Annotated in this window: 210 protein-coding genes, 5 tRNA genes and 1 other RNA gene (2 of these 216 only partly in view); 127 read left to right on the forward strand and 89 right to left on the reverse strand. The window is 65.7% G+C overall.

The genetic code is table 11. The annotated features are described in order from the left end of the window. From CGLY_RS01585 to aqpZ, 16 genes are all read left to right on the forward strand, one after another. A protein-coding gene (locus tag CGLY_RS01585) for an aldehyde dehydrogenase (protein WP_081803729.1) crosses the window boundary here: on the forward strand, window positions 1-164 show its 3' portion. The gene continues 1,372 nt to the left of window position 1, outside the view; 164 of the gene's 1,536 nt are visible here — the last part of the coding sequence; the start codon falls outside the window, past its left edge; the stop codon is at window positions 162-164. A 28-nt stretch (window positions 165-192) separates the two neighbouring features. Continuing rightward, complete coding sequence (locus tag CGLY_RS01590; protein ID WP_038545546.1) at window positions 193-1,134, forward strand: VOC family protein; 942 nt, start codon at window positions 193-195, stop codon at window positions 1,132-1,134. Between the two features lie 16 nt (window positions 1,135-1,150). Further along, entirely contained in the window at window positions 1,151-2,011 is an 861-nt protein-coding gene (locus tag CGLY_RS01595; RefSeq protein WP_052540550.1) for an alpha/beta fold hydrolase, read from the forward strand. 29 nt (window positions 2,012-2,040) lie between these two features. Next, window positions 2,041-2,559: a cupin domain-containing protein gene (locus tag CGLY_RS01600; protein ID WP_038545550.1), complete on the forward strand. Its 519-nt coding sequence runs from the start codon at window positions 2,041-2,043 to the stop codon at window positions 2,557-2,559. A 5-nt stretch (window positions 2,560-2,564) separates the two neighbouring features. Next, window positions 2,565-3,311, forward strand: coding sequence for an SDR family NAD(P)-dependent oxidoreductase (locus CGLY_RS01605; protein WP_038545553.1), 747 nt, complete (start codon window positions 2,565-2,567; stop codon window positions 3,309-3,311). A 42-nt stretch (window positions 3,312-3,353) separates the two neighbouring features. Beyond that, entirely contained in the window at window positions 3,354-4,136 is a 783-nt protein-coding gene (locus tag CGLY_RS01610; protein WP_038545556.1) for an SDR family oxidoreductase, read from the forward strand. After that, window positions 4,129-5,826 carry a thiamine pyrophosphate-binding protein gene (locus CGLY_RS01615; RefSeq protein ID WP_052539445.1) on the forward strand — a complete coding sequence of 566 codons (1,698 nt, stop codon included), beginning with the start codon at window positions 4,129-4,131 and terminating at the stop codon, window positions 5,824-5,826. Before CGLY_RS01610 ends, CGLY_RS01615 begins: the two co-directional genes overlap by 8 nt. After that, window positions 5,819-6,778, forward strand: a complete 960-nt coding sequence (locus tag CGLY_RS01620) for a PDR/VanB family oxidoreductase (RefSeq protein WP_038545559.1) — start codon at window positions 5,819-5,821, stop codon at window positions 6,776-6,778. The genes CGLY_RS01615 and CGLY_RS01620 overlap by 8 nt, the downstream gene beginning before the upstream one ends. Before the next feature lie 61 nt (window positions 6,779-6,839). Beyond that, on the forward strand, window positions 6,840-7,055 hold the full coding sequence (locus CGLY_RS01625; protein WP_038545562.1) for a recombinase-like helix-turn-helix domain-containing protein: 216 nt from the start codon (window positions 6,840-6,842) through the stop codon (window positions 7,053-7,055). Between the two features lie 7 nt (window positions 7,056-7,062). Then, on the forward strand, window positions 7,063-8,163 hold the full coding sequence (locus CGLY_RS01630; RefSeq protein WP_081803730.1) for an aromatic ring-hydroxylating oxygenase subunit alpha: 1,101 nt from the start codon (window positions 7,063-7,065) through the stop codon (window positions 8,161-8,163). 56 nt (window positions 8,164-8,219) lie between these two features. Further along, entirely contained in the window at window positions 8,220-9,377 is a 1,158-nt protein-coding gene (locus CGLY_RS01635; RefSeq protein WP_038545563.1) for an FAD-dependent monooxygenase, read from the forward strand. Continuing rightward, the gene (locus CGLY_RS01640) at window positions 9,374-10,165 is read left to right on the forward strand and encodes an ABC transporter permease (protein WP_038545565.1); all 792 of its coding nucleotides are present in this window, start codon (window positions 9,374-9,376) and stop codon (window positions 10,163-10,165) included. Before CGLY_RS01635 ends, CGLY_RS01640 begins: the two co-directional genes overlap by 4 nt. After that, on the forward strand, window positions 10,162-11,091 hold the full coding sequence (locus CGLY_RS01645) for an ABC transporter permease (RefSeq protein ID WP_227590336.1): 930 nt from the start codon (window positions 10,162-10,164) through the stop codon (window positions 11,089-11,091). Before CGLY_RS01640 ends, CGLY_RS01645 begins: the two co-directional genes overlap by 4 nt. Then, window positions 11,084-11,899 carry an ABC transporter ATP-binding protein gene (locus tag CGLY_RS01650; RefSeq protein WP_052539446.1) on the forward strand — a complete coding sequence of 272 codons (816 nt, stop codon included), beginning with the start codon at window positions 11,084-11,086 and terminating at the stop codon, window positions 11,897-11,899. The genes CGLY_RS01645 and CGLY_RS01650 overlap by 8 nt, the downstream gene beginning before the upstream one ends. A 53-nt stretch (window positions 11,900-11,952) precedes the next feature. Next, entirely contained in the window at window positions 11,953-12,930 is a 978-nt protein-coding gene (locus CGLY_RS01655; protein ID WP_081803731.1) for an ABC transporter substrate-binding protein, read from the forward strand. Window positions 12,931-13,222: 292 nt separating this feature from the next. Next, the gene (aqpZ, locus tag CGLY_RS01660) at window positions 13,223-13,999 is read left to right on the forward strand and encodes an aquaporin Z (protein ID WP_038545571.1); all 777 of its coding nucleotides are present in this window, start codon (window positions 13,223-13,225) and stop codon (window positions 13,997-13,999) included. A gap of 15 nt (window positions 14,000-14,014) precedes the next feature. On the opposite strand, the gene phnE is transcribed toward aqpZ, so the two are convergent. From phnE to CGLY_RS01680, 4 genes are read right to left on the reverse strand one after another with little or no spacing between them, the layout of a single operon-like run. After that, window positions 14,015-14,836 carry a phosphonate ABC transporter, permease protein PhnE gene (gene phnE, locus CGLY_RS01665; protein ID WP_038545573.1) on the reverse strand — a complete coding sequence of 274 codons (822 nt, stop codon included), beginning with the start codon at window positions 14,834-14,836 and terminating at the stop codon, window positions 14,015-14,017. Further along, the gene (locus tag CGLY_RS01670; protein ID WP_227590337.1) at window positions 14,833-15,606 is read right to left on the reverse strand and encodes a phosphonate ABC transporter ATP-binding protein; all 774 of its coding nucleotides are present in this window, start codon (window positions 15,604-15,606) and stop codon (window positions 14,833-14,835) included. Before CGLY_RS01670 ends, phnE begins: the two co-directional genes overlap by 4 nt. After that, entirely contained in the window at window positions 15,603-16,547 is a 945-nt protein-coding gene (locus CGLY_RS01675) for a phosphate/phosphite/phosphonate ABC transporter substrate-binding protein (RefSeq protein WP_265101958.1), read from the reverse strand. Before CGLY_RS01675 ends, CGLY_RS01670 begins: the two co-directional genes overlap by 4 nt. A 9-nt stretch (window positions 16,548-16,556) precedes the next feature. Then, window positions 16,557-17,675, reverse strand: coding sequence for a TIGR03364 family FAD-dependent oxidoreductase (locus CGLY_RS01680; RefSeq protein WP_038545576.1), 1,119 nt, complete (start codon window positions 17,673-17,675; stop codon window positions 16,557-16,559). A gap of 157 nt (window positions 17,676-17,832) precedes the next feature. Between CGLY_RS01680 and CGLY_RS01685 the strand changes: the two genes are divergently transcribed. Together CGLY_RS01685 and CGLY_RS01690 are read left to right on the forward strand one after the other, a co-directional pair. Continuing rightward, complete coding sequence (locus CGLY_RS01685; protein WP_038545579.1) at window positions 17,833-18,603, forward strand: GntR family transcriptional regulator; 771 nt, start codon at window positions 17,833-17,835, stop codon at window positions 18,601-18,603. Then, window positions 18,600-19,304 carry a phosphonatase-like hydrolase gene (locus CGLY_RS01690; RefSeq protein ID WP_052539447.1) on the forward strand — a complete coding sequence of 235 codons (705 nt, stop codon included), beginning with the start codon at window positions 18,600-18,602 and terminating at the stop codon, window positions 19,302-19,304. Before CGLY_RS01685 ends, CGLY_RS01690 begins: the two co-directional genes overlap by 4 nt. 9 nt (window positions 19,305-19,313) lie before the next feature. On the opposite strand, the gene CGLY_RS01695 is transcribed toward CGLY_RS01690, so the two are convergent. Further along, window positions 19,314-20,285: a TauD/TfdA dioxygenase family protein gene (locus CGLY_RS01695; protein WP_038545585.1), complete on the reverse strand. Its 972-nt coding sequence runs from the start codon at window positions 20,283-20,285 to the stop codon at window positions 19,314-19,316. Between the two features lie 129 nt (window positions 20,286-20,414). Further along, window positions 20,415-21,227 (reverse strand): NAD(P)H-dependent oxidoreductase, encoded by an 813-nt coding sequence (locus CGLY_RS01700; RefSeq protein ID WP_038545590.1) that lies wholly within the window; start codon window positions 21,225-21,227, stop codon window positions 20,415-20,417. Between the two features lie 135 nt (window positions 21,228-21,362). Here CGLY_RS01700 and CGLY_RS01705 point away from each other — a divergent pair, with 135 nt between their 5' ends. Further along, window positions 21,363-22,322: an AraC family transcriptional regulator gene (locus CGLY_RS01705; RefSeq protein ID WP_038545593.1), complete on the forward strand. Its 960-nt coding sequence runs from the start codon at window positions 21,363-21,365 to the stop codon at window positions 22,320-22,322. A 13-nt stretch (window positions 22,323-22,335) separates the two neighbouring features. Here CGLY_RS01705 and CGLY_RS01710 read toward each other — a convergent pair whose 3' ends face one another. Genes CGLY_RS01710 through CGLY_RS01730 form a run of 5 tightly spaced genes read right to left on the reverse strand, consistent with a single transcriptional unit; the run spans window position 22,336 to window position 29,828 of the window. Beyond that, window positions 22,336-24,687: an arylsulfatase gene (locus CGLY_RS01710; RefSeq protein WP_052539449.1), complete on the reverse strand. Its 2,352-nt coding sequence runs from the start codon at window positions 24,685-24,687 to the stop codon at window positions 22,336-22,338. Further along, the gene (locus CGLY_RS01715) at window positions 24,687-26,309 is read right to left on the reverse strand and encodes a dipeptide ABC transporter ATP-binding protein (RefSeq protein ID WP_038545596.1); all 1,623 of its coding nucleotides are present in this window, start codon (window positions 26,307-26,309) and stop codon (window positions 24,687-24,689) included. Before CGLY_RS01715 ends, CGLY_RS01710 begins: the two co-directional genes overlap by 1 nt. Before the next feature lie 26 nt (window positions 26,310-26,335). After that, entirely contained in the window at window positions 26,336-27,280 is a 945-nt protein-coding gene (locus tag CGLY_RS01720; RefSeq protein WP_038545599.1) for an ABC transporter permease, read from the reverse strand. Then, window positions 27,277-28,245 (reverse strand): ABC transporter permease, encoded by a 969-nt coding sequence (locus CGLY_RS01725; RefSeq protein ID WP_038545602.1) that lies wholly within the window; start codon window positions 28,243-28,245, stop codon window positions 27,277-27,279. Before CGLY_RS01725 ends, CGLY_RS01720 begins: the two co-directional genes overlap by 4 nt. Before the next feature lie 11 nt (window positions 28,246-28,256). Then, entirely contained in the window at window positions 28,257-29,828 is a 1,572-nt protein-coding gene (locus CGLY_RS01730; protein ID WP_038545605.1) for an ABC transporter substrate-binding protein, read from the reverse strand. A gap of 272 nt (window positions 29,829-30,100) precedes the next feature. Between CGLY_RS01730 and CGLY_RS01735 the strand changes: the two genes are divergently transcribed. The 8 genes from CGLY_RS01735 (at window position 30,101) to CGLY_RS01770 (ending at window position 37,829) form a co-directional block, all read left to right on the forward strand. Continuing rightward, window positions 30,101-30,649 (forward strand): 2-oxo-4-hydroxy-4-carboxy-5-ureidoimidazoline decarboxylase, encoded by a 549-nt coding sequence (locus CGLY_RS01735; RefSeq protein ID WP_052539451.1) that lies wholly within the window; start codon window positions 30,101-30,103, stop codon window positions 30,647-30,649. Further along, window positions 30,646-30,975, forward strand: coding sequence for a hydroxyisourate hydrolase (gene uraH, locus CGLY_RS01740; protein WP_038545608.1), 330 nt, complete (start codon window positions 30,646-30,648; stop codon window positions 30,973-30,975). The genes CGLY_RS01735 and uraH overlap by 4 nt, the downstream gene beginning before the upstream one ends. A 9-nt stretch (window positions 30,976-30,984) precedes the next feature. Further along, entirely contained in the window at window positions 30,985-32,448 is a 1,464-nt protein-coding gene (locus CGLY_RS01745) for a nucleobase:cation symporter-2 family protein (protein ID WP_052539452.1), read from the forward strand. Further along, window positions 32,445-33,734, forward strand: a complete 1,290-nt coding sequence (gene guaD / locus CGLY_RS01750) for a guanine deaminase (protein WP_227590338.1) — start codon at window positions 32,445-32,447, stop codon at window positions 33,732-33,734. The genes CGLY_RS01745 and guaD overlap by 4 nt, the downstream gene beginning before the upstream one ends. A gap of 111 nt (window positions 33,735-33,845) precedes the next feature. Further along, window positions 33,846-35,399: an amino acid permease gene (locus CGLY_RS01755; protein ID WP_081803734.1), complete on the forward strand. Its 1,554-nt coding sequence runs from the start codon at window positions 33,846-33,848 to the stop codon at window positions 35,397-35,399. Window positions 35,400-35,638: 239 nt separating this feature from the next. Further along, window positions 35,639-36,079, forward strand: coding sequence for a pyridoxamine 5'-phosphate oxidase family protein (locus CGLY_RS01760; protein WP_038545610.1), 441 nt, complete (start codon window positions 35,639-35,641; stop codon window positions 36,077-36,079). A gap of 35 nt (window positions 36,080-36,114) precedes the next feature. After that, a complete protein-coding gene (locus CGLY_RS01765) occupies window positions 36,115-37,182 on the forward strand; it encodes an MBL fold metallo-hydrolase (RefSeq protein WP_052539455.1) in 1,068 nt (355 codons plus the stop codon). Then, the gene (locus CGLY_RS01770; RefSeq protein ID WP_038545613.1) at window positions 37,179-37,829 is read left to right on the forward strand and encodes a DUF6226 family protein; all 651 of its coding nucleotides are present in this window, start codon (window positions 37,179-37,181) and stop codon (window positions 37,827-37,829) included. The genes CGLY_RS01765 and CGLY_RS01770 overlap by 4 nt, the downstream gene beginning before the upstream one ends. Window positions 37,830-37,844: 15 nt before the next feature. Here CGLY_RS01770 and CGLY_RS01775 read toward each other — a convergent pair whose 3' ends face one another. Together CGLY_RS01775 and CGLY_RS01780 are read right to left on the reverse strand one after the other, a co-directional pair. Further along, complete coding sequence (locus CGLY_RS01775) at window positions 37,845-38,342, reverse strand: glutathione peroxidase (RefSeq protein WP_038545617.1); 498 nt, start codon at window positions 38,340-38,342, stop codon at window positions 37,845-37,847. 39 nt (window positions 38,343-38,381) lie between these two features. After that, window positions 38,382-39,344 (reverse strand): helix-turn-helix transcriptional regulator, encoded by a 963-nt coding sequence (locus tag CGLY_RS01780; RefSeq protein ID WP_038545620.1) that lies wholly within the window; start codon window positions 39,342-39,344, stop codon window positions 38,382-38,384. Between the two features lie 132 nt (window positions 39,345-39,476). Here CGLY_RS01780 and CGLY_RS01785 point away from each other — a divergent pair, with 132 nt between their 5' ends. After that, window positions 39,477-39,860: a VOC family protein gene (locus CGLY_RS01785; protein WP_038545623.1), complete on the forward strand. Its 384-nt coding sequence runs from the start codon at window positions 39,477-39,479 to the stop codon at window positions 39,858-39,860. On the opposite strand, the gene CGLY_RS01790 is transcribed toward CGLY_RS01785, so the two are convergent. The 6 genes from CGLY_RS01790 to CGLY_RS01815 form a co-directional block, all read right to left on the reverse strand. Next, the gene (locus CGLY_RS01790; RefSeq protein WP_052539456.1) at window positions 39,835-40,263 is read right to left on the reverse strand and encodes a GtrA family protein; all 429 of its coding nucleotides are present in this window, start codon (window positions 40,261-40,263) and stop codon (window positions 39,835-39,837) included. The two genes, CGLY_RS01785 and CGLY_RS01790, sit on opposite strands and share 26 nt — an antisense overlap. Before the next feature lie 147 nt (window positions 40,264-40,410). Then, window positions 40,411-41,967, reverse strand: coding sequence for an NAD(P)-binding domain-containing protein (locus CGLY_RS01795; RefSeq protein ID WP_038545626.1), 1,557 nt, complete (start codon window positions 41,965-41,967; stop codon window positions 40,411-40,413). A 142-nt stretch (window positions 41,968-42,109) separates the two neighbouring features. Further along, entirely contained in the window at window positions 42,110-43,150 is a 1,041-nt protein-coding gene (gene alc / locus CGLY_RS01800; RefSeq protein WP_038545629.1) for an allantoicase, read from the reverse strand. Window positions 43,151-43,158: 8 nt separating this feature from the next. Further along, window positions 43,159-44,721 (reverse strand): allantoinase AllB, encoded by a 1,563-nt coding sequence (gene allB, locus CGLY_RS01805; RefSeq protein WP_038545632.1) that lies wholly within the window; start codon window positions 44,719-44,721, stop codon window positions 43,159-43,161. Between the two features lie 20 nt (window positions 44,722-44,741). Further along, window positions 44,742-46,067 carry a DUF6986 family protein gene (locus CGLY_RS01810; protein WP_038545635.1) on the reverse strand — a complete coding sequence of 442 codons (1,326 nt, stop codon included), beginning with the start codon at window positions 46,065-46,067 and terminating at the stop codon, window positions 44,742-44,744. Between the two features lie 68 nt (window positions 46,068-46,135). After that, complete coding sequence (locus CGLY_RS01815; RefSeq protein ID WP_038545636.1) at window positions 46,136-48,253, reverse strand: PhoX family protein; 2,118 nt, start codon at window positions 48,251-48,253, stop codon at window positions 46,136-46,138. A 295-nt stretch (window positions 48,254-48,548) separates the two neighbouring features. Here CGLY_RS01815 and CGLY_RS01820 point away from each other — a divergent pair, with 295 nt between their 5' ends. From CGLY_RS01820 to CGLY_RS01830, 3 genes are all read left to right on the forward strand, one after another. Beyond that, window positions 48,549-50,030: an MFS transporter gene (locus CGLY_RS01820; RefSeq protein WP_038550877.1), complete on the forward strand. Its 1,482-nt coding sequence runs from the start codon at window positions 48,549-48,551 to the stop codon at window positions 50,028-50,030. Then, the gene (locus tag CGLY_RS01825) at window positions 50,017-50,562 is read left to right on the forward strand and encodes a TetR/AcrR family transcriptional regulator (protein WP_038550879.1); all 546 of its coding nucleotides are present in this window, start codon (window positions 50,017-50,019) and stop codon (window positions 50,560-50,562) included. The genes CGLY_RS01820 and CGLY_RS01825 overlap by 14 nt, the downstream gene beginning before the upstream one ends. A 67-nt stretch (window positions 50,563-50,629) precedes the next feature. After that, window positions 50,630-51,625, forward strand: a complete 996-nt coding sequence (locus CGLY_RS01830) for a tetratricopeptide repeat protein (protein ID WP_158407360.1) — start codon at window positions 50,630-50,632, stop codon at window positions 51,623-51,625. Between the two features lie 23 nt (window positions 51,626-51,648). On the opposite strand, the gene CGLY_RS01835 is transcribed toward CGLY_RS01830, so the two are convergent. Next, window positions 51,649-52,746: a GTP-binding protein gene (locus CGLY_RS01835; RefSeq protein ID WP_038545640.1), complete on the reverse strand. Its 1,098-nt coding sequence runs from the start codon at window positions 52,744-52,746 to the stop codon at window positions 51,649-51,651. Then, window positions 52,743-53,378 carry a zinc ABC transporter ATP-binding protein AztA gene (aztA, locus tag CGLY_RS01840; protein ID WP_052539458.1) on the reverse strand — a complete coding sequence of 212 codons (636 nt, stop codon included), beginning with the start codon at window positions 53,376-53,378 and terminating at the stop codon, window positions 52,743-52,745. Before aztA ends, CGLY_RS01835 begins: the two co-directional genes overlap by 4 nt. Before the next feature lie 29 nt (window positions 53,379-53,407). Here aztA and aztB point away from each other — a divergent pair, with 29 nt between their 5' ends. The 6 genes from aztB to CGLY_RS01870 all read left to right on the forward strand — a co-directional run bounded on the left by aztB (window position 53,408) and on the right by CGLY_RS01870 (window position 60,534). Further along, the gene (gene aztB / locus CGLY_RS01845; protein ID WP_038545643.1) at window positions 53,408-54,259 is read left to right on the forward strand and encodes a zinc ABC transporter permease AztB; all 852 of its coding nucleotides are present in this window, start codon (window positions 53,408-53,410) and stop codon (window positions 54,257-54,259) included. Window positions 54,260-54,268: 9 nt separating this feature from the next. Then, on the forward strand, window positions 54,269-55,564 hold the full coding sequence (locus tag CGLY_RS01850) for a hypothetical protein (protein ID WP_052539459.1): 1,296 nt from the start codon (window positions 54,269-54,271) through the stop codon (window positions 55,562-55,564). Beyond that, entirely contained in the window at window positions 55,564-56,478 is a 915-nt protein-coding gene (aztC, locus tag CGLY_RS01855; RefSeq protein WP_038545646.1) for a zinc ABC transporter substrate-binding protein AztC, read from the forward strand. Before CGLY_RS01850 ends, aztC begins: the two co-directional genes overlap by 1 nt. Window positions 56,479-56,519: 41 nt before the next feature. After that, window positions 56,520-57,842 carry a zinc metallochaperone AztD gene (aztD, locus tag CGLY_RS01860; RefSeq protein WP_052539467.1) on the forward strand — a complete coding sequence of 441 codons (1,323 nt, stop codon included), beginning with the start codon at window positions 56,520-56,522 and terminating at the stop codon, window positions 57,840-57,842. 1,059 nt (window positions 57,843-58,901) lie between these two features. Further along, on the forward strand, window positions 58,902-59,612 hold the full coding sequence (locus tag CGLY_RS01865; protein ID WP_081803735.1) for a YoaK family protein: 711 nt from the start codon (window positions 58,902-58,904) through the stop codon (window positions 59,610-59,612). Between the two features lie 67 nt (window positions 59,613-59,679). Then, entirely contained in the window at window positions 59,680-60,534 is an 855-nt protein-coding gene (locus tag CGLY_RS01870; RefSeq protein WP_038545649.1) for an SDR family NAD(P)-dependent oxidoreductase, read from the forward strand. 20 nt (window positions 60,535-60,554) lie between these two features. Here CGLY_RS01870 and CGLY_RS01875 read toward each other — a convergent pair whose 3' ends face one another. The 4 genes from CGLY_RS01875 to CGLY_RS01890 all read right to left on the reverse strand — a co-directional run bounded on the left by CGLY_RS01875 (window position 60,555) and on the right by CGLY_RS01890 (window position 65,788). After that, on the reverse strand, window positions 60,555-61,220 hold the full coding sequence (locus CGLY_RS01875; RefSeq protein WP_081803736.1) for a GntR family transcriptional regulator: 666 nt from the start codon (window positions 61,218-61,220) through the stop codon (window positions 60,555-60,557). 15 nt (window positions 61,221-61,235) lie between these two features. Next, on the reverse strand, window positions 61,236-62,642 hold the full coding sequence (locus CGLY_RS01880; RefSeq protein WP_052539471.1) for a cation:dicarboxylate symporter family transporter: 1,407 nt from the start codon (window positions 62,640-62,642) through the stop codon (window positions 61,236-61,238). Further along, window positions 62,636-63,853, reverse strand: a complete 1,218-nt coding sequence (gene alc / locus CGLY_RS17040) for an allantoicase (protein WP_158407362.1) — start codon at window positions 63,851-63,853, stop codon at window positions 62,636-62,638. The genes CGLY_RS01880 and alc (CGLY_RS17040) overlap by 7 nt, the downstream gene beginning before the upstream one ends. 219 nt (window positions 63,854-64,072) lie before the next feature. Beyond that, a complete protein-coding gene (locus tag CGLY_RS01890) occupies window positions 64,073-65,788 on the reverse strand; it encodes a bifunctional NAD(P)/FAD-dependent oxidoreductase/class I SAM-dependent methyltransferase (RefSeq protein WP_081803738.1) in 1,716 nt (571 codons plus the stop codon). On the opposite strand from CGLY_RS01890, the gene CGLY_RS01895 reads away from it, so the two are divergent. After that, complete coding sequence (locus tag CGLY_RS01895; RefSeq protein ID WP_038545652.1) at window positions 65,787-67,013, forward strand: NAD(P)/FAD-dependent oxidoreductase; 1,227 nt, start codon at window positions 65,787-65,789, stop codon at window positions 67,011-67,013. The genes CGLY_RS01890 and CGLY_RS01895 overlap by 2 nt on opposite strands. A gap of 12 nt (window positions 67,014-67,025) precedes the next feature. Continuing rightward, window positions 67,026-67,826: an SDR family NAD(P)-dependent oxidoreductase gene (locus CGLY_RS01900; protein WP_038545655.1), complete on the forward strand. Its 801-nt coding sequence runs from the start codon at window positions 67,026-67,028 to the stop codon at window positions 67,824-67,826. A gap of 320 nt (window positions 67,827-68,146) precedes the next feature. Here the strand turns inward: CGLY_RS01900 and CGLY_RS17045 are convergent, their stop codons facing one another. After that, window positions 68,147-68,437, reverse strand: coding sequence for a hypothetical protein (locus CGLY_RS17045; RefSeq protein WP_081803739.1), 291 nt, complete (start codon window positions 68,435-68,437; stop codon window positions 68,147-68,149). A gap of 285 nt (window positions 68,438-68,722) precedes the next feature. Here CGLY_RS17045 and CGLY_RS01910 point away from each other — a divergent pair, with 285 nt between their 5' ends. Next, complete coding sequence (locus tag CGLY_RS01910) at window positions 68,723-69,640, forward strand: class I SAM-dependent methyltransferase (protein WP_052539476.1); 918 nt, start codon at window positions 68,723-68,725, stop codon at window positions 69,638-69,640. Window positions 69,641-69,804: 164 nt separating this feature from the next. Next, on the forward strand, window positions 69,805-70,107 hold the full coding sequence (locus CGLY_RS01915) for a hypothetical protein (RefSeq protein ID WP_038545658.1): 303 nt from the start codon (window positions 69,805-69,807) through the stop codon (window positions 70,105-70,107). Window positions 70,108-70,130: 23 nt separating this feature from the next. On the opposite strand, the gene CGLY_RS01920 is transcribed toward CGLY_RS01915, so the two are convergent. The 3 genes from CGLY_RS01920 to CGLY_RS01930 all read right to left on the reverse strand — a co-directional run bounded on the left by CGLY_RS01920 (window position 70,131) and on the right by CGLY_RS01930 (window position 73,768). Next, window positions 70,131-71,090, reverse strand: a complete 960-nt coding sequence (locus CGLY_RS01920) for an arsenic resistance protein (RefSeq protein WP_052539478.1) — start codon at window positions 71,088-71,090, stop codon at window positions 70,131-70,133. Between the two features lie 59 nt (window positions 71,091-71,149). Beyond that, window positions 71,150-72,274 carry an NAD(P)/FAD-dependent oxidoreductase gene (locus CGLY_RS01925; RefSeq protein ID WP_038545661.1) on the reverse strand — a complete coding sequence of 375 codons (1,125 nt, stop codon included), beginning with the start codon at window positions 72,272-72,274 and terminating at the stop codon, window positions 71,150-71,152. Between the two features lie 96 nt (window positions 72,275-72,370). Next, window positions 72,371-73,768 carry an MFS transporter gene (locus tag CGLY_RS01930; RefSeq protein ID WP_227590339.1) on the reverse strand — a complete coding sequence of 466 codons (1,398 nt, stop codon included), beginning with the start codon at window positions 73,766-73,768 and terminating at the stop codon, window positions 72,371-72,373. Between the two features lie 93 nt (window positions 73,769-73,861). Here CGLY_RS01930 and CGLY_RS01935 point away from each other — a divergent pair, with 93 nt between their 5' ends. Further along, window positions 73,862-74,473, forward strand: a complete 612-nt coding sequence (locus CGLY_RS01935) for a helix-turn-helix domain-containing protein (protein WP_038545664.1) — start codon at window positions 73,862-73,864, stop codon at window positions 74,471-74,473. Window positions 74,474-74,514: 41 nt separating this feature from the next. On the opposite strand, the gene CGLY_RS01940 is transcribed toward CGLY_RS01935, so the two are convergent. Next, a complete protein-coding gene (locus CGLY_RS01940) occupies window positions 74,515-76,110 on the reverse strand; it encodes an ATP-binding cassette domain-containing protein (protein WP_038545668.1) in 1,596 nt (531 codons plus the stop codon). Then, the gene (locus CGLY_RS01945; protein ID WP_038545671.1) at window positions 76,107-77,723 is read right to left on the reverse strand and encodes an ATP-binding cassette domain-containing protein; all 1,617 of its coding nucleotides are present in this window, start codon (window positions 77,721-77,723) and stop codon (window positions 76,107-76,109) included. Before CGLY_RS01945 ends, CGLY_RS01940 begins: the two co-directional genes overlap by 4 nt. 48 nt (window positions 77,724-77,771) lie before the next feature. Here CGLY_RS01945 and CGLY_RS01950 point away from each other — a divergent pair, with 48 nt between their 5' ends. Continuing rightward, entirely contained in the window at window positions 77,772-78,371 is a 600-nt protein-coding gene (locus tag CGLY_RS01950) for a TetR/AcrR family transcriptional regulator (RefSeq protein ID WP_038545674.1), read from the forward strand. A 71-nt stretch (window positions 78,372-78,442) separates the two neighbouring features. Further along, window positions 78,443-79,486 carry an ABC transporter substrate-binding protein gene (locus tag CGLY_RS01955; RefSeq protein ID WP_227590340.1) on the forward strand — a complete coding sequence of 348 codons (1,044 nt, stop codon included), beginning with the start codon at window positions 78,443-78,445 and terminating at the stop codon, window positions 79,484-79,486. Window positions 79,487-79,576: 90 nt separating this feature from the next. Here the strand turns inward: CGLY_RS01955 and CGLY_RS01960 are convergent, their stop codons facing one another. Next, window positions 79,577-80,965 (reverse strand): YibE/F family protein, encoded by a 1,389-nt coding sequence (locus CGLY_RS01960; protein WP_227590341.1) that lies wholly within the window; start codon window positions 80,963-80,965, stop codon window positions 79,577-79,579. Between the two features lie 102 nt (window positions 80,966-81,067). Between CGLY_RS01960 and CGLY_RS16600 the strand changes: the two genes are divergently transcribed. From CGLY_RS16600 to CGLY_RS17515, 6 genes are all read left to right on the forward strand, one after another. Next, window positions 81,068-81,652, forward strand: coding sequence for a TetR/AcrR family transcriptional regulator (locus tag CGLY_RS16600; protein WP_052539483.1), 585 nt, complete (start codon window positions 81,068-81,070; stop codon window positions 81,650-81,652). Beyond that, window positions 81,649-82,569 (forward strand): ABC transporter ATP-binding protein, encoded by a 921-nt coding sequence (locus tag CGLY_RS01970; protein ID WP_038545680.1) that lies wholly within the window; start codon window positions 81,649-81,651, stop codon window positions 82,567-82,569. The genes CGLY_RS16600 and CGLY_RS01970 overlap by 4 nt, the downstream gene beginning before the upstream one ends. Further along, on the forward strand, window positions 82,566-84,191 hold the full coding sequence (locus tag CGLY_RS01975) for an ABC transporter permease (protein ID WP_038545683.1): 1,626 nt from the start codon (window positions 82,566-82,568) through the stop codon (window positions 84,189-84,191). The genes CGLY_RS01970 and CGLY_RS01975 overlap by 4 nt, the downstream gene beginning before the upstream one ends. 204 nt (window positions 84,192-84,395) lie before the next feature. Beyond that, window positions 84,396-86,015, forward strand: coding sequence for an ABC-F family ATP-binding cassette domain-containing protein (locus CGLY_RS01980; RefSeq protein ID WP_038545686.1), 1,620 nt, complete (start codon window positions 84,396-84,398; stop codon window positions 86,013-86,015). A gap of 47 nt (window positions 86,016-86,062) precedes the next feature. Next, on the forward strand, window positions 86,063-86,521 hold the full coding sequence (locus CGLY_RS01985; protein ID WP_227590342.1) for a hypothetical protein: 459 nt from the start codon (window positions 86,063-86,065) through the stop codon (window positions 86,519-86,521). Then, entirely contained in the window at window positions 86,518-86,688 is a 171-nt protein-coding gene (locus CGLY_RS17515; RefSeq protein WP_227590343.1) for a hypothetical protein, read from the forward strand. Before CGLY_RS01985 ends, CGLY_RS17515 begins: the two co-directional genes overlap by 4 nt. A gap of 4 nt (window positions 86,689-86,692) precedes the next feature. Here the strand turns inward: CGLY_RS17515 and CGLY_RS16605 are convergent, their stop codons facing one another. The 3 genes from CGLY_RS16605 to CGLY_RS02000 form a co-directional block, all read right to left on the reverse strand. Continuing rightward, on the reverse strand, window positions 86,693-87,049 hold the full coding sequence (locus CGLY_RS16605; protein ID WP_144313615.1) for a hypothetical protein: 357 nt from the start codon (window positions 87,047-87,049) through the stop codon (window positions 86,693-86,695). Window positions 87,050-87,336: 287 nt separating this feature from the next. Continuing rightward, window positions 87,337-88,554, reverse strand: coding sequence for a Dyp-type peroxidase (locus CGLY_RS01995; RefSeq protein ID WP_052539487.1), 1,218 nt, complete (start codon window positions 88,552-88,554; stop codon window positions 87,337-87,339). Continuing rightward, complete coding sequence (locus CGLY_RS02000; RefSeq protein ID WP_052539489.1) at window positions 88,541-89,113, reverse strand: copper chaperone PCu(A)C; 573 nt, start codon at window positions 89,111-89,113, stop codon at window positions 88,541-88,543. Before CGLY_RS02000 ends, CGLY_RS01995 begins: the two co-directional genes overlap by 14 nt. Window positions 89,114-89,307: 194 nt before the next feature. Between CGLY_RS02000 and CGLY_RS02005 the strand changes: the two genes are divergently transcribed. After that, complete coding sequence (locus tag CGLY_RS02005) at window positions 89,308-90,783, forward strand: PepSY-associated TM helix domain-containing protein (RefSeq protein WP_407080818.1); 1,476 nt, start codon at window positions 89,308-89,310, stop codon at window positions 90,781-90,783. Here the strand turns inward: CGLY_RS02005 and CGLY_RS02010 are convergent. Together CGLY_RS02010 and CGLY_RS02015 are read right to left on the reverse strand one after the other, a co-directional pair. After that, window positions 90,764-92,125: an L-serine ammonia-lyase gene (locus CGLY_RS02010; RefSeq protein ID WP_038545693.1), complete on the reverse strand. Its 1,362-nt coding sequence runs from the start codon at window positions 92,123-92,125 to the stop codon at window positions 90,764-90,766. The genes CGLY_RS02005 and CGLY_RS02010 overlap by 20 nt on opposite strands. Before the next feature lie 2 nt (window positions 92,126-92,127). Then, window positions 92,128-93,345 carry a M20 family metallopeptidase gene (locus CGLY_RS02015; protein WP_038545696.1) on the reverse strand — a complete coding sequence of 406 codons (1,218 nt, stop codon included), beginning with the start codon at window positions 93,343-93,345 and terminating at the stop codon, window positions 92,128-92,130. 128 nt (window positions 93,346-93,473) lie between these two features. Here CGLY_RS02015 and CGLY_RS02020 point away from each other — a divergent pair, with 128 nt between their 5' ends. Both CGLY_RS02020 and CGLY_RS02025 read left to right on the forward strand, forming a co-directional pair. After that, window positions 93,474-94,481, forward strand: a complete 1,008-nt coding sequence (locus CGLY_RS02020) for an Lrp/AsnC family transcriptional regulator (RefSeq protein WP_038545699.1) — start codon at window positions 93,474-93,476, stop codon at window positions 94,479-94,481. A 195-nt stretch (window positions 94,482-94,676) separates the two neighbouring features. Continuing rightward, window positions 94,677-96,050, forward strand: coding sequence for a DUF3100 domain-containing protein (locus CGLY_RS02025; protein WP_038545702.1), 1,374 nt, complete (start codon window positions 94,677-94,679; stop codon window positions 96,048-96,050). A 21-nt stretch (window positions 96,051-96,071) separates the two neighbouring features. Here the strand turns inward: CGLY_RS02025 and CGLY_RS02030 are convergent, their stop codons facing one another. The 7 genes from CGLY_RS02030 to CGLY_RS02060 form a co-directional block, all read right to left on the reverse strand. After that, window positions 96,072-96,782, reverse strand: coding sequence for a class I SAM-dependent methyltransferase (locus tag CGLY_RS02030; RefSeq protein WP_038545705.1), 711 nt, complete (start codon window positions 96,780-96,782; stop codon window positions 96,072-96,074). Then, window positions 96,779-97,567 carry an ABC transporter ATP-binding protein gene (locus CGLY_RS02035; RefSeq protein ID WP_038545708.1) on the reverse strand — a complete coding sequence of 263 codons (789 nt, stop codon included), beginning with the start codon at window positions 97,565-97,567 and terminating at the stop codon, window positions 96,779-96,781. Before CGLY_RS02035 ends, CGLY_RS02030 begins: the two co-directional genes overlap by 4 nt. Continuing rightward, window positions 97,564-98,541: an ABC transporter substrate-binding protein gene (locus CGLY_RS02040; protein WP_038545711.1), complete on the reverse strand. Its 978-nt coding sequence runs from the start codon at window positions 98,539-98,541 to the stop codon at window positions 97,564-97,566. Before CGLY_RS02040 ends, CGLY_RS02035 begins: the two co-directional genes overlap by 4 nt. Next, on the reverse strand, window positions 98,538-99,560 hold the full coding sequence (locus tag CGLY_RS02045; protein WP_081803741.1) for a FecCD family ABC transporter permease: 1,023 nt from the start codon (window positions 99,558-99,560) through the stop codon (window positions 98,538-98,540). Before CGLY_RS02045 ends, CGLY_RS02040 begins: the two co-directional genes overlap by 4 nt. Before the next feature lie 160 nt (window positions 99,561-99,720). Further along, on the reverse strand, window positions 99,721-100,332 hold the full coding sequence (locus CGLY_RS02050; protein ID WP_038545714.1) for a TetR/AcrR family transcriptional regulator: 612 nt from the start codon (window positions 100,330-100,332) through the stop codon (window positions 99,721-99,723). Further along, window positions 100,329-101,057, reverse strand: coding sequence for an ABC transporter permease (locus CGLY_RS02055; protein WP_038545716.1), 729 nt, complete (start codon window positions 101,055-101,057; stop codon window positions 100,329-100,331). The genes CGLY_RS02050 and CGLY_RS02055 overlap by 4 nt, the downstream gene beginning before the upstream one ends. After that, window positions 101,054-101,773, reverse strand: coding sequence for an ABC transporter ATP-binding protein (locus tag CGLY_RS02060; protein ID WP_038545719.1), 720 nt, complete (start codon window positions 101,771-101,773; stop codon window positions 101,054-101,056). The genes CGLY_RS02055 and CGLY_RS02060 overlap by 4 nt, the downstream gene beginning before the upstream one ends. Before the next feature lie 151 nt (window positions 101,774-101,924). On the opposite strand from CGLY_RS02060, the gene CGLY_RS02065 reads away from it, so the two are divergent. After that, window positions 101,925-102,212, forward strand: coding sequence for an ArsR/SmtB family transcription factor (locus CGLY_RS02065; protein WP_144313720.1), 288 nt, complete (start codon window positions 101,925-101,927; stop codon window positions 102,210-102,212). An 86-nt stretch (window positions 102,213-102,298) separates the two neighbouring features. After that, on the forward strand, window positions 102,299-103,132 hold the full coding sequence (locus tag CGLY_RS02070; RefSeq protein WP_038545725.1) for an alpha/beta fold hydrolase: 834 nt from the start codon (window positions 102,299-102,301) through the stop codon (window positions 103,130-103,132). Between the two features lie 120 nt (window positions 103,133-103,252). On the opposite strand, the gene CGLY_RS02075 is transcribed toward CGLY_RS02070, so the two are convergent. Beyond that, on the reverse strand, window positions 103,253-103,531 hold the full coding sequence (locus CGLY_RS02075; RefSeq protein ID WP_038545728.1) for a hypothetical protein: 279 nt from the start codon (window positions 103,529-103,531) through the stop codon (window positions 103,253-103,255). A 267-nt stretch (window positions 103,532-103,798) separates the two neighbouring features. Between CGLY_RS02075 and CGLY_RS02080 the strand changes: the two genes are divergently transcribed. Genes CGLY_RS02080 through CGLY_RS02110 form a run of 7 tightly spaced genes read left to right on the forward strand, consistent with a single transcriptional unit; the run spans window position 103,799 to window position 109,315 of the window. Continuing rightward, a complete protein-coding gene (locus CGLY_RS02080; RefSeq protein ID WP_038545731.1) occupies window positions 103,799-104,104 on the forward strand; it encodes an urease subunit gamma in 306 nt (101 codons plus the stop codon). A 9-nt stretch (window positions 104,105-104,113) separates the two neighbouring features. After that, the gene (locus tag CGLY_RS02085) at window positions 104,114-104,848 is read left to right on the forward strand and encodes a hypothetical protein (protein WP_038545734.1); all 735 of its coding nucleotides are present in this window, start codon (window positions 104,114-104,116) and stop codon (window positions 104,846-104,848) included. A 9-nt stretch (window positions 104,849-104,857) separates the two neighbouring features. Further along, window positions 104,858-105,256, forward strand: a complete 399-nt coding sequence (locus CGLY_RS02090; protein WP_038545736.1) for an urease subunit beta — start codon at window positions 104,858-104,860, stop codon at window positions 105,254-105,256. Beyond that, the gene (gene ureC / locus CGLY_RS02095; RefSeq protein ID WP_038545739.1) at window positions 105,253-106,980 is read left to right on the forward strand and encodes an urease subunit alpha; all 1,728 of its coding nucleotides are present in this window, start codon (window positions 105,253-105,255) and stop codon (window positions 106,978-106,980) included. The genes CGLY_RS02090 and ureC overlap by 4 nt, the downstream gene beginning before the upstream one ends. Then, a complete protein-coding gene (locus CGLY_RS02100) occupies window positions 106,980-107,714 on the forward strand; it encodes an urease accessory protein UreF (RefSeq protein WP_227590345.1) in 735 nt (244 codons plus the stop codon). Before ureC ends, CGLY_RS02100 begins: the two co-directional genes overlap by 1 nt. A 12-nt stretch (window positions 107,715-107,726) precedes the next feature. Beyond that, window positions 107,727-108,386 carry an urease accessory protein UreG gene (gene ureG / locus CGLY_RS02105; protein ID WP_052539491.1) on the forward strand — a complete coding sequence of 220 codons (660 nt, stop codon included), beginning with the start codon at window positions 107,727-107,729 and terminating at the stop codon, window positions 108,384-108,386. After that, window positions 108,383-109,315: an urease accessory protein UreD gene (locus CGLY_RS02110; RefSeq protein ID WP_038545742.1), complete on the forward strand. Its 933-nt coding sequence runs from the start codon at window positions 108,383-108,385 to the stop codon at window positions 109,313-109,315. Before ureG ends, CGLY_RS02110 begins: the two co-directional genes overlap by 4 nt. Here the strand turns inward: CGLY_RS02110 and CGLY_RS02115 are convergent. Further along, window positions 109,227-110,441, reverse strand: a complete 1,215-nt coding sequence (locus tag CGLY_RS02115) for an aminotransferase class I/II-fold pyridoxal phosphate-dependent enzyme (RefSeq protein ID WP_052539493.1) — start codon at window positions 110,439-110,441, stop codon at window positions 109,227-109,229. The genes CGLY_RS02110 and CGLY_RS02115 overlap by 89 nt on opposite strands. A gap of 37 nt (window positions 110,442-110,478) precedes the next feature. Between CGLY_RS02115 and CGLY_RS02120 the strand changes: the two genes are divergently transcribed. Genes CGLY_RS02120 through CGLY_RS02135 form a run of 4 tightly spaced genes read left to right on the forward strand, consistent with a single transcriptional unit; the run spans window position 110,479 to window position 114,947 of the window. Next, a complete protein-coding gene (locus tag CGLY_RS02120; protein ID WP_038545745.1) occupies window positions 110,479-111,807 on the forward strand; it encodes an adenosylmethionine--8-amino-7-oxononanoate transaminase in 1,329 nt (442 codons plus the stop codon). Then, window positions 111,804-112,457, forward strand: a complete 654-nt coding sequence (bioD, locus tag CGLY_RS02125; protein WP_038545748.1) for a dethiobiotin synthase — start codon at window positions 111,804-111,806, stop codon at window positions 112,455-112,457. The genes CGLY_RS02120 and bioD overlap by 4 nt, the downstream gene beginning before the upstream one ends. Window positions 112,458-112,516: 59 nt before the next feature. Next, window positions 112,517-114,214: a purine-cytosine permease family protein gene (locus CGLY_RS02130; protein ID WP_038545751.1), complete on the forward strand. Its 1,698-nt coding sequence runs from the start codon at window positions 112,517-112,519 to the stop codon at window positions 114,212-114,214. Further along, entirely contained in the window at window positions 114,198-114,947 is a 750-nt protein-coding gene (locus tag CGLY_RS02135; RefSeq protein ID WP_038545754.1) for an NAD-dependent deacylase, read from the forward strand. Before CGLY_RS02130 ends, CGLY_RS02135 begins: the two co-directional genes overlap by 17 nt. Here CGLY_RS02135 and CGLY_RS02140 read toward each other — a convergent pair. Then, window positions 114,940-115,518: a gamma carbonic anhydrase family protein gene (locus tag CGLY_RS02140; RefSeq protein WP_038545757.1), complete on the reverse strand. Its 579-nt coding sequence runs from the start codon at window positions 115,516-115,518 to the stop codon at window positions 114,940-114,942. The two genes, CGLY_RS02135 and CGLY_RS02140, sit on opposite strands and share 8 nt — an antisense overlap. Window positions 115,519-115,548: 30 nt before the next feature. Further along, the gene (locus CGLY_RS02145) at window positions 115,549-116,262 is read right to left on the reverse strand and encodes a glutamine amidotransferase-related protein (RefSeq protein ID WP_038545759.1); all 714 of its coding nucleotides are present in this window, start codon (window positions 116,260-116,262) and stop codon (window positions 115,549-115,551) included. 29 nt (window positions 116,263-116,291) lie between these two features. Here CGLY_RS02145 and CGLY_RS02150 point away from each other — a divergent pair, with 29 nt between their 5' ends. Next, entirely contained in the window at window positions 116,292-116,768 is a 477-nt protein-coding gene (locus CGLY_RS02150) for a flavodoxin (protein WP_038545762.1), read from the forward strand. On the opposite strand, the gene CGLY_RS02155 is transcribed toward CGLY_RS02150, so the two are convergent. Further along, window positions 116,744-117,064 (reverse strand): hypothetical protein, encoded by a 321-nt coding sequence (locus tag CGLY_RS02155; RefSeq protein ID WP_038545764.1) that lies wholly within the window; start codon window positions 117,062-117,064, stop codon window positions 116,744-116,746. The genes CGLY_RS02150 and CGLY_RS02155 overlap by 25 nt on opposite strands. Before the next feature lie 67 nt (window positions 117,065-117,131). Here CGLY_RS02155 and CGLY_RS02160 point away from each other — a divergent pair, with 67 nt between their 5' ends. Then, a complete protein-coding gene (locus CGLY_RS02160; RefSeq protein WP_038545767.1) occupies window positions 117,132-118,085 on the forward strand; it encodes an NAD(P)H-dependent flavin oxidoreductase in 954 nt (317 codons plus the stop codon). A gap of 7 nt (window positions 118,086-118,092) precedes the next feature. On the opposite strand, the gene CGLY_RS02165 is transcribed toward CGLY_RS02160, so the two are convergent. Next, on the reverse strand, window positions 118,093-118,662 hold the full coding sequence (locus CGLY_RS02165; protein ID WP_081804004.1) for a TetR/AcrR family transcriptional regulator: 570 nt from the start codon (window positions 118,660-118,662) through the stop codon (window positions 118,093-118,095). 64 nt (window positions 118,663-118,726) lie between these two features. On the opposite strand from CGLY_RS02165, the gene CGLY_RS02170 reads away from it, so the two are divergent. After that, window positions 118,727-119,467, forward strand: coding sequence for a hypothetical protein (locus tag CGLY_RS02170; RefSeq protein ID WP_038550917.1), 741 nt, complete (start codon window positions 118,727-118,729; stop codon window positions 119,465-119,467). A gap of 47 nt (window positions 119,468-119,514) precedes the next feature. After that, window positions 119,515-119,820, forward strand: coding sequence for a GlsB/YeaQ/YmgE family stress response membrane protein (locus CGLY_RS02175; RefSeq protein ID WP_052540561.1), 306 nt, complete (start codon window positions 119,515-119,517; stop codon window positions 119,818-119,820). Between the two features lie 64 nt (window positions 119,821-119,884). Here the strand turns inward: CGLY_RS02175 and CGLY_RS02180 are convergent, their stop codons facing one another. Beyond that, on the reverse strand, window positions 119,885-121,120 hold the full coding sequence (locus CGLY_RS02180) for an HNH endonuclease signature motif containing protein (protein WP_038545770.1): 1,236 nt from the start codon (window positions 121,118-121,120) through the stop codon (window positions 119,885-119,887). 87 nt (window positions 121,121-121,207) lie between these two features. Here CGLY_RS02180 and CGLY_RS02185 point away from each other — a divergent pair, with 87 nt between their 5' ends. Further along, a complete protein-coding gene (locus tag CGLY_RS02185; protein ID WP_038545773.1) occupies window positions 121,208-121,588 on the forward strand; it encodes a DUF488 domain-containing protein in 381 nt (126 codons plus the stop codon). Window positions 121,589-121,597: 9 nt separating this feature from the next. Here CGLY_RS02185 and CGLY_RS02190 read toward each other — a convergent pair whose 3' ends face one another. Further along, window positions 121,598-124,048, reverse strand: coding sequence for an ATP-dependent RNA helicase (locus CGLY_RS02190; protein ID WP_038545776.1), 2,451 nt, complete (start codon window positions 124,046-124,048; stop codon window positions 121,598-121,600). Window positions 124,049-124,130: 82 nt separating this feature from the next. On the opposite strand from CGLY_RS02190, the gene CGLY_RS02195 reads away from it, so the two are divergent. The 3 genes from CGLY_RS02195 to CGLY_RS16610 all read left to right on the forward strand — a co-directional run bounded on the left by CGLY_RS02195 (window position 124,131) and on the right by CGLY_RS16610 (window position 127,685). Further along, complete coding sequence (locus CGLY_RS02195) at window positions 124,131-125,609, forward strand: FAD-binding oxidoreductase (RefSeq protein ID WP_038545779.1); 1,479 nt, start codon at window positions 124,131-124,133, stop codon at window positions 125,607-125,609. A gap of 77 nt (window positions 125,610-125,686) precedes the next feature. After that, window positions 125,687-127,054, forward strand: coding sequence for an SAM-dependent methyltransferase (locus tag CGLY_RS02200; protein WP_038545782.1), 1,368 nt, complete (start codon window positions 125,687-125,689; stop codon window positions 127,052-127,054). Between the two features lie 16 nt (window positions 127,055-127,070). Next, complete coding sequence (locus CGLY_RS16610; RefSeq protein WP_052539499.1) at window positions 127,071-127,685, forward strand: septum formation family protein; 615 nt, start codon at window positions 127,071-127,073, stop codon at window positions 127,683-127,685. Here CGLY_RS16610 and CGLY_RS02210 read toward each other — a convergent pair. After that, the gene (locus tag CGLY_RS02210; RefSeq protein ID WP_038545785.1) at window positions 127,682-128,269 is read right to left on the reverse strand and encodes a hypothetical protein; all 588 of its coding nucleotides are present in this window, start codon (window positions 128,267-128,269) and stop codon (window positions 127,682-127,684) included. The two genes, CGLY_RS16610 and CGLY_RS02210, sit on opposite strands and share 4 nt — an antisense overlap. A gap of 34 nt (window positions 128,270-128,303) precedes the next feature. After that, a complete protein-coding gene (locus CGLY_RS02215; protein WP_038545787.1) occupies window positions 128,304-129,386 on the reverse strand; it encodes a histidinol-phosphate transaminase in 1,083 nt (360 codons plus the stop codon). A gap of 84 nt (window positions 129,387-129,470) precedes the next feature. On the opposite strand from CGLY_RS02215, the gene CGLY_RS02220 reads away from it, so the two are divergent. From CGLY_RS02220 to CGLY_RS02235, 4 genes are all read left to right on the forward strand, one after another. After that, window positions 129,471-129,562 (forward strand) — tRNA-Ser (locus tag CGLY_RS02220). Between the two features lie 178 nt (window positions 129,563-129,740). Then, window positions 129,741-129,813 (forward strand) — tRNA-Arg (locus tag CGLY_RS02225). A gap of 105 nt (window positions 129,814-129,918) precedes the next feature. Beyond that, window positions 129,919-130,680 (forward strand): SDR family oxidoreductase, encoded by a 762-nt coding sequence (locus tag CGLY_RS02230; RefSeq protein WP_038545790.1) that lies wholly within the window; start codon window positions 129,919-129,921, stop codon window positions 130,678-130,680. Between the two features lie 76 nt (window positions 130,681-130,756). Further along, window positions 130,757-130,829 (forward strand) — tRNA-Arg (locus CGLY_RS02235). Window positions 130,830-131,101: 272 nt separating this feature from the next. Here CGLY_RS02235 and CGLY_RS02240 read toward each other — a convergent pair. Then, complete coding sequence (locus CGLY_RS02240) at window positions 131,102-131,896, reverse strand: alpha/beta fold hydrolase (protein ID WP_038545793.1); 795 nt, start codon at window positions 131,894-131,896, stop codon at window positions 131,102-131,104. A gap of 44 nt (window positions 131,897-131,940) precedes the next feature. Between CGLY_RS02240 and CGLY_RS02245 the strand changes: the two genes are divergently transcribed. After that, window positions 131,941-133,281: a condensation domain-containing protein gene (locus CGLY_RS02245; RefSeq protein ID WP_052540565.1), complete on the forward strand. Its 1,341-nt coding sequence runs from the start codon at window positions 131,941-131,943 to the stop codon at window positions 133,279-133,281. Here CGLY_RS02245 and CGLY_RS02250 read toward each other — a convergent pair. Both CGLY_RS02250 and CGLY_RS02255 read right to left on the reverse strand, forming a co-directional pair. Continuing rightward, window positions 133,228-133,899 (reverse strand): response regulator, encoded by a 672-nt coding sequence (locus CGLY_RS02250; protein ID WP_038550923.1) that lies wholly within the window; start codon window positions 133,897-133,899, stop codon window positions 133,228-133,230. The genes CGLY_RS02245 and CGLY_RS02250 overlap by 54 nt on opposite strands. 10 nt (window positions 133,900-133,909) lie before the next feature. Beyond that, on the reverse strand, window positions 133,910-135,142 hold the full coding sequence (locus tag CGLY_RS02255) for a sensor histidine kinase (RefSeq protein WP_227590346.1): 1,233 nt from the start codon (window positions 135,140-135,142) through the stop codon (window positions 133,910-133,912). Window positions 135,143-135,255: 113 nt separating this feature from the next. Between CGLY_RS02255 and CGLY_RS16615 the strand changes: the two genes are divergently transcribed. From CGLY_RS16615 to CGLY_RS16620, 5 genes are read left to right on the forward strand one after another with little or no spacing between them, the layout of a single operon-like run. Next, window positions 135,256-135,801, forward strand: coding sequence for a hypothetical protein (locus tag CGLY_RS16615; protein WP_052539502.1), 546 nt, complete (start codon window positions 135,256-135,258; stop codon window positions 135,799-135,801). Beyond that, a complete protein-coding gene (locus tag CGLY_RS02265; RefSeq protein WP_052540567.1) occupies window positions 135,801-136,682 on the forward strand; it encodes an alpha/beta-hydrolase family protein in 882 nt (293 codons plus the stop codon). Before CGLY_RS16615 ends, CGLY_RS02265 begins: the two co-directional genes overlap by 1 nt. Before the next feature lie 44 nt (window positions 136,683-136,726). Beyond that, complete coding sequence (locus CGLY_RS02270) at window positions 136,727-137,392, forward strand: hypothetical protein (RefSeq protein WP_052539504.1); 666 nt, start codon at window positions 136,727-136,729, stop codon at window positions 137,390-137,392. Next, complete coding sequence (locus CGLY_RS02275; protein ID WP_227590347.1) at window positions 137,376-138,278, forward strand: serine hydrolase; 903 nt, start codon at window positions 137,376-137,378, stop codon at window positions 138,276-138,278. Before CGLY_RS02270 ends, CGLY_RS02275 begins: the two co-directional genes overlap by 17 nt. A gap of 26 nt (window positions 138,279-138,304) precedes the next feature. After that, on the forward strand, window positions 138,305-139,312 hold the full coding sequence (locus CGLY_RS16620; RefSeq protein WP_144313616.1) for a hypothetical protein: 1,008 nt from the start codon (window positions 138,305-138,307) through the stop codon (window positions 139,310-139,312). Here the strand turns inward: CGLY_RS16620 and CGLY_RS02285 are convergent. Continuing rightward, entirely contained in the window at window positions 139,309-140,316 is a 1,008-nt protein-coding gene (locus tag CGLY_RS02285; RefSeq protein WP_052539506.1) for a prephenate dehydrogenase, read from the reverse strand. The two genes, CGLY_RS16620 and CGLY_RS02285, sit on opposite strands and share 4 nt — an antisense overlap. 38 nt (window positions 140,317-140,354) lie before the next feature. Between CGLY_RS02285 and CGLY_RS02290 the strand changes: the two genes are divergently transcribed. The 5 genes from CGLY_RS02290 to CGLY_RS02305 all read left to right on the forward strand — a co-directional run bounded on the left by CGLY_RS02290 (window position 140,355) and on the right by CGLY_RS02305 (window position 144,373). Then, window positions 140,355-140,891 (forward strand): tRNA adenosine deaminase-associated protein, encoded by a 537-nt coding sequence (locus tag CGLY_RS02290; RefSeq protein ID WP_038545799.1) that lies wholly within the window; start codon window positions 140,355-140,357, stop codon window positions 140,889-140,891. Between the two features lie 50 nt (window positions 140,892-140,941). Next, window positions 140,942-141,370 (forward strand): nucleoside deaminase, encoded by a 429-nt coding sequence (locus CGLY_RS02295; protein WP_038550936.1) that lies wholly within the window; start codon window positions 140,942-140,944, stop codon window positions 141,368-141,370. Between the two features lie 66 nt (window positions 141,371-141,436). After that, window positions 141,437-141,604, forward strand: coding sequence for a hypothetical protein (locus CGLY_RS17660; protein WP_169736914.1), 168 nt, complete (start codon window positions 141,437-141,439; stop codon window positions 141,602-141,604). A 48-nt stretch (window positions 141,605-141,652) separates the two neighbouring features. Further along, a tRNA-Ser gene (locus tag CGLY_RS02300) sits at window positions 141,653-141,742 on the forward strand. Between the two features lie 132 nt (window positions 141,743-141,874). Beyond that, window positions 141,875-144,373, forward strand: coding sequence for an MMPL family transporter (locus CGLY_RS02305; protein WP_038545801.1), 2,499 nt, complete (start codon window positions 141,875-141,877; stop codon window positions 144,371-144,373). A gap of 25 nt (window positions 144,374-144,398) precedes the next feature. Here the strand turns inward: CGLY_RS02305 and CGLY_RS02310 are convergent, their stop codons facing one another. Further along, window positions 144,399-145,286: a sigma-70 family RNA polymerase sigma factor gene (locus CGLY_RS02310; protein WP_052539508.1), complete on the reverse strand. Its 888-nt coding sequence runs from the start codon at window positions 145,284-145,286 to the stop codon at window positions 144,399-144,401. Continuing rightward, window positions 145,283-145,717 carry a carboxymuconolactone decarboxylase family protein gene (locus CGLY_RS02315; RefSeq protein ID WP_038545804.1) on the reverse strand — a complete coding sequence of 145 codons (435 nt, stop codon included), beginning with the start codon at window positions 145,715-145,717 and terminating at the stop codon, window positions 145,283-145,285. Before CGLY_RS02315 ends, CGLY_RS02310 begins: the two co-directional genes overlap by 4 nt. 172 nt (window positions 145,718-145,889) lie before the next feature. On the opposite strand from CGLY_RS02315, the gene CGLY_RS02320 reads away from it, so the two are divergent. After that, complete coding sequence (locus CGLY_RS02320) at window positions 145,890-146,765, forward strand: phosphotransferase family protein (RefSeq protein ID WP_038550939.1); 876 nt, start codon at window positions 145,890-145,892, stop codon at window positions 146,763-146,765. Window positions 146,766-146,825: 60 nt separating this feature from the next. On the opposite strand, the gene CGLY_RS02325 is transcribed toward CGLY_RS02320, so the two are convergent. Further along, window positions 146,826-147,611: an SDR family NAD(P)-dependent oxidoreductase gene (locus CGLY_RS02325; RefSeq protein ID WP_038545807.1), complete on the reverse strand. Its 786-nt coding sequence runs from the start codon at window positions 147,609-147,611 to the stop codon at window positions 146,826-146,828. Between the two features lie 90 nt (window positions 147,612-147,701). Between CGLY_RS02325 and CGLY_RS02330 the strand changes: the two genes are divergently transcribed. Beyond that, on the forward strand, window positions 147,702-148,193 hold the full coding sequence (locus CGLY_RS02330; protein ID WP_038545816.1) for a MarR family winged helix-turn-helix transcriptional regulator: 492 nt from the start codon (window positions 147,702-147,704) through the stop codon (window positions 148,191-148,193). On the opposite strand, the gene tgt is transcribed toward CGLY_RS02330, so the two are convergent. Continuing rightward, the gene (gene tgt / locus CGLY_RS02335; RefSeq protein WP_038545819.1) at window positions 148,151-149,464 is read right to left on the reverse strand and encodes a tRNA guanosine(34) transglycosylase Tgt; all 1,314 of its coding nucleotides are present in this window, start codon (window positions 149,462-149,464) and stop codon (window positions 148,151-148,153) included. The two genes, CGLY_RS02330 and tgt, sit on opposite strands and share 43 nt — an antisense overlap. Window positions 149,465-149,572: 108 nt before the next feature. Here tgt and CGLY_RS02340 point away from each other — a divergent pair, with 108 nt between their 5' ends. Continuing rightward, the gene (locus CGLY_RS02340) at window positions 149,573-150,586 is read left to right on the forward strand and encodes an NADP-dependent oxidoreductase (RefSeq protein WP_038545823.1); all 1,014 of its coding nucleotides are present in this window, start codon (window positions 149,573-149,575) and stop codon (window positions 150,584-150,586) included. Between the two features lie 79 nt (window positions 150,587-150,665). On the opposite strand, the gene CGLY_RS02345 is transcribed toward CGLY_RS02340, so the two are convergent. The 3 genes from CGLY_RS02345 to CGLY_RS02355 form a co-directional block, all read right to left on the reverse strand. Continuing rightward, complete coding sequence (locus tag CGLY_RS02345; RefSeq protein ID WP_038550940.1) at window positions 150,666-152,393, reverse strand: ABC1 kinase family protein; 1,728 nt, start codon at window positions 152,391-152,393, stop codon at window positions 150,666-150,668. After that, window positions 152,377-152,988 carry a PadR family transcriptional regulator gene (locus CGLY_RS02350; RefSeq protein WP_052539512.1) on the reverse strand — a complete coding sequence of 204 codons (612 nt, stop codon included), beginning with the start codon at window positions 152,986-152,988 and terminating at the stop codon, window positions 152,377-152,379. Before CGLY_RS02350 ends, CGLY_RS02345 begins: the two co-directional genes overlap by 17 nt. A gap of 86 nt (window positions 152,989-153,074) precedes the next feature. Further along, the gene (locus CGLY_RS02355; protein WP_038545826.1) at window positions 153,075-153,953 is read right to left on the reverse strand and encodes a hypothetical protein; all 879 of its coding nucleotides are present in this window, start codon (window positions 153,951-153,953) and stop codon (window positions 153,075-153,077) included. Between the two features lie 56 nt (window positions 153,954-154,009). Here CGLY_RS02355 and gluQRS point away from each other — a divergent pair, with 56 nt between their 5' ends. Beyond that, a complete protein-coding gene (gluQRS, locus tag CGLY_RS02360) occupies window positions 154,010-154,924 on the forward strand; it encodes a tRNA glutamyl-Q(34) synthetase GluQRS (RefSeq protein WP_038545830.1) in 915 nt (304 codons plus the stop codon). Between the two features lie 16 nt (window positions 154,925-154,940). On the opposite strand, the gene CGLY_RS02365 is transcribed toward gluQRS, so the two are convergent. Together CGLY_RS02365 and CGLY_RS02370 are read right to left on the reverse strand one after the other, a co-directional pair. Next, on the reverse strand, window positions 154,941-155,750 hold the full coding sequence (locus tag CGLY_RS02365; RefSeq protein WP_038545834.1) for a crotonase/enoyl-CoA hydratase family protein: 810 nt from the start codon (window positions 155,748-155,750) through the stop codon (window positions 154,941-154,943). Between the two features lie 47 nt (window positions 155,751-155,797). Further along, window positions 155,798-156,799 carry an ABC transporter substrate-binding protein gene (locus tag CGLY_RS02370; RefSeq protein WP_227590348.1) on the reverse strand — a complete coding sequence of 334 codons (1,002 nt, stop codon included), beginning with the start codon at window positions 156,797-156,799 and terminating at the stop codon, window positions 155,798-155,800. Window positions 156,800-156,866: 67 nt separating this feature from the next. Between CGLY_RS02370 and CGLY_RS02375 the strand changes: the two genes are divergently transcribed. The 5 genes from CGLY_RS02375 (at window position 156,867) to CGLY_RS02395 (ending at window position 161,732) form a co-directional block, all read left to right on the forward strand. After that, complete coding sequence (locus CGLY_RS02375) at window positions 156,867-157,634, forward strand: helix-turn-helix domain-containing protein (protein ID WP_227590349.1); 768 nt, start codon at window positions 156,867-156,869, stop codon at window positions 157,632-157,634. 144 nt (window positions 157,635-157,778) lie between these two features. Continuing rightward, complete coding sequence (locus CGLY_RS02380; protein WP_052539513.1) at window positions 157,779-158,828, forward strand: iron-siderophore ABC transporter substrate-binding protein; 1,050 nt, start codon at window positions 157,779-157,781, stop codon at window positions 158,826-158,828. Window positions 158,829-158,842: 14 nt separating this feature from the next. Next, window positions 158,843-159,892 carry a FecCD family ABC transporter permease gene (locus CGLY_RS02385; RefSeq protein WP_038545840.1) on the forward strand — a complete coding sequence of 350 codons (1,050 nt, stop codon included), beginning with the start codon at window positions 158,843-158,845 and terminating at the stop codon, window positions 159,890-159,892. Then, the gene (locus tag CGLY_RS02390) at window positions 159,889-160,935 is read left to right on the forward strand and encodes a FecCD family ABC transporter permease (protein ID WP_038545843.1); all 1,047 of its coding nucleotides are present in this window, start codon (window positions 159,889-159,891) and stop codon (window positions 160,933-160,935) included. The genes CGLY_RS02385 and CGLY_RS02390 overlap by 4 nt, the downstream gene beginning before the upstream one ends. Then, entirely contained in the window at window positions 160,932-161,732 is an 801-nt protein-coding gene (locus CGLY_RS02395) for an ABC transporter ATP-binding protein (RefSeq protein WP_038545845.1), read from the forward strand. The genes CGLY_RS02390 and CGLY_RS02395 overlap by 4 nt, the downstream gene beginning before the upstream one ends. Window positions 161,733-161,742: 10 nt before the next feature. Here the strand turns inward: CGLY_RS02395 and CGLY_RS02400 are convergent, their stop codons facing one another. Further along, complete coding sequence (locus CGLY_RS02400; protein ID WP_052539514.1) at window positions 161,743-162,837, reverse strand: LLM class flavin-dependent oxidoreductase; 1,095 nt, start codon at window positions 162,835-162,837, stop codon at window positions 161,743-161,745. Between the two features lie 60 nt (window positions 162,838-162,897). Continuing rightward, a complete protein-coding gene (locus CGLY_RS02405; protein WP_052539517.1) occupies window positions 162,898-164,415 on the reverse strand; it encodes an alanine/glycine:cation symporter family protein in 1,518 nt (505 codons plus the stop codon). A 376-nt stretch (window positions 164,416-164,791) separates the two neighbouring features. On the opposite strand from CGLY_RS02405, the gene CGLY_RS02410 reads away from it, so the two are divergent. The 6 genes from CGLY_RS02410 (at window position 164,792) to CGLY_RS02435 (ending at window position 171,318) form a co-directional block, all read left to right on the forward strand. After that, a complete protein-coding gene (locus CGLY_RS02410; protein ID WP_038545849.1) occupies window positions 164,792-165,274 on the forward strand; it encodes a universal stress protein in 483 nt (160 codons plus the stop codon). A gap of 25 nt (window positions 165,275-165,299) precedes the next feature. Further along, window positions 165,300-165,977: a cyclase family protein gene (locus CGLY_RS02415; protein ID WP_052539519.1), complete on the forward strand. Its 678-nt coding sequence runs from the start codon at window positions 165,300-165,302 to the stop codon at window positions 165,975-165,977. 49 nt (window positions 165,978-166,026) lie between these two features. After that, on the forward strand, window positions 166,027-168,141 hold the full coding sequence (locus CGLY_RS02420; protein WP_052539520.1) for an NAD(+) synthase: 2,115 nt from the start codon (window positions 166,027-166,029) through the stop codon (window positions 168,139-168,141). Between the two features lie 193 nt (window positions 168,142-168,334). After that, complete coding sequence (locus CGLY_RS02425; RefSeq protein WP_038545852.1) at window positions 168,335-169,363, forward strand: quaternary amine ABC transporter ATP-binding protein; 1,029 nt, start codon at window positions 168,335-168,337, stop codon at window positions 169,361-169,363. A gap of 3 nt (window positions 169,364-169,366) precedes the next feature. Beyond that, the gene (locus CGLY_RS02430) at window positions 169,367-170,233 is read left to right on the forward strand and encodes an ABC transporter permease (RefSeq protein ID WP_038545854.1); all 867 of its coding nucleotides are present in this window, start codon (window positions 169,367-169,369) and stop codon (window positions 170,231-170,233) included. A 53-nt stretch (window positions 170,234-170,286) separates the two neighbouring features. Beyond that, entirely contained in the window at window positions 170,287-171,318 is a 1,032-nt protein-coding gene (locus CGLY_RS02435) for a glycine betaine ABC transporter substrate-binding protein (RefSeq protein WP_081803744.1), read from the forward strand. On the opposite strand, the gene CGLY_RS02440 is transcribed toward CGLY_RS02435, so the two are convergent. Next, window positions 171,319-172,635: a D-serine ammonia-lyase gene (locus tag CGLY_RS02440; RefSeq protein ID WP_038545857.1), complete on the reverse strand. Its 1,317-nt coding sequence runs from the start codon at window positions 172,633-172,635 to the stop codon at window positions 171,319-171,321. A gap of 91 nt (window positions 172,636-172,726) precedes the next feature. Next, window positions 172,727-172,815, reverse strand: a tRNA-Ser gene (locus CGLY_RS02445). Between the two features lie 147 nt (window positions 172,816-172,962). Between CGLY_RS02445 and ffs the strand changes: the two genes are divergently transcribed. The 3 genes from ffs (at window position 172,963) to CGLY_RS02455 (ending at window position 175,587) form a co-directional block, all read left to right on the forward strand. Next, window positions 172,963-173,059, forward strand: an RNA gene (gene ffs, locus CGLY_RS17050) — signal recognition particle sRNA small type. 191 nt (window positions 173,060-173,250) lie between these two features. Then, window positions 173,251-174,894, forward strand: a complete 1,644-nt coding sequence (locus tag CGLY_RS02450) for an ABC-F family ATP-binding cassette domain-containing protein (RefSeq protein ID WP_038550957.1) — start codon at window positions 173,251-173,253, stop codon at window positions 174,892-174,894. A gap of 39 nt (window positions 174,895-174,933) precedes the next feature. Then, window positions 174,934-175,587 (forward strand): dihydrofolate reductase family protein, encoded by a 654-nt coding sequence (locus CGLY_RS02455; RefSeq protein WP_038545860.1) that lies wholly within the window; start codon window positions 174,934-174,936, stop codon window positions 175,585-175,587. Window positions 175,588-175,612: 25 nt separating this feature from the next. Here CGLY_RS02455 and CGLY_RS02460 read toward each other — a convergent pair whose 3' ends face one another. The 3 genes from CGLY_RS02460 to CGLY_RS02470 are packed head-to-tail and all read right to left on the reverse strand — an operon-like array spanning window position 175,613 to window position 178,172. Then, window positions 175,613-176,407 (reverse strand): ABC transporter permease, encoded by a 795-nt coding sequence (locus tag CGLY_RS02460; protein WP_038545864.1) that lies wholly within the window; start codon window positions 176,405-176,407, stop codon window positions 175,613-175,615. Then, a complete protein-coding gene (locus CGLY_RS02465; protein ID WP_052539522.1) occupies window positions 176,404-177,201 on the reverse strand; it encodes an ABC transporter permease in 798 nt (265 codons plus the stop codon). Before CGLY_RS02465 ends, CGLY_RS02460 begins: the two co-directional genes overlap by 4 nt. Beyond that, on the reverse strand, window positions 177,198-178,172 hold the full coding sequence (locus CGLY_RS02470) for a daunorubicin resistance protein DrrA family ABC transporter ATP-binding protein (protein WP_038545867.1): 975 nt from the start codon (window positions 178,170-178,172) through the stop codon (window positions 177,198-177,200). Before CGLY_RS02470 ends, CGLY_RS02465 begins: the two co-directional genes overlap by 4 nt. Before the next feature lie 256 nt (window positions 178,173-178,428). Between CGLY_RS02470 and CGLY_RS02475 the strand changes: the two genes are divergently transcribed. The 12 genes from CGLY_RS02475 (at window position 178,429) to CGLY_RS17520 (ending at window position 199,156) form a co-directional block, all read left to right on the forward strand. Then, window positions 178,429-179,724, forward strand: coding sequence for a PLP-dependent aminotransferase family protein (locus CGLY_RS02475; RefSeq protein ID WP_038545870.1), 1,296 nt, complete (start codon window positions 178,429-178,431; stop codon window positions 179,722-179,724). Between the two features lie 3 nt (window positions 179,725-179,727). Beyond that, window positions 179,728-180,357: a hypothetical protein gene (locus tag CGLY_RS02480; protein WP_038545873.1), complete on the forward strand. Its 630-nt coding sequence runs from the start codon at window positions 179,728-179,730 to the stop codon at window positions 180,355-180,357. Between the two features lie 49 nt (window positions 180,358-180,406). Then, window positions 180,407-182,887: a DNA polymerase III subunit gamma and tau gene (locus CGLY_RS02485; RefSeq protein ID WP_038545876.1), complete on the forward strand. Its 2,481-nt coding sequence runs from the start codon at window positions 180,407-180,409 to the stop codon at window positions 182,885-182,887. Between the two features lie 95 nt (window positions 182,888-182,982). Continuing rightward, entirely contained in the window at window positions 182,983-183,297 is a 315-nt protein-coding gene (locus tag CGLY_RS02490; protein WP_038545879.1) for a YbaB/EbfC family nucleoid-associated protein, read from the forward strand. Between the two features lie 13 nt (window positions 183,298-183,310). After that, window positions 183,311-183,955, forward strand: a complete 645-nt coding sequence (recR, locus tag CGLY_RS02495) for a recombination mediator RecR (RefSeq protein ID WP_038545881.1) — start codon at window positions 183,311-183,313, stop codon at window positions 183,953-183,955. Window positions 183,956-183,996: 41 nt separating this feature from the next. Further along, window positions 183,997-184,386 (forward strand): DoxX family protein, encoded by a 390-nt coding sequence (locus CGLY_RS02500; protein WP_038545884.1) that lies wholly within the window; start codon window positions 183,997-183,999, stop codon window positions 184,384-184,386. 354 nt (window positions 184,387-184,740) lie between these two features. Next, window positions 184,741-186,663, forward strand: a complete 1,923-nt coding sequence (locus tag CGLY_RS02505) for an acetyl/propionyl/methylcrotonyl-CoA carboxylase subunit alpha (RefSeq protein ID WP_227590350.1) — start codon at window positions 184,741-184,743, stop codon at window positions 186,661-186,663. Further along, on the forward strand, window positions 186,660-188,228 hold the full coding sequence (locus CGLY_RS02510; protein ID WP_038545891.1) for an acyl-CoA carboxylase subunit beta: 1,569 nt from the start codon (window positions 186,660-186,662) through the stop codon (window positions 188,226-188,228). The genes CGLY_RS02505 and CGLY_RS02510 overlap by 4 nt, the downstream gene beginning before the upstream one ends. Window positions 188,229-188,251: 23 nt before the next feature. After that, entirely contained in the window at window positions 188,252-197,536 is a 9,285-nt protein-coding gene (locus CGLY_RS02515; RefSeq protein ID WP_038545894.1) for a type I polyketide synthase, read from the forward strand. Continuing rightward, window positions 197,533-197,997 carry a holo-ACP synthase AcpS gene (gene acpS, locus CGLY_RS02520; RefSeq protein WP_052539523.1) on the forward strand — a complete coding sequence of 155 codons (465 nt, stop codon included), beginning with the start codon at window positions 197,533-197,535 and terminating at the stop codon, window positions 197,995-197,997. Before CGLY_RS02515 ends, acpS begins: the two co-directional genes overlap by 4 nt. A gap of 210 nt (window positions 197,998-198,207) precedes the next feature. Then, window positions 198,208-198,828 carry a hypothetical protein gene (locus CGLY_RS02525; RefSeq protein WP_038545897.1) on the forward strand — a complete coding sequence of 207 codons (621 nt, stop codon included), beginning with the start codon at window positions 198,208-198,210 and terminating at the stop codon, window positions 198,826-198,828. A gap of 157 nt (window positions 198,829-198,985) precedes the next feature. Beyond that, window positions 198,986-199,156: a hypothetical protein gene (locus tag CGLY_RS17520; RefSeq protein ID WP_158407364.1), complete on the forward strand. Its 171-nt coding sequence runs from the start codon at window positions 198,986-198,988 to the stop codon at window positions 199,154-199,156. Between the two features lie 25 nt (window positions 199,157-199,181). Here the strand turns inward: CGLY_RS17520 and CGLY_RS02530 are convergent, their stop codons facing one another. The 4 genes from CGLY_RS02530 to CGLY_RS02545 form a co-directional block, all read right to left on the reverse strand. After that, window positions 199,182-200,678: an aldehyde dehydrogenase family protein gene (locus tag CGLY_RS02530; RefSeq protein WP_038545900.1), complete on the reverse strand. Its 1,497-nt coding sequence runs from the start codon at window positions 200,676-200,678 to the stop codon at window positions 199,182-199,184. Window positions 200,679-200,712: 34 nt separating this feature from the next. Further along, the gene (locus CGLY_RS02535; RefSeq protein ID WP_038545904.1) at window positions 200,713-201,609 is read right to left on the reverse strand and encodes a dihydrodipicolinate synthase family protein; all 897 of its coding nucleotides are present in this window, start codon (window positions 201,607-201,609) and stop codon (window positions 200,713-200,715) included. Window positions 201,610-201,654: 45 nt separating this feature from the next. Continuing rightward, on the reverse strand, window positions 201,655-203,025 hold the full coding sequence (locus tag CGLY_RS02540) for a protoporphyrinogen/coproporphyrinogen oxidase (protein ID WP_038545907.1): 1,371 nt from the start codon (window positions 203,023-203,025) through the stop codon (window positions 201,655-201,657). 202 nt (window positions 203,026-203,227) lie between these two features. Further along, window positions 203,228-203,893, reverse strand: a complete 666-nt coding sequence (locus CGLY_RS02545) for a GntR family transcriptional regulator (RefSeq protein WP_038545909.1) — start codon at window positions 203,891-203,893, stop codon at window positions 203,228-203,230. A 121-nt stretch (window positions 203,894-204,014) separates the two neighbouring features. Here CGLY_RS02545 and CGLY_RS02550 point away from each other — a divergent pair, with 121 nt between their 5' ends. After that, window positions 204,015-204,974: an Ldh family oxidoreductase gene (locus CGLY_RS02550; RefSeq protein ID WP_052539525.1), complete on the forward strand. Its 960-nt coding sequence runs from the start codon at window positions 204,015-204,017 to the stop codon at window positions 204,972-204,974. A gap of 86 nt (window positions 204,975-205,060) precedes the next feature. On the opposite strand, the gene CGLY_RS02555 is transcribed toward CGLY_RS02550, so the two are convergent. From CGLY_RS02555 to leuA, 5 genes are all read right to left on the reverse strand, one after another. Further along, the gene (locus CGLY_RS02555) at window positions 205,061-205,891 is read right to left on the reverse strand and encodes a type 1 glutamine amidotransferase (protein ID WP_052539526.1); all 831 of its coding nucleotides are present in this window, start codon (window positions 205,889-205,891) and stop codon (window positions 205,061-205,063) included. After that, on the reverse strand, window positions 205,888-207,150 hold the full coding sequence (locus CGLY_RS02560; RefSeq protein WP_038545912.1) for a MurT ligase domain-containing protein: 1,263 nt from the start codon (window positions 207,148-207,150) through the stop codon (window positions 205,888-205,890). The genes CGLY_RS02555 and CGLY_RS02560 overlap by 4 nt, the downstream gene beginning before the upstream one ends. 8 nt (window positions 207,151-207,158) lie before the next feature. After that, window positions 207,159-208,952 carry a DNA polymerase III subunit epsilon gene (locus tag CGLY_RS02565; protein ID WP_038550966.1) on the reverse strand — a complete coding sequence of 598 codons (1,794 nt, stop codon included), beginning with the start codon at window positions 208,950-208,952 and terminating at the stop codon, window positions 207,159-207,161. A gap of 34 nt (window positions 208,953-208,986) precedes the next feature. Further along, the gene (locus tag CGLY_RS02570) at window positions 208,987-209,904 is read right to left on the reverse strand and encodes a cation diffusion facilitator family transporter (RefSeq protein ID WP_038545915.1); all 918 of its coding nucleotides are present in this window, start codon (window positions 209,902-209,904) and stop codon (window positions 208,987-208,989) included. Window positions 209,905-210,027: 123 nt separating this feature from the next. Then, window positions 210,028-211,881, reverse strand: coding sequence for a 2-isopropylmalate synthase (gene leuA / locus CGLY_RS02575; RefSeq protein ID WP_038545918.1), 1,854 nt, complete (start codon window positions 211,879-211,881; stop codon window positions 210,028-210,030). A 234-nt stretch (window positions 211,882-212,115) separates the two neighbouring features. Here leuA and CGLY_RS02580 point away from each other — a divergent pair, with 234 nt between their 5' ends. From CGLY_RS02580 to ctaD, 3 genes are all read left to right on the forward strand, one after another. Next, window positions 212,116-213,432: a hypothetical protein gene (locus tag CGLY_RS02580; protein WP_227590351.1), complete on the forward strand. Its 1,317-nt coding sequence runs from the start codon at window positions 212,116-212,118 to the stop codon at window positions 213,430-213,432. A gap of 136 nt (window positions 213,433-213,568) precedes the next feature. Then, complete coding sequence (locus CGLY_RS02585) at window positions 213,569-214,477, forward strand: LysR family transcriptional regulator (protein WP_227590352.1); 909 nt, start codon at window positions 213,569-213,571, stop codon at window positions 214,475-214,477. Window positions 214,478-214,716: 239 nt separating this feature from the next. Further along, window positions 214,717-216,417, forward strand: a complete 1,701-nt coding sequence (gene ctaD / locus CGLY_RS02590) for an aa3-type cytochrome oxidase subunit I (RefSeq protein ID WP_038545921.1) — start codon at window positions 214,717-214,719, stop codon at window positions 216,415-216,417. Here ctaD and CGLY_RS02595 read toward each other — a convergent pair. The 3 genes from CGLY_RS02595 to fepB form a co-directional block, all read right to left on the reverse strand. Next, complete coding sequence (locus CGLY_RS02595) at window positions 216,414-217,232, reverse strand: trimeric intracellular cation channel family protein (protein WP_052539528.1); 819 nt, start codon at window positions 217,230-217,232, stop codon at window positions 216,414-216,416. The two genes, ctaD and CGLY_RS02595, sit on opposite strands and share 4 nt — an antisense overlap. Before the next feature lie 65 nt (window positions 217,233-217,297). Beyond that, the gene (locus tag CGLY_RS02600; RefSeq protein ID WP_174411429.1) at window positions 217,298-218,152 is read right to left on the reverse strand and encodes a DMT family transporter; all 855 of its coding nucleotides are present in this window, start codon (window positions 218,150-218,152) and stop codon (window positions 217,298-217,300) included. 61 nt (window positions 218,153-218,213) lie between these two features. After that, a complete protein-coding gene (gene fepB / locus CGLY_RS02605; RefSeq protein ID WP_052539530.1) occupies window positions 218,214-219,293 on the reverse strand; it encodes a Fe2+-enterobactin ABC transporter substrate-binding protein in 1,080 nt (359 codons plus the stop codon). A gap of 178 nt (window positions 219,294-219,471) precedes the next feature. Here fepB and CGLY_RS02610 point away from each other — a divergent pair, with 178 nt between their 5' ends. The 3 genes from CGLY_RS02610 (at window position 219,472) to CGLY_RS02620 (ending at window position 223,882) form a co-directional block, all read left to right on the forward strand. Further along, the gene (locus tag CGLY_RS02610; protein ID WP_038545929.1) at window positions 219,472-221,418 is read left to right on the forward strand and encodes a siderophore-interacting protein; all 1,947 of its coding nucleotides are present in this window, start codon (window positions 219,472-219,474) and stop codon (window positions 221,416-221,418) included. 123 nt (window positions 221,419-221,541) lie between these two features. After that, window positions 221,542-222,816 carry an aspartate kinase gene (locus tag CGLY_RS02615; protein WP_038545932.1) on the forward strand — a complete coding sequence of 425 codons (1,275 nt, stop codon included), beginning with the start codon at window positions 221,542-221,544 and terminating at the stop codon, window positions 222,814-222,816. A gap of 25 nt (window positions 222,817-222,841) precedes the next feature. Continuing rightward, window positions 222,842-223,882, forward strand: a complete 1,041-nt coding sequence (locus tag CGLY_RS02620; protein WP_038545935.1) for an aspartate-semialdehyde dehydrogenase — start codon at window positions 222,842-222,844, stop codon at window positions 223,880-223,882. Window positions 223,883-223,945: 63 nt separating this feature from the next. On the opposite strand, the gene CGLY_RS02625 is transcribed toward CGLY_RS02620, so the two are convergent. Genes CGLY_RS02625 through CGLY_RS02635 form a run of 3 tightly spaced genes read right to left on the reverse strand, consistent with a single transcriptional unit; the run spans window position 223,946 to window position 226,990 of the window. Further along, on the reverse strand, window positions 223,946-224,950 hold the full coding sequence (locus tag CGLY_RS02625) for a ferrochelatase (RefSeq protein ID WP_052539532.1): 1,005 nt from the start codon (window positions 224,948-224,950) through the stop codon (window positions 223,946-223,948). 10 nt (window positions 224,951-224,960) lie between these two features. Then, window positions 224,961-226,328: a TIGR01777 family oxidoreductase gene (locus tag CGLY_RS02630; RefSeq protein WP_038545940.1), complete on the reverse strand. Its 1,368-nt coding sequence runs from the start codon at window positions 226,326-226,328 to the stop codon at window positions 224,961-224,963. Further along, window positions 226,325-226,990: an RNA polymerase sigma factor gene (locus CGLY_RS02635; protein WP_407080802.1), complete on the reverse strand. Its 666-nt coding sequence runs from the start codon at window positions 226,988-226,990 to the stop codon at window positions 226,325-226,327. Before CGLY_RS02635 ends, CGLY_RS02630 begins: the two co-directional genes overlap by 4 nt. 272 nt (window positions 226,991-227,262) lie before the next feature. On the opposite strand from CGLY_RS02635, the gene CGLY_RS02640 reads away from it, so the two are divergent. Further along, window positions 227,263-227,423: the 5' end (the start) of a catalase gene (locus CGLY_RS02640; protein WP_038545942.1), read on the forward strand. The gene runs 1,477 nt beyond the window's last position; the window shows 161 of its 1,638 coding nt (coding positions 1-161); the start codon lies at window positions 227,263-227,265; the stop codon falls past the right edge of the window.

A 227,423-nucleotide genomic window follows, 5' to 3' on the forward strand; every position in this document is an offset into this window, starting at 1 on the left:
GGATCAACACCTACAAGCAGTTCAGCATCTCCACCCCGTTCTCCGGGTTCAAGGATTCCGGGCTGGGGGTGGACAAGGGAATGGACGGGCTCGCCGAGTACTCGAAACGGAAGAGTCTCTACTGGGGGCTCGAATCGACCCCCATGACCTGGGGAAAGCACTGAGTGACCAATCACCACAAAAGGAGACATCATGACTACCGCCTATCAACCACCCATCGCGCAGTTGCGAAAGGTCCGCTTCGTCGAGCTGCGCACCAGCGCACTCTCCGACTCCGCCGACTTCTACTCGGGCGCATGGGGACTCGACGTCGTTGAACAGGAGGAGGGGAGCTCCTGGCTCCGGGGAACTGGGTCCGAACACCACATCCTTCAGCTGACCGATGCTCCGAAGAACGGTCTGGGACGTATCTGCTTTGCCGTCGGAACTCCGGCCGAGGTCGACGAGGCTGCCCGCCGTCTCGAAGCGAGGAACATCCCGATCGTCTTCGGTCCCGGTCCTGCGGACAACGCAGGCGCAGGGTACAGCGTCAGTTTCCTCGATCCCGAGGGCCGCCTCATCGAGTTGCTCGCCGACTTCTGGGCTGTGCCGGAGAGGTACACCAGCGACGCGATCCCCAAGAACATCGCGCACGTCGTGCTCAACACCGCCGATATCGACAAATCCGTGGACTTCTACCGCGATGTCCTGGGTATGAGGGTATCCGACTGGTCGGAGCATCAGATGGCCTTCATGCGATGCAACACCGACCACCACTCCATCGCCTTCAATCAGGCGGAGTGGGCGTCCGTCAACCATGTTGCCTACGAGATGCCGACCGTCAACGACTTCATGCGCGGCATCGGCAGGCTTAAGCAGACCGGTGTGACCCCACTGTGGGGTCCCGGGCGGCACGGTCCCGGGGACAACACCTTCTCCTATTTCGGTGATCCGGCAGGGCTGGTCTGCGAGTACACCTCCGAGATTGCCCAGATCGACGAGGACCAGTGGTTGTGCAAGGTGTGGCGCCGGACACCGGAACTGTCCGACACCTGGGGCACCGCCGGCCCACCGAGCAAAGACGTCCGCTCCCACATGGCCGGCGTCCCCGACGAGGGTTCCTTCCACCTGCTTCCAGCGGACAAAGCCAGTTGACGAAAGGATGACGATGATGACCACACATTCGGGTCCCTCCGTGAGGGAAGGCCCCCTCGGGATCCATCTCACGGAAACCGGTGACGGAATCCCCCTGTTCATGCTCCACGGTATCGGGAGCTCCGGCGACGTGTTCCACGGCCAACTTCCCCTGCTGTCTGATGAACACCGTGTCGTCACCTGGGATGCGCCGGGATATGGGCGGTCGGATGACCCTGACAAGCCCATGACCATGGATGACTTCGCCGATGCCGCCGCTGAGTGCATCAGGGCATGTTTCACCGACGGTGCCCACGTCGTCGGAATGTCCTGGGGTGGCGTCATCGCCACACGGCTCGCACTGCGCCATCCTGATCTGGTCCGGGGCCTGATCCTGGGCTCCTCGACAGTCGGTTCCGGAACCAGTGCGGAACAGGCTGAGAGCATGCGCACGAGGCCCGACGATATCGAGCGCGCCGGTGTGGAGGCGTTCGCCCGGCAACGGGCGGTCCGCCTCGTCTCCCCGGAAGCCAGCGAGATGATCAGAAGTCGCGCGGTGTCCCTCATGGCGAACTCGATCCGTCTCCCCGGTTACCGGTACGCCGCCGAATCCATGGCGACGACCGACAACACCGACGATCTCGCTGGAATCACCAGCCCCACCCTCGTCCTGTGGGGTGAGAAGGACACCGTCACCGGACGGAAGGCGGCGGTCCCGCTCATCGCCGGGATCCCCGGGGCAGTCGGGGTGGAAATCCGCGACGCCGGACACCTCGCCAACCTCGAAGCACCGGAGAGCTTCACCACCTGGGTCTCCTCGTTCGCTCTTATCGCTGAGCGAATGCGGGAATCCGAAAAATACCGCAAGTCAACCCCACTCGCTGCTGCAACTCCGTAACGGCGAACCATCAGAAAGGGCTCAAGACCATGACCTCCACCGCAGAACTCACCTACGACAACTCGAATCTCGAGGAGTTCACTGACTCGCTCGTGCTCACGCGTGATTCCCGCTATGAAGACTGGGACACTCTCAATTTCCAGACGAAGGCGGGCGACCAGTTTGCCCGCGCCCAGATCCGCTACGTCGGCTCCGGTGCCACCGGTAACCACGACACTGACTCCCGGACGATCCAGTCCCGCGGGTTCACTTTCTCGAATATGCTGCTTCCGGCCGGTGCCGAGGGGCCCGAGCACACCCACAATGACGTTGAAGAGGCGTTCTTCGTCCTCGAGGGTGAGGTTGACGTCAGCGTCCACCGCGGTACCGACGTCGTGACCCGCACCCTGGGGTACCGGGACATGATCGTCGTCCCTGCCGGTGTGCCCCGCAGCCTGAAGAACAACACGGATAAGCCGGCCCTCTTCTGCGTCATCATCGGTGCACAGAAGCCGGAGATCCCCACGTACCCCGAGACATCCGCAATGTACGGGATCACCAGGGACTGAGAACGATGACGATTCCACGGACACTTCTCGTCACCGGAGCGGGGCGAGGCCTCGGACGGACAATCGCCCTGGATCTCGCCCGGTGCGGCTGGCATCTCTGGGTCGCCGATATACGGCAGGACGCAGTGGAAGACACTGCACGCCGGATTATCAACGCAGGAGGGTCAGCATCCCCAGTGGCCGTGGATATCTCGGACCCGGAGTCGGTCGGGGAACTCGGCAAAGATCTGAAGGAAGCGGGACCACTTCACGGTCTCGTGAATTGCGCGGCACTGGCGGACGGAGTCGGCGGCTCTCCGGTACACGAGATTCCCATCGAAGACTGGGACCGCGTCGTGTCGGTGAACCTGCGGGGCACTTTCCTCATGACCCGGACCGTCGCACCGCTGATCATCGAGGCAGGTGGCGGTTCTATCGTCAACATCGGCTCAGACGCTGCAACGAACGGCTCCGCGAATCTCGCACACTACATAGCGTCCAAGGGTGGGCTCGCAGCTCTCACCCGCGCCAGCGCCACCGACCTCGGGCCGTACGGCATCACCGTGAATACCGTCTCGCCGGGGCTCACACACTCGGAGTCTGCTCTGAAGGTGCCGGAAAAGCGTCACGAGGAGTATCGCCGTCAACGTGCACTGCTCCGAGACCAGGAACCCAATGACATCACCGGTGTCGTACGGCTTCTTCTCGATGACCAGGGAAGTTTTATTACCGGCCAGGAAATTCTCGTCAATGGTGGATTTGTCTTCCGCTGAAGCTCCGGCGGCTACCCGAAACAAAGAAAGGAGGGACAGACAATGGACCTGAATCTCAGCGGAAAGACGTTTGTAGTGACGGGAGGGAGTTCCGGCATAGGACTCGCGACCGTCGATGTTCTGACCAGGGAAGGCGCGAATGTCGTCACCTGTGCCCGGAACCTCGAGAATCTGCGGCGCGCCCTTCCCACCCTGTCGAGACCTGACCTGGTGACCGCCGTTGAGTGTGATGTGCGTTCGGAAAACGACATGCGCGCGATGGCGGACAAAGTCAGTGAGCGGTTCGGGATCCTCGACGGTGTGGTGAACAACGCCGGCGGGTCCCGGATGGTTCCGCTTTCTGACATGACCCCGGCGGACTGGCAGGACGAACTCTCGCTCAAGTTCACCCCGGTGCTCCACAGCGTTGCACACCTGATTCCGCTCATGGCGGAGGCGGAGGCTCCGGCAATGGTCAACCTCAACGCTGTGCTCGCCCGCCAACCAGAACCTGCGCTCGCCGCGACCTCCGCTGCGCGTGCCGGGCTACTGAACCTCACGAAATCTCTCTCCCAGAGTCTGGCGGCTGATCGTATCCGTGTGAACTCAGTCTGCCTCGGTCTTATCGACACCGGCCAATGGCGGCGTCGTTTTGAACAGATGAGTGACTACCCCAGTTACGAGGCGTTCTCCCACGAGGTCGCCAATGACCGGGGCATCGTCCTCGGACGCTTCGGACGGGCCGACGAGGTCGCGCCCGTCATCTCATTTCTGTTGTCCCCCTGCGCGTCCTATATCACTGGCGCCACGATCGATGTCGCCGGAGGAGTAAATCGATATGTCTGATTCAACGTCCCCGACCACATACCGCAACGGTGGTGAGCTCCTGTCCGACGTCTTGGCTGATGCCGGGGTGGACACCGTGTTCGGTGTCATCTCCGTCCACAATCTCCCTCTGGTGGAAGAAGTGTCCCGCCGGCTCCGGTTCGTCCCCGTCCGCCATGAAGCCTCGGCAGTCAACGCCGCGGACGGTTACGCCCGTGCCAGCGGCACCATCGGATGCGCACTGACCAGCACGGGTACCGGAGCCGGCAATGCAGCGGGATCACTGATCGAATCACTGAGTTCGGCGACCTCGGTCCTTCACATCACCGGCCAGATCCAGAGCCGTTACCTGGGATCGGGTCGGGGTTTCATCCACGAAACTCGGGACCAGAAAGGCATGCTGGATGCCGTCTCCCGTGCCGCCTACACGATTACCAGCGCTGATGAAGCAGCCTCCGTCCTGCGCAATGCGGCCTGCCTGGCAGCGGATGCGGTCGGCGGCCCTGTCAGTGTGGAGTGGCCGATCGATCTGCAGTTTGCCGCGACGAGTGACCCGGGGACCCCACGAGAGGACCTGCTCACCCCGGTCAGTACCCGCAACCCTGCCGACGCCGATCTCGACCGTATGCTCGCACTGCTCTCCTCCGCCCGTCGTCCCCTGCTGTGGCTCGGCGGTGGAGCTACCGGTCGCGATGCCCGCCGTCTCGTCACCCGGTTGTGCGAGTCATGGGGTGCGGGTGTACTCACCAGCAACTCTGGGCGCGGAGCGATCCCCGAGGACCATGATCTGTGTGTCGGGAACTACGCATCAAGTCCCGTCGGGCGTGCACTGCTCAGCCAGGCGGACTGCCTCCTGACCATCGGAACCCACTTCCGGTCCAACGAAACCTCAGATTATTCAGTGGAGATGCCGACCATCCACATCCAGGTTGACCAGGATGAGGACGCCATCGGACGCGTGTATCCGGCGACCGCCGGTGTGCACGGTGACGCGGCGGCCGTCCTTGACTACCTCGTCGAGAACCGGGGCAAGCTCCGGTCAGACAAGGAGTGGCGGGGCCGCGTCGTGGCAGCACGGCAGGAGTGTCGCAGTCGCCAGCGCACTGCGATCGGTGCGCACGCAGAATTCGTTGACGCGATTCGCGAGGTCGTTCCGGCGGAGTCGCCGATCGCCCGCGACGTCACTATCGCGTCCAGTTCCTGGGGCAACCGGCTGCTGCCTATGCCCGCCCCGGAGGTCAATATCTTTCCCCGCGGCGGTGGCATTGGGCAGGGTCTGGGGATGGCTATCGGGGCTGCGGCCGCTGTTCCCGACCAACCCGCCGTCGCCATCTGTGGTGACGGGGGTCTGGCTGTACACCTGGGCGAGATCCTGACCTTGGCACAGGAGAATCCCTGGCTGATTCTTCTGGTGTTCAACGACGCTGGTTACGGAGTGCTGCGAAACATGCAGGACTCCATGGGCAATGAACGCGCCGGGGTCGACCTGACCACACCTGATTTCAGGATGCTTTCCGCGTCCTGCGGACTTGACTACGCCCGGATCAGCTCACCGGACGAGGTCCGTGAGGTCCTGCGTGACGCCGTGGCACTGAAATCTGCCGTCGTCGTCGAGGTCGATCTCGCATCCTACGGGGACATGCCGTCGCCGTTCACCCCGCCGGTCACCGTCCCCGATAACGAGTCGGCGGAGGTGGACGACGATGAGTGACCTGTGCACGATTCCTGTGATGATTCGCTCGATGCGGGTCGAAGCTGAGGGAGTGCTCTCCCTGGAGCTGATCCGGACAGACGGCAGTGACCTGCCGGAGTGGACGCCGGGCGCACACGTCGACGTCGCGGTCGGCGACGGTCTGATCCGCCAGTACTCCCTGTGCAGCGACCCGGCCGACACCAGTCACTACAGGATCGGCGTCCTCAGGGAAGTGGTGGGCCGGGGTGGCTCCCGCCATGTCCACGACGTCCTGCGTCCCGGACATGAGGTGATGATGTCCGAACCCAGGAACAATTTCGAGGTCAGCGACAACGGTAAGCCCCTGACCCTCATCGCCGGCGGGATCGGAATCACCCCGATCCTCGCCATGGCGCGGGCCGCTGCCACCACCGGCCGGGAGTTCCGTCTCTACTACGGCGGACGCAGCCGGGCCTCGATGGCGTTCCTTGATGAGCTCGCCGACCTGTCCGGAGAGCTCACCGTCACCTCCGATGACCGGGAAGGTGTTCTCGACCTCGACACCATCCTCGACGGCGCGGACAGCGGAGAGCGGGAAGTGTACGTCTGCGGCCCCGGTGGTCTCCTCGACGCCGTCGAGAAGAGGGCGGACGGCTGGCCTGCCGGCACCTTCCACTGTGAACGTTTTGTCGCCAGGACGATCGAGCCGCCGCCCGAGGGCGAGCGTGAGTTCACGGTCCGCTGCATCGACAGTGACGTGGAGGTGAACGTTCCGGTCGGTTGCACCATCATGGAGCAACTCGAAGCCGCTGGCATCGACGTCCCTCACTCTTGCCGGGAGGGGACCTGCGGAACCTGCGAAACCGACATCATTGCCGGTATCCCCGACCACAGGGACTCTTTGCTGTCGTCGGAAGAGAGGGAATCCGGGGAGACGATGCTCATCTGCGTGTCCCGGGCCAAAACCGACGTCCTTGAACTCGAGATCTGACAAACCATCCACATCTGTCACTCCCACCACCCACCACCAACCTGAAAAGGACTTCACGGCTATGACCCGATATCTCGAACCGACACAGGCCCGGGACGGCGCACCGTCCAACTATGAACTGCAGCTGGCGCACGCCGTCGAGCGCCTGTTCGCTGCCGGCTCCGATTCGCCCAAATCCCTGGCAGAAGGACTCAACGACGCTGATGTCCCAGGCCCGGGCGGCGCTCCGTGGACTGCGGAGAGTTTCCGAAACGAAATGGCACGACTGGGAGAGTGAATGACCAATGGCCAACTACTACAGCCCCGAAATTTCCGAGGACTTCCTGTACCGGAACGGTCTCCGCGACCGCTGGTACGCGGTGTGCCCGTCCTCCTTCATCCAGCCGGGACGAATTGAGAAGCTCCGCCGGCTCGGACAGGACTGGATCCTGTACCGCGATACCGCTGGAAAAGTGAGCATGTTGGAGGACCGGTGCCCCCACCGTGGTGCTCCGCTGAGCCAGGCCACCCATCTGGGCGACCGGGTCGGATGCAAGTACCACGGCGTCCAGGTTGACGGCACCGGAACTGTGCGGGCCGTGCCAGGCATGCCGGGATGCGAGATCGAAGGACAGCGCCTGGTGACCGCTCCGGTTGTCCGGGAACTCGCGGGTGCGGTCTTCGCATGGTTCGGTACTGACGCCGACGCGGAACCCGCCGAACTGACCTTCCCGGACCCGCTCACCGACGACGGGATCTCCTCTTTCCTGTGCTACGCCGAGTGGGACTGCAACTGGCGCTTCGGCCTGGAGAACCTGCTTGACCCGATGCACGGAACGTTCCTCCACCATGACTCACACTCGATGTCGGAGGGCGATACGAAGGCGAAGTTCCAGATCCGCGAGTCTGACCGGGGGTTCTTCTTCGAGAAGACCGATCAGGTCGGCGTGAATTTCGACTGGGTGGAACTGTGTGACACCGGTGCCGACTGGGTGGACCTTTCCATCCCGTATCCGCCGTCGGCCGGCCCCGGTGGTGCCTTCGGCATCGTCGGCATGGTCATCCCGATCGACGCGACCAGCTGTGGAGTGTTCTTCTGGCGTTACCGGAAGGTGTCGGGTTGGCTCCGCGACACCTGGCGCTTCCTGTACAAGACCACCCTGGAGCCGCGGCACTGGGAGGTGCTCGAGCAGGACCGGGTCATGCTTGAAGGGATGGCGCCAGACGCCGATGCCGCCGAGAACCTGTATCAGCACGATCTCGGGGTGATGCGGATCCGCCGGTTGTTCCGGAAACAGGCGAAGCGGCAGGCGAAGGCCATGGCAGACAGCGGCCCGTCCAGCGGCGCACGCACGAGGCCTACCGGGACCCGGAATACGACCGAAGTAAAAGCTGCAACCGCTTAACAGGGCAACCGGCGGATGACGACACCACCGGTTCCTGCAGACTCAAGGAGAAGAGAATGAAGACAGCAATCGCAGGTGGTGGTGTGGGCGGACTCGCGCTGGCACTGGGCCTGATTCAACGCGGCGTGGACGTCGCGGTGTACGAACAGGCTCCGGAGTTCGGTCAGGTCGGCGCGGACGTAAACCTGACGCCGAATTCGACACGCGCTCTCGACGGACTGCACACCGAGGTCGGTGCCACGCTCCGGACCACCGGTGCCCGGCCTCGGCGACGGTTGAGTCGTCGTTGGGACAGCGGAGAGGTCACGTCGGACCTTCCGATGGGAGATTCGGCGGAGGAACGGTACGGGGCACCACAGTTGACGGTGCACCGTGCCAGCCTGCTTGACGCCCTCCGTGTACTGCTTCCCGATGATGTGCTTCACCTGGGACATCGCCTCGACCATGTCGAGAACCTCGACGACCGTGTGCGACTGCATTTCAGCAGCGGTCAACCGCCCGTCGAGGCCGACGTCCTGGTGGGCGCGGACGGCATCCACTCCGTGGTGCGCGACAGTCTTTTCGGGGAACAGGACGCCGAGTACACCGGACTCGTCGCTTACCGGACGGTTGTCCCGGGCTCCCGACTGCCTGGTGTGCCGAACCTGGACTCGTTCACCAAGTGGTGGGGTCCAGACTCTGAACGGCAACTGGTCACGTTCCCTCTGAACCGTGGACAGGACCTCTTCGTCTTCGCAACGGCCGGTGAGGAGGAATGGACCGCGGAATCATGGACCACCACGGCCAACGCGACTGAGTTCCGTGAGCAGTACGCCGACTTCCATCCCGAGGTGGCTGAGATCCTCGGTGCCTGCGACCAGGTGATGAAGTCTGCACTGAGGGTACGCGATCCGATGCCACGGTGGAGCGACAACCGGGTCACCCTTCTCGGGGACGCGTGTCATCCCATGACACCGTTCATGGCGCAGGGGGCCGGACAGGCAATCGAGGACGCGGTGGTGCTGTGCCGAGCGCTGACTGAAGGCAGCGACGTGTCAGTGCCTGCGCGCCTACGTGCGTACGAGGAGGCCCGCCACGAGCGCACGGCGCGTATCCAGTTGACCTCACGCGCCAACGACTGGCTCAAATCCGGCGACGAGGCCGACTGGTTGTACGACTACGACGCGTGGAACGTCCCACTCGCCCTGCCGACGACAGAGAGGAGCCAACAGTGAAAGTCATACGTGACCCCCTCTCCACTCCCAGCGCAGTCGGCCTCGGCATCGTCGGCGTCGTCGGCAGCGGTCTCGTCGCCGAACTCATCCTGCGGTCCAGTCTCATCACCACCGAAGGGCTGCCGATCCCGAGCCAGGTCATCGGAGGAGCGGTTGACCTCCTGCCCGATACCGGGTTCTGGAGCGAAGTCCTGTTCACCTTGGGGGAGTGGGGGTTGGGGATGCTCCTGGCCTGCATCGCCGGTGTGGTGCTGGGCGGTCTGATGGGCGCCTTCTCTGCCTGGCACACGGCCTTTGAATGGCCGGTGGAAGCGTTCCGCGTGCTGCCGTCGGTCGCCCTGGCGCCGATCCTTGTGCTTCTGGCCGGGCGGGGGATGATGTCCCTGTCTATTGCCGTCGCACTGGCCTGTGTCTGGCCGATCCTGCTCAACACGATGTACGGGGTGCGAGGGGTGGACCCCACGTCAGTGAACACCGCCCGCACCTTCGGCCTCACCAGCATGCAGATCCTGGCGAGGATCAAGATCCCCGCCGCACTCCCTTTCGCGTTCACCGGCATCCGCATTTCGGCGTCCATCGGTCTGCTCGTCGCGGTGTCGGTTGAACTCCTCGTCGGAGACGGGTCGGGTATCGGCGGCTTCATCCTGACCCAGTCGGCGAATGCTGTGAACCTGGACGCGGTCTACGCGGCGACCGTCATTGCCGGCGTCATCGGCGTGATCGTCAATCTGGTGCTCGCGCAGGCCGATTCGCTCCTGTTCGCCTGGAAGAGAGGACTGGAACAATGACCGACCTGACCAACACACACCCTCGAACGCCGGAGAGCTCACACGTCGGGACAGGAACGACGGAGATGCTCCCGGGACGCACAGTTAGCCAGAGCAGTCCGGTTGTGGCGGCCCCGCAGTCGCGGACGCCCGGCGGCCCCCGATCCCGGATGGCCGCTGCGGGGTGGACGGTGCTGCTCCGGCTCAGCGTGCCGATCCTCATCGTCGTCGTCTGGTGGATAGTGTCACTGGGAGAGACCAGCGGCCTTTTCGTCCCTACCCCCTACGAAGCGGTCCAGACATTCTGGAACGAGTTCGTCCTCGGCAATGCCGTGGTGGAACACACTCTTCCAAGTCTCTACCGTGCACTCGTCGGTCTCGCCCTGGCGATCATCATCGGCATCGTTGTCGGTGTGGCGTTGGGAATGTCCACGATCCTCACCGGACTGTTCCAACCACTGGTGCACCTGGGCCGGTCACTGCCGTCCCCCGCACTGCTGGGCGTGTTCTTCATCCTGTTCGGGATCGGGGACGCGCCGAAGATCTTCCTCATCGCGTTCGCCGTGGTGTGGCCCGTTCTGCTCAACACCATCGACGGTGTCGGCGCAGTGGGGGAAACCCGCTCACAGGCAGCGCAGGTCTTCCGTATTCCGGCGTACCGGGTGCTCGTCTTCATCGTCCTCCCCGGCGCTGCGCCCAAGATTTTCGCCGGGATCCGCACCTCCATGTCCTACTCGTTGATCATGATGATCATCTCGGAACTACAGCGTTCGGAGAATGGGTTCGGCTTCCTGCTCATCCAGTCCCAGCGCAACTTCGATTTCGGAACCTTTTTCGCCGTACTGATCATGCTCGTCATCATCGGTGTGGTCTTCAACGTCATCTTCAAGACCATTGAACGCCGCGTCTTGGCGTGGCACAGAGGAGTCACTGCTCAAAATGACTGACACAACTGCGACAACGACAACGGCCACCGTGGCTCCTCCCGAGCTTGAGCTGGACGGACTGTCCAAACGGTACGGCGAGAACCTGGCGGTACGGTCAATCACGGCCACGGTACCTGCCCACAAGATCACCGTGATCGTCGGGCCGTCCGGCTGCGGGAAATCCACGCTGCTGCGGATGATCTCCGGGTTGGAGAAACCCAGCGAGGGTACCGCCGTCTTCGAAGGCGAACAGGTCAGCGGGGTTCCCGAGGGGCTGGCAATGGTCTTTCAGGACTATTCGCGTTCCTTGTTTCCCTGGATGCGCGTTGACAAGAACATCGCATTCCCGATCCGCAGCCTGCCCGCCGAGGAGCGGAGAAGGCGGGTCAGGGAAAGCATCGACGCCGTCGGCCTGGCGGGCAAGGAACAGCTCTATCCGTGGCAGATGTCCGGTGGCATGCAGCAGCGGGTGGCCATCGCCCGCGCTCTCGCCTCGCAGCCGAAGTTGCTGCTGATGGATGAACCATACGCGTCCGTGGACGCCCAGACCCGCGCCGACCTGGAGGACCTGTTGATGACCATCCAGGCCCGGTTGGGGGTCACCGTCCTGGTCGTTACACACGACATCGACGAGAGCGTCTACCTGGCGGATCAGATCGTCGTGCTGTCGAAACCACCGAGTGTCGTGGCAGAGGTGATCGACGTCGGTCTGGAACGTCCACGGGACCACCTGACCACAAAGACCTCGAAGGAGTTCATCGATATCCGTGCGCATGTCACCTCGCTTCTCCGCCCGTCGGCTACGGCGGCGGAGATCCGGCACACCTGATCACACTCGCGACATGCGGATTTCTGTACGTCGCATCGACTTTTGGAGGAAGAATGTTTAAGACAACGAGAGTGGTCGGTGCGATGGGCGCGGCGACTCTTCTGATCACCGCGGCCGCATGTGGAGGAGGAGCGGATTCCTCGACAGGAGGCGCCGGCCCCAACGGTATCGAGCAGGCCGATATCAGTGTCGGTGCGCTGCCGCTTGCTGACTATTCCACGCTGTGGTGGGCCGAAGAGAACGGGTTCTTCGAAGATGAAGGCCTCAACGTTTCCATCGAGGCGGTACAGGGCGGGCCCGTAGGGGCGCAGATGGTTGCCAGCGGTGAGCTTGATTTCACTACGTCGACCACGTTCAACACCGTCAGTGCTACCGACAACGGCATGCCGATCGAAACGGCCGCCCTTGTGAGCGGATCAGCGGACAACTCCATCGCAATGTATGTCAACCCGGATTCTGATATCCAAGGGATTGACGACCTGGATGGAAAAACCATCGGCATCAACAACACCAACAACACTGGTGACGTGACGTTCAATGCGCTCGCAGATTCCCTGGGTGCGGATGTCACACCCACGTTCATCGAGGTTCCTTTCACCGAGATGCTCACCGGTGTCCAGTCTGGGGCGATTGACGTCGGCTACTCACCCGAGCCGTTCCTCAGCGCAGCGTGGGCTGCCGGGATGCGTCAGATCATTGACCTGACTGACGGCCCGAACAACGAGATTGCGACATCGAACATCGTGTCCAGCAAGAGCTTCCTCGACAACAACCCCAACACCGCTTCGGCGTTCGCCCGGGCACTCTACGCCGCGAACGAAGACATCCTGGCGAATGAACAGGCATGGAGAGACTGGATACCCTCCATCGCCAAGATGGACGAGGGAACTGCCCAGGACATACCGATGCCGGTCTTCTTCACTGAGATGGACGAGACGGCGTTGCAGCACATCGCCGACCTGATGATTGAGCAGGACATCATCAGCGAGGACTATGATGCCTCTGAATTCGCATGGACAGCCGACGAGTAACTCTTTTCTTGCACATGCGCGCTCTATCGCGCTGAACTGATCCCTTCGTCGCCTCTCACCCGCGAACGGTGTCGAGCCTGGAGGCCGCGGGTTGACTCAACTCGCGGCCCCCAGGCTCGTTCCGGTACATGGTGCAGACACCGTACGTGCACACCCGCACCCGTAGGGGTATCCGTTACTGCCGTCCGAGAAATATTTATGCAGGGTATTCCCATTAGGCAGGAAGCGTGTTACTTAGTAGAACCACTCACGTCCGACAACTGCGCGTGGAACAACTGAAGAAGGAGACACCATGCCCACCCCTCCCATGTCCAAGAGACTCTGGGCCGAGTTCCTCGGCACGTTCTGGCTCGTCTTCGGCGGTTGCGGGTCCGCCGTACTCGCCGCGAAGGTCATCACGGAAAACTCCGGCGACTCCATCAACATGGGCATCGGCTTCGTCGGTGTCGCCCTCGCCTTCGGCCTGACCGTGGTCACCGCTGCTTACGCTGTCGGCCACATCTCCGGTGGCCACTTCAACCCGGCCGTGACCCTCGGCTGTGCCGTCGCGAAGCGAGTCGAATGGTCCGCCGTCGTGCCCTACTGGGTGACTCAGGTGGTCGGAGCCACTGTGGCTGGTGCGGTGCTGTGGGTCATTGCGGACGGGAAGGACGGCTTCAGCGCCTCAAAGTCCGGTTTCGCCACCAACGGTTACGGCGACCTGTCGCCGGACGGGTATTCGTTGGCTGCTGTCGCGCTCACCGAGGTCGTGTTGACCGCGGTGTTCCTGTGGGTGATTCTGGGCGTCACCTCGACGAAGGCTCCGGCAGGTTTCGCGCCGCTCGCCATTGGCCTGGCCCTGACACTGATCCACCTGATCTCGATCCCCGTGTCGAATACGTCGGTGAACCCGGCCCGGTCGCTCGGCGTGGCGTGGTTCGCCGGTGGAGATGCTCTCGGCCAGGTGTGGCTGTTCATCCTGGCGCCACTGCTCGGTGCGGCGATCGCCGGTGTGAGTTACGCCTTCCTCACCGGCGACGAGGATGAACCCGCCGCGGAGGAAGAGGCCCGGGTCGGCTCACACGCTTGATCCCGGTACAGGAGCCTACAGTCGCCGGCGCAACCAGGCGGAGAACTGGTCGACGAGTACGACGAGAATAAGCACCATGATGATGTAGGTGAACATCTCGTCGAACTGGAAGGTCTTGATGGACCGGTTGATCAGAAGTCCGATCCCGCCGGCGCCGACGAGACCGAGGACCAGCGAACTCCGGACGTTCACGTCGAAGCGGTAGAGCAGTAGGCCGGTGATCTGCGGCAGGGACATCGGTACGGTGGCGTGTGTGATCTGCTGCAGGCGGGATGCCCCGGCGGTGCGCAGTGCGGTCTGGGGGCCTTGGTCGGTGTCTTCGACGGCCTCGGCCCAGAGTTTGCCCATCACTCCGGTGTTGTGGAGGATCAGCGCCATGACTCCGGCAAAGGGCCCGAGTCCTACCGCGGTGACGAGGATCAGCGCGAACACGATGTCAGGTACGGCGCGCAGGAAGGACAGAATGCTGCGGCACGCCTGGTAGATGATTCTGTTGGACGTCACGGTGCGGGCGGCACCCATCGCGAGCACGGCGGCGAAGGGGACGGAGAACGTCGTGCCCAGCAGGCCGATCCACAGTGTGGTGAGCAGGCCGTCCAGTCCTGGTCGGATCACGTTGTCCCAGTCGAGGTCTGGCGGGACGGCCTCGGCGAAGAAGCTGACGATATTCGACCAGCCGGCGACGAGTCGTTCCAGGTAGAAGTCGGTGCTGCTGACCGCCACCCAGTGCACGGCCACGAGGGCGAGAAGTCCCACTGTCCAGCCGATATTTCTGCGGGTGTTGTCCTGTCGGGGCACGGGTGAGGACGTGACGGGGGAAGGGGCTGTGGTGGTCATCGCTGGTTCTCCGGTTTCCCGTCGGTGGTGTAGAGGCGTGAGATGGTGTCGAGATCGGTCAGCGTGGACGGTTGGTTGAACGCGACCCGCCCCTGGTACAACCCGATGACGGAGTCGCAGTAGTTCAGGGCGAGTTCCGGTTGATGGACGACTGCGATGCAGGCGACGTCAGCGTCGCGGGTGATGTCGCGGAGCAACTCCATGACCTGGTGGGCGGCGGTGGGGTCGAGTGCCGACGTCGGTTCGTCAGCGAGGATCACCGAGGCGCGTTGACACAGTGCCCGGGCTACGGCGACGCGTTGCTGCTGGCCACCGGACAGAGATCCTGCCCGGTGGTGCGCACGGTCGGCGAGCCCGACACGCTCCAGGCAGCCCATAGCCTCCTCCCTGAGCGAGGTGGGGAATGTCAGCGGTGTCAGGCTGCGCCAGCCGGGGATGTGAGCGAGGCCGCCTGCACAGACGTTGTCCAGGACCGTTCGTCGCGGGACGAGGTGAACCTTCTGGAAGATCATCGCGGTGCCGACACCTGCGGGGACGGAGACATCGCCGCGGTCGTGCGTGTCGAGACCGGCCATGATGCGGAGGGCCGTCGACTTTCCGCTGCCGTTCGCCCCGAGCAGGGCGACCATTTCACCGCGGTGGGCATCGAGGGAGACGTCGTGCAGGACGTGGTTGTCGCCGAAGCACTTGGAGATGTGGGTGACACGGACGAGGCGTTCGGTGGTGAAGTCGGTGGGACGGGGCATGGTGGCAGCTGTCTGGTCGGTCATTCGACGTCCTCAGGGGTCATGCCGAGTTCATCGGCGAGGTGGAAGAGCGAGCGGTAGTCGTCCTTGGTGACGGTGACGAGGGGGCCGGGAGGATCGACGTCGAGGAAGGCGGCGACCTCAGTGACGGTCTCCGGGCTGAGGCTGGTGAGTGCTTCGCGGAGATTCTTCTTGAGCTCGGGGTTGGCGTCGCCGGGGATGGTGATCGGGTCGTTGGGGATCGGGTCGGATGTCCAGATCCGGCGGAAGTCGTCGGGGTTGAAGGTGCCTTCGGCGGTGGCGCTGGTCAGTGTCTGCGAGTTGATCTGGGCGGCGTCGACGGCACCGTTCTTCAGTGCGAGCAGTGCCTCAGGGTGCCCGCCGGTGTAGTCCATGGTGAGATCGTCCTCGGAGAGTCCTGCTTCGGAGACGGCCATGCGGGGTAGGGCGTCGCCGGAGGTGGAGCCGACTCCGCCGAGGGCGAGTTGCCGGCCTCGCAGATCCCCGATGTTCTGGACGGGGGAGTCCTTCGACACCCAGATGCCGGCGGTGTAGGTGGAGAGCTTTCCCTCGGCGTCCCCGAAGGAGACGATGGGTTCGGCATTGGCGATGCGGTCGGCGAAGACGTACCCCAGGGGGCCGAACTGGCCGAGGTTGAGCGAGCCGTTGCGCATGGCGAGTACTTCGGCCGAGTAGTCTTCGACGATCTGGACGTCGACCTCGCAGTTGAGGGTGTCGCTGAGGTCGTCGGCGATCAGCTGGTAAGCAGGTTCGAGTTTGTCGGGGGCTTCGTAGGGCTCGATGCCGAAGGCGATCGTGCCGTTCGGGCAGACGGGGTCGTCTGGTCCGTGGCCGCCGGGGGCACAGGCGGTGGTGGCCAGGAGGGCGACGAGAACGGCGGCGGTGGCGCCAGCGGCACTGGTGACAGCGGTGTGGCGTGCGGTCGGCATGGTGGTGCCTTTCACGGAGGGCGGTTATTTCCCCGGGGCGTCGGCCCCGGTGAGGATGAGGTCGGCGATGCCGAAGGAGAGGGTCATGCCGATGCCGGAGGTGACCACGGCGACAGTGGTGCGGTCGTCCGGATGCTGCAGGACGAGGTTCGTCGAGGGGGAGTCGGCATATCGTCCCTGCCAGCGTTGACGGACGACTGGTCGAGCGATGCCGAGGTAGCGGGTCGTGCGGTCGAGCAGCAGGTCCGACTGCGCCGCGTCGATGAACGGGTCGGGGGAGGTGTCGTAGTCGTGGGAGTCGCCGATGAGGATCCCGTCGGGAACGGCGGTGGCCATGACATTCGCGATGGCCTCGGTGAGGGCGGGTTCGCGGCTGCCGAGTTCACGTCGGAGGTCGTCGACCGAGGGCATGGCGGCGATTCCGTCGTACCTGGTCATGGAGGTACCGGTGAGCATCGCGAGGTCGGCCGGTGTGCCGGAGGGCCGGTCAATGAGGGCCATGGTGAGCGTGCAGGTACGGATGTCGTGGTCTGTGACGAGGTCGGGATGGGTGTCATTGAGGTGTTCACCGGGGCAGACGACGATCTGCGGTGCGTGGAACACCCCGCGGCTGGTGAGTGCTTCGCCGTCCCCGACGGTGTGCACGGAAGTCCGCCAGCTGAAACGCACGCCCCGGGCAGCGAGGTGTCGGGCGAGCGCGGGGGCTGCTTCGCGGGGGTTGACGCGCATGTCCCGTGGCAGGTGGGCGCCTCCCACGCAGTCGAGGTCCGGGTTGCCGAGCATGGTGTGGACGGCTCCGCGGTCGATGAGTCTGACGTCGTCACCACGGTGGGCGTGGAACTCCTCGAGGACCTGCATTTCTACGGGGGTGACGGCGGGCAGGACGGTGCCGGGGCGGGATGCCCGGAAGCCTGCGTCGGCCGCGGCGGCGGCCCAACCGTCGGCGGAGACGGCGCCGAGGTCCTGGAGGTCGTCGGCCTGAGCGGTGAAGCAGGCGTGCCCGAAGTTCTGGATGGATGCTCCGACGGGTCGGTCGGCGCGGTCGATGACATGGACGGAGAGCCCGTGACGGTGTGCTCTCCAGGCTGTGGCCAGGCCGAGGATGCCGGCGCCGACGACGATGAGGTCTGCTGTGTCGGTCATGGTCTTCATTGTGGGGCGGTGGGCGGGGCCTGTCCACACTTGTACGTACAAGTTCATGAACAGTTCACGTGTTCACTGTTCATTCACGACATATTCCCCGCAGGTTCTCTCGACGATGTGAACATTGTGCAGGTGGAAGCTGCTAACCTCGGTGTCCATGTACTCCGACCGTGCTCCAAACTTGCACGTACAACTCCAGGACTATCTCCGTGACATGATCACCTCCGGTGAATTACGTCCCGGCGACCCGATACCCAGTGAGGCCGAACTCTGCCGTCGGTTCAATTCGTCACGCAGCCCCGTCCGGCAGGCTGTCACGGCACTGCGGCACGAGGGCCTGCTTTCCGGCGGGCAGGGGCGTCGGTCAATCGTGCAGTCCCGCGCCAGTTCGCAGAGCTTCACGACACTGCTCTCCTTCACCGAGTGGTGCCGCTCGATCGGTGCCGTGCCGGGCCAACGAACCCTGGAACTGGCACGGCGCCCCGGTGAGGACGAGGTCACCGCGTCGTTCGACCTGGAACCCGGTTCCTCCGTCGTCGAGGTCCTGCGGCTGCGCACCATGGACGGGGCGCCTGCGATGCTTGAACGCGCGGTCTTCCCGCCGGAGGTCGGACGTCATCTCTTCGACTTCGACACGGACACCGGTTCGATCTACGAGCACCTCACGGGCCAGGGCGTGGAGCTGTACCGGGCGGAGAACCGCATCGACGCCCTCGGCGCCCCGGATGCAGACGCCGACCAGCTCGGTGTCGCGCCGGGGGCTCCGCTGCTGCGGGTGCAACGCCGTACCAGCGATCCGCGTGGTCGGCTGCTCGAGATCGCCGACGATCGTTACCTGCCCGACAGGGCGGCCTTCACCGTGGTCAATACCCGTTCCGGAGCTGCGGGTCTTTCACGGTTCCCCACCACCGACAGGACAGCATCATGACTCTCATCGTCTGCGATATCGCAGGAACCACCGTCAACGAGGACGGGATCGTCTACCGGCAACTCCGTGACTGCGTAGAACGCCGTGGTGTGGAGGTGTCGTCCGACCAGGTCAACGCGGTCAAGGGGACGGAGAAAAGGTCGGCGATCGCCACCCTGCTCAGTGCGGACGGGCGTCGCACCTCCGACGGCGAGGTCGCCGAGGTGTTCGCCGATTTCATGGACGGCCTACGGCGCGCGTACGCAGACCATCCACCCCGCCCCATCGAGGGAGCGGAGGATGCACTGTCTCGCCTGCGGGCCGGCGGCGCCCGGATCGCGCTGACCACCGGCTTCCAGCGGTCCATCGCCGAGACGGTCCTGGAGGCGTGCGGGTGGGGTGTGGCGGGGACGAACGGGGAGAGTGGCGCCCGCTTCGTGGTGGATGCGCTGGTCACCTCGGACACAGTGGTTGCGGGCCGTCCGGCCCCGTACCTGATCCACCACGCCATGGAGCTGACCGGTGTGACCTCGGTGGACGAGGTTGTCTCTGCGGGGGACACGGTTGCCGACCTGCAGGCGGCGGCGAACGCCGGGGTCCGTGGCGTCGGCGTGCTCACGGGGTCCGTGCCGACGGAGGTTCTGGCGGCGCAACCCCATTCGCTGATCCTCGACAGTCTCGCTGACCTTCCCGACCTGGATCAGGTGCCGCCGCAGAGGTGACTGCGGGTGTCAGATGTCGGCGGCATCCCCGATGTAGCCGACCAGGGGGCGTGGGTCGTCGATGACGGAGAACTCGGTGGCGTCTCCCGTGATGATCCGGGACTTCTCGCCGTCTACGGAGGTCGGGACGGCGCCGGCGAGGGTGACCCGGCGGATCTTGCGGTGATGGTCCCCGAAGTCCTTCACCCCGTAGTGCTGGGTGGCGTGGTTGTCCCACAGGACCACGTCTCCGTCATGCCAGTTCCACCGGAAAGTGTTGTCCTCCTTGGTGATCCGGTCCTGGTATGCAGAGAAGAGGTCCTGGAACTCGCGTGGTTTCAGGCCGGTGAAGCCCTTCACGAAGTGGCCGAGCAGCAGGGACCGCTCGCCGGTTTCCGGGTGGACGTGGACTACCGGGTGTTCGGTCTCGAAGACGTTGCGAGTGAACTCCCGGCGATGTTCGGTCTTGTCCTCCTCCTGGTGGCCGGTGGCGTAGTCGTACTCGTTGGAGTGGGTGGCCCAGAGGTTGTCGGCGAGGATGCGCAGGGGCTCGGGGAGGGCCTTGTAGGCCGCGGCGGTGTTCGCCCAGATCGTGGCGCCACCGTAGGGCGGCAGGTCGATGGCGCGCAGGATCGAGATCTTGGGGATCCTGTCGACGAACGTGACGTCGGTGTGCCAGGAGTTCGCTGCGCCTTCGATGGTGAGCCGCTCCAGTCCGGTCGAGTGCACGGTGGGGTGGGCCAGGGTGGGGGTGCCGAGGCGTTCGGCGAAGGCGTACTGCGACTCGTCGGTGAGGTTCTGGTTCCGGAAGACGATGGCCTTGTGGGTGGCCAGGGCAGAACGGATGAACTCGACCTCGTCGTCGGTGATGTCGCCGCCGAGCTCTATGCCGTTGACCTGGGCGCCGATGTTCTGGCCGAGTCGGGTGACGGACGGACGGTCGTCGGCGGGTGCTGCGGCGGGTGCGGAGGTGGTGTGCGGTGCGGTGAGGGTGCTGGTCATGGTGGTTCCCTTTCGGTGGTCGACTGAAATAGACTGCTCTGTCTGTTTGTCGACGGTACGAGAGGGGTACGTCGGTAAGCCAGGTTTTCCGTCGTCCTGAAAGGAACTGTGGCCCGACGCACGTGCCCGTCACCGCCGCCGGTGGATTCCCAGGTCTGTCCGTCCCGGCAGGATGCTCTCGTTCAAGGCACGCGTTCCCGCGTAGTCGCCGTCACGCAGTCGTCGGTAGGGGACGGGGTGCTCTGCATCGGTACCGTTGATGCCATTGATGCCGTTGATGCGCTCCACCAGCCGGGCCGCCTCCCTGTCGACACCTTCGCTGTCCAACCCGTCGGCGTCATAGACAACGTGAAGTTCCAGGACGTCGATACCGACGAACCACAGTGCCCCATGGGTGAGCGGGAACAGGATGGACTCGATGTCTCCGCTGATGCCCCGCGTCCCCAGGGTCCGGTCGTCCTCGCCCACGGTGACGATCACGAGTGCGCGACGCCCTGACAGTCCGCCGTCGCCGTAACGCCGGGGCACGCCGAGGTCGGGATCGAGGTCCCCGTAGGCGAAGTTGTCGGAGAGGATCCGGTCCAGCCACCCCTTGAGGATCGCCGGCGGCCCGTACCACCACAGCGGGAACTGCAGGACGAGGAGTTCCGCGTCCACCACCTTCTTCTGCTCGGCACGGAGGTCGGCGGGGAGTTCGCCCCGCGTGTACGCCTCACCTGCCTGGATCGCGATGCTTCCGGGATGACCGGCTGAAGACCCGAGGTCGCGTTCCCGGAGGACCGGATCAAAGTCCTGTGCGTAGAGGTCGGAGGTTGTCACGTCGTAACTGTGGGACAGTGCCTCCCGTCCTGCGCGGAGAAGCTCGCCGTTGAGGGACTGCTGCCGTGGATGTGCATACACCCACAGGGCTGCCCCGGGGGTCGTCGGATACTGGATGGTCATGCTGTGCCACCATGTCCTTTCCGTCCGCTGTGCCGGACGTGTCGTTGTTGGAATGTCCTCCACTCAACACCGTCGGAAGAGACGATGACATAGCTGAACGCCGCAGGAACATATTCATTCGTCTACGATGGTGTGATGGACATGATCACCGAGGTACTCGACGGCGTCCGCTCTGCCGGCGCGCTGGTGGGGCGCAGCCTGCTGTCGCCGCCGTGGTCACTGCGCTTCGAGGAGTCGGCGTCGATGACACTCGTGACGATGCTGCGCGGGGACGCCTGGATCGACCCCGGGGACGGGGAGGCGAGTTACCTCGGCACCGGGGACGTCGGGATCGTGACAGGATCGGAGCCGTTCTCCGTCGCCAGCGAGGAACTCTGCAGGACACCGCCAGTCTGGATCCAGGCCGCGGCAGGCCGCTGTACCGACGCCGCCGGACACCTGCTGGACGAGGAGGATATCGGACTGGGGACGCGTACCTGCGGGACGACACTCGACGCGGAACATGCGTTGCTCACCGGCACCTACGTGACCGGGGGTCGTGTGGCCGCCCGTCTTCTCTCGGCGCTGCCCCGCGTCCTGGTTATTCCGGCCGAGTCCGTTCGTGCCGGAGCGTTGAGGATGCTGGAGGACGAGATCGCCGTGGAGGAACCGGGTCAGGAAGCGGTCCTCGACCGGCTTCTCGACCTGGTGCTGGTGGGCGCTCTGCGGGACTGGTTCGCAGGGCGCGAGGATGAGGCACCGGGCTGGTACCGGGCCATGTCTGACCCGGTGGTCGCGCCGGCGATCAGGGCGATCCACGATGCCCCGGCGGATCCCTGGACCGTGGACGCCCTGGCGTCGTTGGCCGGTGTGTCACGGGCGGCGTTCGCCCGGAGGTTCGCCGAGGTGATGGGTGAGCCGCCGATCAGCTATCTGACGTCGTGGCGGCTGTGTACGGCGGCGGACCTGCTTGCGGACACCCGGGACACCGTGGACGTGATCGCCAGGAAGGTGGGCTACTCCGGCCCGTTCGCCTTCAGCCACGCCTTCACCCGGGAGTACGGGCAACGCCCCGGCAGGTACAGGATGCAGCAGGGTGAGGGAGTGTCGGCGTGAGCGTACGTCCCACTCAGTCGAAGGCTTCCGCCGCGTCGCGCGCGAGCTCTGCGAGTACCTCGGGACTGTAGGGCGCGCGTTCACCGGGCACATAGCGTACCGAGTGCAGGTCCCCGCTGTAGCGGTACGAACCGTGCGCCTCGTAGATCCCCCAGTGCACCGGGCCACCACGGTTCACGCCCACGTCAATCCCGCTGAACGGGGCCATGCCGACGAACGCCCACAGATCACGTAGCTCGCCGCGCCTGTCCGTGGCCGCCGTCTCTGAAGCCTCCAGCACCCAGGTCGTCCGGAAGTCCGGCAATGCCGTCGCCCGCAGCAGGACGGTACCGCGTCCCACCGGTGCCGCACCTGCGGAGACCTCATGCAACCGCCCGTACTCGTTGACCGCCAGCCGCAGTTCACCCGACGCACCGTCGACGTAGACGACGTACCCGCCGCCCTGGTCGCCGTGGGAGACCAGCACACCAGCATCTGCGGGCGTGCAGGTGACGTCGATCTCCACGGTGAAGGATCGCAGCTGGACGAGTTTCGAGGACCGGTATCGCTCGAGTTTCGGTGTGCCGGGCAGCAGGGTCACCGGTTCCGACAACCGTGACTCGGCGGGACGGCGCAACCCGCTACGGGGGTCGGAGTGGTCGTTCAGCGGGAACACGGTGTTCATCCACGCGGCGTCCTCCCACCGCGCGGCGAGGCCACGCAGCAGCGTGGGATGGTTGGATGCCACGTCGTGCAGCTCGTTCGGATCCTCGTCGACGTTGTAAAGCTCCCATTCACCGTCGTCGAACGGGGTACCGGGCCGGTGGTCGGCGACGATCTTCCATCCGTCGGCGTAGAAGCCACGGTTGCCGCCGAACTCGGAGTACTGCTCCGGGTGTGTTGAGGGGTGGGCGGCGTCGCGCAGGACGGGTGCGAAACTTGACCCGTCGGGATCCTTGGCCGGCCGGTTGTTTCGCGCGCCGGGATGCGGAACGCCAACGAGGTCGAGGATCGTCGGTGTCAGGTCTGTGACGTACTGGTACTGTCCACGCAGGTCGGCTCCGGCCGACGAGCCCAGCCCCGTCGGCCAGGACACGATCAAGGGAACCCGGATACCGCCAGCGTAGGTCTGACCCTTGTAGAACCGGAACGGCGTGTTCGAGGCGTGGCCCCACCCCTCCGGGTAGTGAGCCATCGACTGCGGTCCGCCGATGAGGGACGGGTCGAGGTCCACGTCGGCCTCCCAGTCGGACGGGAGTCCGGCGACGTGGGCGAACCTGCTGAAGTACGACCGGGTCCCCTCTGGACCTCCCTCGGCAGTGCCCCCGTTGTCGGAGGTGAACACCACGATGGTGTTGTCCCGCTCATCCAGGTCGTCCACGAGCGACAGGATCCGACCCAGTGACTGGTCGACGTTGTCGACCATGGCGGCGTAGACCTCCTGGTAGCGGGCGTACAGTGCGCGGGTCTCCGCGTTGAGTGAGTCCCAGGCCGGGATGTCGCGGCCGAGTTTCCCCTCGCGTTCGGGCAGAGGGGTCCCGGGTGGGACGATCCCCAGTTCGATCTGCCGGGCGTGCCGTGCCCGGCGGACCTCGTCCCAGCCCACGTCATAGCGTCCACGGTGGGTGACGATGTCCTCCGGCTTCGCGCCGAGGGGCCCGTGCATCGCAGTGTGCGCGAAGTACAGGAAGAAGGGTTTCGAGGCGTCCGAGGCGCGCAGTGCCTTGATGTACCCCAGGGCATTGTCGGTGTAGTCGTCGGTGAGGTAGTAGCCGTCTGGCGTCTGCTCGTGCTGGACGACGGTGTTGTCACGCACCAGCTGGTTGGGGTGGAAGAAGGAATTCAACCCCTCCAGCGACCCGTAGTAGTGGTCGAATCCACGCTGTACCGGCCAGGAAGCCTTCGGTGCGGCGGCGTTGATCAGCGCATCCCTGGTCAAATGCCATTTTCCTACACCGAAGGTGGCGTAGCCGGCGTCCCGGAGGATCTCGGGCAGCGTGACGACGTCCTCGCCGAGTTCCAGCCGGACGCCGGGGAAGCCGGGGTCGGAGTTCGCCACGGTGGCGAATCCGGCACGGTGCGGGTTCAGGCCGGTGAGCACGGCGGCGCGTGCCGGGGAGCACACCGGGGTGGTGTGGTAGTTCGTGAGGATGCGGCCGCCCGCGGCGAGCCGGTCCAGGTTCGGGGTGGGGATCTCGGAACCGAAAGGGCCGATGTCGGAGTAGCCCATGTCGTCGAGCAGGACGATGATGACGTTCGGTGCACCGTCGGCGGCGCGTTTCTCCGTCGGCCAGGACGGCGTGGATTGAGCGTGGGTGCGTCCGACGTGCCCGCCGAAGCCCTCGTAGCCTCGGGCGTGGTCCGGGATCGGGGTGTGTCGCGCCATCAGGCACTCACCTTCTCGGGGCGGGTGCCGACGACCGGGACCGCGGCCAGCAGTTCCCGGGTGTAGTTCTCCGCCGGTCGGGCGAAAACCCCGGCGGTATCGCCGTACTCCACGAGATGCCCCCGTCTCAGCACGGCGACCGTACCGCTGACCTGCGAAACCACCGCCAGGTCATGGCTGATGAACACCATGGCGAATCCTAGTCGCTCCTGGGTGTCGCGTAGCAGCCCGATCACGTCGGCCTGGACACTGACGTCCAGTGCGCTGGTCGGCTCATCAGCGATGACCAGGGACGGTTCAAGCGCCAGAGCACGGGCGATCGCCACACGCTGGCGCTGTCCGCCAGACAGCTCAGCCGGACTGCGGTCGGCGATGTCAGGTGGGAGATGCACGGCCGTCAGTAGTTCGGTGACCCGTTGGCGTCGCGATGCCCGGGTACCGACGCGGTGGATGTCCAGGGGCTCACGGATACTCCATCCCACACTGTGGCGCGGGTTCAGGGCAGCGGCCGGATCCTGGGGGACGATGGCGACGTCACGTTGCCGGCGACGGCGTTGCCGCGGGGAGAGCCTTTCGAGATCATCCCCGTTGACGAGGATCCGACCGCGGGTGGGTGACTGGATGCCCGCGAGGATGCGTCCCAGTGTTGATTTCCCGGACCCGGATTCACCGACGAGGCCCAGGGTGGTGCCCGGGGCGACGGACAGTGACACTCGGTCCACCGCCGGAGCGGTTCCCCGTGACCCGTAGACCACCGAGACGTCCTGGACCGCGGCGGCAGCGGGCGTACCGGAGGTGTCTCCGGTGACACCGGCGGTTGGTGTCGCCGAGGCGAAACGCGGGACGGCGGCGATGAGTTCGCGGGTATAAGGCTCCTGCGGGGCCTCGATGATCCGCCTGGCGGTGCCTTCCTCCACGATCTCGCCGTGCCGCAGCACGATGACCCGGTCCGCGTTCTCGGCGACTACACCCATGTCATGTGTGATGAGCAGGACACTCAGGTTGCGGGTCTCCCGCAGGCGGCCCAGCAGACGCAGGATCCCGGCCTGCACGGTGACGTCCAGTGCGGTGGTCGGCTCGTCGGCCAGCAGGATGTCCGGTTCGCCGGCGAGTGCCAGGGCGATCGCCACACGCTGACGTTGACCACCGGAGAGCTGGTGGGGGTATGAACCCAGTCGGTCGGTGGCGGCTGGAATATCGACGGTCTCCAGGAGCTCGACAGCCCGACGCCGTACGTCGGTCCGATTCACACGGGTGCCGGGTGCCGAGTGCGCCCGTATCGCCTCGCTGAGCTGCCAACCGATGGTACGGACCGGGTTGAGCGCCGACTGTGGCTCCTGGAACACCAGCCCGATACGGCCGCCACGGATAGTCTGCAGCTCGGATTCGGGGACGTTGAGTATCTCGGTGTCGTCGAGGGTCACAGAGCCGGACGCCCGGGCGCCGGAGGGTAGCAGTCCCAGAACGGCACGGGCGGTCATGGACTTGCCGGAGCCCGATTCCCCGACCAGGGCGAGAAGTTCACCGCGGCGGAGATCGAAAGACACCGAGACGACGGCGGGACGCGGGTGAGAGAAGGAGATCGACAGATCACGGACGGACAGGACGGTGGGAGCAGACATGGGGACCTTTCAGTGGTCGGGACGGGTCACACGACCCGGGTGGCGCGGGACAGTGCCTGTGCGATGAGGAGCAGACCGAGGATCAGGATGACGACGACCGCGAGCGGCCCGACAGCGAAGAACGGTGCGTGGTAGGCGTAGGCGACGCCTTCCTGGATCAGGCTGCCGAGCGAGGGTGTTGGTGGAACCACACCGAGTCCGAGGAAACTCATGGCACCTTCGATGAACACTCCGACGGACATCGCCAGAGCCAGCTGGACGACCAGGGGTTCCACACTGTTCGGCAGAATGTGGTTGCGTAGGATCCATGCCTCGGACGCGCCCACGGCGCGCGCTGATGCAACGTAGGGCCGCTCGCGGACGGAGAGAGCCACGGACCGGGTGAGTCGGCCGAACACCGGTATCTCGGCGAGGGCCACAACCACGGCGACGGTCGTCAGCCCCGGCCCGAGGATCATGGTCAGAGCGATGGCGAGAATGATCGTGGGAAAGGCGAGGATCAGGTCGAAGGTGCGTTGCATGAGTGTGTCCGCCCAGCGCCACTGCGCACTGACTAACCCCAGCAGGACGCCGGTGGCGGCCCCGAGCGGTACGGCGATGAAGATGATCAGCAGGTTCACCCGGATTCCGTGGAGGGTGCGGGAGAAGATGTCCTGGTTGGCGGTGTCGGTGCCGAACCAGTGGCTCGAGGACGGGCTGAGCAGGTTCGCCCCGGTGATCTGCTGGTCCGGGGAGTACGGCGAGATGACCGGGGCGAGAATCCCCGCGAGGACGACCAGTCCGAAGAGTATGACGCCGACGAGGCCGCGGCCGTGGGTGAGTGCATGCGTGAGCCGGTGTCCGGACGCGGCGGTGCTGCCCCCTCGGGAGGTGGCGCGACGGTGCCTGGTGGAACGGGCGGGGTCTCCCGGCGTGAGGTCCGGCCGGTTCAGGCCGGTCGCAGTGGGGGCGGGGTGATTGACGGTGCTCATCGGGTTCCCTCCAGTCGGATGCGGGGGTCGAGGGTGGAGTGGAGCAGGTCGGTGATCAACTGGATGAGCACGAAGAGCACGACGGACAGCAGGAGAAGAACCTGCACCACCGGGTAGTCCCGGACCGTGACGGCCTGGTGGATGAGGTGGCCGAGTCCCGGCCAGGCGAATAGCGCCTCGATGATGACGGCACCGCCGAGAAGCTGACCGATCTGCAGGCCCAGGACGGTCACTGCCGGGGGCAGGGCATTGGGGAGCACCTGGGTGAGGAGGATTCGGCGACGGGAGATCCCGAGGGCCCGGGCGGTGGTGACGTAGGGCTGGCCGAGTTCGGACCGGATGGACTCGTCGAGGAAGCGGGTCAGCGTCGCCGCCGCCGGAAGTGCGAGACAGAGTGCCGGCAGCGCCAGGTACTGGACCGTGATGTCGGGACGGTCCAGTAGCCCGTCGCGGGGGATGCCGCCGGCTGGCAGCACGAGGAACACCACGCCGAAGACGATGATCGCCAGGGCCCCGGTGACGAAGGTGGGCAGCGCGACCCCGAGGGTGGCGAAGGCGGTCGCCACGGCCCGCGCCCATGGACGGTTGACCAGTTCAGCTCCGACGCTGACGATGAGGGCGAGAATGACGGCGACGAGTACTGCTGCGATGGTGAGCAGCAGTGTCCGTCCCGCCGCTTCACCGATGAGTGAGCCGATGTCGCCACCGATGACCAGGGAGTGGCCGAGGTGGAGCGTCAGCAGGGAGCCGATCCAGGAGAAGTACTGACTGACCGGGGACTCGTTGAGTCCGAGGGTGCTGCGGATCGCGTCGACGGCCTCGGGTGGGGCGTCGGAGCCGGCCAGGGCTTCGGCAGGGTCGCCGGGAATGAGTCGGAGGAGAGCGAAGACGACGACTGATCCGACGATGATCACCGCGACGGCGGACGGGAGGCGTCTGAGGAGGAACGGGGTGAGGGTGTGCACGGTCGGGGTCCTTAGGCGGTGAAGGTGGCGTCGGTGAACACGGGTTCGGAGCGTTTCGTCCATGTCACGTCGCGCAGGTTGGAGGCGGAGACGAGAGGCGCGTCGGGGCGGATGAGCTCGACGAGAAAAGCTTCGTCGAGCAGGATGTCGTTGAGCCTGCTGTAGGCGGCCTGTGCTGCCGGAGAGTCGGGGTCGCCTGCGAGCCAGGCGTCTTCGGCAGCTGTCGAGTACCGGTCGCTGTAGAAGTTTGACGTGTTCTTCTCTGAATTGAAGGGGAAGGCGCTGACCGTCAGCGTGGACGGGGTGTACTGGACGAAGTCGTGGCTCAGCAGCCACATGCCGTCGAATCCGGAGTTCCGTAGCTTCTCCCCGTGGATTCCGGCCTCCAACGGCTGCAGGTCCACGGTGACACCGATGTCGGCGAGATTGGCACTGATGATCTGTGCCGTGTTCTGTTCGGTCGGGTCCGCGCCCCGGTAGGACAAGGTCGCCGGGGGCAGGGGGCCGTTCTCGGTTTCAGCTTCCTTGACCAGTGACCGGGCCTTGTCGAGGTCCCGCTGGTAGGTGTCGTTGCGGTCGTTGTCGTAAGCGGCGGAGTCTTCCGGCCACGGCAGGGACTGGGTGTAGCCGCGTCCCTGGTAGACCTCGGCGAGAATCCGGTCGCGGTCCACGGCGTAGGCGACGGCCTGACGGACGCGTTTGTCGCGGAACGTCGGTGCCTCCACGTTCATCCCTGTGTAGTAGGTGGCACCGGTACCGGACTTCTCGGTGACATGGAACAGATCGTTGTTCTCGAGAGCTTCGGCGTCCCGAGGGTCGACTGCTGGGAGTACGTCCAGTTGCCCGGAGCGGAGCTGCGCGAACTGTGTCTGGCTGTCAGGCACCACGACGACCTCGATGCCGTCGATGGTCGGGGCACCGTCACGGTAGCTTTCGTAGGCTCCGAGCCGGAGGTGGCTGCCGCGCTGCCAGTCATCGAAACTGAACGGCCCGGTGCCGACGAAAGACGTGCCGTCGTTGAATCCGTCGATGGTGGAGTCCTCGATGATCGGGACGAACTCGAACAGGTCGATGATGTTGTTGACGGCACGGGTGAACGTGAACTCCACGGTCAGCGGATCAGGGGTGGTGATGTCATCGATCTGTTGGGCGGTGCGGGCCAGTTGACCTGCGCGGGAGGGATCTGAGTAGTTGTCGAAGCTGGCTTTGACGTCCCGGGAGTCCAGGGTTTCGCCGTTGTGGAAGGTGACGTCGTCCCGGAGGTGGACGGTCACGTGGGTTCCGTCGGCACTGGTGTTCCAGGACCGGGCGAGAACCGGCTGCGGATCGAGGCCGTCGTGGTCATACTTGGTGAGGGTCTCGAAGACATTGCCGGTCACGGTGAGTTCTGCGATCCCACCACCGGAGTACAGGGTCTTGGGGCTCAGGTCGTTGGGTGTTCCCACCCGTGCTGTTCCTCCGTCGACAGGGGTGCCGTCAGCTGCGGCGAGTCTTTCGCCGACTGCTGAGGTACAACCGGCGAGGACGCTGAGGATGCCGAGGGTGGTAAGGATCGTGAGCACGGTCAGTGCCGGCGTAGTCACGCCGCCGTATGTCGTACGCTGCGGTCGCGGAGTTCCGGGAGTTCCGGGAGAGGTGGGTGAGCGGGTCAGGCTCCGGGGCAGGGCCACACCGGGCCCCCTTTCGTTCCGGTCAGGGTGGATGGATGTCATGGATCACGCTGAGCCAGAAGTAGACCATGCTGTCTAGATGGACTGACAGTTATTCATTCCCCCTGAAATGATTGACCCGAACTTCTTGCCCGGGTAATTCCGGAGTAACCCGAGGGAAACAGGAAGCGTCGACACTGTGTCCCATGACAACACCAGTGACACCGATCCCCGCCACCATCACGGTCGAGGAGTTCAACCGGGTACCCACCGCAGAACTCGTCGACCGGGTGGCGGACCTGTTTGCCAGCAGGACGCTCGCCGCGGCTCTCGTCGACGTCCGGCCGTTCGCCACCGTCGATGCCCTCTGTGCCACGGCATCCGTCCTGTTCCAGGAGCAGGACGAAGCGGAGGTCCTGGAGTCGGTCAACGCTCACCCGCCGATCGGGGGCGTCGTCGCTGCCGGGAGTCTGTCTGCCGCCGAGCAGGCGGCTGCCACCGAGCAGGCCACGGAACAAGGAGAGTTGCAGGCGATCCGGAACCTGCAGCCCACCTACCGGGACAAATTCGGGTGGAACTTCCTGATCCGGGCCGCGGGACGGGACAGCCGTCAGATTCTCGACGCTCTGGTCGAGCGACTCGCCCACGCGCCGGAGGAGGAGTGGCCGGTCGTGGTGGACAACCTGGATGCGATCAATCAGTTGAGATTACGGGGTTTCGTCACCGGCGCTGAGTGTGAGGAGGGGGACGCATGAGCCTGTCCACCCACGTCCTGAACACCGCGACAGGACTTCCGGCCGCAGGGCTCATGGTGGAGCTGTACGCCGAGCAAGCCACCCTGGTGGAATCGGGTTCCACTGACACTGACGGCCGTCACCGGTTTGTCGCGGAACTGGAACCCGGGACGTACCGTCTGCGCTTCAACACCGGCGCGTATCTCGCGGACACCGAGACTCCGTCGCTCTACCCCTACGTCGACGTCACCTTCCTCGTCACGGGTGAGCGTGGTGGCACCGACGGGCACCTCCACGTCCCGTTGCTGCTGTCACCGTTCGGCTACTCCACCTACCAGGGAAGTTGAGGTCGCACGATGGAGACTGCAGAGACTGCACAGAATATCCCCGGCACGATCGGTGCTGTCGCTTCCGACGGGACCCATCCCGTTGATCAGCGTCCGCCGCTGGTAAGGACGTTCATTCTGGGGTTGCAGCATGTGCTGGCGATGTACGCCGGTGCCATCGCCGTCCCTCTCATCGTCGGTGGGGCGCTCATCGCTGCCGGTGAGTTCGATGCTGAGGACATGCATCACCTCATCGTCGCCGACCTTTTCGTCGCTGGTGTCGCCTCGGTGATCCAGTCCCTCGGCGTCTGGCGTTTTGGTGCACGTCTGCCGTTGATCCAGGGTGTGTCGTTCGTGTCGGTTGCCCCGATGATCGCCATCGGGTCGGAACACGGCATCACGGCGATCTACGGGTCGGTTATCGCCACCGGCGTGGTCATGATGCTCGTCGCGCCGTTCTTCGCCAAGGTCGTGAAGTATTTCCCTCCGCTGGTCATCGGCACGATCATCACAGTGGTGGGGCTGTCGCTGCTGTCGGTCGCCGCGGGGTGGCTCTTCAACCAGAACGGGCCGGTGGAGGAGCAGGGAACGGGCCAGAACTTCCTGCTGGCGCTGGGTACACTCGTCACCGTGATCTGCATCCACCGTTTCGCTCCGGCGGCGTGGACGTCGATGGCGGTGCTGGGTGGCATCATCGTCGGCACCGTCGCCGGTGTATTCGTGGGTGCGAGTGACTTTTCCGCCGTGGCGGACGCGGACTGGGTTGGTGTTCCTACGCCATTCCAGTTCGGCACACCCACGTTCGACATCGCCTCGATCCTGACGATGGTGCTGGTCGGTCTGGTGATCATGACGGAGACCAGCGGAGACATCGTCGCCGTCGGTGACATCACGGGCCGCCGCGCCACCGGACGCACTCTCGCGGACGGTCTGCGCGCCGACGGGCTCGCCACCTTCCTCGGTGGCATCTTCAACACCTTCCCCTACTCCGCCTTCGCGCAGAACGTGGGGTTGGTGTCCTTGTCGCGGGTCGCCAGCCGATTCGTGGTGACGGCGTCCGGCCTGATCCTTATTGTTCTCGGACTGCTGCCGAAAGTCGGCGAGATGGCCACCGGTATTCCGTCACCCGTGCTCGGCGGGGCGGGCGTCGCCTTGTTCGGCATGGTCGCAGCAGCGGGCATCAGGACGCTGTCCACCGTCATCTGGACAGAGACCCGTGCACTGATCGTCGGGGTGTCCATCGCCGTGGCGATGCTGCCCACGGTGTTCGATGGACTGTACGCGAATGTTCCGTCCGGCCTGGAGATGATCCTGGACAGCGGGATCACCGTGGGTGCGGTCACCGTGATCCTGCTGAACCTGCTGCTCAACCGGCAGGACGGAGGGCACCTGGCGGAGCCGACCCTGCCGGACAGTGCCGTTGCCGCCAGTGAAGCCCGTGAAGCCAGTGAAGCCGATGAGACGGGCGTCCCGGATGCCCAGGCGGTCCGATGACAGGCGGCACGCGTATGACCGTCGTCCTCGGACATGTGGTCACCCCGACCGCGTCTGACCCCGGCGGTTTCCTCGACATCGCGTCTGGTGCCGTCGCCTATGCTGATGGCACGATCCTGGATGTCGGCGATGCGACGGACATCCTGACGCGGTACCGCGGTGCGCTGGTCGAAGACCACGGAGACCGGTTCATCGTGCCAGGTTTCGTTGATGCCCACGTGCACTATCCGCAGATTGGCATGATCGCGTCGCCGGGGTTGGAACTGCTCGACTGGTTGGAGCGGTTCACTTTCCCCGCTGAGGCACGGTTCGCCGACGACTCCCACGCCGACCGGGTGGCGGACTTCTTCACCGACCAGCTCGTAGACAACGGGGTGACCACCGCGTGCGTGTACGCCACGGTGCATCCGGGCAGCGCGGACGCGTTATTTCGCCACGCTCGGGCGAAGAATCTGCGGATCATCACTGGCAAGGTGTGCATGGACCGGGGTGCGCCCGACCACCTGCTCGACACACCGTCCTCCGCGGTGGAAGACAGCGTCGCGCTGCTGGAGAAATGGCACGGTGTCGGGCGCCTGGAGTACGCGATCACCCCACGCTTCGCGCCGACATCGTCGGACGCCCAGCTCGCCGCCCTCGGTGAACTCGCCGCGTCCTACCCGGACGTCGTGGTGCAGACGCACCTGTCGGAGAACACCGCGGAGATCGAGCGGGTGCGGATGTTGTTTCCTGGTACACGTGACTACACCGATGTCTACGACAGGGCGGGGCTGGTACGCAGGCGGGCGGTCTTCGGCCACGGTGTGCACCTGTCGGAGCGGGAACTCCGACGCCTGGGGCAGGCGGAGGCGTCCGTGGCACACTGTCCCACCTCGAACTTCTTCCTGGGGTCGGGCATGTTCGGGGTCGCCCGGGCACAGTCGATCGAGGGACTGCGTGTGGGCCTGGGGTCGGACGTGGGAGCGGGGACGAGCCTCTCGCCGCTGGTTACTCTAGGGGCTGCGTACCAGGCGTCGCGCATGCTCGGCGCGCCGTTGGACGGTGGCCGACTGCTGCGCCTGGCGACCTTGGGCGGGGCGGAGGCACTGGGGGTCGACGAATCAGTCGGATCCTTGGAGCACGGGAAGGATGCCGACCTGGTGATCCTCGACCCGTTCGGACCGCAGAACTCGGCGGTGCTGCGGCACCGGGTGGACGGGGCGGAGACTCTCGAGGAGGTCCTGTTCGCCGTGATGATGCTCGGCGATGAGCGTGCCGTGGCGCGGACCGTCGTCGCCGGAGTCTGACGGCACCGGCAGCTAGACGAAACAACATGGTGTTCGTAGGTTCTCCAAAGGACCGCACCGCAGTCCCGGAGTACGATTCTTTTTCTACGTTGGCCGAGAGGAACAGAGGACATGGGCAGATCCGGCATATTCAGAACCAAGTCGATTGAGCAGTCGATTGCGGACACCACGAACCCCGAGCACGCGCTGAAGAAGAACCTCGGTGCCCTCGACCTCGTGGTCTTCGGGGTCGGCGTGTGCATCGGCGCAGGGATCTTCGTGCTCACGGGGCAGGCCGCGGCCGCACACGCCGGGCCGGCGGTCGCCCTGTCCTTCATCATCGCCGGGATCGGTTGTGGTCTCGCGGCGCTGTGTTACGCAGAGTTGGGATCCACCGTTCCCGTCGCAGGAAGTGCGTACACGTTCACCTACGCCTCGGTCGGCGAGTTCATCGCGTGGATCATCGGGTGGGACCTGGTTCTTGAGTTCACATTGGCATCCTCGGCGCTGGCCACGTCGTTCAGTGACTACCTCGGCGTGGTACTCGAGGGCACACCCTTCGAGATCCCCGAGGCCGTGCAGTCCGCAGAGGACGGGTACATCAACCTGCCCGCCGGTCTGCTGATCCTCGGGCTGACGGTGGTGCTGATCACCGGCATCAAGTTGTCGAGTCGGATCAACCAGGTCATCACGGGTCTGAAGGTCATCGGCGTACTGCTGGTCATCGTCGTCGGCATGTTCTTCATCAATGCCTCGAACTGGAGTCCGTTTGTTCCGGCGTCCGAGGGCACCAGCGGTGAGAACCTCGGTGCGATGCACGCCCCGCTGGTGCAGACCATCTTCGGTCTGGAACCCTCCACCTTCGGCTGGGGCGGTGTGGTGGCTGCGGCCGCCCTGGTGTTCTTCGCGTTCATCGGGTTTGACGTGGTCGCCACCACGGCCGAGGAGACGAAGAATCCGCAACGCGACCTTCCCATCGGCATCATCGGCTCGTTGGCGATCGTCACCGTGTTGTATGTGACGGTCTCCCTGGTGATCACCGGGATGCAGTCCTACAAGGACATCGACCCGACGGACGGGGCTCCCTTGGCGAATGCATTCAAGGCGGTGGATCTGCCGTTCATGGCCGATCTGATCGCTGTCATCGCGTGCGTGGGACTGATCGTCGTGGCGATGGTCATGTTCCTCGGCCAGACCAGGGTCGCCTTCGCCATGGCGCGTGACGGTCTGCTGCCGGAGTCCTGGGGGCGCACCCACCCGAGGTTCGGCACGCCCTACAAGGTCACGGCGATGACCGGTGTGGTCATCGCTGTGATCTCTTCTTTCGTGCCACTGTCGACTCTGGCTGAGCTGGTCAACATCGGGACACTGTTCGCCTTCATCCTGGTCTCGGTAGCGGTGATCGTCCTGCGGCGTACCCGGCCGGACATCCCGCGTGCCTTCAAGGTGCCGTTCGTCCCCGTGGTACCGGTGCTGGCGGCACTAGTGTGCCTGTACCTGATGATGAACCTGCCTCTGGACACCTGGATCAGGTTCGTGGTGTGGATGGCGATCGGCGTCGTCGTGTACTTCGCCTATTCGCGCCACCACAGCCGCCTGGGACGGGGCTACGCCGGGGAGGACAACGTCGCCACCGTGGCGGCACCGGACACTGCGCCGGGTTCGTCGACGACGGGTCCGGCGTAGAGCCAGTACCCGGCAACATCGACCTGCTAACTGGCCAGTGCCTTCTCCCGTCGCAGCCAACCACGGACCGGGGTGAGGGGCAGGGGGCTCGTCGGCGACCCAGGCTCTTTGCCACGGGATACTCCTGTGTGAAGGCCGACGTTCTCGAGGTGCCGGAGATGTCACCTCGTGGACTGTGTGGCCTAACAGACACCACGACGGGGGTGAAGGAAGAATGATCCCGGACGGATAATAGTGTCATGAGCGAAAATAATGGCGCCGTCCGCCTCACCGACGAAGAAGCCCTTGACCGTCTCTCAACCACCACCCTCGGCCGCGTGGTCGTCAGCAGAAGTGACGATATGGACCTGTTCCCGTTGAACTACGTGGTCAATGACGGGAAGATCTACTTCCGCACCGCCGAGGGGACGAAACTGTTCACCCTCACCCAGGTCAATCCTCGTGTCTTGTTCGAAGCGGACCACGTGGATGTCGATGCGGACGGAGATCCGGTTCAGGCATGGTCGGTGATTGTGAAAGGCGAGGCCCGTGTGTTGACCAGTGCCGACGACATACACGCCGCCGATGAGCTGCCGCTGAAGCCGTGGCTTCCGACGCTGAAGTACAACTACGTGGAGATCACACCGTCTGAGATCTCCGGTCGTGACTTCTCCCTCGGGGAGGAACCGGAGCGTTACTGAACCCCTGTGAGGACGACGGGGTAACCTGACTGCACATGGCAGAACGTGCAGACAGCCGCATCACACCGCTCTTCCGTGCGCAGTACCAGGCGGCCGTGGGTAGTAAGGTGCCCGCGCCGGTCCGGATCAGTACGGTCGACGGCGAGTTGTGGGTCCGTGCCGTCCCGATGCCGGGTGCGGGTGTGATGAACAGCGTGCTGTCCACGATCCATCTCGGTGACCAGGGAATCACCGTCGTTGATCCGGGGTGGGCCGGTGGGAAGGCGAAGGATGCAGTGGGCAACGTCCTGCGCCCGTTGGACGCGTTCCTGCGCGAGCGGGGACGCCGCCTCGAGGAGATCACCGATGTGGTGGTGACCCACGCGCACCCGGACCATATCGGTGCGGCAGCGGAGATGCTGCAGGCTACTGGGGCGCGTTACCACCTGGGAGCGGTGGAGCAGCGCACCGTGGATGCCGTACGCACGGGACGCTCGCAGGACGACTACGCCGTGGAGCGGCACATGATCGGTGCTCCGGACGGCGTGCTCGACAAATTCCCTTTCCCGCTCGCGGAGAAAGGGCTGCCGCCGTTTATTCCGCGCCAGCGTCCGGACGCGACGATTGAGGACGGGAACCTGTTGCCGGATCACGGGATCACCGGGGAGCTGGGCTGGCGTGCGGTACTGACGCCGGGGCATACCCCGGGTCACCTGTGTTTCGCCGACGACCGGCGGAAGCTGCTCATCTCGGCGGACCATGTGTTACCGGAGATCTTCCCCGGCATCGGACTGGGGGTGGCGTCCTTGGGCGGCAACCCGGTGAAGGACTACCTGGCAGCGCTGGACCGGCTGGCGGAGTTCGACGACTACACGGTGATTCCCGGACACGGGTACTGCTTCACCGGATTGGGGGCCCGGCGACAGGAGACCCGCGACCATGTCATGGAGCGTGCCGACGAGGTGTCGCAGGTGCTGGACTGGAACCCGGAGATCAGCGTGTGGCGCCTGGCAGGACGTCTCACGTGGAGCGGCGGCTGGGAGTCATTGGCGAACTCACCGATGGTGTGGTCGGCGATCCGGCAGACGATGATGTACCGCGACCTGGTGCTGGAGGAAGCATGAAGGACGAGATCCTCGCTGCCGTCGACCGCGAGTACGCCGCAGACCCCCTCAGTGCTGTGACATGGGACGACCCGCATCCGGACCTCGAGGTCCGCGACGAAGAGTACTCGCGGGTCACGGATCCGGAGCGGTTCCAGATCGTCGGTGCGCGGGTGGACGCATGGGAGCGGGCACTGGTTGGGCTCGGCCTGGCGCATGCGGAGCCGGTGGTCACGCCGTCAGGGTGGAACCAGGCGCCGTCACAGGAGGCGGTGATGCTCGTGCCGGCCGCGGAGGGGGCGCGGCCCCTGTTGCTGGCGAAGGGGGCTTTCGATGACACCCCCGCGACCGTGCTCATCGCGGGAACCGGGGGAGACGAGCAGGGGAGCGGTTCACGTGAGATCGGCGTCGGGCCGGACTGTGCCTGTGACGCCTGCGATGGCGGGAGTGACCGTCTTCTCGAGACTGTCGATGAGCTGGTGTGGAGTGTCGTCGGCGGTTTCGTCCGCGTCTGGGGAGACGGATGGTCCGTGGAGAAGTGGGGGAATCAGGAATCAGGTGATGTACGGATTCCTTATCCGCGAACGGAGATATTCGACATGGCACGCGCCGGGAAGATCACCCGGGAGACCGTCATCATTGGGGAGCCCTGGTACACGATGGCGTGACCGCAGAAACTGCGGCTACAGTGCCTTTTCAACGGCGTCAATGATCTCCGGCGCATCAGGAACGGTGGCAGGCCGGAAGCGTGCGAGCACATCACCGTCCTTGCTGACGAGGAACTTCTCGAAGTTCCACTCCACGTCCCCGGCTTTGCCATCGGTGTCGGGAGTCTTGGTGAGTTCGGCGAAGAGCGGGTGGGCGTCCTCGCCGTTGACGTTGAGCTTTTCCGTCAGGGGGAACGTCACGCCGTAGGTGGCGGAGCAGAACTCCGCGATCTCCTCGGGGCTGCCGGGCTCCTGACCCATGAACTGGTTGCAGGGTGCACCGAGGACTGTCAGGCCCTGGTCGCGGTAGTCTTCGGCGAGCTTCTCGAGCGCCGTGTATTGCGGTGTGAGTCCGCACTTGGACGCCACATTCACGATCAGCAGGGGGCCGTTGAGGTTCGTGAGGTTGAGTTCGCCGCCGTCCAGGGCGCGCACGGGGATGGTCTTGATGTTGGTGCTGTCGGTGGAAGTCATGTGCGCGATGGTACGCGTCTGTTTGCCGGTGACACTGGCTCATGAGCGCTCGTAGTGGGCGACGACGGCCTTGGCAAGGTCTGCGATCAACGTCCTCGCCTCTGGCGGAGCAATGACATCAATGGAGTCTCCGAATTGCAGCAGTTGGCGGACGCCACCGATCTGGGCGTAGTCGATTGTCACTCGCACGGTTTCCGCCGTGGTACCGCCGACCACTGCGGACAGGCGTGAGCCCAGAATTCGTTGTGCGAGGTCCAGGTACCTGCGATCCAGTTCGGCGATGACCGCTACCGATCCTGCGGGTTGTTCGAGCGATGCCGCCAGTACGGCGGAGACCGATTCCAGCGTTTCTCCCGGACGTAGACGCCGCGGCGCATCCAGGACCGACCATGACGCTAAACGTGCTGTGGCGTACTGGCGTGGTGCACCGTCACGGTCGGCGACGAGGTACCAGCGTCCTCCCCGCCCAAGCAGACCATAGGGGTCCACGACACGTTCATCTGCCGAGTCTTCCCCGCTGCGACGGTACCGGATGGCCAGTCGTTTGCCTTGACGGACATCGTCGGCAAGTGCCGCCACATCGCCATTCGAGGGAGCGACGGAGAACCACGGGCGATTGTCTACGGTGACGATCTGTGACAAGGGCAGAACATCGGAAAGGTGCCCCGGCCCCGGCGCCGCGAGTTTTCCCAATGCCGTTGTTGCCAGAGCCTCCATACCGAGTTCGGTGGCACGGTCTACATCGAGTCCTGTGACGCGCAGCAGATCTTTCTCCCGTGTGGAGAGACCGGAGGCGGTGAACCGTCCGCCGGGAAGCAGGGATACTCCGCCGTACCTTCCGGGTTCGGTCACGAGGGCAACGCCTGCGTCGGACAGTACGGTGAGGTCACGGTGAACCGTCCGGGGCGATACCCCCAATTTGCTCGCGAGGTCGGGCACCGTCGACCGTCCGCGTGCTTTGAGGATGCTCAGTAGGTCGAACAGTCGTTGGGGGCGGGACATCTCGGTGCCTTTCGTGATTTTTGCGCTACTGAATCGGAACCATGACAGGTTCTGTCATGGTATCGCCGCAGACTCGGTATGAGAGGCGGCGGACCACGGCGCCTCACCCATTCCGAGTGAAAGGAGGCCGTCATGGCCACCCCGAATCCCTACACCTTCATCATCTACGTCAGTGATGCCCAGGCATCCGCGGCGTTCTATGGAGACCTGCTCGATATCACTCCGGTATTCGAGTCTCCGAGGTTCATCGCCTTCGAGCTGTCTCCCGGCGTTCAACTGGCGGTGTGGAGCGGGTCCGATGTTTTCGGCGAGACTGTCGCACCGGATACTGCGCTGACCCGTACCAGTGAGTTGTGCCTGTCACTGGGCAGTGCCGACCAGATCGACGCACGCTTCGCAGACTGGCGGTCACGTGGCGTGCGGATCGTGACGGAACCGTATGACGATGTCTTCGGGTGGACATTCGTCGCCGCTGACCCAGACGGCAATCTTATTCGTGTTGCCCCGGTGGACTGATTCGACCGTGGCGGTCACTCAGGAGGCTGGCGGGCCGGAACACCCAGAAATTCTGCAGCAGGAAGTTCAACGTCGTGGCGACTCCCTGTGAGACGAACCAGGACCAGAAGAGGATGCCGGGCATGGACGGAAAGACATGCCCTATGAGCCAGTCAACGAGAACTGCGGCGGTGAGGCAGACGACATAGGACGCTGCAGCCCGGGCTTTCTCTGCCACGGACCGTTCACCGCTGAAGGTGAGGTAGCTGTTCAGGTAGTAGGCCACCGTGCTGCCGACGATGTAGCTGCCACCCCGGGCGAAGACTCCGGGCGCTCCGAGGTGCAGAAGTAACGCCTTGGTTGAGAAATCCACGATGGCGCCGATGACGCCGACCGAGCCGAAGCACAGGACTTTCCGGAACAAGAGACTCCTCGGTCGGCGTGGTGTTTTCCGGTGCCACCGGGCGGTGGCGACCTGATCACCTTACCGGGGAGCGTCTTTCGATTCGACCGGACGATCTGAGTCACCGCTCAGAACGATTATGCGGCCGGAATCGTTCTGAGCGGTGACTCAGTACCGCGGTGCGACCGGGAACCACGCCTCGCCGTCACGGTGCTGGCCTACGTTGCCGACCTCTTCGTGCTCGAAGGCCTGGAACTCGGAGAAGAAGTCCGGCCAGTTCTCGCTGGTGATGTCTGTGGCAATGCGGTTGGCCAGACGTGTCAGCCCGGCGTAGATCCCGGAGAGCTGGTTACCCGCCACAGCGTGGGAGGCCCGTGCTCCAGTGGACAGGTGAAACAACCGAGGGATGTAGGACGCGGCATCGGACGACGCACCGCCGTCGGTCTCCTTTGCCTGGAACTGGAAACCGTCGCCCAGGTACGGGCACTGGCCCAACGGGTGGCCGTTGGCGGGGGCGAACCGGTCGGACCACAGGGCGATGTCAGGCAGGAACTCGCTCAGCTCGGGACGCAGCCCCAGGTTCACTGTGTACCCCGTTGCCGAGATCACGAAGTCGCAGACGTGTTCCTTGCCGTGGTCGTCAGTCACCATGACCTCAGCTCCGTCCGCACCGTCCCGTACTTCGGCGGATGCCCACCGTGTGTCCGTCAGCAGCCGGAAGTTGTCGTGGGCGAAAGCGCGCCACACCGATGCCTGCGTCGGCGGCTGTGGAAGCCCGCCGTTGAACAGGGAGAACTCCCATTTCTGGTCATCGCTGAGATCGAAGAAGTGCTCCTGCATGCCGGGGAACTCCATCCAGCGCAGCGAGTTCTGCCGGGGGATGTCCACACGCCGGACGTGCATCTCCACGCTGGTGGCCCCGGCCTCCAGCGCGGCGGAGGCGTTGTCGAAGCCACTGGCGCCGCCGCCCAGCACGATCACGCGTTTGCCGCGTAACGCGGCGAAGTCGATAGGGTCCTCAGTGTGCGCCCGGAACTGCTGGGGCAGAGACTCCACCAGTGGTGGCAGGAACGTCCCGCCACCACCGACGAGGCCCATGGCGAAGACGATGCGTCGGGCCCGGTACACGACGGCTTCTGTGTCGCCCTTCCCGTCACGCGCAGCCGCGATGTGGAAGTATCCGTCGTTGTCGGGCCTGGTCACTCCCGTGATACGGGTGTGGAAATCCACATCGGCACCGGTGGTCTCCCGGTACCAGGTGAGGTACTCGTTCCAGTCCTCACGGGGCGTCAGGTCGGTGGCGGCCCAGGCCTCGGCACCGTACTTCGCCTCGAACCAGCGCTCAGTGTGCAGTGACGGAATGTCGAGTTCGATGCCCTTCATGTTCTTCGGGCTGCGCAGCGTGTGCATCCGGGCGTATCGGGTCCAGCAGCCGGCTTCCTGCGGCGGGCCGGCCTCAAGCACTTTCACTCCGCCGATCCGGTGCCGGGACAGGGCGAACGCTGTCCCGAGCCCTGCCTGGCCGCCGCCGATGACCAGCACGTTGTAGGCGCCTTCCACGGGGGCCGGCACCCAGTCGTGGTTGTGCCCGATCAGCGCCATGTCGGCTCGGGCCTGTGTAGCCAGCGCTTCGAGGTTCGCCCGGGCCACGTCCTTCGGCAGAGGCTCTGGTCGGTGGCGACGGGAGTGTTCGGGCAGGGCGGGGCTGGGGATCACACGGGTCATCGGTCGATCGGCTCCATTCTCGTCGTCGGCGCCCGGGGTGGGCGGCTGTCAGAAGCGAGAGTCTAGGAACCGCCTGTTTCGACGGAGTTTCGTGCAGATGTTCCCGTGGTTCCGAAGGGGAGCCGGGGGTAAGAGGACCCTTCTACCAGCGGCTTTCGATGTCGAGTTGGCCGTTGTCGGTCAGTTCGCCCCACACGCGCAGCCGGGAGATACCCCCGTCGGGGTAGACGTCGGCACGGACGGCGACGATCGGCGTCGGCCCGGTGGTGCCTTCGGCGGTGTCGGACACGGCGAACCGGTGCCGGGTGTCCGGCAGTACCCTCGTCTTGCCGACGAGCTCGACCTCCTCACCGCCGGCGGTCACGCCGGTCAGCTTCACGTCGCCGGGCGCGTTGAATACGAAGTAGGACGTGTCGAACTCGATCCAACGCACGCGTCCCTCTCCGGCGAGCTGGACGGTGACCGAGTCGTTGCCGTCGTCACGACGCCGCGCATTCTCCCAGCCGCCGCCCATGTTGTGTGCGCGTCCGATGGAGATGATCTGGTTGGGGTGCGAGTAGAACATGTTCGTGCACTCGGTGACCCGGCCACCGTTCTCCACCGCGGCCAGGTCGATGGTGCCGGTGATGAAACGCGGGTCCGGGGCAGGTTGTCCGTGGACGCGCAGGCGGGAGATGCCGCCGTCGGGGATCATCTCCAGCTTCACGTGCGTCACGCGACGGGCGGCGGCATCTCCGGCGGGGAAGATCTCGAGGTGGTGCTTGTGGTCGCCCTTGGCGTCCATGGGAGCGACGAGGGTGAACCACCGGTCGTCGGGCAGTGCGGCAAGTTCCTCACCGGTGAGATACTCGTCGCAGGTCAGTCCGTGCACGGCGATCTGAGGCGGGTAGTTTCCCTTGAACCAGGCGGTGTCGACGACGATGCCCTTGATATGTCCCGGGACACCGAGGCGCACGATCGCGGCGTCATTCTCGCCGACCTCGTCGTGACGCCTGCGTCGGGTCTCCCACCCGTCGTAGACCTTGCCCTTGTTGCCGAACTCGTTCGGGTCGAAGGCGGGCTCATGAGGCATGATGAGGTTCTCGCGCTCGGCGAAGGATTCGTCGGACGCCCACACCACGGAGCCGGCCAACGCACGGCTGGCGAGGTCGGGGTAGGACAGGAAGTCGTAGTGCTCGGTCATGGTGATCCTCAGGGTCGAAGGGTGAAAGGGCGGACGTCGGCGGGGAAGACGGCGTCGTCCTCCAGATCGGCCGCCGGGACGTGCGGGGCGGACGGGCGGATGTAGACGGGCTCGCCGCCGATCCAGGTACGGGTCACCACGCCGGCCAGGGCGCGCTGGGCGTAGGCGGTGAACTTGTTGCGTTGGTGCAGCTCATCGGGCAGGACGACGAAGGCGTCGTCAGCGCTCACGGTGGCCAGGTCGGCGCGGCGGCCTTCCTGGATCGCGCCGCGATCTGACAGCCCGGCCCATTCGGCCGGGGCCTGGCACATCCAGCCGATGACATCCGCCAGTGACAGTCCGCGCACCCTCGCCTGGGACCACACCACCGGCAGCCCCAACTGGACCGAGCCGATGCCGCCCCACGCCTCGCCGAAGGAACCACCGGATCCGCGCCCGTCGGCGCCACCGGCACCGAGGTCGTTACCGGTGGCGGCGAGGGCGGAGAAGGCGGTGAGTTCATTGCGTTCATTGGCGGATGCCTGGGCGTCGGCGACCTCGGCGAATTTCTTCAGCTCCGCGGTGCAGGGGGAGTGGTCGGAGACCACCGTGGAGATGATGCCGTCCACGAGCCCCTTCCACAGGCGCTCACGGTTGCCGGCGGTGCGCACCGGAGGGCAGCACTTGTACTGGGTCGCGCCGTTCTGGATTTCCTCGGAGAACAGCGCGAGGTAGTGCGGGCACGTTTCAGCGGTGATGCGCACGCCGCGATCCTGGGCCGCGGCGATCTGGTCGATGGAGCCGGAGTCGGAGAGGTGCAGGATGTGCGCCCGGCAGCCGGTGGCCTCGGCAGCCTCGATCACCGTGGCGATGGCTGTCGCTTCTGCGGAGGAGGGCCGGGACGCCAGGAAACTATCGAAGGTTTCATCGATGCCGCCGGCGGCATCGACCTTCGCTTCACCGGCGGCGATTTCGTCGGCATCCTCGGCATGGACGATGAGCAGACCGTCGAACTCCGCGATCTCGGTCATCGCCTGACGCAGCTGCCCGGTGGACAGGGGCTGGAACTCATCCACCCCGGAATGCAGCAGGAAGCACTTGAAACCGAACACGCCCCGGTCCCACAAGGCCCGCAGGTCACCGGTACCGAGGTTCTCCGGCACGACACCACCCCAGAAACCGACGTTGACCTTGGTCTTCGGGGCGGCGACGTCCTGCTTGGCATCCAGCGCATCCACGGTGACGGTGGAGGGGATCGAGTTCAGCGGCATGTCCAGCAGCGTGGTCACTCCGCCGGCGGCGGCCGCCCGGGTCACCGAGGCGAAGCCCTCCCAGTCGGTGCGCCCGGGCTCGTTGACGTGGACGTGGGTGTCGACCAGGCCGGGGATGAGCACCTGGTCATCGGGGACGTCCACCACCGTGGCATCGGTGTAGGTGAATTCGTCGGGGAGTTCGGCGTCCTGCTCGTCGAAGACGGCGGTGATCTGTTCTCCGGCGACGAGGACCGTCGCGGGACCCTGAATCGGGGTGCGGTCGTCCTCAGGCAGGTACACGGCGTGGGCCGCGCGGTAGATCGTGGTGATGTCTGTCATGGGTTCACTCCTTAAACTCCTTACAGTCGTCCGCTCACCTGGAGACTACGCAACTGGTCGTGGTCTGCTCCCGTGAGTTCCAGTTCCTGGTCGGTGACGGCACCGCAGGCGTGGGCCCGCAGCAGGTAGCCGGCCATCGCCTTTGCGGTGGCCGGTTCATCCATCCACCGGCTGGTGTCCCCGGCGATGTAGGCACGCAGCCGTTCGGCACTGAGGCGCCAGTCGGCACGAAAGTACGCGATGGTGGTCAGGTGACGTGTCACCAACTGGTGGGCGTGCAGGTCCCAGCCTTGCCGGATACCACGGCGCAGGTGGCGTGCCACCAGGTTGTGGTGGATACGCCATCCCTCCAGTATCTCCGTGCGGGTGCCGACGGGGATGCGGTTGGTGGAGCCGTCCGAGAGTTCCACGCCGACGGCGGTGGTGGCGACCTGCAGCACATCCTTCGCGTGATCGGCGACAGGGTGGTCCATGGACTGCTCGGCGGCGTCGACCCCGAGGGAGGCGGAGTAGTCGTAGGTACCGTAGTGCAGCGACAGGACGCGCCCCCGACCGGCGTCAATGAGGCGGGCGGGTTCACTGGCGCCATCAGCGGCGAGCACGGCCTGCGGGGTCTCGACCTGCACCTCGAAGGGGATCTCGGGCAGGCCGAGCGATGCTTCCATGGCACGCAGGACATCGACGAAGACGTCGACCTGGCGGTGGTGCTGCACTTTCGGAAGCGTCAGCCGCAGCGCCCGACGGTCGTGTTCCAGCACCTCGTGCAGGACGTTCCGCTCCGCCAAACCCGTCAGGACGATGGCGAGGGTGCGCAGTCCACGGTCACGGACGGCCGGGTCAAAGGATTTGAACCGGATTCCGGCGAATGCCGGGGTGGCGCTGTCCGGTGTGCTCAGCCAGGTGGCCAGGACCTCAGCGGCCTGCTGCGCCATGGCATCCTCGTCGGCGTCGCGGTCGGCCTGCGGAATGTCACGCTGGGTGAAGCCGTCCTCGAAGTCGATGCGCAGGTCCTCGATCGGCTCGCGCAGCAGTTTCTCCCGGGTGAGTTCACCGACGGTGTCGGCGTGCTCGTCGGCGACGCCGAGGTCCCGGGCAAGATCGGCGGGGCTACCGTACGAGTCGAGGGCGTCCACGGCGGCGGACGCCCAGCGCCGGGGCAGATCCGCGCCGGGCGCGTTGTCACCGACAACGAGATGGGCGGGCACGTACACGGTGTGGACGGGCTGGCGCCACGTGACCGGTGTCGCCCAGCGCCCGGCGACCAGCGGGTCGATGTCCGCCAACTTTGTGTCGGCGAGGGCGGTGATGTCTGTCAGGACGCTGGGGTCGACACTGGGGGCGGGCAAGGATGCTCCTCGACTGTACGGGGTGGTTCCTCCGGATGTTACGTCATCGGGCGTCGAAGGACGGCCAGTTACCCCATCTCCTGTCCGCCGATAGACCCGTTGTCATCTTTCCATACGACCACCGTCGACGGCCGGGCCAGCGACGTGCCGCCGTCGGGCCAGTGCGACGCGGTGGTTTCCACGGTCGCCTCGTCATCTTCACCGGGGTGCTGGACGTTGACCAACACGCGGGTGTCGGTCACGACCGGGCCGCATGTTTCGGCCCCGGCGGGAACGGTGAGGAACTGCTTGGTCAGGCCGCGGGTCTCGCCGTCCAGTGAGACGGCGAACAACCCGTCGTTGGACTCCAGTGCATTTCCGTCGGTGGAGACCCACAGGTTTCCGTGCGGGTCGAAGGCGAGGTTGTCGGGGCAGGAGATCGGGGACACCCTGGACTTGTCGAAGCCACCGAAGTACGTTTCGGCGGCTGCTGGATCGCCGCAAACCAGCAGCAGGTTCCAGGTGAAGCTTTCTCCGGTATGGCTGTCCTCCATCTCCAGGATGTACCCGTTCTTGTTTTCCTTGACCGGGGCGTATTCCATGGCCGGTTCATCATCTTTGCCGGGACGTGCGGCGCCGCGGTACTCGTTGTTGGTCAATGCGGCGTAGACCCGACCAGTGGCGGGATGCGGTTGGACGTCCTCGGGACGGTCCATTTTCGTCGCTCCTGCTTTGTCGGCCGCCAGGCGGGTGAAGACCAGAACTTCTTCCCCTGACATTCCATCGACGTGGGAGTCGACGGATCCGTCTGCATGACAGGTCGCTAGTTTCACCCAGTGCCCGGCACCGTCGAACGCCTCGTCCTCCGGCAGGGTGTTCTCCTTGAAGTCAGGGGAGTTCCCTTCGAATACCGCGACGTAGAGCGTGCCTTCGTCGAGGGCCTTCATGTTTTCTTGTCGTGCTGTTGTGGCCTGGTGACCCGAGCCGGCAGGCGCGTCGACGAATTTCTTCGAGGACACGAACTTGTAGATGTACTCGAACCGTGAGTCATCCCCGGAATAGGACACGATGGTGCGGTCATCGGTGATGTGGACGGCAGCCGCCTCGTGTTTGAACCGTCCCAGCGCGGTGTGTTTGACGGGGGTGGAATTCGGGTCCCACGGGTCGACCTCGACGACCCAGTTGAAGCGGTGTGCTTCGTTGGGTTCTTTGGTGATGTCGAAGCGGTCGTCGAACCGCTCCCATTTGCGGGCCGTCTCGTCGTCTTCCATGCCATAGCGTGCGAAACGTTCTTGTGCTGCCTTGCCGTCCGCTTTCGCACCGCCCGCGAAGTACTGGTCGACGTTCTCCTCGCCGGACAGAATCGTTCCCCACGGGGTCACGCTTCCGGCGCAGTTGTTGAACGTGCCGCGTACGCGGGTGCCGGTCGGGTCGGTCGAGGTTTTCAACAGGTCGCGCCCGGACGCTGGTCCGGTAACCAGGAATTCTGTCTCACCGTGGATACGGCGGTTGTATTGTCCGATGACTGGCGCGAGGTGCCCGTCGGAATCGTTTGCCTCGACCTCTACGATCGACAGCCCGTGATTGGCGATCTCGATGCGGACCTGGTCCTCGGTGGGGTAGTCGGCGTCGTATCCGGGGAACATCTGCTGCGGGGTGGTGTATTCGTGATTGCTCACTAGCAGGAATCGGTTGTCCTCCCCGGTGATCGGCAACAGTTCGGCGAAGTCACAGTTGTAGCCGAACTGTTTCTCCGCTGCTGTGGGGGTCTGGTTGTCGACGGTCCAGGGTGCCGCTCCTTCGACGACAGGGTCTCCCCAGCGGATGACCACCTCGCTGCTGTATCCGGTGGGCACCGTGACAGCGTCCCTGGTGTTGGGTGCGACCATGTTGAACCGCATCCCCACCGGGGTGGAGGTCGTACCAGAGCCCGCTACGGGGGACGATGTCGATGCTGTCGGTGCCGGGCCCTGTCCGCATGCGGCGAGAAGCCCTCCTCCGCCGAGAACAATGGTCGCGGTACCGGCGCCGCGCAGCAGGGTACGACGGTCGAACTCTTTACGCACGATATCGCGGAAATACACGTTGTCGGAGGTGTTGGGTACCGGTTTGGAGCAGGCGTCGCCGCACTTGTACACACAGGTGCGGTGGGATCGGCTGGAGGTGAAATCGAGCCTGGACAGGAGGTTTCGGCCGAGTAGCGCCATGGGTCGTCTCTTCTCATGGTGGTCGTCACAGTGCAGTCGGGCGACAAACCTAGCCAGTGCAAGCATCGTCGGAATGGCCTGCAGGTGACCGGACGGTGAATTCCGTCACCACCAGTGCCTACGGTGTTGTAACTGTAACGGACGTTCGGTACAGTTCCTCAGCGTGCACACCACGTGCGGAATAACCCAGAACATCCGGAAACACCGGAGCGACTGGAACACACAGGAGGTAGCGAACGTGAGTCACACGACAACGACGGGACGGACGGTCGGACGTCCGTCCGGAGACAGGGGCATCGCTGCCTCTACCACTCCCGCCCAGCGGTGGAGCTTCCTCGGCATCATCAGCCTCGGACTGTTCCTCGTCGGCGCCGACAATTCGATCCTCTACACGGCGCTGCCGGTGCTGCGCGATGAACTGCACACCACCGCCCTGCAGGGCCTGTGGATCATCAACGCCTATCCGCTGGTCCTGGTCGGGTTGCTGCTCGGCACCGGCACCCTCGGGGACAAGATCGGTCATCGGGTCATGTTCCTCACGGGTGTGAGTGTCTTCGGCATCGGTTCGCTGCTCGCGGCGTTCTCCCCGAACGCGTGGATGCTGATCGCGGCCCGCGCTGTTCTCGGATTCGGCGCGGCCACGATGATGCCCGCCACCCTGGCGCTGATCCGGCAGACCTTCACGGATGTCCGTGAGCGCAACACTGCTATCGGTATCTGGGGCTCGATCGCGGTCGTCGGTGCAGCATCCGGACCGGTGCTCGGCGGCTTCCTGCTGGAGCACTTCCACTGGGGCACGGTATTCCTCATCAACGTGCCGGTCGTGATCGTGATCCTCGTTGCGACCGCCGTGTACGCCCCCGCGAACCAGGCGGACCCGTCCCGGCACTGGGACGTGTTGTCCTCGGTGTGGGCGATGCTGGCTATGGTCGGTGCGGTGATGGCGATCAAGGAGATCGCCAATTCCGCCGGCAGTACGAGCCTCGTACTGACCTCTGTCGGCGTGGCTGTGGTTGGTGCCGTGCTGTTCGCGCACCGCCAGGGACTGCTGCGGCGCCGGGGTATGCCGGCTCTGCTGGAGTTCGGCATCTTCCGGGACCGGATGTTCGCCGGCGGGACGTTGGCGGCGATGTTCGCGATGTTCGTGCTGGCAGGTGCGGAGTTGATGACCACGCAGCGGTTCCAGACCTCGGGCGGGTTCAGCCCGCTGGAGGCCGGCCTGCTGGTGGCCTCGGCGGCGGTGCCGGCGATCCCGGCCTCGATCCTCGGTGGGATGAACCTGCACCGTCTCGGCTTCCGCACGTTGATCACCGGTGGTTTCATTATCAGCGGGGCAGGCGTGGCGACTGTGGTGTGGGCGGTGCCGGACCAGCCGTTGTGGCTGGCGGTCATCGGCCTGGGTCTGGTGGGCGTCGGATCGGGCTGTGTGATGTCTGTGTCGTCCTCGGCGATCATCGGTTCGGCGCCGGAGAGCAAGGCGGGTATGGCGTCCTCGGTGGAGGCCATCTCCTACGAGTTCGGCACGCTGCTGTCGGTGGCCATCCTCGGCAGTCTGATGCCGATGTTCTACGCGATGCGTGCTCCGTCCGCGGTCTCCGGAGACGTCGATCACGGGGTGGACCACCCGGTGTTCGGTGCGGCCGCCGCAGACGCCTACGACACCGGCTACCTGCTGGTGCTGGTGATTGCCGGTATCGTCGCAGTGGTTGCCGCTCTGGTGACGGCCTGGTGCTTCCGTGGAAACCCGAAGGAGGCGAAGTACTCTGCGCACGAGTAAGAAGGACGTGATCCTGCGTGCCGCTGTCGGCATCATCGAGTCCGACGGCCTGGATGCGGTGACCTATGAGTCGCTCGCGGATGCATCCGGGATGTCGAAGTCGGGGCTGATTTACCACTTCCCGTCGCGCCATGAGCTCATGCTCGGGGTGCACCGCTTCCTTGCGGGGCAGTGGGAGGAAGATCTTGAATCGGCGGCTGGAGGCCCGGCAGGTGAGGTGACACCGGCCGAGCGGTTGCGTGCGATGGTGCTGTCGTTGAGCCGGTCGGCGACGCGCGCGGACCTGCTGTTGCAGGTCGACTCTCGGACACACCGGGATTTCGTGGAGGTCTGGCGCGATGTCGATCAGCGGTGGCTGCCGCCGATTGACGGTGTCGACGGGGACGGGGAGGACGCCGCCCTGAAGCGTGCGGCGTATCTGGTGCAGATCCTCGCTGACGGTCTGTGGATGCACGACCACGTCCATGACCATGCGTTGACCGATGCGCAGCGTAAGGCGTTGACGTCGGCGATCCTTGAACTGATCCCGTAGCTGGTCCCGTGGATCCGGCTGCCCGCCGCTCGCCTCGACCGGGCCGAACGTCCTACAGTGGGCGATGATGGAGCACCTACACGGCCACGACCACGATTCCTGTACCCCTGATCTCGACCGCGACCTGGCGGTGACGGGGATCCGGTCCCCGGAGGAGAAGCCGGCACAGGTGATCTCCGACGAGAAGACCTCACCGTCCCGGGTCGTCGAACCGGTCATCGAGGTGACACCGTTGTCCCTGGAGCCGGAGGTCATCGTCCGCTCCTCCCAGGTTCCCGTGGTTGTGCTCATCGGCTCGGCGGTCGATCCCGGGATGACGGCGTTACGTCGAGACCTGAAGAACCGCGCCGCTTCAGCGGCGTTGCGCTGGATTTTCGGTGTGGTGGACGCCGACCGGTTCCCACAGGTCGTCCGTGCTTTCCGCCCGACGACGCTGCCGTCGGTGACCGTCGTGGCAGGCGGAACCGGTGTCCGTGCCTGGACCCCGGCAGACGGTGCGGAGGTCGATTGTGGGGACTGGGCCGAGCAGGTCGTCGTGACAGTGTCCGCACGCCTTGAGGGGTTGCCCGAGGATGCGGTCACCGACGGAGCCGACCAGGCGACCGCGGGCACCTCCTTCGCTGCAGATCCGAGACTCCAGGAGGCGGCGGAGCTGGTCGGCCACGGGGACGCCGAGGCTGCGCTGGTCCTCTACGACCGTATGCTCGCCGAGTACCCCGATCCGGCCGCAGCATCCACCCTGCATCGCGCGCGGGCTGCCGTCGCTGTGCTGGCCCGTACGGGGGACATGGACCGGTCGGCGGTGTTGTCGGCGGTGGCGGACGCCCGTCGGGGTCCGCGGGGTGATGTCGACACCTTGCTCCGCGCCGCAGACGTCCTGGTCCTCCTCGACAGACCGGCCGAGGCGGTGGAGCTGTTGTCGGGGGCGCTGACGGACGTGCGCGACGGAGATGGTGAGGGGGACCGGGTCCGTCACCGCCTCCTGGAGTTGCTGTACCTGCTGGAACCTGGTGATCCGGTGGTGACGCTGGCCCGCCAGCGGATTGCGGCAGCGGTGTTCTGACTCGGTCCGCGGCAACCGCACGGTCACCGGACCAGGCCCAGGGCCTCCGCATCGGTGAGCATGGCGGCCTCCAGCTTCTGAAGTAGCGCCGGGCCGTCGAGCTTCACTCCGATGAGCACGACCTCGTTGCCTGGTTCCAGACCTGCGGCTTTCCACGAGGCTGCGGGGCGGATCGCCAGGTCCGGCCCTGCCTGGTGCCACACCTGCGCGAACTCGAGGCGGTCGGCGAACCAGCAGTAACCTTTCGAACGAACCAGCCCGGTGGTGGAACGGAGCGCCTCGAGGAGTCTGCCCCGGTCGAGCGGTCGTTCTCCGCGGAACACCACGGAGCTGATGCCGTACTCCTCGGTCTCCGGGGTGTGGGGGTTTGCCAGTTCTTCCGCATAGCCCTGGTACGTCCGTGCCGTGGCTTCGTTGTACAGCTGTGCGCCGAGGATCTCAGTGGTCGCACTGCGCCCGTGGACCAGTCCGTCCACCATGATGTCGATCACCGCCCGCGGATTCATCCGACGTACCAGTGAGATCGTGGCGGAGAGTCGGTCAGCGGAGACCAGGTCAGATTTGGTGATGTAGATGCGGTCGGCGAATTCGACCTGGTCGACGAGGAGATCGGCGACGGTGCGCTCGTCCTCGGGCGTGGATCCACGGTCGGCGTCCCGGAGGCGGACGCGTGTGCCGAGGCCGTCGAGGAACTGCACGGCGTCGACGAGGGTGACCATCGTGTCGATCGGCGCGAGATCCGCGAGGCGTGTCCCGTCGTCCCACTGCCACTCGAAGGTGGCGGCCACCGGCATTGGTTCTGAGATACCCGTCGATTCGATGAGGATGTGGTCGTAGGCGCCGCGTCGGGCGAGGGTGCCGACGGACTCCACGAGGTCGTCGCGTAGCGTGCAGCAGATGCAGCCGTTGGTCAGTTCCACGAAGCGGTCTTCGCCGCGGGTCAGGTGACCTTCACCGGCGATGAGGGCGGCGTCGATGTTGACCTCGGAGAAGTCGTTGACGATGACCGCGATGCGGCGTCCGTCACGGTTCGCGAGCACGGCGTTGAGCAGTGTTGTCTTGCCGGAGCCGAGGAATCCGGACAGGACGGTCACGGGGGTGCGACGGTGCGTGGTGGTCATGCTTCCTTCGCCACCCGTCCGTGGTCAAGGACGATGACCCGGTCCGCACTGTCCGCCTGGTGGCGGTGGTGCGTGGCGATGACGACTGTGGTGCCGGCCTGGCTCTCCTCGCGGACGGCCTTGTCGATCATGGTGACGGTGGTGGTGTCGACTGCGGACAGGGGTTCGTCGAGCAGGAGCAGCGGAGCCTGCTGAGCCAGTCCCTGTGCGATGAAGGTGCGTTGGCGTTGGCCACCGGACAGGTCACTGAGGGTGCGGTCGGCCAGATCGGTAATTCCCATCCGTCGCATCGACGCGTCGATGATGTCCCTGTCGCGCCGGGTGAGGGGGTGGAGCAGTCCACGGTGGCGCCATCGTCCCATGGCCACGGTCCGACGGACGGTGACCGGGAACAGCTCGGGTGCGGCGCTGTGCTGGGGGACCAGAGCTGTGTTCTCCGGGATCCCGGCGGCGACACCCGAGGTGGGGCGCAGTGTGCCGGCGAGGATACCGAGCAGGGTGGATTTTCCGGAACCGTTGCCGCCGACAAGGGCGGTGACGGTCCCTGGTTCGACAGTGAGAGTGATGTTCCGGAGGGAGGGGACCCGAGCGTAGCGGTGGGAGATGTCAGTGAGGCGGGGCGGTTCACGCATTCCTTCATGATAATGATAATCATTATCAAATGGAATTCCTTACTGCTCCGTTCGAGGTGTCGTTCGTCTTCCGGGCGCTGTTGGCCGGCGGGTTCGCCGCTGTGCTCTGCGCCTGTATCGGCACATGGGTTGTCCTGCGTGGTCTCGCATTCTTCGGGGATGCGATGAGTCACGGCATGTTGCCCGGGGTGGCGGTGGCGGCGCTCGTCGGCGGGAACCTCATGCTCGGGGCGGCGGTCAGTGCGCTGGTGATGTCGCTGGGCGTTGTCACCGTCAGTCGCATGTCACGGTTGTCGCAGGACGTGAGCATCGGTCTGCAATTCATCACGATGCTGTCGCTGGGCGTGGTGATCGTGTCGCATTCGGGATCGTTCGCGGTAGATCTCACGGCCTTTCTTTTCGGCGACGTTCTGGGTGTCACCGGCGGCGATGTTCTGGTCATCGCCATCGCCGCTGCTGTCGGGGGACTGGCCTGCCTTGTGTTGCACCGACCGTTCACGGCCCTGACGTTCGACGAGCGTAAGGCGCACACGCTGGGGTTGCGGCCGGGGGTGGCACATGTGGGGATGCTGGTTCTCGTCGCGTTGGCGACGGTGGCGTCATTTCAGGTGGTCGGCACGCTCCTGGTCTTCGGTCTGTTGATCGGGCCGCCGGCGACGGCGTTGCTGCTGGTCCGCGGGATTGGGCGGGTCATGGTTGTCGCGGCGGTGATCGGAGTGGTGCAGGTCTATGTCGGTCTGCTGGTCAGCTGGTATGCGGAGACCGCTGCCGGAGCGACAGTGACACTGCTCGGCGGGGTGAGCTTCCTGGTCGTGTTGGCGGCAAAGGCAGTTCTGTGTAGAGTCAGCTCCCGTACTGCAAATGATAATCATTATCAGTAGAGGAGAATGATGACGCTACAGCGCAGAACACGCGCTCGACCACCTGTCCCGCTCTCTCGGCTCGCCACCGTCCTTGCCGTCCTTGCCGTTCTCGCCGTCCCAGGCCTGGCCGTGGGATTGGTCGCGTGCGGTGCCCAGGACTCCGGATCGGAGCCGGTGGTCACCTCTGGTGCGACCGACACGCCACACGGTTATGTCGAGGGCGCCGACGAAGCCACCGAACCGCAGCTGAGGCTGGCAGCTATCGACGCTGACGACGCAGATTCCGGCGGTCTTACACTGGTCGACCTGCTGACCGGCGACTCGGTGGATGCACCGGCGGAGCCCGAAGGGGATGAGCCCGACGTGCTCAAGGAGTCTGACGGTCGGTTCCTGTTCACCGCAGACGACGCGGCCGTCACCGTCACCGACACCGGGGTGTGGACCGTGGACCACGGCGATCACAACCACTACTACCGGTCCGAACCGTCCGAGGTCGGCACGGTGGACGGCGACACCCCGGGCCACGTGGTGTCCAATGCTTCGCAGGTCGCGATGTTCTTCGACGGCGACGGCGCGGTGAAGGTCTTCCCCCGTCAGGCGCTCGGTGACGGAGAACTGACCGAGGACGTCTCCTTCGACGTCGGCGCCCACCACGGTGTCGCGGTTCCGTTCGAGGACCACGTCCTGACCACGGTCCCCGGGGACAGCGACGAGGAACTCCCCGGCACGATAGCGCTCTACGATGACGCCGGCGAGGAGGTCTCGGATGACCTCACCGGCGACACCGCCTGCCCCGAGATCCACGGTGCGGCAGGGCTCCGCGACCATGTGGCTTTCGCCTGTGGGGACGGTGTCCTGACAGTGGACGACGATCTCACCGCCGCGGTCACGCCGTACCCGCAGGACGCCGACGGGCGTGCGTGGTCCCTGGTGGCGGGTCGGGACCTCGTGGCCGCACCGTTTGAGGACGGTGGCCTCGGAGTCTTCGACCCGGAGTCTGGCGAGTGGCAGATTGCCGACACCGGTGCCCCTGTGGTTTCAGCCGCGGTTGCACCGGATGACTCCACCGTCTTCGCCGTCGACGAGGACGGCGTGGGCTATGTCGTCGATGCGGGATCCGGCGAGGTCACCGCACAGCGACAGCTGGTGGATGGCGGTGGCGACACGGCACCGTCGGTCGTCCTTACCCGGGAACGTGGGTATGTCTCCGACCCGGTGGCCGGGACCGTCGCTGAACTCGATGTGCGTGACAATCTGCGCGAAGCCCGCAGCATCGATGTCGGCGGACACCCTGCGGCGATCGCCGTGACGGGGGACAAGTGATGAACCGCCTCCGCATCCTCACCGCGACACTCGTTTCGGGACTACTCGCCTCCGTCCTCGTGGCCTGCGGCAGTGACGGCGAACGACCCAGCATCGTCGTCACCACGAACATCCTCGGCGACGTCGTCTCCCGGCTCGTCGGGGACTCTGCGGACGTCCAGGTGCTGATGAAACCCAACGCCGACCCGCACTCCTTCGGCATCTCGGCCAGGGAGGCCGGGGACATGCAGCAGGCTGACCTCATCGTCGCCAACGGTCTGGGACTCGAAGAAGGGCTTGGATCGAACCTCGACAACGCCCGCGAAGAAGGGGGCGACGTCCTCGAGATCGGTGAAGAGATCGACCCGCTGCCCTACGCCTCAGGCGGGGACGAGGGCGACCTCGACCCGCACTTCTGGACGGATCCCGGCCGCATGGTCACTGCCGCAGGAATCATCGCAGACCACCTGGCGGGTGCAGTCGACAGTGACGTCGGCGAAGAGATCCGGTCCTCCGCCGAGACCTACCGCGCGGAGCTGGACAACCTTGATACCGAGGTGTCCGAGCTCCTGGGCTCTGTGCCGGAGGACCGCCGGAAACTGGTGACCAACCACCATGTGTTCGGTTATCTCGCCGACCGCTTCGGGTACGACGTGATCGGCACGGTCATTCCCGGCGGTACAACTCTGGCAGCTCCCTCGGCGGCAGACCTGCGGGACCTGAGCACGACGATCCGTGACAACCGTGTCCCGGCGATCTTCGCCGATTCCTCACAGCCCCAACGCCTTGCCGATGTGCTTGCGGATGAGGCCGGAATCACTGTCGATGTCGTCCCCCTGTTCACCGAATCGCTCACCGAGCCGGACGGTGAGGCAGGCAACTACATCGACATGCAACGTACTAACGCCGAGCGCATCGCTGACGCGCTCGCCTGACACCTGATTTTTCATCTGACTCTCGAGAAGGAGAACTGACCATGTCCCCAACGTCCCTGATCCACAATCCACGACGGTTCCGCCGCAGCGCGACCGCTGCGGTGGCGGCGAGCCTCTCCGCCGTCCTGGCCCTGTCCGCCTGCTCGTCCGACGACAGTGGCAGCAGCGAGAGCTCGTCGGCCGAGGCATCATCGCACGACGGCCACGACCACGGAGATGAACCTGGCGCCGAGGCACAGGAGGTTGACGCCGCCGAGCCCCGTATCCTGACCACCTATGACGGCGGCTACCTCACGCTGGACGCCAACACTCTGGAGGTGATCTCGGACGAGAAGATCGACGGTTTCAACCGGCTGAACCCCCTCGGCGACGGTCGTCACGTCCTGTTGTCCACCGGTGACGGCTTCCAGCTCATCGATGCCGGTGTCTGGACTGAGCCGCACGGCGACCACACCCACAGCTACGCCGGTGATCCGGTCCTCACGGACACCGTCTTCGGTACCGACACCCCCGGCCACGTCGTCAGTCATGACGGCAACGTCGCCCTGTTCGGCGACGGTGACGGGAAGATCCAGCTGTTCAAGGCAGAGGATTTCCTGGATATCTCCGGTGGCGACGGCGACGATGTTCCGGAGCCGACCGTGACGGAGACGGACGATCCCCACCACGGTGTCGCCGTCGAGCTGTCAGACGGGACCTTGCTGCACACCGAAGGAACGGAAGAGCACCGTGACACCGTTGTCGCCCTCAGCTCCGATGGCGAAGAGATCGCGTCCAGTAACGACTGTGAAGGCGTCCACGGGGAGGCGACGGCCGCAGGAGAGGCCGTCTCTTTCGGCTGCGAGGACGGCGTCCTGATCTACAAGGATGGCGAGTTCACCAAGATCGATGCCGAGGACAGTTACGGGCGTACCGGTAACCAGTCCGGTTCTGATGCGTCTCCCGTTGTACTGGGTGACTACAAGGTGGACGAGGACGCAGAACTGGAGCGACCGACCAGGATCAAGCTGACGAACACCGAGGACAACACCGCACAACTCGTCGAGCTGGGGACGTCGTACAGCTTCCGCTCGCTGGCCCGCGGGCCGGAGGGTGAGGCTTTAGTGCTGGGCACGGACGGTAAGCTGCACGTCATTGACCCCGAGAGCGGCGAGGTGATCGACTCCTGGGACGTCATCGACGAGTGGGAGGAGCCGGTGGAATGGCAGGAAGCCCGCCCCACCCTGTTTGTCCAGGGGGACCGGGCCTATGTCTCTGAACCGTCCACCAATGAGCTTCACGTGGTAGACCTGTCCAACGGAGAGATTCTGACCTCCGCGGAGCTCCCGGAGACCCCGAACGAATTGACCGGCGTGACCGGTTAGCCCAACAATACGGAACGAAGATCGTCCTGCGGGAGACCGGATCTTCGGGGTCCGGAATGCGTTGCTTCTTGCCTGTAACCCCCAGCGAATGGATGGGTCATCGCAATATGCAGTGGTCCGGGCTCATTAATCCCAAACAAATCCTGCACAGGCAATCCAGCCGTCTGTTGGCGGCCTCGGCCGGGATGTTGGACGAGCCGATATAGCAAGAGGCAAGGACATCGTCGCACTGCCGCCCCACGAGTGGACGAAACTGCGCCGACTCCTCCAACCCTTTCGGTGTACCTATGCACGGTGTGTTGACCAGGTTGTTCATTAGCTTCCTGCCCTCATAACTGATTGGGTGCGAGCAGGTGGAAATGATGTCCTGGTAGAAAATCCAAATTGCTTCCAGCTTGCCTTGACGATCGTCGGTCGCCCGCAGCAACCTCTTAGGCCTTCTTCTGACGATCGGTCAGGGCTATGTCCTTGTTGGAAGGGTGCAACGGTGCTTGTGCGACGGATCATTCTTTTGGTTGCGTCGGCCAGACGACTCTCACTGCAAACGCTACCGGACGCTGGTGAGTTTATCGGCTGCCAATGACACGACATGGAACGGTGCCATCACCTTGGTGACCACCGGAAGAGCATAGCCGAACGCGGTAGCGTAGCGGGTGAACCGTCCATCGCCTGTACTTCCATGACCTCTACAGGTCGTGCCACGCCGAACTCCGACCACGCTGCAATACTCAGGCCAAACCGCGCAGGACCGGAATTACCTTATAACAATTTTATGCGGTCAGAAACGGCGGATGAAGGAGGATTTGCATATATTTATAAACGTTATCTATCTATTGCCATCTTCTCGCTGGTCGGATAGATCTCACTCTCCTGGGGTGGTGTAGACTCGCGCAGTGTCGAAAGGGGCGCTCCTGTGTCCAGGAGTGCATGCGAACCATTGTCGATACGGTCGTTCAAACTCATCAGCGATTCTGGAGTGGTCAGGATGTACGGACTATCCGAGCGAAGTGGAGAGCTTCTTGATGTGGTGGAGACTAACGCTATCCAGCGGTTACTCACATGATGCGACGTGAGATTAGTCTTACCGACGACGGCGCGTATCTTGTCGGGTTGTTCGCCCTGACCGTCGCTACCGGTGTTGTTGACGCGGTCAGTTACCTTTCGCTTGACCACGTATTTACCGGAAACATGACCGGGAATGTGTTGTTCGTCGGCTTCGGCATTGCCGACTCGGGGGTGGTACCTCTGCTGAACAACGTGATCGCCTTAGCAGGGTTCGTCGTCGGCGCGATGGTGGCAGGTCGCGCCGTGCGTGGACGTCCCCATAAGACCCGTCTTCCGACTGCCCATCTGCTTCTCCTGGTCTGTACGGCTGTGGGAATCCTCGTGCTCGCCGTCGTGTGGCTATTCAGTGGAGATCCCGTCGGTTTCTGGCTTCTCAGTCTGACGGCGGCCCTTGCATTGACGATGGGCGTCCAAGCAGTGGCGGCCCGGGGTGCTCAGATTTCTGATGTTACAACCGTGGTAATTACCAGCACGCTGGTGAATTTCGCCGTAGAAAGCCCTATTTCCGGTGGTAGCGGGGAAAAATGGGTGCGGCGTGCAGGTGCGGTTCTGTCGATGGCGGGCGGAGGAGCGCTTGGTGCTCTCACTTTAGAGACGTGGTCGCCCGCTGGAGCGCTGTTTATCGGTGGCTGCTGCATGGCAGTTGGTGTCACGGCGCTTGCACTGGCTCGTCGGCGCGAACGCAGTAAGATTGAGGCGGCATGACCGAGCATTAAAGAAGACCGGAAGAGTGGATTTCAGACAATCTAACTAGAGAGTTGAGGATATAGCAATGACGCACAATCGAGTAGTGGTGGTTACCGGTGCAGCACGCGGGATTGGGCGGGCTGCAGCTGTGGCTTTTGCGAAGGAAGGATATCGGGTGGCCGGTGTCGATATCGCTGCGCGCGCAAGTAATGCGATGGACTACGCCCCTGCGAGCCAGGACGACCTGGACGAAACTGGACGTCTCGTTGAAGAAGCTGGCGCTGACTGGTTACCTGTTGTGTTCGACCAGCGGGATAAGGCAGCGGTGGAAGAGGGGTTTTCACAGGTAACCGAACGTTTTGGTGGGGTGGACGTTGTTTTCGCGAATGCTGGCGTCCAGGGGTTCGCGTCGTTGCTGGAGATGAGCGATGAGCTGTGGAATGACCAGATCGACATAAACCTCACCGGGACAGCCAATGTTGTCCGTGTGGCAGCACCGATCCTCATTGAACGCGGTGGTGGTCGAATTATTCTCACTTCGTCGACGCAGGGGCAGCACGGCACTCTTGACGGTACTGGATATTCCGCATCCAAATGGGGATTAATTGGTCTGATGAAATCGGCCGCGCTGGACCTTGGGCAGTACGGTATTACCGTGAACGCTGTTATCCCTGGGCTCATCAATACTGCTCTCACCCGACATGAGGATTGTTACGCCCAGATCATACGGTCCGGCGGTAACGAGCCCAGCGGGAACGTGGAGAAAGACGAAGAAACCGCGGCTGCGGCCCAGCGTAAGAAGCTGCCACTCGGAGTACCGTGGGTAGAGCCGGAAGATGTTGCTCCACTCGTTGTTTTCCTTGCCTCCGACGAGGCACGCATGGTGAGCGGGACAAGTTTCGCGGCTACTGGCGGGGACAGCGCCAATATCACTGCCTGAGCCTCGGAGCAGAAGCATAGTCACTCGTCATGGAGGGCCTCGAGGCGAGCGAGGGCGACACGGCGGTTGTGCTCAGTGTCCTCTCGCATCACCGCTTCGGCATCAGCGAAACGGTGCTCCGCGATTGCAGTGATGAGTCGCGTGTGTAAGTCGAGTACGAGCTCAGGCTCGGAACTGACCTGAAACGCCCAGCTTACTCTGCCGATTAGTGGCCCTACTCTATCACCCAGGAAGCGGTTGCCACTTGCCGCGCGGACCATGGAATGCAGGTTGGAATTGGCTGCGGCAAAGTCACTGAGGTGGCCCGTCGCCAGATGGTGACGTGACCCCTCAAGCTGCCGGCAAAGATCGTTAATCTGGGCCGGGGGTGCCTTGACGGCAGCAGATCGAGCAGCAAGAGCCTCGAGTTCGACGCGGACATCGAACATCTCGTTGACCTCATCAGCGTCTAATGGGCGCACCCTGACGCCGCCAGATTTTCCGCTCACCAGGTACCCTTCGGCCTCGAGCAGGCGGAATGCCTCCCGGACCGGCACGCGCGAGACCGTAAGGGTGTCTGCTATCTCTCGCTCGAGGATCCGGCTCCCTGGATGAAGGGCCCCGGAGGCTATCTGTGCCCTGATCTCAGCGCGCACCCATCCCCGCAGCGCATCTGCACTGCGGGGATGGGGTTGGTCTCCGTACATGGTCTGAAGCCTCGACTATCGTCGTGTCGATATCGGGAACGACTCGTGGCCTTCGTGGGTAGAAGCCGCCGAACCAACTGTGGTCTGGTCGTGGCCGTGTCCAGGTGGTGGGGTGCGGTGTGTCTCGTTGGGTAAAGGACTATCCTCTTCGATCTTACCGGTCACTACGTCGCGGAGCCGGCGACGATCGAGCTCTCCGGTCCAGCGTGCCACGATAAGGGTTGCTACCACATTGCCGATGATGTTTACCGCCGTCCGCCCCTTACCCATGAAACGGTCCGGTGCGAGGATCAGTGCCGCGGCAGCTACAGGAATTGCCCCGACGGTCCCGATGGTCACGGTCAAGGTGACGAATGCCGAGCCAGCGACACCGGCCATCCCGTGGGACGTCAGCATGGCGACACCGACGATCATCACGAGATCGGCAACGGAAAGCTCGGTGCCGGTCGCGTGCGCCAGGAAGACCGCTGAGACGGAGAGGTAGATTGCGGCACCATCGAGATTGAAGGAGTAGCCGGTCGGAATGACCAGACCGACCACTGATCTGCCTGCACCAGCGTGTTCAAGTTTGCGGATCAGCTGGGGCATAACTGCTTCGGACGAGCCTACTAGAGCGCCGGTGACGATCTCGTTCTTCATGTAGCCCATCACCCGGAGCAGTCCCACGCCGGTCGCCAGCCGAACCACAGCGCCCAGGACGACGAGGAAAGCTGTGAGAGCAAGATAGAAGACTCCAAGGAGTGCACCGAACTGGGAGAGCGCTGACAACCCGTACTCGCCGATGGTGTAGGCCGTCACCGCGAAGGTGGCCACTGGCGCGAGAACCATGATGCCAGAGACAATGCGGAGGATAATGTCCTGCACCAACGTGATCCCTTTGATCAGTGGGTCAGCCCTCGGTCCGAACAGGAGCAACGCGATGCCGAAGAGTACCGCAAAGAAGAGCACCTGGAGAATGTCATTCTGGGCGAAAGCCTCCATCACGCTTTCCGGGACGATCCCGATGAGGAAGTCCGCGACTCCCGTATTCTGGGTGGCTGCTTCGTCGACCTGGGAGGTGTCCAGTGTGGAGGGGTCAACGCCCATCCCACTTCCCGGTCGCATCCATACCGCAAAAGCGAGCCCCACGCATAGAGCGATGAGGGAGACCGCCTCGAAGTACACCAGCGCCTTGATTCCGATCCGGCGGAGGACGGCCAGATCACCCGCGTTCGCAATGCCCGTGACGACCACGCAGAACACTAGGGGGGCGATGATCATTTTCACGAGGTTGACGAAGACGGTGCCGAGAGGTTCCAGGAGTGTGGCGAAGGGCGGCCACAGCGCTCCCACCAGGATTCCGAGCACGACGCCCGCGAGTGTCCAGAAGATGAGTGACCGGTAGAAGGGTTTACGAGTCCGATCTTTCTGTGGAGTCACCATGTCGCGACTCTCTCCCTGAGTTCTTCCTCGACGTTGACCAGCCTGCACAGTGTCTCGCCGACTGCGGAATCTGAAGCCGCGTCCAACGCCTCTACCAGGGTGCTGATCGAGTGCGCAGAGCCGGCAGCCGAAACGAACAGGGATGGATCCATGGTCGAACCGATCTGCCTGAGGAGTTCGGTGGCGGTGTCAATGGGCAGCACAGCCAGCCACCGCAGTGCTGTCTCTTCGCGTGCCTGGAGGGTGGGTAGTCCGATAATCCGGAAACGTGCCAGCCCACCGTCGGGGAAAATATCGAGTTGGACGTGGGTGGCGGTCGTGGACACTTCAGGGATGAAGTAGTGCACCTGATCGGCCAACAATGACTGTTTGCCGAGCAGCGTCGTCCATCCTGCGTCTTCTCCTGGGTTCTCCTCTGTGCTTGTGCACACCGAGACCTGGAACTGCTGCGGCGCATTTCCGATGTAGCAGCTGGTGTCGATGACGATCTGCTGGATCCGGGCCTCCGACCCGAGCCGGACGCGCAGCCAGTCATGTCCTGGACCTCTGCGGCGTCGTGTCTCCCATCCGTCCTTGGTGGTAGACGCCGCACCGCGGCGGATCACGTTGGATGCGGGATTAAAGAAATTGTCGCTTTGGTCCACTACCGTCCCACCGTTGTCCAGTGCTGCGACATCGAAAGAATTGGTGTGGTGGCGGCGTGGATCAGGTAGGACCCGTCCGAGTACATGCAACCGGGCGACACCCCCGTCCGGATGTATCCACAGTCGTACATGGGTAGCGGCGACGGGCGATTCGAGAGAAAACTCGTTTTTAGAGTCGCCCTGGCAGGCGCCGTGGGCGACGGCAGTTGTCCAACGCTGATTCTGCTCAAGCTCATCGTTGGTGGGGTGGCCTAGGTGATAGATTGTTTCGATGGTGATGGCGGCCGGATAATTACCTCGAAAGAACGCGGTGTCGACCACAATATGATCAACTAATCCAGGCTCCCCCAGCCGTACGATGACCCAGTCGGACTCGCCGTCTCGTCGGCGGCGTGTTTCCCAACCGTCATACATTCCGCCCCGTTCCCCGGACTCCCCTTTGCGTGATACGGGATCGGTTGAGCGGATGAGACTTTCCTTCGGAACAAAAAATTCATCGGAAGCTGATAGTACGGATCCGCCGTTTGCGCGCGCCGCCAGGTCAGTCAATGAAGCTGCTGAAGTCACTTTCAGAATGTCCTCTCGTGATGTTGCCACCGGCGGTGAAAGCCGGGATCACCGTCCGCGGATTTCGCCGACGTCCGATCCCTATAGTTGTGGGCATCGAGGAGAAAGGCAATGGATTCGCGGGAATGTATACCGAAGAAACAAAGGCGAAACACATTTCTCAAAAGTAAAATCTGAATGACTTTTTGTCATTTATTCATGGGGCGGTGTGCTGTGCGGTCACCGTCGTTGTAGCAGGACCGCACGGTCTGGCATGGCGGTGACCGTTCCATCGGGAGCCAGGACAGTTCGCGTGATGGTCCTACCCCGCACCACTGTCCAGTGAGCGGTGTCCAATCCTAATGCTGCCAGTTCGGCAGGAGGTACAGTGTCTTGGCTCTGGGAAGTGATGTCTGGGTCAGTGCCGGTGAGGATGTGGGAGAGGATGAAGAAATGCCCACCAGGTGCTACGAGCCTGCCAGCTGTGGCTAGCAGGTTTTCTCTGCGTCCCTGCGACGGCGCGTGCAGGTAGCTGGCGGTGACGAGGTCGAAGTTCTCCCTGTCGGCTGACTCGAGTAGGCCGAGGACACCGGTGTCGGTGAAGCGCACGCCGTCCACGCCGGCGGTGGTAGCAGCGTCCCGTGACCGTTGAGCGGCGGTGGCGGAGACCTCGACGCCGAGAGCGTCCCACCCCTGCTGTGCGAGCCAGATGGCGTCGGCCCCTTCGCCGCTGCCGATGTCGACGGCCCGGCCGCGTGAGCCCCCGAGTTCCTCGGTGAGGACGCGCACCAGGGACGGGTTCGGGCGTCCCGACCAGCGGGGCGGAGACTGGGCGTAGGTCGTCTCCCAGAACCCGTCGTCGGCGACGTCGGGCCATGCGTCGTGGGAGGTCGGCATGGTGAGAGCGTGCACCGCGTTGTCGGTGTCCTCGTTGACCAGTGTGGTGTTGAGCATGCCTGCGGTCATTGATGCCTGTCCCATGGAGGCCGGAACATTCAGGCGCGGGTCAATGACGTTGCCGGTCGCCCAGACACGCGGATGGCTGGTCTGCCCGAAGGCGTCGACTGTCAGGAAGGAGCCGATGCCCGGGACATCGGCGCGGTCGAGATCCAGCGGGGCGAGGAAGGCGTCACGGGGTCGGGCCTGCGGGTGCAGCCCGATCGCGTCGATCGTGTGGACGGCACCGTCTTCGGTACGTACGCCGGTGAGCGCCCCGTCGGTGGAAACGATCTCGGCCACCGGGGAGGTCACGACGGAGATACCCCGGGCGTCGAAGCGCTGGCGGGTGGTGTCGTCCAGCTGCGCGGCGACGTCGGTGCCGGTGACGAACACCGTGAGATCGTCGGTCCAGTTCCGGACCAGCTGCGCGTACTGGAAGAGCATGGGGGACGACGCCAGCACACCGATACGCTGATCGCTGTGCTCCCACCCGTGGCAGTAGGGGCACTGGAACACGGTGTCGCCCCAGTGCTCCGCGAGCCCCGGGATGTCGGGGAGTACATCGTCGATACCGCTGGCGACGAGGACGGCGCGGGCGTGCTCGACGGTGCCGTCGGCGAGGGTGACCTTGAGACCGCGGACGACCTCGGTGACGGACTCGATGCTGCCGGTGGTGACTTTGACGCCGTAACGTTCGAGTTCAGCGCGGCCCTTCTCCAGGAGCTCCAGAGGGGGAAGACCGTCGTGGCCGAGGACGCCGTGCATGTTCGGGGCGAAACGGTTGCGGGGTGCGGCGGAGTCGATGACGAGGACGTCGCGACGGGAGCGTCCCAGGAGTTCGGCGGCGCTGAGTCCGGCTGCGCCGCCGCCGATGATGATGATGTCGTGTGCTTTCATGCTCCCGATCATGCTGCCCAGTCGGCACGACAACAACACGCGTTGCCGGAACAGCACGGCGAGGAATGCTGCCGCGGACCATGGCAAGGGAGCGTCTGCTGCGCGTAGCGTCGATGACATGACGGAACAGAATTTCTACCAGTATCTCATCGTCGGTGGCGGCATGGTTGCCGACAGCGCTGCGCGAGGTATCCGCGAGGTGGATCCTGACGGGACGATCGGCATCGTGGCCGAGGAGCAGACACCGCCGGTGGCGCGTCCTGCATTGTCCAAGAAGCTCTGGACCGACAGTTCATTCAGCTTCGACGACGTGTGGCTCAACACTGAGGACGACACCGGCGCGGTCCGGCATGCGGGGGACCGTGCCGTGGCAGTTGACCGGGATGCACGCACGGTGCGTACCCAGAGCGGGATGGTTCTGGGTTACGACAGGCTGCTTCTCGCTACGGGCGGAGCACCGGCGACTCTCGGTCTGCCTGAGGATGACCCTCTCATTTTCTTCCGTAGCCTCGACGACTACGAGCGGTTGCGCAGGTACTCGGGCGACCAGCGTCACGTGGTCGTCGTCGGAGGCAGTTTCATCGGTTCCGAACTGGCGGCTGCGCTGGTAGAGAATGATACTGCCGTGACACTCGTGTTCCCTGATGACGTCCTCTTCGGCGGTGTTTTCCCGCCGGACCTCGCCCGGTACTTCCAGTCCCGGTATGAAGACGCCGGTGTGACCGTTATGCCGGGAGTCTCGGTGGAATCCGGTGAGGTGCAGGGGAATGGTCATGTCGTCCTCACTCTCTCCGACGGGACGTCCCTTGAATGCGACGCGGTCGCCGTGGGTGCGGGTGTCTCCCCGAACAACGAGATCGCCAGTGTGGCCGGATTGTCCGTGGACGACGGGGTACTTGTTGACGAGCTGTTGCGCACGAGCGACCCCCGGATCTTCGCGGCCGGTGACGTGGCGTCCTATCCGGACGCCATCCTGGGTCGTCGGCGTATCGAGCACGTGGACAATGCCACGACGATGGGGCGGCAGGCCGGTCGCAACCTCGCGGGGGCCGAGGAACCCTACACCCACACGCCCTATTTCTACTCGGTGGCGTTTGGCGACCGGTATGAGGCCGTCGGTACGCTCGACGCCTCACTGGAGGTCGTCGAGATGTGGGACGGCGATCGCGGGGTGGTCTACTACGTTGACGGCCGAGATGTTGTCGGAGTGCTGCTCTGGAACATCAACGGACGTCGCGACGATGCCCGGGAGGCCATCGACAATGCTGACGGTTCGGACCACGCGGCCCTCCGGTCGCGTATTCCGACCGAGGACGGTGACGCCGAGCAGGACGACAAGAACTGAGGAGCGTAAATCATGGATCTTGAGATGTCCGGACGAACAGCACTGATCACCGGCGGTGACTCCGGTATAGGCTGGCACACGGCCGCTGCCCTTCTCGCGGAGGGTGCCACCGTGGTGCTTACCGACCGGGATTCGGATGAGCTGCAGGAGGCCGCGTCTGCACTGGAGGCAGACCCCGGGCGACTGCACACGTTCGCTGCAGACCTGACCCGGCTCGACGACATCGAGGCACTGCGTCGGCACGTCGCGGAGTCGGCGGGCAAGGTCGACACCGTCGTCCACTGTGCGGGCGTGACCGGAGCGCAGGGGCTTTTTCATGAGATCGACGACGACGGCTGGGTCTCCACGATTGAAATCGACTTGATGGCGGCCGTGCGGGTCGCGCGTGCGTTTCTCGACGATCTGCGGGCGAGCGGGCGTGGTCGTCTGGTCTTCCTCTCGTCAGAGGACGCCGTACAACCCTATGACGACGAGCTGCCGTACTGCGCTGCAAAGGCCGGTGTGCTCGCCTTCTCGAAGGGGCTCTCACGGACCTATGCCCATGAAGGCCTCCTGGTGAACACGGTGTCGCCCGCCTTCATCCACACGCCTATGACGGACGCGATGATGGACAAGCGTGCTGCGCAGCTCGGTGTCGACCGGGACAGGGCCGTCGAGTCATTCCTCGAGGAGAAGCGTCCGTACCTCGCTCTCAAGAGGCGGGGGAAGCCTGAGGAGGTCGCTTCGGTTATCGCTTTCCTGTGCTCTGACCGGGCGTCGTTCATCAACGGCGCGAACTACCGGGTGGACGGCGGATCGGTCGCCACCATCTGACGCCTGCTGCGTCCCCTTCTCTCCCCTTAATGACAATAGTTTTTCATTGCGTTGATTATTGCGTTGATTGCTGACGGGCAGGAATCACCGCTCGATAAGGCGGTCCGGAATCTGCTCGAGCAGTTGCTCGGCGGCGCTGCTATTGATATAGGCCCCGGAACGAGGGCGTTCTGCCTCCGCACTGCGGGCTCGGCGCTAACAAGATCTACGCGGTTGGGCCCTCCCCTGTAATGCACGTCAGAGTACCGGCGGTATGTACCGGGGCTCGCGGATCTGACGGCCGAAAGCCGCGTCACTTCCGGGTGTGGCCGTCAGGGTGGTCAGTGCTCGTCCCAGTGGTCGTCGTGGGCGGCGTGACGGTGGCCGTCATGGATGTAGTCGACGTGATCGCCGTGTGGGACGGCGACGTGCCCACAGCCCGGTCCGTGCTGGTGCTCGTGGTCTTCGTGGACGACATGCCCCGTTGGCTCGCACTCGTCCCAGTGGCCGTCGTGCTCGCGGTGCAGATGGCCCTCGTGGACGTAGTCGACGTGGTCGCCGTGGGGGACGGCGACGTGGCCGCAGTCGGGGCCGTGCTCGTGGTCGTGGTTCTCATGCGGCTGATGGGGCATGGTGTTCTCCTGCGAAGTAGCGCTCTTGTACGGGGACTGTCTTTACCTTCTGAACACTACGCGTTTTCAGTAAGCTTTCAATAGTGGGGTTTCTGCAGCGTACGGAAGGGAATGACTGTCGTTTTCGGTAGGGTTTGCGTTGCTGGTCATGACAGTGCCGCCCGCCTAACTGAACCGTGTTTCCGGTAGGAAAATACCCCCGACAGGGGGTGGTTCTCGCTCGTGGAAGATACTCTCGACGGGGATAATGAAAATGATTCCCAATAATGACGACGTGGAGGACACGTGACTGATCACGGCGACACCGGCGAAGGGCCGTATACCGGTAACTATCTTGACTACTTGCTCACTAATCGCAATTTCACCGCTCCGGCGGTTGCCGGGGCGGTGTCGGTGCTCACGGCACCCGTCATTGCCCGGTCGGTCTCCACCGGCCAGCCGGTGAGGATCCTTGATGCGGGCACCGGCGCCGGAGGTGCGTTGCCGGAGCTGTCGTGTCTGGCTGCTGAGGTCCCGGAGGGTGGTACCGTCCTGGCAGTCGACGTCGACGGCTCTGCTGTGGCGCTGGCACGGCAACAGATTGCGGCTCTGCACGACACGGGTGCATCTGCGGGGGTCCGTGTTGACCTCCGGGTCGCCGATCTGAGGGGCGTCGCGGCGGAGGCGGCGCTTACCGGTCAGTTCTTTGATCTGATCTGGTCCTCCGACGTTATCTGGCCGGAAGCGTTCGATGACCCGGAGGGCGTCGTCAGTGAGCTGTCCCGGGCTCTCGCCCCGGGAGGGATACTCGCCCTGTTCACGACGAACTACTACCAGTCCACGTTGTTGCCCGGGCACACGCGCCTTGAACGCCTAATCCGTACCGCATCGGAGATGACCTGGGGGCTGCCCGACGACGGCCCGTATCAGTACGAGCGGCTCGGCGCATGGATGCGGCAGGCCGGCCTGCATGATGTCACACCGACTTCGTTTCCACTGACCGGTATGGCATCCGAACCGACCGCGCGCGCGTTCCTCGAGCAGATCGTCTGGCCGGAGATGAGGCACGCAGTGTCCGCGAACGGGCGTGCTGCCGGCATGAGCGACGACGATGTTGTCAGGGCGGAGCATCTGCTCGATCCTGCTGGCCAGGAGTGGATCGGCAATGACCCGGACGCATTCGTGCTCCAACCGACGCTTTTGTGGACCGGGCGAGCGGGATGATCTCCCGGTCCGACAGCACACAGCATCTCACTGCTCTCGCCGCCCCGGAAACTCTCCCGGGCTGGAGGGCCGTCATCGCGCCCGACGCGGGTGCTGCACGGTGCTTCGGGATTTTCGTGTCGTAGTCGATGACCTGAAGGTCGGCGGGGTGGCTGGAAGGTTGGTTGGAGTCCGACGGGGCCCGCATCGTCGGCAGGGACGCTTTCGAGGGCATCGTCGGTGCCGGCGGTAACGGTGGTCCCTTCGATGTGGTGTTGTGCGGCACGTTCAGCAACATCTTCAGTCTTGGCACGGTGTGTGACCAGCCGGGCTGTATCCGCCGTCGTCTGACGTCGGACGGTCAGGTCACGGTGGTGACGTGGATGGGGGGCCGAGTACTGGTCCGCCGTCCGGCGGCGGGTTTTGCTGACTGTCGAATTGCGGAGGTCGGAGATCCTGCGGTGGGCGTTGTTCTGGATCGACGGTGAGCGGTGCCTCCCCGGTGCACCCCTCAGCGCGTGTGACTGACGGTGGCCGGCAGCGACCGGCACTGGCGGCGAAGCAGATGAGTCACCGTGCAGAGGTGGGGGAACTCGACGAGCATACCGACGGCCAGTACTGCTGTGACCTCTGGATGCTCCGGAAGGAATGCTGAGGTCAGCGCGATCATCAGGGGTGCATTGCGCGCCGAGGTCGTTATCACCAGCAGTGATTTTTCTGGATAGGGCAGTCCGAGAGCACGGGCCGTGCCCTCGCCGAGGAGATACGCTGCCACGAAAAAGATGAACACCGTGACCAGGATCAATAGCGTGTCGGCAGGGCGGACCAGTAGTGAACTCACGTTTCCTGTGAACAGGCACATGATGATTGCCGCGAGAGTCACTGGTACCAGGTCGTCGGCGGTGTCTCGTGCCCACCGTGCCATCCGGGAACGCCGGCTCAGCACCTGTAACCCGATTCCAGCGCATGCAGGGATGAGGACGTAGAACGCCAGGGTGGAGGTCACTTCCGGACTGCCGTAAATGGTGGATGCTCCGGTAGTGCCCACCTCAGTCGCGCCCGTCAGTTCAGGCAGGACCCCGAGCCATACGGGGTAGAGGAGGACCTGAGCCGCCATCTGCAGCGGTATCAGCAGGCCGCCGACGGCGGTGTCGCCGTCAGCGGCACGTGTGAAACCGAGAAACCAGTCGGTGCACGGGAAGAGGCAGTATAGGAATACACCCAACTGGAGGGGTCCTGGTGGCAAGACCAGTGAAGTTACAGCGACTGTTATGACGGGGATCGCCACGAAGTTCATCAGCAGTGCGGCGAGGACCACTGGCGTGGACCCGGGGTTCTTCAGTGTGGTCAGCGCGGGGGATAGGAGGGGAGGCAGCCGCAGCGTGAAGAAGATCTGTGTGACAAGAATGACGATGAGTGGGTCGGTGAGTGCGTCAGCCGCTGGTGTGGTCGCGGGTATGACTGCACCCATGAGCGACCCCGTTCCGATCGCGCTAAGAAACAGAGCGGTCGGTCGTTCTGTGATTCTGCTCAACATGAGCAGGCGGTTCCGCAGCAGGTGAGGTCGTCGAGCAGCATCCCTGCGTCCTGCCACAGGTCGAGAGCACGGCTGTCGCACCCCAGTCGTGCGCCGATTGCGCGGGCGACGTGTGCGGACCGTCCGCGGAACTTGTAGATGAAGCAGAACTTCAGGTCGTCGTGTCGGACGGCCGGTCCTGAGAGGTACAGTCCGGGTGAGATGGTCGACTGGTCAGTGTCATCCAGTTCGGGCCAGCCTCCGCCGGTTCGAGTGAACATGTTCTCCACCGGGCCAAGGTTGTCGTCGAAACCTGTCGCTGCGATCGGAGGGGAGTCGGCGCTCAGGCGGACCCCGTCGTCGGTCGTCACCGTGTACCGTCCTGTCGTGCGATCGTGGACGACTGTGCGGGCATTGGCCGGCACCAGTGTGAGACGTCGGCTGGCGAGGGCATGGCGTAATGATCGACGGGTTCGGGCTGAGAGCGAGAAAGACGGATCGGCGGCGTGGTCCTCCCATGGATGATGCCCATCCAGGACGGTGACACCGTTCCCCCTCGCAATGTGGTGTTGTGCGATGTCAAGGCCGGACTCATAGCCGCCGAGTACGATCACGTGTCCGTCATGCGGGGCCCAGGCGTCCGGTGTGGATGAGTGGGTGGTCAGTTCTGCCCCGGGTATGTGAGGGGTTGAGGGGTTGCGGAATTCCCCACTCGCCCAGATGACGGCACGGGTCGGGACGGGACCGCGGGAGGTGGAGGCCACGTAACCGCCGCCGTCCGGGCTGTCGTACCGGGTGACGGAGTGGACATCGGTGTTCTCCAGGACCGGTAGGGCGAAGTGACGGACGACGCCGCGCAGGTACGTGGCGTACTCGACGCCGGTCGGGTAATCGGTGCCGAGGCTGTGGGCGGGTGAGGTGGAGGGGTGGATGGCGTTGAGATCGACCCCCGCGAAGCCGTTGCTGGTAAAAGACGGGGTGAGGAACTTCTGCTGGTCCGGCCAGTCCAGGAAGGTTTGCCCCACGGCGCCGCGGTCGACGATCCCGAAGGTGAGGTTGTCGATCGTGTCCAGGGCAAGGGCTGCGCCGAGCCCGGCGGGTCCGGCACCGACGATGAGAACGTCCAGAGGGGGTGACACGGCGAGCCTCCTTAATGGTAATGGTAATCATTATCGTTAAGGAGGCTACACGGTATCGTCGGTCGGTGGTAGACGAGGGGGCATGATCGCGTCACATTATCTACCGGTGCCGTCGTTTATGGCGAGCCCTGACAGGATGAGCACTGTCGCTCCGCAGGCGGCAATGATCATCCACCCTGCCAGGGAGGTAGCGGAGAGACTGCCAGCAAGGGCGACGCCCAGCGCGGTGCCCACCTGCCGCGACGTCGAGGTGATTCCACCGGCCACCCCGGCGCGCTCCGGCGGCAGACTGTTGACGGCAGTTGTGGTGACCGGGGCACTCGACAGCCCCACGCCGGATCCGATGAACAGGTAGGCGGCCAGTAGGAGTGGGACACCCGTCCCCTGTGTTGCCACGGTGAAGATCATGAGCAGGAGCCCGCCGACTACCAGACATGCTCCGGCGGCCCGGAGGGGGCCACGTGGACCGGAGTCGGCGACGAACCATCCGGACAGCGGCGCGAACACGACGGCCCCACTAGCCATCGGAAGTGTCGCCGCTCCCGCCGCCACTGGCGACCATCCCAGGGTGTTCTGCAGCAGCAGTGTCGTGGACAGCAACGTCAGGCTGAATCCGGCGAACACCACTGCAGCGGAGACGACGGCAGCGGTGAACGCAGGTATCCGGAACAGTGCGGGGTCGACCAACGGCTCGCTTCGGTGTCTCTCCACGTGGTGGAAGCCTGCGGTGGCAAGCAGGAAGACGGCGCAGCCGATCAGGATCGGCGCAGACCCCCACCGGGTGCCCGCAGCGCCGGAGCCCTCGATGAGAATCGTGACCGCAGTGGCCAGAATCAGCACGAGCAGGATCTGACCGGGTACGTCGAGGTGGCGGGGGTGGGCGGACCGTGACTCGGGGACAAGGAGGGAGACGAGCAGGAGTGCCGTGAGAACCAGAGGGCCGTTGATCCAGAACACTGCACGCCAGTCGAGTGCCGTGACCAGGAGGCCGCCGGTCACCGGTCCGACGGCCATGCTCATACCGAACATCGCGCCCCACACGCCGATGGCACGGGCGCGTTCCCGCGGGTCAGGCATGGCGTTCACTACGATCGCCAGGGCGACCGGGGTGAGCATGGAGGCACCGGTGCCCTGCACGATCCGCGCGGTGATCAGGAGTTCTGCTGACGGTGCTACCGCACAGGCCAGGGATGCCAGGCCGAAGACGACGAGGCCTGTCCGGAACACCCGGCGTCGTCCGAAACGGTCGGCCAGGGCGCCGGTGGTGATCAGCAGGCTGGCGAAGGGCACTGTGTAGGCGTCGACCACCCAGGCCATGCGGGCATCCTCGACACTGAGCCCGACGCTGATATGCGGCAGGGCGACGGTGACGATGGTGGTGTCCAGTCCGACGAGGAACAGGGCCGACGCACAGATCGCGAGGACGGCCCAGCGCCGCCGCAGAGACAGTGGCTCGTTCTGGTGTTTCACGTGAGGATCGGTCGGTGTATCCACGGCAGGCTCCTTCATGGTCGCATCTGCCGTTTATCGTCGGGGTCGGGAACTGCAGACGGGGAGCTTTTTTGCGGATTCTGCAAGAATGAAGCGATGGAAGCACGAAAGGAGAGTGGCGATGACGGCATCGCCGAGATTCTTGCCGCTGTCGGCCCTCGTCTACGCAGGATGCGTACGGCCCGCGGCATGACCCTGACCGCGGTTGCCGGGCGGACCGGCCTGTCGGTCAGCGCCCTGTCCCGCGTGGAAACCGGCAACCGGCAGCCGACCCTGGATATCCTCATCCCGCTGGCGCAGGTTTACCGGGTCACTCTCGACCAGCTTGTCGCACCTCCGCAGACCGGGGATCCGCGGGTGAACCTGCGGCCACGGTCCCTCGCCGGTGGGGGAACCATCGTCCCGCTGACCGGCTACCCTGGCCGGGTGCAGGTGTTCAAGCATGTGCTCGGGCCCCGGGCGCCCCGCCTGGTCAGCCACCCGGGGCATGCCTGGCTTCATGTCCTCGCGGGCAGACTGAGGCTCCTCCTGGACGACGACGAGCACATTTTGGTTCCCGGTGAGACTGCCCAGTTCGATCCCGTTACGCCGCACTGGTTCGGCCCCGCCGACGGCGGAACCGTGGAGATCCTCCACCTCTTCGGACCGCAGGGGGAACGTCCGGTCGACCGGACTCTGCCGGGATCGGGCCCGTCTCTCGGACCCTGACGACCTGCGGGCAGGGGGGGTCGAACCCACCTATCCGCACGTCAATCTCCGGGATGATGACGGACACGCGGGGACGGCAACTCGATGACGTGGTCCGGACGCCAGATCCCGGGGTTCCGGTGAGTCACCACGACGAGGGTGCGGGCCAGGGAAGTGATCGCCTCGGCGACACGTTGCTCGGTCTTCTCGTCGAGAGCTGAGGTTGCCTCATCGAGGATCAGTACCGGAGCCCGTTTCACCATGGCGCGGGCCAAGGCCACCCGTTGCTGTTCTCCACCGGACAGTGCCGAACCGTGCGGGCCCACCTCCTGACGGATCCCCAGGGGGTCGCTGGCCAGGAGATCCTCCAGACCGGCGGCGTGCGCAGCATCGACGATGTCGGCCTCAGTGCATCCGGGGCGCCCCAGGCGGATATTGTCCGCCAGTGAACCGGTGAACACCACCGGTTCCTGGAGCACATAGGCGATCCGGGAAGCGATCTCATCCTCGCCCAGACAGGGGAGCGGGACACCACCGAGAAGGACCGTTCCCGTCGCGGGGTCGTCGAAACGCATGAGCAGCCCGAGTAACGTGCTTTTCCCTGCACCGGTGGGGCCGGACACGTGGACGCGGGTGTTCTCCGGGATTGTCGCCGACATCTGGCCCAGGGCAGGTGGTGCGGACACGCCCACCAGTTCCATGCGGTGACCATCCGGGATGAACGCCGTTCCGTCCGGCGGCGTCGGAAGTCCAGGGGCCGAGACCACCGCGCGGTAGGCGGAGGTGTTCGCACGAATGTCGCTGACGGCGACACCCGCCAGCGCAAGGTCGTCTAACGGTGCGCCCGCTCGTACGGCGAGGACAAGAAGAGCGAGCGCGGCGGCTGGGTCATTGAAACCGTTGCTTCCCAGCAGGTAGAACAGGATCCCGGCGAGTGGGGCCACGCTCGCCAGGATTGAGACCACTGTGGCGGGCGCGGCGACCCGGTTGGTGTGGGCCATCGCAGCTTCCTGCGAACTCCACACGCGCTCTACGCGGGCCAGTACCTGCGAGACGGGCGCCGCGGTCCGAAGCAGTTCACGATGGGTGACGAGTTCAATGGTGGCTTCGGTGACTGCGTGTTCAGACTCCTGCCGCTGCCGGTCAGCGTCGGCCAGAAGACGCTGCGCCAGGAACTGGGCCCCGAGTGCCGCCGCAAGCAGAACAGCCAGCAGCGCCGCCACGTGTGCTCCGCCTACGAGAGCGACGGCGATCACCGTCGCCACCGGGACGAGCGGAGCCATGATGAAGGTCTGCAGGTGGTGGGCCGGGATCCCCATCATCATTGGGACGCCACGTCCGGCGGCGTCGGTGATGAGTGCCCGGTGCGCTGCGGTGAACCAGGACAGTTTCGCCCGCGCCAGCGCCTGGCCGATCTGCGCGTAGAGATCTCCCGCCAGACGTGCTCCCGTTAGATAGCCCGCACGCGAGACCAGGACCGTGACCAGCAGTGACAGTGTAGCCATGGCGAGAACGGCCCACGGAGGGGCGTCGTGTGCGATGGATAGTGCAAGCACCAGGTACACCGCGGCCTCGGCGAGGGCGGCGATCACCCATCCGGTGCCGGTTGCGATGAGTCGACGCCGGGACACGTCAGGAAGGGAAGCTTCGGTTGTCATCGTGTGTGCTCTTCCTGTGACTGGGAGAGAGGGTTAAGGGTGACCCGATGATCGGCCCGGCCCGCGAGGGCGGGGTCATGGGTGACCACAATGACGGCTTTGCCTGCACCGTGGGCGAGGTCCTCCAGTTCGGACCACACTCTTCTGGCGGTAGCGGCGTCCAGTGCGCTGGTCGGTTCGTCCAACAGAATTACCGGAGCGTCGGACAGGAATGCGCGCGCCAGACCTAGTCGTTGTCGTTCGCCACCTGACAGCGTGCCCGCGTCGGCGTCCAGGGGGATGTCGAGCCGGGCCCGGTTCAGGGCCCGGTTCAGGGCGCGGTCCGGTACCTGATCCGGGGCGGTGAACGAGAGGTTGTCGCGCACCGTGCTCGGGAGGACGTCCGCTCCCTGAGGGATCAGGAGGGCGGTATGGGGCCGTTCGTGCTCCAACACCTCGTCCACCCGGACTCCGCCGATCTCTAGTGTCCCTCCGTCCGGGTGCTCCAGCCCGGCGATCATCCGGAGGAGAGTGCTCTTCCCCGCTCCGCTGGGGCCGGTGACCGCGGTGACCGCCCCGGACGGCGCTCGGAAAGTGGTGGGGAAGACGACGACCCGGTCCCCGCGGCGTGCGGACACGCGCGCGGCGACAAGATCCGGGCTGCCGTCGTCACTGCGGACGACCTTGGAACCGGAGTCGAGGGTGGGCTCCGCGAGGAGTTCTCCGATCCGGCCTGCGGCGGTTCGTCCCGCGGTCACGTAGTCGAGGCCATGCCCGAGTCGGAGCGCTGGAGTGACCAGTGCGAGGCTGAGCAGGAGGACGGCGGCGAGGGTGGAGGTGTCCCAGCCTGCTCCGACGGCGTAGGCGACCGCATAGCTGGCCGGGGCCTGTAACAGGCCGACGGCCACCGCGGCCGGGACCGCAGCTCGTCGGACCCACGCTGTCATACTCGTGGCGAACCGCCCTGTCGCTTCAGCGTAGTCGGCACGTGCGCCGTCGACTGCTCCGTTGCTCCGGAAGACACGGATGCCTCGGGCGTAGTCGTTCACGGCAGTGGTGATGGCGCCCATGATCCGCACACGCTCTGCGCCGTGCGTCGCCGACAGCCTCGGGATCACTGTCAGGTAGGTGAGCGCGGCGACGACACCCGGAATTAACGCGAAGAGTGCGGCGGGGCCAGCGAGTGCCACCAGGAGCAGAGCCGCGCACAAGGGGGTGACCAGGAGTGTCGCCACCTCAGCTGGCGCATGGGCGACCATGTGGTGCAGTGCTGCGACGTCGTCGGAGACGAGCCGTCGAAGCCGGTCTTCGGGCCAGGTGCTGAGCCGGTCTGCGGGAATCCGCAGTATGTGCCCGGCTATCCGGCGGCGTAGGCGGGCCTCGAACCTGGCTTCGGTGCTGTGCGACACCCAGGTGGACGCGGCCGTAAGGAACGCGGTGCAGCTCCACGCCACGCATGCTCGGATGACCCATGCTGCCGACGGGTCCTCGACGGCCTGCACGATGCACCAGATGGCGGCGAGACCCGTGAGGCCGGAGAGTGCTGCGCTGGCGGTGCTCAGTGCCAGGGCGCCGGTCGACGGGGCCAGGACCGGTTGTATGTGCGGGTCAAGGAGGTGACGGGGACGAATCATGGTGCTAGTATACGCGTATACTTAGGTATGCCAACCCTGGAGGAGAGAATGAGTAAACTGGATGTAGCGCGGATCGTGGACGAGGCGATGCTGATCCTGGACGAAGAAGGGGAGGGTGCCTTGTCCATGCGTGCCCTGGCTGCACGGCTCGGCGTCACCCCGATGGCGTTGTACCGCCATTTCACTGACCGGGACGAACTACTGCTCGCCCTTGTCGAGCGTGTCTCGGAGGAGATCAGTTTTCCTGAACCGGCCGAGGGGCCGGTGGACCGCGCCGTTGATCTCGCTCTGTGTCTGCATGGCGTTCTCGTCCAGTACCCGTGGATGAGCCGACTCATCTCATCTGGCCGCCTCGCCAGCCCTGCAGGACTGCGTTTCCCGGACGGCCTGATCTCCTGCGGCAGAGATGCCGGGCTCACCGATGACGGGGCGTTCGCCTTCTACCGCACGATGTTCGCGGCGATTCTCGGCCAGGCGGCCATTACGCATGCACAGGCCACGGCGTCGGACGGATCACTTCCGAACCATGTGGCAGACACGGCTCTCCCCACCGTTGCGGCGCTTGCACCGCGCTGGTCCGATCTCGACCGGTCGGCGACACCCCGCCGGATCTTCCGCGGTGTCGCCGCACTTCTCCCCGCCTTCTGACTCCGCTCTCCGGTCCCGTTCTCCGAACTCGGCCCCACCCCTGCATCCCACCCACGAGAAAGGCTTTCGCCATGTCATCATGTCTATCCGCCCACGTCCCCGTCCCGCCGTCACGTAGGTTCCGGAGCAGCTCCCGGACTCTCGGTGGTGTCCTGGTCGCCACGATGCTCCTGGCAGGGTGTACGGGCACCTCCTCGGACGATGCAGGGACGTCCACCGTTGACGGAGGTGCATTCCCGGTGACACTCGACACCGCCTACGGTGATGTCACCATCCCGGAGAAACCGGACCGTGTGGCAACGCTCGGTTATGCGGATGTTGCGCTGGCGTCCGCGCTCGGAGCCGATGTCGTGGTCGCCCCCGAATCTTTCAGCGCGACCACGGAAGCTACGCAGGACAGGAACCTGCCCTACATCGAACCGCTTGGCGACGACACGACCTGGATCAACCCCATGGAGATCAGTGTGGAGGAGGTTGCCGCCGCCGAACCGGATGTCATCCTGGCGACGGCAGCGTTCAGCCTTGACGATGATCTCTACAGTCGGCTCAGCGACATCGCACCGGTCGTCACCTACGAGGAGACGCTTTACGGGGAGTCCAACGATGAGTCGGCCCGGCGGGTCGGCACCGCTCTCGGAGAAGATGACGTCGCGGAAGAACTCATACGCAGGGCCGATGACTCCGTCGCTGACCTTCGACGGCAGTTACCGAGCCTCGATGGAGGAACCTTCCTCTACGGTCAGGCCCGCGATGGAGTTGTCGTGATGCTTGTCGACGACGCCAATGTTACTGCCCGGTTCATGCAGGAACTGGGGTTGGTCGCAGTGCCTGCTGTCGCCGACCTCGACGGTCCGGGGGCAGTGCCGGGATCAGTGGACGTCAGTATCGAACGGGCGTCGATGTTCAATGACGCAGGCGTGCTCTTCATGACCTTCCAGTCCGAGGTGGCACAGGAGGCTTTTGAGAAGTCTCCGATTGTCGCAGCGCAACCCATCATGTCGACCCGCTATGCTCCGGTCGACCTGGAGACGGCGACGGCGCTGCAGGATCCGAACGTCGTTGCGGTGCCCTGGCTGCTGAATCAGCTTCGCCCCGGCCTGGAACTCATTCCTTAGGATCTGATGCCGCCGCACCGACGATCACCGAGGCACGTGCTGGTGACACGGGAATCCGGAACGTGTCGGGGGCGCTGAAAGCCGGACGGTCTACTGTGTCTTCTGTCGCCACACCGACGAGGTCGTGACCGCGGCGATGGCCGTGGTCAGGGGTACGGCGGCGACCAATGCCAGGGAACCCGTCGCTGAGCGGAGGATCTCGGTGGCCATGATGTCCGAGGTCAGGATGTGTCCGATATCCCGGCCGGACACGCTGAGCAGTACCAGCAGGGGCAGCGCAGCGCCGGCGTAGGACAGCACCAGGGTGTACACGGTGGAGGCCAGGTGGTCGCGGCCGACCCGCATCGCCGTGCCGAACAGGCGCAGGTTCGACGCAGTGGGATCCAGCTGGCGAAGCTCGGCGATGGTCGAGGCCTGGGCCACCGTCACATCATTGAGCACGCCGAGGGTACCGATGATGAATCCGGCCAGCAGCAGCCCGCTGATCGACAGGCCGGGGAGATACAGCATGATCTGCATGTTGTTTTCGTCGGCGAGGCCGCGCAGCTGGTTCGTGTCGATCGCCAGCCACGCCAGCGCGGTGCCCACCAGCATTGCCGCCAAGGTGCCGCCGAGAGAGGACGCTGTCTTCCAGTTCATGCCGTGGACCAGGAACAGCGCCAGGTACAGCACAGCGGAACATGCCGTGACCGCCAGCAGTACCGGGTCGCCACCGCGTGCCAGGGCAGGCAGCAGGAACACCGCGAAGATCCCGAGTGTGACCGCGAGCCCGAGGATGGACCGGAATCCGCGCCACGCACCGACCACAACGATTGCCGCGAGGGTCAGCAGCAGCCACACCCACACCGGCGTGGTGCGTTCGTAGTCCTGGAAACCGTAGGTACGGCTGCCGTCCTCGGAGGTGCCGGTGGTCATCAGGATGTCTTGGCCGACGGGGAGCTCGGGCGAGCCGTCGGAGTCTGTCACCGCGAGCAGTGTGCGGCGTCCCTCCTCCGGCCCGGAGGTGATATCCACGATGACCTGCGGGCACGACGCGTCTTCACCGCCGGCGGCGCTGGGATGGCCGGTAGGTGGTGAGGTGTCGAAGGAACGCCCGATCGCCGGCGAGTTGCAGGCCCCGGTGGTCTCCAGGGCGACGGTGCCGGACGACACCTCCTGGGCGAGACCGGAGGTCTGGTGGAAGTTGTCTCCGGTCTCCGGCTCCCCCTGTGGCCATTGCAGGACAACCGCCGCGGCGGTTGCGATGAATCCGACGACCAGGGCGATGAACAGGATCGACCTCGGCAACGTCCAGGTGATCCGGCGCGGGTCGAGGTTGCGCGGATGCATGCGTTCCGCCAGCGGCCGGTCGTCGGACGGGCCGTGGCTGTGGGCGTGACTGTGCCCGTGCTGGGCGGCTGCGGCGAGGGGGTCGGACGGCGCGGGGGCAGGCGCGTCCTTCTTCTGCCGTGCTGGCGCGGGGGCATGGTGGCGTCCCAAAGCAATGCTGCTTTCTCTCGGAGATGGTGCGGGGTGACGCACCTGAGGATAGCCGGGACGGCCCGTTGACACGCAGGGCTGAACAAGTGTTCAATATTAAACATGCGTTCAACCGAGATTCTTGAGGCCGCAGTCGTCGAATTCGCCGCCCACGGATTCGCCGGCGCCACCGTGCGCGGCATCGCCCGTGCCGCCGGTGTGTCCCCGGGGCTCGTGCTGCACCACTTCGGTTCCCGCGACGGGTTGCGTGAGGAGTGCGACAACCACGTCTTCGCAGCGATCACCGAGGTGAAGAGGGCCAATGCTGACCGTGGGACCGCGGCACTGCCCACCATGCTCGCCGACCCGCGCATGCGCGTGTATGTCGACTACCTCGTGGCCTCGCTCGTCGACCCGTCGGAACACGGTCAACGGTTCTTCGACCACTACGTGGACACCGTCGAGGAGATCCTTGATGACGGTTTCGCCGGGTACACCTTCCGCAGGATGGGCGGAAAAGCCGGGGAGGCGTCTGAGGACCGACGTGCCAGGGCGTGTGCTGTCGCACTGCTGGGTCTGGCACCGGCCATGCTGCACCAGCGTGCCGGCACGGTTCTCGGCACAGCGGACATGCCGGAGACCCTGTCACGGCTCGGGCCGCAACTGTTCGACATCTACCTGCACGGACTCATCGAGGAGAAACCATGACCAGCTCTGAGCCTGCTGTCGATCTTCGCGGCGTCACCAAGAAGTTCGGCCATGTCACCGCTCTCGACGGCCTCAGCCTCCAGGTGGGACAAGGGGAAGTCCACGGGTTTCTCGGACCGAACGGAGCGGGGAAGTCCACGGCGATCCGCATTCTCCTGGGGATCCTCCGGCACGACGACGGCCGGGCTCGGCTGCTCGGTGGTGACCCCTGGAAGGACGCTGTCAGTCTGCACCGACGTCTGGCCTATGTTCCGGGTGACGTCGAGTTGTGGCCGAACCTCACCGGAGGCGAGGCGATCGACCTGTTCGCACGGCTGCGGTGCGGTCGCGGTGGCACCGGTGCCGTCGACACCCGACGACGCGATGAACTCATCGACCGTTTCCAGCTCGATCCCCGGAAGAAAGGGCGCACCTACTCCAAAGGAAACCGGCAGAAGGTCGCCTTGATCTCCGCCCTGGCATCCGACGTTGACCTGCTGCTGCTCGATGAACCGACCTCCGGCCTGGACCCCCTGATGGAGGCGGAGTTCCAGGAGTGCATCCGTGAAGCCGTCCGCGATGACGGGCGCACCGTCCTGCTGTCCAGCCACATTCTCGCCCAGGTCGAGGCTCTGGCTGACCGCATCTCGATCATCCGGGAGGGGCGCGACGTGGAGACCGGGACCCTGGACGATCTCCGGCACCTGCAGCGCACCGCAGTCTCCGTCCGCACCGACCGGCCGCTGGACGGCTTCGCCGACCGCGACGGTATCCACGACCTGACCGTCGACGGTGGCGGACACGTGCACTTCGCTGCGGACACATCAGCCCTGCCCGGCATCATGGGTGAGCTTGCCGCACACGGTATCCGGACGATCACCGCCACGCCGCCGACACTGGAGCAGCTGCTGCTGCGGCATTACGGGGATGCGTCATGACGGCGGAACTGACCGGCACCTGGACGCTGCTGCGGCTCATGCTGCGCCGTGACCGCGTCCGCCTCCCCGGCTGGGTGCTCGGCATGGCGGTGCTCACAGCGTACTTCGCCAACGCCCTGGGGGCGGTGGCGGACGAGGAATCCCTGGCGGGACTGGCATCCCTGGCCACCACCCCGGTGATGGGCCTGATCGGTGGGCCAGGGTACGGCTTCAACGAGATCACCCTGCCGCGGCTGTTCGCAGGAATGTACGGCCTTTATCTGATGATCGGCGCGGCACTCATGACAATGACGACCGTGTCCCGCCACACCCGGGTTGAGGAGCAGACAGGCCGGGCCGAATTGCTGCGCGCCAACGTGGTCGGACGGCATGCCCAGCTCGTCGCAGCACTGCTCCTGTCCACGCTCATGACCGCCCTGCTGACGGCGGTCATGTGGGTTGTCGTCCAGTTCTCCGTGATGGACCCGGGGCCGACGTCGGCGAACCTGTTGTTCGTCGCCAGCGTCGGCGCGGTCGGTCTGGTGTTCACCGGAATTGCAGCGGTGACTGTACAACTGTCGCCGTTTTCCCGCGTGGGGTCATCGGTGGCCGGTGCCGTGCTTGCGGTCACCTTCGTCATCCGGGGGCTGGGGGACATGTCCGCGTTGCAACAGGGGCACGACAGTGGGGTTGCCTGGTTGTCCTGGCTCTCCCCGCTGGGATGGTCGCAGCAGACCGCGCCCTACACCCTCGACCGGTGGTGGCCGTTGCTGTTCTCGCTCGGCGCCACCGTCGTCCTGACCGGTATCGGCGTGGCATTACAGTCGCGCCGGGACCTGGCCGCGGGACTCGTACCGGACCGTCCTGGCCCCGCGGTCGCGGCATCCTGGTTGGGCAGTCCGGTGGCCCTCGCATTCCGGCTTCAGCGGGCGTCGCTGATGGGGTGGTCCGTTGCGATGCTGGTGGCCGGCGCCATCTTCGGCGCTTTCGCCGGGCCGATGGCAGACGGCGCAGACTCCATGCCACCGGAGATTATGGAGGTGCTCGGCGGGGAGAGGGGGATCGTCGACGGCTATCTCGGGTTCATGGGCATCTACTTCGCGGTGATGATCGCGGTGTACGCCCTGTTGTCCGTGCAGTCGCTGCGGAGTCAGGAACAGGGGTTCCATACCGAGACGGTACTGTCCACCGCGGTGTCAAGGAGCTCCTGGCAGTTGTCCTGGACCGGGGTCACAGCAGCCGGCGCGGTGTGGTTGTCCGCTCTTGCAGGTGTGGGGGAGGGGATCGGTGCCGCCGCGGGCCTCGGTGATGCCGGTCTGGTCGGACGAACCCTGGTGGGGCACGTGGCGCAGGTGCCGGCGGTGTGGGTCCTGCTCGGCATCGGCGTCCTGCTGTACGGAGCGTTCCCACGGTTCGTGGGGCTGGCGTGGGCGCTCCTGGGGTACTCCACGCTGCTCGTGCTCTTCGGAGAGATGATCAAGGTGCCTGAGGGCGTCCTCGACACGTCGGTGTTCCGGCATATCGGACAGTATCCCGCCGAAGCGTTGTCCTGGGGTGCCGTCGGTGCTCTGGCGGTACTGGCCATGGTGTTCACCGCGTTGGGTGCCTGGGCGTTCCGACATCGTGACCTGGCCACGACCTGACACCACCTGACACCACCTGCTACGGTGAACGCCATGACTGACATGGGATTCTCGATCGCCAGGATCTGGGGCCACCGCTGACGGCGGTGGGGACTCCTGGCATCTGACTGACTTCTCTTCCGCCGTCTCCGACGATGATTCATCGCCGGGCGATGCATGTTGTGCTGCCCGGCTCCGGACCACGACACTGGAGTACAAGGACACATGTCCCGTCAGACCAACCCCGAAGAACAACAATCCCACATTCGCGCCGTTGACCTCGGTATAGCTATCGCCGGACGGACGATTCTCACCGGCGTCACCGCCACTGTCTCACCAGGGAACCGCCTGGTCATCGTTGGCGAGAACGGTGTCGGCAAGACCACCCTGCTGCACACGCTCGCCGGGTTGCGTGAGCCGGACGTGGGCAGTGTGACCCGCGCCGGCACCGTTACCCTCGTGCGGCAGGCCATGCACGACGACCCCGGCCACACCGTCGGCGACCTGATCGCCGACGCCACCGCCGAGGCCGACCGCGCTCTCGCCGACCTCGACACTGCCGCCCTCGCCGAGGGCGCCGACGGTGTGGCTGCCGCCGAGCAGGCCTTCACCCGTGCCCTCGACCGCGCGAACAGTCTCGACGCCTGGGATGCGGCGCGGCGCGTCGACGTCGCCCTGGCCGGACTGGACGCCTGCACCGACCGCAGCCGCGTACTGCACACCCTGTCCCACGGGCAGCGTTACCGCGTGCGACTGGCCTGCGCCCTCGGCCGCGACGGCAGCCTGCTGCTCGATGAGCCCACCAACCACCTCGATGCCGGTGCGCTGAGCTTTCTCACCTCCCGTCTGCTGGAACGCCGCGGACCGTTGGTGGTGGTGACCCACGACCGCGCCCTGCTTCGTGACCTCACTGCCGACGGGCAGGGCACGTTCCTTGATCTCGACCCGACCTCCGACGGCACACCCCGGATGACCACGGGAACCTACGACGAGTGGGTGTCCCGCCGCCGCGCGGACCGGGAACGCTGGGAGCAGGAGTACACGGCCCAGGTTGCTGAACACGTTCGCCTCGAGGCCTCTGTCGATGAGGCCCGCGGCAGACTGAGCACCGGGTGGCGGCCAGAGAAGGGCCACAACAAGCACGGTCGTGCCACCCGTGCGGCCGGCACTGTCCAAGCTCTGCACCGCAGACAGGACGCCCTGGCCAGTCATGCCGTCGACGTCCCCGAACCACCGTTGCGGCTACGTTGGCCGGAGAGCTCTGTCGCTCCAGGTCGAATGCTGTTGACCTGCGAGGACGTGTCCGTGGACGGGCGTTTGGCAGGTCCGGTGACTTTCGGATTGTCCGGCGGGGACCGGCTCGTCCTCACCGGCCCGAACGGGGCCGGAAAGTCCACCCTCGTCGACGTCCTACGAGAACGGGTGGAGCCGACGACGGGGCGGTGCCACATCCACGACGGAGCGCGGATCAGCGTCCTGAACCAGCATGAACCGCAGTGGTCGGAGTACGCGGAGCAGCACACTCGTGCCGCCGAGGTGTACGAGCGCGTCGCAGGGACGGACGGACCGGCACTGTCGACGCTCGGCCTACTTGACCGGACGGCGCGGTCCACTCCGGTTGACCGGCTGTCGCAGGGACAGCAACGCCGTCTCCATCTCGCGCTCTGCGTGGCGACGCGTCCTCACCTCCTCATTCTCGACGAGCCGACGAACCATCTGTCCGCCACGCTGGTTGACGAGATGACGGCGGCGTTGCGGGCGACGGAGGCTGCCGTCGTGGTGGTCACCCATGACCGGCAGATGCTGCGGGACCTCTCTGGGTGGCCGGTGCTGGCCCTGCGCTGAAAACGGTCTGATATGACCCGGGCGAACCGAGACGCTAACCTGGGTCCATGTCCACAATCAGCCATGCTCCGGCAGCCGGGGTCGAAAGCGCCCGGTCAGCACCGGGGCAGTCGGCAGAGGTTGCTCGGTCGGCGAAGCAGGTATCGCGTGCGGACCGGTTCATGCTCCGGTTGCTCCGTGTCAAGGAAGTCGACCGGATCGACATGGAGGCGGTGGCCGGCGCACACCGGGCGTTCCGCTGGGCGATCGTGTTCTCCGCCGTGCGGTGCACGATCACCTACCTGCTGGTGCCGATCCTGATCCCTGTCGTCAGCGTCGCCGGTATGGTCGCGACTCCGCTGAGTATCACTCTGTGCCTGTTGGCGCTGGTGAACGGGACGGTGAGCATGCGTCGCTTCTGGCGCACCGACCATCCGGGCAAGTGGATGTACACATGGTTCATGGCGGTCGTGTTCCTGATCCTCATCGGGACCCTCGCCTACGAGTTCGTCGGATTGGTGGCGTGATGAAACCCGAGTCAGAGGCACCTGAGGTCCCGGAGAACATGGGAGCAGCGGAAGAACAGCCTGACCAGCAGGAGATCCCTGGTTCGTCCACCGCGGACGTGGTGACGCTGCTGTTCATGGCGGCGATGATCATTGCCACAGTGGGATGCTTCATCTTCCTGATGTGAGTGCTCAGGGGTTCAACATCTCCCGGCATTCTTCGGTGGTGTAGCCCTCGAGGCATTCTGCCCACTCGCGTTGGCCGTCCACCCACGGGTGGCTCGGCGTCTGTCCCTGGTTGAGCTGCCAGACATAGTTGTCGCACATGATGGCGGTACCGTCTGCTGCGACTGCTGTGCGCCCGATATCTGCACCGATGCACTGGTCACCGAGCTGAGGTCCCGTGACCTGGAGTGGCTCAGGCTGGATGGTCTCGGCCTCTGGGTTGACCGGTTCCGGTTCGGGTTGTGGCGCAGGTTCCGGTGCGACCTCGCCCTGCGTCGGATTCGGCTCGGGGGGATCATCCGGCGTGGTGGTTGTGCTGGACACGCTGGACGCCGTTGTCACGCTCGTGGCGGTTGTGGCAGATGAATCGCCGTCATCTGAACATCCCGCGAGGACGAAGGAGACGGCCGGGAGACAGACGAGGGCTGTGTATATCCTGTGTCGCATGAAAGAACAGTAGGTCATCCTGTTTCAGGGGAAAAGTTCCCCGGTGTGCCGCGGCGACAGTCAAGTCCCGGAGAGTGGGTAACAGAATCCGGCTCCTGCCGCCACCGAAAGCCGAAAAGTGTCACGCACCGTCAGCCGTGATCCACCTGGTGAGACCACATCCGTCACCCCAGCAGGTCCTCGCCCCAGTAGCTGTCCCCGGACGTCCCTGCCGGGACGTGGAACACCGCCGAACCGACGTGGGTGATCCACTCGTTCAACCGGTCACCGTCGGCGAGTCGCTTCTGGACCGGGATGAAGGACGTGTCCGGGTCGCGCTGGAAGCAGGTGAAGATCAGGCCGGTGTCGGAGAGGTCGATCAGCTCGGCGTCCTGCAGGCCGGCCGGTCCGGCGGTGACGGGGAGGTCATAGTTGTAGGCACGCCGCAGCATGCGTTCAGCGTCGCCGTTGTGCGACGTCGCCAGGGCGACGTGGGAGTGGGCGTCGATGAGGGGGAGTCCGTCGTCGCCGATCTTGTTCACGTCGACGTCGGTGAACTCGTCGCCCCCACTCAGCGGTGCGCCTTCGACGATGGTGCGTCCCATCGCGACCTCCCGCGTGCCGCGGTCGACGGACTCCCATTCAGGCATGTCGAAGGCGACGCGTCGCACGATCATGCAGGTCCCGCCGTCGTCGTTCCAGACCTGGGTGTCGAACTCCTTCTCCGAGTGCGGGTTGACGGTGCCGTCCTTGAAGCCGAAGAGGTTGCGCGGTGTGCCGTTCTGCACGTCGAGGAAACCCGTCTGGCTCCAGGACGGTCGGGCGTAGTCGGCACCGCCGCGGACGAGGACGCGCAGGGCGTGGGAGACTGTCGTGCGGTCGTCGCCGCAGATCTGCAGGACGATATCGCGGTCGCCCCAGGAGTCGTCGAGCCGGTCACCGGTGAAGTGAGGCAGCGGCCTCAGCCAGGCGGGGGCTTTGTCGGCGATCCCGGCGGCGGTGTAGAGCCCCCGGCCGAAACCACACGTCACGGTGAGGTTACCGGGGTTCGACGCGAGCTCGGGCTCCAGGTCGGCCAGCACGGGCGTGCCGGCGCAGAGGCGTCGGGCGTCCCCGGTCCAGATGCGGAGCAGACGCTGGACGGCTCTGCGGTCGGCACCGTCGCGCAGTGAGAAGGCGACGGTGGTGTTGTGCGACTGGGGTGGGGTGGCGATGCCGGCCTGGTGGTCACCGTCGAAGGGAACGGCGGCTGTCTCCCGTTCAGTAGTGGCGGCGTCGTCCTGTCCCTCGGAACAGGATGTGGTGACGGCGGCGGCACCGAGGACACCGAGAGTGCCGAGCCCGCCGAGGAAACCCCGACGCGTCAGGCCCCGCGACACGGTGTGTGACTCAGTGCCCGGCATGCTCGTCGTGCTCACCGTCGGTGTCGTCACCGGTGCCGTAATCCTCGTGGGCGGACTGTTGCACACGGACGGGGATGTCGCTGATCTCGTAGGTGGTGCCGTCCTCGGCGGTGAGGGTGAGAGTGAGTGCGTCGCCGGCGGCGATCTCGTCGTGGTTCTCCATGATCATGATGTGGGTGCCACCCGGTTCCATGGCGACGCTGCCGTTGGCGGGGACGACGAGGCCGTCGTCGGTCTCTTTCATGATGCCGTCGACAGTCTCATGGAACTGGTAGACGCCGTCGAGATCACCGGTGACGCGGGTGAGGTGGATGTCCTCGTCGGTGGAGTTGGTCAGCTCGCCGAAGACCGCGGTCATGGAGGTCTCGGTGTCCTTGGCGCCAACATAACCCTCGGAGAAGGTGATGGCGTCATTGGTCTGGCCGGCCTGCGTGGTGGCGGATGCTGCGTCGCTGCTGCCACTGTCGCTATCGCTGTCACTGCCGCAGGCGGTGAGGCCGAGGGCGAGGACGGAGGCGAGGGCGGCGGCGGTGAGGCGGCGCTTCATGGTGTCGGTCATCGAGCACTCCTGGAGGTCACGAACGAGTCTGAATTACTGGTCAACCTACTAGTCGGTTCTATCGTCAGAAGAGTTCCGGTACGTCATCGGGATCACGTCCGGGGGTGGAAGGGGGCATATGGCGACACCCCCGCGTGGGGACGGTCAGGAACCCGCCGGGCCTACGATCCGACAACTCCATCGTGACCAGCACCGTGACGACGACAGCGTCCCCAGCGTCCCCGACTCCTCCACGCTCGCCGCGTGCCGATGACCGGCAGCAGAACCGCCTGCTCAAACGGCTCCATTTTTTCGCGGGGGTGGTGTGCGCGCCCCTGATCCTCATCGCCGCCGTGACCGGCCTGCTTTACGCGTTCGCGCCGACGGTGGAGCAGGTGACGAACCACTCGATGCTCACTGCCACGGCCCCCGCTGGCACAGACGGCACAGACAGGCTTCCGGTCAGTGACCTGGTTGCCACTGCCCAGAGCGAGCATCCTGACCTGACCCTGGCCGGGGTGAGGATCGGCGGCGACGGGGAGACAACCCGTGTGCTGTTCAGCGACCCTGACCTGCCGGAGTCCACCGTGCAGGCGGTGTTCCTGGACCCGTGGACAGGAGAGGTGAAGGGGGACACCACCCAGTACGGCAGTTCCGGTTCATTGCCGCTGCGACAGTGGATCGCAGAGGGCCACCGCACGGCGTGGCTCGGTGAGCCGGGGCGGCTGTACTCCGAGACTGCTGCGAGTTGGCTGGGGGTTCTTGCGGTCGGTGGCGTCGTGATGTGGTGGCAGCGGCAGCGGAAGGGTCAGGCAGGGTCACCAAAGCCCTCGAGGATCAGGTCCATGCTGCGTACCGGAGGCCGTGGCAGGACGCGGACGATGCGCCTGCACGGGGCAACAGGGACGCTCGTTGTCGCGGGCATGATCTTCCTGACCGTCACCGGACTGACCTGGTCATCGGTGGCCGGCGGCACTATCGGGGACGTGCGTGAGAAGCTGAACTGGGGGACGCCGTCGGTGGCAGCTTCACTGCCGGGGGCACAGGAGGTGACTCCGTCCGGTGCTGCCGGTGCGCATGCCGGCCACGCTGGGCACGGCGACCATGCGATGCCGGCGGGTGTCCGGGTCAGCGGGCTGAACTCGGGGTCGATCGACCGTGTCGCGACGACGGCGGAAGCGGAACTGCGCACCCCGGTGACGATCACACCCCCGACCGTGGAGGGGCAGGCGTGGACGGCGTCGGAGGACCGTGTCGCCTACCGGCTGTCGAATGACGCGGTGGCGATCGACTGGTCCACAGGCACGGTCACTGATCGGCTTGACTTCGCGGACTGGCCACTGGCGGCGAAGGCCACGAGTTGGCTTATCCAGCTGCACATGGGCACCCTCTTCGGCCTGCCGAACCAGTTGGTGCTCGGCCTGTTGGCGGCGGCGATCATCGCGATGGTCTGCTGGGGGTACATGATGTGGTGGACACGCCGGCCGGCCGGAGGCCTCGCTGGTCCGCCGCGGAGGGCACCGTGGTCACGGCCGACGGCCGGAACGCTGGTCCTCGTCACAGCGCTGGTCGTCTACGGCATCGTCGCGCCGCTGTTCGGGATCACCTGCCTGGCGTTCGTCGTGGGCAGCACGCTCTGGGACGCGGCACGTCGCAGGTTCAGCACTCCACTCAGCACTCCACGACGTTGACGGCGAGGCCGCCGCGGCTGGTCTCCTTGTACTTGTCGTTCATGTCGGCACCGGTCTCGCGCATCGTCTGAATGACCGCATCGAGCGAGACGACGTGCGAGCCGTCGCCGGCCAGCGCGAGGCGCGCGGCGGTGACCGCGGTGGACGCGGCGACGGCGTTGCGCTCGATACACGGGATCTGGACCAGGCCCCCGATGGGGTCGCAGGTCAGGCCGAGGTGATGTTCGACAGCGATCTCGGCGGCATTCTCCACCTGTGCGGCGGTGCCGCCGCGGACCGCGCAGAACCCGGCGGCGGCCATGGCACAGGCCGAGCCGACCTCCGCCTGGCAACCACCCTCGGCGCCGGAGATGGAGGCGTTGGCCTTGATCAGTGAACCCACCGCGGCGGCGGTGAGCAGGAAGGTCCGCACGTCGCGGTCGGTGGCGTCGGGAGTCGTCTTCCACCAGTAGTGCAGCACGGCGGGAATGATGCCCGCGGCACCGTTGGTGGGGGCGGTGACGACTCGTCCCCCACCGGCGTTTTCCTCGTTGACGGCGAGGGCGTAGACGTGCAGCCATTCGTCGATGGCCGACGTGGGGTCGTCCTCCAGGCGTCGGCGCATCGCGGCGGCGCGGCGTCGGACGTGGAGGCGCCCGGGAAGGACGCCGTCGGCGTGCAGACCGGCGTCGACGCAGGTGCGCATCGCAGCCCAGACGGCGTCAATGCCGGCGGTAACGTCGTCAGGGGAGCGTCGGGCACATTCGGCGGCCCAGGCGACGTCGGCGACAGTACGTCCGTCGGTACACAGGGCGAGGAGTTCTGCGGCGTTGCTGAACCCGGGACCGTCCTCGGCGGCAGGAGCAGCGTGCTCACGGTCGTCTCCGACGCGTTCGATGAAGCCGCCGCCGACGGAAAGGTACGTCTCTTCCAGGAGGGGTGTTCCTCCGCCGTCTCCCCACGCCTGCAGCACCATGGTGTTCGGGTGGCGGAGGTCGCGGGAGGCGGGGTTGAAGACCACGTCGTCGCGGCTGAAGAGGACAGGGGTTCGACCGTCGAGCTGTAGGTCCGTGGGGGTGTCGGGGTGCTCCGACCATGCGCCACGGACGTCATCGGGGTCGCACGTCTCCGGCTGGGCGCCGCGGAGCCCGGCGACCACGGCGTCCGGGGTGCCGTGTCCGCGTCCGGTGGCGGACAACGACCCGTAGAGCTGGACGCTGACCCGGGCGACGCCGGTGAGGTCAGCGGCCCGGCAAGCGAAGTCGGCGCCGGCACGCATCGGCCCGACCGTGTGGGACGAGGACGGCCCGATGCCGATGGAGAACAGGTCGAGCGCGGAGACGTACACCGTCGTTGACGTCATTGTCAGGATTCTACCGTGGTGGCCCCGACGGGACGTGCAGCCTGGCGGGCGAGCAGCTCACCGCGGGTCTCCGGGGTGAGGGCGACGGTGGCTGCGGCGAGGGCGAGACCCTTCGCCGAGACAATGGCGGCGTCGTCTCCGGCCGGCGTAGCTGCCGCTGCCGCGAAACCGGTGGTGTGCGGCGGGGCATCAGTGCCGAGGAGCGCGATCATCGGGTGGATGGACGGGACGACCTGGGACACATTGCCCATGTCGGTGGAACCGCCGGAGCTGCCCGGCTGTGCGGTGACGTCGCGACCCAGGTCGGTCAGTGCCGTGTTCCAGGCGTCGGCGAGGGTCGGGTCCTGCACGAGGCTGGCATAGCGGGGCTCAGTCTCCACGACTGACCAGGAGCAGCCGGAGGCCAGCGCACCGGCCTCGAAGCAGTTCATCACGCGGCGCTTGGCGTCCTCGAGGATGTCCATGTCGAAGGCGCGGACTTCGGCGTCGATTTCGGTGTGGTCGGGGATGATGTTGGTGACGTCGCCGCCGTCGGTAACGACACCGGCGACACGCACCGAGTTGTCCAGTTGCTGGCGCAGCAGTCCTATGGATGTCAGGGCGACCGTCGCAGCGTCGAGGGCGTTGACGCCGTTCTGTGGTGCCGCGGCGGCATGGGCCGGAGTGCCGGTGTAGGTGACCTTGAAGCGGTCGACGGCCTGGCTGGTGAAGTCACCGCACCGGGCGTCGGTGACGCCGGGCCCGCCGTGGACCATGAGGGAGATCGTTGCGTCCTCCCAGGCTCCTTCCCGCAGCATGAGCACTTTGCCGCCGCCGTGTTCCTCAGCCGGGGTGCCGAGGAGTTTGACGCGGATACCGGCGGCGTCGGCGATCTCGGCGAGTCCCAGGGCGGCGCCCAGCCCGGCGGTGGCGATGATGTTGTGTCCGCAGGCGTGGCCGATGCCGGGGAGGGCGTCGTATTCGGCGCAGACGGTGACGACGAAGTCTCCGCTGCCGTAGGTGGCTTCGATCGCGGTGTTCAGGCCGTAGACGCCGACGGTGACGTCGAAACCGGCGGCGCGCAGTTCCTCGGCGACCAGGTTGGCGGAGTCGTGTTCATTGAAGGCGAGTTCGGGGTTGGCGTGGATCGTGTGGCTGATCTCGAGCAGGCGGTCGCGGTGGTTGTCGATACGTTCGGTGACGGCGTCGGTCGCGGTGGTGAGGGTGGTGAGATCAGTCATTCGGGCTCCTTGAAAGTGGGGTAGTGGTCACCGTGGTGGGCGCGCACGTCAAGCGTAGTGTGAGCATAAGGTAGTGAGGTGCTGGAACCTGACGGCCGTAGGGCAGGAAATCGACGGAAAATGGTCAAATGACGCAGGAAATGACACTGGATGCCCTGGATGAACGGCTAGTTCACGCCGTTCAGGTGGCTCCGCGTGCAGCGTGGGCGGCATTGGCGCCCATCGTAGGCGCGGACCCGGTCACCCTCGCCCGTCGGTGGTCGCATCTCCGTCGGCAGGGCGCGGTCTACGTCACCGGTTACGGGTGGGATCCCGACGCGGTGTTCTCCCTCATCGAAATCGAGTGTCGGCCAGGACGGACCCTGCAGGTGGCGGAGGCGCTGGTGGAGGAGCGTGGAGCGTTCACGATCGACCTCACCGCCGGTGCCCGTGACATCATGCTCAGTCTGCTGACTCCGGATACCTCGGCGTTGGCGCACTGGACCCTTGAACACATTCAGGAACTGGACGGGGTGCGTCGTGTGCGGACGCACCTGGTCTCCCAGGTCGTCGCTGATGCCCGCGAGTGGCGCCTGCGCGCGCTCTCCCGCGATGAGGTGGCGGCGATCACCGGGCGCACCGCGTCTGGCAGCGCCGGTGCGGCAATGCCGCGACTGACGCCTGACGAAATGGAGAAGGTCCGTGAGGCGCTGGCTGTGGACGGGAGGGCCTCGTCTGCGGAGGTGGCGGATTCGGCAGGGATCACTGCGCGTAAGGCACGTGAGGTCGTGGCTGTGATGACGGCAACGGACCGCTACAACGTCCGCGTGGACGTTGCACGGTCGCGGACGCCGTGGCCGGTGTCGGTGTGGTACTTCCTCCAGGTGCCGGCGGACAAGGTGTCGAGGGTCGGGCCGTTGCTCAGCAAGATCGATGAAGCCCGTCTCGTGGTCACGGCGACGGGTGAGTACAACGTGATCATGGCGGCGTGGCTCCGCTCACTGTTGGACGTGAACAAGCTCGAAGCGGTTCTTGAGGAGCGTCTACCGGGAGTGCGGATCGTTGACCGGTCTGTGGTGCTGCGGTCGTTGAAGCATCTCGGGCATGTCCTCGACGACAACAGCGACGCGACGGGAAGGACGATTCCGATGCCCTGACCGGCTATATGTCAGATCCTGCGAACTCCGGATTCTCGTCGTCATTTCCTGCATCTGCGCGTGTTTGTGGGTTGGGTCACGTACTTTCGCGCCATCCCCGCACCGGGGACGGGAAGGCGGCACGTGACGACCTCGGGATGACACCCCTCCGGGCGCCGACTGACCGGTGAACTCACCACGAGAAGAGAACCTGACATGAGTAACAAGCCTCTGGAGGTCCAGGCCGCCACGAGTGAGCCCAGACCACCACGTATCATCGCCCCGACACTCCGTAGTCGTGGCCTCTGGGTGTTGGCTGGCCTGATCGTCGTGATCGCGGCGATTGCCCAGTTCATCGGACCCAGAGAGATCTCCCTGGGGTTCGCCGCCTTATCCCTGCTCCCGATGATCTGGGCATTGGCGATGGGGGTGGCGATCTCGACGCAGCGGATCCGGCCGCTTCCGCTGGACCTCCAACATGTGGCGAATGCGATCATGAGCGTCGCGGTGCTGGTGCTCGTCGCCCGACTGTCCTTCACCCTGGGGCCGAATATCCCGTTCCTGTTGGACGCCGGACCGGCTCTCCTGCTGCAGGAGATCGGCAATATCATCGGCCCGATCTGCCTCGCACTGCCGTTGGCGGTGATGCTGCGTATGGGTTCCGCCACTGTGGGGGCCACGTTCTCGATCGACCGAGAGGGTGCTTTCGCCATGGTCACTGAGCGGTTCGGGACGAATTCGCAGCAGTACCGGGGCGTGCTGTCGATGTATATCTTCGGTTCGGTGTTCGGGGCCGTGATCATCAGCCTCATCGCGTCGTTGGCGTCGTCTCTGGGGATCTTCGACTGGCGTGCGCTGGCGATGGGTGCCGGTGTGGGCTCGGGGTCGATGATGGCCGCAGGGTCGGCGTCGGTGACGGCGGCACACCCGGAGTTCGCTGACCAGATTCTCGCGCTCAGCACGACGGCGAATCTCATCGCCTCGATCGCCGGGGCCTACCTGGGGATCTGGGTAGCGCTGCCGCTGGCTGACCGTTTCTACCGGTTCCTCACCCGCCGTCAGAGTGCGAAAGACGAGGTGAAGGCCGCAGGTGCACATAAGATCCTGAAGACGTCGGGGGACCTGGCCTCTGCCGTCACGGATGCGCCGCTGGTGAGGCTGCCGCTGTGGATGTCACTGTCGGTCATCAGCATCGCAGGCGTGGTTGTCTCTGCTGTGCTCGCCGGGAGCTTCTCGTGGAACATGATTCTCACGTTCCTTGCGATGAGCGTGTTGACTGCCGTCGGCATCGGTATCGCCAGGATCACGAAGGGGAAGGCACCGGCGATCATCGTGGTGATCACCGTGGGTACGCTGCTGACGATCCCGGCATCGCCGGTGTCGTCGTGGCTGCTGCAGGTGTCAGAGAGCGTGGACTTCCTGGCGGTGATCACCATGATGCTCTCGGTGGCCGGTCTCAGTATCGGCAAGGACATCCCGCTGCTCCGGCAGATCGGGTGGAAGATCATCCCGGTCGGGATCGTGGTGATCGTCTCGACCTACCTGGCATCGACCGTCATCGCCGAGGGCGTGCTGCAGATCATCGGGTAGAGGACGATCTCACACTCCTCATCACCCCCGCGCGGTCACCACGAAGTGCGGACGTGACTCGTGTCCGGGGGCGACGCCGAAGCGACGGTCGAGCTCGGCGACCTGCGTGAGTACCTCCACTGACACTGAGGTGAAGCCGGCCTCGCGGAACACCGCGGCGAACTCCCCGGCATGTGATGCCGTTCCCAGCGGCAGCGAGGCCAGTGTCTCCGGCGAGTAGGTGCGCACGAAGGCATCCTCGCCGTCGGAGGACGGGACTTTCATCGCCGGGTCGATGCCGCCGGGGAACCAGGTGGCGTCGACGGCGATGATGACACCGCCGGGGCGGACGACCCGGCGCCACGCTCGGGCCGCGGCGAGCGGGTCCGGCAGCGTCCACAGCAGGTAGCGGTTCACGACGGCGTCCACCGATCCGTCGTCGAATCCGGGTGCGTGGGCGTCGCCGAGCATGAAGCTCGCGTCCCCTCCCGATGCCCGCGCGACGTCGATCATCCCAGACGAGCTGTCGATCCCGGTCACCCGGTGTCCGAGCCCGGCCAACAGGTTCGCGAGGTAGCCGGAGCCGGTGCCAGTATCAAGGATGTCCGCTCTGGCAGGCAACCGCGAGTCGAACACTCCCGACCACAACTCACGGTCCAGCGGGGCACGCGGCCCGGTGATCTGGTGCACGTGATAATCGACGGCGCGTCCGGACCAGTAGGAGTCCAGGCGATCCTGCAATGCTGAGGTCATGGCTGGCGGACCGTCTTCCGGTCGGCGGTGCGAGGGAAGACCAGGGTGATTTCGCCGTCGATGTCGACCCGGGTCACGGGGCGTTGGTACACCGGTTCCAGGACGGCGGGGACGAGTACCTCGCATGGTGTTCCCTCGGCAACGACGCGCCCGCAGTCCAGGACAACGATCTGGTCGCAGTAGCGGGCTGCGAGATTCAGGTCGTGGAGGACGACGGCGGATCCGGGCAGGCTGCTGACCAGTTCGAGGATCTCGTGCTGGTAGCGGATGTCGAGATGGTTTGTCGGTTCATCGAGGAGGATGTGTGGCGTCTGTTGGGCGAGGGCGCGGGCAATGAGGGCGCGTTGGTGTTCGCCTCCTGAGAGCCTGGTCAGGTCGCGTCGGGCGAGAGCGGTGAGCCCGACGGCGTCGAGCGCGCCGGCGGCCACCGCCCGGTCATGGCCGGTGGTGCGTGTCCCGAACCCCTGGTGGGGCAGACGTCCGAGCATCACCAGGTCGGCGATGCTCATCGGCATGCCGGAGGAGGTGGCGTCGCGTTCCTGGGCGACGACGGCGATGCGGGTGGCGATATCGCGGCGTCGTGTGGCCGCAAGGTCGTCGCCGTCGAGCAGGACGCGACCGGCCGTCAGCGGTACCGCCCCGTAGAGGGCGCGCAGCAGCGTGGTTTTTCCTGACCCGTTGGGCCCGACGAGGCCGAGCGTGCCGTGGGAGGGCACGGTGAGGGAGACACCGTCGATGGCGGGGCGGCCAGCGTAGGTGACCTGGATGTTCTCTGCACTGATCACGGGTGCTCCCGCAGGTAGTTGTTCAGGGTGTCCACGCCGTCGACGGCGAGCGGGGTCGGTGGTTCGGCGTAGTTGAGGAGCATCGGCAGGATTCGCTGGTCACGGCCGGCAGTGGTGCGGTCGATGCCGGGGAGACGGTTGACGTCGTCAACGACGCGGTCACTGTCGCCGGAGCTGTACAGGGCGACGATGACGTCCGGGTTGCGGTCGACAATGTCTTCGGCGCTGACGTCGAAGACCCGCTCGTTCTGGTCGGCGTAGACGTTGGACGCCCCGGTTGCCGCAACGACGGGTGCGGCCATCGAACCGGTGCCGTATGCATAGGTCACGCCGCCGCCGACAGTGGGGTACAGAACGGCGACGCTGCGTCCTGCGCCAGCAGCCTTCGATGCCTCCTGCGCGGTGTCCAGACGGCGTTGCAGATCGTCGACGAGTGCCGTGGCCTGGCCCGGACGGTTGAAGACGGTGCCGTAGAGCCGGATCTGGTCCCAGACGTCGTCCCAGGTGACGTCGCCGTCAATCGCGTCACAGAAGGCCGGTTCCTCGATCAACGGGATGTCGGAGCTGGCCAGCGTCTGCCGGTTCACTGTGTCGGTTTCACCGAGGACGAGGTCGGCGCCGGAGGCCACGACCTCTTCGCGTGAGATCTGCAGGTGCCCGGAGTCGTCGGTGCGGTCGGTGATCGAGGGGATGTCGTCGAGGACGGCATTGGTGGCGTCATCGTAGTACTCGGTGGGATACTGCCCGGCCCGGTGGGTGACGTGGTCGAGTACGCCGAGGGCGCTGAGAGTGCTCACCGCGGCGGGTTTCAGCAGGGTGACGTTGTCTGGCACGCCGTCGAGGGTGACGGTGTCGCCGCAATTGTCGACCGTCGTTGCTGCTGTGTCGTCGGCCTGCGTGCACGATGCCAGGAGCAGGGATGTCGCCAGGACGATCGATGCGGTCGACAGGGTGGTGGCTGTATTGCGTGTCATGCGGAGGCTCCCTGGTGCATGCGGTGGACGAGCAGGAGGAGGAACGGGGCACCGACGATGGCGGTGATGATGCCGACGGGGATTTCCTGCGGGGCGAGCAGTGTGCGTGAGCCGATGTCGGCCCAGCACAGCAGGATCGCGCCGAGCACGGCGGCGACAGGGACGACGGAGCGGTGTGCACTGCCGACGAGTCTCCGGGCAAGGTGGGGGACGACGAGGCCGACGAATCCGATGGATCCGGCCATCGCCACGACCGTGCCGACGAGCAGGCACGACAGAATCAGGAGAAGGCCGCGCAGACGATCCGGGTGAATGCCCAGGGTCAGGGCGGTGTCGTCCCCGGCGGCCAGGGCGTCCATCCGCGGGGCGATGACGAGGAGTACTGCTGTGACGAGCAGGACGATGCTGACTACGGCGGCCAACGGGCCGGACCAGGACGCCAGCCCCAGAGATCCCAGCAGCCAGAACATCACCGACCGGGAGGATTCCGCCGAGTCGGAGGCGAAGATCATGAAGCTGGTCACCGCGGACAGGGCGTAGCCCACGGCGATGCCGGCCATGATCAGGCGGGTGGCGGTGATGCGCCCTGCGGAGCGGGCGACGCCGAAGACGATGAGGGAGGCTACGGTGGCGCCGAGGAAGGCGCTGGTCTGCAGTGCGTAGTCGCCGAAGCCGGCGCCGACACCGGTGAGGATCGCGGCGGCGGCCCCGACCGAGGCGCCGGAGTTCACGCCGAGGACGTAGGGGTCGGCGAGGATGTTGCGGACGGTGGCCTGCAGGATGACGCCGGCGACGGCGAGGCCTGCGCCGACCGTGGCGGCGAGGACGGCGCGGGGCATCCGGATTGTCCAGATCACCGCGTCGTGGCGGGAGAGGTCGGTGCCGTCCGGTATGTCGAGGGCGGTGCCGAACAGATGGTGGGAGAGGATGCGGGTTGAATCGAGCGGGGAAATGGAGACCGGGCCAACCCCGACGGCCAGCACCACGGTCACGAGAAGAATGACGGAGAGGGCTGCCATCCAGAGGATCGTCCGGCGCCGTGCTGCGTGATGCCCGAGTATGTCCCGCTCTACGGAGCCGGGTACTGGCACGGTGGGTTCGGCTCTGAGGGTCACAGCTCATTACGGTAGTGCGATGGAGGGGTATTCGCACGTTCAAAGGAATGTTTGAATGAAGGTTTTACGTCGTGGAAATGTCCGGGGTGATGTTCGCCTGCAGCGCCGGGGCATAGGTGGCGACGACGTCATCAACATCCGTGCTTGCCAACGGCTCGACCCGTGCGATATACCGCAGCATGGCGAGGCCGACCAGCTGGCTTATCACGAGTGAGGCCCTCAGGTGGGCGTCCTTACCGTCCAGGCGCTCAGCGATCCTGCCGGTCACGATGTTCTGGGCGAGGCTGAGCATCGGGGCATTCTCCAGACTGCCGTCGAATGTGCTCCGGACAGCGGTGGTGAACACGTCGCGGTGTGGATCCCAGGACCCGCAGAACGTCCGGACGAGCCGCGCTCCGAGCCCCTCCAGCGGCCCGTCCAGGACCCCTGCGATTCTCTCGAGCGGGTTGAACGGCAGTTCCATGGTCGCCACCAGCAACTGGGCCTTGTCGCCGAAATGATGGTTGATCAGGCTCGGATCGACCCCCGCTGCGCCGGCGATGGAGCGTACGGATGCTCCGCGGAAGCCACGCTCGGCGAACTGGGCCCGGGCAACGTCGATGATCGTCTGCCGGGTCTGTGCCGCATCTCCGCCGCGCGGCCGCCCCCGTCCTCGCCCGCTACGCTCCGGGCTCACGCTGTGCGACGTCGCAGTGTCAGGGCAGCCAGAGCCACCGACGCCAGGGCGAAGCCCAGGACCACCGTCAGGTCGACGGCGAAGTCGCCGTTCCACCTGCTGGACTGTGTGAGGCGGGTGAAGGAGTCGGCGGAGTAACTCAGCGGCAGGACATCGGATATGCGGGTCAACACGGTAGCCATCGTGCCACGTGGAGTGAGTAGACCGCACAACAGCAACTGGGGGATCACCACCAACGGCATGAACTGGACTGCCTGGAACTCGGTCCGCGCGAATGCGGAGGCGAGGAGGCCCAGGCTTGTACCCAGCAGGGCATTCGCCACCGCAAAGATGCCCAGTATCCACGGGGCGTCCACGTCCAGGTTGAGCAGCCAGATGCCGACGGCAGAGGTTACCGCAGCCTGCACGAGCCCGGCGGTCCCGAAGGCGAGCGCATAGCCGGCGATGAATTCACCGCGGCGGAGACGGGTGGTCAACAGGCGTTCCAGTGTTCCCGACGTCCGCTCGCGGACCATGGTCACCGACGTCAGTAGAAACATGATGATGAACGGGAACAGGCCCAGCATCTGTGGTCCGACGCGTTGGAATATCTCGGGGCTTGCGTCGAAGACGTATTTGAACAGCCACAGAAGCAGTGACGGAAGTACCAGGACGAGCGCCAGGCTTCTGGGATCGTGGAAGATCTGCGCGCCGACGCGGCGGGCAGTGGAGAGTGCGCGTGTCATGACGCATTCCTTTCTGCCAGAGTCAGGAAAGCCTGCTCCAGATCATTCTGGCCGGAGTCTCTCCGGAGTTCATCGGGGGTCGCATCGGCGATGAGCTGTCCTTCACGCATCAGCAGAACCCTGTCGCAGCGTGCGGCCTCGTCCATGACGTGGCTGGAGACCAGGAGTGTTTTACCGTTCTGTGCCAGCCCCGTGAACAACCTCCAGAGATCGCGGCGCAGCACGGGGTCGAGTCCGACGGTCGGTTCGTCGAGGAGATACACCTCAGCGTCACCGACGAGCGCAGCGGCGAGTGAGACCCGGGCGCGTTGCCCGCCTGAGAGGTTCCCGGTCAGGTCGCTTTCGCGTCCGGTCAGTCCGACGTCGCGGAGGGCCTGCTCGACGGCGGTGCGGTTCGCTCCGCTGACCTGGGCGAAATAACGAAGATTCTGATCCACCGTCAGATCCGGGTAGACGGAGCTCGCCTGGGTCACGTACGCGACCTTTTCGCGGTTGACCGCGCTGCCGGCCGGGTGACCCAGGACGGTGACGTCACCGGACCGGATGATCTGGACTCCCGCTATTGCTCGGATCAACGTGCTCTTGCCGCATCCGCTCGGGCCGAGGATCCCGGTGATCGAGCCGGCGGGCAGGCAGAGGCTGAATCCTGAGAGGACGTGGTGTTCTCCGCGCGTGACGTGAAGATCGGTGATCTCGATCGCGGTGTTATTCAACATGCGTTGAATATATCGTCCCCGGGGAGCGCGGCGCAACAGCCTGCTGGTAAAAGGATCCACAGTGTACGACATTCGGCTACAGTGCAGAGGCATGGACAGTGCAGCGGAGAGAAGCGGGGAGAGCGCAGGTCATGACCCTGATCTGTCCCGGATGCGGGCGCTCTCCGACGAGTGGGCGGAGACGTTCCGTCTACTCGGCGACCCGACGCGGCTGAGGCTGCTCACCGTCCTGCACTACGTCGGGCCCGGTACGCTGAGCATGTCTGAACTCGCCGAGCGTGCCGGGGTGAAAACCGCGACAGCGTCTGCGGCACTGCGGCTGCTCACCACTGCGAGCGTGGTTACCGCGACCCGAGACGGGCGGATGATGCGTTACGCCCTCACCGATGAGCGTGTGCACCGGTTGCTGCACCACTTCGGCGGGACGCACGCGCACTGACCGTCTGACCAGTGCGTGCCACGCACGCCGGCAGAATAAGTACTCTCGGTAAGGCAACCGAACTCTCATCGAGGAGGCTTACGGACATGAGCACGATCACCACGCGGGACGGCGTGAACCTGCACGTCGACGACAGCGGAGATTCCGGGGACCTGGGACGTACCGTCGTCCTGATCCATGGCTGGCCACTGTCGGCGGAGTCCTGGTCGTCGCAGACAGAGGTCCTGCGTAAGAACGGCTACCGGGTCGTCGCCTACGATCGGCGAGGTTTCGGACGGTCCGACAAACCCGACTCCGGTTATGAGTATGACACCCTCGCCAAGGACCTGGAGGATGTGCTGACCGGGCTCGACCTCACTGACGTCACCCTCGTCGGATTCTCCATGGGTGGCGGCGAGGTGGCGCGCTACTTCAGTGTCGGCGACACCTCGCGCATCCGCAGTGTGGTCTTCGCCGGTGCGGTGCCGCCGTATTTGTTGAAGACTGACGACAATCCGGATGGCCCGCTGACGGAAGAGGCGGCCAAGGGGATGGAGGACGGCCTCCGCGCCGACCGTGACGCTTTCTTCGAGGACTTCACCATGGGGTTCTTCTCTGTCGGCGATGACCTCAAGGTCAGCGAGGAGACCCGGAAGGAGGCGGTGCGTCTCGCGCAGCAGAGTGACCAGACCGCGGCACTGGGTTGCATGGAAGCCTTCGGTACCACGGATTTCCGCGAGGACCTGCCGAAGATCGAGGTCCCGACGCTGATTATCCACGGCGATTCGGACGACATCGTGCCGTTCGAAGGCTCCGGTAAGCGCACCGCCGAGATGGTGCAGCACAGCCGCACCACCGTGATCGAGGGCGCGCCGCACGGGTTGAACGCCAGCCACGCCGCCGAGTTCAACGCCTCGCTGCTGGAGTTCCTCGCGGACTGACACCGTACGGGTGGTGTTTCTGCCGTTGCCGCTCGTTGAGGTGACGTCGCAGCACATCGGCAAGAGGCGGGAGGTGGACGGTTGCTTCGCCGATGATCTGAAGGTTGCGTTCTATAGCATCTAACGCCATGTCGGCTTCGGCAGTGTCCTGGTCCGTGAGCGAGTGCATGTATCTAGGAGTGCCACGGCGTTGAGCTCGACAGTTCTCGCGATCTCACGCTTGAGAAGCTGCGACGGAAATATGTCGATGCTGGTGATGCCATCGGTCCGGAAGAGTTCCCTGGTCTCCTCCATGAGGCCGGAGGCCCCGTACTTGTTCAGTAGTTCCTGGAAAGCGGCGCTGGGATCCGGCAGATCTAGTCCGCGCGGGGCATCCGGTGTCGCGGGATGGTCCGACACCGGGCCTCGCTCGGTTCGGGGGACAGAAGACCCTCGGAAAATGGGCACCATCCTGTGCACGCTCTCGGGCCTGAATGCGTGCACAGGATGGTGCCTACTTCTAACCTGTGTCTCGAGTGCGCCATCTGGGAGAGGACCCGTACCCCCGCCGTGTTTCCGCCGGGTAAAACCTCCAGCACGCCGCCCCCAGGGCCCGTCGCGTTTCGCTACCGTTGTACAAGTACGCCTACCGGCCGGTTCGCATCAGCACGCACAGAAGGACGCATTGTGGAACTCAGTCCCCGGGAGCAGGAGAAGCTCCTCATCTTCACCGCTGCCGAGGTCAGCCGCAGGCGAAAGGCCCGGGGACTCGCTCTCAACGTGCCCGAGGCCACGGCCCTGATCAGCGAGGCCGTCATTGAGGCGGCCAGGGACGGCCGGACCGTCGCTGAAGCCATGGAGATCGGCACGCAGGTCCTCGGCCGCGAGGACGTGCAGGACGGTGTCCGTGAACGACTGACCCTGATCCAGGTCGAGGCCACGTTCCCGGACGGCACGAAGCTCGTCAGCGTCCATGACCCGATCGGGATGTGACCGGTACCCATGGAGTCCCTCACCGTTCTCTACGCCGGAGCCGAGGTACCGACCCCGGCAGCACTGCAGGACGCCACGGGTGTGCCGGTGGTCACCGGCCCACGCGACCTCGCCCGCCACGCCGAACAGGCACGGACGCAGGACGTGCCGCTGGTGGTCGTCCCCGCAGGCACGGGGCGTGCCCTGACATCAGTCACTCAAGCTGCTCAAGCGTTGCAGTGGGCGCAGCGCTCCGGGACACAGGTGGTGCTCGGACCGTCGTTGATCGACGCCACCCGCGCGATCGCCGAGATGCGGCGCCATCTGCGTGCTGCAGCGACGTCACATGACGGTGTCCTGTTCCGGGCTAACACCGTCGACCCGTTCGCCGACGCCGAATTGTTGCGACGGGTACGCCTGGCCCAGCAGTTCTCTGAGGATCTCCTGGTGGAGGTTGCTTTCGACGGGTCGTGGCCGTCACCGGCCACCGCGAGGGAACGACTCGGTCTCCTCGGTGGGACGAGCGTCGCCGAGATTCGTGCGGACCTGGGTGCGGACGGTGGGATTCCGTTGTTCCGCCCGTCGTCCTTGGCCACGGCAGTGCAGCGCGCGTCACACACGGCGCTTCACCTGCTTCGTGACCACCACGACGACGGCATCGCCGCTGGCCTGCTCGCCGACCATGCCACCGGCTTCGCTCACTCCCACGGCGACGAAGACGGGCACGCGCACTCCCACGCCCACAGCCACCCCCACCACCACTAGGAGAGTTCCATGTCCGGATCCGCCAGCTACGGCCTGGCCCCCGACCAGCCGACGATGATCGAGCTGAATCTGGGGCGTGCCACCAGGCCGCTCCGTGTGTCCAACACCGGGGACCGGGCCGTCCAGGTCGGCTCTCATTACCACTTCTTCGAGGTCAACCCCGCCCTCAGTTTTGATCGCGAGGCGTCCTGGGGGACACACCTGGCGATCCCCTCCGGACTGGCGGTGCGCTTCGAACCCGGTGACACCCGCGAGGTGGAGTTGGTGGACTTCGGTGGTCGGCGGGTCCTGCACGGGTTCGCGGGACTGGTCGAAGGACGACTCGACGATCCGGCGGTGAAAGCCCGCGCCCTGGAGAACCTGCCGGGATTCCTCGCCACCAACGATGAGCTGGAGACACGTCCATGAGTACTATCGACCGGTCCCGCTACACCGAGATCTACGGCCCCACCACCGGCGACACCGTCACCCTGGCGGACACGTGCCTGACAGTCCGCATCGAGCACGACTATCTCGCCGACGCCTACGGTGACGAGTCCGTGTACGGCGGTGGCAAGGCCGTGCGCGACGGCATGGCGCAGGACCCCACCGCCACCGCCGCCTCCGGGGCACTGGATACCGTCATCACCGGTGTCATCGTCCTCGACGCGGTTTCCGGCGTGGTCAAAGGCGACGTCGGCATCCGGGACGGCCGTATCGTGAAGATCGGCAAGGCCGGTAACCCGAACACGCAGGACGGGGTGGATCCCGAGCTGGTCATCGGCCCTGGCACCGAGGTCATTGCCGGGGAGCACCGCATCCTCACCGCCGGGGGAGTGGACACCCACATCCACTACATCACTCCGCAGCAGGCCGAGCATGGCCTGGCCAACGGCATCACCACGTTCTTCGGCGGCGGCACCGGCCCGGCCGAGGGCACCCTCGGGACCACCTGCACGCCCGGGGCGTCCGGCGTGCAGTTCATGCTGCGGGCAGCCGAGGGCATGCCGGTCAACACCGGTTTCCTGGGCAAGGGATCCGGGTCCCTGCCGGAGGCACTGGCCGAGCAGATCCGCGGCGGCGCTGCGGGACTGAAGATCCACGAGGACTGGGGCGCCACCCCGGCGACGATCCGCACCGCCATGGACGTCTGCGACGAGTTCGACGTGCAGCTCGCCATCCACACCGACACCCTCAACGAGGGCGGCTTCTTCGAGTCCACCGCCCGTGCCTTCAAGGGCCGCCCCGTGCACACCTTCCACTCCGAGGGCGCCGGTGGCGGCCACGCGCCGGATATCCTGCGTGTCACCGGCATGCCGAACGTGCTGCCCGCGTCCACGAACCCCACGCTGCCCTACACGGTGAACTCGGTGGAGGAGTTGCTGGACATGGTGATGGTCTGCCATCACCTGTCCCACGACATCCCCGAGGACGTGGCCTTCGCTGACTCCCGGGTGCGCGCTGAGACCATCGCCGCAGAGACGGTACTGCACGACCTCGGCATCATCAGCATCTTCAGCTCGGACTCGCAGGCGATGGGTCGGGTCGGCGAGTCCTGGATCCGCGCGTTCCAGACCGCCCACCACTGCCGGGAACAGCTCGGTGAGCTGGACGAGGATGCGGGCACCGGGGCAGACAACAACCGGGTGCTGCGCTACGTGGCGAAGATGACGGTCAACCCGGCCATCGCCCAGGGCATCGGCGGGTACGTGGGCAGCATCGAACCGGGAAAACTGGCTGACCTGGTGCTGTGGCCGGTCGACTCCTTCGCCGCGAAACCGCGCCTGGTGCTGCGTCAGGGCAGGATCGCGTACGCGCAGATGGGTGATCCGAACGCTTCGTTGGCGACCCCGCAGCCCGTCCTCTACCGTGACCAGTTCGCCAATTACGGCACTGCCCTGCAGAGCACCCGGGTGACATTCATGTCGGCCGCGGCGATCGAGGCAGGTGTACCCGACCAACTCGGCCTGACCTCCACCGTCCTGCCGGTGGCGGGTACCCGCGACATCGGTAAGAAGGATATGGTGCGCAACGACCGTCTCGCCGACATCGCTGTGGATCCGGACACCTACGAGGTCACCGTCGACGGCGTGGCCGCGACGATCGCCCCGGCGACCACGCTGCCGCTCGCGCAGAAGTTCTTCCTGTTCTGATGGCCCCGTCGTCGTCGATGCTCCCGTTCCTGCAGGCCCTGACCTACGCGGACTCTGCCTACCCGTCGGGGCGCTACACTCTGTCCCACGGGTTGGAGGGGCTGGTGCAGGCTGGGCGGGTCTGTGGAACGCAGCAGGTCACCGAGGTGCTGCTCGACCACCTGCGCCACACCGCAGGTCCCGGCGACGGGGTGGCCACCGCTGTCGCCGTGATGACGGACGACCTCACCACCCTGGTCGCCCTGGACCATGAGCTCTCTGCCACGAAGGTCACCGGTGAGCTGCGCCGGGCGTCGACCCGGGTGGGACGCCAGCTGCTGCTGGTCACAGCTGATGTCGAGTCCCGGCTCGGTGAGCCTCAATCGGATGTCCTGCGCGCTTACGCCGCGGCGGTCGCTGCCAAGGACACCCCGGGAAACCAGGCCGTCGCAGCCGGGTTGGTACATGCGTCCCACGGGATGGACGCCGTGACAGCGGTGGCGACCGAACTCACCGGCCTCGCCGTCGGCTGGGCCGGCGCGGCGCTGCGGCTACGCCAGTGTGACCATATCGGTGCCCAGGTCGCGGTCACCGCATCCCACCCGGTGATTGTCGAGGTCGCCGGACGGGCGGTCCGTACCGCGGCAGAACTCCTCACCAACAGTGACTGGAGTCTGCTGGGCCGTGCGAGCCCCGGTAGCGATCTGGCCTCCGCCGCACACGAGACCGCCCCCGCCCGACTGTTCATGAGCTAGAAAGGCACGACCATGACCACCACCTCCCCGTCCACCCCAGACCCTGTCACCGGCACCGGGTCACCGCTGCGCATCGGCATCGGCGGCCCCGTCGGCTCCGGCAAGACCGCCCTGATCGAGGCCCTCGTCCCCCGCTTCGTCGAGGCCGGACGCCGCGTCGGCGTGATCACCAATGACATCTACACCCAGGAGGACGCCATGCACGTCCGCCGGGAGCTCGACGGCGTGATCAGCCCCGACGTGGTCATCGGGGTCGAGACCGGCTCCTGCCCGCACACCGCGGTGCGCGACGACCCGACGATGAACCTCATGACCGCCGCGGACCTGCTCGATGAGCACCCGGAGATCGACACCCTGTTCTTCGAGTCCGGCGGAGACAACCTCACGCTCACCTTCTCTCCGGCGCTGGTGGACGTGTTCGTCTTCGTCCTGGATACCGCCGAGGGGCAGAAGATGCCGAAGAAGCGTGGTCCCGGCATTACCGAGTCCGACATCCTGGTGATCAACAAGACCGATATCGCCCAGTACGTGCGCTGCGACCTCACGGTGATGAACGCCGACGCCGTCGACGTGCGCGACGGTAACCCTGTCGTCCTCACCGACTGTTTCTCCGGGCAGGGGATCACCGAGTTGCAGCAGAAACTGGAGGGGTTCCGGGAGTCCCGGGAGTGAGGTCGCTCGACCCGTCCGCCCTCACCCCGCCCGTCCCGCACGAGATGGTGGACATCGCGGGGGAGCGTTCCGTCGGCGGGGTGATGGCGGTGGGTCGCCCCGGCAAGGTCGGTGTCCTCGATGTCACGCTGGGAGTGAAGGACGGACGGACCGGGGTGTCGTCCCGGTACGTCAAAGCGCCGATGCAGCTGACCCGTCCGCTGTACATTGATCCGTCCGGCCCCGGGGAGGCGTTCCTCTACATCCGTACCACCGGTGGCGGGCTGGCCCAGAACGACCGCATCCGGCAGGTCGTCACGCTGCCCCCGGACGCCCAGGCGACGGTGACCACCCAGGCCGGCACGCCGGTGCACCGGATGGATGCCGGGATGGCGTCGCAGTGGGTGAGCCTGCACGTCGCCGATGGTGCGGTGTGCGAGTACCTGCCGGGTCAGACGATCCTCTTCGGCGGTTCACGCCTGCTGCAGACCACAGATGTTGAGGTTGCGCCCGGGGGCACGGTGCTTGCTGCGGAAGTGATGCTCACCGGCCGACTCGCCCGCGGGGAGCGCAACGGTTTTGATGCCCTGGCACAGCGTTTCCGCGTCACCCGCGACGGCCGTCCGCTGTTGTCCGACACCTTGTGCGTCACCGGCGCGACGGCGCGCTCCGAGATGCTGCTGTCACGCTGGGCGGTATGGGGGACGGTGCTCATCGTGCCGGCGTCTCCGTCCGACGTCCCCGGGCTGCTGGCCGTGCTGCGCGACGACCTTCCGACGGCGTCGGAGCAGCTCACCGCCGTGGCGTCGACGATGGTCGCGGACGAAGGAATTACCGTGCGGGTGGCCGGCGATGACCCGGTCAGCGTGCGGTTGGTGGTTGAGGCGGTTCACGGTCTGGCACGGGAGCAGCTGCTCGGGCGGCCCGCCATCGACCTACGGCGGATGTGAGTGCGTCGATCTGCGCGTCGGTGTGGGTCGCCATGACAGTGACACGCAGGATCGCCCGGCCGCGGGGGACGGTGGGGTAGCGGATCGCCGGAATGTGGAATCCGTCCTGTCGCAGTGCATCTGCCACGGCCATGGCCTCTGCTTCGTCGCCGACAGGTACCGGGATGATCGGTGTCCCTGTCGTGCCTGCCAGGCCCAGCCCGGCGGTGAGGCGCCGGACATTGTCCTGCAGTTCTCGGACGTGCCCGGGGTCGGAACGTACCAGTCGCACGGCGGCCAGCGCGGCGGCGATGGTCGGGGCAGGGGAGGCGGTGGAGTAGATGAACGGGCGTGCCTGGTTCCGCAGTAGGTCACAGGTGACGGTGTCGGCGCAGAGGAAGCCTCCCTCGGCGGCCAGTGCCTTGCTCAGCGTGCCGACCAGGACATCCGGCGCGGGGGAGTGGGGTGCGGCGCTGCCGCGTCCGTCGCCGAGGGTGCCGATGCCGTGGGCGTCGTCGACCAGGACCATGCAGCCGTGCTCCCGGGCCAGCGGGACGAGGGTGCCTACCGGCGCCACGGTACCGTCCATGGAGAATACGCCGTCGGTGACGACGAGCCCGTGCGGCGTCCGCCGTGAGTCGAGCAGCCTGCGCAGTGCATGCATGTCCTGGTGCGGGTAGACGCGCACGTCGGCACCGTTGCTCTTCGCTGACCTGCAGCCGTCGATGATGCTGGCATGGTTGCGCTCGTCGGAGAAGACGGTGACTGTGTCATCCGCCAGGACGGTCAGTGCAGCAAGGTTCGCGGCGTAGCCGGTGGGGAAGACGACGCAGTCCGGGTATCCCAGCCAGTCGGCGAGTTCGTCCTCGAGCTGCCGGTGCAGGGTCGTGGATCCGGTGGTGAGACGGGAGCCACCGGCACCGGTGCCGAAGGCACGGGTGGCGGCCACGGCTGCGGCCACCACGGTGGGGTGGTGGGAGAGGCCCAGGTAGTTGCTCGAGGAGAACAGCAGGCGGCGGTCACCGTCGATGTCGACGACCGGGTGCTGGCCGCTGGAGAGGTCCACGGTGGAGCGACCGAGTCCGGCGGTGCGCCAGGTCTGCAGGCGGTCGGCAAGGTGGGTCTGAAGACCGGTACGGGAGGTCACGGTGGTTCCTTAATTGAACAGTGTATAGCCTGGTGGTGTGAATAGTGTAGAGCATGCGACGTACGCCTGGGACGCCAGCCGTGTCGCCGAGTCTGACCGACGGCACGTCTGGCATCCCTATGCGTCGCGACATACGGCGTCAGAGAACCTGCCGGTGGCGTCCACGTCCGGCACCCGGTTACATCTGGCGGACGGTCGCGAGGTCATCGACGGCATGAGTTCCTGGTGGGCGGCCTGCCACGGGCACGGTCACCCCCACCTCCGGGCTGCCGCACACCGCCAGGTCGACCGGATGAGCCACGTGATGTTCGGCGGTCTGACGCACCAGCCCGCAGCGGAACTCGCCGAACGACTCATCGACTTCGTCCACGGGCCGGGCCTTCTCGGTGACCCGTTGACGTCGGTGTTCTACTCCGACTCCGGGTCGGTGGCCGTCGAGGTCGCATTGAAGATGGCATTGCAGTACCAACGGGGCGTCGGACGGCCTGAGCGGAACCGCTTCCTGACCTGGCGCGGCGGGTACCACGGGGATACCCAGGGGCCGATGGGCGTCTGCGATCCCGACGGCGGCATGCACGCCCTGTGGACCGGTGTGCTCACTCCACAGGTCTTCGTGCCGGCGCCACCACCCCGTGGCAGCACTCCGGAGGTCATCGACGCCTATCTGTGCCGGATACGCACCGCTGTCGAGGAGAACCACGTCGCCGCCGTCATCGTCGAACCGGTGGTCCAGGGCGCCGGTGGGATGCGGTTCCACGACCATGCTCTGGTGACCGGGCTACGGCGTCTGTGCGATGACACCGGGACACTGCTCATCCTCGATGAGATCGCCACCGGGTTCGGGCGCACCGGCGATGAGCTGGTCGGCACAGCCGCCGGCGTCGTCCCCGATATCCTCTGTATAGGCAAGGCGCTGACCGGCGGTTTCATGAGCTTCGCCGCCACGTTGTCCACCGACCGTGTCGCCACCGCCGTGGATTCCGGACCGGGTGGCGGAGCGCTGATGCACGGTCCGACGTTCATGGGCAACCCCTTGGCCTGTGCTGTCTCACTCGCGGCCCTGGATCTGGTGGAGTCCGGGTACTGGCGCGAGCGGATACCTCGGATCGCCGAGCTCCTGCGCAGCGGACTGGCACCGTTGCGGGATGCCCCGGGGGTCGTGGATGTCCGTGTCCTGGGGGCGATCGGCGTGGTGGAGACCACCGGCCCGGTGGATACGGCGCGGGTCACCGCCGACCTGGTGGCGCGTGGCGTGTGGCTCCGTCCCTTCGGACGACTGCTCTACACCATGCCCCCGTTCACCTGTACCGACGGAGAGATCGGTCAGATCACCTCCGCCATGTGTGAGGCGGTGGGGCCACGATGATCCTCCTCGTCACCGGCACCGGCACCGACGTCGGGAAGACGGTCGCCACCGCGGCACTGGCCGTCCGTCTGGAGGACGCCGGGCACCGCGTCACCGTGGTCAAACCCGTGCAGACCGGCGAGCCTCCCGGACACGGTGACCTGCGTACCGTCACCACGTTGACGGGGATCACCGACACACACTGCTTCGTCACCTGCCCGGAGCCGCTGGCACCGGTCGCCGCCGCGCGACGGGCCGGCGTGATCCTGCCAGGTCTGGACGAGACCGCCCGTACCCTCAGTGCCCTCGACGGGCCGGGGCGGGTCGTCCTCGTCGAAGGTGCCGGGGGACTGCTGGTCAGTCTCGGCGGCTACACCCTCGCCGATCTTGCCGTCCGGCTCGGTGCACCGGTGGTCGTGGTGACGACAACGTGTCTGGGCAGCCTCAACCACTGCGCCCTGACTCTCGAGGCGCTGGAACACCGGGGTGTCGACTGCCTCGGGGTCATCGGCGGATCCGTCCCCGCGGATCCCGATGCCGCGACGGCCACGACCCTCGACGCGCTGACGACAGCACAGTGGCTCGGTGGGATCCCCGCCGGTGTGTCGACGCTCGACGTCGAGACGTTCCGGGCCGGTGCCGTCGGCTGGGTGGAGCTCCCGGAACTGTAACCTCCGGGAAACCCCCACGGCACCCTGCCGGAAAAACGGCGACCGTAGCGTCCTGTTCCATGACGAACACAACCCAGACACTCCATGCGACGCAGGCGGGCCCGGCGCCGTCCAGTGAACCTCAGGTGGCACCACCGTCCAGTCCGGTGGGGACCGAGGACTTCTCGTTACGTTTCGCCCCGCGCCACTACCGCACGTGGACGCCGGCGGCCGTGGCGGCCAGTGCCCTGGGCGGTATCGCCTACCTCGCCGACTTCTCCATCGGTGCGGCCATCGGCGTGGAACACGGCACCACCAACGCGGTCGGCGGCATCCTCATCGCCGCGCTGCTGATCTTCATCTCCAGTTTCCCGTTGGCCTACTACGCTGCCCGCTACAACGTGGACCTCGACCTGATCACCCGGGGGTCCGGGTTCGGTTACAAAGGGTCGATCATCACCAACCTCATCTTCGTCTCCTTCACCTTCATCCTCTTCGCCACCGAGGGTGCGATCATGGCGCAGGGGCTCAAGGTGGGTCTCGGCATCCCGCTGTGGGCCGGGTACGCGATCAGCTCGCTGATGATCATCCCGCTGGTCATCTACGGCATGAAGCTGCTGTCGAAGCTGCACTCGTGGACCAACCCGCTGTGGTTGGTGATGATGTTCATCCCCCTGATCGTCCTCGTCATCCAGGAACCGTCCTCGGTCGGCACATTCCTGGAGTACGGCGGTGAGAACAACGCGCCCGTCTCGTTCGCCGCGATGATGCTCGCTGCCGCCGTCTGCCTGTCACTGACCGCCCAGATCGCCGAGAACATCGACTACCTGCGGTTCATGCCCCCGAAGACGGACGCCAACCGCCGGTCCTGGTGGGCTGCGGTGATCTGCGGCGGACCCGGCTGGGTCGTGCTCGGCGCGATCAAGCAGATCCTCGGAGTATTCCTCGCGGTCTACATGATCTCGGTCGTCGGGCAGAGCGCGGACATCGCCGTGGAACCGGTCAACCAGTTCATGACGGAGTACCGGCAGATGATGCCCGGGTGGCTGGCCGTTACTCTGGCGGTGATCCTGGTGGTCATCTCCCAGATCAAGATCAACACGACCAACGCCTACTGCGGCTCCCTGGCCTGGACGAACATCTACTCGCGCACCACCAAGCGCTACCCGGGGCGCGTCTGGTTCGTGGTGCTCAACGTGTCGATCTCCCTGGCGCTGATGGAGTTCAACATGTTCAGCGTGCTGAGCTTCGTGCTCAGCTTCTACTCCAACCTGGCGATTGCCTGGATCTTCACCGTCGCGGCCGACATTGTGGTCAACAAGTACATCCTCGGCATCTCGCCGAAACGCCCGGAGTTCCGTCGCGGCATGCTCTTCGACTACAACCCGGTCGGTATCACGTCCGTCGTGTTGTCCGGCGGGGTGTCCATCGCGATGTTCTTCGGCGCTTTCGGGGACACCGTCGCCCCCTTCTCCCCGTTGTTCGCCGCGGTGATCGCCGTGGTCGTGACCCCGCTGATGGCGGTCGTCACGAAGGGACGCTGGTACCTGCGCCGTGACTCCGACGGCATCGACCTGCCGATGGAGGACGCCGACGGCAACCCTGCCGACGACCGGTTGACCTGTGCAGTCACGGGCGAATCCTGTGAGCGCCCCGACATGCTCGCCTCCGCGGTGCCGGGGCCGGACGGGAAGACACAGTACATCTCGTCGCTGGCGCTCACCCTGGACGCCTCGGGGGAGCACGTCCTACCCTTGGAGCATGGAACTCCCCGCTGACCTGCCGGCCACCGTCCGCGACGCCCGACGCATCGAGGTCTTCACCGGTGCGGGGATGAGCGCGGACTCCGGGTTGGACACGTTCCGCGACGCCACCACCGGCCTGTGGAGCAATGTGGATGCGCAGGCCATGGCGAGCATCGACTCCTGGTCCCGCGACCCCGATCCCATGTGGGCCTGGTATCTGTGGCGGGCGGCGAAAGCCCGTGCCGCCGTCCCCCACGACGGTCACCGCGCGGTGGCGGCGTGGCAGGACATGCCCGGCGTCACCGTGCACGTCACCACCCAGAACATCGATGACCTGCATGAACACGCCGGGAGTAGCGACGTCTCCCACCTGCACGGCAGTCTGTTCTCCTTCCGTTGCACGATCTGCGGTGCCCCGGCCGCGGAGCCTGCACTGCCGTCTCTCGGCGACGACCCGGTTGACCGCATCCAGCCGCCGGAGTGCCGGATCTGCGGAAACCCCGTGCGGCCCGGCGTCGTCTGGTTCGGTGAAGCGTTGCCGCACGCGGATTTCGTCGCCGCCGAGGAGTCCATGGAGACCTGTGACCTGGTGGTGATCGTCGGAACCAGCGGGGTGGTCTACCCGGCGGCGGGGCTGCCGCGTATCGCCGCGTCCCGTGGTGTGCCCGTGGTGGAGATCAGCCCCGATGACACGGATCTCACCCCGGTGGCGACATGGTCGCTGCGCACCACGGCAGCGGTGGGGCTGCCCCGACTGCTCAGATGAAGCGCACCTCGTCGAGGCTCAGCGCGTCCCCCGGGGGCATCTGGCCCTTGGCGATCTCCACGTAGTGCCCGGCGTGGGTGACAAGCCCGTCCCGCTCCTCCTGCAACAGCTCGCGGCGCACCTTCGCCGGCAACCCGGCGGCGAGGACACCGTCCGGGACGTCCTGCCCCTCCAGGACGGTGGCACCGGCGGCGACGAGTGTCCCGCTTCCCACCGTCGAGCCGCTGAGCAGTGAGGACGACATGCCGATCAGGGTGCCGTCACCGACGCTGCTGCCGTGGACAAGGGCCTGGTGCCCCACGGTGACATCGTCACCGAGGACGTTGGACACACCACTGTCGACGTGCAGCACACTGTTGTCCTGAATATTCGTGCGCGCGCCGATCCGTATCGCGCCGACATCGGCACGGATGACCACGCCGTAGAACACTGAAGAGTCGGGCCCGATCTCGACGTCGCCGATGAGTACGGCTGTCGGTGCAATGTAGGCGGTGGAGTGGATACGCGGCACCTTCCCGTCGAACGGCAGGATCAGGGGGCCGCTGGTGCGAGGGTTCTGGTAGATGTCCATGTTCCCCACTGTAACTACGGATCAGCCTGTTCAGTCGATAAGACCGACACTGCGCACCCAGTCCACCACCATCTTCCGCGAGGGGCCCACGAGTCGTGGGGCGAGCTCCGCAGTCTGCGCCCGCAGGCCATCGACGTCCACGTCATACCTCTCCAGGTCGGTGTGGTGGCCGATCAGCCACTTCTCGAAAGCCTCTGGGTCGATTTCGGGGTGGAACTGCAGACCGAGGGCATGGTTCGACCGAAAGGCCTGGACAGGAGTGTCGTCGTCATAGGCGAGCCGCTGCACACCCGCCGCTGCGGCGGCGGCGCCGACGGGCAGTTCGACCCTGTCGCCGTGCCAGTGCAGGACGGGGCGGTCCTCCAGGGCGCGCAACGGTCCGGACGCCCCGGCGTCGGTGAGCGTCACCGGCGACCATCCGATCTGCATCGGCCCCGCCGACGGGATGACCCGGCCACCCAGGGCGAGTGCGAGCAGTTGCGCGCCGAGGCACACGCCCAGCACGGGACGACCCGCGGCGTGACGGGACCGGATCAACTCAATCTCATCGGCGAGATACGGGTAGTCACCGTCCTCGGCGTTCACCGGCCCACCCATCACGACCAGCAGGTCGGCCTCCAGAGGGCCGGGCGGGAAGTCAACGCCGACATCCACGTAACTCGGCTGCAGGAGGTCGTCCCATGAGCCGGCGTCCTCGAAGGAGACGTGCCGCAGGACGATGGTGCTGAGGTCGTTGTCTGCCATGCCGTCCAGGATACGTGCATCATGGGGGTATGGCTTATGTGTTGATTGTCCATCACAGTCCGACCGACAAGCTGCGCACGATCGCGACGACCGTCATCGAGGCTGCCCGCGACGCGGCAGCACAGGTCAGTGAGGAACTCGATGAATCACTCGAGGTCAGGGAGCGTAATGCCCTGGAACCTGATGGAGATGAACTCTACGGAGCTGCGGCGGTGATCCTGGGGACCACCGCGAACTTCGGCTACATCTCCGGCGCGCTGAAGCACTACTTCGACTCGACGTTCATCCAGAACCAGGACCGCGAGAAACTCTTCTCCTACTGGATCCGCGGCGGCTACGACACCACCGGTGCCGAGAACGCGCTGGAGAAGATAGCCACCGGCTTCGGCTGGACCTCAGCAGCCGAGCCGGTGACCTTCACCGGCGACATCGACCCTCATCTCGATGAGCTGCGCGCAATGGCAGAGAACACCGTCGGCGCCTACTTCTTGTCCGCCAGCACGTAGGACGCGCCGGCGACACCGGCGGTGACGGTGAGCACAGCGGGCCAGGACCCCATCTTCTTCGCCAGCGGGTGGGAGAGGCCGAACCCGGCGACGTAGGCGGTGGTCAGACCTGCGGTCAGCGCGGGACCACCCTTGGCGAGCCAGGTGCGCCCGGCGTACACGCCGGCGGCGGCGAGCAGGACACCGCCGAGGGGGCGGATACCGGTCTCCCGGGCGCTCACCCATCCCCCGATCAGTCCGAGGGTGGTGACGGCGGCGGTGTTGACGTCCTTGGCTTTCTTCAGTGTCATGTCCATGCCCGCCAGGCTACCCTTGAGGGGTACGACCAGAAGTCAGACGGGGAAAGGAAAACGGAGGACCACCGTGACACAGCTACCCGACACGTTGCTGACGAGACTGTGGGGCATCGACGTGCCGATCATCGGTGCGCCGATGGCAGGCCGCGCCGGCGGTGACCTCGCTGCCGCCGTGAGCAGGGCCGGGGGGCTCGGAATGATCGGGGTGGGGGCGTCGACGTCCCCGGCGTGGGTACGGGAGCAGGCTGAGATCGCCGGTGGGGGAGGGAACTTCGGCATCGGGCTGATGGTCTGGGCCCTGACCGACGAGGTCTTCACCGCGGCGTTGGAGGCTAACCCGACTGTGGTGTCGCTGGCCTTCGGCGATCCGTCACCATGGGTGGCCCGTGCGCACGCCGCGGGCATCAGCGTGGTGGCGCCGGTCAACGACATGCCCCAGGTGCGTCAGGCTCTCGAAGCTGAGGTGGACGTGTTGTGTGTCCAGGGGACCGACGCCGGTGGACACACCGGACGCATCGGGACGATGCCACTGATGCAGCAGGTGCTCAACTACACCGCGGCGCACGCGCCTGGCGTCCCGGTTGCTGTGGCGGGTGGGGTGGGCACCGGACGCGGTCTTGCAGCCGTCCTCGCCGCCGGGGCGGACGCTGCCTGGATCGGGACGGCACTGCTGGCGTCCCCCGAATCTGCCGGTTCGGACGATCTCAAGGCCGCGGCGGTGACAGCGTCGTCCCGCAACACCGTGCTGACCGGGATCTACGATCGTGCCGAGCAGGTCGGCTGGGATATTGAGGCGTGGCCGACGCGGACCGTCCGCAATGATTTCGTCGACCGGTACGCCAGCGACAGTTCGGTGACGGACGAGGAACTCGTCGCCGCGCGGGGCCCCGGCGGGCGCTACGCGGACGACCTTAAGCTGCACGCCGGCCAGGGGGTCGGTCTGGTGCGGCAACGCGAACCTGCCGGTGAGACCATCGCCCGGATGGCGCAGGAGGCCTACGACCTGCTGAAAAGGTTCTGACGCCGCGCTAGCCCGGCAGGTCGGCAACCATCGCCGCCACGGTGGCACGGGCGGACTCTTCGCTGATGCGCCCCGCCATGAGCAGCGACCCCAGGCCGTGTCCCAGTGCCATCGCTGTATCGACGATGCTTCCGGCGGTCTCCTCTCCGAGTTCCGGGATCGCTTCCAGGCAAGCCTCGGTGAACTCGGTGCCTGTTGCTGCAAGGTGCTGACGGTACGCTGACGCCGCGGGCTCGGTGCCCGTTACCGCCATGAGTTCCATAGACACGCTGATGCGGTGGAAGGCGCAGGTTTCCTCGTCGACCGGGAGGGTGGCGGCGAAATACCCCTCAATGACTGAGCGCAGGGATGTGTTCGTCGTGCGCTGCTCGCACCACCGCCGGATGCTGCGGTCCGAGAGACGCTGCAGGGATGCTGAGAGCAGCGTGTTCTTGTCCGTCCCGTAGTACTGGACCAGTCGGAGGGAGACGCCGGCCTCCGCGGCGACGGCACGCATGCTGACTGCCGGAATCCCTTCTCTGCCGATGAGCCGGTCCACGGCGTCGAAGACTTCGTCCCGGCGGGTCATTGTACGCATGTACCAGATCGTATCCTGTGACTGGTGGGACGATTGCGCAGGGTCGCGTAGGATGGGTGACGTCATGACTGCTGTACCTGAGCACGCGCCCTGTCTCGATGTCGACCTCACAGCCACCCCGTGGCTGTATCCCGGACCCTGGCCCACCTCGTCCGGGACGCTGACCGCAGAGGGGTACTTCCCCGGTGAAGTAGGCCTGGTGGGAATCGCCGACGACCTTGACCGCACGCCGGTCGTTGCCGTCGGTTCGAATGCGTCGCCGGGGGTGATGCGCACCAAGCTACGGAACAACGGGGTGTCTGCCGTGGTCCCGTTCATCCGGGCCTGCGTCCCGGACACGACGACGGCGTTCACCGCCCACGTCAGCCCCCGCGGTTACATCGCCGCTGCTCCGTACCGGCAACCGGGCACACATACGACGATGTGGGTGAGCTTCCTCGACGAAGAGCAGCTCGACTGCGTCGACGAGACCGAGGCCCCGAACTATGACCGGATCCACGTCGGCGACACACTGACACTGGACAACAGTGAAGAACTTGACGGGTACGACATCTACCGCAGCAGCTGGGGGCTGATCCCGGACGTTCAGCACCACACCGGACGTGACATTGCACCGGTGCCGTTCGCACACCGCCAGGCGCAGTGCCGTGTGTTCCGCCACGTGCGGGAAAGGCTTGTCGGTGCGGTTCCGTCACTGCCAGACGGAAGCAGCGAGGCCGTGGTCACAACCCTGTGGGAGGACGGAGCCCTGGCAGGGAGGGTATCCGAGGAGCTGCATGGGGTCGCCATGGATGACGGATACTGATTACCCCGTCAGCCGGATTTATGCCGATCTCGCGTATGAATGTTGTCATGGACACCAATACACTCATTCTTGCAGCTGACTCTGCTCCTCCCCTGAGTTTTATCGGTTGGATCATCATCGGTGGTCTGGCAGGTTGGATCGGATCCAAGATCATGGGGACCGACGCCCAGATGGGTATTATCCTCAACATCATCGTCGGCGTGATCGGCGGTCTGCTCGGAGGCTGGCTTCTCACGCTGCTCAACGTGAACGTCGCGGGTGGTGGCTGGATCTTCAGCTTCCTCACCTGTCTCCTCGGCTCGGTTATCCTTCTCTTCCTCGTCGGTCTGGTGACCGGCAACAGGAAGCGGTAGCGGTCCTCGGGCAGCACCAGTGACCCCTGCACCTGCGGTGCGGGGGTCTTCTCGTGCCCGGCGATCAGCCGGGCGGTTCGTCCGGATCCCCGGTGTTCCCCTGGCTGTTCTGCCAGGCGCGGGCTAGCGGTCCGGTGGCGTGGGTGGAGTAGCTCCGGCCACCGGGGCCGACCCAGTCAATGGTGAACCCGTCGTCCGGGGTGGAACACGTCCACGTTCCTTCGGTCTTCAGGCGGTGGTGGGCGCGGCAGAGTTTCTGACCGTTGCGCACACTGGTGGGGCCGTTGCTGGTGGGATCCGTGAAAGGGGAATTCTCGATGTGGTCGTTCTCGCACAGGTTAGCCGGAACGGTGCACTGCGGGAACCTGCAGGTCGCATCCCGTCCCTCGAGGTAGTTCCGGTCCTGCAGGAGGAAAGGGTAGCCGTCGGACTCCGGGTGTTGGGCGGGGTCGACCGGGATCTCCTTGACGGTGGTCGCCGCGTCCTCAAAGCGGTCCGCTGTCCGGGCATTGATCCACCCGACATCGGCGACATATCCGGCACCGGTTCCGTGGATGCCGTCGAGCGTCGCGCGGTAGAGGTTTACCCGGATAGTCATCGCCTCCGGGGTATTGCCGAGCAGCTCCATGAGGATCTGTGCCTTAAGCTGAGACGGAGTCGGCAGAGACCTGCGTTCGTCTTCATCGGTCAGGATGCGCTCACGCCGGAGTCCGGCGAGCAGTTCACGCATGCGCTTCTCCAGTCCGGCGTCGATCGCGGCGCTGGTGGTCTCGCACCCGGCAGTGAAGATGAACGTGTTTCCGCGACGCCGCAGGGTCGCGGAGTCCTCCTCGGCGATGGCTGTCTCTGCGGCGAGCCCGGGGGCAATGTCGAGGATCGCCTCGTCGACACGGTCGCGGAGCTCGGTCAGCGACACCGGTGTCACCATGTCCCGCAGCCACGGTGTGACGTGTGCGTTCACCGCCGAGTCCAGGTGTCCGAGGATCTCGTCCTGACGGGCCGTAGGAATGGTGACCAGCTGACGGTTAAGGCGGCCCCAGATCAGGTCGAGATGCTCGGCGGTGACCACACCGCTACCGACGACGGCGGCGAAGAGTTCGATATTGCGGGAGGCAAGTTCGCCGGAATGGGCGAACCGCAGTGCATCGGCGCGGGACCGCCCCCGAAGTGCCGTCGCGGCAGCCAGGCGTGCGTCCCGGGGGATCTTCATCAGATGGGCAACAAGTACCATCTCCCCCTTGTTCAGGTGGAGTTGAATAGCGTCAATGTCCGCCCCGACCGTCCCTGTCGCTGTCGTCACCTTCGCTACCCCCGTTGTGTTTGTGCCTTGAAGCGTATACTGGAGCACGGACACAGTCAACAGTATGTTCGAATAGCAGGGAGAACGATGGGTACTCTCGACATTGCACGTGTGTACGACGTCCGGAACGGTGACCATGTCGCCGGAGCGAGGTTTCTTGTTGACCGGTTGTGGCCCCGTGGAGTAGCGAAGGACAGCCTTCCGCTGTCGGGGTGGCTCAAGGAACTCTCTCCTTCTGACCAGCTCAGGAAGGATTTTCATGGAGGTGTTCTTAGCTGGAGTCAGTTCGGAGATGCCTACCGGTCTGAACTTGATCAGCGGCATGTAGACGGCGAACTGGACGACGCACTCTCCGAGATCCGCAACGAGCTGAAGCACCGGGATGTTCTGCTCCTGTTTGCGGGGAAGGACACCGAACATACGCACGCACGGGTGCTCCGTGCCTGGCTGGACAGCCACGTGGGATAGGGGTGACCGTTACGGGTTCTCCGGCCAGGAGTGCTTCGGGTAGCGTCCGCGCAGGTCCCGTCGTACTCCGCGGTACGCACCGTCCCAGAAACCACCGAGGTCATCGGTGATGGCCACCGGTCGGCGCGCCGGGGACAGCAGGTGGAACTGGATTCGGCGCCCCGCGATTTCCGGGGAATGCCGCAGGCCGAAGCAGTCCTGGAGCTTCGTCGCGACCACGGCGGGCGTGTCAGGCGCGGCGTCGCTCTCCGGGTAGGTGATGCGGACGGTGCGACCGCCTGGAAGTGTCAACGATTCGGGGGCGAGTTCGTCGACAGGCTGATCCCATGGGATGAGTCCCCGAAGCAGACCAGCCAGGTCTGGACGCCTGCCTGCAGTCAGGTCAGGAACCACGAAATCCACGAACTCGCCGTCGCTGTGGCGTACGTCCGGATATCCGGGTACCCCGTGATTGTGCAGGTACTGGATGCGCCGTCGCAGATCACGGGCGTGTGCCGACCATTCCAGGGCATCCAGGCCGTGGACCTGCAGACCGGACCGCACCGCGGCCACCCGGTCGTCGCCGCTGACGTCTTTCGCGGGCACCGGGGTGGAGGACAACTCGATAGCGCCGAGACACCGGACCCGGCGCGCCTGGAGCTTCCCTGCGACGCCCCCGGGGAGCCACGTACACGTCACCTCGTCGGTGAGCAGGGGGGCCGCCGCGGCGAACGCGAGATCAGGAGACACTGGGACCGCAGTGTGGACCTGGGCGTCGGTAGCGCCCCCGGGAGTCCTCCCCAGGTCAGCGACCACAATCCACTCGCTGGACGGCGCCCGTCCGTCCCGCCACACCACGCCGGTACCCGAGGCCGTCAGATAGCGGGAGGAATCATCAACCCGTCGGGCAATCAATCCGGGGAACGCGCAGGCCAGGGTGTAGGCCACGGCATCATCCCCGGACAAGTCAGGGGTCACTGTGGCAGTGGGCGACAGCAGTCGCTGGAAGCGTCGTGCCACCGGGTCCTGTGGCCTGACGGCACGGACGGCGGCGGTAAGGTCGGGCACGCGGGCACCGTCGTCCAGCACGCTGAGCACGGCAGCGACCGTGCGCACGTCCACACGACGGCACGCCTCGTGTCCGCCGCGTGCGATCCGTGGGTCCGTCGGGATCGCTGCGAGCTGTCGTCCGGTCTCGGTGGCGAAGCCCTGGTCGTCCACTGCGCCGATCGACCGTAGCGTCCGTTCCGCGGCCTCTGCTGCCGTCGTGGGGAACGGGTCAGGCAGCGGAAGGTCCGCGCCGCGGGGCGACCCCCAGCAGGCGACATCCAGTAGCGCGCTGGTCAGGTCGCTGGTGGTGACCGCCGGCGGCGCATAGGCGGGCGCCTTGACGAACTGTTCGGCGGTGATGCACCTGTACACCGTCCCCGGCCCCTCGCGGCCGGCCCGTCCGGCACGCTGGGTGCAGGACGCCTGACTCGCCGTCTCAGTGACGAGGACGGACATGTCGCGGGTGGTGTCACGCCGGGACACTCGCGCCAGGCAGGAATCCACGACGACCCGGACCCCGGGAACTGTGAGGGACGATTCCGCGACGTCCGTCGCGACAACCACGCGACGCCGCCCGTCGTCATGTCCGCCGACGATCCGTGACTGCTCGGCGGCGGACAGGCGTCCGTGCAGAGCGGAGGCGGTGATTCCCCGCGACGATAACGCGGCGGCCACCGACTCGGTGTCTCTGATCGTGGGGACGAACGCGAGTACGTCGCCCCCGGTTGCCGCCGTCTCATCGAGTGCCCGCCGGACCGTCGTCTCCACCATGTCTGCGACGGCACGGCGCGACCGGCGGTCCCGGTTGGTCATCGACGAGGCAGAGTCGGCGTACCGGATGTCGAGCGGGTGGATGGGGGAGGGGACGTCGACCAGGGGCGCCGTGCCGTCGACCCCGCCGAGTAGTGCAGCAAAGTGTGATGCCTCCACCGTTGCCGACATGGCGACGACGATGAGGTCGTCCCGTAGCTCCCGCACCTGGGCGAGCATGGCGAATACCAGGTCAGACTCCAGGTGTCGCTCATGAATCTCGTCAATGACGACCGCGGCGACACCGTCCAGATCGGGGTCGGCGAGCAGGCGTCGGAGCAGGACGCCCGGGGTCACCATTTCGATGACGGTGTCCGTGGTGACCTTCCGGTCGCCACGTACGGTATAGCCCACCTCGTTGCCGAGAACGGACCCTCGTAGAGTGGCGATCCTGGCAGCGGATCCGCGCGCGGCGACGCGCCGAGGCTGGGTGACAATGACACGCCCCGAGACACGCCCCGAGACACGCCCCGGGGACGTCTCCGCGACATGTTCGAGCACGTACTGGGGAGCCAACGTGGTTTTGCCGGTACCAGGAGGAGCCTGGACGACGGCGGTGCCCCGGGTACGCAGGGCATCCAGCAGGGCAGTCCGCCCGGCTGCGAAGGGAAGGTCAGTCACACAATTCAGCGTAACGGCTGGGGAGATCGAAGGGCGGAGCGGTGGCGGCATGGTTCTGATAAGAGGTCTACAGTGGCTACTTATGAGCCTGAAGGAGAAAGCTGTGACCGTCGCCGGCAGGATCACTGACGCGGTACGCATAGGAAATGGACTTGACCAGCGAGATCTAGCCCCCGTCGGGTGGTACGCACACGAACAGGCCGTGGCGCGACTGAAGGCCAGTTTCGACGCGGTCCCCGCCGGGCGTCGCGTGCGGCTGGCGAAGAAGACGTCCAACCTTTTCCGCGGGCGTTCCGGCGAGGCAGTCGGGCTCGACGTGTCGGGGCTGCACGGCGTCATCGCCGTCGACCCCGTTGAGGGCACCGCTGACGTCCAGGGCATGTGCACGTACGAGGACCTGGTGGACGTCCTGCTGCCCTACGGTCTGGCGCCCACCGTCGTTCCGCAGCTGAAGACCATCACTCTCGGCGGTGCGGTGACCGGCATGGGGGTGGAATCCACCTCCTTCCGCAACGGCCTGCCGCACGAAGCCGTCCTGGAAATGGATGTGCTCACCGGTACCGGAGACATCCTCACCTGTTCGCCGACCCAGAACACCGACCTCTACCGCGGCTTCCCCAACTCCTACGGTTCCCTGGGATACAGCGTGCGGCTGAAGGTGCGGTGCGAACGGGTGGAACCCTACGTCGACCTGCGGCATGTACGCTTCGATGACGTTCAGTCGCTCACCGACGCCCTCGACAACATCGTCGTGGACAAGGAGTACGAGGGTGAACGGGTCGACTATCTCGACGGTGTGGTCTTCAGCCTGGAGGAGAGCTACCTCGTCCTGGGACGGGCGACCAGCGAGGCCGGCCCCGTTAGCGACTACACCCGCGAGCGCAGTTACTACCGTTCTCTGCAGCATCCGTCGGGGGTCCTGCGCGACAAGTTGACCATCCGCGACTACCTCTGGCGGTGGGACGTCGACTGGTTCTGGTGCAACCGGGCCTTCGGTACCCAGAACCCCACCATCCGTACTCTGTGGCCGCGGGATCTCCTGCGGTCGAGCTTCTACTGGAAGATCATCGGCTGGGACCGACGCTTCGACATCGCGGACCGGATCGAGGCACACAACGGGCGCCCCGCACGCGAGCGCGTCGTCCAGGACATCGAGGTCACCCCCGACAACCTGCCGGAGTTCCTCACGTGGTTCTTCACCCACTGCGAGATCGAGCCGGTGTGGCTGTGCCCCATTCGACTGGCCGACGACTCGGGCGAGCGGACACCGTGGCCCCTGTACCCGCTGTCACCCGGCGACACCTGGGTCAACGTGGGATTCTGGAGCTCGGTGCCCGCCGACCTGATGGGGAAGGACGCCCCGACCGGAGCCTTCAACCGGGAGGTGGAGAGAGTCGTCTCGGACCTCGGCGGACACAAGTCGTTGTACTCCGAGGCATTCTATTCTGAGGAACAGTTCGCCGCCCTCTACGGCGGTGAACGTCCCGCACAACTCAAGGCGGTCTTCGACCCGGATGACCGGTTCCCCGGGTTGTACGAGAAGACCGTGGGCGGCGTCTGACGACACGCACGACGACGCACACCGAGCACGATGACGCACGACAAGCACGATGACGCATGATGACCAAGAGGAGAGAGATGAGCAGGGGATTCACGCCGCTGACGGTGGGACAGATCGTGGACAAGGTCATCACACCGCCGGCACCGTTCCGGGTGACCGCTTTCGACGGATCCACCGCGGGGCCGGCAGACGCGGAACTGGCACTGGAGATCACATCGCCGGACGCCCTGGCCTATATCGTGACCGCGCCGGGCGACCTCGGACTGGCACGCGCCTACATCACCGGAAGCCTCCGCGTCACCGGTGACGAGCCCGGCCACCCGTACCTCGTCTTTGACCACCTCCAGCACCTTTACGACCAGATCCGACGCCCCTCGGCGAAGGACCTGCTGGATATCGCCCGCTCGCTGAAGGCCATGGGGGCGATCAAGGTGCAGCCGGCACCGGAGCAGGAGACCCTCCCGGGCTGGAAGAGGGCCATACTCGAGGGGCTGTCCCGGCACTCTCCGGAACGGGACAAGGAGGTCGTGAGCCGCCACTACGACGTGGGCAATGACTTCTACGAGCTCTTCCTCGGCGATTCCATGGCCTACACCTGTGCCTACTATCCCGAGTTTGACGGTGAGAACCAGGTCACCGGTCCCACCGGCGGGTGGCGGTACGACGACTGGGAGAAAGGGCCGACCGCCAACGGGCCGTTGACCCAGGCGCAGGACAACAAGCATCGCCTGGTCTTCGACAAGCTGCGACTCAACCCGGGTGACCGGTTGTTGGACGTCGGCTGCGGGTGGGGCGGTATGGTGCGGTACGCCGCCCGCCACGGCGTGAAGGCCATCGGTGTCACGCTGTCCCGAGAGCAGTACGAGTGGGGTAAGGCGAAGATCGAGGAGGAGGGTCTGCAGGACCTCGCCGAGGTCCGGTGTATGGACTACCGTGACGTGCCGGAGTCCGACTTCGACGCGGTCAGTGCCATCGGCATCCTCGAGCACATCGGCGTGCCCAACTACGAGGACTACTTCACCCGCCTGTTCGCCAAGCTGCGCCCGGGCGGTCGGATGCTGAACCACTGCATCACCCGTCCGCACAACCGGAAGACGAAGACCGGCCAGTTCATCGACCGCTACATCTTCCCCGACGGTGAGCTGACCGGCTCGGGCCGGATCATCACGATCATGCAGGACACCGGATTCGACGTCGTCCACGAGGAGAATCTGCGACCGCACTACCAGCGCACGTTGCATGACTGGTGTGAACTGTTGGCCACCAACTGGGACCAGGCCGTCCATCTCGTGGGCGAGGAGACGGCTCGTCTGTTCGGCCTGTACATGGCGGGGTCGGAATGGGGTTTCGAACACAACGTGATCCAGCTCCACCAGGTTCTCGGCGTGAAGCCGGACGCGGCAGGCAGTTCCGGGGTGCCGGTCCGCCAGTGGTGGAGGTCCTGACGGTAACGTCGGGACGATGAGACGGATCACCAGAGGCGCTGCGGTGGCGGTGCTGTGCACACCGTTGCTGCTCGGAGCCTGCACCATCGGCGACGCGGGACCGGGGGACGAGACCACGGACCCTGTCGTGGACACTGAAGCACCGCCCGATAAACCGGTGCCGGACTCTGCGGCGGAATCCGGCGCTGAAGACGGACCTGATTCTGAGGTGCCGGACGACCCCGACCAGCCTGATGCTGAGCCGGTGGAGACTGATCCCGACGCCCCGGGGGCCCGGGGACTGGCGATCGGTGACTGCGTCGCCGACATGGACCAGCTCGACGGCACCGGCGACATCGACGTCGTCGACTGCGCCGGCCCCCATGCCGGCGAGGTGTACGCACAGGCGGATATCGCAGGTAAGAACCTGTTCCCCGGCAACGAGCCGTTGGGGCAGGAGGCGGGAGCGATCTGCGGGGGTGACTCCTTCACCGGCTATGTCGGCATCGGATTCCCCGAGTCCTCGCTGGACGTCGTCACGATGATGCCGTCCAAGGAGAGCTGGGCGCAGGAGGACCGGACGGTGACCTGTGTGGTCACCGACCCGAACCTCGAGCAGATCGCCGGCACGCTCGAGCAGAGCTGGCGTTAGCGCTCCAGCAGGGTCACCAGCTTCTGCCGGTTGGACTCCTCCAGGTGAGCGACGGTGAGCGCCCAGGCTTGTGCGCCGGGGAGCCGGAGCCGGCGGTCGATGTCCTCACCGACGGCGTCGATCACGGCGCCGATATCTGGCCCGGTGCGGGGAGGGATCATCGTCACGGCTTCCGGCGAGCCCCACACCGCCGGGTCAGCGATGAACAGGTGCCCCTGCGCCGCCGCGTAGCCCAGGGCGGCCTCGCGCAGGTCCGACAGTTGGTCGTCCGAGACCTTCCCTGCCATCCAGGCGTCCTCCACGAGCGGCACGCGGTCGACCGGCCGGTGCGCGTCGACGATGCCCTCCAGCAGCGGGGTGGGCAGTGTGACCAGGGCACGTGAGGCTGCAGAGTAGACGTCGGCGGCGTCGAGGTAGGGGCGTCCCACGACGATGGTGCGGGCCAGTTCGCGGCTCGCGGTCATGAACGACAGCAGGGTGGTCAGTTGCTCTGCCGGGGCCGAGTTGAAGCTCCGGACGTCCCGGACCGCCGGAGAGGCTGCCGGGCGGGTGGCGAACAGCGGGGAGAACGGTGGCGTGTACATGCAGCCATACTCTCCCGGGGGTGTTTCCGGACGGTTACCGTCGTGGGAAGAACTCCGGCGCCAGGGCGTCCAGCGCCTCCACCACGACATCGGTCTCGGCGGCGTCGGTCACGGTGACACGCACCCCCTCACCGTCGAAGCAGCGTACGGCGATGCCGTAGCCGGCGATCGCCTCCTCGAAAGCGCGGGCACGGTCCCCCAGGTCCAGCCACACGAAGTTGGCTTCTGAACCGATTCTCCAGTCCTCCGGGATGTGCTCCAGAACACGGGCCCGTTGAGCCACGGTCTCGTCCGTACGTGCGAGCAGTTCGTCCTTCGCACCGATGCTCGCCACAGCGGCGGCCTGCGCGACCGCGTTCACACTGAACGGGATGCAGACCTTGTTCACCGCCTCGATGAACTCCGCACGGCCGACCAGGTAACCGACCCGCAGCCCCGCCAGGCCGTAAGCCTTCGAGAACGTCCGCGCGACCGCCAGATTCGGGTAGTCCGCGAGAAGTCCCAGTCCGTCGGGGAAACCGTCCTCGCGGACGTACTCCACGTACGCCTCGTCCAGCAGGACCTGGACATCCGAGGGGACCGCGTTGAGGAAGGTGATGAGTTCCTCACGCGTCACCGTCGTGCCCGACGGGTTGTTCGGGTTGCAGACGATCACCAGGCGGGTCTTCTCGGTGATCGCCGCAGCGAGACCGGGCAGGTCGTTGCGGTGGTCGGGGGTCAGCGGAACCTCCACAGCCTCGGCGCCGGCGACCCGGGCGAGGATCGGGTAGGCCTCGAAACTGCGCCACGGGTAGATGACCTCGTCGCCCGCGTCTCCGCCCCGGCACGTCGCCTGGACTGCCTGCTGGATCAGGGCGGAGGAGCCGGCGCCCACGGCGATGTTCTCGGCGTCCAGCAGCAGGGAGGACGGGCCTGCCAGCCAGTCGGCGATGGCGCTGCGCAGCTCGTAGGCGACCATGTCCGGATAGCGGTTCGCACTGGCCAGCGCCTCGGCCGCCGCGCGGGTGACCCCCGGTAACGGGCCGAGTGACGACTCGTTGCTCGACAACTTCAGGGGAAGTCCGTTCAGGCTGCCGGGGACGTACGGGGGCAGGGTGGAAAGGTCGGCGCGGATCATGGGTTTCAGCCTAGTCGTCGACTGATTTTGATCTGATGCGGGGGCCTGATGTATGGTTCGATGCGTCGTCACACGTGACGGCATGGAGGCGTGCCAGAGCGGCCGAATGGGACTCACTGCTAATGAGTTGTCTGCTTAACGGCGGACCGGAGGTTCAAATCCTCTCGCCTCCGCCACTTCAGTTTCCTCAGGCTTTTCGTGAGGGCGTGTCGTTAGCCGTCCGGTTCTTGTGGTGAGTTACCGGACATTCAGGACGCGGTCCCGCTATACGGGGTGTGTGGTGTACCCCGGGATCGCGTGACACGTCCCGTCTGGTGGTGTGCCGAGGATTCTGGAGTCGCTGGAAACAGCGTCGCGCCCGTAGCTCAACGGATAGAGCATCTGACTACGGATCAGAAGGTTGGGGGTTCGAATCCCTCCGGGCGCACGCTTTTCTTGGGTTGAGCCCCCTGTCCGCGATGTTTCGGCATCACGGACAGGGGGCTCGCTCGATTCCGCTCCGGGGGTGCAGGAGCGCTGCTACCGTCGGCCCATGACTACCTTCACCACGCTGATCACCGGCGCCAGCTCCGGGCTCGGAGCTGAACTTGCCCGCCAGTCCGCCGCGCTCGGCCACGACCTCGCACTCTGCGCCCGTAGGACGGAGCGGCTCGACGAACTGTCCGCCGAGATCACCTCGTCCTACCCGGGTCGTGCGGTGCGGACCTATGCGCTGGACGTGACCGACCCGGACGCGGTGCACCACGTCTTCCATCAGGCGGAGGAGGACGCTGACGGGGGACTGGACCGCATTGTCGTCAACGCCGGCCTGGGCAAAGGGCGCAAGATCGGGTCCGGGCAGCCTGAAGCGAACCGGGAGACCGCCACGACCAATGCCCTGGGTGCCCTGACACAGGCGGAGGCGGCGATGGAGATCTTCCGGGCGAAGAACACGGGCCATCTCGTGCTCGTCTCATCGGTGACCGCCCTGCGCGGTAACCGTAAAGCCATGACGACGTACGGGGCCACGAAGGCCTTCGTGGCGAATATGGGGGAGGGGCTGCAGTCGGAGCTCCTGGCGTCCGGCATTCCCATTGACGTGACCGTTCTGCTGCCCGGCTACATCCGTTCGGAGATGAACGAGAAGGTCGAGCAGAAGACCCGCTTCATGGTCGACACGCAGACCGGCGTGCGCTCGATGATGGCGGCGATCGAGTCGCGCAGACGCCGGTCACTGGTGCCAGGCTGGCCCTGGCGGCTGATCGGCCCGGTACTCAAGATCATGCCGCTCACGGTCGTGTCCAAGATCGTGTAAATAGATTCCCACCTGGTCCTTTGGTGCATTCCGGGTCGGCGTGTAGGCTGTAGTCTCGTTGCAGAGATGCGACGGCGCGCCCGTAGCTCAACGGATAGAGCATCTGACTACGGATCAGAAGGTTGGGGGTTCGAATCCCTCCGGGCGCACGCTTTTCTTGACGGGAAACCCCCAGGTCACACACTCTGTGGCCTGGGGGTTTCTCTCGTTTCCGGGGTGGGGAGAACACGACACGTTACGCCTGGTCGTATGTCTTCGTTCCGAACAGATCCCGAACGGATCCCGAACACGGAATGACCTCAGGCCAGAATGTTGGTGCGTGGACTCCCCGGGCGCTGGGACGACTACGTCAGGGCGGTTTCGGTGGTCAGAAACGACCCCAGGTGTCTGTGCCAGCTGACCCCGCTGAACTCCGGCCGCATCACCGACGGAACTTCGCGGCGGTGTGGATGAAGGCACCGATGGTGTCGGGCCACCGGGCCACGTCCTGCGGGGAGTAGGCGGTCACCAGCTGCGAACCCGGCAGCAGGGCGTGGAGTTCCTCGGCTACGGCCACCGGATGGGCAGGATCGCCGATCCACGCCAGGATGAGTGTCGGGATACGTCGTTCGCCGAGGGCGGCGATGCGCTCCCGGGAGGGCAGATCGTTGCCTGCGGCACCGCGGAACACCGTCGGTAACAGTGACTCCGGCACGTCCGGCATGGTGAACGGCACCTCGGTGCTCCGTGCCGGTGGGGCAGGTTCGGCACGGGTGGTCTCTGCGTACGCGGCCAGGCCGTGGTCCTCGACGAACTGGGCGGAGCGTTCGTACATTCCGGCCCGGTCACCGCGCAGTTCCCAGGCGGTGGGCGGAATGCACAGTGTCATGGAGGCGTAGGTTCTTCCCGCGGTCGCGGAGGTCAGGATCGTCGCCGCGCCCATGGACTGACCGACGACGTGGACCGGCGCGTCGGGGGAGAACTCGTCGGAGACGTGCTCCAGGTCGCGTGCCAACGAGGCCCACCGGTAAGCGGCGGGGTGTTCGGGCCCCGGTGACCGGCCGTGGCCGCGGGCGTCGTAGCGCAAGACGCGCAGGTCATCCTGACCCGCGGTGAGGTCGAGTCCCAGGGCGACGTCGCGGGCGCGGCTGGACGTCAGCCCGTGGAGCTGGACGACCGGGGTGCCGTCGACCGGGCCCCAGATGTCGTGGGCGAGAGTGTCTAATGCGTGACTCATGCAGGAAATCCGTACGTAATCCCACGGCCCTATCGTCCGTGGGTATGAGACTGACAACTGTAGCCCGTATGGAGCTCGCCGCAGGGCAGGTGCACGTGTTCGAGCCGACCGTGGCCTCCACCCCGGGGGAGGGTACTGGCGGGAGCACCCCCTCATTCGACCAGTCCAGGCATGCTGCGGCAGGGTCCCGTCCGGGGAGCTGGATGGCCGTCGCTTTCGCCGTGCCGCCGGTGGGGCGCGGACGTCTCGCCGAAGCATGGCGCCGTGTGGTTCAGCGGCACGGGACGTTGCGCTCGGTGTTACGGCACGACGGTGCGCAGGCGCGGGTGCACCCTGTCGAGGTCACCGGGGGACGGTGGGTGCGTGCCGGCGACGGCGTGTCGGACCCCCGAACCGTCCTGCGGGGTGTCTTCGACGCGGCCTGTGAGCCCTTCGGGTCACCGTCGCACCGGCTGGCGGTCGTGGACCACGGTGACGGCACCTGCACGGCGGTGATCGGCCTGGACCACAGTCACACGGACGCCTGGTCGTTGCTTGTCCTGGTGCGTGACATGCTCGCCGCGCTGGAACACGAGGATGAGCTCGCGCCAGTGCCGTCGTTCGCCGAGCACACCCGCGCTCTGGAGGACCTTCCACCGGCTCCGGACGAGATCCGTGCCCGGTGGACACGGGTGATGGAGACCCGTGACGGCGAGATGCCCGTCTTCCCGCTGAGCCTCGGTGACATCTCGGAGCCCCGTGACGAGGTCGTCGAGGTCATCGACGTGCTCGATGCGGAGGGTGTCGCCCGCCTGGAGGACGTCGCAGCCCGACGGGGCGTCCGGCTGCTACCGCTGGCCGTCAGCGTCCTGACCCAGGTCAACCGGGACATGCACGCCGGAGCGCTGTGTGCCGTCTTCCCCGTCCACTCGCGACGCGGACCGGCGGATGACCCCGCACGGTGGGCGGATTCGGTGGGGTGGTTCATCACCAACTCCGTGTTGGAGTGCGATTCCACTGAGCCGCTGGACTGTGATGCGGCCGTGCGTGACGCCATCGCGCTGGGCGCGTACCCCCTGGAGCCGTTGCTGCGCCCGTGGGGAGGGATGCCGAACACGCCGGGGATGTTCGCGGTGTCATGGTTGGACAACCGGCGTCTGCCGGTGCAGGTGCCGTCCGCGGCCCGTCCCCAGCATGTGTCGGCGTGGATCCGGACCGACGGGGTGATGGCGTGGTTCGTTCTCAACGATGACGGTATGCACCTGCGGGTGCGTTACCCGGGGACCCCGTCGGCGGTGGCGAACGTCGGGGAGTGGGCACGGCGCGTCGCTACGGGGCTGCGCGCGGTCAGCTCAGACGACACCGTTCTCGTAGGCGAAGACCACGACCTGAGCCCGGTCGCGTAGCTGCAGCTTCTGCAGCACCTTACGGACGTGCGTCTTCACCGTCTCTTCGGAGATGAACAGGGCGGCGGCGATCTCGGCGTTGGACCGGCCCGTCGCGATCTGTTCGACGGTTTCGAGCTCACGGGGAGTCAGCGACGCCAGTTCGGCGGAGGTCCGTCGGGGCGGAGTGCGCGGTGACCGGGCGACGGCGTCGGCGATGAGACGGCGGGTGACCGTCGGGGCGAGCAGCGCCTCACCGGTGACCGACAGTCGGACGGCCCGGGCAAGTTCGTCGGCGGGCGCGTCTTTGAGCAGGAACCCGGAGCAGCCGATGCGCAGCGCCTCGTAGACGTAGTCGTCGAGGTCGAAGGTCGTGAGCATGATGATCCGTGGGGCCGGGTCCAGGCCGAGGGACAGGATGCGTCGGGCGGCCTCGAGCCCGTCCATCACGGGCATGCGCACGTCCATGAACACCACGTGAGGGTGCAGGCGGGTCACCTGCTCGACGGCCTGGGCACCGTCGGCGGCATCCCCGACGGCGGTGATGCCCTCACGTGAGTTCAGCAGCGCGGCGAACCCCTGGCGCACCATCGCCTGGTCGTCGACGACAAGCACGGTGGTGTCGGATTGTGCGGTCATGTCGGACACGTTACCGGGCGGCGAGGGGTACCCCGGCGGTGACCGTGAACCCGCCGTCCGCGGCGGGAAGTGCGGTGAAAGTACCGCCGACGGTGCGCACCCGGGCGGACATGCCCTGGATCCCCGCGCCTCCGCTGTGCTCCGGGGGGACGAGAGCGCCGGCGGCTGCGGGACCGTTGTCCACGGTGAGTGTGGCCCATCCGTCGTGCAGGTCCAGCTCGACGAGCACTGTGCCACCGGGCGCGTGCCGGGAGGCGTTCGACAGGGACTCCTGCAACACCCGGTGCAGGACGATCCCGGTGGTGTCGTCGAGGGTGGCGGCCGCCGGATCGATCGTCCACGTGATGTCCATCCCCGCTCGACGTGCGGCCTGCAGTGTCGGGCCGATCTGGTTCGTGCCGACCGGAGTCGTCGCCCCGGACTCGGCGTCGCTGCGCAGCACACCGAGCAGCTCGCGCACCTGGTTGAGTGCTTCGCGGGCGGTGTCGGACAGTGAGTCGAACTCGGCGTGGATCGCCGGGGTGACGCCCTGCAGGCGGTAGGGGGCGGACTGCGCCTGCACCACGATCATCGACATCTGGTGTGCCACGACGTCATGCAGGTCCCGGGCCAGACGGTTGCGTTCCTCGGCCATGACCCGCATCTCGGACTGCTCACTGGTCCGGGTCTCTTCGCGGCGCAGGTCCCGTCGGGAGGCCAGCAGCCAGCGGAGCAGCAGGCACACTATGGTCCACACCACCGTCCCCACGATCCAGCCGACGATGACCTCCCCGGGGTTGAACAGCATGAGCGCCAGGGTGCCGACCACGGCGACGGCGACGGCGTCACGCGAACCGCGCACCACCACCACCGCCAGGGTGAACGCCAGGGCGAGATGGAACGGCACCGGCCAGCCGAGCATGAACCCCGGCTCGCTGCGCAACGGCACACTCACCAGGCAGGCCAGTGCCACCGTCAGCCACGACGGCCAGGGCCGCCACAGTGAGGCGAGAACCGGCCAGGTCCCCATCATCGCCAGCAGCGGAACGATCGCGGGGTGCAGCGAATGGGTCACGAAGTACGTCGGCCAGGCGACGGTGAAGAGGATCGCCGTGAAGATGATCACGAGGAGCAGGACGAGCGGGGGAACACCGGCGTGGGCTGCGACACGGGCCAACACACTCTGCACCGGACGGACCACCGGGGCAAGGCGGGTCATACGGGACGTGCGGGGCGGGGAGGCCGGGTTCTTCGTGCGTCTCATGGAAGAGACGCTAGTCGGCGTGCGGGGGACCCGGATCCCCCTGGAGAGTGAGATCCACAATCACTCCGCAGAGGGATCCCCGCGGCGGACACCGCTGCCTAGCGTTCCGGACCATGACACGCAGCAGAAGAATCCTCGCCTCCGCCTCCCTGGCCGCCGCCGTCCTTGTCGCCGGGGCAGTCGTCCCGCCCATCGGGTCGGCGGCGGAACCCCGCACGGTGACAGGTACAGGGACCGTCGGCGCGATCGACGCCGCCGACACCCTCGCCGCCGGTGGGACGGGGACGTCCTACTTCTCCGGGGACCTCGTCGCCGAACTCGGTTACCGGCCGGGCACGCAGGACGGGCACGCCACCAACCCCGCCGGTGACTGCTCGTCGCCGGTGCCGCTCCCGGAATCCTTCGAACCGGCGTGCATGACCCATGATCTCGGATACGACCTGCTGCGTGTCGCCGACCGCACCGGCGAGGCGATCCCGGAGCATACGCGCCGCGACCTTGACCGGCAGATGGCCGAGCAGATGCGGGACTCCTGTGCTGAGGGCGGCCCTGGTACTGCCGGCTGCCGGGCGATGGCCCGCGTCGCCCATGCCGCCGTCGCTGCCAACACCCTGCGACAACACAACGGTGCCCCGGTGGAGGAGTGGTTCCCGTGGTGATGCAATATGATGCGCCGGTGTCCGGACAGGACACGGCACAGGTGCCGGCGGCCACCCCGCGTGCCCCGCGGCGCTGGGTACTGCTGCTCATCGGACTTATCCTGTGGCAGGCGGCGGGTCCGCTGGCGGGGGCGACGTGGTGGGTTTTCGACGAGGGGCCTCTGATGCAGCGTCCTCGCGACGTCCTCACAGAGACCTCCCCGGTGGGTGCGGTGCGTGTCTTCGGCGACTATCCCGGACAGGACGCCGATGGTGCGGCGAGAGAGACCGTCGACGCGCTCGTCGCCGACGGGGGATTCTCCAAGGACACGGTCATGATCGCTTTGCCGACCGGGTCCGGCTGGGTCGACCCGGAGCAGGTGGAGGCGGTGGAGGACTGGGCCGACGGTGATGTGGCCACCGTGTCCGTGCGGTACGCACACACACCGTCCGCGGTGGCTTATCTGATGCGGCCCGACCTTGCGGAAGCCTCGGCGACAGCTCTGTTGCAGGAGGTTCTCGACCGGGTCTCTGGTTTGCCTCAGGATCAACGACCGGAGGTTATCGTGCAGGGCCAGAGTCTCGGCGTGGGCGCGGGCACGGCCGCGGTGAAGAATGTGACAGACGCCGGCACACGGACACCTGTGGCGGCCCAGCTGTGGCAGGGGCGGCCCGGCACTGTCGATGCACCGGAGCAGGACAGGTGCACCGTCGACCAGATCAACGACGATGACCCTGTAGCGAAACTGAACCTGCGTCTCGCCGTTAACCCGCTGGCGGCCGTCGGCGTTCTGGCCGACCTGCCGGGCTCGGCGTCCTCCACCCCCGGCACCCGGCACAGCTACCAGCCGGTGTTGCCGCCGGACGGGTGCCTTGCGTCCCGTTTCAGTGCCCTACACTGAAACGCACCGAAGAATCCTGTGTGCGGAAAGGTTAAGGGCTGACGATGGCTGAGAACGACGGCTGGGGACGCAGGGACGGAGACGACTCCACCCGCGAGTTCCGTCCCGCCCCCGGCGGCGACCAGAACCCTTACCCACAGTGGGGCCAGCAACCCTATCCACAGCAGGCCTACAGTGCAGACAGGTCATCGGCCGGTCGGATCCTCCTGGTGGTCGTCCCGGTGCTGATCATCCTCCTCGTCGCTGCTCTGCTGGTCTGGAAGTGGGACGACCTCTTCGGTTCCTCCTCCGACGGTGCGGCTGCACCGGCGTCGATGACGAGTCAGCCCGCCTCACCGTCCGAGGAAGAGACGGGTGAGGAGACGACCGAGGAGACTCCCTCGGACACCAGCAGCGCCGCCCGACCTGACCGGCCGGACCTGCCGTCGGGGGCCGAACCGGTGAACGACGCCGCACGGAACAATGACCCCACCGGCGACTTCAACTCCGTGTACAAGTCACCGCCCACCGGCGACAACTACACCAGCGACGAGTTCGCTGAGGCCGTCCGCAACGCCTTCGTCGACGCCTACCTCGACAACCGGGAGACCGACCAGACCATCGACGTGCGCAGCCCCGTCACCGGTGACAGTTACCAGATGACCTGCACCGACGAAGGAAGCTACGTCCACTGCGCCGGCGGGAACAACGCGCATGTCTACATTGCGTAGCCGGGTGGGGTGGGCCACATCCGGGGTCGTGGCGATGTCCCTGCTACTCACCGGGTGTGTCATCGGCGACGTTGACCGGGACAGCTCGACCGGGACCTCGGACGCGGGGACCGTGGCTGTCACCACCGGTCCGGCCCCGACCACCGGCGGAGAACCCGGCCCGACAGCCGACAGTGAGTCGTTGGACCTCCCCACCGTTCCCGGTGAGGCCGGGGTTGTATTGCTCGACGCCGGTGATGAGCGTTCCGGCGGATCCCTGGCAGACCTCTCCGACGCGGCGTGGTCCACGAGCAAGGTGCCACTGGCCATCGCCGCACTGAACAACGCGCCGGGCGACGAGACCCTCGCCGGCCAGATGCGCCTGGCGATCACCGTCTCCGACAACGACGCCGCCGAGGCACTCTGGGCATCGCTCGGCGGCCCGGCTGATGCCGCCGCGGCCGTGCAGGACGTCCTGCGGGACGGCGGCGACATGACCACCACGGTGCCTGCCGAGAAGCGGCGTGCCGAGTTCAGTACATTCGGGCAGACTGCCTGGACACTCGACGACCAGGCCACCTTCGCCTCGGAGCTGCGCTGCATCAGCGGCTCAGGCCCCGTCCTCGACGCGATGGGGCACGTGAGCTCCGACCAGTCCTACGGGCTCGGGCGGTTCGACGGGGCCCGGTTCAAGGGCGGCTGGGGGCCAGGGGAGGACGGAACGTACCTGCTCCGTCAGTTCGGTCTGATTCCCGCGCAGGACGGCACGATGGTGCCCGTCGCGGTCGCAGCCACCGCAACGGACGGCAGTTACGAGTCCGCCCAGGGGGTGCTCGACCAGATCGTTGAATCGGTCTGGGACACCGTCGCCGGTGCTCACGGGGTAGCCGCGGACGGCGACTGCTGAATTCTCCACAGCGTGGGCTAGTGTCGATGGCTGTGGTACGCAGGGCAGCAAAGTCAGCGAGAACAACGGGAACGCATCACCGTGCGCCGGATCCCTCGGCGGGCACGGTACGGGCGAGCCAGCGGAATCTCTGGGTCGTCGGCGGCCTGCTGCTCGCCATCCTGAGCGTGGCCGTGTTCCTCAACGGACTCACCGCAGATGACGGGGATGAGGCAGAACGTCATCGGCGTGCTCTTGAGCAGGACGTCGCAGCGTCTTCGGCGCCGACCTCCGAGGAGGAGGCGGAGAACATCCGGGTCGCCCTCGCGGGGGTCACCGACGACATCTCGGAGGAGTTCGGTGTCACCGCTGGTACGACCATGCGGGCAGGCGGGGGAATCGTCCACGTCGGTGAACTGCAGGACGCCCCGGCGCTGTCGTCGATCAAGGTTCCGGTGTCCATCGCCGCGGTGCAGAAGAGTCTGCAGGACGGTCGTCCCGTGGAAGAGCTGACCGGTGACATCGACGAAGCCATCACCGTCTCTGACAATGACGCCGCGCTGCGACTCTGGGAGTCCCTGGGGTCTGACGATGAGGCGGCCACGGCACTCGGCGGCGTCCTGGGCCAGGGCGGCGATCCGACCGACACCACGGTGGACTGGAACCGTGACGATTACGAGGGCTTCGGGGACATCGCCTGGACCCTCGACCACCAGACGATCTTCGCCAACCGGATGGCCTGCGTCCTCGGGTCCGAGCAGCCACTCGACGCGATGGGGCGTCTCGCTGAGGAACACAGCACCGGGCTCGCGCAGCTCGAGGGCTCGCATGTGAAAGGCGGCTGGGGCGACACAGCGGACGGCAGCTTCATCCTGCGCGAGTTCGGGCTCGTCGGCCCGGTCGACGCTCAGGTGCCCGTCGCCGTGGCCGTGATTCCGGAAGACGGTCAGGAAGAGACGGCCCGCGAGGCCGTCGCCGAGATGACCCGCCGGATCGCCCCCCTGATCGACGAGGCGTCCGCCAACGGTGGCGCCGCCGAGTGCCAGGCCGGCTAGAACACACCGATCTGTGCGCCGACGGTTTCGGCGTAGTGCAGCTGGTCCACCCAGCCCGGGGCACCCGGCTGCACCTGGATGAACGGCCGGTTGGACGGCGCCTCGCGCGTCCGGCCGGCACGTGCCTCGTACCGTAGACGCGCGTCATGCCCGTCACGGGTCATCTGCCCGAGGTCACCGTCGGGGTCGGCGAGGGCGTCTCGCGCGGAGGTCAGCAGGTCGAGCGTTTCGTTCAACGCGGTGACCAGGGCGTCACGGTTGTTCTCACACATCGCCTGCACCAGGCGCGGTGCCGTGCCTGCCACCCGCGTACCGTCGCGGAAACTTGTCGCCGCCAGCGACAACGCCAGAGCGCCCCCCTGGTCCGCTGTGATGGAGAGCGCCTCGGCGACGACGTGGGGAAGGTGGGAGATCCGGGCGACCGCGCTGTCATGCGCCGCGGTACGCGCCGGCACGACCACCGCGCCGGTGGCCTCGGCCATCTCCACCACCTGACGCCAGGTACTCACCCAGGCCGGGTCGTCCCGCGCATTGTCGTGGGTGACCACCCACACCGCGTCCCGGAAGAGCCCACACATCGTGGCATCCCAGCCGGAGTCCGCCGTGCCGGCCATCGGATGACCGCCGACATAACGTGCCGCCAGCCCGTGGTCGGTGACCAGTGACAGGACGTCCCCCTTCACGCTGACCACATCGGTCAGCCCGCAGTCCGGGGCGTGCTCGGCGACAGCGTCAAGCAGCGACGGTAACGCGGGGACGGGGACCCCCAGGACGATCAGGGCGTCCTGTTCGGCGGCACGGCGTAGCGTCGCCACCAGGTCGGTGGAGACGTCGACACCATCGGCGGCGGCAGCGTCCACCGTGGACCGCGACCTGTTCCACCCGAACACCGGACGATCCGCTTCGCGCAGGTCACGCACCAGACTGCCACCGATCAGACCCAGGCCGAGCACACAGACAGGCAGGGGGGAGGTGGCGGCCGGGGACGGGGAAGCAGTGTTCACCTTTCAAGTGTGGCACAGGGCGACTACGGTTAGCGAGCATGAGTGGATTCGTCGTCGCAGCCGAACTCGCCGAGGGTGACTCCGGCGGCGCGTCGTGGCGCCTGCGCGTCCTGGAGAAGAACGTCCCCGGTGGTCTGCGCCCCTTGCTGGCCGACCTGGGCCGGCTCCGCGCCGCCGGTGTGCTGCTCGGCATGGTCTGTGTCGAGGATGACTGGTGTGCCCTGGTGCGCCCCGGCCCACGCGGCGCCCAGCTACTGCTCAGTGACGCCTCCGTGATCGTCGAGGACGACGACGAGCCCGGCATCGACCTCGCCCGCGACATCCTCGCCGACCTCGACGTCGACGGGCCCACCGACGACGACATCGATGACGCCGACGATCCCGACGCCCCCTGGCCCGAAGGAGACTTCGACATCCTCGCCGACCTCGGCGTCAGCGAACAGGTCCTGTCCGTGATCCTGGATGACGGCGACATGCTCGCCACTGAGCAGCTCATGCGCGTGGCCGAGGAGCTCGGCTTCGACGACGACCTCGCGGAGATCCTCGACAAGCTCGGGTACACCGGGTGGGCGTGACCGGTTCCGGCCTGCCTCGTCCCACCCGTGAAGAGCGTGACGACGCCCTGATGCGTCGGGCCCTCACCGTCGCCGCGTCTACACCGGAGAGCGATGTTCCCGTCGGCGCTGTCGTCGTCGGTCCCGACGGTCGGGAACTGGCCAGCGCCACGAACCGTCGGGACGTGGACGCCGACCCCACCGCCCACGCCGAGGTACTTGCCCTGCGTGCCGCGGCGACGGCCCTCGGCGACGGGTGGCGGCTGGAGGACTGCACCCTTGTCGTCACCCTGGAACCCTGCGCCATGTGTGCCGGTGCTGCCGTCGGCGCACGTATCGGTCGCATCCTCTTCGGCGCTTATGAACCGCGCACAGGGGCGTGTGGGTCCGTGGTCGACGTAGCGAGGGAATCCCCTCTGCACACCGTCGCCGTACGCGGGGGCGTCCTGAGTGAGGAGTGCGAGGAACTTGTCCGCGGGTTCTTCCGCAGTCGCCGTTGAGCATCTATCCTTGGTTCCCGTCAGAGCAGTACCCACAGCACAGTTCCTTCACGGAGGTTGGACACCATGGATTTCGGCGGACTCGCGGACAAGGCCAAGAAGGCCGTCAACGACAACCGTGACCAGGTCGAGGAGAAGGCCGGCGAGGCCATCGACAAGGTCACTGACGGAGACAAGGCTGACAAAGCGAAGAGCACCCTGAAGGACGGACTCGACAAGCTGTCCGGGAAGTAGTTTCCCGCGTTTTGCTCGCCGGGGTGCAGTTGTTGTACCTTTGTCGGCGGTGGCGTGACCGAGCGGCCGAAGGTACTCGCCTCGAAAGCGAGCGTCGTGTAACAGCGACCGGGGGTTCAAATCCCTCCGCCACCGCCACAGAACCCTCCCGGCAACGGGAGGGTTTTTCTCGTTGTTGCTGGGGATCCGCTGCGAAACAGGCGTCGGTTCAGGCGGACGGGCTAGGATTGTCTCTCGCACTGTGCTCCTACGTGGAAGGCTGACCTCTCCGTGGCTCTTTTCCTGTTCCGACTCGGCCGGTGGTCCTACCTGAGGCGGTGGCTCGTCATCGGGATCTGGGCGGTTCTGCTCGCCGCCGTCGGTGGTGGGTCACTGGTGATCCAGAAGGGCTACAACGACGTCTTCAGCATCGACGGGGTGCCGTCCCAGCACGCCACTCAGATGCTCATGGACGAGTTCCCCGGCACCGACAACCCCGCCGAGGCGTCGGACGTGAACCTGGTGTTCCAGGCCCCGGAAGGGGAGAAACTCAGCGACGAGAAGTACATGGGCGTCCTCGACGAGGTCGTCGAGGCTGTCCGTACCAACGTCGATGATTTCGGTGACGACTCCTCCTTCGGCAACCCGGTCGTCTTCAATGACCAACAGTCCCAGATGGTCATCGACACCTCCACCGAGATGGGGCTGCCCCGTGACGTCGCTGAGGCCGATGCCGCCAACGTCGCCACCCTCAGCCCCGACGGGCGGACCGGCACCACCTCCTTCGCCTTCGACGTCGACCTGCCCGCCGACGTCACTCCGGCCGACAAGGACGCGGTCAACGACGCCCTCGACATCGCGCGGGACGCCGGCCTGAAAGCAGAGGCCGGTGGCGCAGGTTTCGGTGACCCGATCGTCATCGAACCGATCAGCGAGGCCATCGGCCTGCTGGCCGCGTTCATCATCCTGTTCATCACCTTCGGCTCCCTCATAGCAGCGGGCATGCCGCTGATCAGCGCGGTCGTCGGTGTGGGCATCGGCGCGCTCGGTATCACCGGTGCGACCGCGTTCGTCCCTCTGAACAACATCACTCCGGTGCTTGGCATCATGCTGGGGCTGGCCGTCGCGATCGACTACGCCCTGTTCATCATGAGCCGGTACCGCGATGAACTCCGACACGGCCGGTCCAGACCCGATGCCACCGGCCTGGCGGTGGGTACCGCCGGTTCGGCAGTCGTCTTCGCCGGACTGACCGTGATCATCGCTCTCGTCGGCCTACGCGTAGCGAACATCGAGTTCCTCACCTACATGGGCTACGCCGCGGCGGCCACCGTCCTGCTCTCCGTCTTCGTGGCGCTCACCCTGGTGCCCGCTCTGTTCGGTGCCTTCGGCAACCGAGTCTTCCGGAAGGACGCGGCCGTCGGCGCGAAAGTCCGCGACGGAATGACGGTCGAGGAGGCGGACGATGCGGTGGCAGCGGCGTTAGCTTCCGGCAGCAGAGGCGCCCGACGGCGGGCCCGCGGGCAGCACGAGAAGAAGGCACGGAGAGCACGGTCGTCCTCCAGGGCGTCCCTCGGGACGCGGTGGGTGCAGCTTGTCCACCGTGCGCCCGGAGGCTTTCTGCTCGTCGTGATCGTGTCACTTGTCCTGCTGACTCTTCCGGCGATGAGTCTGCAGCTTTCCCTGCCGTCGGACAAGACGTCCCCGGTGGACAGTACCCAGCGGCAGTCCGCCGAGATGCTGGAGGAAGGCTTCGGCGCGGGGCGGAACTCGCCGTTCCTCGTCATCGTCAATACCGACGACGTGAAACCGGACTCCGCCGCACTGGCACCGTTGGTCTCCAGCGGGATCGAACCGGCGCAGGCTGCGTTCGTGACAGTGAAGGACCGGCTCGGCAACAACGTCGGAGTGAAACACTCGCAGCTGATCGGTGCCTCGGAAGACGGCTCAACCGCACAGATCCTGGTCACCCCGGAAACCGGTCCGACCGATGAGCGCACCGCGCAGCTCATCCAGCAGCTCCGGTCTCAGCAGAGCATCCTGGAGAACGAGACCGGCGTGGACATGGGCATCACCGGTCTGGTGCCGATCCAGCAGGACGTCACCGACAGGTTGTCCGACGCGATGCCGATCTACCTCGCTCTCGTCGTCGGCCTGGCACTGGTGCTGTTGCTGATGGTCTTCCGGTCGCTCATGGTGCCGGTGATGGCAGCAGCAGGATTCCTGTTGTCCGTGGGAGCGGCCTTCGGAGTGACTGTCCTGTTCTGGCAGGAAGGACTCTGGGGCCTGATCAACTCTCCCGGCCCCCTGATCAGCTTCATGCCGATCTTCCTCATCGGAGTCACTTTCGGCCTGGCGATGGACTACCAGGTGTTCATCGTCTCCCGGATGAGGGAGCGGTTTACCCTGCACAGCCACGAGGCTGCGAAGACCAGCAAGTACAACGCCGTCGAGGACTCGGTGATCGGCGGCTTCGGACTCGGTGCCAAGGTGGTGACCGCAGCTGCATTGATCATGATCTGCGTGTTCGCCTCCTTCATTGCCCAGCCGCTGCCGTTCATCCAGATCTTCGGTTTCGCACTGGGCGTCGGCGTGCTGTTCGACGCCTTCTTCATCAGGATGACCCTGATTCCCGCACTGATGTTCCTGTGCGGGCGTGCCACCTGGTACATGCCGCGCTGGCTGGACCGGATTCTTCCGTCGGTGGACGTCGAAGGTGCCAAGTTGGAGGACGCCTACTCTTCCGGGAAGGTTGAGCGCATGGAGGAGCCTGCTTCCGCGAGGATCTGAGTCACCCCTCAGAACGATCTCTGCCTCATGATCGTTCTGGGCGGTGACTCAGATCGTGGGGCATACGGGCGACGATCTTGTGGGGGTTCTGCTGAACCTGGATCCCGGTGATCTCTACTCCGCCACCGGTCTCGAGGACGACGACACGGGTCATGTCCTCGGAGACCGCGCGGAGCACCGGGCCAGCCGCGGTGTCGATGGCCGACACCCGGGGCATCCCGTATTTGCTGATCAGACCGGCAAGGAATCGGGTGACCCGGTCACTGCCGTACACAGGGTTGCGTGCGGCCCTGGTCAGACCGCCGGAGTCGGTCCACAGGATGCATCCCTCAGACAACTGTTCCACGAGAGTGCCGAGGTCCCCGGCATTCAGCGCGGTGGCCAGGGTGTCCAGATGGGAGCGGTCCACCAGCCGGGGGGCGTGCGTATCCGACGATGGTGTGGCCAGGGTCGTCCGGGCCCGACGGAGTCGCTGTCGCGTTGCCGCCGGGGTGCTGCCGACGATGTCTGAGATCTCCTGGTGGGACATTCCTGCGACGTCGCTGAGGACGACGACAACCCGGTCCACGGGACGAAGTGACTGGAGGATCCGGACGAACGCCAGATCGACGCCTTCGCCGAGCACAACATACTCGGCGGGGTCGTCCTGCACGGAAATTTCGGGCAGCCACGGCCCGACGTAGGACTCGCGACGTTTCGCCGCGGTCGTCGCAGCGTCGAGGGCAAGGCGGGAAACGACGACGGTCAGCCAGGCAGGCACGTCCCGCGGCTGCTGGCTTGTTCCGGCGACACGCTGCAGGCGTAACCATGCTTCGGAGACGGCGTCCTCGGCGTCCTCCCAGGTTCCGAGCACGCTATAGGCCAGGCCGAGCAGGCGTGGGCGTTCCCGGGTCCAGGTCGGGGTGGTCGTCATTTCTGCGAGAGTACGCCCAGCCGGTTCCACATGTTGATAGCGGCGATCTCACTGATCAGGGCACCGGTGGTCTTCTCACCGAACTCTTCGATCACCTGTTCCTGGAGTTCGACATCGAAATCGGTGTCTTCGCTGAGGCGCGTTCCAGCCGTGGTGAAGGCAAGAACGAGGTTGTCGGACGCGCTGAAGTGGGCGTCGGTGCTGTCTGGTGTCCAGTCCCGGATCGCGTCGATCCAGTCCTGTCCGAAGTCGTGTTTGAGGGCGTCGTCGGAGTGCATGCCGATGCAGAAACTGCAGCTGTTGAGGAAGGACGCACGCAGTTCGATGAGAAGGCGGGTGCGGCGGTCGAGTCCGCTGCGGGCGGCGAATTCGAAGGCTCCCGCCGCGGCATAGGTACGTTTATGGGTTTTCATCAGGTCAAGGTGGGTCATGGTCGATATCCCTCTGGCGTTCTGGTGGACAGGTTGACAGGGGAGAGACGGGATACCGGGTGACGATGTGACAATCTGCAGGTCAGAGCGTTCGGTGCTGTTCCGGTTTGACTGATGGTTGCCGCCGAGGGAATATACGGGTGGAAGAGGGGACGTTGTCGGGGAGATGCTCATGAACCACTGGGATCGAGGGCTACTCGGGTCGGATCAGGCGGCATTTATCGTCGAGCAGTGTGCGTCCGTCGTTCTGATCGAGGACCTCTCCTGGGGGTTGACGGACACCCGGGTGCTCCACGCCGAGGCTGGCGGGCGGGAGATGATAGTCAAGGCTGCCGGTAGGCGGAACAAACATATCGGGCGGGAGATCACGGGACGACAGCATGTGCCCGTGGCCTTTCTTGATCGGGGGACTGTCGGGGCAGTTCTTGCAGCAGATCGAGAACTCAACGTGGTTGCAGTCGAGTACCTCCAGGGGGACCTGGTTGAGGGGACAGAAGCTGAATATGATCCGGAGGTCCACCGGCAGGCGGGTGCTCTGCTGGCGAAGATTCATGAGGAGCCGGTGCCGGCGGACATGGATTACCCTGACTATGAATCACGGATGACGGCCAAGACACTTACTCTCCTTGACCGGGACCACCGGATCAGTGCGAGCACTGTGGACACGGTCAGACGGGTGCTCGCCGACAGTGCTCGACGCACCACGCCGACGGCCCCCGGTCGCCGGGTGCTTACACACGGAGACTGGCAGCCACGTAACTGGTTGATCGCCGGCGCCACACTGAGGATCATCGACTTCGGACGCTTCGATGTCCGGAGTGCGGAATCGGATCTGGGCCGGCTCGCTGTGCAGCAGTGGCGTGGCCGTCCCGACCTTGAACAGGCTTTTCTCGAGGGGTACGGTTCGGACCCCCGCGATCCGCGTACGTGGGCCGTCAATCAGATCCGGGAAGCGGTGGGGACGGCCGTCTGGGCACGGGAAGTCGGAGACCACGCCTTTGAGCAGCAGGGACACCGTATGCTCGCAGAGGCACTGGACCTGTACTGATAACCGGCTCCGTCCCGCACGGGGCAGCAGTCGCATTGAAGGAAACTCATGAGACGTGAGCTAGAGGAGTGTAGTGAGGACCCCGCCGTCCGCCCGTAATGCGGCACCATTGATCGCAGACGACCGCGGACTCGCGAGGTATGTCACGACATCGGCGATCTCTTCCGGCTCGATGAAGCGTTGCAGCAGCGAGGTGCCCCGCACCATGCCCTGCTTCAGATCATCTGTCGGTACCGCCCGTGCCGAGGCTATGGTTTCCACCACTCGTGCGACCCCGTCGGAGTAGGTCGGCCCGCCGAGGACGGTGTTGACCGTGACGCCGGTGCCACGGGTCAGTTTCGCGAGTCCATTACTCACAGCCAGTGACGCAGCTTTGGTTGCTCCGTAGTGGATCATGTCGCCGGGTACGTCCACCGCTGACTCCGTACCAATGAAGATCACGCGGCCCCAGTTCCGGGTGAGCATGCCATCCAGCAAGCCGCGTGCAAGACGCACACCGCTCATCAGGTTGACGTCGACGTATCGTTGCCACGCCTCGTCGCTGATCTCCATGAAAGGACGGACGTCGAACTGTCCGACGTTGTTCACCAGGACATCTACGGGACCGAGGTTGTCCAGCAGTGATTGCACGCCCCCCGCGTCTGTGAGGTCTGCCGCGATGCCGGACACCTGTGAGCTCGGAGAGGTCGTCTGCAGTCTCGCGACGGCGCACTCCACGCCGGCTGACTCACGGCCATTGATGATGACGTTCGCCCCTTCAGTGGCGCAGGCGGATGCCACCGCAAAGCCGATTCCTTGGGTTGACCCGCTGATGAAGATACGTTTTCCGCCGAGTTGAAGATCCATGCCGCCTCATCGTTCGATTTTTACTTTCCTGGGAAAGTGAATGCTACGCCTGATCACTTTCCTGTTCAAGTAAATGCGTAGGATAGTGCCATGGCTGAGACATTCGATCGCACTGAACTTGAGACATGGGCGTCGTTGGCCACACTCCTGGAGTGGTTGCCTGCGGCGCTTGACGAACAGATGCAGCGGGACTCCGGGCTCAGCCACTTCGAATACGGGATCCTCTATGCGCTCTCGCAGGCAGAGGATTCCACGCTTCGGATGAGCCAGCTCGCCGACTACGCGAACAGCACATTGTCACGGTTGTCGAGAGCGGTAGCCAGGTTGGAGAAACGGGACTGGATACGCCGCATACCTGACCCGTCGGACGGTCGCGTCACCGTAGCGATCCTGACGGCTGCGGGGCAGACCGCCGTGCGCGCTGCGGAGCCCGGCCACGTCGCCCTCGTGCGGCGCCTTGTCTTCGACTCCTTGACAGACACCCAGGTCTCGCAGCTTTCGGAGATCACCCGGCGGATCACCAGCGCGATACGTGAGGATCAGGGCTGGCGTCCGCGCAGTTCCGGGGGAGTGTCCGCGTAATAGCGGCCGAGGAACTCGTCGCGGTACTCCTCGAAGCGACCCTCGTCGATGGACGTGCGGATGTTCCGGGTCAACGTCGCCATGAAGTGGATGTTGTGCAGGGTGCACAGGGTGCCAGCCAGGAATTCCTTCGCGCGCAGCAGGTGGTGGATGTACGCCCTCGAGTAGTGGTCGCACACATAGCCGCCGAGCGACGCATCGATGGGTATGAAGTCGCGACGGTGGCGTCCCGCCATGAGGTTCAGGCGACCGTCCAGCGTGTACACCCCGCCACGGCGCGCCAGCCGGGTCGGTGCCACGCAGTCGAAGGTGTCCGCTCCTGCGGCAATGGCGGTAAACAGGTCGTCCGGCTCCGAAATCCCGAGCATATGGCGGGGCTTCTCGTCCGGCAGTTCGTCACAGACCCAGCCCGTGATCACGCCGAGGTTCTCTTTCTCCAGGGCGCCACCGATGCCGAACCCGCCGAACCCGCGGCGACCCGCCTCCTCCGCCTCCTTCGACAGCTCGACCAGGCCTCGCGCCGCCTGACGACGCAGGTCCTCGTACTGCGCGCCCTGGACCACGCCCCACAGCGACTGCAACGGCCGGTGACTGCGTTCGCCGGTCAGCCGGTCGTGCTCCACCAGGCAGCGTCGTGCCCAGCGGTGGGTCCGCTCCACCGACTCCTCCTGGTAGAGCCGGGTGTCCACCAGCGTGGTCAGCTCATCGAAGGCGAACATGATGTCAGCCCCGAGCCCGTGCTGGATCTGCATCGACTTCTCCGGAGTGAAACGGTGCTTCGAACCGTCGATGATGCTGCGGAAATCCACGCCGTCCTCGTCCACCAGGGCCATGCGCTCCTTCTTCACCGCGCGGATATCGCCCTCGGTGAGGTTCGCGACATCCATCGCCAGGACCTTCTTGAACCCGACCCCCAGGCTCATCACCTGGAATCCGCCGGAATCGGTGTAGGTCGGGCCGTGCCAGTTCTCGAACGCCGCGACGCCGCCGGCCGTGTCCACGATGTCCTCGCCCGGCTGCAGGTAGAGATGGTACGCATTCGACAGCATCGCCTCTGCCCCCGTCGAGCGGACCTGCTCCGGGGTGAGTGTCTTCACTGTCGCCTTCGTCGCAACCGGGATGAAGGCGGGTGTGTGGATGTCCCCGTGCGGTGTGTGGATCACGCCCGTGCGACCGTGGGCGGGTGCGCCGTCAACGGAGCCGACCCTGGTGCCGAGCTCGAAAGTGGTGTCATGTGCTGCAGGGGCCGGGGAGACGGCGGACTCAGTCATGGTGGGTCATTCTATCCGACACCCTGTGTGCCGCTGACAGGTTCAGTGGCTACCCTCGGCGGATGGAGAAACGAACTCCGTTCCCGAACTCATCAAGGAGATGCCTCCATGACTACCGCACGTCAGATCGTCCTCGCCAGCCGCCCCACAGGCGCGCCGACTGCGGAGAACTTCCGCACCGAGGAGGTCACGCTGCCGCAGGTCGGCGACGGGGAGCTTGAGCTGAAGGTGCAGTATCTGTCCCTCGACCCGTACATGCGGGGACGGATGAGCGCCGCGAAATCCTACGCCGCCCCCGTCCCCGTTGACGGCGTGATGCAGGGGGAGACAGTCGCCGAGGTAACCGTCTCACGCCATCCCGACTTCGAGGTAGGCGACCTCGTCCGCGCCCATACCGGGTGGTGCACCCACGCCGTGGTTCCGGCGACGCACGTGCGGACCCTGCAGACCCACGGCGCTCCGTCGACCACCGCTCTCGGCGTCCTGGGCATGCCTGGGTTCACCGCCTACGCCGGGATGAAGGTCATCGGGCAACCCAAGCAGGGCGAGACGGTCGCCGTCGCGGCGGCGTCCGGCCCTGTCGGCTCGATGGTCGGGCAGCTCGCCCAACTTGCCGGCGCCCGTGCTGTCGGTATCGCCGGTGGCCCAGAGAAATGCGCATTCGTTCGTGACGAACTCGGCTTTGACGCGGTGGTGGACCACCGTGACCCTGACTTCGCCGAGAAACTCGCCGACGCCTGCCCCGACGGCGTGGATGTCTACTACGAGAACGTCGGCGGTGCGGTGTGGGACGCCGTCCTGCCGCTGCTGAACAAGTTCGCCCGCGTGCCGGTGTGTGGCCTGGTCTCCCAGTACAACTCCACCGACGCCGGCGACCGTGACCGGCTGCCGGCAGCGATGGGCACGATCCTGGCCCAGAGCCTGCTCATCCGCGGGTTCATCCAGACCGAGTTCGCCGAGGAGTACTACCCCGAGTTCCTCGCCGAGATCGGGCCGAAGGTCGCCGACGGCACCATCAGCTACCGTGAACAGGTCGTCGAGGGCTTCGACACCGCGCCCGACGCCTTCATCGGCATGCTCGAGGGCAAGAACTTCGGAAAGCTTGTCGTCAAGGTCGACTGACAGGCGTCAGTGTGTGGAGGGTTGACGAGGTGGTCGTGCCCGCATGCGCTGCGGACATGGTCAGCCATGCCCGGGAAGGCTACCCGGTCCCGCGTCCGCCCACCAGCGCGTACAGTAACGGCAGCACCGAGATCACCATCATGGCCGTCCCGACCACCTGGGCGGCACCACCGTCGGCGCCGCCGCGGAGTACCGCGCCACCGATGACGAGCCCGACGAAGATGATCGCGGCGACGACGCGCACCGCCGCGCGCTCCAGGCGTTTGAGCTGCCGCTCGACCTGCGGGGTGTTGACCGACAGGTCGCCGCTTTCGATCATGGTGATCGCGTTGTCCAGGCGACGGGGCAGCCGTCCGAGTACCCGAGCCGTGGTCACCGTCGTCATGAGCGCACGGTGGGCCAGGTCCTTCGCCGAAGAACCTGCGCGTTCCCTGATCAAGCGTGCAGCGAAAGGCTCCACCGAATCCCAGATATTGAACCGGGGGTCCAGGGTGGAGCACAGCCCGGAGAGCATCGACACCGCCCGCATGATCAGCAGGAAGTTCTCCGGAAGCTGGAACGGCATTGAGCGGATGACATCGCGGAACCGCCTGGCGAAGTCCTCGAACTCACGGGGGTCGACGTGCTGCAGATCCATTACTCCCATCCCGCCGAAGCGGGCGAAGAGCTCGGTCACTGCCACCTGGAGCTCCGCGGTGTCCGCGGTAGGGAGCAGCACACCCAGGCGCTTCATGGCGGCGACCATGCCCGGACCGTCCTGCATGCCTACCGCGACAACCAGGTCCTGGAGCTGCGACTTCAGTTCGTCGTCCACGGTGCCGGTCATCCCGAAGTCGATGAAGGTCAGACGGAACCCACCGGTGTCGTCGGCAGCGTCCGGCGTGACGAAGATATTCCCTGGGTGAGGGTCGGCATGGAAGTGGCCGGTCTCGAAGAGCTGCGTGAACATCGACTCGGCGAGCCGTTCGGCAACCACGGACGGGTCGATCCCGGTGGCGCGCAGACTGTCGACGTCACTGATCTTGATCGCCGTGACGTCCTGTAGCGTCAGGACGCGCCGGACGCTGCGCTCCCAGACGACCGTGGGTGCGTCCACGAGCGGGGACGCTGCCTGGAAGCTTGTGCGGAAAGCATCTGCTTCCGCTCCTTCGTGCAGGTAGTCGATCTCCTCGTAGCTGGTACGGGCGAATTCTTCGACCAGGGCGGGGACATCCGCACGGACAGAAATGAAGCGGATCCGTGACAGCCAGCGGGCGATACGGCGGAGGGCGGCTAGGTCAACCTCCACGATGTCGGCGATCCCGGGTCGTTGGATCTTCACCACGACATCGGTGAAACCGACGTCGGCGGCCTCCTGTGACCTCAGACGTGCCTTGTACGCCTGACCCAGGGACGCCGCCGCCAGGGGTGTCGGAGTGAACGCGTCGAAGGCCCGGTCAAGCGGCATGCCCAGCTCGGCCTCCGCCAGCGAGCGCATGGCGTCGAAGTTCTCCGCCGGGACCTTGTCCTGCAATTCGGCGAGTTCATCGGTGACGGACGACGGCAGGATGTCGATACGCGTCGACATGAACTGGCCGACCTTGATCATCAACCCGCCGAGACTGGTCGCCAACACACGGAACCGGGCAGCGGCGCGGACGAACCGGCGCTCCTGTCCGCGTTGGCTGAGCTTCCGCAGACCGAGACGTGGCAGCACAATCTCGAACCACCACATCTGCACCATCAACCGTAGGCCGAAGGCGATGATGCGCCGGTAACGGCGGCGAAGACCTCGCTCGCCGCGCCGCTGGTCAGTCTTCTGGGACACCGTCGGCACCGTCGCCGCGGGTGTCCTCAGCGAGGATGGCGTAGATCTTTCGGCGGGTCTCGTCGAGCAGTGCAGTCGCACGACGGCGCTGGTCTTCGTTGCCACTGAGAGCGATCTGGTGCACCGCCTGGCCGAGCTTCACCCCGGACTTCGGCAGTTCCCCGCGGCCGTCGAACAGTCGGGTGAACGCGTCCCACGGTGCCGGGGCAGTCTCGTCTTCGCTGACCTCGGTAGCTTCAGCTCGCCCCGCTTCGGTCAAGGTGTACGTCCGACGGCCGTCGGACTCCTCCACGGTGGCCAGTCCCTCGTCAACGAGGAGCTGCAACTCCGGATAGACATCCGCGGCGCCCGGCGGCTCATGACCGTCCTGTGCGTCGTGCCGGTCAGCGATCTCGCGGACGACCTGACCGCCGTGGCGGGGCCCGTCGGAGAGGACCTCGAGTACTGTCGCGTGGACGCTCCGACGGGGTCGCGTCTGCTCCTGCGGCGTGGCCTGCGACGGGAGCGGCAGGTAGCCCCGCACGTTCTCGAGAAGGTTCCACAGCGCCGCCGGATCCGGGGCGCCGTCGTATCGGTTCTGGTGAGAGTATCCCATGTCAGCGCCTCCATGCGCCTGGTGACGGAAAGATGGACCACTCCAACGCTACCTGCGCTCCCTGTCCGGCACCTGGGAGTTACCGGTCAGCGGCCGTTGGCGCGGAGCACCTCGACGGCACGCACCGTGGCGTGGCCACGCCATTCCAGCGGGGCGGCGGCCGAGTAGCTGGTGAAGTCGACCGGCCAGCCGCCGTCGGAGCACTGCGACTCCGCCAGTCGGTCCAGGTCCGCAGCGACCGCGCGGCCGTCCAGCAGCCTGCGAACGGGATGTCCGGGGAACGGGGCGATGTCGAGAAGGTGGAGGGTCTCGCCCTCAGCCCCACCCGCCACGGGGACTGCACCGTCCGCCGGGACGAACCTGCTCAGGTGGTTGATCAGCCCCGCGGTCTCACTGCCACAGGCTGCGTCGAGCAGTTGCAGTGCGAAGGAGAGGACGTAGGCGGAGGGTGGGGCGTCCATGTCACGGATCGCGTCGAAACAGTAACGGGTGGCTGTCGACAACCACGGGTGATCCCGCACGGTTGCATCGGTGCGGGCGAGCAGATGCGCCTGGGCGGCGACCGCCGCCGTGATCTGTATCGAGGATTCTGACGGGTCCGTCTGGGCCCAGAACGGCGCACAGCCGGACGGATCGGCGATAGGGAGCGCGAACGGCAGGCCGCCGTCCGGCAAGGTCGCCGACTGCAGCCAGTCAAGCAGCGCAACGGTGTGCGGAGACCTCGCAGGAACAGCAGTGACCAGTGCTTCGAGGGCGTGCAGTGCACCGGCCGGCTGACTCTCTGCGGCCCGCAGGTCGGGTTCCAGGCCCCATCCGTATCCGCCGTCGGGGTTCCGGTAGGCGTCGAGGCCGCGGATGACCGCCTCCTGCCCGGTTCCGGTGGTCAGCACCTCGAACCGCCGACAGTCGAGGACGCGGGCGTGGGTGGTCATGAACTGTGACGCGAGAGTCAGGTCGATGCTCATGGCCCCATTCTTCCCCGAGACCGGGGATGTCGTCGGACGGCGTTATCCTGAATGCTATGACAGACTCCCGCACCAACGGCCGCTATGCCCCGAGCCCCAGCGGCGATCTGCACCTCGGTAACCTGCGTACCGCTGTTCTCGCCGAAGCCTGGGCGCGTGCCACGGGGCGTGGATTCGTCCTCCGTATCGACGACATCGACGCGTCACGGTCCTCGGAGATCTCGGCTGACCGTCAGCTGGAGGATCTCGACGCCGTCGGTGTCACCTGGGGCGGGGCAGTGGCTCGGCAGTCGGAGACCGTCGACCGGTACGACGTTGCCCTGGAGCGACTCCAGGAGGATGGCATGGTCTACGAGTGCTACTGCTCCCGCAAGGACATCCGCGAGGCCGCCCGCGCTCCGCACGTTGTCCCCGGCCACTATCCCGGCACCTGCCGGGACCTGGATGACACCGAGCGGGAGAGCCGACGGGACGCCCTCGCGGCGGAGGGCCGGGTCCCGTCATTGCGGCTGCGCGCACACGTCGGTGAGTGGACGGTGCGGGAGGCTTTCGCCGTCGAGGGTGGCCACTACACCGGCGACGTCGATGACATGGTGCTGCGGCGAGGTGGCCAGGGGGGCGCCGACGTGGGTTTCGCCTACAACCTCGCCGTCGTCGTCGATGACACACTGGCTGGAGTCGACCAGGTCGTCCGTGGTGATGACCTGTTGAGTTCCGCGCCGCGGCAGGCGTACCTGGCACACCTGCTGGAGCTGCCCGAGGTGGAGTACGTACACGTCCCCCTGGTGCTCGGACCCACCGGTGAACGACTGGCGAAGCGGGACGGGGCGGTCACGCTGCGTGAGATGCCGGGCGAGACGCTCAGGGAGAAAGGGCGTGCGGCGCGGGAGTGGATTGACCGCTCGATCGGGGAGGAGGCGCTGGCTGATCCGGCGTTGCTGAGTCATGTGCCGGTCACCTGGGAGGGGTGAACCCCTGCGCACAGCCTCAGCGGACCGACCGTTTCCGGAACACCGGGGCGACCTTCTCCGCCGCCGCTTTCTGCGCGATCCGCGTGTTCTTCTCGGTGAGCAGTCGGAACTGGCGAAGCCGTTCCCGGAGGAAGGTGACTCGGGCGCCGGACGTCCAGGTCTCGTCGACGAGCTTCTTGGCGTAGGCCACGGAGTCGGGTGAGCGGGTCGCGATCAGCGCGGCGAGTGCTTCAGCGGCCTCCACCGGTTTTTCGGAGACCTCGCTGGCCAGTCCATATTCTACCGCCGCGTGGCCGTCGAAGACCTCGCCGGTCATCGTGAGTTTCTTCAGGACGTCCGCCGGCAACTGTTGCTTGAACGCCTGCATCCCGGACATGTCGGGAATCAGACCCCACTTCGCCTCCATGATGCTCCACTGGGCGTCGGAGGTGGTGAACCGCCAGTCGGCGGCGAGTGCCAACTGCAGACCGCCACCGAAACAGTGCCCGTGCACGGCGGCGATCACCGGGACAGGCAGGCGGCGGAACCCCCAGCATGCTTCCTGGAACTGGTTCGTCCCGCGCCACGGGCGGGACAGGAACGACAGTGCCATTGCCCCCGGAGTCTTCATTACGGTTCCGAAGTCGAGCCCGGCACTGAAGGAGCGGCCCTCACCGGAAAGGACCACGGCACGGATCGTCCGGTCCTTGCGGATACGGTGCGTGATAGACACCAGCTCGTCGAGGATCTCGAGTGTGAGGGAGTTCAGCTTGTCCGGACGGTCGAGCCGGACGTGGGCGATCCGGGTGGGGCCGTCGGTAATGGTGAGGGTGGGGAGACCAGTCATGGGGCCAACGCTAGAGCACACAACACGCCGGCGTGCGTGAACGGCTGTCAGGCGCGCGACTCGTCCACCGCCGTGAAGCTGTCATCCAGTTCGTCAACGGTCCACGGCACCGACGCCACCGTGGGCTGGCTCAGCGCCATCGCTGACGTCTGGTCCGGTAGGTATGCGGCCCCACTTTCAACAGCGGTGAGCTGGTCCCAGCCGTTGAGACTCGACGGGTCGACCCCGATGGCCCACATCGCCAGGAAGTCGGTGTTCAGCATGTCGATGTTCTCCTCGGCGATGAAGGCACGTGAGCCGTCCTGGCTGGCGGCCCTGATCTCCTCGGGCACGCTCATGCCCAGGTCACTCAGGAACTTGTTCGCAGGGTCATTGTCGTCGGTGACCACCGCGAGGCCCTGCTCGCTGATCTGCCCGAAGGCGGCGCTGGCACCGTCGAGCCTCGGATGCGCGTCCTTCGTCTCATTGATCTTGTCGTCCACGTCCTGGATCAGTCCAGTGGCCTCGTCGGATTTGCCGAGGATCTGGCCGGCGAGTTCGGTCACCTCACGCCAGTCGTCCGACTGGGTGTTGTCCCCGACGACGGCGATCGTCGGTGCGATGGCGTTGAGCTTGTCGTAGGTGGCCTGGTCAGGAACATAACTGACGAAGATGACGTCCGGATCCTCCGCGGCGATGTCCTCGCTGTTGTCACTTCTGCCGTCCGCGCCCGCGGAGTAGGTCTCGACCTGCCCTGAGTCGTTGTTTGCCCAGGGTTTGTCGTTGTCATATCCGTCGATGCGGTACTCGATGTCGACAGGTTCACCGAGGGCGCTGAAAGCATCGGTCCAGGCGGGGGAGAAGCTCACGACCTTCTCCGGATTCGTCGGAACATCGGTGGTGCCCATGGAGTGGGTGACCGAGACGGTCTCGGGCGCAGCATCCGGGGAACCGGTGGAACTGGACTCGTCGCTGTCGTTGGAGCAGGCGGTCAGGACGGCGGTAGCCAGGCACAGGACGGCGGTAGCGGTGCCGCGTCGGCGGCGACTTTGTGCGGGGAAAGTTGTCATGGTAGCGAAGCCTATACTAAGTTACTGGGACTATGGAATACCTCTTATGGGACTCTGACCGGTGACGGTGGAGAGCAGGAGCCTGCCGTTCTACCGGGCAGGTGAACTCAGCTTCGACGTCCGGGCGTTCGGGTGGGAGGAGGTCTTCGCCAGGGACACCGTCTGGGGTGACCACTCGCACCCCACCCATGAGCTTCTCTGGCACGACTACGGCTCCGGTGCCGTGAGGGTCGGTCAGCGTGTATGGACGATCGCGGGAGGCGTGGCATTGTGGATTCCGGCCGGGCTGGTGCATGCCGGACGTGCTCACGCGGGGTCACGTCAGCGCACCGTCCACTTCACTGTCGACACCCCGGCGTTGGGGGAGGACCCGGTCACTGTGGAGCTCACCCCGCTGCTCGGCCTCCTCATTGACCGGCTTGGTGTCAAGGGGCTCGGTGAGCGCTCCCGTGAGCTGACCGAGCGGATGATCCTCGACGTCATCACGCCGTCCGAGAAGGAGCTTGTCCTTTCTGTGCCGACGTCGGAGCTGATCAGTCCGATCGTCGAGAGGGTGCGGGACAATCCAGCGGACCAGACCACGTTGAGTGTGTGGGCGACCCGTCTCGGCGTGAGTACGAAGACGGTCACCCGCACCTTTGAGGCGGAGACCGGGCTGGGATTCAGCAGATGGATTGCGATGGCCAGAATGAATCGTGCGGTGGTGCTGCTGGGCGCGGGAGATGAGATCGCCGATGTGGCGGAGCAGGTCGGGTACCGGTCGGCGAGCGCTTTTATCACCGCATTCCGACGGGCGACGGGCCTGACGCCGGGGCAGTTCAGGTCTCCGGAATAGCGGCGGACCACTGTCCGATCGGCGAAACTGTCTGTCCTGAATGCGTGATTGCGAACAGGGTACCCTCAAAGCTACTTTGAGCAGGCATGCCTTATCCGGGCGTGGCACCTCTGACGTTTCCCTCCCGCCGAAAGGTTCGACCCCATGACCCGCACACCGTTCCGGGGCACACCGCTCCGTACGTTGTTGATCTCGCTGCTGGCTGTCTTCGGTCTCGTACTGACCGCCTGCTCCTCCGATGACGGTGGAAGCGGAGGTGACGGCGACAGCTCCGGCGATACGATCACCATCGAGCATGCATTCGGCAGCACCGAGATCGAGGGCACACCGGAGCGCGTCGCCACCGTCCAGTTCGAGAACCAGGAAGTCCCGTTGGCACTCGGTGTGGTCCCGGTGGGCATGGCCAAGGCGAACTTCGGCGGCTCTGACGTCCTGCCCTGGGTGCAGGAGCAGCTCGACGAACTCGGAGTCAGCGGCGACGACGAGCCTGTCCTGTTCGACGAGTCCGACGGCATCGACTTCGAGGCGGTCTCCGACACCGCGCCGGACGTGATCCTCGCCGGATACTCGGGGCTGGAGCAGGAGGACTACGACAAACTCTCCGAGATCGCACCCACGATCCCCTTCCCCCAGGACCAGGTTGCCTGGGGCACTCCGTGGCGCGAGAACATCGAGATCGAGTCGAAGGCCATCGGCAAGGAGGACGAGGGCAAGGACCTCATCGCTGACCTCGAGTCGCAGATCACCGAGGTCGCCGACGCCAACCCGGAGATCAAGGGCAAGAAGACCATGTTCCTCACCCACGTGGAGATCGGAGACCTGAGTAAAGTCAGCTTCTACACCAGCCACGACACCCGCCCGATGTTCTTCGAGGACCTGGGCATGGAGGCCCCGGATTCCATCAAGAAGTTCTCCGAGGAGAATGACTCGTTCAGCGGTACCATCAGTACCGAGCAGGCTGACGTCTTCGACGACGTCGACATCATCGTGACCTACGGTGACCAGGAACTGCTCGACGCCATGAAGGACAACCCGGTGCTCGGGCAGATTCCCGCGATCAAGAACGACGCCGTCGTCCTGCTGGAGAACGACGAACTCGGCACCGCAGCGATGCCCACCCCGTTGGGCATCCCGTACATCCTCGACGACTATGTCAAGGTGCTCTCCGACGCTGCCGCCAAGAGTGAGAGCTGACACCGGCCCCCGCAATGACGACGAGCACGCCCACACGTACCGCTGAGAGCACGGCCGAGCGTCTGCGCCGCTCGACGGCGATGCGCACCCTCTGGTTACTTCTCGCGGTCGCTGCCCTGCTGGTCGTCATGGCAGTCTCTACCGCCGTAGGCTCGCGCAGCGTCGGACTCGAGGACATCCTCGCCGCCTACACCGGCGCGGCGGAAGGATTCGACCAGGCTGCCGTCGCCACCCGTATTCCCCGTACCGTCCTGGCGGTCATCGCCGGGGCCGCACTCGGTGTCACCGGAGCAGTGATGCAGGGAGTCACCCGCAACCCACTGGCCGATCCGGGGATCCTGGGGGTCAACACCGGTGCAGCCCTCGCTGTCGTCCTGGGCATGGCCTACCTCAGCCTGAGCACCCCGGGAGAGTTCATCTGGGTGGCTATGGCAGGGGCGGCGGTCACTGCCGTCGTCGTCTATGTCATCGGCTCACTCGGCCACGGTGGTGCCACGCCACTGAAACTCGCCCTGGCCGGATCTGCCACGGCTGCGGCATTGACCTCCTTCATCAGTGCGATCATGCTGACCCGGACCGATCTCGTCGACGTGGCACGGGACTGGCAGATCGGCGGTGTCGGTGGCGGTACCTGGGCATCGATCCGGCTCGTCGCACCGTTCCTGGTGGTGGGGTTTCTGATCTGTCTGCTCTCGGCCCGTGGCCTGAACTCCCTCGCCCTCGGTGATGAACTAGCCGCAGGTCTGGGGGAACGGGTTGCGCGGACCCGTGCCGCGGCTGCTCTCGGCGCAGTCATCCTCTGTGGGGCGGTGACGGCGGTGACCGGCCCTATCGGCTTCGTCGGTCTTGTCGTCCCACACGCCTGCCGATTGCTCGTGGGTGTCGACCACCGCTGGCTGATTCCGTTCTCGGCGGTGACCGGTGCCGTGCTGCTCGTCGCCGCGGACGTGCTGGGTCGCATCGTGGCCCGGCCCTCCGAGCTGGAGGTCGGTATCCTCACCGCCTTGATCGGCGCACCGGTCTTCATCGCCATCGTCCGACGTCAGAAGGTGCGTGCCCTGTGACCATACCCTCCACTGTCGCGGCCGTGGCCGCAGAACGCCGGGGACGTCTCCGGCGGTGGTGGATCCTTGTCGGGATCCTGGCCGTCCTGGTTGTCGCGATGTACCTGGTCTCCCTGTCGTATGGTCACACCGTCTACCCGTTGAAGGACGTGTGGCGCGTAGCCACCGGGGAGACGGTTCCTGGTGCCAGTTTCACCGTCGGACGACTCCGCCTGCCCCGCGCATCCCTCGCAGTGGTCTGCGGCCTGGCGTTCGGACTCGGCGGCGTGGTTTTCCAGACGATGCTGCGTAATCCTCTGGCCAGCCCCGACATCATCGGTATCAGCTCCGGTGCCTCGGCGGCGGCCGTGTTCGCCATCCTGACCCTCTCACTCAGCCAGGCAGGTGTCTCCGCCTTCGCGATCGCCGCCGGTCTGGCCGTGGCGGTCCTGGTGTTCGCCCTCGCCTGGAAAGGCGGAGTCGCCGGGACGCGCCTGATTCTGGTCGGCATCGGTGTGTCAGCGATCCTCACCAGTCTCACGAACTGGCAGTTGTCCATGGCACAGAGCTGGGACACCCAGACCGCCATGCGGTGGCTCACCGGCAGTCTCAACAACGCCACCTGGGAAGACGTCCTTCTCGTTCTCGTCGCCCTCGTGGTGCTGGTACCGGTGCTGCTGGCGCAGTGGCGCAATCTCGCGATCACCCAGCTGGGCGACGAGACTGCCGGTGCGCTCGGTGTCCGTGTCTCCGTCACCAGGCTGGTCCTGGTGATCGCTGGCGTCGGGCTCATTGCCTTCGCCACTGCGGCGGCCGGACCGATCGCTTTCGTGGCCTTCCTCTCCGGTCCGATCGCAGCACGACTCGTCGGGCCGGGAACCAATCTGCTCATCCCGTCCGCCCTTGTCGGGGGTCTGCTGGTCCTCGTCGCTGACTTCGCCGGACAGTGGGCATTCGACGCCCGCTACCCCGTGGGGGTCATCACCGGCGTCCTCGGCGCACCCTACCTGATCTACCTCATCATCCGGACCAACCGGCGCAACGCCACTGGAGGTGCACTGTGACGACCCACCACACGCTGACCGTCGACGACCTGACCCTGGGGTACGGCGACCGGACCGTGATCCGTGGCATCGACCTTTCCGTCCTGCCGGGGAAAGTCACCGGCATCATCGGCGCGAACGCCTGCGGAAAATCGACGTTGTTGAAGTCGATGTCGCGCCTGTTGAAACCTGCCTCGGGGCAGGTCCTGTTAGACGGCAAAGACGTGCACTCCCGTCCTGCCAAGGAACTTGCACGAACGCTCGGCCTGCTGCCCCAGTCGCCGATCGCCCCGGAGGGCATCACTGTGGCGGACCTGGTGGGCCGCGGGAGGCACCCGCACCAGGGCATCATGTCGCGATGGTCGGCCGCTGACGATGACGCCGTCGCCTTCGCCCTGGACACCACCGGTACCGCCGCATTGGCGGACCGGGCAGTCGACGAGCTGTCGGGAGGGCAACGCCAGCGCGTGTGGATCGCTATGGCGTTGGCGCAACAGACTGACCTGATGCTGCTGGACGAGCCGACGACGTTCCTGGACGTCTCGCACCAGGTCGAGGTACTCGACCTTCTCACCGACCTGAACAACTCCGCCGGGATCACGATCGTCATGGTGCTGCATGACCTGAACCTCGCGGCGCGCTACTGCGACCAGGTGGTGATGATCGCCGACGGGGGAGTGGAGGCGGTGGGTGCGCCGTCCGAGATCTTCACCGAAGAGCGGGTGGAGAAGGTCTTCGGGCTACATTCCCGGATCATCGAGGATCCGGTGTCCGGGACACCGCTGGTGCTGCCTATCGGCCGCCACCGGGTGCTGTGAGGGAAAACCGTCAGAGCCCGAGGTTCGCGCGCAGGGTAGAAGTGCCGGAGAGACGGGGACGAGCCCCCAGCGCAACGAGCTCGGGGAGTACCTCGTCACAGAGGAAACGGATGTCTTCGGGAATGGCCCGGGGCATCAGGATGAACCCGTCCAGGCCGGCCTTGTCGGCGATGCGTACCATGTCTGCGGCGACGTGGGCACCTGATGCAGGGTCGGACGAGGCAGGGGAGTGGAAGTGCAGACCGCGGACCTGCTGTTCACTGGAGCTGCCGAACTCCGGAAAACCACAGGAGGACAGGAAGAAGCCGGGCATCAGACGAGGAGCGTTCGCCCCCGTCCTTCCTGCCTCAGCGGCGAACGCGCGTAGAGTGTCAGCCGTCGTGCGCGCCGTGTCGATGTCGTTGAGTGCCGTGAATACCACATCAGCGTCGTTCGCGGCGGTGCGCAGGAAACTGTCGGAGGCACCGGCCATCACCACGACGGGCCTACCCTGCGGTGACCGTTGGAGAGTCAACGCGCCGGACACATCGAAGTGCTCGCCGTGGTGGTCGACGGGGCGGACGGCCCCTGGGCGGAACCACCGACGGTGTTCAGGATCTGCCACGACTGCGTCGGCAGCCCAGGATTCCCAGAGATGTTTGACCAGCGCCACGGCCTCCGCATGACGGGTTTTCATCTGTTCTCGCGAGGTCGCGGGACGGTGGGCGAAGTTGGACTGCTCCAGCCCCGGGTGCGAGGACACGGCATTCCACCCGGCCCGTCCGTGTGAAAGGTGGTCGAGGCTGAGAATCTGGCGTGCCAGTGGGAACGGTTCGTACCAGGTCGTGGACATCGTGGGAACCAGGCCGATGCGGGAGGTGACGGCTGCAAGATAGGAGAGCAGCGTGATCGGCTCGAACCACGAGTCCGCGATGGATGGGTCAGGTGGAGAAGCGTTGGCGACGTGTTTGTCGGGGAGGAAGAGGAAGTCAAGGCCGGCGGCGTCACAGTCACGGGCGAGTTCTTCATACAGTGACGGGTCCATCGCCCGGGCACAGAATTCGGGGGATTCCGGCCAGATACGCTGGTGCTGCCAGGGGCTCGAGGGGAGGACGCCAAGGTACATAAAGTGAGCCTACCTTTATTTCTCTTGCTGCGGTCGGGGCGTCCTCTGTGATCGTTGTCGTTACGGTCGAGAATCTGGGATGTCTGAGGAGCCGTTGCTTCCTGGGGCCTCCGCGACGGTCGGCGCCGCAAGAGGGGACTGCTCCTGGCGCTCTCGGAACGTGGTCTCCCACCACAATGCTCCCTTGATTCCCAACGGTTCGGGATCGAAGACGGGGTCCTGGCCGAGCTTGCGTTGCCGGTCGTAGTCCCGGACCACCTTGAACACGATGGGGGTCAGCAGTACCACGGAAATCATATTCAGCCAGGCCAGGAGACCGTACCCGATGTCTCCCGCGGCCCACATGGCGTCTGCGCTAATGACCGACCCGGTGAAGGAGATCGCCAGCGCGCCCAGTTTGATGATCCACTCGAAGAACCGGTTGCTCTTCTCTCCGAGCAGGAAGATCAGGTTCGTCGTCGCCACATAGAAGAAGAACACCTGGGAAGTGAAGGCGAACAGCAGAACCGCCAGTGCGACGAAGACGCTTCCCCAGCCCGGCAGGCTCGTGTCGATCGCCAACTGCACGAAGTTCGGACCGGCGATCGCGCCCGGTACGTGGTCGACGAGGTATCCGCCGGCCTGGTTCACCACGTGGTAGCTGTCTGTGATGATGATCATCAGACCGGTTGCCATGCAGATGAGGAACAGGTCGATGTAGATGCTGAAGGCCTGGATGATCCCCTGCTTACCGGGGTGGGTGGCATCAGCGGTCGCAGCGGCGAACGTTCCCTCGCCGAAGCCGGTGGCAGAGGCGAATACTGCGCGACGGACGCCCCAGGCGACTGCGAATCCAACGATGCCGCCGAACATCTGGTCCACCCCGAGGCCGGACATGACGATCAGTCGAAGTGCCTCCGGCACCTTTTCTGCGTTCATCGCAATGAGAACAACAGCGAACAGAAGGTAACCGACAGCCATGAACGGGACAACGGTCTGAGCCACCTGCACGACTCGACGGGTGCCGCCGACAACGACGAAAGCGAGGATGGCGGTGATCACCACACCCGTCATCCAGGGCTCGAGGCCGAAAGCCTGATTGGCGCTGGAGGCGATGTTGTTGGCCTGAATACCGGGGAAGACGAATCCGTAGCCGATCATTGCGGTGAGTGCCACTGCGGCAGCCAGCCAGCGAGCGCGCAGCCCGTGCCTGATGTAGTACGGCATGCCTCCCCGGTCTTCGCCGTGGATGCGACGTTTGAAGACCTGGGCCAGGACGGCTTCAGCGTAGGCGCAGGTCGAACCGAGGAATCCGGTGACCATGATCCATATCAGGGACCCCGGGCCGCCCATGGCGATGGCGGTTGCCACGCCAGCTATGCTGCCGACGCCGACCCTGCTGGACAGGGTGAGTGCGAGGGCCTGGAAAGACGACAGCCCGCCGTCGGTGGTCTTACTCTGGCGTAGTTGGCGGATCATGTCGGGGAGGCGTCGGAACTGGACGCCGCGTGTGACGATGGTGAAGAATCCGCCGACTGCCAGCGCAAAGTAGGCGAGTGGGTTCCAGATCCAGTCACTGATCGTTGTCAGTAAGTTCATGTGGGTACCGTCCGGGACGTGACACCCGCCGCGGAGGACCGTCCGATCGTGACACAGGACACAGTGCCGAGTCAAGAACTTGTTTTTTCGGCAAATCAGGTCAATGTCGTCGCGTGTCTGATAAGGCGGGGAAACCGCTGATCGCAGGTCATTTCTGAACAACGGCCTTGTGCAGAGCCCATTCGCTAGGTAGTTTTGTGATCACACATCACATCGGTGTGGAGCTTGAGAGCTCTTATCCTCGCAACCACCACGACACCCGCCGCGGGGATGACGGCTCACTCCCGAGCCCTGTACTGTCACCGTCCTCCCTGATCGCGACCCGCTCCTGCGGGTACGACCCCGGGGGATCCACCCTGGAAGTGAAAGGAAGATGATGGCCAAGACGATCGTGGCCGGAGTGGACTCAAGCCAGACCGCACTCAGCGCCGCCATGAAAGCTGCCGAACTGGCGGAAGGACTGGGGGGCGAGGTGCACCTCTGCACCGCCTACAGCACCACGAGTGCAGACGCCCTCGACTCGATCCGGACCAGGAACACCGGCGTCGCAAGCACCGCGGCGTACAGGACGTTGACCGACGGACTGGCTAAGGCGTCACAGCAGGTCGCAGAGTCGGTCGCCGCAGTCCTACGGGAGTCGTACCCCTCACTGGCGGTCGAGGCGACCTCCGGAGAAGGACCCCCGGCGGACGTCCTTCTACGGACAGCGAGGAAGGTCGACGCCGACCTCATCGTCGTAGGCAACAAACACGTCCAGGGTTTCAAACGCATCCTCGGCAGTGTCGCGCGCAAGGTCGCCTCTGAAGCGACATGCGACCTCTACATCGCCAACACCACCCAGAACGCCACCCAGCGGTGACCCGGGCCCCACTACGCTGAGCGGCATGCCCCGCACCTGCTTCGACCTCACCCACCCCATCGCCACAGACATGCCGGTCTACCCGGGCGATCCGACGGTGACGGTCACGGGAGTCGCCACCGTCGTCGCCGACGGATGTTCCGTCCGCTCACTCTCTCTGGGCACCCACACCGGTACACACGTGGACGCCCCGGCCCACGTCGACCAGGGTGGACGTACAGTCGACGGCATCCTCCCGGGTGAACTCATCGGCACAGCGAGTGTCCTGCATATCCCGGCCCTCAGGCCGGGGGAGATTATCACGCCGGCCCACCTGGGGGCGTGGCGCCCGGCGCGCATCGTGCTCATCGCGACCGGGTGGGACGCCCACTGGGGCACGGACGCCTACTCGACGTATCCAGTGCTTGGCGAGGAAGCGTGCCGACTGCTGACTGATGCAGGGATGCACCTTCTCGGCCTGGACACCGCCAGCCCCGACCCACCCGGTGCAGACGTTCTGTCTGTGCACGATCTACTGCTGGGGGCGGACCACCTGATCATCGAGAACCTCCGTGGACTCGCTGACCTGCCGTCGTCCGTGGAATTCACGGCGCTTCCCCTGCCCCTCGTCGGCGGGGACGGCTCGCCGGTACGCGCGGTGGCCCGACGACGAACTGCTTGCCAGGAGGGCCGACGCGGCAACCCCTCAGGTTGGTCCGACTAGCCTGTGGGGTTGCTCCGTCGGTCGCGGACCCCGTGGCAGACTGGTGGCCATGTCGACAGGACCATCAGCATCCTCTGCAGCGCACACCGCCCCAGAAAAACCCCCGGGCGGTGCGTATACACACGGTTTCGCCCGGGTCGCCGCGGCCACCGTTCCGGTCGCGGTCGCCGACCCGGCCACCAACGCCCGCGCCATCCTTGAGACCACCCGTGAGCTTCACGAGGATCACGTCGCCGTCGCCGTCTTCCCTGAACTCAGTCTCACCGGCTACGCCATCGACGACCTGGTCATGCAGGACGTCCTGCTTGACGCGGTCACGGATGCGCTGCACACCATCGTCGCCGCGTCGGAGAAGCTCTTTCCCGTCCTTGTCGTCGGCGCACCGCTGGCGCACGGCAACCGCCTGTACAACTGTGCCGTGGTTGTCCACCGGGGAAGGATCCTCGGCGTCGCACCGAAGTCCTACCTGCCGACCTACCGCGAGTTCTACGAACGCCGCTGGTATGCCCCGGGCGACGATGTGCGCGGCGGGCACATCCGGATCGGTGGTACCGAGGTTCCTTTCGGCACCGACCTGCTCTTCGACGCGCAGGACGTGCCTGGGCTGACCGTCCACGCCGAGGTCTGTGAGGACATGTGGGTTCCTGTGCCCCCGTCGTCGCTCGCGGCGTTGCAGGGGGCCACCGTCCTGCTGAATCTGTCGGGAAGCCCGATCACGGTGCAGCGGGCCGATGACCGGCACCTGCTGGCGAAATCGGCGTCGTACCGGAACCTGGCGGCCTATGTCTATGCCGCCGCAGGCCAGGGGGAGTCCACCAACGACGTCTCCTGGGACGGGTTGACCATGGTGTACGAACGCGGCGTGCTGCTGGAGGAGACTGAACGTTTCCCTGACGGTCCGCGGGTCAGCGTCGCTGATGTGGACGTCCACGGCCTGCGGGCGGCACGCATCCGCCAGGGCACGTTCGACGACAACCGTCGGGTCGTGCAGGACCGGTCAGACGTCGGTTTCCGCACCGTCCCCTTCACGCTCAATGCACCGCAGGTGGACGTGGGCCTGCACCGGGACGTCGTGCGGTTCCCGTTCGTGCCCGGCGACCCCGCCCGCCTGGCGCAGGACTGCTACGAGACCTTCAACATCCAGGTGTCCGGGCTTGTCCAGCGGCTGAAGGCCATCGGCGATCCCCGGCCTGTGATCGGCGTCTCCGGTGGCTTGGACTCCACCCATGCTCTCCTGGTTGTGGCCCGTGCGATGGACCGTACGGGGCGCCCGCGGTCGGACATTCTGGCGTACACGATGCCGGGCTTCGCCACCTCGGACCACACGAAATCGAACGCGGTGAAGCTCGCCGAGGCGTTAGGTGCGACCATCGAGACGCTCGACATCCGACCCGCGGCCACCGAGATGCTGTCGCAGATGGGCCATCCTGCCGGGGACGGTGAGCCGGTGTATGACGTCACCTTCGAGAACGTGCAGGCGGGTCTGCGCACCGACTACCTCTTCCGTCTGGCCAACCACCTCGGCGGCATCGTGGTGGGTACCGGCGACCTTTCCGAGTTCGCCCTCGGCTGGTGCACATACGGGGTGGGGGACCAGATGAGCCACTATGCGGTGAATTCCGGAGTGCCGAAGACACTGATCCAGCACCTCATCCGCTGGGTGATCGCCGACGGGAACGTGGTCGACAAGGACGCCGCGGAGGTACTGCGCTCGGTGCTGGACACGGAAATCAGTCCCGAACTGGTGCCCGCCGGTGCGGACGGGCAGGTGCAGTCCACGGAAGACACCATCGGCCCGTACGCGCTGCACGACTTCACTCTGTGGCATGTGTTCCGTGGGACCCGTCCCTCCACGATTGCCTTCCTCGCCTGGCACGCCTGGAAGGACGCAGGGGAGGGGCAGTGGCCGGCAGGGTTCCCGGACGAGGATCGGTACGACTATGACCTGCAGACGATCGTGGCGTGGGAGCGTACCTTCCTGCGCCGGTTCTTCGGCTTCGCCCAGTTCAAACGGACTGCCGTGCCGAACGGGCCGAAAGTGTCCCCCGCGGGGTCGTTGTCGCCGCGGGGAGACTGGCGGGCCCCGTCGGACGGGAATGCCCGGGTGTGGCTGGCCGAGCTCGAGCGCAGTTATCCCGACGTGCTCCCCGATATCGGGGGGTGAATTCTCCGCTCTTTTCTCTTCAATCTCCCCGGATATCGTCTCGGTCATACTGACTGGTAGACGCGCTTTCTGACGCCAATACCGTAGCCCTTCTCTGGCAGTTTTTATCCAGAATGTTCGCAGTGAACTCCAATGTTTCCTATGGTGGAAGTCTGTCATAAGGAATTCCGCGGACGTCGGAGGCGAAAAGAGCATGGGCGTAGTTGAGGCTTCACATGTCTACAAGGTCTTCGGGAAGAACGGCCCTGAAGTGGTGCGACGACTCGAGGAAGGGGCCGACCGGAGTGAACTGACGGAACTGGGGACCGCTGGCGTCATCGACGCGAGTTTCTCCGTGGACAAGGGCGAGATTTTCGTCGTGATGGGACTGTCGGGTTCCGGCAAATCCACCCTGATCCGCATGATCAACGGGTTGTGGACGCCTACAGCAGGCTCGATCAACGTCGCTGGGAAGAACATTTCGGAGATGGGAGACCGTGAGCTCCGGGAACTCCGTAAGAAGCACATTTCCATGGTGTTCCAGCATTTCGCCCTGCTGCCGCACCGCACCGTCCGGGACAATGCCGCCTACTCCCTGGAAATTCAGGGGGTAGGTAAGAAACAGAGGTTGGAACAGGCCGACCACTGGCTGCAGCAGGTCGGGCTGGACGGGTGGGGAGACAGTCTGCCGGGGCAGCTCTCCGGCGGCATGCAGCAGCGAGTCGGGTTGGCGCGGGCACTCGCGGCCGAGACGGAGATCCTGCTCATGGATGAGGCGTTCTCTGCGCTCGACCCCCTGATCCGTAACGAGATGCAGTCCCAACTGCTTGAACTGCAGCGTGACCTGGGCAAGACAATCATCTTCATCAGTCATGACCTCAATGAAGCGATGCGGCTCGGGGACCGCATCGCGATCATGCGCGCCGGACGTATCGCACAGATCGGTACGGCGAACGAGATTCTCACGAACCCTGCCGATGATTACATTGCTGATTTCCTCGCCGACATCGACCGCACCCGCGTCCTGACGGCGCGCAACGTGATGACGAGCGCCGGCCCGGAGGCGTCCTCTCTGCCGACGGTGGATGCGAGCACCCTGCTGGGTGACCTGTTTGTCCGGTCTGTCGATGCGTATGGCCCCACGGACGCCACCGGATCGTTGGCGGTGATGGACAACGGCTCCCTGGTCGGTGTCGTGGACCCGAAGGCACTGGTGGCGACGATGGCCGGAAAGGTGAACTGATCCATGGGTACATTCCTCAATCCGGACATTCCGCTCGGGCGGTGGGTCTCTGATTTCATCGACTGGTTCAACGAGGCTTTCAGTTGGTTGCTGGACTTCATCGGCACCGTCCTCGGTGGTGCGTACGACAGCGTCGCCACCGTTCTGGAATCTCCCGTCTACTGGGTGATGATCATCGTGCTCGCCGCACTCGCCTGGGCTGCGGCCAGTTGGAAGGTCGCACTGTTCACTGTCGTCGGCTTCTACGTCGTCCGCGGAGTGAACCAGTGGACCAACACCATGGACACGCTGGCGATGGTGTTCGTGGCGGTGGTCATCGCCGTGGTCATCGCGGTGCCGGTGGGTATCTGGGCGGCGAAATCGGCAACGGTGTCGACGATCGTCAAACCCGTGCTGGACTTCATGCAGGCGATGCCGGCCCTGGCCTACCTGGTGCCGATCATGGTGATCTTCGGAATCGGTGTGGTCCCGGGCATGATCGCCACACTGATCTTCTGCCTGCCGCCGGGGGTCCGGTTCACTGAGCTGGGGATACGCCAGGTCAACCAGGAAACCGTGGAGGCCGGCAACGCTTTCGGTGCAACACCACGCCACATCCTCTTCCGTATCGAGTTGCCGCTGGCTCTGCCCACGATCATGGCAGGTATCAACCAGGTCATCATGCTGGCCCTGTCCATGGTGGTGCTGGCCGGTATGGCCGGTGCGGATGGTCTGGGCGGGCCCGTCACCCAGGCGCTGCAGACCCTCAACGTCCCACTCGGGGTGAACGCTGGCGTCGCCGTGGTCATCCTGGCGATCTACCTGGACAGGGTGACTGCGGGACTCGGCCGTCGTACGCCGCTGGCACGGGCGAAGAAGGAGAGCGGCTGAGACAGAATCATTTCAGTAGGCTAATCATCACACGACTTTCTCGAGGAGAGACCATGACCACGACTGCACGGACCACCACACTGAAGAGAGGACGCAAGGCTGCGTCCCTCGGCGCACTCCTGATGACCACCGCCCTGGTGGCGTCCGCCTGCGGCGCCGAGAACGAAGGCGGCGGAAGCGACAACAACGGTGACGGCGATGACTCGAGCGCCGCCTCTGAGTTCGCGGACTGCACCCCGGGTGAGGAGTCGTCCGACCTCGCTGACCTCGACACCGACGACGACACCGACATCACGATTGCCGCGTTCAACGGCTGGGACGAGTCCTTCGCCGCCTCGCATCTGGTCAAGCATGTCCTGGAGGACGAGGGCTACACCGTCACGATCTCCAACTTCGACGCTGCGCCGGCCTACACCGGCGTTGCTGGCGGTGACATCGACTTTCTCATGGACGGCTGGCTACCTATTACCCACGCCGAACAGATTGAGAACTACGGCGACGATCTTGAGCCCCAGGGCTGCTGGTACGACAATGCGAAGCTGACGATCGCCGTGAACGAAGATTCTCCTGCCCAGAGCATTGCAGATCTTGCCGGCATGGGCGACGACTACGACAACACGCTGGTCGGTATCGACCCCGGCGCCGGTTTGACGAAGCAGACGCAGGACCACGCGATCCCGGAGTACGGGCTGCAGGACTACGACTTCCAGATCTCCTCCGCTCCGGCAATGCTGGCTGCGTTGAAGCGTGCCACCGACAACGGTGACGACATCGCTGTCACCCTGTGGCGCCCGCACTGGGCCTACGATGCTTTCCCCGTCCGCGACCTGGAAGACCCGAAGGGTGCCATGGGAGGTGCGGAGAACATCTACAACTTCTCCCGTACCGGCTTCTCCGACGACAACCCCTATGTCGCTCAGCTGCTGAAGAACCTGGTGCTCGATGACGAACACCTGTCGTCCCTGGAGAATGTCATGTTCTCTGAAGACAACTACGGTGGCGAGAACATGGAGGAGGCCGTCTCCGAGTGGCTCGACGACAACTCGGACTTCGTCGACGACTGGAAGGCCGGCGCGCTGGGCTAGTCAGCTGATCTTCCCGGTAGTCACCATTCGCCGTCCTGCCTCGAGCAGGGCGGCGAATTCGTTGTCCGGCATGAGGGAGCCGCCGGTGAGCCAGGCGATGTGGGTCCCGGGGTTATCGGTGTTTGCATCCACGAGACAACCAGCTGCTCGCAGGCCCGCACACGCCGAGGGTTCGAGGGACATCGCGGAGACATCGTGCGCCAGCGCGAGGACACGCATCAGGTCGTCGTCAGTGACCGTGGCATAGCCCGCAATCAGGCCGCCGACGGTCGCTCCGACGAAGCCGGAGGGCCGGCCGACCGCCAGCCCGTCGGCGACGGTGAGCTCTCCGCGCCCGATGTCCGTGACGCTGATGGCGTCGTCCAAACCGGTGAGCCTGCCGAGCAGGAATGCGGGCATCGACACCGGTTCGACGAACACGCACCGCACATTGTCGCCGAAGATAGTGGCCAGACCGTACGTGATTCCACCGGGTGCGCCGCCGATCCCGCAGGGAAGATACACGGTCAACGGGTGCTTCTCGTCGACCTGGACCGATGCCGCGGCTAACTGCCCGGCGAGCCGCCGACCAGCAACGGCGTAACCGGCGAAGAGGCTCCGTGAATTCTCGTCGTCGATGAAGTGCGCGTGTGGGTCCGCCTCGGCGGCGCGACGACCGGCGTGTACTGCCTCTGTGAAGTCTGTGTCGTGTTCGACGACGTCCACGCCGGAACGGCGGAGCCTGTCTTTCTTCCACTGTTTGGCATCGTGTGACATGTGCACGGTGACGGAGAATCCGAGAACTGCACCCATCAGGCCGATCGACATCCCCAGGTTGCCCGTGGAACCGACGACGATGCGCCGCGTCGCCATCTTCTCGCGTACCGGCTCCTCGAGAAACGCCGTGGGGCCGGTTGACAGGTCGATGCCGAGGTCCGCGGCGACGCTGAGCGCCGTCTCGAGGACTTCGTGAATGCCGCCGCGTGATTTCACTGAGCCGCTCACCGCCAGTGCGTCGTCACGCTTCACCCACAGGTTTCGGGGAACGGGGCGGCCGAATTCCTGCGAGAGAGCATCGCTGAGCGCACTGACCTTCGTTAACGGAGATTCGATGATGCCGCCGAGTTCCCGCGTATCGGGAAAGAGTTCTTCGACCAACGGGGCGAACCAGCGGAAACGTTCCTCGGCGGCGTCGGTGGCGGCGGTGAGTGCGCCAGGGCCGGTGTGGGACCGTTGCGTCGTGCATTCGGGCACCCAGACGGTGGGTCGGCCGGCAACGAGATCGTCGAACACGGCACGGGCGCGGTCGGAGGACAGTGAGCCCCGGAGAGTCTGCATGGCGACCCAGTGTAGAGGCGAGCGGGGTGGTACGCGTCCACGAATTCCCGGCAACGCGAAAACCCCCGGTCCGAAGACCGGGGGTTGTCCGTGGCGGAGGATAGGGGATTTGAACCCCTGAGGGATGTGACTCCCGCACGCGTTCCAGGCGTGTGACATAGGCCGCTAGTCGAATCCTCCGCCGAGAAATATACACACGACGGTGCCTGGGATGCAAAACTACTGCTCGTTCGATGATTCTGCCGGGGCGGCGGGGACACACGGAGCTTGTCCGGCACGGTACTGGTTGCAATGTTGGCTCCCGCTGCCACCACTTGCTACCATGAGGGCCGGACGCCGCGCGGCGTGCATCTTGTGAACTCCCCCAGGGCAGGAATGCAGCAAGGGTCAACGAGCTCTGGCGGGTGCGCGGTGTCCTTTAATTTTTTCTGCAGGTGCCCCTGGAGAATGTCCGGGGCATCAGGGTAGGTTCGGGGGTGGACCTGCTTTTCCGACGAAGGGCATTTCATGCTGATCGATGACCGTCATCTTGCGCACTGCCGTGCGTTGACGTCGTCGTAGCCGTACCGTCGGCTCCGTTGTCAACGCGTCCGTTGACAACCACTGGAGCCGATGATGTCAATCACCCACCAGCCGTCTGTCGTCCTGTCAGACGTGTCTTTTTCCTGGCCTGACGGTACCCCTGCCCTGGACCATATTTCTGCCGCATTCGGTACCGGGCGTACCGGCCTGGTCGGCGCCAACGGAACCGGGAAGTCGACCCTGCTCAAGCTCATCACCGGTGAGTTGATACCCGTCGCCGGGACGGTCACCACCAACGGTGCCGTCGGCTACCTGCCCCAGAACCTGCTCCTCACCACAGAGGTGACGGTGTCGGATCTTCTCGGCATCACCGATAAGACCGACGCGCTGCGCGCCATCGAGGCAGGCTCCGTCGAAACGCGGCACTTCGATGCCCTGGACGAGGCGTGGGACTTTGAAGTCCAGGCCCGAGCTGCGCTGGACAACGTCGGTCTCGAGAAGATCGACGTCGACCGGGCGGTCGGGACTCTGTCTGGCGGAGAAGTCGTCCTGGCGGCCGTGGCAGGACTCCGGTTGCGCAGCAGCCGGAGCGAGGGGGTCGTCCTGCTCGACGAGCCCACCAATAATCTTGACCGCGGTGCGCGGCATGATCTCTATGCCGCGGTCGCGGCATGGCCAGGTGCGCTGATCGTGGTCAGTCACGATGTCACGTTGCTCGACCTCATGGATGACACCGCAGAACTGCGTCTCGGACACCTGGAGCTGTTCGGCGGTGGCTACAGCGACTATCAGGAGCAGGTGGACCGGGAGCAGGCGGCCGCTGAGCAGGCGCTGCGTACCGCAGAACAGAAACTCAGGACGGAGAAGCGGCAGCAGACGGAGGCCCAGACAAAGCTGGCACGTCGTCAGCGCTACGCCCGTACGGATTTCGTGAACAAGCGCAGACCTAGGACGATCATGAATCAGCGTAAGACCGAGGCCCAGGTCTCTGCCGGAAAGCTGCGTGGAGAACTCGACGAGAAGGTGGCGGCGGCCCAGGAGGAGAAGCGGCAACAGGAGGGGCGGATCCGTGATGACACGGCCATGCGGATCACACTGCCGGATCTCGACGTGCCTGCTGGACGGCGCCTGGTCGAGTTCAGTGACGACCATGGTGCGTCACTTGTGCTGCAGGGGACGGAGCGTGTTGCACTGACCGGACCGAACGGTATCGGGAAGACCCGGTTACTGGAGTCTCTCATCCGTCAGGCCCGGGGCGACGGCAGTTCGGATGACGGTTCGACCGGGACGCAGAACAGTGTCCGGACATCTGCGTTCACCGACCGGATCGGTTACCTGCCGCAGCGGCTCGAACACCTGGATGACACCGTCAGCGTCATCGACACGGTGCGGGCGGCGGCACCGAATTCCTCGGTGGAGCAGGTGCGTGCGAGTCTCGCCAGGTTTCTCTTCAGAGCGGACAGGGTGCACCAGACAGTAGGGGAGTTGTCTGGTGGAGAACGTTTCCGGGTCGCCCTGGCCAGTATTCTGCTTGCGGAACCGGCGCATCAGCTGCTGGTACTTGACGAGCCCACCAACAACCTTGACCTCGACAGTGTCGATGCTCTTGTTTCCGCGTTGGGGGGCTATCGCGGAGGATTGATCGTAGTCAGCCACGATGATGCATTCCTCGACCGGTTAGGCATCGATACCTGGCTGGAACTTCAGCATGGCGCTCTGCGCCGGGGCGGCCTATAGTTCACTTCATTAGCCAATCAAAATATGTCGGGAGCGACGATGGTACGTACGCGAGTCCACAACCTGTTCGTATCCTCCGACGGGTACGCGGCCGGAGACTATGTGACCTTCGAGAAGCCGATCGGGGATGCCGGAGCACTGTTCAGTCGTTTTGACGGTCGTGTCATTGACGGCATCCACGGTATCGACGGGACCGGTGACCCGGTGACCGCAGACCACGCCATGTTCAGTATGTGGGGCCAGGGGATCGGGGCTGAGATCATGGGCCGACGTAAATTCGGCCCGCAGACAGGCCCGTGGCCGGACGACGGCTGGGAAGGATGGTGGGGAGAGGCCCCGCCCTTCCGGACTCCGGTCTATGTCCTGACCCATTACCCGCGGGAGTCGATCGAGTTCGACAACGGTACGAGTTTCCATTTCGTGGATGCGGCGCCGGACGAGGCGCTCCGCCTTGCGCGTTCTGCGGCACAGGGCCTGGATGTGCGTCTCGGCGGCGGTCCGTCGACGGTGAGTGAGTTCCTGCAGGCGGACCTCGTCGACTTTCTTCATCTCATCATCATCCCGGTTGTCCTCGGGGCGGGTGTGCGAATCTGGGATGACCTCGCTGGGGTGGAGGATCGCTTTACTGTCGAGTCTGTCAGCACGTCCTCCGGGCTCACTCATCAGCTGTGGAACAGGATTCCCCGGGGTTGAGTCCGACTGTCCGGTGGCAGCGGAGCTACCGGTGTCGGGTTGCTGTGGTCGCGAGCAGCAGGGTTCCGACAGCGGCGCCTCCGATGAGCCACAGCAGTGCAGGGACCACTGAGCTGTCGGCTCCAGCTGTTCCTGCACAGACGTTCATCGCCTCCACGACGGTGCTCAGCGGATTGCTCCGGACAATTCCCTGCATATAGGAGGGGAATCCTTCGACCGGCATGAACCCGCTGTTGCAGAACATCATGATCATCATCACCGGCAGCGCGGACACTGTGGCCTCCGGGGTGCGCGCCACCACCCCGACCCACGTCAGGAAGCAGCTGAAAGCCAGGGAGACCAGGGCCGCAAGTGCGAGGATGCCGGGTACTGCCAGCGGGTTCTCCAGCCGGTACCCCATGAAGAGCCCTGTCGTCAGGATCAGGGCCGCGCCGACGGTCCCGCGAATCACCTCCGCGAGGACCCGTCCGATCAGAGGTGACACGGTGACACCGGGAAGCGTCCGGAACCGGGTGAACAGTCCTTCCTGGCGTTCGGTGACCAGGCCGGCAGCGCTGGTGGCACCAGCGAACATCGGTCCTGTGCAGATCATCAGAGGCACCAACCCCTGGACTGCGGGGCGACCTGTCGCCATCTCGATGGCGTTGCCGAACATGAACGCGATGATCAGCAGCATCGCCACCGGCATGCCCAGGCTCTGTGCCAGAATCGCGGGGGTGCGCGACCATCCGCGTAGGGTTCGTCCGGCATGGAGGGCGACCGCGTCGAGGACGGACGCCGAGGTGCGCTGGGGTGGGGACGTGTGCGTTGTCGTGCTCATCGGCTCCTCCTGAAACTCCGGGCGCACAGGACGGCACCGACGACTGCAAGTCCGACGATCCAGGCGGTAGCGGCCCCGGCTGTGCCCGCGGTGACACCGGTGGTGCTGGCCTGGCGGAGGAGTTCTCCGATGACGGACACCGGGAGTGCACCGATGATGTCCGCCGCCCCGTCGGGCAGCGTTTCAGCGGGCACGAAGGACGTGGACAACATGATCAGTGGCATGGACACCGCCTGGAGCAGGGCAGCGGCAGATTCGGGGGTGGCGGCCAGCAGCGAGATGCCGTCGTAGACCAGTGATGCTGCGACGGCGAAACCGACGATTACCGTCAGGTAAACCAGTGTGTCGCCGGCATCGCCCTTCCACCCGAATCCGAGAAACACGGCACCGATCACGGTCACGACCGTCACGGACAACACTGCGCGGGTCAGATCGGCGACGAGACGGCCAAGCACCGGAGCCGCGGTGGATACCGGGGAGGCTCGCAGTCGGTCATTGATCCCGTTGGCCTTGTCGACTCCGATGGCCATCGCCGAGCCGCCGGCGGTGAAGAGGACCGCCTGAAGCGTCGCCGCAGGAACGAGATACTGCCCGTAATCGATACCGTTGGATTCCATGACCCGGGAGAAGACGATGTAGAGGGCGACGAGGAACAGCCCCGGAATCACGGTGGCGCTGATGACCGATCCAGAGTTGCGGCGGATCCGGAGTATGTTGCGTTCAGCCAGCGCCAGCGTGGACGGGAGAAACTCCGGCGCCCGGGGAACCGTGGTGGGGGAGGCGAAGGTGGTCACGGCGCTGTCTCCTGCGGTGCGGTCTTACCGGTGAGGGTGAAGAACACGTCGTCCAGGGTGTGACTGCCCATTTCCATGGCAGCCAGTTCGATACCTGAGGCCCCCAGCGCCTGCATCACTGCTGCCGCCGTCCGGGCTCCATCCGTTAACGGAACCGCGACCGTCTCTTCCCCGGTGGTCGGTGACCAGGTGGTGAGGGCGCCAGAGAGCAGGGGGAGATCGGCAGGATCCTCCGGGGTGAGAATGAGGTCATTCGGGCCGAGCCGTCCCTTGAGTTCGTCTGCCGTTCCCTCGGCGATGACCGTGCCGTGGTCAATGACCACGATGCGGTCAGCGAGTTCGTCTGCTTCCTCGAGATACTGGGTTGTGAGCACGATCGTCACCCCGCGGGCCTTGAGGCTCCTGACCACGTCCCAGAGTTCGGAGCGGGCGTGGGGGTCGAGGCCGGTGGTCGGTTCATCGAGGAAGAGGACTTCCGTGACGGTCATCATGGACACCGCGATGTCCAGACGGCGCCGCATGCCACCGGAGTACGTACGGACCAGCGAGCCGCCGACATCGGAGAGGCTGAGACTGGCCAGGAGTTGATCGGCGCGGTCCCCGGCCGCGGTTCTGCGGAGGCCGCGGAGGCGCCCGAAGAGGACGAGATTCTCGCGGCCGGTCAACTCGCCGTCCACGGCCGCGAACTGACCCGTCAGTGAAATCGCGGACCGTACAGCCGCGGCGTCCTTCACGACGTCGAACCCGGCGACGCTCGCGGTGCCACTGTCGGGGGTTTCCAGGGTGGACAGGACGTTGACGGCGGTGGTCTTGCCTGCGCCGTTGGGCCCGAGGACACCAAGAACCTCGCCGGGCTGGACGCTGAGGCTCAGCCGGTCGAGGGCCTGCACCGTGCGGTCGCGGGTGCGGTAGGTCTTCGAGACCGTGTCCATGTTGACGATGGGGGACGCGCTGCGCTCAGGCTCTGTCATCACTGTGGTCTCCGGATCCTAACTGTGAATAGGTATCAGCATTAGGTTTGCCTGTTCGATGTCAATTGTCAAGGGATGGTGTCAGGGGCAGGGTCCGCTCCCGCCGCTCGTCGACGTCCCTGGTGATGTCCCCGGTGATCTGAGCCGCCACAGGGGGTACGAACCGGCTGCGATGCCACACCCTGTCGGTTCCCGCCTGGTCCCACTACACTCGAACGGAACACACCCGTTGAAGTCGAGGAGGTCCTGCGGGACTATGAAGCTCACCCACGCGAACACTGACGTGCTGAACACCCTGACGTCCCTGAGGGGCGAGGCCGACAAGGCTTACCAGGAGCTCAAGGACCGACATCTGGCGCTTGACCTCACACGTGGGAAGCCCTCCGCTGAACAGCTTGATCTCGGCTTGGACCTGCTCAGCCTCCCCGGTGTCAATTACACGGGCTCGGACGGCGTCGACACCCGTAACTACGGCGGTGGTGACGGGATCATGGACATCCGGGCACTCTGGGCGGAGCTCCTCGGTGTCGATCCGGCGCTGCTGATCGCCGGGGACGCCTCCAGCCTCAACATCATGTTCGACCTGGTCTCCTGGTCGCACACCTTCGGTAACAATGATTCGGAGCGCCCCTGGTCGGAGGAGGAGACGGTCAAGTGGATCTGCCCGGTTCCGGGGTACGACCGCCACCACACCATCACCGAGACTTTCGGTTACGAGATGTTGACGGTTCCGATGACGAACCAGGGTCCGGATCTGGACGCTGTCCGGGAGCTGGTCAAGGATCCTGCAGTCAAGGGCATGTGGACGGTCCCGGTGTTTTCGAACCCGACCGGGTGGTCGGTCTCCCGCGAGGTTGCCGAAGGGCTCGCTGCGATGGAGACGGCGGCACCGGACTTCCGCATCGTGTGGGACAACGCCTACGCCGTGCACACCCTCACCGACGAGTTCCCGGAGATCATCGACGTGGTGACGTTGGCTGCGGACAAGGGACACCCGAACCGATTCTGGGCGATGTCCTCGACGTCGAAGATCACCTTCGCGGGTGCAGGCGTGGCCTTCTTCAACTCGTCGAAGGAGAACCTCGACTGGTACCGCGGAATCGCGTCGGCACGCGGCATCGGCCCGAACAAGGTCAACCAGCTCGCCCACGCCCGCTACTTCGGCAGTGCTGAGGGGGTCCGCTCTGTGATGCGGAAACACTCCGGCATCCTGGCCCCGAAGTTCAGTGCGGTGACCGCGATCCTGAAGCGTCGTCTGGGTGGACTGGGGATCGCCGAGTGGACCACCCCCGCAGGCGGCTACTTCATCTCTGTCGACGTAGTGGACGGGACAGCGTCCCGCGTCGCCGAGCTGGCGAAGGATGCCGGAATTGCGCTGACCGGAGCCGGGGCGACGTTCCCGTACAAGAAAGATCCGTACAACCGTAATCTGCGGTTGGCCCCGTCCATGCCGCCCATCGAAGAGGTCGAGGTGGCGATGGACGGCGTGGCGACCTGCATCCTGCTCGCCGCCATCGAGGCCGCAGAAGCAGCCGAGGCCGCTGGAGAGTAGCTGTTGAATCTCGAAGAGACGACGTACTGGTTGGCCGATCTGCTGCCCGGTGAGTTCACGACATCCCGTCGCCGGGTGAGCCAGAGTTTTCCGGAGTTCACCGTCGCCGAACTCCAACTCGGCGGAGACGGTGGGGAGGACGATGGTGCGGAGACGGTTGCTGCGACACTGGATGCCGCACGGATCGAACCTCAGCTGGTCACCGAGGACGGCTCTGACCTGCGGGTGGAGTTCATCACCGTCGCCAGTGGCCACGGTCGTGCGGCCGCAGACCTTGTCATGGCGGCGGCAACGATGATCGCCAAGGACCCCATTCACTTCTCGCCGCAGCCCGGGCTGTTGCTGCCGAAGCTCGGTTGGCATGTCGATGACACGATCACGGCTCTGCACGGACTGCTGGTGCCTCCGTTCCTGTGGGAGGACGGGGTACCGAACGTGCATGAGGTGAACTTCGGTGGCCGGCACGGTGGCGGCAGCTACCACGAGTACACCCACCCGGGCCGGATGACGGTCTACGCACAACTGGTGATGCTCACCGAGGACGAATATCGCGTAGCTGTGGATGGTGGCCCTGTCGCTGCGCAGCAGTTGTTGGCCACCTCGCAGGCGAATCTCAATGATGTCTGGCGCTAGCGCCAACGGCGGGGCAGTAGCTGTCTGCCCCGCCTTGTAGGCTGGGTCCGTGGCTCTTTACAGGAAGTACAGGCCGGCGACGTTCGCCGAGGTCGTGGGGCAGGAACATGTGACCGAGCCGTTGTCGACGGCACTGGACAGTGGGCGGATCAACCATGCCTACCTGTTCTCAGGCCCGCGCGGATGCGGCAAGACGTCCTCCGCTAGGATCCTCGCCCGGTCACTGAACTGTGAGCAGGGGCCGACATCCTCCCCGTGCGGTGAGTGCACCTCCTGCCGCGCGCTGGCACCCGGGGGGCCGGGGACGTTGGATGTCACCGAACTGGACGCCGCCACACATAACGGTGTCGAGGACATGCGCGAGCTTCGCGACCGTGCCTTCTACGCCCCGGCGGATTCCCGGTACCGCGTCTTCATCATTGACGAGGCACACATGATCTCCTCGGCGGGGTTCAACGCGTTGTTGAAGATCGTGGAGGAGCCGCCGGAGCATCTCATCTTCATCTTCGCCACTACGGAGCCGGAGAAGCTGCTGCAGACCATCCGGTCGAGGACCCACAACTACCCGTTCCGGCTGCTGACCCCGCCAGCGATGCGGGGGCTGCTGGGCAGGGTGTGCGAGGACGAGGGGGCCGTTGTCGAGGACGCTGTGTATCCGCTGGTCATCCGTGCTGGTGGTGGCTCGCCGCGTGATTCCTTGAGCATCATGGACCAGCTGCTTGCCGGGGCCGGAGACGAGGGCGTCACATACAGCCGGGCGGTGGCCCTGCTGGGGTTCACCGACACCTCCTTGATCGACCGAGCCGTGGACGCCCTGGCGGACCAGGATCAGGCGGGGTTGTTCGGCTGCGTCAGCGACGTCATCGACGCAGGCCACGATCCACGTCGGTTCGCGATGGACCTTCTGGACCGCTTCCGGGACCTTCTGGTGGTCCAGGCGGTGCCGGACGCTTTCGACACCGGTCTGGTGGATGCACCGGCGGACCAACGCGAGGTGCTTGCGGCGCAGGCGCAGGCGGTGGGTCAGGCGACGCTGACCCGGTGCGCCTCACTGGTGAATGAGGGCCTGGCGCAGATGCGGGGAGCGACGGCACCCCGGTTGCTTCTGGAGATCCTGTGCGCCCGGATGGCACTGCCGGCGGCGGGAATGACCGTTGAAGCTCTTGCACAGCGCGTGGAGGCCCTCGAAGCAGGGGGCGGCACAGGGGGAGGAGGTGTATCCGGTGCGGGCACCGGCCGACCCTATGTGCGTAAGTCGAAGCGTGAGGCGGAGGCCGCCCAGCAGGCTGCCGCATCGACAGCCGCTCCGGTGCCTGCGCCAGAGACAGCCCCGGATGTCGTCTCAGATCCGGCTCCGACACCGGCGGCACCAGCTGCAGAGGCTGAGTCTGCAGCCTCTGCACAGGACACCCGCCGGGCCGAGGCGGAACGCGCCCGAGAGATCATGAGGCGGCGCCGTAGTCCGTCCGCCGACGAGACGCCCGTCCCCGACGGCCCAGGGACCTCCGGTGATGTCGCCGACGCCGACGGGCCCAGCAGCCCAGCGCAGACGGAGACCCGTGACGATGCTGTCCCGGAGCCACCGTCAGAGATACCGGAAGAGACCGGCGAATCGGCACCCGAGCCGGCACCAGGTCCCGTGTCGCAGGGGGAACCGGACGCCACGGAAACAGCACCCCACCCGGTTCACCAGTGGGATCAGATCCTCGAGGCGGTGAAGGAAGCGAATCTCGCAGCGTGGATTGCCGCGCGTGACGCCACCGCACAGGCAGGTCCCGTCGGTGATGACGACAAGCCGACGATTTCCCTGCTCCACCACACCGGCGCACTGGCGAACTACATCAACTCACCGGAGCATGCCGCGGTGTACACCGATGCCGCAGAGCAGATCACGGGGGCACCGGTGCGGATCACCGCCGGTGTCGGTGGAAGGACAACGCAGGAGTCGCCGGGAAAAGCTGAGGCTGCGGCGGACCCGCAGCCGGTACCTGAGCCACAGCAGGAGACTGCTCTCCGGGAGGACCATGCGGCCGCGATCCAGGAAACGTCTGACCCGATGTCGGTGGCGTTGCAACGGGCACGTCAGGTGGAATCCCCGCGGAACCCTCCGGTAGAGGAGCAGGAACGACGATCCCCGGCGGTACCACAGGAACAGCCGGTACAGCCGGCGCCGCCACCGGCGGCGAAGAACGCCAACCAGGAAGAACAGCTTTCCGGCTGGCGGGCGCGCCGGGCAAAGATCGATGCCAGACGTGGTTCCGGACAGGCTGCCCCTTCGTCGCAGTCCGGTGCGGAGCCCCGTGGCTTCAACGGAGTCCCCCTCCCGGAGGAACCGTCGGAACCCTGGGATGACGGCCCCGGCAACTTTCCGCCGGACCCTGAGGGCCAACAGGGTGTTGACATGGCAGAAGCGGAGGAAGCCATGGCGCAACTCAATGATCCGTCCTCGGCGAACATCGACCACCGCAGTGCCATCGAAATCGCCGGCGAGCTCCTGGAGAAGCACCTCGGGGCAGAACGCACCCGGTAGGTGCGTGACGCGGTACCCCGGTAAACTCTCCGGGGTACCGGCATTGCGGCCCATGCAATGACCACAGAACTGTACGAACAGCGGAGGGAAACACCGTGAACCAGCCCGACATGAACCAGATCATGGCCCAGGCCCAGCAGATGCAGCAGCAGCTCCAGGAGGCACAGGCCGAGATCATCGCCTCCACCGTCGAAGGGACCGCCGGCAACGGGCTGGTCAAGGTCGCGCTGCGCGGTTCCGGCGAGGTCGAGAGCCTGACCATTGACCCGTCCGTCGTTGATCCGGAGGACGTCGAGACCCTCCAGGACCTCATCATCGGTGCTTACCAGGATGCCGGTGAGAACCTCAAGAGCCTCTCGAACGAGAAGATGGGCCCGCTCTCCCAGGGCCTCGACGGCCTCGGCTTCTAGGGTCGCGACCACCGTGTTCGAAGGTCCCCTCCAGGACGCCATCGACGAGTTCTCCCGCCTCCCCGGCGTGGGACCCAAGAGCGCTCAACGCATCGCCTTCCATCTTCTCCAGGCCGAGCCGGAGGATCTGGAGAGGCTGACTGCCGCCCTGTCACGTCTGCAGAAAGGCGTGCGGTACTGCCGGATCTGCCACAACGTGTCCTCCGAGGAAGTCTGTCGTATCTGTGCGGATTCCACCCGGGACGCCACGATCGTCTGCGTCGTCGAAGAGTCCAAGGACATCCAGGTCATCGAACGCACCGGCGAGTACGACGGGCGTTACCACGTCCTCGGCGGTGCCCTTGACCCGCTTAACGGCATCGGGCCCAAAGAACTCAATGTCACAGCGCTGGTGCAACGTATCGGAGGGCGGGTCGACGATGTGGTTGCCGCTGACGGCACTGTCGCCGACGCCCCGGAGATCGCCGAGGTCATCATCGCCACCGACCCCAACACGGAAGGGGAGGCGACCGCGGCCTACCTCGGGCGGCTGCTCAAGGAGTTCCCCGGTCTGACCGTGTCCCGGTTGGCGTCCGGCATCCCGATGGGCGGCGATCTGGAGTTCGTCGACGAGCTCACTCTGTCACGTGCTTTCGAAGGACGCACCGCGATCCGCTGATACCGCTGCCGTGGGGTGTCAGGCGGCGTACCGTGAGCTTCATGACTACACCTGAAAACAGCCGGACGAAGACGCGGGCCGCCGTCTGGGCGACCGTCTTCGGCGGCGCCGGCGTCCTGCACTTCGCACAGCGACGGTTCTACGATTCCCTGGTCCCGGAAGAACTCCCGGGGGAGCAGAAGTACTGGACATGGGGAAGTGGACTCGTCGAACTCGCTCTGGCTGCGGCGATCGCCAACCCGTCTACTCGTGCTGCCGCGGCGACGCCTGCGACGCTGTTCCTGCTCGGCGTGTGGCCCGGCAACATCAAGATGGCTCTGGACTGGCAGAAGTCCGAAAAGAAGAGTGCGCTCATGAAAGTCGGCGGGTGGGCCCGCGTTGCAGGGCAGGTCCCGATGTTCCTCTCCACACGGAAGCTGGGGGAGCAGTAACCGACGGTCCTGCGGCCTGTGAGATTGTTTCGTTTGGGGGACGACAATCTGATAATCACTATGTCCGTAATAGTGTCCGCATAGAGTGACGCAGCGCACATGTTGCTGAGGGAAGGATGGCGGGAGATGGCCACGGGGGTGGCCATCGTCCGACGGGGGAGGGGTGTGGAGAAATGCTTGTTGACCTAAGGAAACTCCCGGGGTGAGGGGTGCTTCCCCGCGGGGTGCGGGGGTGAGGCATGTATATGTGCAGAACTGAATGAGTCGGAGCTGTCCGGGGAGCTTCCTAGAGTTCATCCCTATTCACGCGACCCGTGCCCGACCTCTGTCCGGGCGCGCTCGTGATGAGCCTCCATGAACCGACTCTCCGAAAGGAGCCCGATGCCGTCCACCATCCTCGTGGCCAATCGTGGCGAGATCGCCGCACGTGTCGTCCGTACTGCCCGTGACCTGGGCCTACGCTCCGTCGCCGTGTATTCCGACCAGGATATCGACTCACCTGCGGTCGCCCTGGCCGATGACGCGTACTCCCTGGAGGGAACCACACTCCAGGAGACCTACCTCGACATCGCCAAGATTATCGACGTCGCCCAGCGCTCCGGGGCGGACGCCGTCCACCCCGGCTACGGTTTCCTCTCCGAGGTTCCCGACGCGGCCCAGGCTGTTGCCGACGCCGGACTGACCTGGCTCGGCCCCGCCGCCGATACGATCCGTCAGCTCGGCGACAAGATCAGCGCTCGCCGTACGGCATTGGCGGCCGGTGTCTCGCCGGTCCCCGGCACCACCGATCCGGTGCAGTCCATGGAGGAGGTCGACGACTTCGTCGCCGCCCACGGTTACCCGATCGTCCTCAAGCGCTCCGACGGAGGCGGTGGACGTGGAATCGAGGTCATCCGCACTGCGGAGGACCTGAAGACCTTTGCTGCCGGCCACGCCATGGCCGGTGGTGACCTGGACAAGTTCTTCATGGAGCGCTTCATTCTCTCCGGGCGCCACATCGAGACCCAGTGCATGCGCGACTCCCACGGCAACTTCGCCGTAGTGACCACCCGCGACTGCTCGGTGCAGCGTCGCCACCAGAAGGTCATCGAGGAAGCTCCGGCCCCTTTCCTTCCGGAAGGAGCGGTGGAGACACTGAACACGTGGTCCAAGGCCCTGTTCGACCACACCGAGTACGTGGGCCTGGGCACCTGCGAGTTCATGCTCACCGAGGAAGGCGAACTGTTCTTCCTCGAGGTCAACCCCCGCCTCCAGGTGGAGCACACCGTCTCCGAGGAGGTCACCGGTCTCGACCTGGTGGAGGCCCAGCTCACCATCGCCGACGGTGGCACGATTCCCGAGGTCCCGGAGGTTCGTGGTCACTCCATCGAGCTGCGTATCACCTCTGAGGACCCGGCCAAGGACCTCACCCCGACCGCCGGCAAGATCAAGGAACTCGAGTGGCCGGCCGGCCATGGTGTGCGGATCGAGACCGGCGTCCGGCTTGGCGACAAGGTCTCGCCGGAGTTCGACTCGATGATCGCCAAGCTCATCGTCACCGGCCCGGACCGGCCCCGTGCGATCGCCCGCGCCCGCCGCGCGCTGGGCGAACTGTCCATCAAGGGCATCGCCACCTCCACTCCGGTGCTGGACCTGATCATGGCCCACCCCGACTTCGACGGCACCAACGGTCACCGTGATCTGCGGGTCCGTACCCGGTGGCTGGAGACGAGCTTCCTGCCCGACGTGGACCTGGAGAAGCTCGGACAGGATGCCGCGGCCGAGGAGGAAGGCGGCATTGCTGCGGCGCTGCGGACCTTCACCGCCCAGATCGACGGTCGCCGTCACCGGATCACCCTGCCCGAGGGCCTCGCGAGCCTCGGTTCGATGATGCAGAGCGGTTTCGGCAGTCTCGGAGAGAAAGGCCAGGAACTCGGTGCACGGTCCCGTCGCAGCCAACCGCGGCGCGGCTCACGCCGCCGCGGCGGCGACGCAGCCGGTGCGGGCGCAGCCACCACCGGAGAGAGCCTTACCGCCGAGGGCGCACTGCAGTCCCCGATGCAGGCCATCGTCGTGCGCATGGGTGCCGAGCCCGGCAGCACCGTCAACGAGGGTGACGTGGTCATCGTCCTGGAGGCGATGAAGATGGAGAAGTACATCCACGCCCCGGTCGGCGGCACCATCGCGTCGATCGATGTCACGGTCGGCCAGAACGTCAACGCCGGCGACACACTGCTGCACATCGACGCTGACGACACCGCCGACACCGCCGAGAACACCGAGGAGGCCGCGGAATGACCGCTCCTGAGAAGACCGCCAAGGTCGAGAAGATCGCAGCGAAGGCGTCCGTCGACTACGACGCACTCGCCGCCGCCGCCGATGAGAAGGCGCAGAAGTTCCAGCACGGCAAGGGAAAGATGACCGCCCGTGAGCGCATCGACATGCTCTGCGACGAGGGCTCGTTCGTGGAGTTCGGTCGTTTCTTCGGCGGCGACCCCGCCGAAGGATTCCTCGGCTCTGCCGTCGCCACCGGTTTCGGCACCATCGACGGCCGGACTGTCGCCATTTACGCCCAGGACTTCTCTATCCGAGGAGGAACCCTCGGCAAGGTCGAAGGTCAGAAGATCACTGATCTGATCGACCGTGCCATCGCCGAGCGCGTCCCCTGCTTCGGCCTGCTGGACTCCGGCGGAGCACGTATCCAGGAAGGTGTCGCGGCCCTGTCCTGGTACGGCCGTATCTTCCGCAAATCGTGTGAGGCCTCCGGCTTCATCCCGCAGATCTCGCTGATCCTCGGCCCGTGCGCCGGCGGGGCCGTGTACTCCCCGGCGTTGACTGACTTCGTCATCATGCCGCGGGAAAACTCGCACATGTTCGTCACCGGCCCTGACGTGGTCAAGGCCGTCACCGGTGAGCAGATCAGTCTGGATGACCTGGGAGGTGCCGAGATGCACAACAGCGTCTCCGGTGTCGCCCACTACCTCGCCGAGGACGAAGAGGACGCGATCGACTACGCGCGCGCCCTGCTCAACTACCTCCCGCAGAACTGCAACGAAGAGACTCCGTCCTACGACTACGTCCCCACCAAGGAGGACCTCGAGGCAGCTCGGGGCGTCGGCGACATCGTCCCGGCCGACAACCGCATGCCCTATGACGTCGTCGAGGTCATCGAGTCACTGGTTGATCATGGTGAGTTCGTCGAGGTCCAGGAGCACTGGGCGCGGTCCATCGTGATCGGTTTCGCCTGCATCGAGGGCAAGCCCGTCGGCATCGTGGCAGACCAGCCGATGCACAACGCCGGCACCCTGGACGTCGAGGCCTCGGAGAAGACCGCACGCTTCGTGCGCTGCTGTGACGCCTTCGGTCTGCCTGTCGTCACGCTCGTCGACGTGCCCGGCTACCTTCCCGGTGCCGAGCAGGAGCGCGCCGGCATCATCCGTCGTGGCGCAAAGGTCATCTACGCCTACGGCAACTGCACCGTGCCGGTGGTCACCATGATCACCCGCAAGTCCTACGGCGGCGCGTACATCGTGATGGGCTCCAAGGGCATCGGTGCAGACTTCGCCTTCGCCTGGCCGGACGCCGAGATCGCCGTGATGGGTGCCGAAGGTGCTGTCCAGATTCTGCGTCGCCGCGACATCGCCGCCGTCCCTGACGAGGAGAAGGCCGACTACACCAAACAACTCGCCGACGAATACCAGGCCGAGAACATCAACCCGAACTTCTCCGTGGAGACCGGCGAGATCGACCGCATCGTGGCACCCGCTGACACCCGCGACACCCTCGCCTCCGCTCTGCGCTCCCTGCGTACCAAGGACCGCGACCGCCGCCACTTCAAGTTCCACTCCAACGGGCCCCTGTGACCGACAGGGTGATTAAGGACATCATGACTGACACCTCCTCCAGCTTCCTCGCGCGCCTGAACGGCGGCAGCGAGAAGACCGCCCTGCTCTTCGGCGGGCAGGCCACCCCGTGGCGTCCCGCCTGTGCGCAGATTGCCGAGGACCCCACCCTCGCCGGCGAGATCCGCGACCTGATCTCCGCCTCCTCCGACCTGCTGGCGCCGGTCGCCGCCGAACTGACCGCCGCCACCGCTGGTGCCCTGTCACTCGAGCGGCTCGCCGGAACAGGCTCCTTCGCCGCAGGAGCTTCTGCCCCGGTCTCCGCGGCCCTGTCGGTGCCCGGCATCACCGCTGTGCAGTACGCCCAGCTCTCCGCTCTGAAGAGTGCCGGATACGATGCCACGGCCGCCGTCGCCGACGGCCGTGCGACCGCGCTGGGGCACTCCCAGGGCGTGCTCGGTGCAGCTCTTGTCAACGACAACGGACTCTCCGACTCCCAGATCTTCGCCATCGCCCGCCTGATCGGCGCCGCGGCGGCACGCACCACCCGTTCTGCAGGCTTCGCTGTCGGTGAGCACACCCCGATGCTCTCCGTACGGGGCCTGGAGCGCTCTCATCTGGACGTCGTCATCGCCGATGCCGGCGTGGACGTCGAGGTCGCCATCCACAACGGTCGTCGTCGGTTCATCCTCTCCGGCACCCCGGATGATCTGGGGGTCGTCGAACAGACCGTCCTGCAGCTCGGCGAGAAGGACGCAGCTGAACTCGCATCCAAGACCCGGGGCGGCGCACCGCTGTCACCGCAGACCGAGTACCTCGAGGTCACGGTCCCGTTCCACCACAGCTCGATGGAGCCCGCGGTCGAGCAGGTCGTGGCCTGGGCCGAGCGTTGTGGTCTGTCCGGTGCAGAGGCCTTCGCCCGTGCCGTGCTCACTGACCACATCGACTGGGTCTCCCAGGTCACCGAAGCCCGCGACGGCGGAAAGCAGGGGACCGACTGGTTCCTGGATCTCGGCCCCGGTGTCGTCGCTTCCCGGATCTCCGCCGACCTCATCGAGGGTTCGGGTGCCGGAATCGTCGCCGCCGGCAGTCTCGACGACGTCGACACTCTCGCCGCTCCCGGCGAGGACCCCGAGCGCACCGTCGACTGGTCCACCTACGCTCCGCGACTCCTCGACCTGCCCACCGGACAGGTCGTGGAGACCGCGTTCTCCCGCCTGACGGGCCGTTCACCGGTGCTGCTGGCCGGCATGACGCCGACCACCGTGGACCCGGAGATCGTCGCCGCAGCCGCCAATGCCGGCTACTGGGCTGAGATGGCCGGTGGCGGGCAGGTCACCGCCGAGGTCTTCGACGCCAACCTCACCAAGCTCAAGGGACTGCTCGAACCCGGTCGGGCCGTGCAGTTCAACGCCATGTTCATGGACCGCTACCTGTGGAACCTCCACTTCGGTGGCCAGCGTGTGGTCTCCAAGGCCCGCGAGTCCGGCGCCCCGTTGGACGGCGTCGTCATCTCCGCCGGTATCCCGGAGCCCGACGAAGCCCCCGAGGTCATCGGAGCGCTCCGCGAGTCAGGTTTCTCCCACATCGCCCTGAAGCCGGGCACGGTCAACCAGATCCGTGCCGGACTGGGCATCGCCCGTCAGATCGAGGACACCGGCGCCAGCATCATCCTCCAGGTCGAGGACGGTCACGCCGGTGGCCACCACTCCTGGGAGAACCTGGACGACCTGCTCACCGCGACGTACGCGGAGATCCGCCGTCAGAAGAACGTCGTGCTCTGTGTCGGCGGCGGCATCGGCACCCCCGAACGCTCTGCCGACTACCTCTCCGGTGACTGGTCGGTGGCCCTGGGGCTGCCCTCCATGCCCGTCGACGGTGTGCTCGTCGGCACCGCGGCCATGACCACCAAGGAAGCCAAGACCACCGACGAGATCAAGCAACTGCTCGTCGACACCCCGGGTGTCGCCGACGAAACCGGTGCAGCCTTCACCGCCCCCAACGGCGGCTGGATCGCCCCCGGCAACTCCGCCGGTGGTGCGACCTCGGGTCTGTCCCACCTGCGTGCCGACATCCACGAGATCGACAACTCGGCCGCGAAGTGCATGCGCCTCATCCAGGAGGTCGGCGGGTCGCTCGAGGCGGTCAACGCCCGCCGCGACGAGATCATCGATGCCATGAACAAGACGGCGAAGCCGTACTTCGGTGAGCTCGAGAAGATGACCTACGCCGAGGTCGTCCGTCGCTTCGCTGAGTTGAGCTTCCCGTGGGTCGACCCGTCCTGGTTGCAGCGCTTCCAGGAACTCCTGCAGCGCGTCGAGGCGCGTCTGACCACCGCAGAGCACGGCCCGGTCGAGACACTTTTCCCGACCGTGGAATCCGCTGAGGACCCCGAGGCCGCCGTGACGACCCTCGTGGCCGCCTACCCCTCGGCCGAGGTCGACACCCTGACCCCGCTCGACACCGCCTGGTTCATTGCCCTGTGCCGGAAGTACCCGAAGCCGATGGGCTTCGTCCCCGCCATCGACGAGGATCTGTTGGCCTGGTGGGGCAAGGACTGCCTGTGGCAGGCCCAGGACGACCGCTACTCGGCCGACCAGGTCCGCATCATCCCGGGACCCGTGTCCGTTTCCGGGATCACCACCGTCAACGAGCCCGTCGCCGACCTCCTCGGACGCTTCGAGGAGGCCTGCCGCGTCCGCATCGCCGACAGTGAAGCCACCACGGCATGGTCCCGTACCGAGGATGCGCAGGACGTCGAGTCGTTCCTCAAGGCCGTGCCCTACATCTCGTGGACCGGCCACCTCATGGACAATCCGGCCCACGTCATCGACGAGGACCGCTACGACCTCGTCGTCGTCAATGACGGTTCCGACGGCAACCCCGTCAAGGTCACCATCGACCTGCACCTGGACACCTTCTGGGACGACACCGCCGCCGGTAGTGGTGACGCGCAGGTCCACGCCGTCCGCAGCCTTCCTGTTCCGCTGATTCTCGATGCCACGAGCATCACCGGTGGCCTGCCCGTCGTCGACGAGGAGCGCCTGCCTGACACCATGTACGGCCTGCTGGCTGGTACTGCCGGTGTCGGTAACACCGCGGTCACCGGTGACGAGATCACCGCCATGCCGACGAAGGTCGAGGGTGCCACCTCTGAGACGGCGCCTTTCGGCACGTTCAACTACACCTTCACCCTCACCGAGTCTCTCGGTTCCGAGCACGCCGGTGTGACCGGCGACGGCCTGGGCGACCTGTCCGAGGTCGGGGGTGGCGCCACCCGCGCCTCCATCGTCCCTGACGCCCTGTTGGGGACCTGCTGGCCGGCGATCTACGCCGCCCTGGGCTCCGCCATGGTCAAGGACTACCCGGTCATCGAGGGCCTGCTCAACGCGGTGCACCTCGACCACACCGTGGCACTCGAGGTCTCCGCCGAGGAACTCGCCGAGCGCGCCCCCTTCCAGATCACCGTGACCAGCTGGGCCGCCGGTATCGAGGAATCCTCGTCCGGACGCGTCGTCACCGTGCACCACCACATGCACGATGACGAAGGAACCCTGCTGGGACGCCAGACCGAACGCTTCGCCATCCGCGGACGCGCCTTCGGCACCACTCCGCCTGCTGACCCGGAGCTCGCCGGTGGCACGGGCGCGGAGACCACCGACACCCCGCGCTCCACCCTGCTGCGCACCCGGGTGAACGCCCCCGCGGAGATGACCCCCTTCGCCTGGGTCTCCGGTGACTTCAACCCGATCCACACCAGCCACGTCGCCGCCCGCGTCGCCGGGCTGCAGGCACCGCTGGTGCACGGCATGTGGCTGTCCGCGACGGCCCAGCACGCTGCTTCCGCTGCCGGCTCCGGCCACCACATCCTCGGCTGGACCTACCGCATGTTCGGTCTCGTGCAGTTGGGCGACCCGGTGGACATCCAGGTCGAGCGCACCGGCCGTGTCGCCGGTGGCGGCCTGCTGCTCGAAGTGACCTGCCGGATCAACGACGAACTCGTGTCCCAGGGCACCGCGGTCACCGCGGCGCCGTCCACCGCGTACGTCTACCCGGGCCAGGGCATCCAGTCCAAGGGCATGGGCCTGGATGAGCGCGCCGCCTCCAAGGCGACCGCCGCCGTCTGGGAGCGGGCCGACGCCCACACCCGCGCCACCCTGGGCTTCTCTATCCTCACCGTGGTCCGCGACAACCCCACCTCGCTGACCGCCAACGGTGTGACCTACCACCACCCGGACGGCGTTCTCTACCTCACCCAGTTCACCCAGGTCGCCCTGGCTACCCTGGCGCTGGCACAGACTGCCCGGCTGCGGGAGGCGGATGCGCTGGTCGCTGACGCCTACTACGCGGGCCACTCACTCGGTGAGTACACCGCCCTGTCGGCCTATGCCGGCACCATCGAGCTGGAGACCGTCCTTGAGGTCGTGTTCCACCGTGGTTCCACGATGCACCACCTCATCCCGCGTGACGAGAACGGTCGCTCGAACTACCGGATGGGCGCCCTGCGTCCCAACCAGTTCGGTGTCGACGACGACCACGTCGTCGAGTACGTCAACTCCGTGGCGGAGGCCTCCGGTGAGTTCCTCGAGATCGTGAACTTCAACCTCGCCGGTGAGCAGTACTCCGTCGCCGGCACCGTCGCCGGCCTCGCAGCCCTGGAGAAGGATGCCGCGAAGCGGACCGCAGCGGCCGGGGGCAAGGGATCGTTCATGATGGTTCCGGGCATCGACGTGCCCTTCCACTCGCGCGTCCTGCACCCCGGTGTGCCGGACTTCCGCGAGAAGCTCGACGACCTGCTCCCGGAGACCATCGACCACGAGGTCCTCGAGGGTCGTTACATCCCGAACCTCGTCGCCCGCCCGTTCGAGCTCAGCCGTGAGTTCGTGCAGTCCATCCTGGACGTTGTCCCCGCTGAACCTGCACAGGAGATCCTGGATGACTGGGACGCTCGTACCACGGACGTCGCCGGACGCGCCAAGGTTGCCCGCACCCTGTTCATTGAGCTGCTCTGCTGGCAGTTCGCTTCTCCGGTGCGGTGGATCGAGACCCAGGACCTGCTGCTCGCCACCGACCGCCTGGATATCGAAGAACTCGTCGAGATCGGACTCGGCGCCGCCCCGACCCTGGCGAACCTGGCCACCAAGACCCTGAAGCTGCCCCGCTTCACCGGTGCCGACGTCGCCGTACGTAACGTCCAGCGCGACGAGAAGCTGGTCTACCACGAGGACGTCCAGACCATCGACGCACCGGTCGATGAACCGTCCGAGGCGGAGCGCGAGAGCGTGCCGACCGGCGATGTCGTCGCCGAGGCCCGTCCGGACGCCTCCGCCCCGTCGCCCGCCGTCGACGAGGGCTACGCCACCCCGGAGCCCCCGGCACCGGCAGGCTCGGTCGAACGTCCCGCGGACCTGCCCTACAAGGCGTCCGACGCGATCAAGACCCTCCTGGCCTACGCCAACAAGCTGCGCCCGGAACAGATCGGTGGTGCCGACACCACTGGCACGCTGACCAACGGTGTGTCCTCGCGTCTCAACCAGCTGCTCATGGACATTTCCGCCGAGTTGGGACTGTCCAGCGTCGAAGGTGCGGCTGAGGCCGACGTCACGACCCTGTCCGCCACCGTGGACGCGGCCGCGCACAACTACGCGGCCTTCGGCCCGGTGCTCAGCGAGGCAGTGAAGGACCGGCTGCGCAAACTCTTCGGTTCCGCAGGAGCCAAGGCCACCGCCATCGCCGACCGGGTCACCGGCACCTGGGAGCTCGGGCCGGGTTGGGTCGACCACGCGACCGCACAGATCCTGCTCGGTTCCCGTGACGGCGCCTCCGCACGCGGCGGCGACCTGTCGACCCTGCCGACGTCCGCCACCTCGATGAACGATGTCAACGCCATCATCGACGAGGCGGTCACCCAGGTCGGTGCCGCCCACGGCATTCCTGTGGCGAAGCCCAGCGCCGGCGGTGCCGGCGGCGGGACCGTCGACTCCGCGGCGCTCGACGCCTTCGCCGAAGAGGTCACCGGCGACGAGGGTGTGCTGGCGAACCTGGCACGTCACATCCTGCACGACCTGAACCTGGACATCCCGGAGTCCTCGTCCTTCGAAGATCCCGAGGCAGACGAGACCGCCGCGATCCTGCAGGCCGTCAGTGAAGAACTCGGTGCCACCTGGCCCAAGCAGGTCGCCCCGGTCTTCGACGACCGTCGCGCGATCCTCATTGACGACCGGTGGGCCACCGCCCGTGAGGACATCGCCCGCCTCGCCGCCGGCGAGGAGATCGCCGAGTCCGCGACCTTCCGGGGGACCGGTGAGACCGTCGCGAAGCACGCCGACTGGTGGGCCGCGCACACCTCCGATGCGCAGCTGGCGACCCGCTTCACCAGCATCGCGACAGACGCCCGCGACGAGACGACCACCGGTGAGTTCGCTGGACAGGTCGCCGTCGTCACCGGTGTCACCCCTGCCTCCATCGCCGGCGGTGTGGTCGGCGACCTGCTGGCCGAGGGTGCCACCGTGGTGATCACCGCGTCCCGGATCAGTGCTGCACGCCTGGAGTTCATCAAGAAGCTCTACCGGGAGCATGCTTCGGCGGAGGCGAAGATCTGGCTCGTCCCGGCGAACCTGTCGAGCTACCGTGACATCGACGCACTGGTCGACTGGATCGGCAATGAGCAGACCGAGACGGTCGGTTCCGAGAAGAAGCTGGTCAAGCCGGCACTCGTGCCCGATCTCTTCCTGCCCTTCGCCGCACCGTCGGTCTCCGGCACGGTCGAGGACGCCGGCGGAAACGCCGAAACCCAGGCCCGCCTGCTGCTGTGGAGCGTGGAGCGTTCCTTCACCGCCCTGTCCCGCATCGGCCACGAGGCCAACCTGGCCCATCGCCTGCACGTGGTGCTGCCCGGCTCCCCGAACCGCGGAACCTTCGGCGGTGACGGTGCCTACGGTGAGACCAAGGCCGCGTTCGACGCCATCTGCAACAAGTGGTCCAACGAGCCGTGGGCGGAGCGTGTCACCATCGCCCACCCGCGCATCGGTTGGGTCTCCGGGACCGGCCTGATGGGTGGCAACGACCCACTGGTCGACGCCGCCGTTGAGGCAGGCGTCCGCGTGTGGACCCCGTCCGACATCGCCGGTGAGCTGGTTCGTCTGTGCTCCTCCGAGATCCGTGCGGCCGCGTCCATCGGGCCCGTCGACGCTGATCTCACCGGTGGCCTGGACAAGATCAACCTGGTGGAGCTGCGTGAGCAGGCACTGGCCGACGGCGCATTCGAGGCTGCCGGTGACGGTGCTGCCGCCGAGAGCGCCGACGCCCCGGTCACCGTCAACGCCCTGCCCTCGCCGGTGCGCGCCTCCCAGCCTGTCGCCGGTGATACGGTCGACTCACAGGATGAGGCCTGGGGCGAGGTCACTGCAGACCTCGACGACATGGTCGTCGTCGTGGGCCTCGGTGAAGTCAGCGCCTGGGGTTCCGGGCGTACCCGCTTCGAGGCGGAGTACGGTGTCCAGGCCGACGGTTCGGTGGACCTCACCGCTGCCGGTGTACTGGAACTCGCCTGGATGACCGGTCTGTTGACCTGGAAGGACACCCCGGTCGCCGGCTGGTACGACGCCAAGGGCGAGATCGTGCCCGAGGAGGAGATCTTCACCCGTTACCGGGACGAGGTCGCCGCCCGCGCCGGTGTGCGCACCTTCGTCGACGACGTCGCACTCGAGGACGTCCACACCCCGGCGGCCGCGGAGATCTTCCTCGATCGTGAGGTCACCTTCTCCGTGGACTCCGCCGAGGACGCCCAGTCCTTCGTCGAGGCCGACCCGAACTTCACCCGGGCGACCCTGGACGAGGAGACAGGCGAGTGGTCCATCACCCGACTGCCGGGTGCCCGGGCACGGGTACCCCGCCGCGCCACCCTGGCACGCAGAGTCGGTGGCCAGTTCCCGACGGACTTCGATCCCACCCGCTGGGGTGTGCCGGCATCCATGGTCGAGGCCATCGACCGGATCGCCGTGTGGAACCTCGTTGCCACCGTCGACGCCTACCTCTCCGCCGGCTTCACCCCGGCAGAGATCCTGCAGGCCGTCCACCCCTCGGATGTCGCGATGACCCAGGGCACCGGCTTCGGCGGGATGACCTCGATGCGCAAGCTCTTCGTCGACCGCTTCCTGGAGGAGGACATCCCGTCCGACATCCTGCAGGAGACTCTGCCCAACGTCGTCGCCGCGCACACCATGCAGTCCTACGTCGGCGGCTACGGAGCGATGATCCACCCGGTCGGCGCCTGCGCCACCGCCGCGGTCTCCGTCGAGGAGGGTGTGGACAAGATCAAGCTCGGCAAGGCCGACTTCGTGGTCGCCGGTGCCACCGACGACATGTCCGTGGAGTCCATCAGCGGGTTCGCCTCGATGAACGCCACGGCCAACTCGGACGCCATGGCCGCCAAGGGGCTCAATGAGCGCTTCTACTCTCGTGCCAACGACCGCCGTCGCGGCGGCTTCGTCGAGGCCCAGGGTGGCGGCACGATCCTGCTGACCCGTGGCTCGGTCGCGGCGAAGCTGGGCCTGCCCGTCCAGTCTGTGGTCGGTTACGCGGCGTCCTTCGCTGATGGTGCGCACACCTCCATCCCAGCCCCGGGCATGGGTGCGCTGGCCGCCGGACGTGGCGGCCAGGGATCGAAGCTGTCGAAGGAGCTCGCGAAGCTCGGTGTCAGCGCCGACGACATCTCCGTGGTGTCCAAGCACGACACCTCGACCAACGCCAACGACCCGAACGAGTCCCGTCTGCACACCCGTCTGGCGAAGGCCATGGGCCGTACCGAGGGCAACCCGATGTACGTCGTCTCCCAGAAGACGCTCACCGGTCACGCCAAGGGTGGTGCCGCTGTCTTCCAGACCGCTGGCCTGGGCGACATGTTCCGGACCTCACGTATCCCGGCGAACCGCTCGCTGGACTGCGTGGACCCGGAGATGGCATCTGCCCCGAACCTCGTCTGGCTGCGTGAGCCGCTGCAGCTCAACCGCACGATCAAGGCCGGTCTGCTGACCTCCCTGGGCTTCGGTCACGTGTCCGCACTGATGGCGCTGGTGCACCCGGAGGCTTTCCGGGTCGCCATTGCCAATCAGCTCGGCGAGGACGCCGCACAGCAGTGGGTCGCTACAGCGTCCGCACGACTGCGAGCCGGCGTGCGTCGTCGCGAAGCCGGCATGCTGGGCCACCGCGCACTGTTCGAAGAGATCGAGCACCGTCGTTTCTCCGACGAGGTCGAGATCGACGATGCAGAGCCGGCGATGTTGCTCGACCCCCAGGCACGTGCCGGTGAGGACGGACTGCTCCGGTGACCGGTTCCTCCTTTGTGATCGGCGTCGGGATCGACGTTGTCGACATCCCGTCCTTCGCCGAGCAGCTCGCCATGCCGGGGTCGCGGTTCGCTGCGTCCTTCACCGGCGCTGAGCGACGCACCTGCGCCAAGCAGGCGCGGACCAGCGGCAACGAGGCTCAGCACCTCGCTGCCCGGTGGGCGGCCAAGGAGGCCTTCTACAAGGCGTGGACCGCCGCCGAGGCCGGGGACGAGATTCCCGGGGCGAAGATGGACTGGGCGCAGATCGAGGTGGTCAAGGACCGCTGGGGTCGACCGTTCGTGCGACTGCACGAGCCGTTGGCCTCCGTGGTCACCGGTGCATTGTCCCGGCACTTCGGTGGCGGAGCTGTCGACGCCGGGCACGCCGTCTGGCATCTGAGTCTGTCGCACGACGGTCCGGTCGCCCAGGCTTTCGTGGTCGGGGAGTGGCGCCGGATGTAGTCGGTTGCGTCCCGTGAGCACGAAGTCTGCGCCCGTTGCTCCGCGGAGCAACGTCATCTGAGCCACCGCAGAGGTCAGGAATCACCCGGATTCTGACCTCTGCGGTGGCTCAGATGCACCCGTGACGTCGTCAGGGGACTGTTCTGCCGGCTGAGCCCCGAAAGTATGGGACGATTCAGACCAGAACGGACGACAAGAGGAGACAGTGCCATGACCAACTCGTGGGGTCGGATCCCGGAAACCCCTGTCCCGCCGCAGCCTCGACGGCGGACCGGACTCATCGTGGGGGCCGTTGTCGCTGCCGTGGCCGCTGTGGCTCTGGTCGCTGTCGGCGGGTGGTACTTCCTGCGGGGCACAGACGACGACGGCGACAGGTCGACCGCTCAGGCGTTCACCGCCGTGCCGACATCCCCGATATCCTCCTCGTCAGCACCGGAGGCCAGGGCAGTCGACACCGTGACTGTCACCGCAGAACCGGGGCCAGAACCGGAATCGGCCGCCGAACCGGAGTCTTCAGCAGGCGCCTCCCATGGGCATTCCGGCGGAGGCCTGCGCTGCGACGGCCGCAATGTTCTCGTCGTCACCTCCGTCATGAGCAACAGCCCGTCCTTTGACCAGGAGGTGGACACCGCACTGGCGGCGAACCCCGGTGCTGTCGTCCTTGCGCCGGGGACGTGTGCGTCGCTGCGCCCGGAGGTCGACGGAGCCGGGGTCTACGCTGTCGTCGTCGACTACGGCGATGACGTGGACGGGCTGTGTTCCGCCGAGGCATCGGGTCGGGGGAACTCGCGGGTGCTGGACAACGAGGCGTCGTACCGGTCGCCGTGTTGAGACCCCTGGTGAGACCCCGTCATCTGAGCCACCGCAGGGGTCAGAGAACGTCTGATTCCTGACTCCTGCGGTGGCTCAGATGACTGGCAGGAGACTGCTACCGCGGTGCCATGCGTCGGGAACGACAACACCAAGGTCGGCAGGCAGACTCCGGGGTATGACCACGACTGACAGGCGAGGCATCAGGCACCGGTTCCGCCGCGGAAAAGCGCCGTGGAAGCTGAACACCCCGGACACTCCCACGGCACGATGGTCGGTGCGCGACCATCTCGGGGAGACGACCGGCCGGTTCCGGGTCCGGACGGGAAGCCGAAAAGATCCCGGATGAGGCCTCGTCCGGTCCGCCCCGTGAGTCAGCGACGCCCGTGGTTGATCTGCACGTGCTTGGTGCGGGAGTAGTCCTGCAAGGCGTAGAGCGACAGGTCACGGCCGTACCCGGAGCCCTTGAAACCGCCCCACGGAACGTCGTTGGCCAGCACGAGGTGGCAGTTGACCCACACGGTGCCCGCGTCGATACGACGGGGAACTGACAGGGACCGTGCGGCGTCGGTGGTGAACACTGACGCCGCGAGCCCGTAGGGGACCTCATTGGCGCGGTCGATCGCCTCCTTCTCGGTAGTGAAAGTTTCGACGGTGACCACCGGGCCGAAGATCTCTTCGGACGCTGCCTCGGTTCCGGGCTGCACACCGGTCAAGACGGTGGGGGCGACGTAGTACCCGTCGCCGTCTAACGCGCCGCCGCCGATGGCGGCAGACGCACCGTCAGCGAGGGCCCGGTCGATGAATGAGGTCACCCGGGTGAAGTGGTCCTCGGAGACCAGTGGTCCGATCTCCACGTCCTCACCGGCGGCGGGGTCGCCCACCACCAGGCTGGCGACCTGCTCGACGAGCAGCTGGGTGAACTTCTCCGCGACGGACTCGTGGACCAGGACGCGGGTGCCGGCCCCGCATTCCTGCCCGGAGTTCCAGTATCCGGCCTCGCGCAGCGCCTCGGCCGCCTGCTGCAGGTCGGCATCCTCGAAGATGACCACGGGAGCCTTACCGCCGAGCTCCAGGTGGACACGCTTCAGTGAGTCACTGGCGGACTCGGCGACGGTTTTCCCGCTGTTGACACTGCCGGTCAAGGCGACCATCGCGATGTCCGGGTGCTCGGAAAGACGGGCACCCACCACGGAACCGCGTCCTGTGACCACGTTCATCACACCGGCGGGGAGCAGGTCGTCGATGATTTCCATGAACTTCAGCATGCTCAACGGGGTCTGCTCCGAGGGCTTGAGTACCAGGGTGTTGCCGGCGGCGAGAATCGGGGCAATCTTCCAGGCCGCCATGAGCAGCGGGTAGTTCCACGGCACGATCGCACCGATCACCCCGAGCGGTTCGCGGAGGATCATCGAGGTGTGGTCGGCGACGTAGTCGCCGGCACCCTGTTCGGTATAGGCGCGGGCGGCGCCGGCGGAGAAGCGGAAGATGTCCGCCGTGCCGGAGACGTCGTCGTCGGCGACCATACGTGGTTTCCCGGCGTCGGCGGCCTCAAGACGGGCGAGGACGTCGGCGTTCGCCTCGACGCGGTCGGCGATGGCCAGCAGCAGGTCGGCGCGGTCCTTGGGTGTGGTGTCGCGCCAGGTGTCGAAGGCGGTGACGGCGGCCGCGACGGCGGTGTCGACGTCCTCGGCGCTGCCGCGGGGGACGTCGGCGATAGTACGTCCGTCGGCGGGGTTGACCAGGGTGTACTCGCCGGCGCTGTCGGTGAAGGCACCGTCGATGTAGTGGTGCAGCGGGGGGAGGTCGCTGTCGGCGACCAGGGCTGTGGCAGCGTCGGGACGTCGGACGGTGAAGGTGTGGTTACTCACTGTGGTGGTCCTTTCGGAAGGGAGGGACAGGTGATCAGCGCTGCAGGGCGTCCAGGGCAGCTGTGATGCGGCCGGTGGCGTCCGCGGGGACGTCGGCGACCGGGCGGCGGGGTACACCGGCGGAGATCCCGTTGTGACGCAGGCCGGCCTTGACGGCGGCGATGAAGTTCTCGGAGATCATCGCATCGATGGCGGGGTAGACCCGGTTCCATTCCGTACGGGCCTCGACGAGCTTGTCCTCGGCGATCAGTCGACTGACGGAGACCAGCTCGGAGGGGACGACGTTGGCTGCGCCGGCGACGGCTCCGGCGGCACCTTCGGCCAGGGCGCTGTAGAGGTAGGGGTCCCAGCCGATGAAGGTCCCGAGCTTGTCGCTGTGGTGGTGGATCAGGCGCAGTGCCTGCTCCCAGTCGGCTCCGGAGTCCTTGATGTAGCGGATGTTGTCGATCTCTTCGGCGAGGCTGCCGGCGGTGTCGGCGCTGAGGTTCACCCCGGTGGCGTCGGGGATGTTGTAGAGCATGACCGGAAGGTCGACGGACGAGGACACCTCGCGGATGTAGTTGAGGGTCTCGTCCAGGCTCAGGGGCTCATAGTAGGGGGTGACCAGCATGAGGACGTCGGCACCGGCGGACTGGGCGGCGCGTGAGTGGCGGATGGCCTCGGCGGTGGAGGTGGCACCGGTCTGGGCGACCACGGGGACGCGTCCTGCGGTGTACTCGATGACGTTCTCGACGAGCTGGAGGCGTTCGTCGGAGCTGAGTGCGGCGACCTCGGCGGTGGATCCGCCGACAACGACACCGTCGACACCGTTGTCGACGGAGCGGTCGACGAGCTGTTTAAGGACGGCCGTGTCGATGTTCTCGTCGGCGTCGAAAGGGGTGGCGAGCGCGGTGAGGATGCCGCGAAGGTCGGTGGCGGTGGTTGATGTCATGGGGTTCTCTCCTTGATGGTGATGTTGTTCGGCGGTCGGTGCGTATCAGTGGGCGACGGCCACGCCCTGCTGGGATTCGGTGGCCAGCAGGCTTGCGGCACGTTGGGCCGCGGTGAATGCCGAGGTGATGGCGGTTTCGGTGTAGAGCGAACCCAGGTAGTCACCGGCGAGGAACACCCGCTCCTCGGGTTTCATGAGTTCTTCCTGGATCCTGGCGCGGCCCGGGAAGCAGTAGGGGGCACCGAGCTTCCACCGCTGCACGTGGGTCTCCTCGACAATGTCCGAGAAGCCGGGCAGTACCTCGTTGAGGTCGCGGTGGTAGATCGCCGCGATCTCGTCGTCGGTCTTGTCGATCAGGTTGTCGGCGAGGCTGGCGGGGGAGAAGACCATGATGCTGCCACCCGGACGCCGGGCGCCACCGGTCCCATTGACCAGGTTGCCCATGTTCAACACGATGTTGAAGGAGCGTTTCGGGGTGGCGATTCCGTAGGCGCCGTCCCATTCCTGCGGCGTGGTCTCCTTGGTCAGGAACGCCGCACTGACGTAGGAGCCGTACTGGACCTTTCCGAGCGCGTCCCGCAGCTCTGGCCGGAGGTCCACGCCGATGCGACGGGAGATCGGCGCAGGAGTGGCCATCACCGCGGTGCGGGCCGAAACCTCGTGCTCCTGGCCGTCCTTGATATAACGCACGGTGACGTGGTCAGAGTGCTGGGTGAGCTCCTGCACCTCCGCTCCGGTCTCGATACGGTCCCGTTGTGAGGCGGCGATGGTCTCGGTCAGTGTCGACGGACCGCCGACGATGCTCTTGCTCAGCCCCTGACCGATGTTCCACACGAGACTGAAGTAGCCGATCCCGGCGCCGGCGGAGATCTGGTCCGGGTCTCCGGCGGAGCGGGTGACGGTGGGGCGGAACAGGGCGTCGACGTTCTCCGGGACGTCACCGAGGTACTCGGCGAAGGTGCGGTCATTCTCGAAGTCGTAGATCCGCTGCTGGCGGGTCTCGCCGCTCTCCCCGGGACGACGTCGGACGGCCTGTGCGTAGCGCAGGACATCGAGGCTGACCTTTGCGCCGTGGGTGAGCATCTGGACCCGGTCGCTGAAAGGCACGGGGACGCGGAGGGGGTACGTCTGCGCAGGCCCGTTGATCAGCAGTTTTCCGTTCATGTGGACGCCGGCCAGGGTGCCGGGGACGTCCATCACGGCCGTGCCTGTCTCGTGGAAGAGATCATCGGTGGATGTGCCTGCCCCGCTGAAGACGTGCCCACCCCAGTTGAGGAAGTACGGCCCGCGTTTTTCTGACCGGATGCGTCCGCCGGTGCGGTGCTCGGACTCGAGGATGAGGGTGTCCCAGTGGCGTAGCCGCCAGGCGGCGGAGAGGCCGGACAAGCCTCCTCCGATGATGATTGCGTCCTTCACGGTGGACTCCTTCGCGAAGTGGGGCGTGGCGGGAGGTCGGGACCGGCCGCCGGATTCGCCGGGATTGGAGTGGATGAGCGCGGGCCCCGTAGGTGTCCCAGTCAACAGTCGTTGTATTACTGTTGTGGAAACCACAGTAATATGTGATTTGTGATCACACAAGTGGGAGTTCTGCTCACCTTCTCGCATGGTTGCGGACCTGTCAGCTCAACGCATCACGGATGCGGGCTATGGCGGAGTTCAGGGAGGCGTCTGTGATCTCCACTGCCGTCGACACATCCCCGGCCTGTGCCGCATCGATGAGATGGCGCTGGTGGGTGAGCAGCTCTGTGGCCGAACCGGATTCCAGCTCGTCCCGTGCGCCCACGATCTTGAAGTGACGGCACCGGGCCCACAAACTCCGGATCGTCTCGTCCAGCACCCTGTTGCCGGAGGCAGCGTACACCGTTCCCAGTAAATCCTCGTCGAGGGAGAGGTAGTCGATGACGTCACCGCGTTCCAGGGCGCTGTGCATCCTGTCGTACAGGGTCTCCAGGGTCTGGAGATCCGCGGGCTCCAGTGCGCTGATGCCTACCTCGGTGGCGCGGACCTCGAGAACCCGGCGGACCTCGTAGATGTCCAGCAGTTCCTCGGGGGAGAATGCCTTGACGACGGCACCGCGACGGGGACGCGTTTCGACGAGCCCGACCTCCTCGAGCCGTTTGATGGCTTCGCGCACCGGCATCACGCTGATGCCGAGCTCTTCGGCGAGGTCCCGGATCTGCAGCCGTCGTCCCGCTTCGTAGCTGCCGTTGACGATTGCAGTATGGATCGCCTCATAGGCCAGGTCGCCTACGCGGTCGGTGGTCTGCAGTCGGCTGAGTGCCATGCGGTTCACTATACCGAGGGCGGCGGAGGGGGCTGTTCTCTGGGCGACCCGCTCTTGCGCCGGGTCGTGCGGAGCGATAGTTTCGTGATCACATATCACATAGGAAAGGCAGGTTGTCCCTGTGGAGGTCTCTCCGGACACCCTCGAAGCACAGTGCCGGGACGTTCTCCGACGCGCCGGCGCGAACGCCCTGACCGCAGGCAGTCTCGCCCGGGCCACTGTCGCCGCCGAGATCCGCGGACGCGCGGAGGTGGGCGTCGTTCACCTCCTGGACTATCTCACCGCCCTTCGACGGGGCGCTCTCAACGGCACGGCGGTTCCCTCGGTCTCCCGGTCTGGAGCGGTCGTCAGCGTCGATGCCGTCGAAGGTACGGCGCAGGGGGCGTTCGACACCGCACTCCCCACACTGCTCGAAGCCGCAGACGACCAGGGTATTGCGGTGCTGCGTCTGCACAACTCGTTTACCTGTGGTGAACTCGCGTACTACACGACAGTGCTGACAGACCACGGCCTCCTGTCCCTCGCGGTCGCGAACTCTCCGGCGCTCGTCGCTCCGGACGGTACCGCTACCGCGGTCCTCGGAACGAACCCGATGTCGTTCGCCGCCCCGGCGGACCCGTCACCCCTGGTGATCGACCAGGGCATCAGTGCAGCTGCATATGTCACCGTCCGCCGTCGTGCTGAGGGAGGCCGTGAGATTCCGTCGACATGGGCCGTCGACCGTGACGGCCGTCCGACCACCGACGCCGCCGATGCACTCGCGGGTTCTCTCCGCCCGGCGGGTGGGCAGAAGATGACGAACATCGGGCTGATGGTCGAGGCCCTCGCCGCATTCGCCGGTGCTCAGTGGTCCACCGATGCGGCGGGGTTCGATGCCGGGAGCGACAGTCCTTCCGTCGGGATGTTCCTGCTCGCCGTCCGTCCGGAGTCCGCGGCGGCGGGTTACACGGAGCGACTCGGTGCCCAACTGCACCACCTCGAGGAGGATTACGGGATGGCCTTGCCTGGACGGCGACGACCTCCGGCGCAGGTTCTCGACATTGCCGACGACGTGTACCAAGCACTCGTGGAGAAGCGGTGACCTGCCATGTCATCTGAGCCGTCACACGGGGCGTGAAACGACCGGAAGATGATCTCTTGCAAAGGCTCAGATCAACCTCCCGGGGATCAGGCCTTCAACCGCTCCGACCTCAGCTGGGCGACCTCACCGTCGAGCTGGGTGGCGAAAGCACCGGTCAGCGGAGGCAGGTCGGCGAGCGTGGTGTCCATTGCCGAGGCAAGCAGCAGATCAGCCAGCTGGGGGTTCCGGGCGAGTACCGGGCCGTGCATGTAGGTCGCCACGATCGAGCCCTGCACGGCACCCTCGAAGTAGACTTCCTTGCCTGCCCGGTCATGGCCCAGACCAGCGGACAGGGCACCGTGGGCGTCGGTGTTGCCCACCCCTTCGGTGACATACCCCAGCGGGGAGGCGTCCGGGCCCAACAGCGTCGCACCCTGGTGATTGGCGAAGCCGGTCAGCGGGTCGGTCAACACACCTGCCGAGCCGAGTGAACCGGCGGTCAGTCCGAACCCCTTCAGATCCGGGTTCGAGCGGACTTCACCGATCATGCGGTTCTGCAGCGAGGACGTGGTGACGTCAAGGAGCCCCAGGCCGTCGACCATCCGGTCCGAGGCACGGAAGGAGGTGCCGAAGACCTGTAGTCCGGCGCAGATCGCAAGGACAGGTCGCCCGGCCTGGACTGCGCGCGCCATCGCTCCATCAGCGATCAGATGGTCGGCGGCGAGGATCTGGGCGACGTCCTCGCCACCGCCGACGGTGTAGATGTCCAGGGTCTCCGGAACACCGTCCCCCAGGGTGATGGGGTGGATCTCGGCGCTGATACCGCGCATCCGGGCACGTTGACGCAGGACCAGCGCGTTACCGTCGTCGCCGTAGGTGCCCAGGACGTCGGGCAGGACGAGGCCGATATTCAGGGTCGCTTCACGGGCGGCATTCACTGGGAGATCTCCTTCTGCAGGTCCTTACGCAGGTCACGGAAAGCGGTGTAATTGGCCAGGACCTCCACACGACCGGGCGGGAAGGCGCGTACCGCAGCGACGGTGTCGGCGACGGTCTGGTGTTCCACACCGGCGTAGCCCAACCGGACGGCCAGGTCGGCGGACCGCTCACCGGCGGCGACGACCTTGATGTCCTCGAAGTTCTCGAACTTCACGTCCCACAACCAGGACAGGTCCTGACCGTCGGCGACCTGGCCGTTCACGGCGATGACCAGGCCGTCCGCCGAACGGTCAACCATGGACAGTGCCTCCTGCCACCCTGCGGGATTCTTGGCGAGAAGCAGGTGGATTTCGCGCCCCTCGAGGTTGACGGTGGAGTACCGTCCGGCGACATCGTCCACACGCTCAGCGGCGGCGAGAGCTGTCGTCTCGTCCACACCCAGCGCGACCGCCGCAGCGATCGCCTGCGCGGCATTGCCGCGGTTGGCGTTGCCCGGCAGCTTCAGTGACATCGGCATCAGTTCCCCGTCCGGGGTGGACAGGCCCTCGGCGGTGACGGTCCAGGTGGGCGACGGGCGACGGAACTCCCGGCCGTCCGCCAGCGGTTTTACCGCGAACCAGTCCGGCGAGCCGTCGTCCTTCTCCGTACGGATGACCGCGCCGCCGGTGCGGGGACAGGACGTTGAGTCACCGGTGAAACCGACACCGGCGGAAACCCACACCACGTTCGGGCAGTCCCATGCCACCGAGGTGACCTGGACGTCATCACAGTTGGCGACGACGGTCATCCCGGGACGTTTCTCCACGCACTCCCGGAGGACACGCTCGATCTTGTTGATCTCACCGACGCGGTCAAGCTGGTCACGGGACAGGTTCAACAGGACCAAGACATCACAGTCGAGCTTCTCGGCGATGGCGGGAACGTGGAGCTCGTCGACCTCCAGGACGATGCGGTCGCGGCCACGACCGGCCAGCAGCGCCGAGATGACTCCGGCATCCATGTTGTCGCCACCGTCGTTGGTGGCGACGGTGCCCAGCGTACGAACCGCTTCGGCGAGCATGCGGGTGGTCGTGGACTTCCCGTTCGTGCCTGTGACGATGGTGCAGGGGCGGCCGTCACCGAGCTGCTCCATGAGCTTGGGATCAATCACGTTGGCGATGAGTCCGCCGATCATGCCTCCGGAACCGCGGCCTGTCTTCTTCGATGCCCAGGTCGCGAGGTCCGCGGCACGGACAGCAAGTGAGGTCAACACACCCATTGCTTCGATCACCCTTGTTTCTGGTTCTGAGTCTGGTTCTGCTTCTGCCGGTTCTGGTTTCCACCGCCGGACCGTCCTGACCCTCGACGGCGCCGGCGGCGGTTAGAGGAGGAACGCCCCGATCCCGTGCCGCCGCTGTTCTTACCGGTGGAGGGGGAGTCCTGCGGGGTGTCGGTGTTTCCACCCTGGTCGCCGTGGCCGGCCTGCTTCCCCTGACCGTTCTGACGGTTCTGCCCGCCCTGGCCACCACGGCCACGACCGCCCCGGGACTGGTTACGGCTGCGGTTCTGACCACGCCCCTGGTTCCTCCCCTGGCTGCGGTTCTTCCCGCGTTGAGGCGCAGGAATCCGTGGGGTCGCGGGCCGGGCATCCGGTACGGCGATCTCCGTCGATCCTTCGGAGACGTCCTCCAGTGCCGCGAGAAACTCGTTGTCCGTGAACAGCGGGATGCTCTTGCGTTCCCCGTGCATCGCCTTGCCGCGCAGCTCGTGGCTGCGGTTGCAGACCACCAGGCTGGAGGTCCGGTTGAGTTTCTCGCTGTAGACCAGGCCGGCGCGGGTCGCGGAGCTGATCAGCACATCGGGATCAACGCCGACATCCGGGCTGACGACGAATTCCATCCCCTGTACCAGGGCCGGTCCGTCCGGGGTTCCAGGATTGCCGAAGGGGCGCGGTGACGTCGTGGCGTCCACCCGCACCGTACTGCGCTGCAGGCCGAAGCGGTCGGCGGTGAGGTCGGACGGGTCAGCGACCGACAGGCCACCGGGGGTGTTGTCGGCGGTGTCCGCCGCGAGGTCCCGCTGGGTGCTGTAGAGCGGAAAGAGAATACGGTTGTCGGCGAGCAGCAGGTCATCGGCGAGGACGTCGGCCCGTTCCAGACTCGCGGCCTGACCCAGCCCCGGCAGCGCATCGGACGGAAGGACGAGGCCGTGAGCCTCGGCGTAGTGGGCCGCGATGCTCCGCAACCGGGGGTCTGCCACCGGCACGCCGGCACGTCTCGACGACGCCAGGGTGTCGACGATGCGCGCCGGGGTGGGCACAGCGACCTTCTTCGGTCGACGCTGATTACGCCGCCGTCCCCGCGGGTTGTTCCGCTGGGCGCCACGGTTGGCGGCGCGCTGGGCCCGCCGGTACTCGAACTGGATGAACCCCCAGGTCATTGTGGTGTTGTGACAGATCAGTGTCCGTCCGTCGATGAGGTCGAACAACAACGGGGCCACGGTGGCGAATCCGGGGGCCTGGCCAAGGTCGGCCTCGGTGTAACCGTGCAGATGCCACGGACCGGGGTCCTCGCCGGGATTGATCTGCTGCACGATGCCGGTGACCGGGGTTGTCTCGTCGGTTGTCTCGTCGGTCGTCTCGGCGACTCCGGCGGCGTCTGCGGCCACCGTGGAGCCGACCTGTGCGGAGGCCGGACGGTTTCCGCTGAAGACCGCACGCTCGCCGTCGGCGGTGTGCAGGGTCGCGGAGAAAGCGACGAGCCGCGAGGTACTGGGGTGGATTCCCGAGGTCGCAACGGTGATCTCGACGAAGGGGGCCTCCTCCACGCTCGGCAGCGTGCCGTGGAAGGTCTTCGGAAGATGACGGTGGGAGGTTCTCGGGGGGAGGGTGTTGTCGGCACCAGCGGTGGTTGCGGTGATTTCGCTGGTATCGGTGCTGGTGCCCTGCTCGGCCTGCTCGATGATCTGGGCGGAAGGGGGTGCGGAGCGACGGTGAACCTGACGACGGCGTCGTCGGGAACGGCCCTGCCCGCTTCGCGGGGCGCCGTCAGCGGCGTCGGGGCCGGAACCGGGGGAAGTCATGGAGGACATCATACGTTCCGCCACGCCGCCGGTGCTAAGGCTCCCGAACTTCGGGGCTGTCGGTGGTGAACCACACCGTGATCCAGTTGTTGGGGTCAGCCCCACCGAGCTCCGCGGCGACGGCCTGGCGGATGCCGTGCCATTCGGTCAGCGGACGCGGTGGAATGTCGGGGGAGACCTCGAAGGCGATCTCCACCTGGCGGGACCGTCCGACCTGCGCGGCATAGACCTCAGCACCGAGGAAGCCTTCTTCCGCGACGATCCGGTCGGCGACCGCACGTCCCTGCGCATGCAGGTCCGGTGGGGTGACCAGTGCAATCTCCGAGAGTGCGCGGGTCAGCGTGCGCAGCGGGACCGGAATCAGCACGGTGGCCACGATGATCAGCACGACCGGGTCGACGTAAGGCATCAGGTGCTCGTAGGACGTTCCGTCGATGATCATGCCGATGATGAATGCGACCAGCAGCGCGCCAGTCACCCCGGCGCCCATGATCCAGCCCTTGACGTCCATGGCGACGAGGGCGGAGTTGATTGTCCTGTTGGCGCGGTGTTCGGCGATGGCGGTGCCGCAGGCCAGGATCAGAACAACGACCGTGTAGATCACCGCGGGACCGAACTCCACCTCGCGGCCGCCGTCCAGCACGGCGGTGACCGCCTGGAGGAGCGCGTAGCCGGCGACTGACATCATCACCAGAGCATTCAGGCACAGGACGAGCGGCTCGAAGTGCCAGAACCCCATGCTGAAGCGACGGGGGAGACCCTGCGCGGTTGAGGTGGCGATGAGCCCGGCGAGGATGATGGACACCACCGACATCACGGCGTCGACGAGGGAGAAGACACCGTCGAACATGATGGCTGCGGAGCCGGAGACCAGGCCGAAACCGATGCCGAGACAGGACAGGACGAGGATCGAGACCAGCGACACGCGCAGGGTCTGTTGTTCGGTACGCACGGGGCACCTCGAGGAGAAGAGTGAAGGGTAGACAGCGTCACACGAAAAACGCCGGACACCGGGGGTGTCCGACGTTCACTCTTGCACAGTGGCGGAGGTGCGGCCAACTGCTGTCACACAGGCTCAGACTCCGCCCAGCACACCCTGAGCGACCGGCTCCTTGGCGTGGGCACGGTTCACACCGGAGGTGATCGCTTTCAGGGACGCGTAGGTGATTGAACCGGCGATACCGACACCCCAGACCTGCTGACCGTCGATCTCGGCCAGTACATAGGCGGCGGCCTCGGCGTCGTCACCTGCGGTACGGGCGTGCTGGAAGTACTCCTGGACCTCCACGTCGACCCCCAGCGTCTCCAACGCATTGCAGTATGCGGCGATCGGACCATTGCCTCGGCCCTGGATGGTCCGGGCCGACCCCTCCCATTCGATCTCCGCAGTGACCTTGGTCTCGGAGCCTTCGGTCTGCGGGCCGTCGACGGTGACGGAGATCTGCTCCAGCGGTGCGGTCCGCTCCAGGTACTCACCGGTGAAGATGTCCCACATGGCCTTGGAGTTGACCTCGCCACCCTCTGCCTCGGTGACGGCCTGCACGACTCCGGAGAACTCGACCTGCATCGGGCGGGGCATGTCGATGCCGTGGTCGGTCTTCATGATGTAGGCCACGCCGCCCTTGCCGGACTGCGAGTTCACGCGGATCACGGCCTCGTAACTGCGGCCGATGTCCTTCGGGTCGATCGGCAGGTAGGGCACCTCCCACTGGATCTTCCGGAACTCTTCCTCGGAGATTTCGTTGGCGTGATGCCCGGGAGCGACGATGTCGGCCAGAGCGTCGATACCCTTGTTGATGGCGTCCTGATGGGACCCGGAGAATGCGGTGAAGACCAGGTCGCCACCGTACGGCTGGCGTTCAGGCACGACCAGCTGGTTGCAGTACTCCACCGTGCGTCGAATCTCATCGATGTCCGAGAAGTCGATCTGCGGGTCCACACCCTGGGTGAACATGTTCAGTCCCAGTGTAACCAGGTCCACGTTGCCGGTGCGCTCGCCGTTGCCGAACAGGCACCCTTCGATGCGGTCTGCGCCGGCCATGTAGCCCAACTCCGCAGTGGCCACACCGGTGCCACGGTCGTTGTGCGGGTGCAGCGACAGGATCACCGAGTCGCGCCGGGCGATGTTGCGGCTCATCCACTCGATACCGTCGGCGTAGACGTTCGGGGTGATCATCTCCACCGTGGACGGCAGGTTGATGATGATCGGGTTGTCCGGGGTCGGGTCCATGATGTCGATGACCGCGTCACAGACCTCCTTGGCGTACTCCACCTCGGTGCCGGTGTACGACTCCGGGGAGTACTGCCAGCGCCAGGTGGTGTCGGGGTAGTCCTTGGCGACCTCCTTGATCAGCTCCGCGGCATCGGTCGCCAGCTTCTTGATGGCGGCCTTGTCCTTACGGAACACGACCCGGCGCTGCAGGATCGACGTGGAGTTGTAGAAGTGCACGATCACGTTCTTCGCGCCCTCACAGGCTTCGAAAGTCCGACGGATCAGGTGCTCACGGGCCTGGACCAGGACCTGGATGGTGACGTCCTTGGGGATCATGTCGTTCTCGATGATCTCACGGACGAAGTCGAAGTCAGTCTGGGAGGCAGACGGAAAACCGACCTCGATCTCCTTGTATCCCATGCGGACCAGCAGGTCGAACATACGGCGCTTACGCTCCGGGCTCATCGGGTCGATCAGCGCCTGGTTGCCGTCACGCAGATCGACGGCGCACCACTGTGGTGCGGTGTCGATAACTTTGTCCGGCCAGGTGCGGTCCGGCAGCTGGAAACGCTCGACCTCAGTGAAGTGCGGCTGGTAACGGTGTACCGGCATCTGGGAGGGGCGCTGTTTATTCCAGCTCTTCTGTCCCTCGGGAATCTCACCGGCCGGGGTGGAGATGCGGGCAGGTGCTGCGATGAAGGAATCAGAGGGGGTCATGGTGGTGCTCCTTGGATCGGTGGGAAGAAAAAATGGCCATCACCGACCGGCACGACTCAACTCCGCGACGGGGAGCCGGTCGGTTTTTCAGAACCTGACCCCGCCGCGGCAGAGAAGGAGGAGCTGCGCGCGCGAGTTATTCATGGCGACCACTGTAACACGGTGACTGTCACGGTGTGAAAGGAGAAGTGTGACCGGGGTTACGCCCGGGGTGAGACGGTACGCTGGTCGACCGTGAACACTTCAGTATCCGCAGGTCCCGGCACATCCCGTGCGACCGGGACGAACATCCCGCTGACCACGGCGGTGGTGGCCGCTGTCGTGACCGTGGTAACCGGAGCCGTGCAGTTCATCGTGATGGCGGTCTGGGGTGCGCGCGGGGGTCTCAGCCTTCGTGAGGTCCTGATGCAGTGGGATGCGCACTGGATGACGATGATCTCGGAATACGGCTACTCCGGTTTCGTGATGTCTCCTGACCAGACTGATCCGGTGCAGTGGGAGTCCGTGGCCTTCTTCCCCGGGTATCCGGTACTGGTACGGGTTGTCGCGGCACCGATGGCCGTGCTGGACGTGGCAGATGCCACTTATGTTGCGGCGCTGGTGGTGTCCGCCGTGGCGACGGTGGTCCTGGCATGGGGAGTGTCCATGCTGGCGGTGGAGCTGTGGCGTCGGCGCGGGTCGAACCCGGGTGCCGGTGGCCCGTCGGACCGCAGGACAGTAGTCGTGCTGTCGACGGCGGTGACGGTACTGGCGGTCGGAGCACCGATGGGGATCGTCTACTGGATGCCCTACTCGGAGAGCCTGTTCACCGCCGTGACGGTGTGGGCACTGTACTTCCTGCTGCGACGCCGTTTCCTCCCGGCGGGCGTCCTGACCATGGTCGCCGGTGCGACCCGCGTGACCGCCACGGCACTGATTCTCACCTTGTGCGTGGCTGCCATCGTGGAACTGTGGCGGTGGTGGCGGAACCGTCGCACAGCTCATAAGCAGCCGGTGGGGGCGTTTCCTGCGGCGGCAGTATCTGCGCCGGTGATCGGGTCCCTCGGTATCGCTGCCTATCTGGCGTGGGCGGACAGCAAGGTCGCTGATATCGGCGGGTACTTCGCCGCCCAGGAACGGGGTTGGCACTCCGGGGTCGACCTGGGTGCGGCAACACTGCGGTGGCTGGCGGGTAACTTTCCCGGCGAACTGACCGGGTACACAATCTCCAGTTGGTCGATGATCCTGGTGGCCCTGCTGTGCGCAGTGTCGGTCTGGATGCTGTGGTCCGGACGTATCCCGTGGCAGGTGTGGCTGCCCGCGATCATTCTGGCCGGCATCGTCCTGGGCTCTGACGGGATCATGCATTCCCGTCCGCGACTCCTGCTGGTGCCGGTGCTTCTGCTCGCACTTCCCCTGGTGGTAGAGCTGGTGCGCATGTGGAGGACTGCGACGCGATCGCAGACGACCGTCATGGCGGGCGTGGCACTCGGTGCGGGTGCGGTGTTGTGGTGTGTGCTCGGCTTCTGGGTGTCCGGCGAGATGCTCATCGTCTTCGAATACGCGATCTGAGCCTGACTGGGATCGGGTTTCGCTCCGACTCATAGCGCGGGGGTGAACGCTGTGGTTATGGGGTATGCGGAGCAGTTATGGTGTCGTGTGGCGGTCAGGGGATGCGACCTACGCTGGTCTCATTATGACTGGTCGAATGACGCTTGAAGCTCTGCGGTATGCAGACGCGGTCACGCATATAGGCTCGTTTAGCGGTGCAGCCCGTCGGTTCGGTGTGACTCAGCCGGCGTTGTCGACGGCAATTGCGAAGCTCGAGTCGCATCTCGGAGCCAAACTGTTCCTGCGAACACCTCGGGGGACGGAACCGACCACATTCGGCGAGACGATTCTCCCGAGAATCTCGCAGGCCATGTCAATACTGGCGAGGATGGAAACAGAGGCGGAGTCACTGACGCTGAGCGGCTCAGGGACAGTCCGGGTGGGCACGTCCCCGCAGATCGACAAGAAGATTGTGGCGCAATTCAGGGATGCCGTCCACGGCCCCGATGCGCTGGTGGCCGGCCACGATCTCACTCTTCTTGAGGCGGAGCTTGATCCATTGGAGGAGTACCTGAGGATCGGAAGCCTCGATATGCTGATCATCCCCGCGCTGGGAGTGCTGCCCTCCTACAGTCACCGGTTGATTGACTCCGACTACCTTGTGCTGGTTGAGCCAAAAGAGGACCTGACCTCAGCGGAGGGTGATACCGGGAACCCCGTAACGGTGCAGCAGCTCTCTGAACGAGAACTGATCCTGTCGCGCCACGGCTGCGGTATTACCAGGATGACCGAAGGCATGTTCCGGGAAGAGGGGTGCGACTTGGTGTTATCGGATGTAGAGGTGACGAACTGCAGTACCCTGCTGGGATGGGCTGACAAAGGGATGGGGTCGGTCGTGTTGCCTGAGCGTAACGTGCGGGGTTTTCCCACCAGACGTATCGTGCGCGAGGATGGAACTTTCGTGGAGATGTTCTACGAGTTCATCTGGAACCCTGAGTCGAAGAGTGCCGTTTATCTGGAAATGCTCGCTGACCTACTCAAAGCGTCTCCGTCGAAGTCGGAGTGAGTGTTTCTTAAGGCGCTTCGCCGTGGCGTCGTGAACATACTGCGTGTCCTCGCACGTGTCCTGCCGCAGTGACCTCGTGCCAGTCTGTGGGGGCATACAACTGGCTGATAACCCACATAACTCGTTCAGCTCTACCGGGCCGTCGTGCACTTTCATAGCCTGAGAACGACGATAGGTGACGGACTCACGGGGTTTCTTTGAACCGGGCCGCCGCGAAGGAACTGTAGGAGGTACGGAAAATGACTGCCGTTGTGCCCCGGGGAGAGGACAAGGTCCTTCCAGCCCGTCCGGCGCCCCAAGGACAGAAACACCAGAAAGGCGGACACGCATGGGCGATGCTGACTACCACGGACCACAAACAGCTCGGCATCATGTACATCATCACCGCTTTCATCTTCTTCGGGGTCGGTGGCCTCATGGCGCTGCTGATGCGGGCCGAGCTGTTTCACCCGGGTCTGCAGTTCCTGTCCAATGAGCAGTTCAACCAGCTGTTCACCATGCACGGCACGGTTATGCTGCTGCTGTTCGGTACCCCGATTGTCTGGGGTTTCGCCAACTTTATTCTGCCTCTGCAGATCGGCGCTCCGGATGTGGCTTTTCCGCGGCTCAACGCCTTCGGCTTCTGGATCACCACCTTCGGTGGCATCATCATGCTCACCGGTTTCCTGACCCCCGGTGGTGCGGCGGACTTCGGCTGGACGATGTATATGCCCCTGGCCGACGCCATCCACTCCCCGGGCGTGGGCTCGCAGTTGTGGATCGTCGGTGTAGGACTGACCGGTGTCGGTACGATTGCCTCTGCGATCAACATGATCACCACGATCCTGTGCCTGCGTGCACCGGGGATGACGATGTTCCGCATGCCGATCTTCTGCTGGGGGATTCTCACGACCTCCCTCCTGGCTCTCCTGATCTTCCCACTGCTGACCGCTGCAGCGCTCGGTGTGCTCTACGACCGATTGTTCGGAGGGCACATTTTCGACGCTGCCAACGGCGGGGCTGTCCTGTGGCAGCACCTGTTCTGGTTCTTCGGCCACCCCGAGGTCTACGTGCTGGCCCTGCCGTTCTTCGGCGTCATTTCGGAGATACTTCCTGTGTTTTCCCGGAAGCCTCTTTTTGGCTATGTCGGCCTGGTGTTTGCAATGCTCTCGATTGCGGCGTTGTCGTTGGCGGTGTGGGCGCACCACATGTTCGTCACCGGTGCGGTGCTGCTGCCGTTCTTCAGTTTCATGACCTTCCTGATTGCCGTGCCGACCGGCATGAAGTTCTTCAACTGGCTGGGCACGATGTGGAAGGGCCGGATCACCTTTGAAACGCCGATGATCTTCGCACTCGGTTTCTTCGCCACGTTCCTCTTCGGTGGTCTCACCGGTGTGATGCTGGCGTCGCCGGCGCTGGACTTCCAGCTGTCGGATACCTATTTCGTGGTCGCCCACTTCCACTACACGTTGTATGGAACCGTCGCATTCGCCTCTTTTGCCGGAGTGTATTTCTGGTTCCCGAAGATGACCGGCCGCATGCTGGATGAGAAATTGGGCAAGATCCACTTCTGGTTGACCTTCATCGGTTTTCACATGACGTTCCTGGTGCAGCACTGGCTGGGCAACATGGGTATGCCGCGTCGTTACGCTGACTACCTGGATTCCGACGGGTTCACCCTGTTGAACCAGGTTTCCACGGTCGGTGCGTTGATTCTGGGTATCTCGGTGTTGCCGTTCGTCTGGAATGTGTTCAAGTCCTGGCGTTACGGTGAGGTCGTCACCGTGGATGATCCGTGGGGCTACGGTAACTCGCTGGAGTGGGCGACGTCCTGTCCGCCGCCGCGGCACAATTTCACGTCGATGCCGAAGATCCGTTCGGAGCGTCCCGCCTTCGAGCTGCACTACCCGCACATGGTGAAGACCGCCCGCGAGGAAGCCCACGTCGGACGCCACTTTTAGCGACTAGGAGTATCCTCATCTTCTCCAGCTGCCTCGTCTGTCCGGTCGCGATCTTCCTGTTCCCGACGTTCCTCGCGCCGACGCAGTCGCAACCGTCTCCGGCTCATGTCGCGGGCCAGCGTCATCGGTTGCCGGAGTTTCTTTTGCGTCGCCCATGACAGGTCCTGCATTCCGGGGAGCACCCATCCCCGCCAGTAGGCGGTGATCATTAAGCCGGAGCCGAGGAAAGGGGCGATGATCAGACCAACCAGGAGCACCGGGAAGTCCCCCGCCACCCCAGATGCGTCGAGGGAGTAGATCCCGACCATGACTGCGGCGGTGAGGACAGCCGGGGTGGCGTACAGTGTCGCCCCGCCGAAGATGGCGGGGACCGAGCCGGTCATCACATCGCGGATCATGCCGCCGCCGACAACTGTCAGCACACCGAGGAAGAGGGCGGATGACCACGGCAGTCCGTTGGCCAGGGCCTTCGTTGAACCGGTGGCGGCCCAGACGCCGAGGACGACAGCGTCACCGTGGACGCGGAAGATCTCCCACCCGCGCGAGTTCATATGGATCATCGTCGAGACCACAGCGCCCACCAGTGCCATGCCGAAGTACCGCATGTCCTGCATGGCCGCCGGCGGCCCGTTGTCGATGAGGACGTCACGGATCATTCCACCGCCCAGGGCGGTGATGATGGAGAGGAAGACGATTCCGATGAAGTCCAGGTTGCGGGCGCGGGCGATGATCGCCCCGATCATCCCGTAGAGCACCACCCCGATCAGGTCGAGGGTCTCGTAGACCGTCCTGATCGACGGGTCGACAAAGTCCATGCCGCCGAGAGTATCGTTTCCTGGACGATACTTGGCAACAGGGTCGGGTGGAGGTTACACCCTGGCTATTCCACTCCCCGGCGTGACAACACGACCGTGGATACGATCATCACGACCAGCGCGCCCGCCATGATCAGCCACTGCGACCCCTCCACCTGGAAGCGTTCCCCGAGGACGAGATATCCCAGGACGAAGGCGACGATCGGCTCGGTGATCGTCATCGCGGGCAGGGAGTTCTTCAGCGCACCGGCATTGAAGCTGGCCTGTTGGACCAGAGTGCCGATGACAGCGCACGCAATGAGACCGTAGGCTTCCCAGCTCGTCAACAGGGCAGGGACGCCCTCCTGGTTGAAGATGTTGACGACCGACTTCGAGAGGACGGCGAGGTATCCCATGATTGCGCCGGTCACTGCACCCAGAATCAGTGCGCGGGTGCGCAACCGGAGTCGGGTAGCCAACCACATCAGGCCAAGCAGGATGACGACGCCAATCCCCAGCGTCACCATCCACCTGCTCAACGTGGGGAAATCATTTCCCGGTAGGGGGCGTCCCCAGACCACGACGACGCCGACAGCGACGGTGAGCAGGGCCGCCCATGCCATTTCAGGCCGTGACACCCGTCGTCCGTCGAACCGGGCGGCCAACGGCAGGGTGAACATCAGCGACAAAACGAGGATCGGCTGGACCACCAGCAGGGTCCCGAATCCGAGGGCCACGATCTGTAGCCCATAGGCCGACAGCGCGCAGAAGACGCCCGCCCACCACTTCGGGCGGGCGACGGCGGCGAGAACCGGGGTTCCGTGGGCGTTGTCGCGATCGCCTGATGTCTGTTCGGCGACCTGGTGCCGGAGAATCGTTCCCCAGGCGACGGTGAGGGCTGACAGGAGGGCGAAGACGACAGCGAGCAGGTTGCTGTGCATCATCAGCACCTCAGACTAGTCGCCGATTCACAGCGGCGTGCCAGCGGCCTTACTTCTGGGCTTACTTCTTGAAGTATTCCTCGATCTGGTCCAGCATCAGCATCGCGCTGTAGAAGTCGATGCGGAACGTCTCGGCACCGAACTCGAAGATGCGGTCGTTCTCGACTGCGTAGGTGTCACGGGCGGTGGGCTTCTCCTTGAGCTGCTCACTGACCGGATTGTCGGCGTCGGCATTGGTGGCGAAGATCGTCTTGCCGGTGAGACCCTTGTCCAGGTTCTCATCGGTCACCTGCACCACGTCAGTGCGTCCGGCGTAGTCGCCGTCGGTGCGCACCACGTCCTTGCCCGGGACGTCGAGGTCCCAGCCCAGTTCGGTGATGATGCGGCCCTGGGCGGACTCACCGGTCATGAAGTTCACGCCGCCGTCCTGGGCGGGCAGGATGAACTGGACGGGCTGCTCCGGCTCCTCGATGTTCCCGGTGACCTCGGATGCGCGGTCCTTGAACTCCTGGATGGTGTCCTCGGCCTCTGTCTCATGACCGGTGATCTCGCCGAGCTGGGTGGTGACCTCGGTCCAGTCCTTGTCGGAGTAGTCCAGGACTACGGTCGGCGCGACCTCCTTCAGACGGTCCACCAGGTCGACCGCGGTGTCGGCACCGAAAGCGGAGACGATGATGAGGTCGGGGTCCTCGGCGGCGATCTTTTCGAAGTCCGGTTCCAACTGGCCGATCTCTTTGACGTCACGTTCATCGGCGACGTCGGCCCACTGCTTGAAGAAGCCTTTGTCGTCCGAGGTCGGCCCCGGGGTCGCGGCACCGGAGGCGATCACCGGTGCGTCGATCGACAGCAGACTGCCGGTGAGGGTCACCGAGGTGGAGACGATCTTCTCAGGCTTCGCCGGGATCTCGATCTCTTCGGTCTCGTCCGTGGGGCTGCCGTTGTCCACCGCGATCGAGTCGACGGTGCGCGGCCACTCGCCCTGGGAATCCGAGGCCGACCCGGATGCTGACTCTGTGGCGGCACCGGTGGTGTCGGAGGATGAACTGTCGTCGTCGCTGGAGCAGGCGGCGAGGCTGACGGCGACGCCCGAGGCGACGAGTGCGCCGACGATCCGGCGACGCATGGTGGGCAGGTGGGTCATGGGTTCTCTCCCTTGAAATGAACAGGACGACGGCGAAACGACCGTCGCGCAGGTTGTGCGGGGAACATATTAGCCACCAGGGTCCGTCTGGGGTAGGGGGTATTTCAGGTGATGCTAACCTCGGTATCGTCATTTCCCGTCCGTCAACACCGCCAGCAACAGTGAGGACCTCCCCGACGTGCCACGTATCAGCCGAGACACCGACATTTACCCCATCACCATGCGCGAGCTGGAGGTGCTGCGGATCGAGGATGTCACCCCCGGAATGCGGCGCGTGGTCTTCGGTGGTCAGGGCCTACGGGCTCATGTCCGCGATGGTGAGGACGTTCCGGCGATCGTCTCCGACGGTTTCGACGACGACATGCGCATGATCTTCCCCCATCCTGTCACCGGGGAGCGCCCCTACCCGGTGTCTCTCGGTGACGGGCGCCTGGACTGGACGGCAGAAGTCAACGAACTCTTCCGTACGTACACGGTACGGAAGTGGGACCCGGAGGCAGGTGACTTCGGGGAACTGGTCGTCGACTTCGCCCGCCACGGTGCAGGTCTCGCCGAGGGGTGGTCGGCAGCCGCCTCCGTCGGAGACCGGGTCTTCGCCGCCGGGCCGAAGAACTGCGCGTCACTGCCGGTGCACACGGACTGGCTGCTGCTCATCGGTGACGAGACTGCGCTCCCCGCCATCGGACGCTGCCTGGAGGAGGTGCCTGCGGGTCACCGGGTGGTCGCTGTGGTCGAGGTGGCTGAGCGTGCTGACATCCAGCCTGACCTCACCGAGGTCGCCTGCGCGGCGTCACTCGACCTGCGTTGGGTTGTCCGTGCCGAAGGCGGAGACTTCACCGAGGTGGTTGCCGCGTTGGGGGATGAGGGAGATGCACTGCCCGACGGCACCCCGTTCGTCTGGGCCGGAGGAGAGGCCGGACGACTGAAAGCTGTACGCCGTTTTGTCAAGGAACTCGGCGTTCCCCGTGAGCACGTGCAGATCACCGGATACTGGCGTCGTAACGACGCAGTAGTGGCTGACACGGAGGCCGGTGATGCCGCCGCAGCGGACGCAGTCACAGGCACCTCCAGTATTTCCCCGTTGATGCAGCTGCACGAGCTCAGCGAGACTGCTCCGGGATTCGCCCTGCAGGCCGCGGCGCAGCTCGGACTGTTTGAGGCGGTCGACACGGTGGCTGATGCTGCGTCCGGTGACGGGGCACCCGTCGCCGCGGTCGCTGCTGCGGTACAGGTCCCCGCAGACCGACTGGTGAGGTTCCTGCGGTACCTGGAGTCGGTCGGGTTGCTCACGCTGCACGGGGAATCTGCGGGCGGGGAACCCCTCGTGAGTCTCACCACGCTGGGTACGGAACTCGCTGACCCGGAGGGGCTTGTTACGGGCCTCACCGGACCGGGCGCGCTGCAGTCCCTGACGTGGCTGCACCTGGTGGAAGGACTGCGTGGCGAGACGCCGGTGCAGGTGGGCGCCTCGGGGAGTGACTGGGAAGGATTGCGTCGTCAGGACTCGTCGCTGGGGGAGTCGTTGGCCGACAGTGAGGCCACCCGAGCGCAGTGGGTCGCCCCGGCACTGGCCACCCGGCTGGACAGCCTACCGGGGGGAGCACCTGCCAGCATCGCCGTCCTGGGTGGGGCGGAAGGAGTCGCCGCCGCGGTGTACGCCGACGAACTGCTGCGTCGTAACAGTGACCTGCAGGTCACTGTCCTGGTGATGCCCGACGGGCGAGGAAACCCACGCTGCCCCCACGAGCGGTTGCTCGCCGAGGTCGGCGAGCAACGCCGTGACCGGGTCGAGATCAGGGACTGGTCCCGTGGCGGAATCGCGGCAGACCTCGTGCTGCTGTTGGACCCCTTCGCGTTGTGCGTCCCGGACGACGTACCTGAGCTGTTGTCGACCGCAGCGGCGGCGACAGGAGGGACGGGGAGGATCCTCGTGGTCACCCGGTTGCTCGCCGAGAGCGGTGACGAGGACCATGACTACGAGGAGGATCTCACCCGCATGCTCGTCTCCGGACGGAGTCTCCCCACTGCGCGTGACCTGTCCGGCGCGGTCGCTCAGGCGGGTTTGCGTGGGGTGGCAGACATACCGGTCGGTTGGGGCAGTCACGCTGTCGTCATCGGCGCATGATGTGCGCAGTACGCGGGGGATAACCGCGGGTACCGGCCGGGCCGTCCACTCAGGTACTCTGTCTATGGTCTGAGCAATAATATCGAGTTATCCCGTCAGCACGGGAAGGTGGAGCTGGGAACTGTGGCCCTGATCGTCCAGAAGTACGGCGGATCGTCGTTGGAGAGCGCCGAACGCATCCGGCGCGTTGCGCAGCGGATCGTGGAAACCAAGAAACAGGGCCACGACGTGGTCGTGGTCTGCTCTGCGATGGGCGACACCACCGACGAACTGCTCGATCTCGCCAACCAGGTCAATCCGGTGCCTCCGGGCCGCGAGATGGACATGCTTCTCACTGCCGGTGAGCGGATCTCCAACTCGCTGGTCGCCATGGCCATTGACTCCTTCGGTGCCGAGGCGCAGTCCTTTACCGGTTCCCAGGCCGGCGTGATCACCACCGAGCGTCACGGAAACGCCCGCATCGTCGACGTGACCCCCGGGCGCGTGCGCGAGGCGCTGGACGCAGGAAAGATCTGCCTTGTCGCCGGATTCCAGGGCGTCAACCGCGAAACCCGTGACATCACCACGCTCGGCCGTGGCGGCTCGGACACGACTGCCGTCGCCCTCGCCGCGGCACTCCACGCCGACGTGTGCGAGATCTACTCCGACGTCGACGGTGTCTACACCGCCGACCCGCGTATCGTCCCGAACGCCAAGCGGCTGGACAACATCTCTTTCGAAGAGATGCTCGAGATGGCCGCCGTCGGTGCGAAGATCCTGATGCTGAGGTGCGTAGAGTACGCCCGCGCGTTCAACGTCCCGATCCGTGTCCGTTCATCATTCAGCAACGAAACCGGCACCCTCGTGTCCGGCTCATTGGAGGATATCCCCGTGGAAGAAGCAGTCCTGACCGGTGTCGCCCACGACCGTTCCGAGGCGAAGGTCACCGTCCTCGGCATCCCGGACAAGCCGGGTGAGGCGGCACGGGTCTTCCGCACCCTGGCGGATGCCGAGATCAACATCGACATGGTGCTGCAGAACGTCTCCTCCCTCGCGGACAACCTCACCGACATCACCTTCACCTGTCCGCGTGAGGACGCCCCGCGTGCGGTGGAGCTTCTCAAGGGGCTGCAGGGCACCGAGGACCACCAGAAGTTCGGTCAGTTGCTCTTCGATGACCAGGTGGGCAAGGTCTCGTTGGTCGGGGCGGGCATGAAGTCGCACCCCGGGGTCACCGCAGACTTCTGCGAGGCACTGCGGGATGCCGGGATCAACATCGAGCTGATCTCCACCTCCGAGATCCGCATCTCCGTGCTGATCCGGGACACTGACCTCGACGCGGCCGTCGCCGCGCTGCACGAACGATTCCAGCTCGGTGGCGAGGAGACCGCCACCGTGTACGCCGGCACCGGCCGGTAACGCCACGGACGAAAGGACACCAGTCATGACCACCCTCGCCATCGTCGGCGCCACCGGCCAGGTCGGCCGCGTGATGCGTGACATCCTCGAACACCGTCCTTCTGTTCTCGAGAAGATCGACACGGTGCGTTTCTTCGCATCGGCACGCTCGGCCGGTACCGGCATCGAGTTCAACGGCGGCACGGTCGTCGTCGAGGATGTCGAGGCGACAGCCACCGAGGACCTGCGCGGCATCGACGTCGCCCTGTTCTCCGCCGGTGGTGCCACGTCCAAGGCGCAGGCCCCGCGTTTCGTCGAAGCCGGTGCGACCGTGGTCGATAATTCTTCGGCGTGGCGCAAGGACCCTGATGTCCCGCTGATCGTCTCCGAGGTGAACCCGGAGGATGCGAAGGACGTACCCAAGGGAATCATCGCCAACCCGAACTGCACCACCATGGCGGCCATGCCGGTGCTGGGGGCACTGCACGGCGAGGCGGGTCTGAAGCGACTGCATGTGTCCAGCTACCAGGCTGTGTCCGGCTCTGGCCTGGCGGGCGTGAAGGCACTGGCCGACCAGGTCCGCGCGAATCTCGAGATTCTGGAGAACCTCGCGACCGACGGTTCGGCCCTGCAGGTCGAGGATTTCGGTCCCTACGTCGCCCCGATTGCGTTCAATGCACTGCCGATGGCAGGAAACGTCGTCGACGACGGGTCCGGGGAGACCGACGAAGAGCAGAAGCTGCGCAATGAGTCGCGCAAGATCCTGCACCTTCCCGACCTGCCGGTGGCGGGTACCTGCGTGCGGGTGCCGGTGTTCACCGGCCACACCATGACAGTGCATGCGGAGTTCGATGCCGCGATCACACCGGCTCGGGCCGAGGAGATCCTGTCCGAGGCTCCCGGCGTGCAGGTCACCGACGTTCCGACCCCACTGGCTGCCGCGGGTGTGGACCCGTCACTGGTGGGACGCATCCGCCAGGACCAGTCGGTGGAGGACGGACGCGGGCTGGTTCTCGTCGTCTCCGGTGACAACCTCCGCAAGGGCGCGGCGTTGAATACCATCCAGATCGCGGAGTTGTTGCTGTAGTTTCTGGCCGGGCAGGCGGTGAGGATGCCTGTGCCGGTGCGCAGACATCGGCAGTGTGCGGACCTAGCGCTCGGCGTTTGCCACCAGGTCGAGTACCAGCTCGGTGAATTCGGGCGTCGGGCCGGGCGTCGCCGCGCGGACCATCGTGACTCCCAGGTCGGCTGCGGTGTCCGCGGCTTCGTTGTCGAGGTCCCACATCACTTCCATGTGGTCCGAGATGAAACCGACGGGCACCAGCACGATCGGGCGGTCGTCACCGCGCTCGCCGGCGACGGTCTCTTCCAGGTGGTCGCAGATGTCCGGTTCGAGCCAGGGGATGTGCGGGGGGCCTGACCGGGATTGCCACACCAACTCGACATCGGTTCCGTCGTCGCCGTCGGAGGCGAAGCTGCTCAAAGCACGGATCTCCCGCGCCGCAGTCAGAACCTGACCTGAGTAGCGGTGGGTGGAGTCGACGGAGGAGGCCTCGTCGGCGGACAGCGGCACGGAATGGGCAGTGAACAGGAGGCGGGCGTTATCCTGCTGTTCGACGGGGAGGGACTGTCGTGCCTCGTCCACGAGCCTGGCGAATGCCGACAGGAACAGTGGGTGGTCGTGGAAGGGACGGATCTTCGTCATTGACGGTGGGGTGATGCCGACGTCGCGGCAGGACTGCAGGGCCCGTTCGATGTCCTCGCGGTACTGGATGTCGCCGGAGTAGCCGCCCCAGGCAGACGTGGCGAAGACGATGGCCTCCGTGACGCCGTCTGCCGCCATCTGCTTCGTGGTGTCCTCGACATACGGCTCCCAGTTACGGTTGCCGAAGTACACCGGGAGATCCAGACCACGTGACTCGATCTCGGTACGGAGATGGTCGATGATGTCGAGGTTCTGGTCGTTGATGGGGCTCTTACCCCCGAAGCGGTAGTAGTGCTCGCCGACCTCGACGAGTCTCTCCCGGGGGATGCCTCGCCCCCGGGTGACGTTCTCGAGGAAGGGGACCACATCCTCTTCCTTCTCCGGCCCTCCGAAAGAGAGGACGAGCAGTGCCCTGCGGGCGGTGGTGCCAGACATGCCAGACTCAGCCATGTCCCTGATCCTACTCGTCGGGCAGGCCCAACTCGTGGACGAGGGCGGCACGCAGGGTGGGGTGACGGAAAGTGTGGCCGAGGGTCTCGAGGACAGAGGGGGCGACGTTCTGGTCAGCCAGGGCAAGCTCTTCTGCACCTTGTACGCCGAGGAGCAGTGCGGGAGCAGCGGCAGGAACCGGAAGACTCAGCGGTATGCGGACGCGCTGCAGGTCAGCGAGGGTCGCCGTGAAGTCGGCATTGGTGATCATCTGTGGACCGACCGCGTTGACCGGGCCCGAAACCCCATCGTCGAGGATAGCCCGCACATACACGTCCACCAGATCGTCCACCGAGATCCACGGGAAATGCTGGCGTCCAGAGCCCAGGACGCCGCCGCCGAGGCGACTCGACGCGCCCAACGCGGTCAGCAGCGGTGACCCGCCAGCCATGACGAGCCCGGTGCGGACATTCACGACCCGGCGATCGGCGTTGGCGGCGGGGCCGCAGGCATTCTCCCACTCGGAGACGACGTCGGCGAGGAATCCTTCACCGGCACCGGCACGCTCGTTGACCCGTCCTGCACGGCTGTGGCCGTAGAAACCGACGGCCGACGCGCAGATGAAAGCCTGGACGCCGTCGGTGGCGGCCGCGAGCTCGGCGAGCCGCCAGGTCGGCCCGATGCGGGAGTCGCGGACCGCCGCCTTGTGCTTCTCAGTGAATCGTCCCGCGATACCGGCACCCGCGAGGTGGACTACCGTGTCCACATCGGTGAGAAGATCGGGAGACGGGTTCCCGGGGGTCCAGACGCGGGCATCGGGCTCATGGGGGATGGGGGCGCGGGACAGGGGAACGACCGTGTGCCCGAGGGAACGCAGCAGTGCGACAAGCCGGGTACCCACGAGTCCTGTCGCCCCGGTCACGGCGACGGTGTGGTGTCCCGTCGCCGATGCGTCCCCCACCCGTGCCCGGTGCGCCAGGTCGGCGGCGAGCTGGCGGTGACGGTAATGGAAGACCCTGTCGAGGAGCGCCGCCGGAGCGGAACCCTCCACCGTGTCGGTGAGGAGGGTCCCGGGGGTGGTGGCGGTGTTGTCGTCGTGGAAAGCGTGGGTGTGTCTCCAGTGGGTGATCTGCCGCAGCGGGGAATTGGCGCATTCGTCGACGAAGACGTGCCCGTCGACGAAGTCCGCGGGTTGATGGAGCGCCTGCCATTCCCGTAGCCCCGGTATCCTGCCCGGGAGGGAGAGCACCGTGGTGCCGTTCTTCAGTGAGGACGCTTCAGCGGCGACGCTGAGTAGAGAGAAGCCCGGCGTCAGGCGGGTCACGGCACCTGGGCGGGTGTGCCAGTCCCAGACGTCCTGGCGGGGAAAAGTGAGGTGTTGGTGGTAGCGGTGGGTCACGAACCCCAGTGTAGGGGTGGCCCGGCGTCTGTGTCGTTCGTGCCGTTCCTGTCCGAGTTCTTCTGCAGGCTGCCACGCCCCGATGCTTCGAGCAGGTCAGCCCGTGCACGGGCGACCCGGGAACGGATCGTGCCCACCCTCACCCCGCAGATGTCGGCGGCCTCGGCGTACGTGTGGCCGAGGATCTGGGTGAGGATCAGCGCTTCCCGCCGGTCCGGGGCGAGGTCGTCGAGCATGGCCCGGGCATCGACCAGTTCGGCCCAGGTCTGTCCGCCAGTGGTGTCCGGGGACGTGGTGAGTTCGGTGGCATCCTCCCACTGTTCAGTGGACTTGCGCGGACGGGCCATGTCGTGGCGCACGCTGTCGACCCAGGTGTGCCTGGCGAGTGCGAGGATCCACGTCCGCGCTGAGGACCGGGCAGCGAAGCGGGGAAGTCCGCTCAACGCCCGGAGATAGGTCTCCTGGGTGAGATCGTCCGCACGGTCAGCGTCGGCGAGATGGGCGAGAAGACGCCAGACGTCACCGTGGGTGGCCTCGATGAAGTCGTTGAGGGCTTTCCGGTCACCGCCGGCTGCGCGCAGGGCGAGGTCGGTGACGGCTGTGTCTGCCTTCTCATCCGCACGGCCGCCGTCGCGTGCCGACTGCAGGGATCTTCTTCGCACGGTTGTGAAGTCTAGCACCGTGCAGGGGTCCTGTGACCCCCGATGACCATTGCTTCTGTCGCTATTACTATCGCAGATCAGTTACAAATAGCGGTAACCACTTAATATCGCGATATTGATAGTGCGAACCTGAAGATGCGCGTGTATAACGGGAAGTGACGGCACAGCGCCTCCGTGACTGACGATCACGACCGCCGTGCGCCCCGCCGTCATCCACGACTGACATGTGCGCGATCCGTGCACTACACGGCAGCCTCCAGGAGGGTTTACACATGAGCACCGACGACAACCGCACCACCGGAGCGCCCAGCTCCCCCAGCTCTGAGGACATCGCCGCCCGCGGCGTCTGCCCGTACTCCGGGCACTCCACCAACGCCAACGGTTCGCCTGTCACCACCGAGGAACACTCGGTCACTGTCGGCGAGCAGGGGCC

This window comes from Corynebacterium glyciniphilum AJ 3170, assembly GCF_000626675.1.
In the GTDB taxonomy this organism is placed as follows: domain Bacteria; phylum Actinomycetota; class Actinomycetes; order Mycobacteriales; family Mycobacteriaceae; genus Corynebacterium; species Corynebacterium glyciniphilum.

What these genes read in the sequence shown, in the direction of transcription:
- CGLY_RS01590 (WP_038545546.1), top strand. Translation starts at nt 193, where the DNA reads ATGACTACCGCCTATCAACCACCCATCGCGCAGTTGCGAAAGGTCCGC.
- CGLY_RS01595 (WP_052540550.1), top strand. Translation starts at nt 1,151, where the DNA reads ATGACCACACATTCGGGTCCCTCCGTGAGGGAAGGCCCCCTCGGGATC.
- CGLY_RS01600 (WP_038545550.1), top strand. Translation starts at nt 2,041, where the DNA reads ATGACCTCCACCGCAGAACTCACCTACGACAACTCGAATCTCGAGGAG.
- CGLY_RS01605 (WP_038545553.1), top strand. Translation starts at nt 2,565, where the DNA reads ATGACGATTCCACGGACACTTCTCGTCACCGGAGCGGGGCGAGGCCTC.
- CGLY_RS01610 (WP_038545556.1), top strand. Translation starts at nt 3,354, where the DNA reads ATGGACCTGAATCTCAGCGGAAAGACGTTTGTAGTGACGGGAGGGAGT.
- CGLY_RS01615 (WP_052539445.1), top strand. Translation starts at nt 4,129, where the DNA reads ATGTCTGATTCAACGTCCCCGACCACATACCGCAACGGTGGTGAGCTC.
- CGLY_RS01620 (WP_038545559.1), top strand. Translation starts at nt 5,819, where the DNA reads ATGAGTGACCTGTGCACGATTCCTGTGATGATTCGCTCGATGCGGGTC.
- CGLY_RS01625 (WP_038545562.1), top strand. Translation starts at nt 6,840, where the DNA reads ATGACCCGATATCTCGAACCGACACAGGCCCGGGACGGCGCACCGTCC.
- CGLY_RS01630 (WP_081803730.1), top strand. Translation starts at nt 7,063, where the DNA reads ATGGCCAACTACTACAGCCCCGAAATTTCCGAGGACTTCCTGTACCGG.
- CGLY_RS01635 (WP_038545563.1), top strand. Translation starts at nt 8,220, where the DNA reads ATGAAGACAGCAATCGCAGGTGGTGGTGTGGGCGGACTCGCGCTGGCA.
- CGLY_RS01645 (WP_227590336.1), top strand. Translation starts at nt 10,162, where the DNA reads ATGACCGACCTGACCAACACACACCCTCGAACGCCGGAGAGCTCACAC.
- CGLY_RS01650 (WP_052539446.1), top strand. Translation starts at nt 11,084, where the DNA reads ATGACTGACACAACTGCGACAACGACAACGGCCACCGTGGCTCCTCCC.
- CGLY_RS01655 (WP_081803731.1), top strand. Translation starts at nt 11,953, where the DNA reads ATGTTTAAGACAACGAGAGTGGTCGGTGCGATGGGCGCGGCGACTCTT.
- aqpZ (WP_038545571.1), top strand. Translation starts at nt 13,223, where the DNA reads ATGCCCACCCCTCCCATGTCCAAGAGACTCTGGGCCGAGTTCCTCGGC.
- phnE (WP_038545573.1), bottom strand. Translation starts at nt 14,836, where the DNA reads ATGACCACCACAGCCCCTTCCCCCGTCACGTCCTCACCCGTGCCCCGA.
- CGLY_RS01670 (WP_227590337.1), bottom strand. Translation starts at nt 15,606, where the DNA reads ATGACCGACCAGACAGCTGCCACCATGCCCCGTCCCACCGACTTCACC.
- CGLY_RS01680 (WP_038545576.1), bottom strand. Translation starts at nt 17,675, where the DNA reads ATGACCGACACAGCAGACCTCATCGTCGTCGGCGCCGGCATCCTCGGC.
- CGLY_RS01685 (WP_038545579.1), top strand. Translation starts at nt 17,833, where the DNA reads ATGTACTCCGACCGTGCTCCAAACTTGCACGTACAACTCCAGGACTAT.
- CGLY_RS01690 (WP_052539447.1), top strand. Translation starts at nt 18,600, where the DNA reads ATGACTCTCATCGTCTGCGATATCGCAGGAACCACCGTCAACGAGGAC.
- CGLY_RS01695 (WP_038545585.1), bottom strand. Translation starts at nt 20,285, where the DNA reads ATGACCAGCACCCTCACCGCACCGCACACCACCTCCGCACCCGCCGCA.
- CGLY_RS01700 (WP_038545590.1), bottom strand. Translation starts at nt 21,227, where the DNA reads ATGACCATCCAGTATCCGACGACCCCCGGGGCAGCCCTGTGGGTGTAT.
- CGLY_RS01705 (WP_038545593.1), top strand. Translation starts at nt 21,363, where the DNA reads ATGGACATGATCACCGAGGTACTCGACGGCGTCCGCTCTGCCGGCGCG.
- CGLY_RS01710 (WP_052539449.1), bottom strand. Translation starts at nt 24,687, where the DNA reads ATGGCGCGACACACCCCGATCCCGGACCACGCCCGAGGCTACGAGGGC.
- CGLY_RS01715 (WP_038545596.1), bottom strand. Translation starts at nt 26,309, where the DNA reads ATGTCTGCTCCCACCGTCCTGTCCGTCCGTGATCTGTCGATCTCCTTC.
- CGLY_RS01720 (WP_038545599.1), bottom strand. Translation starts at nt 27,280, where the DNA reads ATGAGCACCGTCAATCACCCCGCCCCCACTGCGACCGGCCTGAACCGG.
- CGLY_RS01735 (WP_052539451.1), top strand. Translation starts at nt 30,101, where the DNA reads ATGACAACACCAGTGACACCGATCCCCGCCACCATCACGGTCGAGGAG.
- uraH (WP_038545608.1), top strand. Translation starts at nt 30,646, where the DNA reads ATGAGCCTGTCCACCCACGTCCTGAACACCGCGACAGGACTTCCGGCC.
- CGLY_RS01745 (WP_052539452.1), top strand. Translation starts at nt 30,985, where the DNA reads ATGGAGACTGCAGAGACTGCACAGAATATCCCCGGCACGATCGGTGCT.
- guaD (WP_227590338.1), top strand. Translation starts at nt 32,445, where the DNA reads ATGACAGGCGGCACGCGTATGACCGTCGTCCTCGGACATGTGGTCACC.
- CGLY_RS01755 (WP_081803734.1), top strand. Translation starts at nt 33,846, where the DNA reads ATGGGCAGATCCGGCATATTCAGAACCAAGTCGATTGAGCAGTCGATT.
- CGLY_RS01760 (WP_038545610.1), top strand. Translation starts at nt 35,639, where the DNA reads ATGAGCGAAAATAATGGCGCCGTCCGCCTCACCGACGAAGAAGCCCTT.
- CGLY_RS01765 (WP_052539455.1), top strand. Translation starts at nt 36,115, where the DNA reads ATGGCAGAACGTGCAGACAGCCGCATCACACCGCTCTTCCGTGCGCAG.
- CGLY_RS01770 (WP_038545613.1), top strand. Translation starts at nt 37,179, where the DNA reads ATGAAGGACGAGATCCTCGCTGCCGTCGACCGCGAGTACGCCGCAGAC.
- CGLY_RS01775 (WP_038545617.1), bottom strand. Translation starts at nt 38,342, where the DNA reads ATGACTTCCACCGACAGCACCAACATCAAGACCATCCCCGTGCGCGCC.
- CGLY_RS01780 (WP_038545620.1), bottom strand. Translation starts at nt 39,344, where the DNA reads ATGTCCCGCCCCCAACGACTGTTCGACCTACTGAGCATCCTCAAAGCA.
- CGLY_RS01785 (WP_038545623.1), top strand. Translation starts at nt 39,477, where the DNA reads ATGGCCACCCCGAATCCCTACACCTTCATCATCTACGTCAGTGATGCC.
- CGLY_RS01795 (WP_038545626.1), bottom strand. Translation starts at nt 41,967, where the DNA reads ATGACCCGTGTGATCCCCAGCCCCGCCCTGCCCGAACACTCCCGTCGC.
- alc (WP_038545629.1), bottom strand. Translation starts at nt 43,150, where the DNA reads ATGACCGAGCACTACGACTTCCTGTCCTACCCCGACCTCGCCAGCCGT.
- allB (WP_038545632.1), bottom strand. Translation starts at nt 44,721, where the DNA reads ATGACAGACATCACCACGATCTACCGCGCGGCCCACGCCGTGTACCTG.
- CGLY_RS01815 (WP_038545636.1), bottom strand. Translation starts at nt 48,253, where the DNA reads ATGGCGCTACTCGGCCGAAACCTCCTGTCCAGGCTCGATTTCACCTCC.
- CGLY_RS01830 (WP_158407360.1), top strand. Translation starts at nt 50,630, where the DNA reads ATGGAGCACCTACACGGCCACGACCACGATTCCTGTACCCCTGATCTC.
- CGLY_RS01835 (WP_038545640.1), bottom strand. Translation starts at nt 52,746, where the DNA reads ATGACCACCACGCACCGTCGCACCCCCGTGACCGTCCTGTCCGGATTC.
- aztA (WP_052539458.1), bottom strand. Translation starts at nt 53,378, where the DNA reads ATGCGTGAACCGCCCCGCCTCACTGACATCTCCCACCGCTACGCTCGG.
- aztB (WP_038545643.1), top strand. Translation starts at nt 53,408, where the DNA reads ATGGAATTCCTTACTGCTCCGTTCGAGGTGTCGTTCGTCTTCCGGGCG.
- CGLY_RS01850 (WP_052539459.1), top strand. Translation starts at nt 54,269, where the DNA reads ATGACGCTACAGCGCAGAACACGCGCTCGACCACCTGTCCCGCTCTCT.
- aztC (WP_038545646.1), top strand. Translation starts at nt 55,564, where the DNA reads ATGAACCGCCTCCGCATCCTCACCGCGACACTCGTTTCGGGACTACTC.
- aztD (WP_052539467.1), top strand. Translation starts at nt 56,520, where the DNA reads ATGTCCCCAACGTCCCTGATCCACAATCCACGACGGTTCCGCCGCAGC.
- CGLY_RS01865 (WP_081803735.1), top strand. Translation starts at nt 58,902, where the DNA reads ATGATGCGACGTGAGATTAGTCTTACCGACGACGGCGCGTATCTTGTC.
- CGLY_RS01870 (WP_038545649.1), top strand. Translation starts at nt 59,680, where the DNA reads ATGACGCACAATCGAGTAGTGGTGGTTACCGGTGCAGCACGCGGGATT.
- CGLY_RS01875 (WP_081803736.1), bottom strand. Translation starts at nt 61,220, where the DNA reads ATGTACGGAGACCAACCCCATCCCCGCAGTGCAGATGCGCTGCGGGGA.
- CGLY_RS01880 (WP_052539471.1), bottom strand. Translation starts at nt 62,642, where the DNA reads ATGGTGACTCCACAGAAAGATCGGACTCGTAAACCCTTCTACCGGTCA.
- CGLY_RS01895 (WP_038545652.1), top strand. Translation starts at nt 65,787, where the DNA reads ATGACGGAACAGAATTTCTACCAGTATCTCATCGTCGGTGGCGGCATG.
- CGLY_RS01890 (WP_081803738.1), bottom strand. Translation starts at nt 65,788, where the DNA reads ATGTCATCGACGCTACGCGCAGCAGACGCTCCCTTGCCATGGTCCGCG.
- CGLY_RS01900 (WP_038545655.1), top strand. Translation starts at nt 67,026, where the DNA reads ATGGATCTTGAGATGTCCGGACGAACAGCACTGATCACCGGCGGTGAC.
- CGLY_RS17045 (WP_081803739.1), bottom strand. Translation starts at nt 68,437, where the DNA reads ATGCCCCATCAGCCGCATGAGAACCACGACCACGAGCACGGCCCCGAC.
- CGLY_RS01920 (WP_052539478.1), bottom strand. Translation starts at nt 71,090, where the DNA reads ATGGGTGCAGTCATACCCGCGACCACACCAGCGGCTGACGCACTCACC.
- CGLY_RS01935 (WP_038545664.1), top strand. Translation starts at nt 73,862, where the DNA reads ATGGAAGCACGAAAGGAGAGTGGCGATGACGGCATCGCCGAGATTCTT.
- CGLY_RS01940 (WP_038545668.1), bottom strand. Translation starts at nt 76,110, where the DNA reads ATGACAACCGAAGCTTCCCTTCCTGACGTGTCCCGGCGTCGACTCATC.
- CGLY_RS01945 (WP_038545671.1), bottom strand. Translation starts at nt 77,723, where the DNA reads ATGATTCGTCCCCGTCACCTCCTTGACCCGCACATACAACCGGTCCTG.
- CGLY_RS01950 (WP_038545674.1), top strand. Translation starts at nt 77,772, where the DNA reads ATGAGTAAACTGGATGTAGCGCGGATCGTGGACGAGGCGATGCTGATC.
- CGLY_RS01955 (WP_227590340.1), top strand. Translation starts at nt 78,443, where the DNA reads ATGTCATCATGTCTATCCGCCCACGTCCCCGTCCCGCCGTCACGTAGG.
- CGLY_RS16600 (WP_052539483.1), top strand. Translation starts at nt 81,068, where the DNA reads ATGCGTTCAACCGAGATTCTTGAGGCCGCAGTCGTCGAATTCGCCGCC.
- CGLY_RS01970 (WP_038545680.1), top strand. Translation starts at nt 81,649, where the DNA reads ATGACCAGCTCTGAGCCTGCTGTCGATCTTCGCGGCGTCACCAAGAAG.
- CGLY_RS01975 (WP_038545683.1), top strand. Translation starts at nt 82,566, where the DNA reads ATGACGGCGGAACTGACCGGCACCTGGACGCTGCTGCGGCTCATGCTG.
- CGLY_RS01980 (WP_038545686.1), top strand. Translation starts at nt 84,396, where the DNA reads ATGTCCCGTCAGACCAACCCCGAAGAACAACAATCCCACATTCGCGCC.
- CGLY_RS01985 (WP_227590342.1), top strand. Translation starts at nt 86,063, where the DNA reads ATGTCCACAATCAGCCATGCTCCGGCAGCCGGGGTCGAAAGCGCCCGG.
- CGLY_RS01995 (WP_052539487.1), bottom strand. Translation starts at nt 88,554, where the DNA reads ATGCCGGGCACTGAGTCACACACCGTGTCGCGGGGCCTGACGCGTCGG.
- CGLY_RS02000 (WP_052539489.1), bottom strand. Translation starts at nt 89,113, where the DNA reads ATGACCGACACCATGAAGCGCCGCCTCACCGCCGCCGCCCTCGCCTCC.
- CGLY_RS02010 (WP_038545693.1), bottom strand. Translation starts at nt 92,125, where the DNA reads ATGACGTCAACGACGGTGTACGTCTCCGCGCTCGACCTGTTCTCCATC.
- CGLY_RS02015 (WP_038545696.1), bottom strand. Translation starts at nt 93,345, where the DNA reads ATGACTGATCTCACCACCCTCACCACCGCGACCGACGCCGTCACCGAA.
- CGLY_RS02020 (WP_038545699.1), top strand. Translation starts at nt 93,474, where the DNA reads ATGACGCAGGAAATGACACTGGATGCCCTGGATGAACGGCTAGTTCAC.
- CGLY_RS02025 (WP_038545702.1), top strand. Translation starts at nt 94,677, where the DNA reads ATGAGTAACAAGCCTCTGGAGGTCCAGGCCGCCACGAGTGAGCCCAGA.
- CGLY_RS02030 (WP_038545705.1), bottom strand. Translation starts at nt 96,782, where the DNA reads ATGACCTCAGCATTGCAGGATCGCCTGGACTCCTACTGGTCCGGACGC.
- CGLY_RS02040 (WP_038545711.1), bottom strand. Translation starts at nt 98,541, where the DNA reads ATGACACGCAATACAGCCACCACCCTGTCGACCGCATCGATCGTCCTG.
- CGLY_RS02045 (WP_081803741.1), bottom strand. Translation starts at nt 99,560, where the DNA reads ATGGCAGCCCTCTCCGTCATTCTTCTCGTGACCGTGGTGCTGGCCGTC.
- CGLY_RS02055 (WP_038545716.1), bottom strand. Translation starts at nt 101,057, where the DNA reads ATGACACGCGCACTCTCCACTGCCCGCCGCGTCGGCGCGCAGATCTTC.
- CGLY_RS02060 (WP_038545719.1), bottom strand. Translation starts at nt 101,773, where the DNA reads ATGTTGAATAACACCGCGATCGAGATCACCGATCTTCACGTCACGCGC.
- CGLY_RS02065 (WP_144313720.1), top strand. Translation starts at nt 101,925, where the DNA reads ATGCGGGCGCTCTCCGACGAGTGGGCGGAGACGTTCCGTCTACTCGGC.
- CGLY_RS02070 (WP_038545725.1), top strand. Translation starts at nt 102,299, where the DNA reads ATGAGCACGATCACCACGCGGGACGGCGTGAACCTGCACGTCGACGAC.
- CGLY_RS02085 (WP_038545734.1), top strand. Translation starts at nt 104,114, where the DNA reads ATGGAGTCCCTCACCGTTCTCTACGCCGGAGCCGAGGTACCGACCCCG.
- CGLY_RS02090 (WP_038545736.1), top strand. Translation starts at nt 104,858, where the DNA reads ATGTCCGGATCCGCCAGCTACGGCCTGGCCCCCGACCAGCCGACGATG.
- ureC (WP_038545739.1), top strand. Translation starts at nt 105,253, where the DNA reads ATGAGTACTATCGACCGGTCCCGCTACACCGAGATCTACGGCCCCACC.
- CGLY_RS02100 (WP_227590345.1), top strand. Translation starts at nt 106,980, where the DNA reads ATGGCCCCGTCGTCGTCGATGCTCCCGTTCCTGCAGGCCCTGACCTAC.
- ureG (WP_052539491.1), top strand. Translation starts at nt 107,727, where the DNA reads ATGACCACCACCTCCCCGTCCACCCCAGACCCTGTCACCGGCACCGGG.
- bioD (WP_038545748.1), top strand. Translation starts at nt 111,804, where the DNA reads ATGATCCTCCTCGTCACCGGCACCGGCACCGACGTCGGGAAGACGGTC.
- CGLY_RS02130 (WP_038545751.1), top strand. Translation starts at nt 112,517, where the DNA reads ATGACGAACACAACCCAGACACTCCATGCGACGCAGGCGGGCCCGGCG.
- CGLY_RS02135 (WP_038545754.1), top strand. Translation starts at nt 114,198, where the DNA reads ATGGAACTCCCCGCTGACCTGCCGGCCACCGTCCGCGACGCCCGACGC.
- CGLY_RS02140 (WP_038545757.1), bottom strand. Translation starts at nt 115,518, where the DNA reads ATGGACATCTACCAGAACCCTCGCACCAGCGGCCCCCTGATCCTGCCG.
- CGLY_RS02145 (WP_038545759.1), bottom strand. Translation starts at nt 116,262, where the DNA reads ATGGCAGACAACGACCTCAGCACCATCGTCCTGCGGCACGTCTCCTTC.
- CGLY_RS02150 (WP_038545762.1), top strand. Translation starts at nt 116,292, where the DNA reads ATGGCTTATGTGTTGATTGTCCATCACAGTCCGACCGACAAGCTGCGC.
- CGLY_RS02155 (WP_038545764.1), bottom strand. Translation starts at nt 117,064, where the DNA reads ATGGACATGACACTGAAGAAAGCCAAGGACGTCAACACCGCCGCCGTC.
- CGLY_RS02165 (WP_081804004.1), bottom strand. Translation starts at nt 118,662, where the DNA reads ATGCGTACAATGACCCGCCGGGACGAAGTCTTCGACGCCGTGGACCGG.
- CGLY_RS02170 (WP_038550917.1), top strand. Translation starts at nt 118,727, where the DNA reads ATGACTGCTGTACCTGAGCACGCGCCCTGTCTCGATGTCGACCTCACA.
- CGLY_RS02175 (WP_052540561.1), top strand. Translation starts at nt 119,515, where the DNA reads ATGGACACCAATACACTCATTCTTGCAGCTGACTCTGCTCCTCCCCTG.
- CGLY_RS02185 (WP_038545773.1), top strand. Translation starts at nt 121,208, where the DNA reads ATGGGTACTCTCGACATTGCACGTGTGTACGACGTCCGGAACGGTGAC.
- CGLY_RS02195 (WP_038545779.1), top strand. Translation starts at nt 124,131, where the DNA reads ATGAGCCTGAAGGAGAAAGCTGTGACCGTCGCCGGCAGGATCACTGAC.
- CGLY_RS02200 (WP_038545782.1), top strand. Translation starts at nt 125,687, where the DNA reads ATGAGCAGGGGATTCACGCCGCTGACGGTGGGACAGATCGTGGACAAG.
- CGLY_RS16610 (WP_052539499.1), top strand. Translation starts at nt 127,071, where the DNA reads ATGAGACGGATCACCAGAGGCGCTGCGGTGGCGGTGCTGTGCACACCG.
- CGLY_RS02210 (WP_038545785.1), bottom strand. Translation starts at nt 128,269, where the DNA reads ATGTACACGCCACCGTTCTCCCCGCTGTTCGCCACCCGCCCGGCAGCC.
- CGLY_RS02215 (WP_038545787.1), bottom strand. Translation starts at nt 129,386, where the DNA reads ATGATCCGCGCCGACCTTTCCACCCTGCCCCCGTACGTCCCCGGCAGC.
- CGLY_RS02230 (WP_038545790.1), top strand. Translation starts at nt 129,919, where the DNA reads ATGACTACCTTCACCACGCTGATCACCGGCGCCAGCTCCGGGCTCGGA.
- CGLY_RS02240 (WP_038545793.1), bottom strand. Translation starts at nt 131,896, where the DNA reads ATGAGTCACGCATTAGACACTCTCGCCCACGACATCTGGGGCCCGGTC.
- CGLY_RS02245 (WP_052540565.1), top strand. Translation starts at nt 131,941, where the DNA reads ATGAGACTGACAACTGTAGCCCGTATGGAGCTCGCCGCAGGGCAGGTG.
- CGLY_RS02250 (WP_038550923.1), bottom strand. Translation starts at nt 133,899, where the DNA reads ATGACCGCACAATCCGACACCACCGTGCTTGTCGTCGACGACCAGGCG.
- CGLY_RS02255 (WP_227590346.1), bottom strand. Translation starts at nt 135,142, where the DNA reads ATGAGACGCACGAAGAACCCGGCCTCCCCGCCCCGCACGTCCCGTATG.
- CGLY_RS16615 (WP_052539502.1), top strand. Translation starts at nt 135,256, where the DNA reads ATGACACGCAGCAGAAGAATCCTCGCCTCCGCCTCCCTGGCCGCCGCC.
- CGLY_RS02265 (WP_052540567.1), top strand. Translation starts at nt 135,801, where the DNA reads ATGCAATATGATGCGCCGGTGTCCGGACAGGACACGGCACAGGTGCCG.
- CGLY_RS02270 (WP_052539504.1), top strand. Translation starts at nt 136,727, where the DNA reads ATGGCTGAGAACGACGGCTGGGGACGCAGGGACGGAGACGACTCCACC.
- CGLY_RS02275 (WP_227590347.1), top strand. Translation starts at nt 137,376, where the DNA reads ATGTCTACATTGCGTAGCCGGGTGGGGTGGGCCACATCCGGGGTCGTG.
- CGLY_RS16620 (WP_144313616.1), top strand. Translation starts at nt 138,305, where the DNA reads ATGGCTGTGGTACGCAGGGCAGCAAAGTCAGCGAGAACAACGGGAACG.
- CGLY_RS02290 (WP_038545799.1), top strand. Translation starts at nt 140,355, where the DNA reads ATGAGTGGATTCGTCGTCGCAGCCGAACTCGCCGAGGGTGACTCCGGC.
- CGLY_RS02295 (WP_038550936.1), top strand. Translation starts at nt 140,942, where the DNA reads ATGCGTCGGGCCCTCACCGTCGCCGCGTCTACACCGGAGAGCGATGTT.
- CGLY_RS17660 (WP_169736914.1), top strand. Translation starts at nt 141,437, where the DNA reads ATGGATTTCGGCGGACTCGCGGACAAGGCCAAGAAGGCCGTCAACGAC.
- CGLY_RS02310 (WP_052539508.1), bottom strand. Translation starts at nt 145,286, where the DNA reads ATGACGACCACCCCGACCTGGACCCGGGAACGCCCACGCCTGCTCGGC.
- CGLY_RS02315 (WP_038545804.1), bottom strand. Translation starts at nt 145,717, where the DNA reads ATGACCCACCTTGACCTGATGAAAACCCATAAACGTACCTATGCCGCG.
- CGLY_RS02320 (WP_038550939.1), top strand. Translation starts at nt 145,890, where the DNA reads ATGAACCACTGGGATCGAGGGCTACTCGGGTCGGATCAGGCGGCATTT.
- CGLY_RS02325 (WP_038545807.1), bottom strand. Translation starts at nt 147,611, where the DNA reads ATGGATCTTCAACTCGGCGGAAAACGTATCTTCATCAGCGGGTCAACC.
- CGLY_RS02330 (WP_038545816.1), top strand. Translation starts at nt 147,702, where the DNA reads ATGGCTGAGACATTCGATCGCACTGAACTTGAGACATGGGCGTCGTTG.
- tgt (WP_038545819.1), bottom strand. Translation starts at nt 149,464, where the DNA reads ATGACTGAGTCCGCCGTCTCCCCGGCCCCTGCAGCACATGACACCACT.
- CGLY_RS02340 (WP_038545823.1), top strand. Translation starts at nt 149,573, where the DNA reads ATGACTACCGCACGTCAGATCGTCCTCGCCAGCCGCCCCACAGGCGCG.
- CGLY_RS02350 (WP_052539512.1), bottom strand. Translation starts at nt 152,988, where the DNA reads ATGGGATACTCTCACCAGAACCGATACGACGGCGCCCCGGATCCGGCG.
- CGLY_RS02355 (WP_038545826.1), bottom strand. Translation starts at nt 153,953, where the DNA reads ATGAGCATCGACCTGACTCTCGCGTCACAGTTCATGACCACCCACGCC.
- gluQRS (WP_038545830.1), top strand. Translation starts at nt 154,010, where the DNA reads ATGACAGACTCCCGCACCAACGGCCGCTATGCCCCGAGCCCCAGCGGC.
- CGLY_RS02365 (WP_038545834.1), bottom strand. Translation starts at nt 155,750, where the DNA reads ATGACTGGTCTCCCCACCCTCACCATTACCGACGGCCCCACCCGGATC.
- CGLY_RS02370 (WP_227590348.1), bottom strand. Translation starts at nt 156,799, where the DNA reads ATGACAACTTTCCCCGCACAAAGTCGCCGCCGACGCGGCACCGCTACC.
- CGLY_RS02380 (WP_052539513.1), top strand. Translation starts at nt 157,779, where the DNA reads ATGACCCGCACACCGTTCCGGGGCACACCGCTCCGTACGTTGTTGATC.
- CGLY_RS02385 (WP_038545840.1), top strand. Translation starts at nt 158,843, where the DNA reads ATGACGACGAGCACGCCCACACGTACCGCTGAGAGCACGGCCGAGCGT.
- CGLY_RS02400 (WP_052539514.1), bottom strand. Translation starts at nt 162,837, where the DNA reads ATGTACCTTGGCGTCCTCCCCTCGAGCCCCTGGCAGCACCAGCGTATC.
- CGLY_RS02405 (WP_052539517.1), bottom strand. Translation starts at nt 164,415, where the DNA reads ATGAACTTACTGACAACGATCAGTGACTGGATCTGGAACCCACTCGCC.
- CGLY_RS02410 (WP_038545849.1), top strand. Translation starts at nt 164,792, where the DNA reads ATGGCCAAGACGATCGTGGCCGGAGTGGACTCAAGCCAGACCGCACTC.
- CGLY_RS02415 (WP_052539519.1), top strand. Translation starts at nt 165,300, where the DNA reads ATGCCCCGCACCTGCTTCGACCTCACCCACCCCATCGCCACAGACATG.
- CGLY_RS02420 (WP_052539520.1), top strand. Translation starts at nt 166,027, where the DNA reads ATGTCGACAGGACCATCAGCATCCTCTGCAGCGCACACCGCCCCAGAA.
- CGLY_RS02425 (WP_038545852.1), top strand. Translation starts at nt 168,335, where the DNA reads ATGGGCGTAGTTGAGGCTTCACATGTCTACAAGGTCTTCGGGAAGAAC.
- CGLY_RS02430 (WP_038545854.1), top strand. Translation starts at nt 169,367, where the DNA reads ATGGGTACATTCCTCAATCCGGACATTCCGCTCGGGCGGTGGGTCTCT.
- CGLY_RS02435 (WP_081803744.1), top strand. Translation starts at nt 170,287, where the DNA reads ATGACCACGACTGCACGGACCACCACACTGAAGAGAGGACGCAAGGCT.
- CGLY_RS02440 (WP_038545857.1), bottom strand. Translation starts at nt 172,635, where the DNA reads ATGCAGACTCTCCGGGGCTCACTGTCCTCCGACCGCGCCCGTGCCGTG.
- CGLY_RS02450 (WP_038550957.1), top strand. Translation starts at nt 173,251, where the DNA reads ATGTCAATCACCCACCAGCCGTCTGTCGTCCTGTCAGACGTGTCTTTT.
- CGLY_RS02455 (WP_038545860.1), top strand. Translation starts at nt 174,934, where the DNA reads ATGGTACGTACGCGAGTCCACAACCTGTTCGTATCCTCCGACGGGTAC.
- CGLY_RS02460 (WP_038545864.1), bottom strand. Translation starts at nt 176,407, where the DNA reads ATGAGCACGACAACGCACACGTCCCCACCCCAGCGCACCTCGGCGTCC.
- CGLY_RS02470 (WP_038545867.1), bottom strand. Translation starts at nt 178,172, where the DNA reads ATGACAGAGCCTGAGCGCAGCGCGTCCCCCATCGTCAACATGGACACG.
- CGLY_RS02475 (WP_038545870.1), top strand. Translation starts at nt 178,429, where the DNA reads ATGAAGCTCACCCACGCGAACACTGACGTGCTGAACACCCTGACGTCC.
- CGLY_RS02500 (WP_038545884.1), top strand. Translation starts at nt 183,997, where the DNA reads ATGACTACACCTGAAAACAGCCGGACGAAGACGCGGGCCGCCGTCTGG.
- CGLY_RS02505 (WP_227590350.1), top strand. Translation starts at nt 184,741, where the DNA reads ATGAACCGACTCTCCGAAAGGAGCCCGATGCCGTCCACCATCCTCGTG.
- CGLY_RS02510 (WP_038545891.1), top strand. Translation starts at nt 186,660, where the DNA reads ATGACCGCTCCTGAGAAGACCGCCAAGGTCGAGAAGATCGCAGCGAAG.
- CGLY_RS02515 (WP_038545894.1), top strand. Translation starts at nt 188,252, where the DNA reads ATGACTGACACCTCCTCCAGCTTCCTCGCGCGCCTGAACGGCGGCAGC.
- CGLY_RS02525 (WP_038545897.1), top strand. Translation starts at nt 198,208, where the DNA reads ATGACCAACTCGTGGGGTCGGATCCCGGAAACCCCTGTCCCGCCGCAG.
- CGLY_RS17520 (WP_158407364.1), top strand. Translation starts at nt 198,986, where the DNA reads ATGACCACGACTGACAGGCGAGGCATCAGGCACCGGTTCCGCCGCGGA.
- CGLY_RS02535 (WP_038545904.1), bottom strand. Translation starts at nt 201,609, where the DNA reads ATGACATCAACCACCGCCACCGACCTTCGCGGCATCCTCACCGCGCTC.
- CGLY_RS02545 (WP_038545909.1), bottom strand. Translation starts at nt 203,893, where the DNA reads ATGGCACTCAGCCGACTGCAGACCACCGACCGCGTAGGCGACCTGGCC.
- CGLY_RS02560 (WP_038545912.1), bottom strand. Translation starts at nt 207,150, where the DNA reads ATGGGTGTGTTGACCTCACTTGCTGTCCGTGCCGCGGACCTCGCGACC.
- CGLY_RS02565 (WP_038550966.1), bottom strand. Translation starts at nt 208,952, where the DNA reads ATGACTTCCCCCGGTTCCGGCCCCGACGCCGCTGACGGCGCCCCGCGA.
- leuA (WP_038545918.1), bottom strand. Translation starts at nt 211,881, where the DNA reads ATGACCCCCTCTGATTCCTTCATCGCAGCACCTGCCCGCATCTCCACC.
- CGLY_RS02585 (WP_227590352.1), top strand. Translation starts at nt 213,569, where the DNA reads ATGACGCTTGAAGCTCTGCGGTATGCAGACGCGGTCACGCATATAGGC.
- ctaD (WP_038545921.1), top strand. Translation starts at nt 214,717, where the DNA reads ATGACTGCCGTTGTGCCCCGGGGAGAGGACAAGGTCCTTCCAGCCCGT.
- CGLY_RS02595 (WP_052539528.1), bottom strand. Translation starts at nt 217,232, where the DNA reads ATGGACTTTGTCGACCCGTCGATCAGGACGGTCTACGAGACCCTCGAC.
- CGLY_RS02600 (WP_174411429.1), bottom strand. Translation starts at nt 218,152, where the DNA reads ATGCACAGCAACCTGCTCGCTGTCGTCTTCGCCCTCCTGTCAGCCCTC.
- fepB (WP_052539530.1), bottom strand. Translation starts at nt 219,293, where the DNA reads ATGACCCACCTGCCCACCATGCGTCGCCGGATCGTCGGCGCACTCGTC.
- CGLY_RS02620 (WP_038545935.1), top strand. Translation starts at nt 222,842, where the DNA reads ATGACCACCCTCGCCATCGTCGGCGCCACCGGCCAGGTCGGCCGCGTG.
- CGLY_RS02625 (WP_052539532.1), bottom strand. Translation starts at nt 224,950, where the DNA reads ATGGCTGAGTCTGGCATGTCTGGCACCACCGCCCGCAGGGCACTGCTC.